This is a genomic window from Paenibacillus sp. S25 (genome assembly GCF_019454085.1).
Lineage (GTDB): Bacteria > Bacillota > Bacilli > Paenibacillales > Paenibacillaceae > Paenibacillus > Paenibacillus polymyxa_B.
This window is the reverse complement of the sequence record NZ_CP073683.1, coordinates 187501-418186: the sequence shown is the minus strand read 5'-3', so window position 1 is coordinate 418186 and position 230686 is coordinate 187501. Positions and strand designations below refer to the sequence as shown.

Here is a 230686-nt window from a genome sequence, read left to right as displayed (position 1 = left end):
CCTGAAGCAGCCGCTCAAAGTATATATCCAGCGCAGGGATATCGCGCATTTGCAAAGCAAGATCCACGTCCTCATACGCGCTGCCGCCCAGTCGGCTGTTCCTGTTTTGACGACAGAAAAACATCAGTTCATTCGCACGCTCTCCCGCTAACTCTCGCGCAGCCCATTCCCAAGATAGCTCAGGCATATACCGTTCACTGTTCCACATATAGTGGGACATCGTAATGAGCGTCACTTTGGAGCATTCCCACTGATTCATCGGGTTGGCCACCATACCGGTATGTCCGCAGTCTGGTAGCCCGGAATACCGTCCGCGCAGCGGATCAAGGAATAACCGATCATGGTCACAATCATTCACCGGGATGTTATCCCACAGCCACAGCTCATGCCCGAAGAATGCATGATTATCGGCGGCGTGCTCTCGACTAATCTGTGGGGCAAAAACAAAGTACCCCGTCCAGAACACCTTAATCTCCGGATGCAGCCGCTCACGGAAATCCTTTTTGTATTCGGTATCCCAATACGACCAATATTCCGAGGGACAGACTGTCAGTGTAAACTCAGGCAGCCGTTCAGCCAGCCATGTGTGAACCTTGTTCGTCAAAAAGACATGAGCGTGACCCGACCGGCCCAGCAAATGTCGATTTTCCCCTTTTAGTACATAATCAATATCATCCATTAATACAGAAAAATGACGTACGCCAATCGCAATCACGGCCGCCAGCTTTTCCGTCAATTTAAGGAAATCTTCATCGCTGCCAAAGCTTAGGTCGTTCCCTGGACTGATACAATAATGAAAATCAATCTCATGCCGTTCGCAGGCTTCCTTCAATTCGCGGATCTGGGCAAACGTATCCTCAGGGTACGGCTCTCTCCATAGCTCACGATGATATGGATCATCCTTGGGGGCATACATGAACGTGTTCATCCGATGCGCAGCCATAAAACGGACGGCATCCAGCCGATCCGCGAAACTCCACGGTTTCCCATAGAAGCCTTCAATAATTCCTCTGACCGGAAAGGAAGGCTCATCCCGAATAGACATCACTGGCAGAGTACATCGCTCCTGTTCCACCTGAAGCAGGGGATGCAGGGCATCCATGCCGTATTTGAGCCCTCTTTTATTGGAAGCATGGATTTCAATCCGCCCGTCCTTCTGAATGTCCAACCGATATCCGTCTGCAGCAAGCGTTCCGTCATATTCGAGCACCAACTGCACGCTTCCCCGTGTTTCAGTCGGTACACCCGGTCCTGGAGGCACAATGAGCTTGATCGGTCCCTCTGGGTCCAGCACACCTTCATATTCCTGATTCATTGCAAAGCGAGAGGACAGTTCACAGATCAGACGCGGTTCGGAGATAACCAGCCATTCCCCGCTGTCATACACATCACGAAAATAATATTGAATCTCCTGCGGTGTTAGCCCTACATCTAAATGAGACCCCATTCCTTTGGACAATTTCATCGCAATCGTCTCCTTCCATTCACAGGCTCTTCGTAGCCGTGACTACTGGCTTATCCTTTTACCGCTCCCGCCAGGCCTTCCATATAGTAGCGCTGTGTAAACAGGAACAATATAATGATCGGCAGTACCGAAATCATTGTGCCTGCAGCGATCCAGCCGAAGTTATAGGCAAATTGACCGTTGAGATACGTGAGCGCAGCTGCCAGCGGATATAGCTCCGTATCATTCAAAATAACGATAGGCCATAGAAAGCTGTTCCAGAACGACATCGCCTCCAACAGAGAAATTACAGCGAGCGCCGGCTTGACCAGCGGAAGCACCAGCTGCCACCAAATTCGAAACTCCGAAGCGCCGTCCATTTTACCGGAATCACGCACATCGGTGGGAATATGAATAAACGTCTGTCGCATTAGAAAAATGTTGAACACGGAGACTGCCCCGGGCAACACCACACCCAAATATGTATTGCCCAGATGGAGCCCTTGAATGGTCAGATAATGCACAATAAATGCGGTGTAGGAAGGAATAATCATCGTGGCAATCAGCAGCGTAAATACCAGATTTTTACCCTTAAAACGAAATACAGCCAAGGGATATCCCGTCAGACTGGCGAGTACCACATTGAGCACAACGCCTAACACCGTAATGATGACCGTATTCAGCATATACTTTGGAAAATTCATGAACTGCCACACCTGAACATAGTTGTCGAAATCAATAAAGGTCGGAAAAATAGCGGGCGGCGTTGAAAAAATGTTACGACCTGGCATGAGGGATACGCTGAGCAGCCATAGGAACGGTCCCATTAAAAAGAGGGCGAGTAGCACTAGAAGCACGTAGATGACCGTCATTCTCAGCATTCGAGCAAGACTGCGCATGATGCGGCTGCTTTCCTTTTTAGGAAGAGATGAGCGTAGCAATTTGTCATCCTTTAGATTCATCAATAGGGATTGACACCACCTTTCCTATTGAATCGGAATACGATAATACTAAGTACGGCAATCATTGCGCCGACAATTAAGCCAAGCGCTGAAGCATATCCAAAATTGAACTGCTCCATGCCCTTTTGAAAAATATACAAGCTGGATGTCAACGTGGCCGTTCCCGGTCCACCCTTGGTTAGTACATACACTTCATCAAATACACGAATAGCTGACATGAGCGATATAAGGGTACAGAACAGAACGTAGGGTCTCAGCAGTGGAAGAGTAATATGGACAATCAGACGCCATCGGCTTGCTCCGTCGACTCTAGCGGCTTCGTACAGATCTTGAGGAATATTTTGTAATCCAGCCAGATAGAGCATCATATAATACCCGAGTCCCTTCCACATTGTGATGAACATCAGTACATACAAGGCCAAGTTGCTGTCCGATAACCAGTGTATGTCTTTGCTAATCAAGCCGACCTGCATGAGCAAGTAGTTCACTACGCTGTTATTGCCCAACAGCCAGCTCCAAATTAAGGCTACCGCTACCATCGAAGTTACAACAGGGATGTAGTAGGTCGTACGAAATATTTTAATTCCCGGGATACGGCTATTCACAAGCACGGCCATCAGGATGGAGAAAATTTGGAGAAAGGGGACAATGAGCACGTACAACAATGAGTTCCAAATTGAAATAAGAAAGTTACGGTCCTTAAACGCCGCTTCAAAATTATCCAAGCCGACAAAATGGGTATCTGATATGACAGAGTAGTCTGTCAATGCCAGCGGGATGCTGTAAATAATAGGCCAAAATACAAAGACGGCAAGCAATAACAGTCCTGGCGTCATAAAGGCCCAGGCCGTAAAGGACTCCGACCTTAACCATTTGATCATGCTGCATCACCACCTGATTTTGATAAATGAACAGGGGAGTATTCATTTACTCCCCTGTCAAACCTATTGCTTTAAAATATCGTTCACTTCCTGCTCCAGGGCAGTAAGCGTCTGCTTCGTATCCGTGCCGTTCAATACAATATTTTGCAAAGCTCGCGCGATGGCACTGTTCACATCTTTGGCATTAGGCACACCGACCATATAATCTGTCGCCTTATCCAAGCTTTGCGCGGATACTACCTTGGCTTGTGCTTCTAATGATTTGTCAGACTGAGTAAAATATGGATCTTTAATGGAGTCTTTCGTGGAAGGTAGTGTATTCGCCGCTTTAGAAAAAGCTGTTTGACTCTCTGCGTTTGTCAAGAAAACAGCAAATTTCACTGCTTCGTCCACATGTGCAGACTTAGCAGGTACAACCAGGTCCATGGAGTTGGAGAGCCGCACATCAGCTTTACCGGTTGGGACAGGAACAGCAATTGTGTTCTTATAAACATCCGGCGCTGCCGTTTTGATAAAATTGATGAACGTTGGGCCTGCCAGCTCGAAAGCAACCTGCTCGCCGGCATAATATTTCACTTGTTGTGAGAAGTCAGCGTCTTCCTTGAGCACAACGCCATCTTCCATCTGTTTTTTTAGATTATCAATCATGGTGACTGCTTCTGGTGTATTGAACGCCGCTGCTGTCTTTTCTTTATTTAGAATGGGAATGCCGTCCACAGCGAAAAGTTTGGATACAAGCTGCTGCGCATAGCCTGCTTTGCCAATTTTTCTATTGATCTGACGGCCCCACTCAGACAATTCCTCCCGGGTTTTGGGCGGATGAGCAGGGTCCAATCCGGCGGCTTTGACCAGCTTTGTATTCATGTAAAGCACTTCTGTACCGGTATACCAGGGTAGCGCATAAGCTTTACCGTTAATGACTGTGGAATTATAAATACCCTCGAAATAAGCAGCTTTTTCCTCGGGCGACAAATGCTCATTCATATCAACAACAGCACCCTTGGAGCCCATTTGGCTAGCAAATTCTGTATTGAGATTGACTACATCCGGACTGCTGTTGCTAGCGATACTTGTCAACAGCTTGTTGGTTACTGCGTCATAGGGGTAATCCTTCCAGTCAATTTTGACATTGGGGTTCTTCTGCTCATAATCGGCAATCACCCGATTGAAATACGGGGTAAATGTAGGTTGTAGTGCAATGGTCCAAAATTGCAGTGTTACTTTCCCTCCGTCAACCTTTTCCGACTTTGATCCTCCACCACCGCAGCTGCTCAGCAGTACAACCAGCGCCAGCATAGATACAAGCAACCGTAACCTGCCTTTCGCTTTCTTTGTCACATGGTGACCCCCTTGTTCTTAGTTGATTAAGGCAAATTATAGCAGAAATACCGCTAAAGAAGGAACGTTTTTTCAATAAAATAAATTTAGAAGGAATAATTTTTCTTTTATTGGATACAAAAAAGACGCCTCTTCAGCAGAGACGCCATTTTCTTAAATCAACCCGCAAAGGGTTCACAACTATTAATAGTATGGGGCCATGAAAACGTACACCAGTACCCCGGTCAAGCTCACATATAGCCAAATTGGCATCGTCCAGCGCGCAATCTTACGATGTTTTGCTACCTGCATCGTCCATCCCCATACAACCGTGAACAGTGCCAGCGGGACAATAATCGCAGCCAGTATGCTATGCGAAATCAACAGCGTAAAGTAGATCGGCCGAAGGATACCCACACCACCATATTTTGCAGTTTCCGGCGAAATGTAGTGAAAGGTCAGATAGGAAAATAAAAATAAAACGGTACTGGCGAAGGCCAGCAAAACAAAGGTTTTATGAACCTTAATGTTCTTTTTGAAAATAGCAACCAGTGCAGCCACCAGGAAAATAAATGTGAAGCTGTTAAAAATCGCATTCAGCCTTGGGAAAATAGTGAGATCAAAACTCACACTACCCTGGTATCCGATCGGCGAAAAGAACAGCAGCAAAATAATCACGTTGGCTATAATGGAAACGGTGATAATCAAGGCTGTAAAATTACGATTGCTCGTTGGAACGTACTGCTTGTCCTCACTCGCTTTATTCATCATGAGCGTCTCCTTCGTTAAATTCAGGTTTTCGTTACTGTTGTAGTCATAACCATAATATATTATATAGAACTCATAGACAGCCTGTGAAGTGACAACAGTATGAACAATTTCACAGCCATCTGTCAGAAAATATGCTTCAACATTTAAAAATAGCCCTTTACTTCCCTATATCAACGGTAGAATGCATTGATTTTACAAGCTTTATGCACACAAAAAAACACCGGGAAGGTCTGATTACCCGCTCCGGTGTTGTGTCGGTTATGCATTTAAGCAGCCTCGATGATCCATATTCATTGCTGCCATACGTCACTGTACTCCTGATGGCGCTTGAACAGCGCAAGCGCGTACGAGCAAGCAGGGATAACCTTTTTATGCTGATTCCTTGCCATGTCAACCACTCTGTCGATGAGCTCCTTGCCGATTTTTTGACCCCGTAACTGCTCGGATACAAATGTATGGTCAATGACCAATGAGTGGTCATCTATGGATTTATAGCCTACTTCTGCAACTACCTGTCCATCATCCACCATGACTACTGCATGGTCCTCCTCGCGAATTTGTCTCATGAAACCAATCTCCTTTCTGACTGAAGAAAATCCCGTTACAACTCCATGCTAACGAATTACTGCAATCACTTCATGCCGACGCTAGATATCCTTATCATTCCCCTATTTAGGAATTAGCGAAACATCACATACGAGGATTTTGCAAAAATCCCATAAGCGACTTCCAATGAACAAGATATAGATCGAAATGGTTTAGTTCGTCTATATCTTGTACTTCGGAGCGACTGGAATCGAATTTTGCAAAATCCTGATACATAAAATAAGATCTATCGTCGACACTATATTTATTCCAATTAGGGCAAGGGAGGTGCTGCGTTGCCTACAGAAATAAAACCTGTCATCCCGTTTGAGCCGGAACTGAGCGAAAAAGTACCTGTAGATCCGGGCCTTTGGCGTTACGAAATAAAATGGGACGGTACGAGAATTATGACGTATCACGACCAGGGCGGTACGCGTCTGTTCAACCGCAAGCAGCATGAACGAACGCTTTTATACCCGGAGCTTGCTCTCTTCCCCTCCTACTGTAAGGCTGATTCGGTCATATTGGACGGGGAAATGATCGCACTCGGTGCCGACGGTAAGCCATCGTTCCATGAAATTATGCGACGGGATCTGATTCGTCGGACGGATCGAATTCAGTCAGCCTATGAAGCTGTACCCGCTACTTACATGTTGTTTGATATTGTTTATCTGAACGGGGAGTGGGTTCATCTTAAACCGTTACAGGAAAGGCTTAAGCTGCTGCATCAGATCATCATACCGAATGAACGGATTCAACTGGCTCCCGCTCATCCTGATGGACAAGCTCTATTTCAGGTCATGTGCAGCCAAGGAATGGAAGGCATTGTTTGTAAAAAGCTGGATAGTCCGTACACATTGGGCGGAAAGGACGGACGATGGCTCAAGGTCAAAAATTATGGCGATATTATTGCCGTTATCGGTGGCTATACCCTAAACGGAGGCATTATCAATGCTGTGTTGCTGGGCCAATATGATAAACAAGGAATGCTGCGCTATATCGGGCATGTGGGGACGGGTAAGCTGACTCGGGAAGATTGGCGTCAGCTTACCGAGCGCCTGCTGCCACATACCATATCGGAGCGACCTTTTAACAATAAACCGGATCGGCATCAGGACGCATTTTGGGTGCAACCCATGTATACCGCCAAGGTTCAATATAGTGAGTGGCGGTGGCAAGAAGGACGTACTCTGCGTCAGCCCTCCATACAAGCCTTTGTGAATCAGGGCCTCGATCAGTGTATCGGCCCCTGGATGTGACGTTTTACAGATATATTTTTAAAAAAATGCGGAACAAAGTTTGTATAAATCATTGCAACCAGTGGTTAATTAAATTACAGTTAACTAATTAACTACATCGAGGTGGATCGCATGTTCTTTTTTTTGGACTCCGAAATTCGTCAACTGGCCTATAATCTCTTTCCAGGTGGCAATAAACCGATTGGTGTTTTGGTAGATTTATTTTCCATAACGTATGAAATACGTAAAAACATGGAAAAACGTTCGCGTGAATTTGGTCTCTCCTACGGGCAATATATCGCGCTTTGTGTACTTTCGGCGCAAAGAGATGAAATGTCGTCTCCTTCTGCTTTGGCTGAAAAGATGGGGGTAAGCCGAGCAGCTATCAGTTCTATGGTTATTTCTCTCGAACAAGAGGGTTTCATTAATAAATATGACGATCCCAATGACAAGCGGGGAGTGTTCGTGTCCCTGAACGATAAAGGAAGAAGTAAAATTCAACAGATGGACCCCTTTTTCGTAGGGCTGGCTTCACGTCTGATGTCAGACTTTAGTGAGTCGGAAATCTGTCAGTTCCAAACCTATTTGTCACGCGTACGTTCTGCGTTTGAAGATGTCAAAGGTTCGCGTCTAACCGACTCCAGAGAGGAGAGAGAAAAATGGTGCGAAGACTGAGACAAAAACTGTTCGTCAAACTTGCCCGCATATCGGCTGGCAGAATGGTAGCTGCGTCCGATTTCAAACCTTCGCGTTCTCCCAAAGTACATCGGAAAGAAAGGATCATTCCCACCTCTGTTGGTGACTCCAGGGTGATTGTATATGAACCTTCTCACCGGTCTGCTGATCCACTCCCTGTATTTGTAAATTTCCATGGCAGCGGCTTTGTAATGGGCAGCGCCGAAATGGATGATCCCTGGTGTCCGGTCATTGCTGAACGTGCGAATTGCGTCGTCGTTAATGTCGATTATCGCTTGGCCCCGGAGTATAAATTCCCTATCCCGCTACAGGAAAGCTATGATGTGGCCCAATGGTTGTACGAGCATCCTGATGTGCTCAACGTAGATCCTCAACGCATTGCGGTCGGGGGACACAGTGCAGGTGGTAATCTAGCGGCAGCGCTGTGTCTTATGGCCCGGGATCGCAAGGAATTTCCGATTGTATATCAGGTACTGGATTACCCACCATTAGATATTGCTACAGATCCCAAATTGAAGCCCCAATTCGAGAAAGCGATTCCGCCACGAGTAGCAAAAATCTTTAATGAAAGTTATCTGCACTCACCAGATGAGGCGCGGAATCCGTTAGTTTCCCCCCTTTTTGCAGAATCACTACATAATCTTCCTCCTGCTCTGATCATAACCGCAGAGTTGGACTCCTTGGCTGACGAAGCCGAGTTGTACGCTAAGCGGCTGATTGAAGCGGATGTGCCCGTGACGTATAAAAAATACATGGGTGCCGCACATGCATTTACCCATAGCGGCGATCTCGCTGTAGCTGAAAATGCCTGGCACCTGATGAGCGATCAGTTGAAATTGGCATTTGAATTCCACATCGGAGACGTTCTGGCAGAACTTAAGAAATAAAAATAAGCCTCCTGCTTCCACTGCCATTATGCAGGGGTACAGGAGGCTTATTTTTTATCCTTACAAACTGTTAAAAGCGTCAGTCAATACAGGCACAATTTGCGATTTTCGCGATACAACGCCTTTTAGAACAGCCTTGTTGTCATCCAACTGTACATTATAGGCTTTCTCAACCGCTTGTGCTTGGCTTCCCAGGGCAATACCAATGGAATCACTGTTCACAATGTCTGTTACAACGAACAGGAACAGATCGAGATTTTTGGCCTCAATGGTTTGGGATAATGCAACTTCTAGGTCAGCTTGACGCGATAGCACATCGTTGACGTCTACTGCGTTCACTTGAGCAATTTCCACTTTGCGACCATTCATCTGAAATTCTTTGGCATCCAGACTTACTAACTGTTCAATGGTGTGACCACTCAAATCAGCCCCCGCTTTAAGCAAGTCAAATCCGTAACGATCTGCATCCACACCAGCAATTTCAGCCAGTTCACGAGCAGCAGCTACGTCTTGATCCGTGCAGGTTGGGGATTTGAACAACAGGGAATCGGAAATAATCGCGGACAGCATTAGACCTGCGATTTCTTTCGGAATCGCTACACCATTTTCCTTGTAGAGCTTGTTCAAAATGGTGGCTGTGCAACCCACTGGCTCAGCGCGGAAGTATAACGGCTGGCTTGTTTCAAAGTTAGCGATCCGGTGATGGTCGATGACTTCAGTTACACGTACTTTGTCAATATCAGCGGCGCTTTGCTGGCGCTCATTATGATCGACCAAAATGACGTTGTCCGTTTCAGCAGCAACCTGCTCAACTAGACGCGGCGCGCTCACTTTGAAATAATCCAGTGCATACTGCGTTTCCCCGTTCACCTCGCCCAGACGAACCGGCTCTACGTCCGCGCCCAGTTTGGTTTTTAAGTCTGCATAAGCAATAGCTGAGCAAATGGTATCCGTATCCGGATTTTTATGCCCGAAAATCAATGTTTTTGCCAACATAATCGACTCCTTTGCCTTAGGCATTTTACATGATTGTGAAACCTCAACAATTCCAATGCAGATTATATCATTAAATCTCGCATTCTCCCATTCCCCTTCGATTGTTTTTCAAAAATAATCTAGTAAATTCATAACATTTCCATGGAATCTATATGTAATGTTGCCCTTATTTTTTCTAAAAATATAAAAAACATATAGTAATATATCCCACCAATATGGTAAGATATGCCTCAAAACTGGCAAGTTAGTCACCAGTGGTCAATTCTATTATTTTAGATATTAAGGGAGGCGTGAGAACAACGGCAGTGGCTTCAAATCCTAGTATGTAGACATATCATATTTTGATTGAAAAGAGGGAAATCTTTGAAAAAGCCGATCATTTTGCAAAAAATACCTGTCGTATCACTCGCTCTTGCCTTGACGGTAAGCTTGTCTCTGCCGTCTGTCAGTTCTGCTGCTACCGCAGATCTGCAAATCAACTCATTTTTGGAAGCTCAGCAAGCATTGACTCTTGAGGCGGCTCCGGCCTTCATTTCGCCAGAGCTAAGCACAGATTCTTCCCGCCAGGTCAGAGTTATCGTACAGCTTGATGGTGAGCCCCTAGCCGTGGACAAATATGCGGCACGTTCAGGCGTACAAGCTTTCACAGCTCAATCTGAGCAAAAAGCGGAATCCGCGATTGCCACCGAGCAAACTACGTTCGTGGACCAAGCCGCTGAGCATGGCATTTCTCTTCAGGTGAATTACCAGTACAACACGGTGCTTAACGGCTTGGAGGTCACACTACCAGCCAATAAGATTCCAGAACTGGCTAAACTGCCAGGTGTAAAATCCATTCATGAAAACAAAACGTATTATTCCATCCCCGTACAGGACCCGCCAACACTTACAGCCAGTGAAGCCACTTATGATAACGCACCGCTGGACCAGATTGGTGTTCCTGAAGCCTGGGCCAAAGGACTGAATGGCGAGGGAATCAAGGTCGGGGTTATTGATACCGGTATCGATTATGAGCATCCGGATTTGAAAGAAGCCTATAAAGGCGGATATGACTCTTTTGAACAAGACAACGACCCTTACGAGGAACCGTTCCTTGAAAAAGAAAATGACCCATACGGCACAGGTTTTAGCGGAACGACACATGGTACTCACGTCTCCGGCACGATTGCCGGTAAAGCCGCAAATAAATCCTCGGATATTGTGCAAAAGGGTATTGCCTATAAATCGGACTTATACGTGTATAAAGTGCTTGGACGCAATACCAAGACAGGTCGCTCCTCCGGTTCCTCCGCACAGGTCATTGATGGCATTGAACGCGCTGTCAAAGATGGTATGAACGTCATTAACCTGTCGCTGGGCTCGGATTCCGAAAAGGACCCGAACTCCCCAGATTCCATTGCTATTAATAATGCTGTACTTTCCGGCGTAGTCGCGGTCATAGCGAATGGTAATGCGGCACAGGAAGGCCCCTATTTTTATTCCATGGGTTCTCCCGCAACATCACAGCTGGCGATTTCCGTCGGTGCAGCTACTTCGCCGAGCAAAAGCTTCTCGGGTACAGCTTCGGTCACCCGTGACACCTATTGGGAGGCTAACGGTGAATTGAAAAAGACCGTAACTAATGATGCTTATGCACATTATGATTTTAATTTGATGGGCTGGGAGACAGGCAGAGAAGACTTTGCCTCCATTTTGGGAACTGCCCCTTATGAGCTCGTATATGCGAATCTGGGACAACCTGATGATTTTGAAGGGAAAGACGTAGCAGGAAAAATCGTCCTCGTTTCACGCGGCAACTTGGCATTCGTGGATAAAATCGCAAATGCGAAAAAAAACGGTGCGAAGGCTGTTATCGTTTTTAATGGGAATACGAAAGCGGGCGACATCACCAAAGCTGATTTAGGGGAAAGTATTTCAGGTCGCGATGACTACGTAAATTCCAATTTGGGTGACAGCTTTGACTTTATTCCCACCTTTGACATGAAAGGTAAGGAAGGTCGTGCGCTGGCTAAACAAATCGTAGACAACGCGGGAGAGAAGTTCTCCGTTTCCTTTGGAGCAGATTATATTCGTACAGATAATGCAGGCAATACGATGGCCGGATTTAGCTCCCGCGGACCGAACGGAGATGAACTGCTTAGCATCAAACCAGACGTGAGCGCACCGGGGGTTGGCATTTTGTCAACCTACCCTGCCTTCGGCAAGTTCTATCCAGATGCATCTTATGAGCAAGCTTACAGTCGTAGCAACGGTACAAGTATGGCATCTCCGCATGTGGCTGGACTTGCTGTGCTGCTGAAGCAGCAGCATCCAAACTGGACACCGTTTGATATCCGTGCTGCTCTGGCAAACACTTCGGTTATACTCTTCGATGAGGATAAAATCCAATATGATGTGTATTCCCAAGGTGCAGGCCTAGTAAACATCGCTAATGCGATTCAGACTCCCGCCCTGCTGGAAACTGTTGAAAAGATAACGATTCTCGACAAGAACTTTAATCGGCAGGAGGTTGTGAATTACAATCCTTCCGCCAGCTTCGGGGTGTTACGACCTGGTAGTGATGCGAAGCAGATTCAGCTTCAACTCAAAAACCTGTCCACTAACTCTGTACAGTATGAGGCGAGCTATATTTTACATGATATTGTAACCTCAGATCCCAAGAAGCCAATCGCCACGCCAGATGTAAGCAACCTTTCCGTTCAGTTGCAAGGTGTCGGCGCGAATGGAGCAATCTCGGCAGAACCGGGTAAATCGCAACCGTTCTTCCTGTCTGTACAACCAAATTCGGGCGCAGCCACAGGTGTATATGAAGGGGAAGTTATTCTGAAAAGCGCAGGACTGCCAACGCTTCATCTGCCGTTCGTCGTTCATGTCGGCAAAGAAAATCCTACAACTGGCTTCGGCTTGCAGGACTTGAGTGTCACCAACCCGATTATTTATCCGAGTCGTACAGGTGCTCAGCGCTCAACAGATTTGGCATTCCGCCTGACTACGGATAAAACGAACCTGATCGCGCTCTATGTGTACGGCGTAGATGACAAGTTAATCGGTCTGATCGATGGAATTACGACCTCCAAGGAACAAGGTGACAATGCACGCCTCAAACAAGGCGTCTACTCCTTTAAGGGCATTGACGGAAGTTACGCCGAATTAGATGACAATGGAAAATCTGTTCTGGATGCTAACGGTCAGCCCGTGATTCAGCATTTGAAGGACGGAGTATACAAGCTGGAAGTCAGCGCTCCGGAGTTGAATGCAAAAGGCGAAGTCGAGAGCACTACTAAAGGTCCTAAACTCTTCACCGCCACTAAAGCTATCCGTGTGGATAATAGCGCCGCATCCAGCGGTAGTGTTGGAGGCGGAGGTGGTGGAGGTGGCGGCAGAAGCAATACTACACCTTCTGCTGCAACGAACACATCCACTCCTGTCTCTACATCTGCACCTACACTTCAAAGCGTTGTGAAACAAGGGCAGGCTGTTAAAACTGTCACTACAGCCGTTGCATTGAACAATAATGTACAGTCGCTGACAGTAACCGATGCAGATTTGCAGGCTACCGTGACAGCAGCAGGTTCCAGCCCGACAGCTATTGTACTGTCGGCTACTAGCCAAGCAGGCCAAACGACGAAAGCATCGCTCACTTCCACACAACTGGTAACGCTGGGCAAGGCTGCATCAGGAAGTAGCTTGATTGTAAGCAATACAGGCTCTTCTCTGGCTTTGCCAGTATCCGCTCTGAAAAATGTTCCTGCTGGTGCAGGCATTGAAGTGATAATCAGCAGCCAGACAGAGGCGAGTGGCACTTTTACAAGTAAGCTGAAAGGCTCCAATGTGATCGGCACCCCAGTAGGATTTGAAGCTAATGTTGTCACTGGTGGCAAGAGTCAATCGCTCAAAGTTGCTCCAGGACAGTTCATTAGCAGATCCTTTACCGTACCTGGTCAAATTGATTCCAATACAGCCGGTGTACTCTATACGGCAAACGGAACTGTCTATCCCGTTCCATCCGTCTTCACCAAGCAGGCAGATGGATCTACCGTCGTCAAGGTAAGCCGTCCGGGCTTCTCGACGTATGCAGCGGCGACACGTCCCGTTAGCTTTGAAGATATTTCATCGTCGTATGCCCAATCCGAAATTCAATCGCTGGCGAACAAGTTGCTGATCAACGGCACGACCGACACGACTTTCTCACCGAAGAAGAACGTGACGCGTGCAGAATTTGCAGCCCTGGTAACCCGAGCACTCGGCCTGACACCAGGTACTGCTGCACCATTCAGTGATATTCCGGCAGGTAGCTGGTACTCCGGCGATGTAGCAGCCGCTTATGAAGCTGGATTGATTACGGGTCGTAACAGCGAGAAGTTTGATCCGAACGCTAATATTAGTCGTCAAGAAATTGCTGTCGTGCTGGGTAAAGCTATAGATCTGCTTCAAATCAAAGCAGCAGTCGATGGCCCTGCGCGTACACCGTACCATGATGCTTCATCCTTTGCAGGCTATGCCAAGGACAGTATTGAAAAAGTAAGTGCAGCAGGTATCATCAACGGAGAAGCGATTAAAGGCTCCTCCTACTTCCAGCCGAATGCACCTACAACCCGTGAGGCATCTGCCAAGGTGCTGCATGTGCTTTTACAGAAAGCTTCGCTGATTAACTAACAATAGAAAAGCCTCCCGAGCCGTGTTATAACCAAAGCTGCGGTTCGGGGGGCTATTTTTATGTTACGCCATAATCTTAAATACTATACTGTTCCCGCTAAAGGTAACGTTACTTTGAATACACTTCCCGTTCCTGGTGTACTTTCGGCCGTAATGTTCCCGCCGTGTGCTTCTACGATAGACTGTGTAATGGCCAGACCAAGGCCCGCCCCGCCTGAGCTACGTGTACGCGATTCATCTCCACGATAAAAACGCTCAAATATCCGCTCCAGCTGTTCTTTACTCATGCCTGGTCCGTTATCACGAATTTGGATATCCACCAACTTCTTACCTGCAGACAGGTTTACCTGGATCACACCTCTTTCCATATCGGTATGCTGAACAGCATTGTGAAACAGGTTGAGCACTACCTGCTTGATTTTATCCCCCTCTGCCAATACCCGTATACCTGCCGTCATATCAAAAACCACTTTACGTGTACCTGCCAGCATAAGGAGCTGCGGTTTCATTTCCAGCAGCAACGCATCTAGTGATATGTCTTCCAGCTTCAACTCCGGTGTTCGATCCAGTTTAGCCAACAATAGTAAATCAGAGACAAGTTTATTCATCCGCTTGGATTCACCATACATACTTTCTAGTGCCGACTGAAGCTGCTTCGGATTAGATGCTGCCCCACGAAGCAGCACTTCCAAGAAGCCGTGAATAGACGTGAGCGGGGTGCGCAGTTCATGGGAGGCATCCGCAATAAATCGTCTCATCTGCATCTGCAATTCCCGTTCGGCAGCAAAAGAATGCTCCAGCCGTTCCAGCATCCCGTTAAATGAAACCGCCAACCGATCCACTTCATACTGACCCTGCTCGGCGTCAAAACGCTCGTCCAGATTCCCGGCATCAATACGTTTGACCGCCTCAACCATCCTCGAAAGGGGCACCAACGTACGGCGCAGCACAGGAAGCATGAGGGCCAGACCAATCGCAAGCGCAATCAGAGACAATAAAATAAAGGTACGGAGCTGATTAATCAGCTGCTCTTGCATGGAAGTCGTGGATACGCCCATTTGAAGCATACCTGACGAACGGTCAGGCGGACCAAGCGGACGGAACACAACCAGTTGCTCATTCCCTTGAGCATCCGTGATCAATTGATAGCCATGACGCATGCGCTTGCTCTGCTGCATCGCTTGATACTGCTCAGTGGTGAGACGCGGTGGGTTAAGTCCGTTTTCACTGGACAAGCTTCGGAAGGTTCCATCTATGCCTATAGCTGCGAGCGACATATCCGGCCAAAACAGGAACGGCCCCGGTCGATTATCCCTTCGATTGTTTCCTCCCTGGGGAGTAACACCCTCACTCTGCTCTTGCGAGTCCCTAATCAATAAATCAGCAGGAATGGAGTTTAACTGCGTTCCCATAGCATCTGCACGACTCCGATACAGAAAGTCTTTCATCAGAAAATATTGTAGAAAACCAATCAATACGAGCAGCAAAGCCAAAATGAGTAACGTTCTGGCCAAAAGCTGGGACCGGAGAGATCGAAGTGCATATTTTCTCCGACTTTTCCCGCCCGCCTTCATAGCAAATCCACCCGGTAGCCCACACCGCGCAGCGTACGAATGACCCGATGCTCCTTGTCTTTGAGTTTTTCACGTAAGGAGCGAATGTACACCTCAACAATATTATCCTCGCCCCCAAAATCGTACCCCCATACCCGGTCCAGAATACGACTTTTACTCAGCACAATCCCGTGATTAAGCACCAGAAACTTCAATAGTTCATATTCGGTAGGCGACAGCTCCAGCACCTGACTCTGATAACGAATTTCCTTCCGTCGATCATCCACTTGAAAGGGGCCGTGAACCACTTCCCCCAGCAGATCGGGGAACTGATTGCGCAAGCGCGCTTCAATGCGAGCCAGCAGCTCATTAAAACTGAAGGGCTTTACGACATAATCATCCGCGCCGAGTTTTAATCCCTTTACCCGATCTTCTACGTCATCCTTGGCGGTCAGCATAATGACCGCGATGTTATCCTCCGTCTCCTTGAGACTTTGGCACACCTCAAAACCGTTCATTTCCGGCATCATCACATCCAGCACCGCTACATGCGGACGAAACTCTCTTGCCAAATCGAGCGCTTTACTCCCGTTCTCGGCGGTTCTGACTTCATATCCTTCATTAATCAGTCCAAGCTCTAAAAATTGCAAAATATGAGGCTCATCATCTGCCAGCATAATTTTAACTCCGTGTATTGGATTCATTATTAATCTTCCCTTTCATGTTGCCGCATTTTTCTCATAAAAAAGTCAGTTCATTTTTCACCTGTATCTAATATACCTGAATCCTGTCGTAAAAAAAGCACCCCTGCTCAGCTTTCAGCTAACGTTCAGGGAGCGCTCAGAACCCATTAAGGTACGTATGGGATGATAATAGCAAGCCGGTAGTTCACCGGGCCAAGATCAGAAGCGACTGGTCATTCCGCAGTCCTGAAGATAGCGGCTAGAACAACGGAATAAATACAAAGAATTTTCACAGGGAGTGGAATGAACATGATTAAGAAATGGTTTAAGACCAGGGCGGACATCCCTCTGATCATCATTATGCTGATATCCGCATTTTTGAACGGATACAACATCTGGCAAGACAAATATGTAAACACCTACTATACGACGGCCGTAGCAAGCATGCTACAGAGCTTTCACAACTTCTTTTTCGCCTCACTTGATTCTGCCGGATCGGTAACGGTAGACAAACCGCCTGTGGTGTTCTGGATTCAGACACTGAGCGCCTATATATTCGGGCTTCACGGATGGAGCGTCATCGTGCCACAGGCGCTGGCTCAGGTCGGATCAGTCTTGCTCGTTTACTTACTCGTCAAACCGAGCTTCGGTACGATGGCCGCACGATTGGCCGCCTTCGCCATGGCAACGACACCGATAGCCGTAGCGGTTAGCCGCACGAATAACATCGACGCTATGTTGGTTTTCACACTGTTGCTCGCAACATGGCTATTGTTCAAAGGCATTAGAAATAGCAAAACCGGGCTGATCCTTGCTGCTTTCGCAGTCGTAGGCATCGCCTTTAACGAAAAAATGTTGCAAGCCTATATGATCGTTCCCGCATTGGGTCTGTTCTATCTGCTAGCCTCCAAGTTTAACTGGAAGCGAAAAGCAGTAACACTGGTAGGATCAGCAGTTGTCCTCCTGATCGTATCGCTCTCCTGGGCAGTCGTAGTGGACTCCACTCCGGCAGATGAACGCCCTTATATGGGGAGTAGCGGTACGAACTCTGTGCTGAATTTGGCCTTTGGTTATAACGGCCTGTCCCGTCTGACAGGAGATCAGGGTACAGGTGGCAATCGTGGCGGTGAACGCACGGATCGGAACAATAACGCTACAACGAATAGCAGCGATACGAACACAGATCAGGCTCAGACGACTACAACATCGGACAGCACTACCACTACGGATGATTCTGGCGCCAACAACATGGCAGCAGACGGATTCGGTGCAGGTGGTCAAATGCCACCGGGTGGATTTGGCGGCAACGGACAAGGTGGTCCTGGAGACGGGCAAAATGGCCAGGGTGGTCCAGGCGGTGGACCGGGAGGAAATTCCGGTGGCGGCATGTTCGGCACTGGCGAAAAAGGACCTTTGCGGTTGTTCCAATCTTCCCTGTCAGGTCAAGCCAGCTGGCTGCTTCCATTCGCATTGATTGCTTCCATCGGTCTGCTTGCAAGCATTCGACGTCGTAATATCACACAAAAACACAAAGAGGTCATCTTCTGGCTGGCCTGGTTGATTCCCGTAGCTGCATTTTTCAGCGTAGCAGGATTCTTTCATCATTATTACCTGATTATGCTCGCGCCACCAATTGCAGCGCTCTTTGGAGCAGGATTCGTAGAATTGTGGAAGCAGTATCGTGAGCGTTCCAACTGGCTCTCCTGGCTGTTACCCGCAGCAGTTTTGGCAACCTCGGTATTTAGCTGGTTTGTTTTGCAAAATTACAACGATACGATTGGCAGCGGCTGGTCCATCGCGGTATTGATCCTAGGGATCATCGGCACAGTGCTGCTGATAGTAGCACGAATAAAATCTGAGAAGTTCACAAGATTCGCCATCATTGCAAGTGTACTCGCTATGTTTATCGGTCCTGCATACTGGGCATTGACACCGATCATCTACGGGGGGAACAGCATGATTCCACAAGCCGGACCCACTCAATTTGGCGGTGGTGGTGGCGGAATGCCAGGCGGCAATGATCGCAATAGAGGTCAGAGCGCCAATGGGCAACAAGCCGAAGGAACTCCAACTCCAACGAATAACCAGACCAATAATGCAGAGAACTCCAGTCCTGATGGAAGTACTTCAAGCACACAAACAAGTATAGACACGGAACAAAAATCTTCTATCCGTTCCAGAGGAATGGGAGGACCCAACGGTAGCCAAAGTTTAGATCAAAAAACGTTGAGCTACTTGCAAAAAAATAACACAGGTGAAACCTACCTTTTTGCAGCAAGTAATTATTCAACGGCTGCTCCTTACCTGGTCGAGGCCGGACAAAAAGTAATTATTATGAACGGTTTTGTATCTTCCGATCCCGTCTATACCGTCGATAAAATCAAGGCGCTGGTCGAAAGCGGCCAAGTGAAGTACTTCATGATTTCTGGTGGAGGTGGCGGACCGGACGGCGGTAACTCTGAAGTCACTGCATGGATCAAAGAACACGGCAAAGTGATTCCTACAGATGAATGGAAAACAACAACAGGCGAAACAAGTACAGACGTTAAAGCAACCGAGAGCGGAAGCGACACCACGAACAGCAATGCTAGCGCCCAGGATGGTCAAGGTGGCCCTGGCGGAGACGAACGTGGCGGAAGCGGTACTTTATACGAAATCACATTATAAATGAGGAGGAACTACGAATGAGTGAACCCATCCGTTATTCCATAGTTATTCCGATGTACAACGAGGAAGCCGTTATTACGGAAACCTACCGGAGGCTGAAACAAGTTATGGGCTCGATGGGGGAGCCCTACGAGCTGATCTTCGTAAATGATGGAAGTTCGGACCGCAGCGTCCAATTGATCAAGGAATTCAGTCTCAGAGATGACACCATTGTATTGATTGATTTCTCTCGCAATTTTGGTCATCAGCTAGCGATTACCGCCGGGATGGATTATGCGGTTGGGAAGGCGGTCGTCGTCATTGACGCCGACCTCCAGGACCCGCCGGAACTGATTGTTGAGATGGCTAACAAATGGAAGGAAGGCTATGAAGTGGTCTACGCCAAACGACTCAAACGCAATGGCGAGACTCGCTTCAAGAAATGGTCTGCCAGCCTCTTCTACCGTGTACTTAAAGCATCAACGGATATTAATATCCCGGTCGACACCGGGGACTTCCGCCTAATGGATCGCAAGGTCATAGAAGAATTGAAACGGTTACCGGAAAATAACCGATTCGTTCGTGGACTGGTCAGCTGGATCGGTTTCAAACAGACTGCTGTAGAATATGAGCGCGACGAACGGCTCGCAGGTGAAACCAAGTATCCGTTGAAACGAATGATCAAGCTCAGTCTGGACGGGATCACATCCTTTTCGATTAAACCGCTCAAACTGGCAGGGTATATCGGTGCACTTCTATCCATGTCCGGCTTCCTGTATCTGATATACGTACTGTTTCTCAACTTTTTCACCGACTCCTATGTGATGAAGGGCTGGTCGTCTATGATTAGCATCAGCCTGATCTTCGACGGGGTGATCCTGATCATTCTCGGTATTATGGGTGAATATGTTGGACGCATTTATGACGAAACCAAAGCACGTCCGCTTTACATTGTCCGTGAGCATCTGGGTGGACAATACGAAAACGGTCCGACGCATGCTATGAAAGTCCCTGAACCCCGTGACTCCCTGTACATGCAAGGAGCCCGTGAGAGCCTGATTTCGACAGGACGCACAGTGCGCGGCAACAGTGCAATATATACCGGACCCAAATCCGGTCATGGAGTCTAACCCATGAAAAGTCGCATGGCCCAGCTGCTTCCTATGATCCGATTTGGCATCGTAGGTCTGGTGAATACAGGGGTAGATTATATCATTTTTATGCTGCTGGCTTGGGGCGGAGTGCCGGTCATTGTAGCGCAGATCATTTCGTACAGCTGCGGCACAGCCAACAGTTATATTTTGAACAGCAAATGGACATTCAACAAACAACTATCAAACGACACAAACAAGCGTCAATTACCCAAATTCATCATCATCAACCTCATCGTATTAGGGATAACCTCCTTATTACTGCAAGTGCTTCACACTGGAACCGAGTTGCCACTTGCTTTAGGCAAGCTGATCGCGACCGCAGCCGGAATGATCATCAATTATATCGGGAGCCGATACTGGGTATTCGGTTCCCCATCCCGAAAGGAAAGTGAGTTTCTATGAGAAAAATTACAAAAGCTGTTATTCCAGCCGCCGGATTAGGAACCCGTTTTCTACCAGCTACGAAAGCTTTACCGAAAGAGATGCTTCCAATCGTAGACAAGCCAGCTATTCAATATATCGTAGAAGAAGCCATCAAGTCCGGAATTGAGAGCATCATTATCGTAACGGGGCGTAATAAAAAAGCCATCGAGGATCATTTTGACAAGTCTGTGGAGTTGGAGCAGGTACTGGAGAGCAAAGGTAAATACGATCTCCTACGTGAAGTTCAAAGCATTGGGGGCAAAGCAGTCATTCACTATATCCGTCAAAAAGAACCCCTCGGCTTGGGACACGCGGTAAGCTGCGCTCGTCAGTTCATTGGCGATGAGCCCTTTGCCGTGTTGCTGGGCGATGATATTATGAATTCCTCCATCCCGGCGATTCGTCAAATGATGGATGTTTACGAAGCGACTGGCAAGCAAGTCGTCGGCGTGCGCACAGTGGAAGAACAAGATGTGAGTAAATACGGTATTATTGACTCCACTCACCAGAACGGTCTCATTCACGAAGTCGGCGGACTTGTTGAAAAACCATCTCCGGCAGATGCCCCTTCGCGGCAGGCAGTCATTGGTCGGTATGTATTGGAGCCTTCCATTTTCTCCATATTGGAAAACCTGTCCACTGGAGCGGGCGGTGAATACCAATTGACGGATGCTCTTCATCAAGTAGCATTGCAGAACCAACTGCTCGCATTAGAACTGGAAGGCACACGTTATGATATTGGAGATAAAGCTGGATATCTGGAAGCCGTGCTCCACATGGGTATGCAACGCGAAGATTTGCGTCCAATGCTTGACTCCATGATGCGCGAGTGGGCGCTTGCTTCAATGATAAAATAGGGGGATTTCCTCCCTCCGAAATCCGACGGGTGCTGTGAAATCACGAGAGTAGATGGATGAACATGTAAAATTGTACAATATAGGAGTACAGCAGCATTTGAGTCTACACGGCCGCCCGGTCGATACTAAGGAGGAAAAGGACCTATGATACCTGAAGGAAATCTGCAAAGTAATGTGGATCGTTTCAACGGTTTTGCCGACAACTACGATCAGCACCGCCCAGAAGCACCGTCACTCGTCGTGGAAATCATCAGCCGCTATCTGGAGCGAAACGTAGAGCTAGTTGCCGATATTGGCTGCGGTACAGGACTTTCAACTTTCATATGGGAAAACGCTGCTCGGCAAATCGTCGGTATCGAGCCTAACCCGGACATGAGAGGAAAAGCGCAGCACAAGCTGGAGACAGCAGGAACGACAATGGCAGGAACCATTTCCTTCAAAAGCGGGTTCTCCAACAACCTGCCCTTTGAGGACGGAACTGTAGACGTCATCACCTGCTCTCAATCCTTTCACTGGATGGACCCCGAGAGCACGCTTCAGGAAGCGGGCAGGGTCTTGGCTCAGGGCGGCGTGTTCGCGGCCTTTGACTGTGACTGGCCTCCGGTGCTGCAATGGCAGATAGAGCAAGCTTATACAGAGCTTATCACCAAAGCGGATACCCTTTTGGAACAGGAAGCTCCAGTAGAGCAACAAGCTCATAAATGGAGCAAGGATCAGCATTTAGCTAATCTGCACCGCAGCGGACAATTCCGATATGCCCGGGAAATTGTCTTCCATAACCGTGAGCAGTGTGACGCAGCTCGTTATACAGGGCTCGCTCTCAGCCAAGGGGGTATTCAAAGTCTCTTCAAACTTGGCAATCGAGCGCTTGACATCGATATAACCCGCTTCGTGAAGCTGGTAGAGAATCATTTTCAGGGCAGAACACTAGACATCCTGTTCAGCTATCGTATGCGGCTCGGCATCAAGTAGAAAGGAATCAAGGTCATCGTGGATGATACGCTCTTCGGCTTAGGGCAAAAAAAGACTCTCCCTCGCCTCGTAAAAACGAGTGCGTACAGGAGAGCCTTTTTGCTTCAATAAATAGCCACAGTCATATCCTTGCAACCCCTTAGTCACAGTTCCGATGTGTCTTCGACTTAGGAAGAGCGAACAGCCAATAAGTGCGCCAACCGATCAGGATAGTCCGTGATGATGCCGTTCACCCCGGCCTCCAGCAGACGCTTCATTTCTTCTGGCTCATTCACCGTCCATGGGTGGTAGACGACGCCTAATGCCAAAGCCTCTGATACAGCTTCTGGCGTAACAACTTGTTTGTAGGCATGGAGTGCTGTTACTCCGAATTGGGTTGCATACTCGGATGGACGAACCATAATTTCGATATACAGCGCCCCCGTCTTGATTTCAGGAGCAAGCTGCGCACACAGCGCCAGCGATTCGTGATTGAAGCTGGATATGATTACCCGCTGTTCCAACCCAAAACGCTTCACGGCAGCAATGACCTCTTCCTCCATACCCGGATAGAGATAAATGCTGTTTTTCAACTCTAAATTAATAATTGTATTCGAGGACTGGGCTAGTTCAAGTAGCTCATCCAGCATCGGGACCCGCTCACCTCGGAATTTCTCATCAAACCAACCGCCCGCATCCAGTTTATTTAATTCCTCAAGCGTAATATCCCTTACATCCAGTGAGCAACCTGTCGTACGCTCCAGCGACTCATCGTGAATCAGCACCAGGTGCCCATCTTGGGTACGCTGCACATCCGTTTCTATACCTGTTGCTCCCAGTTCCAAGGCGTGGCGGAATGCCGCCATCGTATTCTCAGGACATACACCTGAAGCTCCGCGGTGTGCGAAATTAATCACCTTTTCGGTTACAGTCACAACATAACCCCTCCTGTCATTTCACAGGAACATTATACCTGCTCATTGTTTGGGCTGTATAAAATATTCTTCACAGCTACCACTTCTTCTATGCCGTTTGAACAATTTTCCCGAGCCAATCGGAATAAAACGTATTCCCGTTCCGTCGGTCAAAATCAGCCGCCGCTGACTCTGCCAGTGGCCTAAAATACGCAATGATTTCGGTCAATGTGCGATCCTCTTTACCCCATTCCAAAGAAGCCGGCAACCGGATCAATCGTTTTTCTCCCGAAGTATCCAACTTTTGTAGCAGACTCACCATCGTCGCGTAAAAATACATCTGCTCCAGCCCGCTCTCATAGTCTAGCGCCATATGTAGATGACGCTCTACTACTTCGATTCCTTGAACCGGATCAGCAATCGCCAAATATTCGATATGCTCCGCTATCGTTTTCAGAAAGTCGCGGTCATCCCGAATTAGGCGGTATCCTTTGCGATGATTGTCCTTTGCCTGATCAACCTCGCCTTGACGATAAAGCGGCAATAGCACCTGCGAGAGCGTCACATGTGGTACTTCTGCACATTTCATGCGACCCGACAAAATCGGTTTTGCCACGGCAAGCGCCTGCTCGTCTTCTCCAGTCAAGTAATAGAACCGTACCATCTGGCTCTGCTCGCAGGCTTCACAATCACTCATACTGTCCGACTCAATCAAGCGGAAGGTGTCCAGATACCGCCGTGCTTCATCCAGTTCACCCATGTCCATCGCGATGCGGAACTTATAATAGTAATATGGACGCTCATTATACCCGTATTCGGCATAACGTCTGCGCATATCCTCCACCAGATCTTCTATTTGAGTCTTCGATATATTGGAAAAGCTGCACACCTTCCCGAGTATCCATTTGTAATTCCACAACAACTCAAACGGATCGTACTCCTCTGGATTTTGATCAAATTGGCCCAACTGCCACGAAAAAGCAATCAGCGACTTCAATGGATATCCGTTAAAAATAGCGCAGTCTACAATCTCTCCCCGGATTTCATAAGCGAGTGCCTTCAATCCGGAAGTGTCTGCCAAGCGGACTGCTTCTTCCAGAAGCGCCAGCTTTGCCGCCCCTCCTGGCAGATCCTGCGCCTGCTCCATCAAATCATATATCGTATCTTCCATTTGGATCCCCCTATAATTACGCAATTACGAATTTTGTCCGTTCCCTAATCCCCAATTGATAAAATGCAGTACACTCCGATTCATCAGTCCCAACTCACTGCGGTTCATCGGGTAGTGCCCCATCATAAGCGCATTCACATACATCATTTCTGTAGCAGCCGCGACCATCTGCGTATCGGTAGCTTCAAGAATTCGCGCCACCACTGGGTTGTTCAGATTAAAGTATAAGGTGGAATAACCCGAATTCTGCTGGACTCCTGCTTTCAGACTATCAAGCACATTGGAAAAAAGTGAGGTTGTCTCCTCAACCGTGTTTTCCATGGAGCGCAAGGTCAGTGCATCCTGAGAAATGGTATACAACACTGGCAAACTCGCAGGCTCAAAACGCTTCAACTCAGCGCGGCAACGCATCGGCTGCAAAGCAGCATCCATGACACGTAGCACACCGTAATAATTCTCGCGCTCTTCCTGTGTTAGCCCGGTAAATGAAAGAGATACTTCCTCAGGGCTAAGACGCTCTGTTTGCAGGTTAGAGTCAATCCAAGGCAGCTTTTCCAAAATGTCTGAATCATAAATATAGCCGCCATTGATCACCAACATGGATTGCGCCGCCGCCACATGCGTAATCTGACGATACTCATCTACTGTCGATGTGTAATGCAACGGACGTCCGTCCGCCTCTCGGATCAGTTCTTTCAGCTCACGCCGCCCAAACGTACTTTCGAAGGAAAACCAACGGTACATTATCCGCAAAAATTCATCATCCTCCACGGCGAGCGCCTTCATGGACAGCTCATGCAAACGAATCCAGTGCTGCAAGCGGTCTGGCTCATACTGCGCCATGCGTAGCAGTTCTTCCCGAATACAGGTCCCCAGTTCAGAACGAACATCGTCAAGTTGCTCATTTTCATAAAAATACTCACGTGATGCTGTTGGTTGCAATTCATCTGTCCAAATCAGGCTTTTAATGAAGAATGCCCATTCTGGCAAAACATTTTCCGCCTTGTCCGACACCAGCATATGCTTCAGGTACACCCGATGTAGCCGCTTGCTGTTCAGATTAACACTGCGAGGCAAAATGAATGCAATCCCGCCTGTTCTGCCTGATGCCGTCCGCAACGGTATAAAATCACTGAAGCGCTCACCCATCAGGCGATAGCCTAAATCCAGCACCTCACTACGGCGACTACGCAATTGTTCTGGGTCCTGCATCCAGCTCGTCGATGGAAGATTGACGCGCTTGGTCTCCCCGTCTACAGACAGCATGACCGGGTACGGCAGCAACGCCCCATAATAGATTAAAGACTCCTCTACGTGCGCTGGCTCATAATAAAACTCACTTCCCGGCTTGCAGCGCAAATAAATTTGCGTCCCTACAGGCAGCTCGGTCTCCAAGCGACGAATCGTATACGTCCCATCCGGCTTCCCTCTCCATTCCATGGAGATGCCCTCCTTCACCGAGCGGGTCAACACTACAATTTCATCGCTCACCATAAAGCAGGATAGTAACCCAATCCCAAAGCGTCCGATAAACGAAGTCTCAGAAGCCAGCAAATCGGCTCCCTTCTTGGAAGACTGACCGATAATCGACAAAAAACGGTGAATGTCTTCTTCTGACAATCCAATGCCGTTATCCTGAATCATCAATACCTGATGCTCCCCAGAACCAGATAACTCCACGATGACTTTACCTTCATAGTCGTTACTCTCAGAAGCTGTATCTCCAAGGGCCTTGTCTTCTTTCAATACTTTACTTTCAGCAGCAACCTTCCGCAGCTCCTTGCGAGCCGTGATCGCATCTGTTGCATTTTGCAAAACCTCACGTATAAACACTCGTGGACTGCTATATAAATGATTGGCCAAAATATCAATCATACCGCCCAAGTTCACTTGAAAACGATATTGGTCTGTCTGACTCATACAGATCATTCCTTTCTCGAAATGCTACAACCATCATCTGGTTTTAAATAGACTGTCTTTTAAAGTATAACGTGGATTTAAGTCGGATTGCACACCCTGCATTTCAGATATCAATACGTTGACAACGATATAACAGGGTCTTTTTTCACCTAGGAAGTCTGGCACTGGGTCTAATTAACTTCATAAAAATGTAGAGAGTATGAGCAATTAGTGAATAAGGATCATCTTTGTTTAGTTAAATTTAGTAATAAACATAATATTTATTTAAAATCCACCCTTCTCTTAGAACCCTATATCTATGGAGGGACAAATGGCTCATTTTACGCAAAAAGCTCGCATTGCCGCTCTTGTAATACTCTTACAAGAGAGAATGCGAGCTTATTTAGATACAGTCGAAGCTCTACCTTTTACAGAAGAGAATTAATGAGACTTAGCGAGACGGATAACGTTCCACGATGCTTTGCCCAAATGAGCTTTTACAATTCCGTCTTCAAGCTTGGCGTTGCCGCCGTTGTGAGGAGTAACTTTTTCACCGGCTGGACTGTTGGTCGCTTTAAGATCATCATGCTCCAATACAGTATGCTCGACAATGCGGTAGCCTTCAAAACTGCGTACATCTACTGTCAACTCCAGCGATTCAGACAAATGACGGTTCACTGCAAAGACAGTCAGTGCGTCTCCCTCTTCATCATAAACTACAGCGCTGTCCAGATAAGGGATGTCTGTGAAGTCCTTGGAATCATATTTTTCCGAATCCACGACAGGCATCAGCGATACCCCACGACCATAACGGGAGGCATGCAGATACGGATAGAAAATCGTTTGTTTCCACGCCTTTCCGTTATTCTCGGTCATGATTGGCGCAATAACGTTGACCAGTTGGGCAAGGCAAGCCATTTTCACACGATCCGCGTGGCGCAGGAACGTAATCAACATGCTGCCTACCAACAATGCATCCTCAAAGTTATAGATGTCCTCAAGCTGCGGTGGTGCCACAGACCATGGATCAATTTTTTTGTCCGCATCATTGGAGTGGTACCATACGTTCCATTCGTCAAAGCTGAGCATCATTTTTTTCTTGCTGCGTTTCTTTGCTTTGATATAGTCACAAGTCGAAATGACCGTATGAATAAAATGATCCATATCCATAGAACGTGCCAGATAATTAGCCGTATCATTGTCATGATTGCCGTAGTATTGGTGCAAGGAAATATAGTCCGCTACTTCATAGGTATGATCCAGCGTGGTTGCTTCCCATTCTGGGAACGTCGGCATTGTGGAACTGGAGCTTCCACAGGATACAAGCTCAATGTCAGGATCAATCAGCTTCATGGCTTTTGCAGATTCAACAGCCAGACGGCCATATTCTTCTGCTGTCTTGTGACCAATTTGCCATGGGCCATCCATCTCGTTACCAAGACACCAGGTTTTAATCTTATGTGGTTGCTCTACACCGTGACTACGACGTAGATCACTCCAATAGGAGCCACCTGTGTGGTTGCAATATTCCACCAGATTACGCGCAGCATCAATTCCGCGCGTACCCAAATTAACCGCCATCATGACTTCGGAACCTACATCCTTGGCCCACTTGAAAAATTCATTCGTACCCACTTCGTTCGGCTCGACCGTTCTCCACGCCAGCTCCAACTGTCTAGGTCTGGACGCGACAGGGCCGACACCGTCCTCCCAATTGTAACCGGATACAAAGTTACCTCCCGGATAGCGTATAATAGGAACATCAAGCTGTTTTACCAACTCTTTAACATCATTTCGGAAACCGCTTTCATCACTAGTTGAATGAGTAGGCTCGTAAATGCCGCCATATACGGCACGCCCGAGATGCTCTACAAAAGAGCCATAAATGCGTTTATCGACTTCAGCAATACGAAAAGATTTGTCTACAATCATCTTTGCTTTTACAGCTGCTGCCACCTAAACCATCCTCTCTGAATGCGAAAATAAAATCCGTTGTACCACCAAGACTAAGAAGCCGTTTTATTTACGGTTTTAATATAACACACCATATTTATTATAGTCAACATTATTATTAAATACTTAACATATTTATTAACATTAATCGTAAACGATAAGCAATTGGTTACGTACTTCAAAATATTTCGTTTTATAAACAAACTTATTGAGTGAATATCAGTCTACCAACAGTTGTTCTAAATATGTATAAATACAACCTATATCGCCCACGTTTAAATTCGAGAGGACCCATTCTTTCAAATAGCCCTGCTCTGTCCGTATAGATATATAAATGCGTTCAGTTTCCGCTTTCAACAGTAAAGAAAGCTCAATATCAACGTCTAATAAAACTCGTTCTTTGGTGCAATGCGTAATATTCGTAGCCTCTACACACAAAATAGCAATATCCGTATAAGCGTTATATGCCATTGTACCCGCATTATATAACAGTTCCTGTAATCCAATGCTTGCATCCGAAGAGAGCGTATACTCCATATCATGCAACACTGCCGAGGACTGGTCCACCGCGATCCAGCTTTGGTATCCATCCCGGGCAAATCCCCCTCTCAACTCATGCAAAAAATAAATAATGTCAATGCCCTTGTCATAATAAATACAAATAAGCGGAATGCGAGAATCCTCTATTGCGATAGCCTCCTCCTGCGACATAAAGAGCCCCCCCTCTTGCTGCCACCAGCGCAAATAGCAAGATGAGAAATTCAGTGCGGGGATGTATCGTTGATTTTTAGAGATATAGACGACATGTTTTCCATAACGTGAAGCCAATTGCTCCACTTCCTGCAAACTCACTGGCTCCATTTCCCCTAGCAAGACAATCGTATCTGTAAGGTCGTATACCCGTTGTCCACCTTCGAGCGCTGTGTCCTGTTGTTCTCGCTCCTGCAGGATGGCTTGTTCGAAGATCGCAACAATTTTGTCGCCAGAGAGTTGAGCTTTCCATTGGGTCTGAAAATAATAGGGTGCTTTCGAGCTAATTGCACAATCCTCTATAAACACATAGGCGCGCCGTATCCAATCCGGATGTCCGTAACGCATTACGGGGATTATGGTATCCTGTACCGGAAGATAACTATACTTATGTAAAATATGTTTTAGCTGTTCTATGGAAGGAACAGGCTTGGACTGCTGCAAAACTTTACATATGTGTGCTGTAATCAATGGAGTGGCATAGCTATTGCTGTTGGGACATTGTACAGCCTCTCCAGCTGCACCTACCAGTTCATGCTTGGCAAAAGCGGTAAAATCGATACCACTTGAGAATGCTTTCTCAGCATCATATGTATATTGTCCTGCTGTGAGTATACCGCTATGATCGCAGCGCACACCAATCACATTGGCAAAGGAAGCCGGATAAGTAAGAAGTCCTCCGTTTTGTGCTGCACATACCATAATTAATCCCGCCATAGCTGCATTATTTACAGCTTCCCGCAGTATGCCTCGATCTCGATAATTTATACTTCCCAGGCTGATATTGGCTACCTGTACACCATGCTTTACACACCAATCCAGCGCAGCACAAAGCTGAGCTGCATTTCCTTTTCTATGGTTCATTGTTTTTACACTGCTGATGATCGCATCTGGAAAATACGTTTGTACAATAGCTGCACATAGCGTACCGTGATTTAAGGTGCGTCCATCTTCTACGTCTCCATGAGCTATTTCGACGTTATATAATAATTGGGTGTTTAAAAAGCCAGCATTAACCCCGTCGTCAATAATGGCTACATGGATCTTGCCATTCATTTTTTCTCCCCCTGTCTCTTCGGATTGTGAAATGAATCTCACGGCTCTGTTCCGTTCCATATTAGAGTAAGCGGAGGGTGCCTCTGCGAACGATAGCGTTCGTCTGAAAGCACCCTCCTAATTTAGCGAACCATGTACATGATAGCCGGATCAGACTGCAATATTTACCTTCGTGCCTGCAGTCTTCGCCCCGTCTTTAGCCGAGTCCAGATAGGCATTGAGCTCTTGTTCAGTCCACACCCTATCTGCCTCTGCATTCGACTCCTGCTCATCCTTAGGTTCAACCCGATCTGTAACCATCGGTTCGTTATTCACTGCTTCGCTGATACGCTCATTAATATTCGCAGCGATTTCCATGATCTTTCCATTAAGTCCCTCTGCCTTTTCACGCAAAGCCGCTGATTTTGCAGGGTTAGCGTTTTCCCATCCCTTAGCCTCGCTTCCCAACGTGATTTGTGCCGTTTTGGCTATTTTGGCACTCTTCAACTCATTGTTTGCAGATACAATACTATGCATTGTATAGGTGATCAATCTTTGCTGCTGCTCCTCAGCAGTCTTAGGCGTATATTCTTCCTTTTTGCCTTTCTGAGCTTCTTTTTTACTTTCCTCATCCATGCCTAAAGCCTTTTTTTGCTCTTCCAGTGACTGCTTTTGAATGTTCTCGTCAATTTGCTGAATCTGCTTATCTATCTCTTCCATTTCAGCTTTTACAGCTTCCGGACCGAGACCACGCTTGAGAGCATTACTTAAATAGTCCGAACGCCTCTCCATCAAACTTTGCTTTTGCTCTGTCAATTGTTCAATAACCTTGTTTTGTGGCTTGCCTATACTCTTCCTTTCAGCCTGAGCGGAAAGGGGGTGCCGTAGTTCAAGTCGGTTGTGATCTGCGGTGCGGAACGGCGATTGGTGAGATGATGTAAATGATACATTCATCCTAAAACCTCCAATTCTCTTTTAAATGAGGATTTTTCCAAAATCCTGAAATAAGTGATTCTAGAGGTTTATCGGATTTTTTTGTATGTTTTTGTATGTTTTATCATCATTTTCACAAATCCTTCATTCCTTTTCCACACTTAAGCAGTCCTTTATCGTCTCATACAAGCTGTTATATGTAAGCAACCCCCCTCCCACTATACGCTCTTCTGGAATTAGGATAGCAAAGCTTTTTTCCACTTCAAATAATAGATATACCAGATCTCTGGGGAACAACCCCATATCAGGACCCAGTAATGTAGCCTCTTTATTTATCTCACCCGCTTTTATTTTAAAAAGCTTCCAAAATATATTTTCCAGTTTCATTCCTGTTCCCTTTACATCCTGAGTAAAGTTCATGTTCTTCCCTCCATTACAACTGAACTACGTGATGATCAACCGAAAAATAATGTAAAATATCCTTCGTCAGCCTATTCATATCTTCATCGTTGGACAGATGGAGTACAGGCACGGAATAATTGGAAAGCTCCTGCTTTTTCTCTTCCACGAAACGATGATCAACAGATGCATATTGCATATTGACTGTGGAAGAAGAGTAACTATCGAATACATTGTTACATATGGCATATCCTAATAATGAAGAGGAAAAACGGTTTTCCATGTACTGTTTCACATGCTCCAAATATTTTATATTGTATTCATCATAGTGAAGACAACAGATTAGTCCATCCGGCCTAACAGCGCGGGATACCAAAAATGAGGTTACTCCAAAATAATTCGTGAACGTATTGTTAAAGGGAACAATCCCACCTGGAATGCCTACGAGTATTAGATCAGGCTTTTCGCTCTGCTCTATTTTTTTCAAATACCGATTAAACATGATAATCTTCTGGGTTTCCGTCATACCGCTCTCAAACATAAACTGTGGAAAAGAATGTGCACCAATCAGCTCCCCGCATCCATTAGATGTGATTTGCGACACCCGATATCCTTGTGCTTCAAGCTTCTGCCGAAGGTTAAGCTGCAAATTAAGCTTATGCGTTCGCTCGTTCAGCCCTAATACAAATAGAACCGGTGTAAAAAAATCATGAATAACAGAGCCCGGGTCAGGCGGTAAAATATCTTTCGTGCGTACATCAAATGTATTTTTTAAAATCAGCTTGTCATCTTGCTCCTCACAGGGTTCGATGAATTCCATACATGAGTCTGGCAAAGTGAAATTACACATGACTTTTTTGCCAAGTTGTCCAGCCTTCTTGATCACGGGAAGATACACCTCAGCTACATCCAGCTTGAAATTGGATTTCACCAGTAATATAGCATCACAACGCTCCATTTCTTGCTCCAAACAAGACTCCGGCTTCACTATGAAGCCTGTCGCTTCCCCCTTGTCCGTTACACAGGCATCTTTCCCGATCAACCCCGACCCTTGAAAAGAGATAAGTACAACTTCCTCATAACTTCCTAATAGATTTAAGTTCCTAACCAGGGCTATCGTTTCATAATCAAACGGAAAAATGATTAATTTATTGGTCATGGAGACACCCCTCATGCTTTTTCAAAATCGAGAATCGTATCCTCGGAGAAATCATAGCCCAGCTCATTCATCATGCAATAATCAAGTAAGGTATGCCTAATATCATTTTTGACTACCGAACAATGACTCAGCTTCTTTTCTTTGGACAAGGTATGCAAATCATCTGCTACAGCAACACACAGCGTACAAAAGCGGAAATTCCAACAGTTTTTACATGCATCCTCCGTGATTGTCCCTACATTCAAAATCTGGCTGATTTTATCCACTTCAAAGCCTGTGTCCACCTTTCCAATCTGCACCACCTCCGACTGCTCACTGACCCGTTCACATGGATACAGATTTCCATGCACATCCGCAAACAATCGCTGTACACCAGGCACACAGGGTCCGCCATGATGCGCTTCTATCGGCATCCCCGCAGAAGGCTTTCTATAATGAAACATTCGGAAATACATCTGAATATAATAGTCCTTAATCAGCTTGGAGACATGATTTTCATCTACTCTTCCAAACTTGGAAAGCATCATTTTAACTACCTCATAGCCTCTCTGCTCAATAAATTCATTTCTGTACAAAATTTCATCCTTCACATAAGCATCGTTAATGTAGGACGACCTTACACTGTACAGACTTTCGAAGGTTTCATAATTCGTATAAAAATCATTGATACAACCAAAATCATTACGGGTATCCAACACCACATTAAAATTAATCCATTCAAAGAGGTCTGGGTAATTTCTCTTAATTTTATCCACATTGGCAATAATCGTATCGAAGGAGCCCCGCCCGTTAACAGCAAATCGTCTGTTTCTGTCATGATTCTCTTGATCTCCGTCCAGACTGATCGTAAGCACAAAACGATGTTCATCCAGAAAGTCCAGAATATCGTCATTAAGCAGCGTACCATTGGTCGTCAAATGAAAGCCTACATCTCTATACGCTACCTGCTCCTTGATATATTCCACACACTTCTTGACCAACGGAAAATTAATAAGCGGCTCTCCCCCATAAAAACCAAAATCCAAACGGTCACTGTCTACTGACCTATCAATGACAAAATCGATACACTTGCGGGCTGTCTCAAAATCCATCATCAGACTGGTATGACCTCGATTGTCATATCCTCCTGAATAAACGCAGTAAGAGCATCTAAGATTGCAATTTTGAGTTACCTGTAAGGTGAGGGTCTTCAGCTGATGCTGAAGCATATGTTCCAAGTGCTTTGTTTTGGGATGATTCATAATCTGCGGACGCTGTGAAGATAAAAATCCGTTATCCAACAAGTCACGGATATACTGCTGCAATTCCGGTGTAGCCTCCATCTGATCCAGGTCGAAGCTGGAATGCGAATTCAGGAAATGGTAAGCCTCCTCTTTAATCCTCAAAATTAAATTGGTATTTACATCATATACATAATGGTGGAGTCTCGTCTGAAATGTGTATATAAAGGGTTGGCACATGTTCATGATTCACACCTACTCTGTTTTGATGTGGACAGAAGCCTGGAATGCCCAGGCTCCTCCATACAGATACAAGCTTAATAATTACCAATTCCAGTTCCGTTATCTCTGCGATAAGAACCGTCACTTTCACGCTGAGTATTGGAGCTTCGAGTCAAACTGCCTGCGCAATAACAGGAGCAAGGACAATAACAGGAACAACCACAGCCAAATGCCTCAATCGTGTCGCCTACATTCGTGCTTCTTTTCACAAGCTTACGCATGTTAAACTACTCCTCCCATTCATGATATGATTTAAAAAGGTGTTCACCTATACTAATTCCGTACATGGTGTTAAATCACTCTATGAAAGCGTTTGTTTTTTTCATCATTTTATGGAGACCTCTTCTTCCCCTAATACCCATCCTCTGTATTCTGCATGACAGGTCATAAAATGGGAGTGTGATCCTATTTGGGCTGGTTCGCCGTTCTCCAACAAAATAACTCTATCGACATGCGCTAATATCTCGCTGCGATGTGTAACGATGATTACGGTCTTGTCACGCAACCGGGTCTTCAACAATTGCTGAACATTTAGCCTAGCTGCTGTGTCTAGATTGGAGGTCACCTCGTCGAGAATAAACAATGGCGCTTCCCTGATCAATGCCCGGGCCATAGCAATTTTCTGTCTTTGCCCACCCGACAACATGGAGCCGTTCGAGCCTATGGGGAAGTCATCTGCCGAGTTCTGAACCAATTCTTCCAGACCAACCTCCGCGATAATGGCCTCTATTGCATCATTAGTGACTTCTGTGCCTATGCGGATATTACCAAAAATAGTAGTATCAAATAAATACACCTGCTGACTGACCAAAGCTATTTGACTTCGATACTCATCTATTTCATAGCTTTGGATGTCAATGCCGTCATAAGTGATTATCCCTTGATCAGGCTGGCTGAATCTCATAATCAGATCCAGCAACGTAGACTTCCCTGCCCCATTTGCTCCAATGATAGCTACTTTTTCCCCTCGGGCAATCCTAAAGCTCACGTGGGGCAGTACGGGTTCATCCTTGGTATAGGAAAATGAAACATTATGAAATGCAATGTGATCTTCGAATGGCGGCTCAGTTACTATAGACGCTGGAGTGACTGAATTAGATGTTTCTTCCTCTGCCCAATCCAAGAACTGATAATATCGAATGGCGGAGGGAACGACTTCAGCCAGCATGTAGCCAATGTTTAGAATAGCGAATACAGGAGTGGTAACATAAGCACTGTAAGAAACAAAGGCAAAAATCCCACCTACAGTAAGCTGTAAACGAAAGATAAGATTAGCACCCACAACGTACAAAAGCATCATTAGAAGCTGAATTAAAATAGATTCCGAAGCGATATTCCAGGCGTCCAGAAGTGATAATTTCCGTTCTGATTCTACAATTCGACGCTGCTTGGATGAGAACTGCTGATGCTTATGTGGAATAAGACCAAACATCCGTTGCTCCTTCATGCCCCCGACAGATTCCCCAAACCACTGAGCAAAATCACTACTGCCTTCAATTAAATTCCCCACTAGTTTTTTTCTACGCTTCACAAAATACTTCACCACAACATATTTGATGGGTAAAAAGCACAGCACGATTACAGTCATTTTCCAGTTAATGAGCAGCAAACCACATATACCACCAATCATGCTGAACGCCTGCATAATGACAAAAAATACTCCACTATCTGTGATCCTCGATACATTGCCTACATCCGTGCCAATTTGGTTCAGTAGCTCCGCTTCATTGGTTCGGTTAAAATAGCTCATTCGTACTCTTGTCAGATGCAGATACGCCTTTTCAAATAATGAAAAGGTAACCTGTGCGCTTAAGCCTGCCCGAAAGATTTCTTTACACACATTCAACAGCTTGTCCAAGCAAACGATTAAAAACGCAGCAGATGTGTACAGGATTACAGCCTGCATATTCCCTTTCAGAAGACCTTGGTCCACAATAATCTTGCTTGTTAAAGGCAGTAATATATTCAAGCCCGCTGATAGGATGAGACATATCAAAATGATAGTGACCGTCTTCAGATAAGGTCTAAATGTTGCTGCCAAACGTTTATATACTATGGATTCTTTCATCCTTTTCCCCCTTTCACCAGATGCACCCTCTCCCCCTATTAACTAATTCCGTATCAGAATCAAAATCACCTTAAAATATCTTTTAACTGTTCTAGTAATTCCACATTTACGAGATTAAATATGATTTATGTCATTCTTGAAAATTGGAATTAATGTATATGATTGGAACATACAAAAATCATTTATTTTTTTATCCGTCCAAAGGGGGCTTGAACAAATGCCGACTACGATGGTTATCGACTGTTGCAAAGAGGATCAATGCAGAGGTAGTTCCAGATGCTTTTACAGAAAAATTTGTGAACTTTATCTGAGCGAGGTATATCGTTTCTGTATGCATTTAATCAAGAATCAGTCTTGCTTTAAATTTATGGCAGAAGAATGTACACAAGATACTTTTGTAGCGGCAAGACAGCAATTGGTCAAGCTCAAACATCACCCCAATGTGAAGGGTTGGCTATATCTTACGGCTAAAAATCTCATATATAAATCATTTAGGTGCTACTATACACAAAAAAAGCATGAAACTACGTTTGATTGTGAGAAGATATGTGGTTTCTCAAATTCGGTAGATGAGGAGTGGGAGAATCGAAGGCTGGGAGATGTGGATACGGTTATTGTTAACATACTGATGCAGCTTTCAAAAAATGAATATACGCTCTATCAGGACTACTTTTGTCGACAACTGGCAGTGCCCTTGCTCGCTACCAAATATAATATTTCGGTTACGGCTACAACGACTCGAATCTACAGACTGAAAAGGAAACTTCGTACATTGTCCCATCAATATTGTCTAACTCATATATAAATATGTCCCTGTAAAGCAAAAAGGCGGAGCCCCTCCCAAAGAGAAGCTCCGCTGTTCGTTCTTGTGACTATGACTTGTATTCACACTACACTACTATTTAATCCCCGAAATTGTATAATTCTCGATAATATACTTTTGGAAAATAATGAAAATAATCATGATTGGAACGACCATGAAGGTCGAGCCTGCCATTTGAAGGGCAAATTGACTTTCGTTCTGCCCCTTGAGCAGTGACAACCCGACGGACAAGGTGTACAGCTTCTCATCGTTCGCAATAATGAGCGGCCACAAGAAGCTATTCCATCCACCGATAAAGGTTAAAATGGCCTGTACTGCCAGAATTGGTGTCGAGATAGGCAATACGATTTGCAGAAAAGTACGGAACTCCCCTGCTCCATCGAGACGTGTCGCCTCCAGCAATTCTTCCGGGATATCGGACATAAACTGCCGGAACAGGAAGATCGCGAACGCGCCTACCAATCCAGGAAGGACAATCCCCAGCATGGAATTGGTCAATCCCATTTGGTTCAGGATCAAGTAGACGGGAATCATCGTCACTTGACCTGGAATCATCATCGTTGCCAGTACCAGGTAGAATAGAAACCCTTTGCCTTTAAATTGAAATTTGGCAAAGCCATAACCCGCCATGGCATTGAGGAATAATCCGAAGAAGGAAGCTAAAACAATGATCAGCGTATTCGTCAGATAGGTTCCAAAAGCCATGCTATCGAATAGTAATTTAAAATTATCCAGTGTAAAATGCTGCGGCCAGATGGTCGGAGGAATTTTGGTTACCTCACCCTCTGTCTTAAAGGAGGATAATATCATCCACGCAAAAGGCAGCACCATCAACAGACCTCCCACGGTCAGGAGAATCGCCACGAACCATTGAAATGTTTTTTCACCACTGCGCGTATTGGCGCGGGCTTGCTGAACAGCTGTTTTCACGTTCATCACCTCTCTCTATCAGGACTCCGCTTTATTTTGCAAACGGAACTGAATCAGCGTCACCGCGATGATCGCGAAGAACAGAATGAACGATCCCGCCGCGGCATACCCGAATTTACTAAATTGGAAGCCGTTATTGTAAATGAACAGGGATGCCGTCAGCGTGCCGTCGAGCGGCTTCCCTTTGGTCATGACAAACGGTTCCTCGAAAAATTGCAGCCAGCCGATCATCGTCGTGATGGACACGAAGAAAATAGCGTAACGAAGCTGCGGAAGCGTAATATAACGAATTTGCTGCCATGTATTGGCACCGTCAAGCTGAGCCGCTTCATAATAAGAACCCGGAATCCCTTTAATAGCCGCAATAAAAATAATCATGTTTAAGCCGATGCCCCGCCAAACTGCTAACACAATCAACGAAACTTTCGCTACTGTTGGATCGGTCAGCCATGGGACGGGACCTAAATTCATCATACCAAGTACATAGTTGAATAATCCAAGCGTCGGATTATACAGGTAGCTCCAAACGACTGCGACTGCAACCACATTCGTTACGGACGGTAGATAGAACACAACGCGGAATACTTTGAAAGCACGTGATTTACCCATGTTAATCAGAATCGCGATGCTAAGCGAAAATATCAGCACCAACGGAACACCGATGATGACGAAGAACAGGGTATTACCAAGGGACTTTATAAAGGAAGGGTCCAATAGTACGTTTGTATAATTTTCCAGACCTATAAAGCGAATACTATCATAATTAACAAGTCCTGACAGATCCATATCCGTGAAGCTGATTACGAGCGCCAGTAGAATCGGCAACAGCGAAAACAGCGTCAACAGGATGATGGAGGGACCGATAAACAAGTATGGCGCAAGCTTCTGCGAGCTTCCTTTCATGCCTTCACTCCCTTTGACAATGACGGATATGGATCATTATTTTTTCATTATACTTGCAGCCTGCTGATTAAAGTCATCCATTTCCTTCTGTACATCGGCATGACCGCGGTAAATACGTTCGAAGCTCTTGATGAATTGTTGAGAAACCTCTTCCCATGCGGCCAGTTGCGGCAATGCTGCGGAATGATCCAACTGTTTGCGAATCGTCCGAAGCATCGGATCACTCTTCAGTTTGGCATCTTCCCACGATTTAGTAGTTGCAGGCAAGTTACTGGACAGATCCATCCATTTCAGCTGTGTTTCTGGTTTGCTCATGTAAGCCAGGAATTTGGCCGACTCCTCTGGGTGCTTGCTGAATTTCATAATTGAAAGGTTGGCTCCACCCAAAACGGACAGGTTGTTTACTTTGCCAGGAAGCTCCGCTATATTCCACTTACCTTCCAATTCTGGTGCCTTGCTCTTGATTTCTTTAATCATGAAAGGACCGCTGATAAACATTGGAACGATACCCTCGCCTTGCAAACCTTGAACGGAATCAATTCCAATATCCACTGCGTTAGAGCCATTTTGGAAAAAGGTATTCACATACTTCACAGCATCCACAAACGGTGGTTGATTGAACAGCGGATTGCCCTGCTCGTCAACCAGCTTGGAACCGTTCTGGAGAGCAAACATAAAGCCCATAGACTGCTCCTTTGCACTAAAGGAGATGCCATATTTGCCTTTGCCCCGAGCCGCCAGCTTTTGAGCAGCATCGGAAAGCTCTCCCCACGTTTTAGGTGCTTCATTATATCCGACTTGTTTCAGTAGGTCAGAACGATAGAACAAAACTCTCGTTTCAGTGTACCAAGGCACACCGACTGGTTTCCCTTCAAATTTTGTCGTACCTACAGCACCCTCGAAGAAATTCTTCGATTCCAGTTCAGGATACTTGCTAATATAAGGGGTAATATCCGTCAATGCACCCGCAGACGCAAGTTCGGGAACCCATGATGTACCTAACTGAACCACGTCCGGACCGGATTTTGAAGCAACTGCTGTCAGCAGCTTATCGTGAGCGTTATCCCAAGGTAACGCCTGTACATCAACGTGAATATCTGGATTTTCTTTCTCAAAATCTTTTACAATTTCAGGCAGCAGTTTTCCTTCCGCTCCCATGCCCCACATGGTGATAGTCGTCTTGCCGTTCGCATCTTTGCCAGACGAATCATCCTTGGACGAGCAGCCTGCCAGCGCGCCCCCCAGTAATAAGGTACTTGCCAAAATGATCCCCAACGTTCTTTTCATCATACGAATTCCTCCCGAGATGATCGGTTTACCGATCATGCAATATGATAACGGATTCAAATACGAGGATTTTGCAAAAATTCAATAAGCGACTTCCAATGAACATTATATAGATCGAAATGGTCTAGTTCATCTATATATTGCACTTTCGAGCGACTGGAATCGAAATTTTGTAAAATCCTGATGCATGTAAATACATAGCGATTAAAGCATACCGCTATAACACTTATGTTCAAAGCACAAGGACCATACCCGTCAATAGAAACGTTTCGATAGTCATTATAGAACAAATTGAAACCGTATTCAATAGAAATATTATTTTTTATTTGCACAGAATCCCGACTTTTTTTCGTTTATATCATCTTTATTACGTTATTTAGCCTATAAAAACCCCCTGAATTGGATTTGACTCTCCATTTGAAAGCGTATATAATCCAACTGAGTTCAACAATAGAAACGTTTCGATTAATAATACGACAGAATATTATGCTTCTATACTAGCTATTAGCCTGTTCAGCACTTTTTTGAATCAATTTTATCCAAAAAATCTCATGAATCTGAAAAAAAAGAGCTGTCCACCAACAATACAGCTTATGGAGGATTATGATGGAACAACACCTGAATTCCTATTTAGAAAACATGACGCTTGAAGAAAAAGTCGATCAACTGCTACAGCTTGTGGGTGCCTTCTTTGAAGAAGCGGGAACGGATAGTCAAATTACCGGCCCCATGGCTTCTCTCGGCATCACAGAGAAAAATGTCCATAACGTCGGTTCCGTGCTTGGTATCGCAGGGGCCAAGGAAGCGATTCGTGTTCAGCAGGCTCATTTGAGTAAAAATCGTCTGGGTATTCCGCTTTTAATTATGGCAGATATTGTACACGGCTTCAAAACGATTTTCCCTATACCGCTGGCCATTGGTTGCTCATGGGATATGCAACTTGCAGAAGAGAGCGCTACCATTGCAGCCCGCGAGGCGGCTGTATCCGGTGTTCACGTCACATTCGCTCCTATGGTCGATCTAGTGCGTGACCCGCGCTGGGGCCGTGTGATGGAATCTACAGGGGAAGACCCTTACCTCAACAGCGAATTTGCTCGTGCGTTTGTGCGCGGGTTTCAGGGTAAAGATCTGACGAACGATACCGACCGGGTGGCCGCATGCGTGAAGCATTTTGCCGCATATGGAGCTGGCGAAGGCGGACGGGATTACAACACTGTAGATGTATCCGCATGGCAGCTGCGAGAGTATTATCTCCCCTCCTACAAAGCTGCTTTAGATGAAGGCTGCGAAATGGTGATGACGTCCTTCAATACCGTAGAAGGCGTAGCAGCAACGGGCAATAAGCGCCTGATGCGTGATTTGCTTCGTGATGAATGGGGCTTTGATGGTGTGCTCATCTCGGATTGGGCCGCCATCAAGGAGCTTATCCCTCACGGCATCGCCGAGGATGAGCGCGAGGCAGCGAAGAAAGCACTGCTGGCTGGCGTAGATATTGAAATGATGACCTCCTGCTATAACGGGCATCTGCCTGAGCTGGTTCGCAGCGGACAACTGGATGAAGCGCTCATTGATGAAGCCGTGATGCGTATATTGAAGCTCAAGCAAAAGCTGGGCTTGTTCGAAAATCCGCTACGCGGCGCAGACCCTGAGCGTGAACGTGAAGTTGTGTTCTGCGAAGCTCACCGTACGGTTGCCAAAGAATTAGCTATTAAATCTTGCGTGTTGCTCAAAAATGATTCCGTTCTTCCATTGAATCGCAATCAACATATTGCGTTGATCGGACCTTTTGCAGAGAGCGGTGATATCCTGGGCTCTTGGTCGTGGAGCGGTTCACAGGAGGAAGCTATTCGCGTTGTCGACGGGTTCCAATCGAAAATATCCTCCTCGCTGCTCACGGTTGCGGCAGGTTTCTCTACCGACGATATAACTGAGGAGCAATATGCGGAAGCTCTGCAAGCAGCCAGCCAAGCAGAGGTTATCGTGTTGGCGCTTGGTGAGCGCTCCGATATGAGTGGTGAAGCAGGCAGCCGTTCCAATATTCGCCTGCCACAAGCCCAGTTGGAACTGGTGAAGCGCCTGAAGACGCTGAACAAGCCTATGGTAGCCGTATTATTTAATGGTCGTCCGTTGGATCTGCACGGTGTCATTGAAGAAGCAGACGCCGTATTGGAAGCCTGGTTCCCTGGTGGTGAAGGCGGCGCGGCGATTGCCGATTTGTTGTACGGTGATGCCGAACCTACGGGTCGTCTGACCATGTCCTTCCCGCAAACGGTCGGACAGGTGCCCGTGTATTACAATCATTTTAATACGGGACGCCCGCAGTTAGATCCGAATACAAAAGAACGCTACGTGTCTCAATATCTAGACGTACCAAACGAACCTTTATTCCCGTTCGGCTATGGACTGAGTTACACCGATGTAGCCTATGACAGCGTACAGCTTTCCGGCGATACCCTTATACCTGGTCAGGAACTGACCATTAAAGTGCAGGTAACGAACACAGGAACACGTCCGGTCGAGGAAACCGTCCAGTTCTATGTTCGTGATATCAGCGGTGATACAGTTCGTCCAATGAAAGAACTGAAGGATTTCTGCAAAGTCCTTCTTGCCCCAGGCGAAAGCCGGGAAGTGGAATTTGCATTGACCGAGCCTCAGCTGCGCTATCATCATGCAGATTTGAGCTTCAGCAGTGACAGCGGTGAATTTGCCGTCTTTACAGGACCTAACAGCCGAGATACTAGTGAAAGCCGTTTTCGGTTAGTGAAATAAACAGGAAAGTGAGGCGTTCCCTTTGATGAATACAAGTCTGGATCAAAATATTTTGCTGCGGGCCGGCGACCTGTCTTTTACCTTCTTAAGCAGTGGTGATGTGTATAAGATCGCCCACGGCTCAACGATGATCAACCAACTGTTGACCAATTCAGTCGACGGTTCCTTGAACAATCTGTACTTGAGATTGTACCGTCCGTCCGGTGTAAGTATCACTCCCCTGCTTGGAGTTCGCTCACCGGGAGTAATCCGACAAACGGATCAGCAGATTATTTGGGAAGGTTTCACCGCTGGTGTAGGCTATCAGGTGACCTTCACGCTAAGCCGCCTGGGAGTATGGTTCTGGGATGTAACCCTACAGGGCGATGACGTGGAAGCAGATATCGTGTACGGTCAGGATATCGGCATTGCCGATACCGCTGCTGTGCGCAGTAATGAAGCTTATTTGTCTCAATATATTGACCACACCGTCTACCATGATGAACAAAGAGGCTACACCGTTTGCTCACGTCAAAACCAGCCTCAAAGTCAGGCGTTCCCATACATTCAACAAGGTTCGTTAACCCGCACTGTTGGTTACTCGACTGACGGATTTCAGTTCTTTGGACTTTCGTACAAAGAAACGAATGAGCCGGAAGCACTCCATCGTGACTCGCTCGCCAATGAAGTGTACCAATACGAATTCGCCTATACCGCGTTGCAATCTGAGCGGGTGAAACTTGCAGGGGAAGCTCGCTTTACTTTTTACGGTCTGTTCCAGCCCAATCATCCAGCCGCAGTGACAAAGCTAGAGTATCAGGAGCTGGTGACAAAGGCACGCGACGAAGTAGCTACCGTTCTAGCGGACACTTCCGAGACCAGCATACCGGCACACGCGACAAGTGATCTTCAGGCAGGGCGTGTGGCTCCAGCTCAAACCATCGGTGAGCCGCTGCGCACGCTGGACTTAACCGCTGCCGAAGTGAATCAACTTTTCCCGAAACGGCAGGAAGAAGAACGGGATGGCGATGAACTACTTTCCTTTTTCACGGACAGATATGAGCATGTTGTACTCAAATCCAAAGAGCTTCGTGTAGAGCGTCCCCATGGGCACATTTTAATGGGCGGGCATTACTCAGGAGGTAAGGAAGAAACCATTACAACCACCTCCTATATGTACGGGGTGTTCAATTCCCAGCTCGTTATCGGCAATACGAATTTCAATAAAATGATCACCAACGCGCGTAATGCGCTCAATATTCCCAAGACATCCGGTCAGCGTATCTATGTCGGAATCCAAGGGAAATACCGCCTGCTCACGATGCCTTCCCTGTTCGAGATTGGCTTCAATTATGTGCGCTGGTACTACAAAACGGCTGACGATACATTCATTATTACAAACCATACGAATGCCGATAGCCCAGAAGTACGGCTTCATATGCGTGCGGCAAGCGGCAAAACCTATCCGTTCCTCATCACTCAGCAAATGTCTATGCATGTGAACGAATATGAGCTTCCGTTTCATATGGAACGTGAAGGTGACGCCCTGCTCTTCCGGGCAGACTCTGCTTCCCTGAGCGCCGAAGCCTATCCAGACCTGCTGTACCGAATGCACATAGAGGGCGCTCCATTACAGCATGTGAGCGACGCTCACGTACTGCTACAGGGGAATGCTTCCCCTGATGCGTCTCTGGTTGTGCTGGAGCTGGGTGACAGTAGCGAATGGACCTGCACCGTGCAGGGTTGGCTGAATGGGCCTTCAGCCGGGCAAGAATCAACGCACAAAGAGCGTCACGCTTCCTTTGAAGATGAGCGCGAGCGCTATCGGGAATATTTTGCCGAGCTTATGAACGGTTTCCATCTATCGCTGGGTCAACACGAAACGAGCGAGCTATTCCGAGTGAACGCAGTGGCTTGGTGGTACACCCACAATATGCTCGTTCACTACTCTGTGCCTCACGGTCTGGAGCAATACGGCGGCGCTGCTTGGGGAACACGTGATGTGTGTCAGGGGCCTGTGGAATACTTCTCAGCTACGCAAAAGTTCGACGAGGTTCGTTCCATTCTGCTGACTGTTTTCAGCCATCAGTACGAGGACAGCGGAAACTGGCCGCAATGGTTTATGTTTGACAACTATACTCACGTGCAGCAAGAAGAAAGCCATGGGGATATTATCGTCTGGCCGCTCAAGGTACTGGGCGATTATTTGACCGCTACCCGTGATTACAGTATTCTGGGAGAAAATGTGCCTTACACCCATCGGCATACTTTCGATTATACCAAGCAAACCGCGACTCTCATGGAACATGCCCTGAAGGAAATCGAATATATTCGGGAGAATTTCCTTCATGATACGTATTTGTCGGCCTATGGCGACGGCGATTGGGATGATACCCTCCAGCCAGCCAATGCTCAGCTGAAGCAATATATGGCGAGCAGCTGGACAGTTGCACTCACCTACCAAGTTATTAGTAACTTTGCTGCTGCTTTGGAGCAGGCCCCCGCAGGTGTAGTAAGCGAAGCCGACAAGATCGCACAAGATCTACATCAAATGGCCAATGGCATCCGTAAAGACTTTAACCGCTACATGCTGGAGAGCGGAATTATTCCGGGCTTCGTGTATATGGAAGAGCCCGGTCAACCTAAGCTGATGCTCCATCCGTCTGACACTGAGACAGGAATCCATTATCGGTTGCTGCCAATGACACGCAGCATGATCAGCCAACTGCTCACGCCTGAGCAAGCATTGGCTCATGAGCAGATCATCCGTGAGCAGTTCCTCTGCCCGGATGGTGTGCGTCTGATGAACCGCCCTGCACAGTATGATGGCGGTGTGAGCTCGCACTTCAAGCGTGCAGAGCAAGCGGCCAACTTTGGACGTGAGGTCGGGCTGCAATATGTGCATGCCCATATCCGCTTTGCGGAAGCGATGGCCAAGTTGGGACGCAAGGATGACGCTTGGCACAGCTTGAAGCTCATCAATCCGGTCGGCATCCGTGCGTCCGTACCGAATGCTGAATGGCGCCAAAGCAACGCCTATTTCAGTAGCTCGGACGGTAAATTTAACACCCGCTATGAAGCACAGGAACGGTTTGGTGAACTGCGTGAAGGAGCCATCCCCGTCAAAGGCGGCTGGAGAATCTATTCCAGCGGTCCGGGAATCTACATGAATCAGCTCATATCGAATGTCCTTGGTATTCGTCAGTCGGGCGAAGATCTGATCCTGGACCCTGTGCTACCGGATCATCTCGACGGATTAGAATTTGAATTTTCCTTTGCAGGAAAACCAATTACCTTCGTCTACCGCATGCTGCAAGAGCGTACTGGTAGTGAGCAAGGCCTTGCAGTATTGAACGGAACACCACTGGAAAGCGTGCCAGCCGATGATAATCGTTACCGCTCCGGTGCCTTGCGTATCAAACGTGAGATTTTCGAGCAGGCCTTAGCAGAACATGACGGTGTACACCGTCTGGAGATTATTTTATAAAGAGTTTTTGATGCTAAATCTAGTATAGGCAACAAAGGGATGGCGATCTTGCGGGATCGCCCTTTGCTGCTTATGTGTAGGACTACGACATTTGGAATAGATATGTGGTTAATAATGAATATACAATAGCAATTATAAGACGGACGACAAGGAGGTGACGATGTGGTCAGCATTAAAGATATCGCCAAACAGGCGGGCGTTTCCATATCTACCGTTTCATATGCCTTGAATGGTAGCGATAAGGTAACAGAAGAAACTTGCGCACGTATTTTAGCGATTGCCAAAGAGCTTAACTATGTGCCCAATGCCGCCGCACGTAATCTCAAGAAAAGGCAGACCAAAATTATTGGCGTTTTCCTGACTGATTTCCGTGGAGACGTTTATGGAGATTTACTGTACGGCATCAAGGAAATTTTGAACCGCAAGGGCTATGATCTCATCGTATGCAGCGGTAAGCAGTCTCACCGAATGCTGCCGGAACGCATGATCGACGGCGCCATTGTGCTGGATCAGACGTTTGAAAGTCAGGAGCTACTGAACTATGCCGAGCGAGGACATAAAATTGTCGTATTGGACCGTGAACTGAATCATCCTAACATTAACCAGGTGCTGCTGGATAACAAAGCGGGCGCCGCTCTCGCAATCGAACATTTATTGGAATTGGGACACCGTAAGCTATATGTGGTTACCGGACCAGAAGGTTCTTACGATTCATGGCAACGGATGCAGGCGGTCAAGCAGACCATTGAGCGTAACGGCGTCGCTGAAATGATCGAAATTGACGGCGATTTTGAGAAATCGGGTGGCGAACAGGCGGCTGAAATCATTTTGCAGCAACAAGTTAGCCCGGGTTCGGAACCTGTAGCCGTATTTTGTCTCAATGATGAAATGGCAGTGGGCTTTTACAATCGAATGGCTCAGTCAGAGCTGACGATTGGCAAGGATATTCATATCGTCGGCTTTGATAATATCGAGCTGGCGCAATATATTCAGCCCCGTCTGACAACGATTGACTATTCCAAACGTAAATGGGGCGCTGTAGCTGCCGAACAAGTTCTCAAAATCATTGCCGGGGAAGACGTGGAGCATGAACGTTTATACGTTACGCTTGTCCAAAGAGAATCGGCAGGCGCAGCATTCATCACCCAAGATCAACAGAATCTGTAATGAACAACGCAGAAGTAACCTGCTCGCCAGCCTCAAAAAAAGAACTTCCATAGTCCCAGAACACGGGTTGGAAGTTCTTTTGGTTATACTTTTTTAACCTAACAAATCCTCAATTAAATTCGACAACGACCGTAAGGGATTGCCAATCGTTTCCCCCGTCTCCAGCTCCACCTGTAACGCAGCATCAACCATAGACAACTGTGCTACAGCCAGCCCTCTGCTTGGATCAGCCTTCCTCAGCTCATACAGCGAACGAACCAGCAATTCCTTATACTCGTCTTCACGTCCCTGCATAATCAGTTCAAAAGCGTCCTCCACCACCTTAACCTCTATCCAAGAAGAGATATCTGGTTTGCCTAACAGAGCAGCCGTATGATAAAGACGCTTCATCGTTCCCTCTACAGTAGCCGGATTCGTGAATACCAAGGTCCGTGGCAGCAAATCATCGCATATCTCATGAAAAAAGGGCTCATCCAGCGCGATTACTGGTGTAGACATGGTCAATTGAGCCTTTTCCGCCAAAACGATATAATTCGTGCACGTTACCAAAATAACGTCTATGTCGCTTTGGGCAATCCAGCTTAGTTGCTCTTCTACCTTGCGACTGGCATCGTCCGCAGAAAAATGCGGGTCTGACGAGATCCGGCGCATAAGCCCAGGGTCCACAAAATGTATCAGCTCCACCTCATAAGAAGCAAAAACTCGTTCCACATAGGCTATGTTCGAGTGATGTGCATGCAGGCAGCCCACACGTTGCTTTAAGCCTTCCATCGTTCAACCCCCTGTTATATGTTTGCATCATTTTAACAGGAACAGGACGGTTGGAAAAGCGTGCCAATCACGCCATACCACAAACGCACTTTCTTAAAACTTGCCGTTTGTATTTTTCCACTCTGTTTTAGCTGGAACCTCCTGAACTACGTCCCAATGTTCTGCTACCTTGCCGTTCTCTACCCGGAACAGATCATAGACAGCGGCTGAAGTTCCCTTAGACGATGTCAATTCACTCACAACCAGCACGAAGTTGCCTTCTCCAATAACCATGTGGACCTGACCATACCCAAAAGAAGCTCCTTGGCTTCCCGCTGCGGAAAATGCTTGCTTCAAATTGGATACACCGTCACCAAAAAGAGGATTATGCTGAATGTACTGATCACCATTATAATAACTTTCCAATGCAGCACGATTTTTGCCAACTAGAACATCATCCACAAACTTGCGGATCAGCGCTTTGTTGGTCTCGGTTTGGTTGAGATCCGTGATTTGTGTTGTTCCATCAATCATGGTGTGTCCGCTTGAATTGGCTGGAGCCGAGTCCTGTATGTTGTCCCAATGCTCAACAATTTTACCATTGCTATCGAAGCGGAAAATATCAAAAACAATGCTCGTTTTCCCTGCAATGGACTCTTTATAATGAACCGCTACATAATTACCATCCTGAATTACACGTTGGATTTCAACCTGTACATTGGCTCCCTTCGACTGGATAATCCCTTGCAGCAACGCATCTCTTCCGCTAGCAAAGCTCAGATTGTGCTGGATGTACTGATCTTTGCTGATCCAAGTCTCGGCCGCTTTCGTGTCTCCGGTTTCAAAGCTTTTCACGATTTCAACGACCTTATCCTTGTTACTCACCCCAATTTGCACCGTTTGGCTGGCCGGGTCCCAAATCACTTGCTTGCCCCATGCCTCTTTGACGACATCAACCGGTACATAGGTTACCCCTTGCTTGGTCAATAGGGTCGAGGTGGATAGCGGTACCTTAATCCCGTTGATTTGCGCTTCCGGACTGCCAGATACCAGTACAACCGTCGCCTGATCATATCGGATAGTCGTGCTTTGTCGTGCCGTATTGAACGTAATATGCTTGGCATCCATCGGAATTCCCAAACTGGAGGCCAATTGTCTCAAGGGAATTAAAACCTGCTTATTTCTCACGATAGGCGCAATTTTGTAAGCCTCTTTCTTGCCATCTACCCAAACCTGAATACCCGTAGTAGGTTTTACCTCGGCTGCTAAAGCCGGTACAGCAGAAGACAGAACAAGCAAACCAGCGAGTGCAGCAGTAACCGTATGTTTTTTCATGAATGTGAACCCCTCTCAACCTATAAAATAGAATGTGGAAAACAATTTCCTTTTATGTAACTAATGTAGTTACACCTAATCGCAAAAAGCAACTTTTCCCCGCCTATCTAACTTTAAACCCCATTTAAATGTTTTGAAACCTCAATAACCCACCTTTCAAAAATTTATACTTGTACTGCTACAATGCAAGCCACAAGCCTTAGAATAAAGGATATGGGGAGCAATAACAATGTGTGATAAGTTGCTAATGCCGAAACTCAAAAAAAGCGGCTCCTATCGCCAAGCGAATGAACGCTTTTTGAATAGTAAGCCGCTGTTAACCCCATTGCTATTGTTATACGGATAACGTTCTCCGAAACTTGATAAAGCTCCCGATTCGCCATATTGAGATATATACCAGCGCCATCGTAATTGCCAGCATGCTAATTCCGGTCGTACCCAGACTACTGAGGTACTGGGTCAAAACAACGCGAATCAAGATAATAGCGATAATAATATATTTAAAATATTGGTTCGGCTTGGGATAAATAAGACCGTCATCCCGTCTTTCATACGCCGTATGCAGCAAAATAACATAGCCAAACAGAGCCCCTAATAGCCCGGCAACCAGCAGTTCCCAAAAGGCGGGGGGCGCGTACGTTTGACCGGGAATATGCATTAATTGGTACACAGACATCATCATAAGCGGGAACGCGATAAACAAGGGGAGCAGAATCCGGATTCCGTTTCCTTTTACCGGCCCCCCTCGTCTTTTGGTTCTCAACCAGATCATCAGCCCCACCAAAACAGCCAACAATGCATATATAAATATCGTCGTCATGGTGAAACTCCTTCCTCATAGATCCTATAGATACGCTAGCCTAAATCGACAGTTTTTTCTCCAGTAGATAAGCGCTCAAGCGGATTAATACATATGCAGCAACCCAGCTGATCAACACCGCAATCGGGAAATGCCAGGTAAAAGAAAACCATTGTCCTGTTTGAACATGGTCAAACTGCTCATAAAGCCCCTGATCGCCTGACCAATAAAAGACACTCCCGCCACCCATCAAAAGAATCCAGAGTATCGGGCTAATCGGCCGCAAGGTGCTGTATTTGGTACTGGCCGTCAGCAGACCCAACGCAATAACCAACGGTGTGAAAGCGATAATCATCACAAACCAGTTCAATCCAGCTATAATAAAGGACGCTGCATCCGCAAACGTATAAGGCTGGATGGTGGATGAGATGAACAGCGCGTACAGAGAACCTACCACAAACAGGCACAAGGTCACGACCACGGCTTGTAAAATAGCAGCAATCCATTTGGCGCTAATCAGCCACATGCGCGGATAGGGCAGAGTCAGCCACCATCCGTAGGTGTCATTCTCCCATTCTCTTCTCAGACTTCCCACACCCATGAAAATGATCATGTAGGGCAAGCCCAAGGTGACATACCACAGCCTTGTCAATTCGAGCTGGTTGTGAAGCGCGAAATACAAGGAAATAACGAACGCCACAATTAGAAATAGTGAGAAATATACAAGTCTCCACGATCTGGGCAGTCGATTGCGGCTCTGCTTTCTCCAGCTTCCTTTATTTCGAAATTCATGGCGTATCAAATCTTTGAACAGCCCTGATGAATTCACGCCTTCCACTCCTTTTTATACAAATTGCGGAACACCTGATTCAGCGAGCCATGCTCTGCACGCAGATCATCCGAATCACCAGACCATATGACCCGTCCGCGGTCCATCATGACCGTGTAGTCAAACAAGCCTTCCACTTCCTGAATATCATGCGTGCTAATGAGTATAGACTGCTGGCGACCCTCCAAATAATCAATAATCCCGGCCACGATCGCTTCTCTGGAGAGGACATCAATGCCCGCAAACGGTTCATCCAGGATCATGAGCGGAACCTCACGCGCCAGACATAAAATCAGTAGCACACGTGCCTCCTGTCCGCGACTCAACCCGGCCATTTTCAACTCCAACTCTACGTCCATATGATCAGCAAGTTTATAGGCATCTTTTATATTGAAGCCAGGCAAAAAGGATTCCCCCCACTCCAGTGTCTGCTGCACCGTATGATTAGGGTACCAGCGAGCCCTGTCAGGCAGATAGGATATGCCACGATTGGTTTCCCAACCTGGCTTTTGTCCCAATACCTGAAGCTCGCCCCCATCCGGTCGAATTAATCCGGTGATTGCTCGAAAGAAGCTGGACTTCCCACAGCCATTGGGTCCAAGCACCCCTACAATGCGTCCCGCCGGAATGACGACATCCAAGTGGTCCAGCGCTTTTTTACTTTCATATTGCTTCGTCAGATGACTCGCAACCACAATAGATTCCGTCATGCCCCTTCGCCTCCTCCCTCGTCATTTCCGTCCTGTTTGCTTCTTATATACTGCTGTACATCTTCCCACGATAACCCCAGACTGCTCATCTGTCCGAGAAACTGATCTATATACGTTATAGCCAATTGTTCCCGAAAGCTGGCAATCCGTTCACTGGACGAAGTAACATAAGTGCCTAACCCGCGCCGCTTCTCAGTCAATCCGTCCCGCTCCAGCTCCTGATACGCCCGCATCACAGTATTCGGATTCATGCGTAGTTCCTGCGCCAGATCACGAACAGATGGCATTTTGCTTCCCATTTCGATCTCCCCTTTAGCAATGGAGCTTCGTACTTGATTTAATATTTGCTCATATAATGGCTGGCTGAAGTCAATTAGAAATCGGAACGAGCCAACCCGTTGTTCTTCCATGGGTGTTTCCCCCTAATCGGCTGTATCTATCGTGCCTGTAGTGTATTATATCACTTAATACACGTAATACAAGTACCACCTTATTAAAATGTTAGTCATGCTCTCAAAATTTCATTCAGTAAATGCTCAGCTTGCACTCAGATAGCATTCAAGTTGATCCCTTATGATGTATCACGTACCAAACAAACCATAACCGAAAGGTGGAAAATGAAGATGAAGAGCACCAAGAAGGCAATTTTGGCCGGAACGATGGCCTTGGCATTTTTAGGAGGCGGGGTACTGTACTCCACAAGCGCAGCCCATGCTGCTTCAACTACACCTGAGAAGGCTCCCATTGCAGACAAAGCACAGGCACCTAAGGGTAACCCCGGCGATGCTAACGGCCCTAAAATCGCAGGAGGAAACTATGCTGAGAACAAAGCTCTCCTGAAATTATTGAAATTGTCCTCCAGTCAGTTGGATACACAATTGAAAGCAGGTAAACCCCTTGCTACAATCGCCAAAGCACAAGGTGTGAGCGTAAATTCCGTTATTGATGTGATGGTTTCAGATATGAAAGCGAAATTGGCTACGGAAAAACAAAACGGCAAGATTACAGCAACTGAATATAACCAACGTGTCTCTGATCTAAAGAAAATGATGACAGATATGGTGAATGGCGTGAAACCATCCAAACCACCAGTAGATGGCGGTAAAGCCGATGCAGGTAAAGCTCCTGCTCAAGGAGATGCAGCCAAGGCTCCTGCTAAAACCAATGCAGCTAAAGCCTCTGCTAAGCAAAAATAGCTACCGCCACCCATGTATAATAAATCTCCATCCGGCTTCCCTGTACGGATGGAGAAATCAATAAGCTTGTCCCCTGCTGCTGATACAACAGGAGGGGACAAGCTTATTTGTCATGTAAACAAGATAATATGTGGTAGACTAACATGATCCAGAGGTCATTTTCACTAAAATTCATAATAAGGAGAATGTAATGAAAATAAATAAACAGGAATTTGATATACGAGGAATGAGCTATACGATCAGATCTGCCATGATTCAAGATGCGAAGAATTTGTCTGAAATCCGTTTGCTGATTGATGGAGAGACTGAAAATTTAGACAGAGAGAAGGGAGAAGCGTTTATAAGTACATCCGGTTTTGAACAGCTCATTGAATCAGATACAGAGAATAACAGAAACCTATTTTTAGTTGCGGTAGTTCATGATAAAATCGTCGGATTTTCAAGATGTGAGGGCCATGTTCTGAGCAGATTCTCTCATAAGGTTGAATTTGGCGTATGCGTACTAAAGGATTTTTGGGGTTATGGGATCGGGACGAATCTTTTAAAAAAATCTATTTCTTGGGCTGACTCCAATGGCATTAAGAAAATAACTCTACAAGTTTTGGAAACGAATGATAAAGCCATTGAGCTCTATAAAAAACATGGATTTGAGATCGAAGGGTTATTAAAAAACGATAAGGTTCTTTCAGATGGCAAATACTACAACACCATAATCATGGGGAGATTTCATAAATAAAAAAAGACCCTGTTCAACAGGATCTTTCATCTTTGTATCGCCACACTTACCCTAGTAGCGATAATCATCATAAGGATTGCGATTACGATACTGATCACGCGGCTGCTGGGCTGCGGTAATCATCAAAAATATGCCTGAGATCAAATGCATCAACCAGCCCACAATCGGAATCCATCCAATAACCGAGGTCACGATCCCTAAAATAGATCCATAATAAGACTCTCTATTCGTCACCGATAGCACCAACGTAACAATGTGGAAAATCAGCATAAAGAACAATATAGTATACGCGGAATTTACGACGAGCAGCCCGCCCAAAACGGGAATAGCTAAAAACAGCTCCAATCCGCCTGTAATCCATTTTAATGTTTTTGATGGTGTCATTGTTCCACTCTCCCAATGCTGTTTCATTCCATAATTATATCCCATCCCTATGTAGGATGACATACATTTTTTAACATAATATATGCTTATATCGTGACAGTCTCACCCCTTTTTCGAATGAGCTAAGCCCTGGCTACATATATGTGAGAGAGAATGAAATTCCGTGATTTCTAAAGGGGTGAACACGATGGGATATTATATTGAGGTGGAACGCGGCGTGAAGCTGTATGTCGAGGATATTGGAGAAGGCATCCCTGTTCTGATGGTTCACGGCTGGCCGCTGGATCACCGAATGTACGAATACCAGGCCGCCTTGTTGCCTGCTTACGGGTATCGCTGTATTCAGGTTGATCTTAGGGGGTTCGGCAAGTCTGATCGACCATGGCATGGATACAATTATGATCGATTGGCGGACGATCTGCTGGCTGTTATGCAGGCGCTTCAGTTAAACCAGGTACGGCTGATCGGTTTTTCGATGGGGGGAGCTATTGTCACACGCTACATGAGCAGGCACCGGGGATTTGGCGTCAATCAGTTGATCTTGATCGGAGCAGCTACGCCCCGATTCACCCCAACCAGCGACTTCCCTTACGGTACTCCTGTCACAGAGGTAGATAAACTCATCAAACAAGCCTATACAGATCGTCCACAACTGGTAACTTCTTTTGGCGAGATGTTGTTTGCCAATCCCGTCAGCCAGAGCTTACGCGACTGGTTACGCGATCAGGGTTTTGCGGCTACAGTTCATAGCATGGCTTGTACTTTGTATTCACTACGTGACTCTGATTTGCGCCCTGATTTGCCATGTATACACGTGCCTACTTGGATTCTACACGGCAAGCTGGATCGGGTCTGTCCTTTCCCCCTGGCTGTCCAAACTCAAAAAGGAATTGCCGGATCAAAGCTTATTCCTTTCGAACGAAGCGGGCACGGTGTATTTTACGAAGCGCTACCCGAATTTAATTCTATCTTACTGAGCATACTAGCCCCATCCTCCACACCATAATTGAAAGCCTATTCATTCTTATGTATAATTTATATTTATAAAAAACAAAAAGACGCCTCAGCGCCGTTAATGGCTATGGGGCATCTTTCACTACAAACATTTATCCGTTTAGGATTGTTTGGTATGATTGAAGCTCGTATTATTTAAAACAGCCAGCTTTTTCTCGCCCTTCACCATGGCAGAACCGCAAATGGGGCATGTCGGCTCGACAGAAAAAGCGAAGTTATCCCGCATCCAGCCGTTACATGTATCGCTGGCGCAATTCCAGACAGTTGTAATTTCCTCAGGAATCTCATCCATTGGCTTTTTCCGTGAATTGTACATAAACATCCCTCTTTCTTCATGATTTATAAAGCGATAAGATGTAATCAGTTCAAAAACGGTCTTGTGAACAGATAAAAACAAATGCCCCAAACGCTATGTTCGGGGCATCTGAAGTAGGCTGTAATTTTAAATTACAGTTTTACAACGTTCTCAGCTTGTGGTCCACGGTTTCCTTCAACTACGTTGAATTCTACGCGTTGGCCTTCGTCCAAAGATTTGAAACCTTCGCCTTGGATTGCGGAGAAATGTACGAATACGTCGCTTCCACCTTCAACCTCGATGAAACCGAAACCTTTTTCTGCGTTAAACCATTTAACTGTACCTGTTTGCATGGAATTACCTCCAAAATGTATTTATATGACCTTTATTTTTTACAAATAAAAATTCACATATTGCACAAGGTTATTTCAACCTAAAACAATAACCCTCTACAATATGTGAATCTCAGGTCACAATTTCAATATACTCATATTACCATAAGTGTATTGAAAACGCAAGCACTGGAGAATTTAATTTGTGCAGAGTGCTTATGTTCTCTATTGCTGCTTCAAAGCTGTGTTCATTCGGCGGCAGTGAGTCATTAACGCCTACTTAAAACATTATATCCGCAGTTGCTTCCTATTATACCAGCAATCAAGAAATAAATATACAAAACATTGTGCAGGAGACGAACTTCTTAATAAAGCCCATCTCCTGCGTTTATTTGCTCATTTTGAATTACAATTCTGCCAGTGCTTTAATTTCCTCTGCTGTCAGCGCTTTGTTATACAATTGAACTTCATCCAGGCTGCCATTGAAGTAAGCATCGGCGGCAAAGCGGCTTTTGCCGAGATAAGCCTCGCTCGTCAGCAACTCATTGGGATTAAAGGTAATGCCGTCATTAACAGCTACTTCCTCACCATTTACATACAGCTTTCCTATATTCCCTTCCAGTGTAACCGCTACATGCGTCCACTGGTTTAGAGGTAATGATGATTTGGAAAGCAAGCTTTGATCCGCACCCTCATGGATTGTAAACTGGAGCACACCGTTTCCTTGGGAAGGGGTAAGAAACATATGCCGGGCTTGGCCGTTGCCGAAGTCAAAAATCCGTTGCCAAGCTGCACCGCCCTTCCAGTTCACCCAAGCAGAAAAGGTAAAATCCTTCGCATCTGTTACTGTATTTGGTAGTTGCACGTAACCATCCTTACCGTTTAGGACAAGCGCACCTCCAAGCTTCCCGTCTTTATCCCATGCAGCACCACCATAGGCCTTACCATCGAATTGATTGTATGTGCTGTCGACAACCGAAGTTCCTTGATCTTCACTCCACGAATAGCGTGCGAGCTGAGGACCCTGGGCCTGCCCGGGAACAATGGCTGTAAAGTTTTTCTTAGCTGTGGCTTTGTCCTTTTTGATGGTCGCTGTCAATATAACTGTTACTGGCTGAGAACCGGCTTCTGGACGGTATACTTCACCTGTCACAGAAATATTCTCCGGGTGGGTGGATTCCCATGAAATAGTGGTATCTTGTGCTGCTTGAGTAGGTAGCGTCAGATTATAAAGAACATTGCTCGTATCGCCCAGGCTCAGATCCTTTTGCACAGCAGCTACAATTTTGCTGGCCTTCAGGTCAGGCTTTAGCGAACCCCATACCGCAACACCCTTGGAGGACAACGCGGTAAAAGCAAGCGTCTTGGCACCTGTGTCTGGATCACGGTGCCGCAGGAATACACCTTTGTACTTCGTGCCCTCTGCTGTAATTTCCAGCTGATTGCCTGCCCCCAACTTCCATGTACCGTTCACTCCACCAGACAGCTTGCCGCCGCTATCCAGACTGACGTTAACGGCTTGCTTAATATTTGCCGAAATTTCCTTCCCGTGATTTACATACGAATATTGACCGAGGACATCCTTTTCTGACAGCTTTTTAAGTGAATCTTCATCTCCCGAATAACGATAAGGAGCAACCACAGGCCAACCGTCAGCGTTCATGAACATTTCATGTACCCGCACTTCAAACTGTTCGCCTCTCCCCGGGAAACGGGAATGGAATATAACAAAATGCTTTTTCGTCTTGAAATCATAATAAGCCGAGTTGTGTCCGGGCGACACATAGCCTGCACCCAGTCCAGTACCCGGATCACCAATCTCTCTGGGAATCAGGTAATTACCTATCAGTTTGACACCGTATGGTTCAATGGAAGCGTCATCAAAAAGTGGTTTATCAGGATTCGCCTTGACCTTGATCATATCATTGCCTTCAGCATCGTAGAAAGGACCATCTGGTGTTTTGGACCGAGCCACCCGCAGGTTGTATCCACCATCCGCTGACAATCCACCATAAGACAGGAACAAGTAATAGTAGTCCGTTTGCGGACTGTATTGTATGTACGGTCCTTCCATACGAGCATGGTTGCCGCCTGTCAGCTTTTTCCCGTAGCCTTGACCAGGGAGCGGCTTCCCTGTTTTTTCATCCATCTGCATAATGAAGATGCCTCCTGAGTAGGAGCCATATACCATCCACAACTTGCCGTTCTTATCATAAAAAGTGTCCGGGTCTACGGCATTTGGATGCTTGGTTGCGTCATAGATCGTCCCATCCTCACTCGGTTGGTCCCACATGCCGGATTTTAGAAAAATGCCTTTATTCTTATAAGGCCCTTCAATTTTATCAGCAACTGCTAGGCCCATTGCTGAACGCGGTGAGTCACCCTTGCAAGCATTATAATACATATAGAACTTGCCATCTGCCAGTTGAATGACATCTGCTGCCCACAGCGTGTCCGTCTGTGCCCAATCCAGCGCTTCCTTTAATTCTTCTTTGACGTTAGGAATCAATGCATTACCATTCGCCACTCCTGTAGCAATCGTATCCCAATTCATGAGGTCTTTGGACTTGGCAGCCGCCAGATGTGAGCCAAAAATGTAAAATGTGTCTTTCACTTTCAGTATGGATGGATCATGTACGGAAGTCTCCTTGAAAGAGACAGCCTTTTTACTTTGAATTGAAAAGTTTTCTAGGTCTTGAGCTTGAAGGGAAGTTTGTCCCACATTTTGAATTCCATTTGTATCTGAATTGAGTGTTTGCTCGGCACCTACAAAAGAAGCAGGCAACAACAGCGCACCTGCGAGTGAAGCTGCCGCCGCTTTACGAACGAATGTTTGCTTCATAAATCAATCTCCTCTCGTTTTGAACATCCCTGATAACATAAAACAATATTGAGAAAGCGGTCAGGATTATGTTTGTATTAACTTCTTCACCCTCTAATTTAAAGTTGCTCATCCCTCCTTTTTCGAATTAAAGCGCTTTCAATTAATATGAAAAATAAAAGCACCTTCTGTTAAGAAGGACGATTCAAACCTGGCGGTTAACCGTACCTCTATATTATTCAATGGATATGGAAAATTCAATATGTAATTTTATATTTTTATGAATTATTCATTGAATTATTAACATTAATAAATGTATTGCGTAAATTTCTAGTTTAAAGTTATAATTTTACAAGTAAAATTCTATATGTTTCCTGCCGATATACCTACAAGGACAACTTTACGGATACTGTAAAGCAACTTTTAGATTTTATAAGGAGGTGAAAAATATATGCAATGGTATTTAAATGCATTAAAAAACTATGTAGGGTTTCAAGGTAGAGCAAGACGTACAGAGTATTGGATGTTTGTACTATTTAGTGCAATCGCTAGCTTTGTAGTCAGCCTGATCGATAGTCTTGTAGGCTTATCACCGGTATTGACTTTGATTTATTCTCTTGCTGTCCTGTTGCCATCCTTGGCCGTTATGGCCCGTAGACTGCATGACACAGGTAGAAGCGGATGGTGGATTCTAATCAGTCTGATCCCTCTGGTAGGGTCAATTATTTTGATTGTATTCTTCTGCCAAGACAGTCAGCCTGGCGACAATAAGTATGGAAAAAACCCTAAATTGTAATGGTTGTAGATGTCTAAAACCTCTTTCACTTTTGTGAAGGAGGTTTTTTTCATATCTGTATCTCCCCCATCAAAATTTCAGCAGTAAGTTTATCTAGAGACCCCGGCGTCCATACTGGATTAAAAAGTATCCTCAATAGAGAGGGAGAACGTTCATGCGTTTTCGGAAAAGAACCCCCCCTAACAAAATTAAAAAGCCGCCAGTCCAGCACAGCGAAAGTAAGCCTGAGCATTCAGGAGAGCAGCTCAGTGCGAATATCGGAAGCAATCTTCAGCAAATCAGACAAGCACTTGGTAACAGCACCGATATCATCATAAGAGAAATTCGTATCGGCAAGGATGGTGACCAGCTCATTGCAATCCTCTATACGGACGGTTTGGCGGACAAAAATATAGTCTCCGACTTCATTATGGAATCGATGATGCTGGATAGTAACTTGTCCAGAGACGTAGAGTGCAGGCTCCAGAACTCCTCTAGTGTCATGCAAGTATTGAAAGATCATGCCCTAACCATCGGGGGCATCCGGGAGATTATAGACTTTGAAACCTTATATAACGCGCTGTTTTCCGGGGATGCTGTCATTTTGATTGACGGTGAGACACAGGGATTAGTTGCCAGTGCACGTGGATGGAAGGATCGCGGTGTCACCGAGCCTGCCTCGGAAAATGTCGTCCGTGGGCCGCGAGAAGGATTTTCTGAGACACTGCGCACGAATACGGCATTGATTCGGCGTAAGATTAAAGATCCGAATTTGTGGCTGGAAACCAAACAAATCGGTCGTGTAACCCAGACCGAAGTCGCTGTCATGTATATCAAGGGGATTGCAAACCCTAAATTGGTCGAGGAAGTGCATGAGCGATTGAATCGCATTGATGTGGACGGCATTCTCGAAAGCGGGTATATCGAGGAATTAATCCAAGACGAAACTTTTACGCCTTTTCCGACAGTATACAACTCTGAACGCCCAGACGTGATCGCTGCCGAGCTGTTGGAAGGAAAAATCGCGATCCTGGTGGATGGAACCCCGTTTGTGCTTGTCGTGCCTGCGCTGTTTGTTTCCTTCCTGCATGCCGCGGAGGATTATTATCAGCGTGCAGACATTAGCAGCTTCATCCGGGTTCTTCGTTACACCGGAGTTTTTATCTCCCTGCTCGGTCCGTCCTTATATGTTGCCATCACTACGTTTCATCAGGAAATGCTGCCGACCTCACTGTTGATCGGTCTAGCGGCACAGCGGGAGGCTGTTCCCTTCCCTGCCTTTATTGAAGCACTCATGATGGAACTGACTTTTGAAATATTGCGGGAAGCTGGCGTTCGTATGCCAAAATACATCGGGGCAGCCGTCTCTATCGTGGGCACACTCGTCATCGGACAAGCTGCCGTCGAGGCGGGCATCATATCTGCTGCGATGGTTATTGTCGTATCGATTACTGCAATTTCCAGCTTTGTACTTCCTGCCTATAATATGTCCATCGCTTTTCGTATGCTGCGGTTCCCCTTGATGGGACTTGCCGCTTCCTTTGGGCTGTTCGGGATTATCGTTGGAGGCATTGCCCTGGTCCTGCATATGTGCAGCCTTCGTTCGTTCGGCGTTCCCTATATGACTCCTTTTGCACCTCTAATACCGTCGGACACCAAAGATACCATATTTCGGTTTCCTCACTGGATGATGATTTCACGTCCCCGGTTAGTCGATCAGAAGAATGTCAAACGTCGAAACAGCGCTCCACCTCGCAAATCAAGGGAATAAAAGAAAAGAGAAACAGTCGGAAAGGAGTGGATAATCATGAAGCGGAAGAAAGCGATTCTGTTCCTGATTCTTGCACTCGTTTTACTTCTGACGGGCTGTTGGAATCGCAGGGAGTTGAATGAGCTTGCCATCGCCGTTGGTATGGGGATTGATAAACAAGGAGATCAATTCCGGGTCTCTCTCCAAGTGGTGGACCCTGGAAAAGCATCAGCCAAAAAAGGATCGGGCGGTGGTGCTCCAGCCACCTTGTATACAGAAGAAGCGGATACCATATTTGAAGCGATCCGAAAAATAACAACGATTAGCCCCCGGAGAATGTATTTTTCTCATCTGCGTATATGTGTAATCGGTGAATCGATGGCCACCGAAGGAATGGCGAAATCCTTAGATTTACTCTCCAGATATCATCAGTTCCGAACCGATTTTTATATTGTAGTGTCCAAGGGCACTAGTGCGGAGGATACGTTGAAAATTATGACACCTTTAGATCCGATTCCCGCAAATGACCTTTTCTCCTCTCTGGAAACATCACAAAAAAACTGGTCACCCAGTACGACAGTAACTTTGGATGAATTGGTATCAGCACTCACCAGTGAAGGAATGCAGCCTGTCTTGACAGGACTCCGAATCGTTGGCGATAAAGAAATGGGAGAAACAAGCGGGAATGTGCAAAAAATCGCCCCGCCCGCCCGATTACAGTATTCGGGACTTGCTGTATTCAGAAAAGACCGATTAATCGGTTGGTTAAATGAAACTGAAAGTAGAGGCTACAACTTCATCCTCGGCAAAGTGCAGAGTTCTGTCGGCTTTGTGGCTTGCCCTGGGGGCGGCAAAGTCGTCTCGGAAATCATTAGAACCCAAACCTCTATAAAAGGGAGCGTTTATAGGGGGGAGCCCCAGATCAATATAAAAATGCAGGTTGAGGCCAACCTGGGGGAAGTTGAATGTACCGGCCTGGATTTGACCCAGGTGGAGACGATTTATGACCTTGAAAACAAAGAGGAAGAAAAAATAGAAGAGTTTATGAAAATGGCTGTCAGAAAAGCCCAAAAATCATACAAAGCTGATATCTTCGGATTCGGTGAAGCCATTCACCGTGCTGACCCGAGGACCTGGAAATCCATTAAAAAAAATTGGGATTATGAATACTTTACAGAATTACCTGTACATATCAAGGTGGATTTCAAGATTCGGCGCTTGGGTACGATTGGCAGCTCATTTTTGAATGATATTAAGGAGTAAATCCCTTACCCTACAAAGAAGGTGTTTTCCAAGATGCTGTCTCATATGGTGAACGTTTTGGGCATATTACTGATCGCTGCTGCAATCAGCTTGGTCGAGATCCCCTACATGTGGAAAAAGGGATTTAAAAAAGAACTTTGGTTATTTTCCATCCTTCTATTTGTTGCGGTTGGAATTAGCTGTGCCAAGGCATTACACTGGCAAATTCCCACTCCCCTGGATTGGATAACAGCCGTATATAGACCATTTAGCGATTTCCTGACCCATATCGGTCTAATCAGATAAGACGAGGTGAACATTGGTGCCCGGACAGATTAAAATTTCAGCACGCCAAATTATGATTTTAACAGCTTTATTTACGATCGGGAGTGCGATCCTCATCGTCCCTTCAGGCATGGCATCGGTAGCCAAACAAGATGCGTGGATTGCCGCGCTCGTTGGAGTCGGGGCAGGGCTCCTTATCTTGTATATGTACAGCAAGATTGCAGCTCTGTATCCAGAGATGACGCTGATTGGGATTATGGAAACCCTGCTCGGAAAATGGTTAGGCAAAGCCGCCGGTCTTTTGTTTTTCATTATACTATTCATCAATGCCCCTGCACCCGTTTTATTTTATATAGGGAATTTTATGACTACTCAAATGATACCGGAAACACCGATTCTAGCGGTAAATATTCTCTTTGCACTTATTGTAGTATTGGCTGCTCGGCTGGGTCTCGAAGTGCTGGCCCGTTCAGCCGAACTGCTGTTTCCGTTATTTACTCTGCTTTATATTTCTTTTGTAGGTTTAGTGGTGTCCGATATTAAGCTGGAAAATGTTCAACCTGTATTGGAGGCGGGAGTTGGACCTATTTGGCCTGCTGCCCTGTCCTTTTGTAGCACTGTGTTTATACCTCATATTATTTTTCTCATGATCTTCCCGGATTCTATAAATCGTTCCGATCAAACCCGTAAAGCCTTTTTCCTAGGTAGCCTGATTGGCGGATTGATGTTGGTCGTGGTGGTTACATTGGCGATTTTGGTATTAGGTCCTGACTTAACAGCAAGAAATCTGTATCCTAGCTATGCGTTAGCCAAAAAAATTAGCATCGGAAATTTTTTACAGCGCATCGAGGCTATCATGGCTACTATGTGGTTTATTTCACTCTTTTTTAGAATTACGCTGTATATTCACACGACGGTGACAGCAATAGCCCAAATCTTCCGTTTGAAAGAAGACCGACAATTGGTGCTTCCTCTCGGAATGGTTGTAGTCATCCTGTCCATTATCGTGTATCCCAATGTCCCTTACCAACAAACCTATGATACAAAGACGTGGGTTCCTTACTCACTATCCATCGGGTTGTTTTTCCCCTTACTATTGCTCTGTATTCATGGGATACGAACAATGTGGTCAAAGAAAAGGGCAGAATCCAAAGGGTAAATCACATCCATTATTCGCATCCGTGAATTTTTTTTGGCTTTACCTGTTTACATCCTCCTCTTTTAGTTTATTTTAAACGAGTATTAAGCTGGCGCTAAGATTGGGTGTGTATGATGTATATTAGAATCTGGTAACTACATAAGCCGGATCGGCTAAAGGCATAAACATTACTCCCGTTGGATATCCATATAAGGCTCCACCCTGTCAGAAATTGAATGAAACACAAAGGAGATTTACACTTATGAATCGAAAACGAATGTTGGTCATCTGTACACTGTTGCTGGCGTTATCTATTGGGCAGTCTTCTACTTGGGGAAGTCGGGCTAATGCTGCTACACTGGCTCCAGAGAGAGCCCCTCAGGTACAGGATAATGAAGCTTCCAAGGATGATGAACTTTTGAAAACACTGGGCGCATCCTCGGATGAGCAATTGTATGATGCGTTATATAACGGTCAAACCTTGGCAGATATTGCACAATCCAATAAACAGGACGCACAGGCTGTTGTTGATTTACAGGTAGCTCAGTTAACGAAGCAGTTGGATCAACGACTGGCCAATAAGAGCATTACGCCTGAGCAATACCAAGCCCATAAGGCAGAATTGACACAGGTCGTTGCTAAAAGTGTGTTCGGGCTGTAAGCAATAACACGACAGAATGTGAAAAAGGCGCTGAACCCATGGGGGCCAGCGCCTTTTGGCTTGTCTATATTTTATTGTAAATTACACTTGATATACTCGGATCAAGTTAGTGGTGCCCGCCTCAGCGACAGGAACACCTGCCGACAGAACTACAGTATCCCCTTTATGGATATATCCTGCATTCAGGGCGTTACGGATGGAGGATTCAAACATTTCATCCGTTGTAGCTACTTTATCCCCTTTGATCGGGAATACACCGGATAACAGGCAAATTTTAGCGAATACCGTATTATTCGGAGTAACCGCAATAATAGGTGCCTTCGGACGATATTTGGATACCATACGTGCCGTGAATCCACTGGCAGTCGAGGTAATAATCGCTTTGGCATCCAGCTCCAGAGACGAACTTACCGCACCTTGACTAATCACTTCGGTAATGTTGGTGCTTTGACGTGCTCTGCGCTTATCGAACTGCTCCTGATAATCCAATTGTGATTCTGCACTGGCAGCTACCGCAGCCATGGTCCGTACAGACTCGACAGGATATTTACCTGCAGCAGATTCGCCCGACAGCATAACAACATCGGCTCCTTGCATAACGGCATTAAACACGTCACTAACTTCGGCTCTCGTCGGACGCGGGTTCACCTGCATGGATTCCAGCATGTGGGTAGCTACGATAACGGGCTTGCCGACCAGATTACACTTGTCGATCATTTCTTTTTGCATCACAGGCACATCTTGAATCGGCACCTCGACGCCCAGATCGCCACGGGCTACCATAATGCCATCGGAAGCTTCGATAATATCATCCAGGTTTTCCATACCTTCAGCATTTTCAATTTTGGAATAAATTTGTACATGCTCAGCATGATGTCCCTTCAAAATCTCACGGATTTCACGGATATCGTCGCCTTTACGCACAAAAGAAGCCGCAATAAGCTCAACACGCTGCTCCACCCCAAATTGGATGTGCTTCACATCTCGCTCCGTCACGCCTGGAAGGGTCGTATGAATCCCTGGCAGGTTCACACCTTTTCTCGGCTTCAAAATACCGCCGCTTACAATATTACAAATCATTTCCGTACCTTCGATGGAGGTTACAGTCAGATCCACCAAACCGTCGTCAATGAGAATGCGGTCGCCTGGTTTGATGTCCTTCGGCATATCCGGGTAATTCACTGAAATACGATGCTCGTCCCCTAGAATCTCTTCTGTGGTCAGAATGAGCTGGCTACCTGGTTTCAGCAGACAAGATGCCTCTCTCAGCTTGCCAATCCGTATTTCCGGTCCTTTAATATCCATCATGACAGGGATAAAGGTATTCATTTCCTTCGCAGCCTGACGCACATTTTCGATACGTTTAACGTGATCTTCCAGTTCACCGTGAGCCATATTCAAACGGGCTACCGTCATACCAGCCTGGATCATTTCTTTTAACAACTGAATGGAGTCACAGGCAGGTCCCATAGTACAAATAATTTTCGTTTTAAGCATAGTAATGTCATCCTCCTGAATGTCTTTACTGTATGGTTTTCTATTCCACTTTGCTTCTCTATCTACATTAAACTTATATAGCTCTATTCTACCTGTACCCGTGCACCAAGACTATGAACTATAGTATGATGAATGTACTACAGTATAATGAGTGTTGAAGACATCGGGGAGTGAGTTTCGTGATTACATTGGTGGATATTCGGCAGGACAACGGTGTGGACTGGTATGAAAAGGCTCGCGCAAATAGCGACAACGATGACTTACTGTTCATTTTGGTCACCTTTGGCAAATGTGTATATTGGGTGAACGATTGCAAATTCATTCTCGGTAAGGGTGAAACGCTGCTTTTACCCAGTCATCTGGATTACTATGGCAAGAGCATTCCTACGCTTTTTCATACCAAGTATGTGATACATTGCCGCAAAACATGTACAAACAGCACACTTCCCATATTGAATACTGACAAGCCGTTGTTGATCAAACCTGGATGCTACGATATGCTGCATGAACGGATCAAATCGATGTACTATCAATGGACTGAACACCCAAGCTACTACACCATGATGGCTGACTGTCTGCTGACCGAGGCAATGATATATATGAATCAGGAATGGGACAAAGGCACCATTTCTTGCGATCGAGAGCGACATGTGGAACATATGAAACAGTATATCCAGAACCACTACCGTGAAAAGGTAACCAAGGAGGAGCTTGGCGACGCCATTCGTAAAACCCCCAATTATGCCGCGACGCTGCTGCGTGAGGTAACACGCCAAACGATCAGCGAGCATGTACATACACAACGTATTAAAACCGCCATTTACATGCTGACCGAGTCCCGGCTAACGATCCGTGAAATTTCGGAGTATGTGGGATATAGTGATGTTTCCTATTTTCATCGAATCTTCAAACGGTTGACAGGCTGCTCACCGTCCGAATTTCTGGATGAACGTTCCTCAATCGTTTAGAACTACAGAAATAGGATTATGGGAAGATGATGATACGAAGCGGATTTCATAGTTCAAGATTTTTGCAAAATCCTTAGTTAATAAAAATGGTCGTTCCACCTGAAATCCTGCTCCAGTAGCCCTTTTTCATTAGGGACCAAGAGCGTTCCATGTAGACGACCACCATATTTATGCTTACGTGCATGAAGCTGCGTGTATTCGTACCACCTGGGTGGCGTTAATTAGAAGAACCCGCTGTTTTGACCTCTTCCAACATTTTATCGTTATAGCCAAACATCCAGGTCAGGACAAACGCTACAACCATAGCAGCCAAGTTCGCCAAAATGTAAAGCGGAAGCTGATGATTCATGTAGAGCAACGTGCCCGGAATGACCGTAACTGCCATACCTGTAGCCGCCAAATGGAAGACCGAAGCGATAAAACCACCAACCGCCCCACCGATAAGGCCCATGACAAAAGGCTTCATGTATCTCAGGTTGACCCCGAAAATAGCCGGCTCCGTAATCCCCAGAAAGGCAGACAACGAGGAAGGAAGTGCTAACGCTTTCAGCTTGCTATTCTTCGTTTTCAGTCCAACCGCCAGACAGGCAGCACCTTGAGCAGCCATAGCGCAGGTAATGATGGCATTAAAGGCGTTTGCGCCGTTCTTTTCAAGCAGTTGAATCTCCAAGAAATTAAATATATGATGCACACCTGTAACGACGATAATCTGATGCAAAAAGCCGATGACAATCCCTGCAATACCGAAAGGCAAATCCAGCACAAACGTTGTTCCGTGCAGCACCCATTCTTCGAGTGAATGGAAAATCGGACCGATGGCAAACAACCCCAAAGTGATCATGATCAACAGTGTTAAAAATGGTGTAAGAATCAGATCTAACGCTTCAGGCACCCGTTTGCGCAGCGCCCGCTCCAGCTTGGCTCCGATCAAGCCCACGAAGAAAGCTGGCAATACCGAGCCTTGATAGCCCACCACAGGAATGAATCCGAACATCGTCAACGGGTGAGCTGAGCCGTCCGCAACACTATAAGCGTTGGGCAAGGCCGGGTTTACCAGCATCAGACCGAGAACGATACCCAGCACTGGACTACCACCAAATACTCTAAAGGCTGACCAAGCGACTAACGCTGGTAGAAAAGCAAAGGCCGTATCCGTTAATACTTGTGTGTATAATAGAAAATTGGGTGAAATGTCCTGTGGCGTCATGCCGAGTAGAGCGAGAATTTGTGGCTGAGTGAGCAAGCCACGTAGCCCCATGAACAGTCCCGTAGCAACCAGCACGGGAATAATCGGTACAAACACATCACCAAAGGTACGAATGGAGCGCTGGAAAACGTTCCCTTCCTTTTTCGCCTGACTCTTCACCTCTTCTTTAGATGAACCGGTTACGCCAAGCTTTTCGACCTCTTCAAAAATTCGATTTACCGTACCCGTACCAAAAATAATCTGATATTGCCCGGAATTGAAAAAAGCACCCTTGACCTTGTCGATCTCCTCAACTTTTTTCTGATCAATCTTCTCCTTGTCATGCACCATAATCCGCAAGCGTGTCGCACAATGAGCAAAAGATGCAATATTTTCTTGCCCACCGATTGCCTGGATCACTTCTTTAGCTATTTCTCTGTTTTCCGCCATGATGTTCATCCTCTCGTTCATTCCGTTATGTTTGATGATTAACGATCCACTTGATGTTTTAGCCTACTCATGTAAAATCCCATTTCACCGCCTGGAAGAGAGCCTCTCCCTTGTCGGCAAAAAAGCGTATTTCGTCACTCTCTGGATGCGGAAAAATACGACTGGTGAACACCTCTTCCCCATCATTGACGAAAATCTCAACTGAAGACGTATCTACAAACAAATGTAGTTTGATATGATCTTTATCCCATGAACACTGCCGTACCTCACCATACGAAGTGGCTACAGGCTCACCTGATTGCGAACGGTCCAATACAAGTTTGCGGCTGACGGCATTATATTTAATCACCGTTTTCTCAGTCTCGCTCGCACGGAATTCAATACCAAACACCTTAGCGCTCAAAAGATCTACCTCACAGATCAGCTCATAGGCCGTACCTGTAAATCCTTCATAGGTTTTGCTCTCTGAGAATAACGTGTCAGCTACCCGATCCTCACGATTTCTACGCAGCGTAGTCAGCTCAGGGATCGGCCGCTGCAAGAGTTTGCCCTCATGAAGCGTAAGCTCCCTTGGTAATGTCAGGCAATGAGCCCATCCGTTCGGATCTGTGGGATATTCGATATCCGGCAGGCCCATCCATGCCACCATAATACGCCGCCCCTGTAGGTCAATCATCGTCTGTGGCGCATAGAAGTCAAAGCCTCTATCGAGCTCGTGGAATGCGCCGTGCTCCAGTCTTCTTGTTCCGGTATCCAACGGCTTGCCGATTACATAGCCCGATTGATAAATATTGTGATTTTCATCCCCAGAAGGCTCCAAGCCCTGAGGAGAAAAGATCAAGACTCCCGCTTCGTTCAGTTCAAAATAATCTGGACATTCCCACATGTAGCCAAACGACTCCAGGCCTGTGCACAATTCTCCCTCAAACTCCCACGTACGAAGGTCGGTTGATCGGTAGAGGACGGCGCAGCCTGTTAAATTCGTTCTCTGGGCACCAATCACACAGTAAAAGCTATTGCCGTCTTTCCATAGCTTGGGATCACGAAAATGGTCTGTATACCCTTCTGGCACATTGGAAATAACGGGGTGCTCCCATTTAGTAATGTGACCATTCTCGTCCATAACAGCCATGCATTGATAAGGATGTCTGATCCAGTCTTCATCTCGTGCATTTCCCGTATACAGCATATATAATTTGCCCTCATGCTCCAGTGCGCTGCCCGAATAAGCCCCATGCGAATCAAAATAATCCCCAGGTGCGATACCAATGCCCGCACTATTCCATGTGACCAAATCTTTGGATTTCAGATGATACCAGTATTTCATCCCATGATCCGTTCCGAGCGGAAACCACTGATAAAATAAGTGGTATTCACCTTGGTAATATGAAAAGCCATTGGGGTCATTGAGCAAACCTGTCGGTGGCTGGATATGAAACGCCTGCCGCCAGTGACATTGCTCCACTCTCTCCTCCAAGCTGGCTATTTCACCGGGCTCTGCCTGCTCGATCATTCGATACTTTTGTTCTCTTGTCATTTTCATAGGTGTACCTCATTTTTATTAAAACTTTCGCTTCAGGAACCAGTTCCAAATCAATGAAAAAATATTCTATCGGAACCGGTTCCCATGCGATTAAAAAAATATACTCATCCATGGATTTGCAACCGATTCCATTTGTGCCCGAATGCTATGGAACCGGTTTCGAAGAAATTATAATCCACTTGTTCAGCGTTTGTCAACGCTTTCTCTTTCGATAAGGGAATAATTCATGACCGTCACTTTTTCTACCGATTTATGTTCTACCAACCGCATAATATTTTGCGCTGCTACACGTCCAGCCTCCATATACGGATATTGAACGGTTGTCAGGGCAGGGTGAATGACCTCCGTAATATCGTATCCCCCAAAGCCAGTTACCGACAAATCTGACGGAATGACAATCCCTCTGGAATAAGCCGCATTGATTACGCCCAGCGCGATATTATCCGTAGCACACACCATTAACGATGGCTTGAAATTGTCCAAAATGGCGGATGCAGCAATCCGTGCATCGGACATTTTAAATCCGGTCTCATAGTATCTGATATCATACCCTGCTGCTCGCATCGCATCGTCCGTATGAGACTCAGCAGGCAATGCATCGCGAACAGCCTGCCTAAAGCCCTCCTTGCGCTGCACACCGACGGCAACATCCTTTTCAGTAACACCAACGTAGGCAATTTCGCGGTGTCCCTGTGACAAAACGTACGTGCCGATATCATATCCTGCACGATAGTCATCATGGATAAGGCTATGAAGCTGCTCGTGCTGCTGGCCCACCAGCAACACCGGAATACCGATGTCACGAATCGCGGTCAGATGGTCGTCTGTAATTTGAGCAGCCAGCAAAATGATACCCGAAATCTTTTGTCTTCCCAGCTCATAAATGGCTTCGATTTCACGCTGTACATCCTGGCTCGTATTCGAGATCAGCATCTGATAATGCTGAGAACGCAGTTCCTCATCAATCCCCATCAGCGTATGGGATGTCGCAAAAGAATCCAGACGCGGTACAACGGTGCCGATAATGTTGGTCCGCTTCGCCTTAAGACTCTGGGCAAAGGCATTGGGCACATACCCCGTGGCTTTAACCACTTTTTCAATTTTACGTTTCGTATCCACGCTGACAGACCCGCCGTTCAAAAAACGGGATACCGTGCTCTTGGATACACCAGCCATTTGGGCTATATCTGCAATCGTCTTATTCATGAAGTCCCCCGGAGATTTTTCATATTCATATGCTTCCAAAACGTCTCTTTTCACATAACCCTATAATACCATATGGCGGGATTGGATTGCTGTAGCTCCAGATCCATCATGCACAAAACGCCGTCCCTTCAGTGAAGAAGGAAACGGCGTCTCATGATGAACGTAATTTTAAAAATCAAAGTTATCCGGATCTGGGCCTACTCGAAGATCGGCATTTAACGCCTGAATTCGATCCATATCCTCGCGCGTCAGTTCGAAGTCAAAAATGTCGGCATTTTCGACGATCCGATGCGCCTTGGTAGACTTGGGAATGGTGACAACTCCCTGCTGCACATCCCAGCGTAAAATCACTTGCGCCACCGATTTGCCATACTTGGTCGCTACGTCTTGTAATACCGGATGATCGAGCAATTGGCCTTGCATTAACGGGGACCAGGCTTCCATTTGAATGTCGTTCTTTTGACAGAATTGCAACAGCTCGGCTTGGGTTAATTGTGGATGGAACTCCACCTGATTGATCATTGGCTTGATTTCAGCATCCTTCATGAGATCTTCCAAATGATGAATTTGGAAATTGCTGACTCCAATTGCCTTAATCCGTCCTTCTTTATACAAGGATTCCAACGCTCTCCAAGCTTCTTTATACTTTCCTTGAACTGGCCAATGAATCAGATATAGATCCAGATATTCCAGACCCAGCTTGTCCAGACTGGCTTCATAAGCGGCTCGTGTCTCTTCATAGCCTAAATCTGCATTCCACACTTTGGACGTGACGAACAGATCTTCTCTGGACAGATTATTTTCCTGAAGGGCTTCCTGAATAGCCTGCCCTACACTGCTTTCATTCGCATAGATTGCAGCTGTATCTATACTGCGGTAGCCATGCTTTACAGCAGCCTTTATAGCATCGACCAGCTCCGAACCTTCTTCCACTTTAAATACCCCGATGCCAAACCAAGGCATGTGAACTCCGTTGTTTAACAATGTTGTGCTTTGTAAGTTTTGTGTCATTTTGTATCTTCCTCTCTATTTTTTAAAAGCTTTAACCTGTAATGATGGTTGTATCCCTTTTTTCGAGCATACGACTCCAGCCTGTGAGCAGAACCGCAACGAAAACCATAATGCCCCCGATCCACGTCGTATGAATGAGACCGAGTGAATCAGTTACAATCCCGCCTACATAAGCTCCGATTGCTATCCCTGCGTTGAAAGCTGCAATATTAACAGCAGAGGCAACATCGACAGCTTTGGGTGCAAACCTTTCGGCCAACATGACGACATATACCTGTAGCCCGGGCACGTTCATAAACGCAAGCAATCCCATAAAGAAGATCGTAATCAGTCCTGCCGTTTTAAAAGGTGCCGTGAACAACAGGAGAAAAAGGATCACGGCTTGAATCAGAAACATGTAAAACAAAGCTGAAAGCGGCTTGCGGTTGGCTGCTTTTCCGCCAATGACATTCCCGATGGCAATCGCAATTCCATACAGCAAAAGTATAAACGTTACCGTACTTTGCTGAAATCCGGTTATGTCGTGAAGTAATGGAGATAAATAAGTAAACACCACAAATGTGCCTCCATACCCCAAAGCTGTAATGATAAATGCGAGTAGCAAGCGACCATTGGTAACCAGTTTGACCTGCTCGCGGAAAGGAGTCTTGTTCCCTTTGCGCAGCGTAGATGGCAGCAGAATCAGATTGGCGATGAGTGCCACTACACCGACGACCACAATCGCCATAAATGCAGCCCGCCAACCCCATTGCTGCCCAATGTAGGTGCCCAAAGGTACACCTGTGACCGTGGCTACGGTCAATCCGGAGAACATAATGGAAATTGCACTCGCTCGTCGATCATCCGGCACAAGATCGGCCGCGATGGTGGAACCGATAGACATGAACACCCCATGGGCGAACGCTGAGATCACACGTGCTATCAGCAGCAAGGCAATTCCGCTAGAGACCGCAGCGAGGCTATTACCTGCAATAAATATAATCATGATCCACAGCAGCAACGTTTTACGGGGAACACTTGATGTTAATGAGGTCAAGACAGGTGCCCCGATGGTAACCCCTAATGCATATAGCGTTACAGTTAGTGCAGACATCGTTACAGATATGTGCAAGTCTTCAGCAATCAGGGGAAGCAGTCCCACGCTGATGAACTCGGTTGTTCCAATCGCAAAGGCGCTTACGGCTAGAGCCAGTAATGGCCATATACTTCGTTTTGATTCTGGCGACATGTTTTTCACTCCTATCTATAGAAATCTTCGACCAGCAGATGTTATTATGAGTTATTCAAGCAAATATGAACAGTACGTACTTTTTAGTGATATAGGTACTAAAAAGTACCCTAGATAAAGTTCTTTTTGATTAAAACAGGTTGTTAAGGTATGTATAACAGAAGCGATACACATGGGGGGATCTGCATTGGGGAAGAAAAAATACAACATCTCTGTTGAGGCGACGTTAGAGGTGATCGGGGGGAAATGGAAATGCGTGATTCTGTGTCATTTGACACATGGAAAGATGCGGACAAGCGAATTAAAACGAATGATGCCTTCCATAACACAAAAAATGCTGACTCAGCAGCTTCGTGAATTAGAGGAAGACGGTATTGTCAATCGGATTAGCTATAATCAGGTTCCACCCAAAGTGGAGTACGAGCTTAGTGAATATGGATGTAGTCTGAAAGGCATTTTAGATTCTCTTTGTGCTTGGGGAGAAAGACATATTATTAAAGAATACGGGGATAAATCTGCAGTTTTGGAAGATAACATTCTGAATAAGCTGTAAAGCCAAAAAGAGCGCCTGCATACATCAGCAGGCGCTTTCTCTCTCCGAATTCCAAGGGTTACGAATTGGACATCATTTTAATTTGTGAAATCAATGACCATGCGTCCTTGGATTTTGCCCTGCTCCATCTCCTCGAAGATCTCATTAATGTCTTCGATCGGACGTTTTTGTACAAGAGGGACGACTTTACCTTCTGCAGCGAACTGGAACGCTTCTTTAAGGTCTTCACGAGTGCCGACCAAGGAGCCAATAACTTGAATGCCGTCCAGAACCAGACGTGGAATGTCCAGATCCATCTTATCGGTTGGAAGACCTACAGCTACAACACGCGCGCCAGCCTTTACAACGTCGATGGCCTGGTTGAAAGGTGTTTTGGCAACAGCAGTAACCACGGTTGCATCCAGACCAGCACCGTTTGTTAACTCCTTAGCTCGGGCGACCGGATCTTCTTTCATGCTGTTAACGATATAGTCAGCACCAATTTGTTTAGCCAGTTCTAGTTTTTCATCACTAATGTCAAAGGCTACAACTTTAGCATTGAATACATTTTTGGCGTATTGCACAGCCAAATTACCTAAGCCACCAATGCCGAAGATACCAATCCATTGTCCTGGTTTGATTTCACTTACTTTAACTGCTTTATATGTTGTAACCCCTGCGCAAGTTACACTACTTGCAGCAGCAGGGTCAAGACTATCTGGTACTTTGACTGCGTAGTCAGCTGTGACAATACATTGCTCTGCCATTGCACCATCTACGGTATATCCGGCATTTTTAACTTCACGACACAACGTTTCCCGGCCAGTTAAGCAGTATTCGCAGTGACCGCAGCTTTCGAACATCCAGGCAATGCTTACGCGATCGCCAATCTTCAGACTGGTTACTCCTTCACCTAACTCAATGACTTTTCCGATACCTTCATGCCCCAGAACTCTGCCTGTAACATCACCAAAATCTGCATTTTTCACATGTAAATCCGTGTGGCAAACTCCGCAATATTCGACTTGAACTAACGCTTCTCCATGTTTCAGGGAGCGTAAAGGTTTCTCTTCTATACTGACTTTCTTGTCTTTTGTAACAATCGCTGCTTTCATGTAAATCTCTCCTTTAATTACGCATGGAATTATTTTGTAAAGTACATTGAATATTATATAAATTTTTAACTACAAAGGACAAGCATATTCTAAACTAGGCCATTTAATCACTAGATGCTTGTTCCTAAGTCCTTGTACCCTTGCAGGAACTTTCTACAATAATTTACAATGTAAAAAGTTTCACATACTCTATTTGGAAGAAGGATACAAAAACATGAAAAAAAACTGGAAAGGTTGCCTGTTCAGCATATTTGCCATTATCTTGGTCGTGTCGGTAACAGGATGCAATTCACAGCCCGCCATTTCTAGTACCACCAGCACTTCATCCTCATCAGCTAACAACGCTCATGCAGTTGTTCAGAAAGGCCCACACTGGTCCTATGCAGGAGATCAGGGACCGGAACATTGGGGAGAACTGGAAAAAGACTTTGTTGCATGTGGTAACGGCCACGAACAATCTCCTGTTAATATAGAGCATACCCATCTGGAAGCATCGCAAACACAGCAACCGCTACAAGTTCATTACACCAATACAAAAGCATCCATTTTGAATAATGGGCACACTGTGCAAATCAATGTTGCCAATACCAGCAATAACATCATGCTGGACGGTACTAAATTCACTTTAAAGCAGTTTCATTTTCATCACCCGAGCGAACATCAAATAGATGGTAAAAATGCTGAAATGGAGCTTCATTTTGTCCATCAAAGCGACAACGGAAGCACAGCTGTCTTAGCGGTCCTTATCCAAAGTGGCAAAGAAAACAAGGCTTTCAACCGCATCTGGTCCAAACTGCCGAAAGATATTTCCCAAGAAGCAGCTCTGGATGAAGAAATAAATCTCGCTGCGCTGCTGCCAAAAGATTTGCACTCCGTTCGCTACAACGGATCGCTGACTACCCCACCATGCACAGAACATGTAAATTGGACAGTGCTGGAGCAACCTATTGAAATGTCCGCAGACCAAATCAACCGGTTTGCTGCCATTTTCCCCGATAACCATCGTCCTGTACAACAGCTGGGAGCCCGGGAGCTGACTGCCGATAAGTAATAAATTGTCGTTAGATATAAGGTGCATTCTATATTTGAATACCAAAAGAAGACCCCTCTGTTCGAACTATTTAGAGGGGCCTTCTTTTGGTATTAAGTTTACTACTCATTACAAGCGTACCAGTTCCTCCACCTTCACTGGCTGACCTGTACGCATAGAGCGGTTGGCGGCGATGCCTGTTAAAATGGACCATGCACCGTCGATATGTGAGGCCGCACGATGAAACCGATCCTCTGCCGGCTTATCAAAAATATCACGCAGCATAACTGGATCTCCTCCGCCATGCCCCCCTTGGCCTTCCTCCACTTCGACCTCATAAGGTGCTGCAAAGTGGGGATAGATGGTGATGGTCTTCTCTTTTAGAGCACCCTCATCTGCCTTGCTGCCGCCAGAATTAACATAGGATTGCTCGGATACCCGAACCTCCATCCGTCCCTTCGTGCCGTTAAATACGATGATAAAGCCCTCCCAAGGCATGTAAGCATTCAGTGAATAGTTCATCACCGTCTTGTTCTGATACTTCACCATGACACTCAGCGTATCTTCAATGCTGATATTGTCGCCAAATACACTTTGATCCCGCACATAGCCATCCTCATGCTCAGCGTCCAGATACATGCTTTTTAGATGCTCGTTACGGTCTAGGTGCAGCGCAAAGGGGTCATTTTCCGCTGCTTTGCTGCCATAAGCCCGTTGATAAAACTCCGTCACGCCACGCTGCTCCGCATTTTCCCGTCCGTAAAATTTCAGATCCCCCATCGCATACACCGTCTCCGGTTTTGAGCCAAGCCAGAAGTTCATCAAATCAAAATGATGCGTCGACTTGTGCACCAGCAAACCGCCGCTATTGCGCTTGTCCCGATGCCACCGACGGAAATAATCCGCGCCATGCTGTGTATTCAGCAGCCATTCGAAATTGACTGACAACACCTCTCCGAGCGTTCCGTCCATGATCAGCTCACGGATTTTCGTATTATGCGGCGCATAGCGGTAGTTAAAGGTGACGCGCAGTTTCCGTCCCGTGCGGTCTATGGCATCCAAAATGTCTTGGCATTTATCTTCATCCACCGTCATCGGCTTCTCGGAAATGACATCACAGCCCAGCTCCATCGCCCGGATAATATACCGATGATGCACCCGGTCAATGGTCGTGACAATGACGATATCCGGCTTCGTTTCCGCGATCATCCGATCAAACTCGTGAGCTTTATAGGTCGGAATCGGCTCATGCTCGTATTTCTCCTGCAACAGCCGATTGGCATAATCCATTCTCGTCTGATTGACGTCACAGAACGCGATCAGCTCCGAGGTATCTTTGAAAACGGTAACAACTTCACCGTAAAAAAATTCGGCTCTTCCTCCAGTACCCACAAGTGCATATTTGATTTTAGCCAATTGGTTCACACCCTTTACATGAATTGCTTTTATTTTATAGTATAAGAAAGAGCAAAATCTTCGCTTTTATTATGATTTTTCCCGTAAAGTGTACATATATTATCCTTATGCATTCTTTTATTAAAGGAGACTATCGATATGATCGCTACACCCCGTTTTGCCATCGAGCAAGCACTGCGGAAGGTGCCATTCAGCATGTCTGCCGACCATGTCCACCAAGCGCACGAAATCTATTATTTGCTGGCAGGAGAGCGCTACTACTACATTAATCAGCGGGTATACGCGCTCCAGAAGGGCGATCTGATTTGGATCAGCAAACATGATTTTCACCGTACGAGTAACAAAGGTAGCGGTAGCCATGAACGGATTTTGATTAACTTTGATGAAGAATTTGCAGCCTCGTCAATGAATGTCTCTCCCTCCAGCGATCAGAACCAGCTTCTTCTGCCAGAAAAAAGCTTTCTGCTTCGCCCCTCCGTGGAAGAACAATGCGGGCTGGAGCATCTATTCCGGCAAATGCTAGATGAATACCACCAAGAACATGCCTACCGCCAACTATATCTCCAAAGCTTGCTACTCCAGCTCCTTATCCGCATCCGGCGCATACAATCGGCCACTGCCGATACCATTGCACCGGAACGTAGCGAAAAGCAGCAGCGCGTGTACTCGGTCATTGCATACCTGCATGCTCATTATGACGAGAGCCTGTCGCTAGATCAGCTGGCTGAGCATTTTTATATTAGCAACACGTATTTGTGCCGTATTTTCAAGCAGACAACAGGTTTTACTTTAGTAGAATATCTTCAGGATGTGCGAGTCCAGCAGGCTCGTGCATATTTGAGAGAAACAAACTGGAAGGTGACTTCCATTGCTGAAAAAACGGGTTTTGACAGCATCGCTCACTTTGGTCGTGTATTCAAGCATCTTACCGGGCACACCCCGCTACAATACCGAAAAAAATACAAAAAGGAGTAGAGAAAATAACTCTACCCCTTAATTCCCGTCAAGGTGATACCTTCAATAATTTGCTTTTGGGCAATGATATAGACGATCAGCACCGGGACGACAGAAATGGTGGTACCCGCCATCATCAGTGACCAATCGGCGGTATATAACCCTTTGAAATTGTTAAGTAAAAGCGGAACCGTGAATTTCTCCGGTGTGTTGAGATAGATAAGCGGATCAAGAAAGCTGTTCCAGGCCCCCAAAAAGGTGAAAATCCCTATCGCCGCCAATGCCGGACGAATGAGTGGAAGAATGACGCTCCAGTAAATACGAATGTAGCCCGCCCCATCCATTACTGCAGCTTCCTCCAGATCGCGTGGGATACCCATAACGAACTGGCGAAGCAGAAACACCGCGAATGCATTAAACAAGGCTCCAGGCACGATCAGCGACCAATGCGTATCCAGCCACCCGATGCGGTCCATCACCAAATATAACGGAATCATCGTCACCTGCTTAGGCACCATCATCGTGGCGAGGAACAAAATAAATAGTATATTAGAGCCCGGAAAACGGATTTTAGCAAAAGCATACGCCGCCATAGACGCGCTAATCAGCGTCGCTGTCACGATAATCACCGTAATGTAAAAGCTGTTCATATACGCCTGTACAAAGGGCATCGCCTCCAGCGAGGCCGGATAGTTGCTCCATACGAACGGATCGGGAATCCATTGAGGCGGGACGACAAAGATTTGGGAAATATCCTTCAGGGAACTGAGAACAGTCCACAGGAATGGAAAAAACATGACTAAAGAGCCGACAGCGAGCAGCACATGGCGCAGGAATACCCTACCTCTGGAACTAATCTCCATAGTGCACCCACCTCTTTTGCATTTTAAATTGCAGCAGTGTAAATACGAGAATGATCACGAACAAAATCATTGCTGCCGCAGCACTTTCTCCCATCGTGAAGTCAATGAACGCCTGATCGTAAATGTGGTACACCAGCGTATAACTTGCTTTGGCTGGCCCTCCATTCGTCATGACGAACGCCTGATCGAACACCTGAAAAGAACTGATGACCATCATGATGGTCACAAAAAAGGTCGTTGGTGACAACAGCGGCAGTGTAATATACCTTAGCTGCTGGAACTTGCTGGCCCCGTCAATTTCGGCTGCCTCGTAATAGCTTTTGGAGATACCCTGGAGTCCTGCCAGAAAAATGACCATATTATATCCCAGTCCCAGCCATATGCTCAAAAGCGCAATCGACGGAATCACCCACTGCGTATCCGTAAGCCACATTGGGCCTGTAATCCCAATCGCTCCTAGCAGATGATTTAAAATGCCAAATTCACCGTTCAGTATCCACATCCAGATGACGCCAACCGATACCGAACTGGTTACGACAGGCATGAAAAAGAACAAGCGATAAATTTCCTTGCCCTTCACTTTGTTGAGCACAATGGCTACGAGCAGAGCCAATATAATCCCCGCCGGGATGACCAGCACCATATAGTACATCGTATTCATGAGTGCCTTCCAAAAATCAGGATCAGATAATTGCCCCTTGAAATTGTCTAAGCCAACAAACAAGGGTACGCCAAATCCATCCCAGTTTACAAAGCTTAAGTAAAGCGCATATAGCAACGGCAACAGCGAAAAACATAACAGACCCAAAAACTGGGGGCCAATGAATAGATAGCCCCACAGCGCTTGATGCTTTTTCTGCATCTTGTCACCTTCCTCCCCGGTCACGGCCCATCCCGTGCCTACTTGACCGCCTTGGATATGATCTGATTCAACTTTTCAATGGTTGCCGCAGCATCCTGCTTGCCCAGGAACATCAAGTCGATGGTTTCCGTGATATCCGAGTTCAACCCCGGCACCTGAGCATCATAGGCCAGTGCAGATCCATGAGCATGCCCTATGTTACGTCCCTCAGTCAAATAGCTTGAATGCTCAATTGTCGCCTTTTTCATAATGCTATCATCTGCCGCAGCAAGCGTACCCATGGCATTCCCCCCTTCAACCAGCCGGGCCTCCTGCCCCTTCACAGAGACGTAGAATGCTGCCAGCTTCATGGCCTCTTGCACATGCGGACTATTTTTGTTTACAGCTACATAGGCAACCGGAATGGCAACAGGCTCATTCTTACCAGTATTGGATGGCCAGTAGATATAATCGAAGTCGAGGCTTTTGTTTTGACTAAACAAGGGCTCTAGCCATCTTCCCGCCGCCAGCATGCCGACTTGATTGGACATGAACATCGCGTCAGCCCCTTGCCCTTTGGGAAGCGAGCCGAGATATACCGCATTTCCCTTTTTTACCATATCGTACATAAAACTAAAGGCTTCCTTGCCCTTTTCATTGTGGTCCAGCACATATTTGCCTTGTTCATCAAAGATTTGACCGCCATTCGACCACACCCATGAATACCAGTGAGCCCACCAGTTTTCCGCAATATAACCCTGCTTTCCGGCTGCCTTCAGCTTGGATGTAACCTCCTCAAAAGCATCCCAGTTCCACTTGCCTTCGTCATAGTATTCTTGCGGCGTCTTCACGCCTGCTTCCTTAAATACCTTTTTGTTGTAATACATGACCATCGGGTTGGAGTCGGGAGTGACCCCATAGATTTCCCCGTCACGCTTTGCCGGTCCCCACAATCCTTCCGGAAAATCCTCAGCCTTCACATCACTCGCATCACTTTTTAAAAACTCACCCAAAGGCTGTACCTGCTTCGCCCCGATCAAACGCGCAATCGTCGGTTCATACGAATAAAACACATCCGGTCCGCGACTTCCCTGAAGCTGTGTCAACAGCTTTTGCTCATATTGGTCTCCCGGTACAGGCACCAGCTTAACCTCGATATTTGGGTTTTCCTTTTCAAATGCATCCAGCGCCCGCTGATACACCTTCACCTCCGCAGGATTACCCCAAGCCTGCATCGTAAGTCGTACTTTTTGCCCTTCTGTGTTCTCGACTTTTGGGGAAGTAGTGCAGGCCGCTGCAAGTAAAAACAGAACGCTGAGGAAAAATCCAATCTTTATCCAGCTCATGTAATTGTCCACCTTAACCGCCTCCTGTAGCTTCGCATGGTTGTATGGCATCCTTTTTCGAAGCGCTTACAAAACTTTCCCTATCATCATATGTAGGAGGGGGAGACACGATATCCCCATTTTCATTTTTATATAATTTTTTTCTTTTGGGTGGCCGTGATTTGACAGTGACCAAGAGAAAGTAAAGACTCCACAACAAAAAAAGAAGGATGCAGATCACCTGCTTCCTTCTTTCGTATTCCTTGAGCTATAATTCAATTTTCTAAATCTTTATTAGCATCTTTTCAAAAATATTATAGCCGTTCGTTTCGCCTATATACGTATAACCGCATTGTCTGTAAAACTCGCTAAGCTTGTCATTGCCCGCAATACAGTCTAATCGGATTCGATCCTTGCCTGTGAAGTGGATGCCTCGTTCAATCCATTGCATCAGCTCACGCCCTAGCCCCTTCCCAGTGCTATCGCGATCCACAACCAAACGATGCAGATATACTGAGGTTCCTCCCTCAGAATCCGTTTCGTCTAATCCCCACAAATTACGGTCCCATGCACTGGGCTGCTGCTGCAAGATCACTGCGCCTGCCAAGCCATGATCCTCTGATGCTCGGAAAATAATCACTTCTCCACGTGCAATAGCGCCGCCTAGGTTGTGATCATCTTTTCCTTTTAGTAAGCGTCCCCATTGCGTAGAGCCTTTGCTGTGCAGCCATCTGGCCGTCTTTAAAATTAATTCCTGAACCTGCTCCTGATCTTCAGTGCTTGCCTGAAAAGCCATTAATCCTGGTTTGACGGATGATTCGACAATAGTCATTGATGTCATGCTGCACCTCAACTCTCAAATTTTCCTTATGTATAAAATATAGCATAAAAAATGAGCGTCTGATGATCTAGCAGAGCACCTATGGTACAGTCCAGTGATCTGGGAAAAGTTTTCTCGTTCAAAATCTACTGCTTTCAAGCAGAGAGCTTCTTTTCCATTCTACCCACACCATAAAGATCAAAAAGGGTATGCCGATACAGGCCAGCACCGGGGTTACGGGAAACCCAACCGGCTCGTTGATTTTAGCGGAAATGACTTTGGCTAGCATCAACAGACCTCCCCCCCAAAAGACGGAGCCCAAAATGAGAAGCCGTGGACGGTTTCCTATCATACAACGCATGAAATAAGGCACAATAAGTCCTATATATCCGATGGTACCACATGCCCATACAGTAACGGCGGTCAACACAATCGCGAAGGGAATGTATAGCGGACTAAGCTGCTTGGGGAATGCAAAGACAGAGCACACAACGAGAATTGTAAGCAATGCAAGCCAAAACGTGAATGATCCTTCTCTTATTCCCCAACCTCCCTGAGATATTGCCCACTCTTGCTGATATTCTCCATATTCTCCAAGTAACACAATAAATTCCGACGCTGATCGAAGGACAACATCAATAATGAAACCAATCATGAATAAATGAACTCCTGCAGACCGTCCTCGAATGAAACGGATTTTATTCAATGTAAATACAATGAATCCCCCAAATACCGCTCCTGCAATACAAAGAGCCATACTACCAAAGGAATCTATGTCCATCCCAAGTAAAAGGACAACACATAGCCCTACCATTGCCCCAGGCATAAGTCCGGTTAAGGTTGGTGATGCAAAGCGATTAGCTGTTCGTAATTGTAAAAGAGTTCCTGAAACGGCCAGACATCCCCCAAGCAACAACATATCCAATGCAAATGGCATACGAGTATGGTATACAACTTCCACAAGCATAGGATTGGGATTTGAAGAAAACAACACTTCCAATACCTCTGCATAGCTGATAGGAAATATACCTGTGATTAGCGACAGAAACAAACCAAGGATCAATAAAATAAATCCTGCAACCAAGGTCAAAACAATTCTTTGTGGACGTGGTGGAGCTGCGTTCGGTTCAACAACAATCGTCCCACCTCCACGTTCACCCACATGTATTTCTTGTTCACTCATCAGATTTAAAAGATCCCCTTTCCTCATTTACCATAAAATATGAATATCACCATACTCTTATCGGTCATTTATGGTGAAAAATGTAACCTTTCTAATCATTTCAACCGATGATATCCGTATGAGAAAAGATGGAAAGGTTGTGAATGAGGTGCCAAGCCGTAATCCATATCTCCTCAAAAAGATATTTGGCATAAACAAAGAACGTATACTCATCTTCGCGCTGCTGCTGATCCCGGCTATCGCTGCCTTTATTGGAACACGGCCTATGCCTGCACAGTATATTTTGCAAGGAGAAATGCATCCGGTTAAAGATCTTGGCGTTCAGGGAAGCGTGTTTTTTGCGTCTGTTCAAACGGGTATTGCTAACAATCTCCTAGAGCGTTGGAATGTATATTCCAGTGAAAATGTATCCGGGGGAGCGATTACATTTGAACCCCTTGCCCCTGATGAAGTGGACTCTTATTTGAAGGACCTCACAGAGACGGACACGCTAAAATATTCTGCCATGCAAGCCGTACATGCAGCGACGGAATTAAGCGTAGACAGCGACACAGCTGAGGCTACGGCGACATTCTCGAATCTTAGCCAATTGGAGGATGCTCGCTATGCCGAGCTATTGACTCATTTGCAGGATCTTTCGGGAAATTCCTTGGGTCTGATGACAGGCATCGGACTGTATGAGGAAGCCAATAACATCGACTTTTCAGATGGCGGACGTCACAAAATTGCTGGCTCTGGCACGATGGAAGAATACGGAGATGTCGGATCAGTCGGTGGACTGGAGCAAAAGCTGCTGGGAGCCGAGACCGCAAAGGTTGATCTATTTTTCGTACCGGCAGATTATGAATGGTACGGTGAGGAAGGCAACGAAGCAGAAGCTGCCCGAGTCCAAAAGGAGCATGGACTCAAGCTACGCATTATCCCCGTAGAAACACTGGAGGATGCTATCGTGTATTTGAAGCAACTAGACTAGGAGGAAGCACATCTTGAATGATTCAGATTCCAAAGCATTCCCGTCCAAGACGGCTGGCAGTGTGCATCAAGCCTTACTAGCAGTGGGCACTATGGGCGAATTTCTCATCCTTATTTTTACGTTAGTGTATATTTACGCAAACGATTTTTATTACGATCATCTATACGAGCTGGAGCAAAAATTTACAGTTTTTAGCTTTGTTCTGTACTACATGTGTTTTGTAACCTATCTGATCTGGCTAGTTCAAGTACATAAAGCCATCCGGCAAAAGCATTCCGATTATCCGATTCGTACCGTGGGAGCCATTGCTCGCATGATTCCTTTTATTAACTTGTGGGGATTCTCCAATACATTCACCCATATTTATAGGTACTTTGCGCTCCACCCCGAATTGGAGCGCAAAGCGCGTTATATTCAAAAGATGATTGTTCCGCTATATTTTGTCTGGTTTGGTGAAGGGATTATTAACCGGATTCTTATCTTACATTTTTCCCATATGGAGTCGATGTCCATGTTGCTGGGAGCTATTATGCAAACCACCAGAATGACCTTCTTTTACTGCATGACACGGGTCATCCACAATAGTCTGGGCATGTTGAATAAAAAATATGAAGAAGGATTGCATTAAAAAAACGAGCTGGCCTTCACGGTCAGCTCGTTTCGATTTCCGGTAAAGCGTCTTACTCCATAAACAATATTTAATTCGTCTGTGCAGCAGGTACAATTCGGTATAATCCTGAAGTCTCGCCAGCCGCGGGACGTACTTCCTGGATGAACCATCCTAATGACAGCACCCGCTCCAGCCGATCATACTCAGCCTTCGTCAATTCGGATGTAACGGCTTCGCTTCCTTCCTCCAGTGACAGCTCAGGCTCCCGCCCGAACGCAACGGCAATCCACGAACGAATGCCCCGGATCGTATTGTACTTGATCTGATATCCGTCCGTTACCGCGCTGACAAACACCTCCGGCTCTTTGGACGCCAGCCCGGTGACAAGCTCTGTATAATCAAAATCGGATGGTCCGTCCGTTGGCAGTTCATTTTGCTGCACCCGACGGATTAATTCCTCTTGGGACCAGCCTAAAGAGCGTAATGATTCCAGCAAGAGCGCGTCCCATTGGGAAATACGTACTCTTTTTGTCGATTCAGTCATCGTTTTTTGCCTCCTTTGGGTCATTGCACATCGTACAACCGATCTCAACCCTAACGGTTAACCGGGTACGCTACATAATGGCCGGGACTGATTTCTCTCAGCTCGGTTGCACTGTCGTTATCCTTGTCCCATACTAATGAGCCGTCTGGTTGGGCCAAGCTTCCCCCCAGTCCCTCCCGCTCTCCGACTGCTCTCGGATCGGGCACAGGGATGGAGGACAGCAGTGCCTGCGTATAAGGGTGAGCGGGCTGCTCATACAACTCATCTGCATCAGCTACTTCTACCAGTCGCCCATGGTACATCACACCGATTCGGTCTGAAATATGCCGCACCATCGACAAGTCATGGGCGATGAACAGGTACGTCAGCCCGAACTCCTGCTGGAGATCCTCCAGCGTGTTAATGACCTGCGCCTGAATGGACACATCCAGTGCCGAAATCGGCTCGTCACAGACGATGAACTCGGGGTTCACGGAGAGAGCACGAGCGATGGAAATCCGCTGGCGCTGCCCGCCGCTGAACTCGTGCGAGTAGCGATACAGATGTTCCCGCTTCAGCCCTACCTTTTCAAGCAAAGCCACTACAGCATCCTTACGCTCACTCCCCTGATGCAATCTGTGAATATCCATCGGCTCACCGATCAGGTCAAGCACGTTCATACCCGGATTAAGAGAGGAATATGGGTCCTGAAAAATGCTCTGAATGCGCCGACGCAGCGGCTTGAGCTGTTTGTCGTTCAGCTTGGAAATATCCTGACCGTCAAAGCGTACCGTACCTTCTGTATAATCGTATAATCGCGTCAGACAGCGTCCAACCGTTGATTTCCCACTACCTGACTCACCGACCAATCCGAACGTCTCGCCACGCTTGATTTGAAAGCTCACGCCATCCACCGCCTTGAGCACCTCAGAGCTACGCCCTAACAAATCCTTTGCGGTCACAAAATGCTTCTTAAGCTGGTGTACCTTTACCAAGGGCTGATGCTCACCCAATACATCGTTTGCTTCACTCACCGTTATTCCCCCCTTCCACATGGCCCGCTTCGGGCGTCTCGTAGACTTCAGCAGGCATTGCATCCGGCTCGTTCAACCAGCAGGCTGCTCGCTGATCCGGGCGCAGCTCCACCATCGGTGGCCGCTCCACACAGCGGGCAAACGCATGTGGGCACCGTTCCATGAACGGACAGCCCGATGGCGGGTTCAGCAGGTCTGGCGGCGTGCCCTCAATCGGCACCAGCCGCTCGCGGAAGCCGTTCGTGCGCTGGGGCACAGAACGCAGCAGGCCCTGCGTATACGGGTGGCCCGGACGATAAAAGATATCGTCCACACGCCCCTCCTCCATCACCATACCGCCGTACATGACGATGACACGGCTACACACCTGGGCGACGACGCCCAGGTCATGGGTGATCAGAGCAATCGACATGTCGGATTGCTGCTTCAGCGTCTTGAGCAGCTCCAAGATTTGCGCCTGAATCGTCACATCCAGCGCTGTAGTCGGCTCATCTGCAATCAGTAGCTCCGGGTTGCACGAGAGCGCCATGGCAATCATCACCCGCTGGCGCATCCCGCCACTGAATTGATGCGGATATTGGTTCATTCGGCGCTCCGGCTCGGTAATGCCTACTTGTCGCAGCAGTTCTACTGCTGCTTGCGTAGCCGCTTCCTTGCTCAGTCCTCGATGTCTGCGAATTACCTCGACCAGGTGATAGCCAACCTTTTTGACCGGATTCAGCGAGGTCATCGGGTCCTGAAAGACCATCGCAATCTGGTTTCCGCGTATTTTGCGCCATTGCTTTTCCGTCAGAGCGGTCAGACTTTGTCCCCGATAACGGATATCGCCGTTCAACCGCTTGCCCGGCGGGGCAATCATCGACATGATCGCTTTCGCTGTAACACTTTTGCCGCTGCCGGATTCTCCTACGATTCCTACCGTTTCTCCAGCATCAATATGAAAACTAACCCCTCGAACTGCCTGATTTTCCCCTTCACGAGTGAAAAAGGAGACCTTCAGCTGTTCGACGGACAGTAGATGTTCTGTCATTGTGTTTTCGCTCCTTCCTGTCGCTCCTGGAGCCATTTGTAATGGATCTGTGCTATGAATCATCGTTTTACTAATTTGGGTTCAAAGCCTACACGCAGCACATCTCCCAAAACATTAAAGCTCAACACAGTCAGTAAAATAAGTAGACCCGGGAATAATGCCATATATGGGGCCTGTGCAATATATCCTTGGGCATTATTCAGCATACTGCCCCACGTAGCGTTCGGCAGCTGAACACCAAAGCCGAGGAAGCTCAGTGACGATTCCATCATAATCGCTGAAGCGATATTGTTCGTCGCCCCTACGATAATTACCGGAATCAGATTCGGTACGATGTGCTTCATAATAATACCAAACGTACTTTGTCCCGAAGCTTTGGCGTATAGTACATACTCCCGTTCGCGCAACGTCATTGTCTCTGCACGGACCACCCGGGCAATATTCATCCACATAAGCAGGGCGATAATGACAATGATATTGCCGACACCCGGCTTCAAAAACACACTCAGCAGCAAAATAACCAAGAAAGACGGGATCGACATGATCAGCTCTAAAACCCGCATAAGCAGATTGTCGATCCATCCTCCAAAATATCCGCTCACAATACCTACCACTGCACCGATACTGGTCGCAATAATCATGGACGCAAAGCCTACCAGCAATGATACACGCCCACCGTACAGTGCTCTTGTAAAATAGTCCCGCCCATAATCATCCGTCCCAAACCAGTGTGCCGCTCCCGGCGGTTGGAGACGCTCCAGCACGTTCAACTTATTCGGGTCCTGCGGCGATAAAAATGCGAAAATCGCCCCCAGCGAGAATACGATCAATAGTATGAGGGCGACGGCGCCCATTTTGCTCGTCATCAGCTCGATCCCGATGTTGCGCCATTTGCTCCGATTCATGAATTCACCTCGTTGATTTAATTCTCGGGTCCGCAATGCTGTATAAGATATCTGCAAGCAGATTACCCAGGATCAGCAGCAGAGCGGAAAATAAAGTAATCCCCATGATGACGGGATAATCCATTCCTTTTACCGCCGTCATGCCCAGCGAGCCAATGCCCGGCCAGGAAAATACCGTCTCCGTCACAATGGCTCCAGCCACCAGGTCCGCAACCGACATTCCGAGCAGCGTAATGATGGGCAGCAGCACATGCTTGAGCACATGTCGAAACAAAACCAGTCTTTTTCCAGACCCAAACGCGTATTGAATCTGCACATACTCTTCCTTGAGCTGCGTAATCGTGCTGGAACGGATGTACCTCACATACACAGACAGAAAGCCGAAGGCCAGTACAAAACATGGTAAAATTCCATGCTTAATCACATCCAGCACCGAGTCCGTACCGATGGTGCGCATCCCTGTACTCGGAAGCCAGTGCAGATAAATAGCAAACAAATAAATAAGTAAAATACCGAGCCAAAACAGCGGAACAGAAATCCCGATGTACGACATCAGATTAATGAGCTTGTCGATCCAGCGATTCCGATTAGCCGCAGCCGTCAAACCGAGTGGAATTGCAATCAGCACGGCAAGTATGATGGATGCACCCATTAACCCGGCTGTAGCCGGGAGACGATCGAGAATCTGATCCAGCACAGGCTGGTGATTAATTAGCGAGTAGCCGAGATCACCCGTTAGGCTCTTTTTAAGCCATAATATGTACTGCACATAAGCGGGCTGGTCCAGCCCCAAGCTATGCCTCATTCGTTCAATGTCTTCCAGATGCATATTCGGTGTAACAAAAGAGAGAACCGGATCACCTGGAGCCAGCTTGATCAAGCCGAAGCAGACGATGGACACAAAAAATAGCATCGGTATAACTTGCAGCAACCTTCTGGCGATGAGTTGTCTCATACGTTTCCCTTCCCCTTGCTGTTTTCGAAAAAAATAAGCTGGTTAGCCCAGCTTATTTTTGAAAACCCTGTCTTATTTGTGATAAATTTTGGACAAATCCTCGAAAATCACGACCGGCTTCAACACAGCCTGATCAATACCGCCATACTGCTTGTCGAAGGCTACAATAGTCTTGGTGTAAGCAATCGGGTAGATGACAGCATCCTCAGCCAGCAGCTCTTGTACCTTTTTATAAATTTCTCCACGTTTAGTCGTATCCGACTCACCCGCGCCCTCTTCCAGCAGCTTATCCACTTCTTTATTTGAATAATGCGAATAATTGGAGGACGATCCGGTGCTATACAAAATACGATACGCGTCAGGGTCATACCCCATGATATAGCCGCTGATCGCCAGATCGAAGTCCTTGGCATTCGTATCGACGAACTTTTGCGACCATGCCGAGGAATCCATGCTGTTCACGTCCAGCTGAACGCCTATGTCCTTTAACTTCTGCTGGATATAGAGCGCTTGTGCTTCCTGTACCTTGTTGCCGCCCGGAATGATAATGCGCAGCTTCAGTCCTTCAGCTCCAGCCGATTTCAGTAGCTCCTTCGCCTTGTTCACATCATTATTGAAAAATGCAACGTCGTTCGTGTGATACAGTACATCCTGTGTCAGAGCAGATTTCGCAGTATCTGCATAATCCTTGGAGCCATAGGATACCTGGATCAATTCATCCTGATTCAATGCATAAGAAAGCGCCTGACGTACTTCTTTTTTGTTCAACTGCTTCGTATCACTGTTTTCATTAAACATCAGATAAGCCAAGCGACCTTCGCTGTAAGGGAAAATGTCAAACTTATCTGTTGCTTTAATGGTCTCTACATTTTGTGGATCGAGATAGTTTACATTGATCTCACCATTTTGAAGGGCCAAATTCGCAGCATTTGAATCTTTAACAATCCGGTATGTTACTGTATCCAGATGCGGCTTGCCGCCAACATAGTTATCGAACCGTTCGAGTGTAACGTACTCACCGGTTTTGTACTCTTTAAATTTGAAAGGACCTGATCCAATCGGAGAGTTGTTTTTTGTGCTTTTCTCAATATCCGCTTCATTCTCGAAAATGTGCTTCGGAATCGGGGATACCTGTACCAGTGCTGCCTCAAAAGCAGGGGCTGGCTGAGGAAGCTTGAAATCCACCGTTGTATCATCAACTTTGCTCGCCTGAACCGGTTTGCCATTAACCATAAAATTACTTCTCAAAAAGCTGTGCTGCTTCTCGTCCAAAATTTTGTTAATGGTGAAAACAACATCGTCAGCTGTCAGCTTCTCGCCATCATGCCAAGTCAGATTTTTTTTCAGTTTTAGTGTATAAGTCAGCTTGTCTGTTGAAGGAGTCAGACTGTCTGCCAAATAAAATGTCTTTTTGCCATTGTTCACCTGAAACAATGGTGCGAATATCGCCTGGTCTATCGTCAGACTTACCCGATCACCCGCATAGTTTGGATTCAGCACCACCGGATCAGCTTGTACGCCAATGATCAGGCTACCGCCATCTTTAGGCTGTCCATTATCAGCTGTTGTGGTAGCTGTACCAGGCGTATTCCCATTCGTCTCAGACGTAGATCCTGAATTCCCGCCGGAGCATGCACTTACAACCAACATTAATACAATTAATACCAATACACCAGTCAAATTACGACGCATCGCTCTAGCCCCCGTGTCCTCTTAGTATGTAATGAATTTATTATAAATCGGAATAGTCGGATTTACAATCGGTCAAAAACTGTTTATTCCCCTTGTCATTAGCATTCCAGACATTATGTGATCGAATCTAGAAAAAAGACACCCGGTAAGGGTGTCTTCAGAGTATCCACAAACTGATCAGTGCCAGGATGGCAGGCAGGCCTTGCTTTAATAAAATAGACTTATTGGCAGTTAATGCACCATACAACGCAGCCACTACCACACAAATGACAAAGAATAATTGGATTTGCCGCCCGATCACAGTATCCGGATAGAACAAGCCCCACACCAATCCGGCTGCCAAAAATCCGTTGTACAGCCCCTGATTTGCAGCCAGGGATTTGCTTGCTTCCGCCAGCTCCCTCGAGGTGCCGAACGTACGCATCGCCCGCGGAGTCGTCCACAGAAACATTTCCAGTATTAGAATGTACACATGCTCCAAAGCTACAATTCCGACCAATATTGAACTAAGCAAGCTCAAGTATATTCCTCTTTTCCACATAAAGTTACTATGAGGTGATTTTTAGATCTATCCTCGAAAAGTATAGTTCATCTTCCAAAAATAGTAAAGAGACCGAACCTAAGGCCCGGCCTCATTTCTACATGAAGCCTTACATCGTTCTCGCAAAATCCAACAAAGCTTTGGACATGCTGTTAATCTCGTCTGTAGATGCATTCACTTGCTGCGTTAGCGCGGCTTGTGTCTGTGTCAGCGTAGACATGTTACCGATATTGTGCAAAATCCGCTCGATGAGTGTCTTCATTTCGTCCAGACTAGTCTCGATATTTCCGGTTGCATCAGCACTGTGAATGGCAAGTTTTCTCACTTCATCTGCGACTACCGCAAAACCCCGCCCCTGCTCGCCCGCACGCGATGCTTCAATGGCAGCATTCAGACCCAGCAGATTTGTTTGATTCGCAATCTCTTTAATGAAGTTGGAAATGTTTTGGGTTTCTTCTGCACTGACTTTGGCTTGATTCGCCGCCTCTGTCGATTGCTCCTGAGCCGTTGCCAGCTCCTGCGCCTGGTTACTAACCGAGTTAACGCCGTTCACCATTTCCGTAATGGAATCGGAGAGATGCTGGATTTTGAGCGTAAGCTCATCCGCGACAGCCTGCTTTTCCTTTTCCACTGTGATATCACGAATGGTCCCGGCAATACGAATAGGCACTCCCTTACTATCGCGTATGCTTCTTCCACTGTTTTGATACCAGCGATATTCGCCATTTTTACTTTGCAAGCGACACACCATGTCATATGGCGTACGATCTGAATAGTCATTTAAATGATCAACTACAGCCTTAAACGCATGCTCGGCATCGTCAGGATGTATACGCGAACTCCAACTGCTTAGTACACTCGGGAAGTCCTGCTCATCCTTAAAGCCCAAGGTGTGGCGGAATTGCTGGGACCACCAAAATATATTATCCGGGTTTTCAATGTCTCCATCAGCCAGAATGACATCATATGGAGCCTCCACCAAAACACGATTGATGAGATCATATCTTGTAACTAGAGCCTGCAACTCCTCGGACTTAATCTTCTGGTCGTGCACATCCAATAGAGCACCCGCAATTCGAAGCGGCACTCCCTGCTGATCGCGGATCGTCGTTCCGGTAGCCCGGAACCAGCGGTATTCTCCATGCTTCAGCTTCAAACGATACTGTACGTCATAAGGCGTCTTTCCCGTAAAATCCAGCAAATGATCTGACAAAGCCGCCAATGACCTGTCATGATCTTCGGGGTGCAGCCGGGATGCCCAGCTGTTTAATACATTGGGGAAGTCCTTTTCGCTCTGATACCCCAGCATAGCACGAAATTCTTCTGACCATGTGAACGTATTACTTGGATTGACGGGATCACCCGCAACCACCTCCATGTCCCATAAGCCAATCTCTATAGCCTTGGTAACAAGCTTCAGACGAATGTCAACATGTTGAGCATCCTTTTTCATGGACTCAAGCGCTTGGTTGACATTGTTTGCGATTTCTTGAACCTCGGAAGATTTGGATGAAACTTGTATTGCGGCGGAATAATCCTTCTGCTGTATTCTTTGTGAAAGTTTGCGGCTTTCTTCTACTAAAGGAGCAAGTGAGTGGGTCTCATTTTTTTTAAGAAACATATATGCTCTTCCCTTCTAAGCCAATATATAAAACGATATAGTTTAATATCGGAATTTTATTAAGAATCATTATAAATAAATTTAAAATTACATAGGTAATAAGAATCATTTTTATGTCCATATACCTATATTTTCATACAAAAAATATTGAAAAATGTCGAAAAAGGAAGGGTCTTAACAAGTCTGGAAACGAAAAGAACACCTTTGCATTACTTCGCAAAAGTGCTCTTTCTGTCAACTATTCAGTTCATTGCATCTTATTTAATTGAAGCAACGTATTCCTCGCCCTTTTCTTTATCATATTGGCCTTCCCATTTGGACATGACCACAGCGGCAAGCGAGTTGCCTAATACATTGACTACCGTACGCGCCATATCCAGAATGCGATCAATACCAGCGATAAAAGCCAAACCCTCCAGCGGGAGGTTCACTGCTCCAAGTGTAGCCAGCAAAACGACAAAGGAAGCACCCGGCACCCCTGCAATACCTTTGGATGAAATAATCAAAACGAGCACCAGCGTGATTTGTGTCGTGATTGGCAGGTCAATGCCGTACATTTGGGCAATGAAAATCGCAGCCAGTGCCTGATACAGGGTGGAACCGTCCAGATTAAAAGAATACCCAATCGGAATGACAAAGGAAGTAATTCCTTTAGGACATCCGAACTTCTCCATCTTCTCCATGATCTTAGGCAGAACACTTTCCGAACTGGCCGTCGAATATGCAAGCAACAGCTCACTTTTCAAAATTTTAATCATAGTCCAGAGACGGGTACCGCAAAGCTTGGCGATAATTCCGAAAACAATCACAATGAACAGCGCCATGGAGCCGTACACCGACAAAACAAGCTTCAATAATGGCCATAACGACGCCAATCCAAACTTGGCCACTGTCGTTCCAATCAGTGCGAATACTCCGAACGGAGCCAGGCGCATGACCTGATTGGTTACCCAGAACATGGCGTCGGCTACGCCTTCAAAGAAATTCAGCACGGGCTTGCCCTTGTCGCCAATCGCCGCTACCCCTAGTCCAAACAGTACGGAGAAGAATATAATAGCCAGCATATCTCCCTCGCCCAGAGCTTGAATAATATTGGTAGGAACAATATGCACAATCGTATCTATAAAGCTATGGCCTGACTTCTCTGCAGTCTCCACATAGGAATGGATATCACTCTTGGCCAGGTGAGACATGTCCACGCCGTCACCAGGTCGAACCAGATTGGCAACAAGCAGTCCGAAAAGGATGGCGATTGTCGTTACAATCTCAAAGTACAGAATAGACTTTCCGCCAAGTTTACCTAGTTTTTTCATATCGCCCACGCCGGCAACGCCGATAATGAGCGTTGAGATCACAATAGGCACGACAATCATCTTGATCAAGCGAATGAAAATATCGCCGATTGGCTTTAAGTAGACTTCCACCCCTGAATTGCCGTAAAATAAGGCACCAATAATAATACCTAAAGCCAGACCGATAAAGATTTGCATCGTCAAATTAATCTTTTTCACTTCGTGTCCCCCCTGGCTGGTTTGTATATTTTTGCAGTATGCTGTTCTTAATATTCAAATGATGTTATTTATACTACAATCTGATCTATAAAAAACGACAATTATCTACAGCTGCATTTATTTTTTTCTATAAATTCACAAAATTTAACGGCGAGCCTGTGAATTTAGCTCACATTGACTTTCTGACTGAATACCCAGGAGGTGAATATGGATGAAGTTGAATACGCTCCTTTTCCTGCTCATGCTTATCTTTGTACCGCTCGCAGGTGAGCTGAATATTCACCCGTTCGCTAATACATTTCGTCTCAGCTTTGGCACGCCTGTATTTTTTTTCTTTCTGTTATCTATTCGTCATATACCGCCTGCATTATCGGGAGTGTTTGCAGGGATAGCGGTAGTCGCCTTTCGCATCTTACTTAATCATTACACTCAGCCCGGCCTTCCCTTTGAAGAGTTGCTGACACTGCACGGCCCTACCTTTTTTTATTACATGGTCTACGGGCTGCTCTTCCAGGTCCTTAACATTAATGCTGAGCCTTACCGCGCGCTCCGCGTGGGCATCCTCTCTGTAGGGATTGAGGTTGCCGCAAGTGTGTCGGAACTTAGCGTCCGGTGGAGCATTGACGGCGATTTCTGGGACATCATTAAGATCAGCAAAGTAGCTTTCATGGCTATGATCCGCAGCTTCTTCGTGCTTGGGTTTTATAATATGATTCGGTTAAATCAATCGGTTCAGCATGAAGAGGCACAAAGACAGCAGACAGAGCGAATTTTACTCCTTGTATCGGACTTGTATGAGGAGTCGGTCCAGTTAGGCAAAACGCTGTCACATGCAGAACAAATCACTCGTGAAAGCTACGAGCTGTACCGTGAGCTGCAGCAGGATGAATCTCTGAAGGACAGAGAACATTACGCCAGACAGGCACTCCGTATTTCCGGACAGGTCCACGAAATTAAAAAAGACAGCCAGCGGATTTTTGCTGGTTTGTCCAAGCTGATTGATGCCGAAAGCGGAGTGCATTACATGGCTTCTCAAGAGCTTGGGGAGCTAATCATCCGAACGAACAGCAAATACGCGCAATCGCTGGACAAGTCCATTCGTTTTACCCTAGATGTCGATCCTTTGTTACCCAAGCTGCATGTTTATACCGTTTTGACACTTATTAATAACCTGACAGCCAATGCGGTTGAAGCAATGAAGGACAACGGAAGGATTGACGTTTCCCTTCGCTGTCTCCCGGGAAAAGAGGATATAGCTTCCTTTAGTGTTACCGACAACGGTCCGGGTATTCCTCAGCGGAAACGGGAAATGGTCTTCACACCGGGGTATACGACCAAGTATGATGAGGAAGGACAGCCGTCGACCGGTATGGGATTGTTTTATGTGCGTGAGGTCGCGGAGAGCCTTGAAGGAACGATTGAACTGCAACAGGATGAAGAAGAGAATACAGATAGATTACAGACCACTTTTAGAATTACATTGCCTTTACGGAAACTGAAGGAGAAAGGAAGATAGCCCGGATGCGTTTTTATATTGTGGATGACGATCAGGGAATTCGTTCTATGCTGGCAGATATTATTGAAGACGAAGGTCTAGGGGAAGTCATCGGGGAAGCAGAGGATGGTACCTACGTGAATAGCGGCCTCCTGGAGCTGAACCGGATTGATGTATTGCTGATTGACCTGCTGATGCCGCTTCGTGACGGCATTCAGACCGTGCGTGCACTCGGCGATCAATTCAGCGGTAAAATCATTATGATTTCTCGCATCGAATCCAAAAACATGATCGGCGAGGCGTACTCGCTCGGTATTGAATATTATGTGGCCAAGCCTTTGAATCGACTGGAGATTATTGCAGTTATTCATAAGGTGGCTGAGCGTCTGCGCATGCAGCAGTCGATAACGGATATCCAGCGCACGCTTCAAGGGTTGTCAATGTTCACATCGAATAATCCAACGGCAACGATTGAACCGACCCGAAACATCGTAACTTCCGGGCAGTTTCTGCTCTCCGAAATGGGAATGATCGGCGAAGCCGGGAGTATGGATTTACTGGACATGCTGGAATTTCTGGACCAGTATGAGGAGGAAACAGGCAATCTATCTCCCTATCTGTTCCCGCCGTTGAAGGATATATTCGCCAATGTAGCGTCCAAAAGGTTAGGGGCTTCAGCCTCAGCAGTAGAGCTGAGTAAGGAAATCAAAGCATCGGAGCAACGTGTCCGCCGCGCTATTTTCCAGACGCTAAGCCATATAGTATCGCTCGGATTGACCGACTATACCCATCCTAAATTTGAAAATTATGCATCCAAATTTTTTGATTTTACAGAAATCCGCAAAAAAATGCTGGAGCTGCAAAACAATGTGGAGCCTTCACTGTCCCAAGCCCGCATTAATACGAAAAAGTTCGTACAGGTGCTCTATATGGAAGCAAAACGGCTATTACACTAAGCATTTTGCATAAATCCAAAGAGTATTCACAATCAGCAATATATAGATCAGAACGGGTTAGTCCGTCTAAATATTGTACCCTCGAGCGTTGGGAATCGAATTATGCAAAATGCTGACATTAAAAGAAAAGCACCTGCATCTCCCCATGTATCTATTACTCGGAGATAAAACAGGCGCCCATCGTTGATGATTCGATATCCCTTTAATCCAGACTCTTGTCCTGCCACTCCATAGCTTCCAAGAGATCTACACCATCGGACAGCAGACGTTTCAAGACATTCAGTTCTTCCGAGCTGTAACGATCTAAAAATTCAAATAACTGCTGCTGTACCTTAACATGCAGTCGTTCATGTACAAGAAAGAGTCTTTTCCCCAACGGAGTTAACCGAAAATAAATTTCTTTCTTGTTGTCGTTAAGCTGGGTTCTGCGAATCCAGCCTTCCTTGAGCAGCTTGGCGCTGACTTTCGAAACTGTACCCTTGCTCAGCTCCATTCGATCCGCTAATGTCGTAACATTAATCGGCTCATGCCTCCCAATACAATCCATAACGTGCACATCCGTCATATTGAGCGAAGTCATTCCATCAAAGTGCTCGCGGATTTCTTCGAGAAAGGTCATGCTCTCTCTTTGCTGATGCTGCTCCAGCTGGTGATTCATCTTAATAAGCAAATCATAGACATGCTGAACCGATGTCGCCTTCTCCATACTAACAAGTAGTCACTCCTTTGGCATACTCCTCCTTTCATTATAGCCGACATTTGTTTCATAGAAAACAATATATGCATACGGAAAGCTCCCCTTTAACATTTCCGTATATATACAGAATATATCTGTTGTTTATACTTTGTTTCCTTTGAAACAATTTTATTTTAATGCAATTGAGAATGATTATCAACCGTTTTTTTAAATCATTTCTGTTTCTCTCCAAACTACGGGGGTATTTTCATTTCGGAAAATATAATTGTATAATTGCTAAATGAGAATAAGCTAGAAACAAGTTCTCCATAGAAGGGATGATTATACATGTCGGATGCCAACCAATTATTCGGTCAAGCACTGGTTAAATCACTGGTCGGGGAACGTGGGCATATTCGTGTGGCTCGGGCTTTGCCAGACATTGACGTCGAACTGGCAGGGAAGAAAAACGCGGAAATGCCTTACAGCATTTATCAACTGCTGAAGCATATGATTTACTGGCAGCAATTTATGCTGGAGCATTTGGAAGGACGGAAGCCCCAGCTTCCGGGCAATGTCATGGAAAGCTGGCCCGAAGAGACTGGGCCGCAAAGCGAAGAGGCATGGCAGGCTGTCATTAACGAATTTTTACAGGGCGTAGATCAGGCTGTGCAAATTGCCGAAACCGCGCAACTGGATGATTCACTAGCTCATTTCCCAGGTGAAACGAAAGCAGGACTACTGCGGAATATCGCTTCCCACAATTCATATCATTTGGGTGAAATCGTACTGCTACGCCGGATTTATGGAGCTTGGCCACCACCAGGAGGCGGCTTTCCCGCTTAAAGGCAACACCATGCCCTGGTCATACGAATAGAGCATAAATTAAACAAAAGGATTTCCCCAATCTGCTGCTTTATACCTCCATCATTGCATTGGGATTTAGGCACCACGAGGAACTCGCTTGCGTACCCTATATGGGAACCCGCTAACTCGACCTGAAACCGTTCATCCGTAATCAGGTGCAATCCGAATAACGGTTCCCATGATGCAAGATCAAAGAGAGGTTTCGAGGTTATGGTGAGACACTTATATTTAAATCGTAATATCGCCTGTATGATCGTGATCAGCCTTATTGCTAACATGAGTGGGAGTATGATCCTTCCACTCTTTGCTATTTATGTAGAGCAATTCGGGATATCCGTACTCGGCATGAGTATTTTATTTTCTCTTTTTTATGTGGGAAGATTTCTTGGTGGAGGCTTAGCAGGACGAATTTATGAAAAGATCGGCGCAAAACGCTTGGGGTTGAGCTTACTCATTGCCGAAATCGCTTGTATGCTCCTGTTTCCAATTGCTACAAGCTTCATCATTCTATCCATACTGAGACTTCTTCAAGGCTTGGTGGCTATAGGGCTAACCGTCTTTGTAAGAGTCACGGTCAACCATATGAGCACCGCAGAGAATCGAGGCACGCTCAATGGATATATCAGCAGCAGTGAAGGGGCCGGTATGATTTTAGGCCCTCTTATAAGTGGAGTCATTGTTTCCTATTTTTCTTTATCCGTACCGTTTTACTTCGTTGCTATTTTTGCATGTATATCCTTCTTTGCCGTTTCAAGAATGACTTTCGCTAACTCTCCCTTAAAACCACAAGAACGGCATTCTCTCCCTCTGAAACCCAAAGAAAAAACCATGTTAACGAAACAGTTACTTGTCTATTCTACCGTTCATTTTCTTGAAATGAGTGCATTCGCAATATTTTTAACGTACTTCTCCATATATGCAACCTACAAGCTCCATTGGAGCCCCGCAGAAATCAGCTTAGCTTTTACAATTATCGGCATATCGACCTTCATATCAGCACCCTTTATTGGCAAAATATCTGATCTACTTAAGGATCGTTTGCTGCTTTGTATCATCGGTCTATTATTAATCATGATGGAAATTATCTTATTTTTATGGTTCACAGAACCGTGGATCGTATACTTGGGGATGTTCATCGGAGGTATAGGAGGAGCCAGCTATCTGGATTCCTTTTACTCGCAACTAGGGGATGTTATTCCTGAGGAAAATAGAAGCTCATTTATCGGCAACGTCGTATCTTTGTCCGAATTGGGGGCCATTGTGTCTCCGATCATCGCAGGTGCACTCATGGAACGGTTTAGCATCAACACTCCCTTTTACTACAATTTGATTTTGGTGTTGATCGCTATAATTATCCAATATGTCATTCGATTCAAGTCGAAATCTATAAGAAAAAGGCCAATTGCATAAGCAACCGGCCTCCTTTCTTTTCATCACAGCTCCAACTCAACTGCAATCCCAAAATGATCCGATACAACCGGTCCTGTTTTCCCGTTCAGCACAACGGTTGAGGATTGAACCTGTGCTTTCTTATTGGAGAAGATAAAGTCAATGCGGAGCGGCTCCGCGTTACTTTCCCAGCCAGCAATAGCTTTAATCACCGTGTGGCCTTCATCACGTACTGCTGCATTCGGATAGGTGTCCGACCAGCCGGATTGCAGTACATAGTCATATCCTTCTCCACGTACTTCGGCCGCGTTGTTGAAATCACCCATCATAAACACAGGAATCGGAGCAAAAGAATTTAGCACTTTTGTTGTACGATCCCATAGTCCACGGAAGGATTCTTCATCATTCCACCAGTTATAATGTCCACTGACAAACCAGGCCTGTACTCCGTCCACCACAGTTTGAATGCCGACAATTTTACGCGAGCGGTAATTGTCATAATCCTGTAGCGAGGAAACATATTCGTTCACCGTAGCTGTAATCGGCGTTTTGGACAGAATCGCCAAACCCTCGTCGTATTTGGCAAAACCAACATGCGCGGGAGCCCACGTCCAATGATAGGCGTTGGACAATAGCCCGTTCAGCACATAAGCATAGTTATCACGTTTAATGACAACCTCAGGATCTGCGCTATGGTAGGCGCCCAAATCGTCCGGCGACAAAGGAGTCTCTTCCATAGACTGGTTCACTTCCTGCAAAGCAATGACATCAAACTGCTGTTCATCAATAAAAGCAGCCAGTTGCTTTAGCTTATCGTGCTGGTTTTCTTCCATCCAAGCATGTGCATTTAAGGTTAACAACTTCAAAGTAATCACCTGTTGAGTATGTCTTGTATATCTGATTTAAGCACATCGGCCTTCGGTCCGTAAACCGCCTGCACCCCATTATCTACTTTTATCAAGCCCAAGGCACCCAGTGCTTTCCACGTCTTTTCGTCCCCAACGGCATCTGTATCCTTCACCGTCACACGCAGACGGGTCATGCAAGCGTCCACCTCGACAATGTTCTGCTCACCCCCAAGCGTCTTGATGATATCCGTAGCCAGTTGATTTTGAGTGGAAACAGCTGCCACACCATCTGTCTTCGTATTCCCCACCTCGGAAGTGCCCTGAGGCTCCTCATCCGTATAGTTCCCCAGTCTTCCCGGCGTAGCCATTTTGAATTTACCGATCATAAAATAAGCGATAAAGTAGGTTGCTACCGCAAACACCACACAAGTCAGCACGAAGTTAATAATATCCTGCACCAAACCCGCATTTATAGACAACGGCAATCGGGTCAGCAGTTCAATCATACCAAACGAATGTAAACGCAAATGTATGATGTCGGCCATTCCGAACGCAATACCAGTAAGAATAGCATAAACCACATACAGCACAGGCGCTACGAACATAAACATGAATTCCAGTGGCTCCGTTACCCCTGTTAAAAAGACAGCTGCGGCTGCCGAAAAGATCATCGACTTGTACTTGCTGCGTTTATCTTTGTCTACACGGCGATACATAGCCACCGATAGTCCCATAAGGATTCCTGCTCCACCGATCATTTGTCCTACCTTGAAGCGGGCAGGCGTCACGCCTTCCAACAAGCTATTGTAGGCTGTCGGATCGGTACCACGAAGCGCACTCAGGTCACTTGCCCAAGCCAGCCACAGCGGGTCTTGCCCGGCAACAACGCTACCTGCCCCGGAACCCGTAAGTGTCGTGTAAACGCCACCAAGTTGAGTATAGTTAATAGGAACAGTCAGCATATGATGAAGTCCAAAAGGAATCAGTAGTCTTTCCAGTGTACCATAGACAAATGGCGCTACAAAAGGAGCCGACTCTCCCGAAGTCGCCAACCAAATACCGAACTGATTAATCCCCCCCTGAACAAATGGCCAGATGGCAGACATGATCAAACTTACGATGACAGACCATAAAATCACGACAAAAGGAACAAAACGTTTACCGTTAAAAAAGGCTAAAGCGTCTGGCAGCTTGCGGTAATTGTAGTACTTGTTAAATACCACGGCCCCGACAAATCCGGAGATGATACCGACAAACACACCCATATTAAGTGCAGGCGCCCCTAAGACAGAGGTAAAATAGCCACTAACCGGAATGGATGCACCAAAAAGAGTGTGGGTGGTGGCACCCTCCTGGGTTAGCATTTTCGAGGACACACCCAAAATCGTTCCTGTTGAAATATTAATGAGAATAAAGGCAATTAAGGCAGCAAAAGCCCCGCCCGCCCGTTCCTTAGCCCAGGAACCACCAATCGCCACTGCAAATAGAATGTGTAAATTATTGATAATACCCCAACCCAAATTCTCCATGACCCCGCCGACAGTCAACCAGAAATGGATATCGCCAGCCAACATCGCCACTACTTTACCGAGCGAAATCATAATCCCTGCTGCCGGCATGACAGCAACAACCACTAGCAGTGCTTTCCCGAGCTTTTGCCAAAAATCAAATGATAGAAGTTTTTTCATGCTCCTTCAATCTCCATCCCTTATAGTATGTACAGCGTTGTTCGTACCCTATAAACATTATGCAATCGGTTGCACAATTATTATAATGATATCGCTTTCTATTGGCAATACCCTAATTGTAAATATCTTGGTTAATGATGATGTAAAAACTCGAAAAAGCCACGAATTTGTTGATTTTCGAGCAATATCGTATGATAGAACATAATATTTCCTGCTTGAGATAGCAAAAGGAGACGAAGACGATGGCAGTAACCATCAAAGATGTCGCAAAACGTGCTAATGTTGCTACTTCCACCGTATCCCGTGTCATTCAAGACAGCCCCAAAATCAGCGAAGCCACCAAGGCACGTGTCCGTAAAGAAATGAAGGCGCTTGGCTATGAACCCAACTATTCAGCTCAGAGTCTAGCTAACCGTGTCACACAGTCGATTGGCATTATTATGCCTGAATCGGATGTGGCAATCTTTCAAAATCCCTTCTTTCCGGAAAGCCTTCGCGGGATCAGCGAATGGGTGAATGAGCACAACTATACACTGTCCATTGTCACAGGAAAAACGAGTGATGAATTGCTATCCCGCGTGAAGCTGATGACCCGGACCGGACGTGTTGACGGCTATATTGTTCTGTACTCCAAGCAAAAAGATAGCATCGTGGAGTATCTTCATAAAGAAAAAATACCTTACACCGTAATCGGTAAGCCTCAGCAATTTGTCAGTGAAACTACCCATGTAGACAACGATAACTACCAGGCTGCCAAAGATGTGGTCAGTTATTTGACTGGGCTGAATCATCAGCGCATTGCTTATGTTGGCGGTGATCATGAACAGATCGTGAATATTGAAAGACTCCGAGGCTACCAGGATGCGCTGCGAGAGGCGGGCTTGCCTCTACCCAAGGAATACGTGGTCAGGGAGCCATTTAATCTGGAGGACATGCGCACATTATTGCAGGCTACCCCGCCGCCTACCGCGATGATCGTTAGCGACGACCTTGTAGCCATGGCAGTACAGAAAATGCTTTCTCAGCTCGGCGTGTCCATGCCAGAACAGTTATCCATGGTGAGCTTCAATAATCTAATGCTGGCTGAGCTGATGAATCCCCCTCTCACTTCCGTGGATATTGATATCTTCACTCTAGGTTATCAGGCAGCCAAAAGCCTGATTGAAAAAATCGAAGACCCCAAAGAATTGACCAAACACATCATTGTTCCCCACCGAATTGTGGAACGCGAGTCCAGCCAGATACTATGATTCTCTGAGGAATGAACAAGAACTGATTTTGTGGAAACCCATAAAATCAGTTTTTTTGCGTTGACAGGGCAAACGGTTGCACTATATACTGAACTCGCTCATATACTGGTTTCGTTAAAACAACGATCTCATTTTCCGAGAGGGGTACACAATCATGGTTTACAACCGATTATTTGACGTAGATAGTTGGAAGCTGACAACACACACTCTACATAGCACACACATGCGACTACAGGAAAGCATAACGTCCATAGGCAACGGTTATATGGGCATGCGCGGCAATTTTGAAGAAGCTTATTCAGGTGACCATCATCAGGGAACGTATATCTCCGGTGTATGGTTCCCCGACAAAACAAAGGTCGGCTGGTGGAAAAACGGCTATCCTGAATATTTCGGCAAGGTCATCAATGCCATGAACTTCATCGGCATCAGTCTGATCGTAAACCAAGAGGAAGTAGACTTATTTACGGCACACATCAGCGATTTTGTGCAGGAATTGGACATGAAACAGGGTATCCTGCGACGCACCTGCACCGTGAATGATCAGGTTCGTATCACTACGGAGCGTTTTCTGAGCCTCACCACTCGTGAGCTATGCCTGATTGATTACCAAGCTACGAATATAAGCGAGCAGCCTCTAACCATAGAGCTTGTCCCCTATCTGGACGGCAATACGAAGAATGAAGACACGAACTATGATGAGGTTTTTTGGTTGGAGGAGGCCCGAGAGGTTCAAGAACAATTCATCAGCCTGTCCACAACAACCATAGATAATCCCTTCGGTATTCCGCGCTTTACCGTAAACGCTACCATGGGTATTGTGACCGAGGGACAGGATCAGCAGACGACGGAAGAGAGCTTTTTGTATGCTGCACGCCACTATCAATACAGCGTCGCTCCGGGCGACAGTATCCAGCTGCAAAAAATTGTGGCGGTTACCACCTCACGGGATATGGAAAAGGACGCACTGATTCCACAAGCTGAACGCATCGCCGTGGAGGCTGTGAACAAAGGGTACAGCTCCATCAAGCAGGAGCATGTCGCAGCTTGGGCCAGACGTTGGGACAAAGCAGATGTAGAAATCGAGGGAGATACAGAGGCCCAGCAGGGAATACGCTTTAACATTTTTCAGCTGTTCTCTACGTACTACGGCGAAGATGCCCGTCTGAACATTGGTCCCAAAGGCTTTACAGGTGAAAAATATGGCGGTGCCACCTATTGGGATACAGAAGCATATGCCGTACCTATGTACCTGGCGCTCGCAGACCCGGATGTAACCCGAAATCTGCTGCTGTACCGCTACCAACAACTTGAGGGTGCCAAGCATAACGCGGCCCAGCAAGGGCTACGGGGTGCACTATACCCTATGGTCACTTTTACAGGTGTGGAGTGCCATAACGAATGGGAGATTACCTTCGAGGAGATTCACCGTAACGGAGCCATCGCGTATGCCATTTACAACTACACCAACTATACGGGCGACCTGAGCTATTTACGGGAATATGGAATAGATGTACTGGTCGAAATTAGCCGCTTCTGGGCCGACCGGGTTCATTTTTCCAAAAGCCAGCAGCAGTATATGATCCACGGGGTTACCGGGCCGAATGAATACGAAAATAACGTCAATAACAACTGGTATACCAACACGCTGGCTGCATGGGTTTTGAAATATACATTATCGGTCTTACCTCAAATTTCGGCTGAGAAATCGCAGCACCTGGCAGTTACGGCTGATGAGCTGGCACATTGGCAGGATATCATCACTCACATGTATTATCCCTATGATGAGGAGCGGGAAGTCTTCGTACAGCACGATACCTTTATGGATAAGGATTTGCAGCCTGTATCCTCCCTTGATCCCAGCAATCTTCCACTAAATCAGAAATGGTCATGGGATAAAATCCTTCGTTCCTGCTTCATTAAGCAGGCAGATGTGCTGCAAGGGCTGTATTTCTTTGGGGACCAGTTCACGCTGGAAGAAAAAGCGCGCAATTTTGCATTTTACGAGCCAATGACTGTTCATGAATCCAGTCTGTCCCCGTCCATTCACGCCGTGCTGGCTGCCGAACTCAAAATGGAGGAAAAGGCAGTCGAGATGTATAAGCGGACGGCCCGTCTGGATCTGGATAACTACAATAACGATACCGAAGACGGACTTCATATCACTTCCATGACGGGAAGCTGGCTGGCGATTGTACAGGGATTTGCCGGGATGAGAACGTATCGTGAAACATTAAGCTTCTCCCCCTTCCTGCCTCAAGGCTGGAACAAATATACGTTTAAAATCAACTACCGCGGTCGCTTGTTAAGTATTCTCGTACAGGAAAATGAAGTAATCATTACCCTGTTGGACGGAGAACCGCTGACGCTGGAACTGTATGGAGAGCCAACGCACATTACCAGTGGGCAGTCGTTAATGACGAACAGCGTTTCATAAATCGGGCAGACAGGGGGAAACCAAATGAAAGCAGTCATTTTTGATCTAGACGGAGTCATTACAGATACCGCCGAATATCATTTTCAGGCATGGGGCAGCTTGGCGGCAGCGTTAAGCATCCCTTTTGATCGGGAATTTAATGAACAGTTAAAAGGAATCAGCCGTACGGAATCGCTCGACAAAATACTGGCGCGCGGTAACCTGTCCAATAAATTTTCAGAAGAAGGCAAGCAAGAACTGGCTACACGGAAAAATACGGAGTATCAGCGGCTCATTTCAGCTGTAACTCCCTCGGACATTCTTCCAGGCATTAAAGCGCTTCTGACAGAACTTCGTGAAGCCCGAATCGGCATCGCGCTGGCCTCTGCAAGCAAAAATGCAGCGTTTATCCTGGAGCGACTGGAGCTAGCGTACTATTTTGACAGTGTGGTGGATGTTACCGCCATTCGGAATGGCAAGCCTGACCCGGAAATTTTCCTCACCGGAGCCGCAAATCTGGGCGTTCAGCCTGCCGACTGTATCGGTATAGAGGACGCACAGGCTGGCATACAGGCGATCAAGGGTGCCGGGATGTTTGCGGTCGGTGTAGGAACACCTTCGCAAATGCAAGGTGCGGATATCGTGGTAGCCACTACTGCCGAGCTTTCTCTGAGCATGTTGGAGTCACATTTTATCAGAGGATGAAAAAAGGAATTTCCTATAAAGGTGAGTCTGATTAGCTGGTGGACCCGTTCCACCAGTTTTTTTATTTTTCTTGAATATAGATCTTATTGAATTTAGAAGTTTTGCAAACCAAAACTTTAATAGCTATCAGTCTTTACTTCCATTGCCTTAGCATCAATAACAGCTCCAACTAGTTTAAGAAAATTAAAGCCCAGTATCCCATCGATCTGCATACCATAATCCATGCTTCCAATTTCCACCTGGAAATTTTCGAGTGTCGATTCTTCGAGTGTAATGGAATCTAGAGATTTAGTGTAGACATATTCTACGCCACCCACACCTCGTATAATATCAACATCATCATCCCCTTCCGGAATCATACCTATTTCTCGTACTATATCTGCATTCAGAAGTGTGCTGGCAGAACCAGTATCTAGAAGCACTTTACTTAAAGTTAACTCTTCTCCCCTAAATATTACTTTGACCTTAACAAAGGGAAGCTCATATATTTCTGTAATGTTCATCTAGGCCCCCTGATCCCCACATAGCGTTCTTTTGCCGTAATTTTGGCACGAGAAGTGTGAAAAAAACAATACTCACGCTGAGGATCCACTCTGTGCAACTCATTATACCGCTTAAAAGCATCCGTCGAATCACCGAATGTATCAATTACGGTCATTTCTTCAATGAAACGCTGACCATCCTTTGAATAGGCTTTGGTTGCCTCAAGTACGACCCATTCATTAGGAAAACGTTCTTTAACTTCTTCCCATCGCATTTCAGACACCTCCATTAAAATATCCTGTATTTGAAGAAAGACAAAATGTTAATAAATCGACGTCATAAAATGTTTTTCGACATTATTATACCATTTCCAGGTACTTTATATCGCAATCAAACTATTGTAAAGTAGCATCATTTTTTCATAATTGATTTAGCTTAAAAAGACCACAACTTCCGATCGGAAGTTGTGGCTAATGTTTAGGTTTTATATAAAAACCGGGTATTTTTATAGTCGTGTTTCGTTATTCATGTATGTTCGTAAATCTTCTTTTAGTCTCAATAATTTGTGATTATATTCATTAATCGTGTGCTGCATTTTTTTGAGTTCCTTAGCACTTTCAGGAGGATTTAATCTCTTTGAGCTTCTATCAGTCCGACATAGCCTTGTTGAATAAGATCTTCTAACAACCATTTATCAAAATTAATTCTTGCGCTAATCATTTTTCTTGCTGTTCTGATTATGTTTATAGAGTAACTATCCACTAACTCTCCAATTGTTATTTTTTCTTTTGACTGGGACTTAACCAATGCTCCCCCAAAAAAAGAACTATTTTTCACAAGTATATTCTAAAATTCTTTGGAAATCTGTCATTCGTCAAAGGTTCTAATTGTTTGATAATAAGGCGTTATTTTAGACAAACAATTGGATAAAAAGACAAGTTATCTTCTGTCCTTTCAGTATTATACTCAGCGACATTGCCGATAAATTTTATATAAATTATTGTAATTTGATATTGGGAGATTACACAAGCAACTTCTAGTGTTTCATAGCTTACATAAGGAGCCGGAGAATTATGAACATGCCAAAAAAAAGGCACTCCTATGCCAACTGCAGCACCTTTTTCGTTTGTCATTCCAAATACGTATTTTTTAAACTAATTTTAGGGCTTAATAGCCGCCTGCTATTCTACTCTTATCCACGCCCTTACACTTTCGAGCTAACACCCGCATCCTCACGCAGCCACTGAAGCACATCTCGCTGGTTATCTGGTGAGACACCATGATCCGTCGGGTATGTTTTGAATGTGGAATGAGAAGTCCTGGTCTGGAAATATGCCGCCGTCTCATGGCCGATGCTCACTGGAAATACAGAATCGTATTCGCCGTGGGAAATAAATACGGACATGTCCTCTATGCTTTGCAACGAATATTCTGTTTTCACAAAATCAGGCACATATCCGTTCAACGCTACAATCCCCTTCAACTGATTGCCAAGGGTAAGCGCAAGTGACATCGACAAAATCGCTCCCTGACTGAAGCCGAGGAAATACCGTTTGCTAGGATCAACCGGATATTTATCTGTGGCATACTGTACGAACGCCTGAAGCTGTTCAATAGACCGATCAAACTGCTCACGCAGCGGATTACCTAGACTTTTCAGCTCATAATATTGGAATCCTCCACTCATGGGAAGGTCTCCACGAATGCCGATGATAATAAATTCATCTGACAACGGCTCTACAACTCCGAACATATCCTGCTCGTTGGACCCTTTCCCATGCAGTGTAAAAATGGTTGGATACGTACGGTTGAGATCAAGCTGGCTGGGCAGGTGAATATGATAGCTATATAAAGACGACATGTTATTTCCCCCTCTTAACAATAAGTTTATTGCATACCTCCACGGATATAGTTCACTACAAACCAATCCTATACAAAATCATTAACACTAAAATATTAGTAATATTTATTTTATATTTATAATAGAAATGTACTCTTCAAAAGGAAACATGTCAACCCGTATGAAAACTTTCCAACTGCTCCCTCCACTCAATTTATATTCGTGAACTGATATAATGGAAGAGTTAAGCTACTACCCGATCAACTATTCTCTCTTAGGAGACTAATGCACATGAAACCAACCTATCTTATGGATGATATACAGTGGCAACAGCTTATTGAAAACGTGGCTGACCATTTTAATGACGTGACGATCAAACGAGGTTTCCAGTATTTTAAGCAAGGAAAGGTAAAAGAATTCGCAATGCCTGATGCCGATCATATTGCAGCTGTCGTGGATGGAAGCGAGCTATACGAGGTGGATCTCCACTTGAGCGCTTTTGCTGCCAGCAGATGTACATGCCCTGTCCACACCAACTGCAAGCATATGATTGCCGTACTACTGAATTACGCGAATGAACAGGAACGTTCTGTACATGCTTTAGTGAACGCTCATTCGGCGGGATTCACTCGATTGGCGACAAAAGCTGACACGCGTAACACACCTCCTTCCCGGTCGAATCTTTCACCGGATCACAAGGAAACAACAAGAAACGCCCTCAGTAAAACTGCAAGCAAAATACCGGACATGCCCATTTCAGAGTGGCATGATCTGTTCGATCAGTGTATCGCCCTTAACCATGTGAACACACAAAATTCCCAATATGTCCAAAGCGCTTTAGCCTCGATCTATGCTGTGAAGCCGCCGCTTTCACCCGGCATGCAACAACTATACGGACTGCATGCTCATCTGCGTGTGCTGGAAAAGCTCGTACCTCAGTCTTCCATGCCAGGCTATCCCTCTCATACCTATATGGGGTATTACACGCAAATTGCTGCCGATGAGCTTAAAGAAGCTATCGAGCGTGATTTTGAGAGTCCACTGGAGCTGACCGATGAACCGATGCAAGAAGCCCGTATGGCAGAAACCTTAGCCTATTTACGCCGAAAAATGCTGACAGAATCGCGTAACGGTACTTATTTTTCAGACGCGTATTATCAGTTTTGGCTGCACTGGGTGCATCCCGAGAGACAGGACTCCAGCATATATACGGAGGAATTACAGCATTTACAGGCGGCTGAGGAGGATCTCGGCACAACTTTAGCACGGCTTCCGTGGATGTTAGCTCGCAGCTGGATGCATATTTACCAATCGCAGGATAATGAAGCCTGGTTACTTCTTCAGGAAGCGGAACGAGCTTTTCCACTAAAAATCTCTTCCAGTCAATTGCTTTTGTTCTTACAGACGTTGCGTAAAGCCGAGGATTGGGCACGTCTCAAGGACGGACTGCGACATATCGGACCCCTGCTTCACAGTCATCGGGATGACCATTTACAAGATTATATACATGATTGGGATCTGGTTTTGCAGCACCTTCCAGAAGCGGAGCAGGACATGTGGGACACGCTGGTGGGTATGCTTCCATTTGCCGGGGGAATGTATGAAGAGGCGCTGCTTGCTCACGAAAAATGGCGGTCATGGATCGACTATCAGCTAAGCATACGCAGTGAGCCTTTGAGTTTTCGAGTGAGCGTGTTACAGCCCATTGAAAAGAACGCGCCTGAGTTACTACTCCCCTTTTACCATCAAGCGGTAGAACGCTATGTGTTGGAAAAAAACAGAGCCAGCTATAAAGCAGCAGTCAAGCTGTTAAAGCGACTGTTCAAGCTGTACAAGAAAATGAAGCAAGAATCACGCTGGGAGCTGTTCTTTACGACCTTCACCAGCCGTCATAGCCGCCTGCGGGCGCTACAGGAGGAATTGCGGAAAGGGAAATTGTTATCATGAATCAATATACGGAAACGATTACCGTCCATATCCAATTAACTACCTATGGAGACGCGCTGATCTATGGCGATTCCTCCATGAACTATAGCATTTCCGGCCAAATTCTGAAGCAGCGTTTGTTTGCTTGGCATGAGGCTTCGTTTTATGGCACCGAGCTGGAGATTCAACATGTTCAAGACACGGATATTATCCTGCTACCCTCGGAGCAGGTGATTCCTTTTCTGGCAGAGCGCGAGCTTCTGAAGCATATCGAATGGATCTGGGACGAGGCCCATGCCCCGTGGCTCCGGCTGATCCCTTTACTTGCTCACTGTATTGAGGCGAAAGCATATGTGCCCAGCTTCACAGCGTTCCAGGCGGGGAAGCTGCAATGGAAGTGGGATGCGGAAGCACTGGAAAACATCCAACCGGCAGAGCTTGCTTTACTCGACCGCTTGGAGAAGGACGAGCAGGAAGGGCTGATAGCGGCGTTCTCGGCTGCCGTATTTCAGCGCTGGTACGGCACCGAAGCGGAAGCCGCCGATTTGCGAAGAGAATATCCAATTCTCTTCGCCCCCAATCGCCCGGCGGCGGGTCTGGACGCGCGGGCCTGGCTCATCGCCATCGGCTGGAAAGCCGATACCGCGCCATTTCGGCCACTTCTGCAACTGCTGGAGCCAGAGCTGGAGGACGACGAGCCGTCCTGGCAGCTCAAGCTTGTGTTGCAGGATAAGCAGGACCCGGCGTTGCTGGTGTCTGTACAGCTCGCCGATGATGGGTACGCATCCGGCTCATGGCCCGATGCCTGGACAGCACATGTCCGTGAGCGCTCTGCCGGGTGGCTAGAACGTTTGACCTCGATTTTGCCCGCCGGACAGCGTGCCGGAAGCCGCGATGACGTGCTGAATCGCCCGCTCTCCGACGAAGCGGCGTGGCAATTCCTGACGACCGACAGCCAGCGTCTGCTGGAAAGCGATTGGCAGGTGCTGCTCCCGGCTTGGTGGGAGGCAGCCACCCGCAAGAAGCCCAAGCTGCGGGCCAAGGTACGCCCTGGCGAAGGGGCGGGAGAGCGCACGAAGGGCAGCTCGCTGTTCGGACTGGACTCGATTGTCCAGTTCGATTGGCGTGTTGCCCTCGGTGATGCCGATCTCAGCGAGTCGGAATTCGCCGAGCTGGTCGCTCGCAACGAGCGCTTGGTGCGCTTCCGCGGGCAATGGATCGCGCTCGATCCCGCGTTGCTGGCGCAGATCCGCCGGGCCATGGCTGGGATCGACAGTGCTCAGGGATTGTCCTTTCAGGACATCCTGCAGCTACACCTGCTCGGCAACGCCGACGAGCCTGAAGGCGACGCCTCGGGCGAGCAGCCGGAGGATGCGGCACGCTTCCGACTGGAAGTCGAGCTGAATGCCCATCTGCTGAAGCTGATCAGCCAGCTCGGACGACAGTCGGAATGGCCTGCGTTGGACGTGCCGGACGGGCTGCAAGCCGAGCTGCGGACGTATCAGCGGGACGGGTATGCATGGCTTGCCTTTTTACGGCGTTTTGGACTGGGTGCCTGTCTAGCCGATGACATGGGACTCGGTAAAACAGTGCAGTTTATTACTTATTTACTGCACCTACAGGATATTGCCGCCGAGACGGGCGTCCGCTCCAGTTCGCTGCTGATTTGCCCAACTTCGGTACTGGGCAACTGGCAGAAGGAACTCAGCCGCTTCGCCCCTTCATTGAAGGTGATGCTGCACTATGGAAGCAAGCGGGAGCAGGGAGACCTGTTCCGCGAAGAAGTTGAGCAGGCCGATGTCATCCTGACCTCCTTCGCTACGGCAACCCTGGATCAAGAGCTGCTACAAAGCATGACCTGGGATTCAGTCTGCCTGGATGAAGCGCAAAACATTAAAAATGCGCAAACCAAGCAATCCACAGCCGTGCGCAGCTTTCCTGCACGTCATCGGATTGCGTTGACCGGGACACCTATTGAAAATCGCTTGTCAGAGCTATGGTCCATTTATGATTTTATCAATCCAGGTTACCTGGGCAGCTCACGCGCCTTTAGCAATCGCTTCATTAATGCTATTGAGAAGGAACATAACGAGCAGCGCACATTAGATTTGCAAAAGTTGGTTCAGCCCTTCATGCTGCGGCGAAAGAAGAAGGACCCTGCTATACAGCTTGATTTGCCTGACAAGAATGAGATGAAAACCTACATTCATCTGACCTCTGAGCAGGGCGCGCTCTATGACCAGATTGTCAAAGAGTTGATGGAACGGATGCAGAAGCTGGAAGGGATTGAACGGAAAGGAGCCATTTTATCCGCCCTTACCCAGCTGAAGCAGCTTTGTGACCATCCTGGCCTCTTAACCAAGGAGGCGCTCCCAGATAGCGCGGCTTCCGGTTATAGTCCCTCCGATCTTGAAGCGGTCATTAGCCGTTCATCCAAGCTGGAGCGCATTCTGGCTATGGTCAAGGAACTGCGGGAGGAGGGCGAGCGCTGCCTTATTTTTACACAGTATATTGGTATGGGACAAATGCTCCAGCGGGTACTCGCTCAGGAGCTGCAAGAGCCCGTGCTCTATCTGAACGGCAGCACATCCAAAACTGCGCGTGACCGAATGATTGATCAATTCCAATCTCACACGCTCCCCCCTGCCGAGCAGCCATCCGTGTTTATTTTATCGCTCAAAGCCGGGGGGGTGGGCCTGAATCTGACAGCCGCCAACCACGTCTTTCACTTTGATCGCTGGTGGAACCCAGCTGTTGAAAATCAGGCCACAGACCGCGCCTACCGGATGGGGCAAACGAAGGATGTACAGGTGCACAAATTTATCTCGCTGGGCACGCTTGAGGAACGCATTGATGAAATGCTGGAGAGCAAGCAGCAGCTTAGCGACCAAATCATAACCAGTACGGAGGGCTGGATTACTGAGCTGTCTACAGACGCGTTAAAAGACCTCTTTACGCTACGACGCGATTGGGCATAAGGAGATCCCAAATCGAACTATAATGTACATGGTATGCCATTTTGAGTTCGATATATACCTATTTTTAAGAAGTCGTAGTTTATAACACAGTCCAAAACTCCTTTGTTTGCATTTACTATCTCATCACAACAAAGGAGTTGATTTGAAGTGGCCATTCGTCCTCCACAAACATTGAAATCTACGGGCAGGAAGGTTCCTGTTACGAGATATCGCAATGTGAGTCCAACACAAACCCTGCGCCGATTTACGGTCATCTGGGCTAACACAAACGGTGTTCCTTTTAACACAACCGGATTTTTTGCTATACTCCGGCGTCTAGATGGAAGCTTTGTGCAAGCTGCAGGCTTCGATGGTTTTGGTACTGCCCGATTCAGCAGAGTCCGTACACCTACGAACCAGGCTTTTATTCTGCGTACCTTTAGAGACGATGGAACGCTATTCCGGGTTAGAACCGTACCTGCTGGCGTGTCCTCGTTTGTCGTTATCGGTTAAGTTCGTACCGAACGCAGCCTTAACGTAGGTAACCAAAAAAGCAGCCAGAAACAGAGCATATCTGTCCTAGCTGCTTTTTTATTTGGCCTACCTATTCGGAATCTTCTTCCACTATTGCATTTTTCGCAACGGCTGTTTTGTACACCGTTTTGAGCCAGTTTTCACTCGACCAGTTCAGCTTGCCTGCACCCGCTCCATCCTTGGCCTGCAATTGAGCAACCAGGTTAGCAGGGTCTTCAGCAGTATAGCTGTATGGCAACGTTGTGAACCCATTCCAAGAGAAGCTCTTGGCCTTCGCTGGATAAGGGGCTAACGGGCTATTCGTATCGTCACTGCCTCCTCTAAATACGGTACCGTTGTCCGAAAAGATAACGTCTTCGGCTTTGATTTTACCTGTGTAATCCGCTTTGTTAGGATCTTTTTGATTATTACGCACTGGAGAAAACACATCAATTAAATAAGACTTTTCTAGCAACACCGCGCCGTTTTCTGTTGAAATTGCACCATTACCCACGACATCAAAATGGTATCCTTTTGCGGCAATTGCTTTAGCCATGTCAGAAGTGATTCTTTTTTTGGCTCTGGCCAATCCAGCATCGTCCATAACGATGTTATATGCATGAGCATTACCAGCACGCAGACGAGGCATGCGATCCTGAATATCCAGGTAGTAATTATGATGCAGCGTCACCTCAAGGTCTGCATTGTCGGAAGCCATTTCCGTAGCACCGATCAGATGAGCCTTCTTTTGTCCTGCTGCAATATCAATGATATCTTCTTTACTCATGCCTACTGCACTGCTTCTCAGATAAGCGTACATAGGATAGGAAGACTTGTCTGCTTCCATCGCGTTGACTTGTTGGGTTACCCAGCTGTTGGAGCTGCGGTCATCTCCTTTGAACAAAGACCAGGAAATCGTAACTCCGTTACTACCTTTTTTCACATCTACCAGACCATCATAGGCTTTGTTAAATGTACAGTGGTCGATCCATACCTTGGAACTTGTACCTTCGATGGTAACATAATCCCAGTCATTCTTATCATAGTTCCCTTTGGTTGCTTCATCCCACTCCCAAAGCTCATCGAATTCGAGGTTACGGAAAATCAAATTGGAGCTTCTTTTGATAACAAAGCCGGCATGTTTGATTTTCGCACCATTGGCAGAGAAAATCGTAACCCCATTCATATTTTCGATATAGACTTTGCTCACACCTGTCTTTTTCAGAACAGGATGCGTCTGTACAGGGTTGTTGGCACTAAAAGGCATTACTTTAGCAGCACTAGGAATTTCATTCCAACCGAGATCAAGATCGTTCATAATCTCAATCACTTTGACTTTGCTGCCTTTCTTCAGTGCTTCGTTGAGATCTACAGCGTTGTAAACCTTTTTGTAGTTGGCATCTGTATCCGCAATATTGCCACCACCTGTATTACCATACGAAAAGCCAGTCAAATTATAGTTGTTTTTGGAGGTTACATCAGGGTCCACTCCAGGAGTCGGTTGTTCTGTACCTGGTGTTGGGTTCACAGGCGGTGTTCCTGGATCTACCTCAGAAGAAGCACCGGATACAATCACATTATCGAATTGGGCAGCTGTTTTAGAGGTTACCAAACCAATGGCTCCAGCAGTGAGGCTGGTGTCTGTTGCGGACAGCTCCAGTTGATCATTGACATACATTTTGATTTCTGAACCAGATAGTTCCAGCTTGACTCTGTACCATGTATTCGTGTCCAGTTTGTATTTTTTATTGGTAGCCAGTGTCTTCATAGAGCCTTTGACTTTTTTTCGAATCTCAAGAGCCCCATCTTTCTTGTTGTACAACGATGCGGCATAGAAGTTGTTGGAATCTGTGTATCTACCTGCAACGTAGACTCGATTGGAGCCATTAAAATCATTTACATATACATCTGCTTGCACGCTATAGTTCGTCCATGAGGCATTACCTTTGACGGAATGGCTTTCGCTTCGACTAGATTGTTGGTATGTAGAACCATTCCCATCCTTGACCACAGACCAGTTCCCCGAATCTGCGGTCCAGCCTTGAGCTTCTCCTTGCTCGAAATCATCACTTATCTGTAAATTCCCATCTGCATGTGCATGACCTAGCAACGGTAATGATAAAGACAGTACCAACGTACTGCTTAGCATTACACTTGCACATTTTTTTAACAGACTCGACTTCATTATAACAATCCCCTTCTTAATTAGATTCATGAATACTAAAACAAAGGTTGCACCGTTCATCGGACATGACATGCCCCAACGGTATATAACGTACTGATGAAGGGAATAATGTCCCAACACCAATGAGGGCCCCAATCGCTATACTCCAATAATTATAGGCATTTAAATAAATATTAAAATATGTCTAATTACTTATCTTTTGTCTTAATTTCTCTATTAATTTTGCATCCTGTTTCGTGAACACGCCAAATGCTGTTTCATAAAATCACAAAAAACGATATTTTTTTATTTTTGAATAAGACATACGGTTGTCATGTTGAGAATGGTACATATAAAGGAGTGAGTATCATCCATATCATTTAAAGGAGCGATTAGATGTCCAGCTACGACTACGCTTCCAAATTGGAGTTAAAAGAAGCCATTCATGCCTCCTACTTACGATTTGACGGTGAGTTCCAGGAGATCGATGAGAGCCAAAAGGATATTCGTATCCCTGAAGTAGATAAAACACCCGCAGAAATGATCGCCTACCAGCTCGGATGGCTTCATCTTGTCATGACATGGGACAGGGACGAACGGGAAGGAAAAACCGTCATCATGCCCGCTCCCAATTATAAATGGAATAGACTAGGCGAACTATATCAATCATTTTACAAGACCTATTCCCACCAATCTTTACGTGAATTACGCGATATGTTCAAGTTGACTGAGCAAAAGTGGCTGGACTGGATCGACACACTTAGCCATGAAGAGCTCTTCACTCAAGGCGTTCACAACTGGACGGGTACTAATCCGAACTGGCCCATGGCAAGATGGATTCACATCAACTCGGTGGCACCGTTTAAAACATTCAGAGCCAAGATACGGAAATGGAAGAAATACAAAGCCCAACAGTGATGAAAAAAAGTGTGCATTGTGCTACAATACTTGAGTTGTATCGGGATACATTTAGGGAAGGGTAAGTGAAACGCCATGCTTATTATTGGTATTGCCGGCGGTACAGGTTCCGGTAAATCGACGGTAGCACGCGCCGTCGTTGAGCGTCTGGGATCTAATAAAGTGACTTTCATATCTCAGGATAACTATTATAAAGACCATTCACATCTGAGCTATGATGAACGTGCTTTGGTCAATTATGATCATCCGTTTGCCTTTGACAACGAATTGCTTATTGAGCATCTCCAATGTTTGAAAAAAGGACAAGCAACACAAGCACCAGTGTATGACTTTACGGTTCATGCACGCTCCACGGACGAGACGGTAGAGCTTCTGCCAAATCACATCGTTATGTTGGAGGGTCTGCATGTGCTGTCAGACGAAAAGCTCCGCAGCCTGCTTGACATCAAAGTATTTGTGGATACTGACCCTGATGTGCGCATTCTCCGTCGGGTTCTTCGCGATATTGAGGAACGCGGCCGCACCATCCATTCGATCCACGATCACTATTTGACTACCGTTAAGCCGATGCATGAGGCATTTATTGAGCCTTCCAAGAAATACGCTGACCTGATCCTTCCTGAGGGAGGACACAATGAGGTTGGTATTCAACTGCTGTCTATTTTGACTGAAAAATATTTGGCGGGAGATCGGACGTGGGGAACTGTATAAAAGGAGAAAAGCACCCTTTGGAGGAAGCTCACTATCACTTCGACTCCAAGGGGCGCTTCTTTTGTTTTCACCAAACCTGAATTACAAAGAGGTTGTTGTCTTTTTGAAGGAAAGTGTATTGTGCAGCCTGCTCTTATCTACTTCAGCAGGGCTATTATCAAAATGCCGGATCTCAATATCTTCCCATAGACAACTTCTGGCACGGATTCCTTCCACAAAAGCATCCCAATGGGCAAATTTCCATTCATCCCGCTCCAATCCACGGGCTTTCATCCTCTCTTTTAATGTGTCAAAATCCACGTCCACCTGTAATACAAGCGGTCTGACATGATGCCAGTCGTATTTTTCTTTTAATTCCCGAATGTAATCTTTGTTAGAAAAATAACCGAGAAACGGTGCATCCAGAACGACGGATCTCCCCAATTGAAGGTTATCATTGGCTAAGTCCAGCAAAGTCTGATATTCAAGCGGCATGATCGTATCGCTATAAAAAGTGTTGCCGTCACGCTCATGAGGCGAGTATCCTTTGGACTCCAACAGTAGGCCCGTGAACTTATTACAGATGATATCTTTATCCAAATAAGCAAAATGATATTCTGTAGCAATGAGCTTACCTATCGTAGATTTACCTGAACTGGCAGCCCCGATTAAAAATATAGCTGTAGGTTGCATCCGTAATTCCTCCTTATAACCCGCAATCTGTATTTCAGGATTTTTGCACATTTTCATAAATTAAATCCTTAAATGTATACGGTTCCAATTGATAGCGTAGCAACACCCGTACGGTACACATCCAGGAGCTGCTCAAAATCCCACTTTGTTCGCATATACGAACTAAATTCGTAGTATTGAATTTATTTTTTATTTAGATTATAACGTTTTCATAAGAAATTCAATCCCATATCGGAATAAATAAAATATTTTGTAAAGGTTATTGATCTCTCTTGTGGGGCTGTACTATAATAAACCCAAGTTCGAAATAATGAACACGGTTCGCATATACGAACAGTAATTGAATGAAGGAGATTGCATGGAAAATTTTAAGCTGAATAAATCAGCCGAAAGGGTTGTCGATCTTCTGGTCCTGTTATCTAATAGCAGTTCCCCGCTGACACTGAACGAAATTTGCAAGACGTTGGGGCTGCCCAAAAGCAGCGCCTTCGAACTGGTGCAGACATTACTCTATAAAAACTTTATTGAGCTGGATGATCCGCGCCTGAAGACCTATCGTTTGGGCATTGGCGCCTTTGAAACCGGTATAGCTTATTTATCCAATATGGGCATCCCCCATCTGGCCAGACCGCTGTTACAGGAGCTGAACAGACAGACGGGCAGCACTGTTTTTCTGGGAGTCGAGGATAAAGGGCAGATCGTGTATCTGGATAAGGCGGAAAATTACTCTGTTATGAGACCGACAGCAAAGCTAGGCTCACGAAGATTCATACACACCACAGGAATCGGTAAAGCACTTTTGGCAGCGTTACCAACGGAAAAAATCCAGTTTATTCTGGGAGTAGACGGAGAAATTCCGGCCAAAACACAATACTCAAAGGTAACGTTACAAGAAATTTTGCAGGATATAACGGAAATTCGGACGCGTGGCTACTCCATTGATGACCGGGAAGACAATCTGGAAATGTATTGCATCGGTTCTGCGATATATGACCAATGGAATCAGCCGGTGGCAGCGATTAGTGTGGCGAGTATGTACTCTACCATGACACCGGAGCGCGAGGGTATGATCGTCAAGCTAGTCAAGGAAACAGCGCTAAAGCTCTCCAACCAGTTGGGATACCGTGGTGAAAGTCTGTATAACGATTAGGAGGATAAGATGATGTGGAAGAAGTTCAATAATCTCAAGAAAATAGCGGACACAGGCATTGTGTTGATCATTCGTTTGGACAACGAACAAGAGGCTTTGGCTGTAGCAGAAGCAGCCGTAAAAGGCGGTATTAAGGCGCTGGAAATCACAATGAGTGTGCCGAATGCGCTTCATGTCATTCAAACACTGGCAGAAAAGTATCGTGAAGAAGACGTTCTTGTCGGCGCTGGAACCATATTGGATGCAGAAACGGCAAGAGCGGCTATTCTAGCGGGGGCAGAGCTTCTGGTAAGTCCGCAACTCAACCCCGAAATGATCAAAATGGCCAACCGTTATCAGGCCGTGACCATTAGTGGCGCTTTTACCCCGACGGAAGTATTGGAGACGTTGGAAGCCGGGGCGGACATTGTTAAACTTTTCCCGGCCGAAGGGTTAGGTCCACAATATGTAAAATCGGTTACCGCCCCACTTCCTCAAGCTCCCATCGCCCCTACTGGAGGAGTCACTCCGCAAAATGTGCAGGAATGGTTACAAGCTGGCTGCATCGGAGCTGGCGTAGGAAGCTATATCACCAAGGCTGCGCAAAAAGACGGAGATTACAGTAAAGTTACGGCGGCTGCCAAGGAATTTCTGGAGGCCGTTGCGGCGGCACGTTCCATATAAGATATCGATTGGCTAAGCCTGTATAGACCACATTAGGCAAGATATGCGGCATCACAACGATCAATAGCTAACTTTCGAATTTTCCGGAAAGCTTCGAACCCATCGTTGTGAATCGCCCATATCAACAGAGCTAAGGAATCATCGAAATGAATTTGATGATTAGAGGAAATGTAAACGCATACAATCGTGATTTGAATGACCTATTTTTAATTTGGCATCAGCCTTTTTAATCAACAGCCTAGATCAAGGAGCGTGAGCTTTCATGAACAAAATCGGGAATAACCATGTAACATCCACAGGAAAACCCAAAAAGGCAGGTCTGCGCTGGGGCATTATTTTGATGCTTCTGCTTGGGGCCGTCGTCAACTATCTGGACCGATCGAATTTAAGTATCGCGAATACGACCATCGCAGCGGAATTTGGACTATCCTCTACACAGATGGGTCTGCTGCTGTCCGCCTTTCTCTGGCCTTATGCTTTGGCTAATCTTCCGGCAGGATGGCTTGTTGACCGCTTCGGTCCAAAGAAAATGTTCGCATGGGCTTCTGGACTGTGGTCGGTCGCAACCATTATCAGTGCTTTTGTAAATACCTATTCTCTGCTGTATGCAATGCGTATGCTGCTCGGTGTGTCGGAATCTCCATTCTTTACATCAGGACTTAAAGTGACCGAAAGATGGTTCGCTAAAAGTGAGAGAGGCCTTCCAACCTCTATTATTAATACGGGCTCGCAAATTGCCAATGCTATTGCTCCACCCCTGCTGACTGTTCTTATGCTGACCATGACTTGGAGAGGCATGTTTATCTTCGTCGGCGCAATGGGTTTGATTATTATGCTGATCTGGCTGAAAGTTTACCGCGATCCGACTTTTGCCGAAAAGCAGGCCATCACTCAAAACGATATGGCTGCAGACGTAGTTCCTGCTGCGGAATCAGATGCGGCACAATCAGAAACACAGGCGCCAACAGCCAAATGGTCTTCTCTTTTCAAGAATTCCAGCACTTGGTTTATGATCATCGGTAATTTCGGCATCATGTTCACAATCTGGGTATACCTGACCTGGTTGCCAAGCTATCTGGAGAAGGAACAGGGCTTCACGCTGAAAGAAACCGGGTGGATTGCATCCATTCCATTTGTTGCAGGCATTATTGGCGTACTGCTTGGTGGTTTTATTTCCGACTATTTCATCCGCAAGGGGGTTGCTCCTGTGACCTCACGTAAGATACCTATTGTTGGTGGTGCCATTTTGGCGGCGGCATCTGTAGCGCCGATTCCTTTTATAGACAATACAGTTGTCAGCATTGTACTTCTCTCTGTCGGTTACTTTGCTTCCCAGTTGCCTTCAGGCGTTATTTGGACATTGGCAGCCGATATTGCTCCGGGGGAACAGGTGGCATCCCTGGGCGCCATCCAAAACTTTGGCGGTTTTCTGGGTGCTGCTCTAGCACCCATTGCAACCGGATACATTTTGGATACAACCGGAAGCTTTAATAATGTATTTTTACTGGGAGCATCCTTGCTCGTTATGGGAGCGATTTCATACGGGGTATTCCTGAAAAAACCGATTACTCGAACTACGTAAACGATGGACGATGCATGAGCAACGGATAGATTGAGCCTATTAATAGAAAGAAACGGAAAAGCAGGTTTGCTTTTCCGTTTCTTTTTTCCATATATACGGCTTGTTCTCCATATAATATTCAATGGCCCGGCAACCGATATGAAAAGAAAGGCTTAATTTGAGACATCTTTGGATTACATCTGTAGTTTATGTTAGCATGTAAAGATTAAATACTTTATATTTCAGCCAATTTGGAAGCGTTATCAACTATGTGTCTCAAATGATGTGACGTCCGCCTTATGGAGGTCTTTTTTTGAATAGGTATAATTACGGAGAGTGCTGCCATGAAAGAACTATGCAATATTTTAATTGTAGATGATGAGATATTGGTACGGCAAGGGATCAAGCATCATTTATCGTGGGAACAGTATGGATTTCGCATTGTAGGTGAGGCTTCTAACGGGAAAGAAGCACTGGAGCTGATTGAAACCTTGCGCCCTCATATTGTCATTACAGATATCGTAATGCCGATTATGGATGGCGAGGAGCTGACGCGCATAGTCAGACAGAACTATCCAGATATCGAAGTCATTGTACTTAGCAGTTACGGTGAGTTTAATTACGTGCGATCTACCTTTCAGCAAGGGGTTGCTGACTATATTTTAAAACCCAAGCTGGACACGGATGAGTTGCTCCAAGTACTCCAGAGAACCGCTCGCAAAATTCCATCCATTCAGTATCAGGCAGATGCTAATAATAGTCAAATTACAATAGATCATGTGATCGAAAAGCTGATCTCCGGATATAGCATGGACTATGACGCTGAGCTGCTGAAGCAAGCATTTCCTTATGTCCGTTTTGCGCTTATAGGTGTGGAACAATCAGCACCGCAGAATAAAGGACGCTCCATCTCTGCCTCGGATCTATTTTCCAAGCTAACAGATCAAGTATCCTCTGCTTGTGAGCACATCGTACTGCGACAACTGCCGTCTGATGTCTATGCAGCTGTGGTTTTAGCCAATCTTGATCCACGGGAAGTAGACGCCTGGATGGCTGCGGTTAGGGAAGTTGCTCAGGAGACAAAGCGAGTCGATCCACAGACAGGCTGGGCAGTTAGCCATTTATTTGATGACTTCAATCAGATTAGTGACGTCTATCAGGATGAACTGCCCAAACTGCTGAGTTACCGCTTTTATTTCCCAGGAACAGCGCTGCTAATAGAAGACGAACTCCCTCCGCCTGTACAGGTGAACAGCTCGTTCAACTTAAAACAGTTTACAGAAGAGATGAAGCGTGAGCATTTTGATACAGCTTTTCAGGATTTGAGATCCTATGTAGCCGCCATGTCCGGCAACTATACCTCTACCGCTTTTGAATTCAAATCGCTTCTCGGAAATATCGTGTTTAACATTACGATTTTGCTCGGGAATCAGGGGTATGATATGAAGGAGCTGGATGCAGCAAAATATTCCTATTTCAAAACAATTAATGATGCCCCTCATGTACATGAAGCCGTGCGCCTTCTGGAGACTTTTTTGGAGGAAGCGAACAGACAGATTATGGCTAAGACACAGCAAGGAAGTAGCGCAAGCATGAAAAAACTGCTGGAGTATATTGAGGAGCATCATGCTGAAACACTCAATTTGACGACACTTGGGCAATATTTTCATTTTAACCCTTCCTACTTGTCCAGCTATTTTACGGCACACCATACAGAGGGCTTTAGCGAGTATCTGAACAAAATTCGGGTTGAAAAAGCCGCAGAGTTACTACGGTCGGGGACGATGTCCATTTCGGATATTAGCAGCACGGTAGGCTATTCGGACCCCAGCTATTTTACCAAAGTATTCAAAAAAGTGAAGGGTTACTCGCCCAGCCAGTACCGCCGAGAGCATCTCTATTAGAGAGTAAGCCATATCTGCCAGCAGAAAAGAGATTGATTATGAAAAGGTATATCCATAAGATCAAATATCAAGGTCTGTTCTTCAAAATCTTTATTGTTATGGTGGTCAGCATCACTGCGGTGTCCTTGCTGACCTCTTTGGTGACGATTCGGATGTCTGAACGACTTTTTGCTGAGACATTCAGTATTACAAATGCCAAAGTACTCAGCCAGATTCAATCCAGCTTTGAATCCTTCAATGATTCTATCGTGAATGCCGTAACCCATGCTTCGGAAAATGGAACGGTCAAGAACTATCTGACTGGCGGTCAATCTGACTCGATTAACTCGGCAAGGACTTACTTCGGAATGGCACAGCAAATGAAGCAAATTAAATCGAACGTCGATGCCTATGATGTCGGTGTCGCTGTAACAGGTCTGAACGGCCGGAGCTTTTACTCCGACTCGTCCTATTGGCCTGTAACTGCGGAAGAACTTAAAAGCAATGCTATTACAGCCCGAAGTGTAGCACGACCCGCACAGCTTATGTATCAATTGGATATTGAATTATTTCAGCAACAAATGAATAATACCGCGCAAAAGCCAACACCCTATATTATCGCCTCCAAACCATTTATGGAGCGGACCAGCGGCACCCTGTACGGCATGATCTACATCGCCATTCGGGAACCTGAATTACGCCGTTTTTACAACAGTTTCACGAGCAACGGCAATGATGTACTTATCTTGGACAAGTCGGGACTGATTGTATCGAGCAACCGTCAGGACCTGATCGGACAACGCTCCAGTGAGCTGCTAGGCTATGCCACAAAAATCAATGAACAGGGACTTAACTACATTAATGCAGATGTGATGAATAAGGAAAGTATCCTCCTTTCCAACTATATCCCTTCATTTGATTTTTATCTGGTGAACATGATCGACAGACAAGCCGCGATTGGGCAAATTATTGACGTTAAATCCGTTGTATGGATCTGCATTGCCATCGTACTGATTGCTTTGGTGATCGTTTTCCTCATATCCCGTCGACTGATTCGTTCCCTGACTCGACTTGTGAAGCAAATGTCGACCATACGCGAGAAGAATTTTGATAATTATATCCCGGTAACGGGCAGCTATGAGGTTAGACAATTAAGTCATGCTTACAACTACATGCTGGATGAACTAAATGACTATATCCGTAAGCTTCTAGAGACGCAAAAGGGTCAACGGAACGCAGAGCTTGCTGCACTACAACGGCAGATCAATCCGCATTTTCTGTACAATACACTGGCTTCGATCAAAATGCTGGTGCTCAAAGGAAATAAGGAAACAGCCGCCGAGACGATCAATGCACTCATTTCCTTACTGCAAAATACAATCAGCAATGTGAGTGAAACGATCACCATTGAGCAGGAAATGGCCAACATGCAAAATTATGTGTTCATTAACCATGTGCGCTACGGGCAGCGGGTACAAGTGAATTATTTTGTATCACCCGATTGTCTGGAGTACCATGTGCCCAAGCTCATCATTCAGCCTTTTATTGAAAACTCTTTCTTCCATGCGTTTAATGAAAAAAATGTAGGGCACATCTATATATTGGTGTCCAAAACGGAGGACACATTGATCTGTGAGGTGGTCGATGATGGAGACGGTATGGATTTAGACGGGCATACGGCGCAAGACGGACTCCCGAATCCCAAGAGCAAGCGCCAACTGTTCACAGGCATCGGCATCCAGAATGTGCACAACCGCATTACCCTTTTATATGGAGAAGAATATGGCGTAACCATCTCCAGTAAAAAAGACGAGGGCACCAAAGTAAGAATGACCCTGCCGTTGATTTTGAAATCGAACGACTCCACTAAATAAATCTATATATACTGAACTTAAAAAATGCACATGTAAAACGGAGTGGGTGGTATGGTGCTGTACAAGCGAAGCGGTCGCTTTAAAAGCTTTCCGTAGGAAAGCTAGCTTCGGAAGCATCACCTCCCCGGATCTCTACTTTAAGAAAGACTTCTTTCAAGAAATCCGGGGGCGGGGGCGATGGGAAGCACCATCCACATGCGTAGTAGCACACCATCTAATTTCAAACTCACCTAAAAAAAATACCTAAACCAAAATAAAATACAAATGTAAGCGGTACCTTTTTTGATAAATCATAATAATAAGACCAATCCGTATAAAGATATTCCTAACGCCGACAAAGTATGGATGGTACACTAGATTTATAAATAAGGTAACCGCTTTCATTTAAGAGGTTTAGAACTAGCAAGCAACATATAAAAAAAGAGTAGGGGTTGAACAAAATGAAAAAAATGACTTTCCTTCTGCTGATTGCAAGCTTGATCTTGCTATCCGCATGCTCCAGCAATTCCGAGAAAGCAGCTACTACCACAGATTCAGGCAAAAAAGAAATCACCGTCTGGGCTTGGGACCCGAACTTTAATATCGCAGCCCTGAAGCTGGCAAAAGATCGCTACGTTGCCAAACATCCAGATGTAACCGTAAACATTGTTGAATATGCTCAAAACGATATTGTACAAAAAATGAATGCCGGCCTTAACTCCGGATCTACCAAAGGATTGCCGAATGTGGTTCTGATCGAGGATTATCGGGCACAGAACTTCCTGCAAGCCTATCCCGATTCTTTCCATGATATGAGCAGCACGATCAAAGCATCCGACTTCGCTGATTATAAAATCGGACCGACTAGCTACAACGGCAAACAGTATGGTGTTCCATTCGACTCCGGTGTTATGGGACTGTATGTAAGAACGGACTATCTGGAACAAGCCGGCTACAAAGTAGCAGACCTGACTAATATTGATTGGGACAAATTTATTGAAATTGGTAAAGCCGTAAAACAAAAAACAGGCAAAGAAATGCTGACTCAAGATCCGAATGACCTCGGTCTGATCCGTGGTATGATCCAAACTGCAGGTTCATGGTACCTGAAAGAAGACGGTAAAACACCAAACCTGGCTGGTAATCCAGCTCTGAAAGAAGCGCTCTTGACGTACAAATCCTTGTTCGACGCTAACATCGTTAAAATGAATGCCGACTGGAGTCAGTTCCTGGCCGCATTCAACAGTGGTGCAGTTGCTTCCGTACCTACAGGTAACTGGATTACACCTTCGATCAAAGCTGAAGCTTCGCAATCAGGTAAATGGGCCGTTGTTCCTTTCCCTAAGCTGAAAAATATTCCTGAATCCGTGAATGCTTCCAGCCTCGGCGGCAGCTCCTGGTATGTCCTTAACTCGGACGGTCAAGATACCGCTGCTGATTTCCTGAAAGAGACATTCGGAACAGATCAAGAACTGTATCAAGATATGCTGAGCAAAATTGGAATTGTCGGTTCATTGAACGCAGCTTCCAGCGGTAAAGCTTATGACGTGGAAGATCCGTACTTCGGAGGCGACAAAGTATACAAGAAATTTGCAGAATGGACTAAGCAAGTTCCAAAAGTTAATTATGGCCTGCACACGTATGCCATTGAGGATATCATGACCGTTGAAATTCAAAACTATCTGAACGGAAAAGATGTAGACGCAGTTCTGAAAGATGCTCAAGGACAGGCGGAAGCACAGCTTAAATAAGACAGTCCATCTAGCCAAGGCTAAACAATAAAACGATAAGCACTTAAAACCTTGGGCTTGCGAGTTCAAGGTTTTATTGCTGCACAGGGAGTTGACATGGTATGAAGACAGCCGCGCCCAAAATAACTACAACACGTCTCAAAGCAGGTATGACAGGATGGTTGTTCATATCCATCGCAGTGATCATGATCGCCGCTTTTTATTTCTATCCGATGATTCAGGCGCTTATCTTGTCCTTTAAGACAGGTACAGGGTCTAATCTGAGCTTTAACGGCATTGATAATTACAAGCGACTCTTCACCGATAAAATGTTTATAACGGCCGTGAAGAATACGTTTATCTATTTAATTTTCCAGGTACCTTTGATGGTCATTCTGGCTCTGTTCATTTCGGTATTGTTGAATGATAAAAACCTGAAATTCAAGGGCTTTTTCCGCACAGCTATCTTCTTGCCGTGTATCACATCCCTTGTAGCCTATTCGGTTGTCTTCAAGTACTTGTTCTCGTCCGATGGTCTGGTAAACTCCTTATTGCTGAATCTGCACGTGATTGGCACGCCCATCCAATGGATTACAGATCCTTTCTGGGCCAAGGTTACGATTATTATCGCGATCACATGGCGCTGGACTGGTTATAATATGATCTTTTACCTGTCCGGTCTTCAGAACATTGACAGTTCCATCTACGAAGCGGCCCGTATTGACGGAGCTTCTCCGATCCGACAGTTTTTCAGCATTACGGTTCCACTGCTTAAGCCGATTATCCTGTTCACTTCGATTACATCAACGATTGGTACACTCCAACTCTTCGATGAAATTATGAATATTACCAAGGGTGGGCCAGGGAACGCGACATCTTCAATTTCGCAATATATTTACAATCTGTCCTTCAAATATTCATCCGACTTTGGTTATGCGGCGACCGTATCTTATTCCATCGTCATTATGATCATTATCTTGTCGATTATCCAGTTCAAAGTGGCAGGTGAGAAAAAATGATGAAAACAAAAAGAGCATTTACGTACGCCTTTCTGATCCTTGTGTCGTTCGTTTCGATTTTCCCGTTCCTCTGGATGCTATCCAGCTCCACGAACCTGTCGGTCGATGTGACCAAAGGCAAGCTTCTGCCTGGCTCCCATTTGATGGATAACATGCACAATTTGCTTGAAAAAGTAGACATCGTTACCGCACTAAGTAACTCTGCAAAAGTCTCCATCTCAACTACGCTGCTGGCTATGCTAATCGCATCACTGGCCGGTTATGGCTTTGAAATTTACAGAAGTAAAGCGAAAGACGTTGTCTTCAATATCCTGCTGATGTCTATGATGATTCCGTTTGCGGCGATCATGATCCCGCTCTACCGGATGTTCGGCAGTATTTCTAATGTCATACCGTGGATCGGTATTGATACACTCTCTTCTGTCGTCATTCCGACCGTAACTACGGCGTTCCTGATCTTCTTTTTCCGTCAAAGCACCAAGATGTTTCCAAAGGATCTACTGGAAGCAGGTCGTATGGATGGATTATCCGAGCTGGGTCTGTTCTTCCGGGTGTATATGCCTACGATGAAAACAACCTATGCCGCTGCCGCAATCATCACATTCATGTCCAGCTGGAACAACTACCTCTGGCCTCTGATTGTGCTGCAAACGCCGGAGAATCAAACGATTCCGCTGTTGATCTCGAACCTTGGCTCCAGCTATGCACCGGATTACGGTGTCATCATGATCGCCATTGTCCTGTCCACACTGCCAACTGCACTGGTATTCTTCCTGATGCAGAAACACTTTGTAGCGGGCATGGTTGGTTCGGTAAAATAACAGATTTCTGTGTACGTTCTTCATTTCATTTTAAAAATAAGGAGTGTTCGCCTTGACCACCCATACCCCTAGTCTGGACTGGCTGACCGACGTAACCAAATTTGCTGTACATCGGCTGCCCGCCTATTCCGATCACAAATATTACGCTACGCTTCAAGAAGCGGAGCAGCAAGCTGATATGGCTTGGCGTCATAGCCTGAATGGGAGCTGGAAGTTTAACTATGCAATGAATCCAGCCAGCCGTCCGGTAGAGTTCTATGCCCCTGGCTTTGAGTATGGCGGCTGGAGCGATATTCAGGTGCCGGGTCACATTCAGACACAAGGCTTTGGCCAAATGCAGTACGTGAATACGATGTATCCATGGGACGGACATTCGGACGTTCGCCCACCCCATATTCCGGAGGATCACAACCCGGTCGGGAGCTATATCAAAAGCTTTGTTTTGCCGGAAAATATGGCTTCGGGCGCGCAGCCTGTGTTCATTTCTTTCCAAGGCGTCGAGTCGGCTTTCTATGTATGGCTGAACGGACAATTTGTCGGTTACAGCGAGGACAGCTTTACACCATCTGATTTTGAACTGACACCGTTCCTGCAAGCAGGCGAAAACAAGCTGGCAGTAGAGGTATATCAAAGAAGTACGGGGGCGTGGCTGGAGGATCAGGACTTTTGGCGTTTTTCCGGTATTTTCAGAGACGTATATCTCTATACCATCCCTACTCTTCACGTACGTGACCTGCATGCCAAGGCGGATCTGGATGCTTCCTACACGCAGGGCCTTCTGGAGCTGAAATTGACCTTGGAAAAGCCGGCAACGGCCTATGCAACTGTCGATGTGAAAGATGCTACCGGCCATGTTGTAGCTTCTTTGAAAGCTGACTTTACTGATGGTACAGCTTCGCTGTCAGCAACCTTGGAGCAAGTGCAGCGCTGGAGCGCGGAGAAACCTTATTTGTACACGTTGTTCATTCAAATTTATGATGCCAGTGGATCGCTCGTGGAAGTCATTCCACAAAAAATGGGCTTCCGTAAATTTGAGTTGATAAACAAGGTCATGCATTTGAACGGCAAACGCATCGTCTTTAAAGGTGTGAACCGCCATGAATTTAATGCTCGCACCGGACGTGCGATTTCCCGTGAAGATATGCTGTGGGATATCCGGACGCTCAAGCAGAACAATATGAACGCTGTTCGCACCTCTCATTATCCAAATCAGACTCTGTGGTATGAGCTATGCGATGAGTATGGGATCTATGTAATTGATGAAATGAACTTGGAAACACACGGTTCCTGGCAAAAACTCGGCGCCGTTGAGCCATCGTGGAATATTCCCGCCAATCTGCCTGAGTGGCAGGATATCGTCATGGATCGCGCCATTTCCATGCTGGAACGGGACAAAAACCATGCGTCCATTCTGATTTGGTCCTGCGGCAATGAGTCGTATGCAGGTGAAGTGCTGCGCAATGTAGCCAACTATTTCCGTGCCACCGACCCGAGCCGTTTGGTGCACTACGAAGGCGTGTTTCACAACCGTACGTACGATGATACCAGCGATATGGAGAGCCGGATGTACGCCAAACCCGCAGATATCGAGCAATATCTGAACGACAATCCGCAAAAGCCGTATATCAGTTGCGAATACATGCATGCGATGGGTAATTCCGTAGGCGGCATGCACAAGTATACAGAGCTGGAGAACAAATACGAGCTGTATCAGGGCGGTTTTATTTGGGATTATATTGATCAGGCTGTTATGAAAAAAGATCGCTACGGACGTGAGTACCTCGCGATCGGCGGCGACTTTGACGACCGTGCCACAGACTATGGCTTCTGTACGGATGGAATTGTCTATGCGGACCGGAAGGTTTCACCGAAGATGCAGGAGGTCAAATTCCTGTATCAAAATCTGAAGCTCACCCCGGATCGCAGCGGTGTAACCCTTCGCAATGAAAACCTGTTCGAGGGAACGGGCGACTATGAGCTAGTATACAGTCTATTGCATGAAGGCCAAGAAATCGCACGTAATGCCATTCATGTAGATGTGGCGGCTCAGACCGAAGCGTATATTCCACTGACGTTCCCCAATACGGACGGAAAGCCCGGTGAGTACGTCATTCACACCGCTCTAGTTCTGAAAGAATCCACACTCTGGGCTGAGGCTGGACACGAAGTGGCCTTTGGACAGCATATTTTCATCGTGGAAGATCCAAACCCGCTGAAGATCCCTACGGGCGGTGCCTTACGAGTGGTGCATGGTGATGTTAACATTGGCGTTCACGGTGCAGATTTCAGTATGATGTTCTCCAAAGGAGCAGGCAGCCTGACTTCACTTCGCTACGCCGGACGTGAGATGATTGCCATGCCTCCTGCCCCATTGTTCTGGCGGGCGACCACAGACAATGATCGGGGAACTGCTCTGGGCTTTGAAGCCGGTGGCTGGTTCGCTGCAAGTCTGACACGTAAATGCGTCGACATTCAGGTCACGGAAGAGCAGACAGACCGTGTAACCGTTACATTCCGCTACACGCTGAGCATCCATGCAGACGTACAGGTAACGGTAACCTACACCGTCTTGGCGGATGGTAGTCTGAACGTAAAATCAACTTATGAAGGCGTCTCAGGACTGCCTAACCTGCCGATCTTTGCCCTTTCGTTCAAGGTTCCGGCTGACTACCGCCATTTGGACTGGTACGCGATGGGACCGGAAGAGAATTACATCGACCGTGCCTTTGGCGCGAGACTAGGCGTATTCCGTAACGAAGCTGCGGATAACGTATCCGGGTATGTCGTACCGCAGGAATCCGGCAACCGCACAGGCGTGCGCCGTGTCGATATTACCGACGATTCTCAACGCGGTATTCGCATTACTGCACCAGCTACCGCACCTGTGGAATGCAATATTTCGCCGTATACAGCGTTTGAGCTGGAAAGTGCCTACCATCTGTATGAGCTACCAAACGTGTATTACACCGTTGTCACCATAGCCGGTAAACAAATGGGCGTAGGCGGCGACGATAGCTGGGGAGCTCCGGTACATGAAGAATACCAAATTACAGCCGATCAAAAGCTGGAATTCGAATTTACCGTGCAACGAGTATAAATAAGCACGCTCACTGTATAGACAAGTAGATATAACAAAAGCCCTTCCGCTGCTTCCCTCATGAGAAGCTAAAGCTGAAAGGGCTTTTGTATTTACGTATCTGCAGAATAGACAGCGCTGGCCATATCTATTTCAATATAACTTCAATATAACTTCAATATCACGTCCAGGATCGCTGTACTTGTAGATGCCAGGATTTAGTTCCAATTTTCCGTCTAATTCAATGTTTTTGTAACGGTCAACATTAACTCCTGTGGATACCATACCCTTCGCAATGATCTCAGGCACTACTTCTTTGCCGTTAATTCGCATCGTTGTTTGGTTGACGCCTTTGAAGCCAGAGGAACCGGATTTCGATTCGACAATCAAATCTTTTCCCTCTGTATAGTATGTGAAATCAATTTGATAACCGTCCGCATTAAGCTCAGCGAACTGTTTTTCTTCTTTGGGTTTATGAAGAGTGATCCAATTCTTGGACGTATCACGTTTCTCGATGACAGCATCTTTCAATATAAGTTTCATTGGAACATCAGACCAGTCCTTATACCACTCTGGAGATTCAAATTGATATAAGTGTTGATAATTTTCAGGATCATCTCCTTTAATATTCCACCCTCCGTTAATTTTTTTATCACCTATAACCAGCTGAGCTGTTTTATAATGAACAATTCCTTTTTTAAGTGAATCACGCTCTGTTACTAGAATTTCAATATCCAAGGGGGTAACAACCAGTTGGTCTAAGGTAGTGCCCGCATTTTCTTGGAATTCAGCGCTGCTATGCAGCTTTTTGGAATAAATCGCTTCACTTGCTTTTTTTCCATCCGCTTCAAATTCGAACTTCCAAGTACCTTCAATTCGTTTTGCTTCCTCAATATAACAAAAATGAAGGTTTGCCTTTTTCCAATCTTGTGCAGTCATGTTGAATACCTGCTCAATATGCAAGTCTGAGCTGTCGCTAGGTAGAATGGTTGGGATTGCGTCTATCTCTTTGTCGCCCACTTTCATTACCAAATGCGGGTTCCCACGTCCTAAATCGGATGGAGCTGCAGCAACTCTAAAGCGGACAACAGTCTTGTTGTTGGTTTGTCGAACGGATTCTATATAAATGTTAGGATACTGCTTGGTCCCGGTAACGAGGGTATCTCCGGCTTGATGATCCGTCTTTAAAGGAATATCCTGGTTACGATAAAAAATTAGATTCTGAGCCTCAAGTGTGTAATCTTTTTTACGCTCCTTTAAAGTATCAATAGTTTCATAAATGCCAAGGAGTTTCTGGCTTTTAGGATCGTAATTTAAATATCCGTGTGCTTGTTCCTTGGTATCAGAATTGCTAGTTACCGTAGTTTTCTCTATAGCAAACCCAATATAACTGGTTGGATCAATTCCTGGATCCAGAGAAATAAGCATTTTCATTTTTTCGCCATCCGTTACAACACCATTCAAATTCATCGTAACGCCTGCATTGGATGCTTTTAGATCATACCGTTGTCCAATACCATTATTTAGCGCATTGGTTACACTACGTCCGCCTATTCTATCCCAATTGATGGTCACACTAGCGAATACAGGGATGGCGACGAGCAGAAAACATGAGAATACGATACTCGCTGGAACAACTTTTGCTCTATGCATAGGTGCTTCCTGTGACTGTTGCAGAGTTGCTTTTCGTTTGGTTGCTTCCTGTTCTATATTTACCCACATTGCATCATATTCAGGTTGAGGAATGTTCTGTTCTTTTTCAAAATACCGACTCACTGCTACTCATCTCCTTTACTTGGGATATCACCATTTTTTTTAGCAGTTTAAGCCCCCGATTTAATCTAGATTTAGCTGTTCCTTCGGGTATATTTATAACTCTAGAGATCTCCGGCACAGTCAATTCGTTTACATAACGAAGGACCACGACCATTCGAATTTTATCTGGAAGCTTGTTATATAGCTTCTGTAGCTCTGTCTTAGTTTCTTGATGATATAAGCTCTCTTCCACCGGATTAAATGAATGAGGGCGTGACAATAAAAAAGTTCGTATTTCCTTCATCAGTCCAGTTTTCCGCCTTCTAAGCACATTGCTGCACTCATTAGAAGCAATTCGCAAAATCCATGATTTGAGATCTTGTACTTTGGACCTGTCGGCCAAGAGTGCTTTGACAAACACTTCCTGGCAAACATCTTCTGCATCTGCTTGATTTTGCATCAAATAATAACAAAAATAATATATCTGCTCCTTATATAGCTCAAACAGCTCTCGATCAGTCATATACGTGTGCACCTCCCTTGTTGTGTTCTCAACTATTAAGACTAATAACGGAGTACAATCGTTCATTTACATCGAAAAAAGGCGGCCCTATATAGGACCACCTATTATTGATCGTTCGATTCCCGACACTCGGGCAAAACAAACCTACTGTGCCACATACTCAATTCACTGCTTTTATCAATCAAAAAACCACCCTGCTCTAACTGCCATCATTTTCCCTAAATCAGCATGAGTCTGCCGCACCGGGCTAGCTCGTAGCAAGATTGACATATGTGTTCGAGAAATCAAGGTTCTTCAAGTCTCTTTGATCGATCAAAAATTCCAAATACCCTGCGTCCCACCAGCACATACCAACCTCGTCCAAAGAGGATACCGAGAGCAGAACATGCCAATTCGCTGAAGCCTGATCGTGCTTCTCCCGATTCGTCTGATATTCTTGCAGCTGAGGCAGCACTTCGGATCGTAAATGCTCCGCATAATCCGTACTTCCCCTATGCATAGCTTGCTCGATTTCCTTATGAATCTGACTCTCACTCTTATGCCAGTTAAACAGAAGACCCTCTAGCCCGTTTCGGCGTAGATAAGCATCCCGCAGGGTGTTCCCGGCAAAAGATTGATGCTGACCCCACACCGTGTCACTTTGTTCACACACAAGCTCATACAGCTCTTCATACTGATCTACAAGAACATCTCCTAGCTCACCCTCCGACCGAAGGGTAACAATCGGCTGAAAAGAAATTGCATAAGATGTGAAACCCCTGTTCTCAGCACATACTTCAACCTTCCCGGTCGGTGGCAAGGTTTTCTTCAAAGCGCTGCTGTCACCGTTATAGTAAAAGATTTTATGGTCAATATCATAGGCGGGCTCATCCAGCCCAAGAAAAAAGTAAAGTATACCCTGATGAGGCAACCCCTCGTATGGGGAAAAAGGCATTTCACCCAAATTGATTTGAGCAATAAACGTATAATATTCTCCGTCTGAATCACACGGCCACTCGATCGTGGGTGGCAGATCTGGATAACCGGCGATCCGACTATTTCCAATGTGTTCGTAATTTTCCTCATGCTCCACATGGAATTGTATAGCAGCTTGAGCTTCCTGATGAATCTCTTCTTTTAAATCTTCATCTAGTGAATGCCCTTCCAGTATTCGAGTCAGTTCATCCTTTAATGGTGGTTGTAGCATCTCGCTCGCCCCTTTTTCATGAAGTAATAAAATAGCCTGCAACCATTTAAACCCTTACCTCAGATTACCAAATAAAAGCCTGACAATCTATTTTTCTAGCAGATGTAAGAAAATACATGCTAAAAAGAGACCCCTAGGGCCTCTTTTTTCGTTTCATATGAGAATAGATAATAGGGTCATTCCTCAATGGTAATCATTGCTCTTGACTGCAAGCACCTGTCGGGCGATTAGCATAAAGGCATCAAAGGAGTGGCAATGCTTTAATCGTTCCAGCGTCTCTTCCTGGCGGATCAGTTCTACAAACAAATCATAAATCCCCATAGCTTGCTCGTAGTCCTCTTTGCAGATTGAAAGCAGGAATACCACATGAACCTCGTGGTTGGCATCCCAAGGAATCGGATTTTCCAGCAAGCACACGCTTACGACCGTTCGGTTAGAGCTTAGCTCCAAGGGATGGGGAATGGCCATCCCTCGATCCAGTGCAGTAGAGCCCAGCTTCTCTCTTTCTTTGACTGCTGGCAGAAACTTGTCGGTCACCACTCCTTTTTGCTTTAAAATACCACTCATTTCTTCAATTAGGGTATCTTTGCTCGGTTGATCGGATCGGGTCATAAACCATTCCTTGTCAAAATACCGTAGCAGTGAAGTTTCCTGTTCCTCATCGCTGGCCCGTACCATCCGCGTCATTGTCTCCATATCCCGTTCCGAAGGAATCGGGCTAATCACCGCGGACGGTTTATCCTTACGTTGCTGCAAGTGAATGGTCGAAACGACGAGGTCCTCATCGACGGTGGACATCTCCTCGTATTCCCGAAGTGAAACCACTCGGGATACATCCAGCTCAGCGAACAGCGAACGCAGCCTGGATTCTAGAATCCGGGCAGTTCCATAGCCGGAGCCGCACACCAGCAACACGGTTTTACGACGCCGATGAGGGATATTGTATTTGCGTTCCAATGCAGCCCCGATATGAAGTGCCAAATAACCGATTTCGTTATCGTTGATGTCGTACGGAAACGATTTTTGTAGTTCTTTTACCGCACCAACTGTGATTTCATAGGCAAGCGGATAATACTTGCGAATATGTCCAAGCAGTGGATTACGCATGTTCATACCATGCTCCAGCCGAGTCAGCATTGGCTTCAAATGTACAAATAAATCCTTGGACAACCGTTCGTCGTCACGCAAGTCATAGGTAAAGCGTTCGTAGACGAATGTCAGCATCCCGCGCACTGCCAAGAAGAGACGGTCAGACTGGAGGCGTTCCCACTCGGTTTCGGCCATCTTTTTGCTGACGACGTGCAGCAGAACATAATCGAACTCTCCTTCTGGACAGGTGATGCCAAAGACCTCTTCCATCTCCCTCAGCATGGCGCTAGCCAATTCAATATCCCGCTGACTGCCCACTACCGCCTCAAAGCGTTCTAAACCATGTCCTTCCTTCACTCGCAGCACCATGACCGCCAAATGAGTGATGAGATCTTTCAGCGCCAAATCAGCCATTTTGGTCCCAACGCTCCGCAAATGCTTTAGAATAATTGTCCGGATCTGCGGTAGATCCAATCCTTGAAACAGCTGTTGTTGTTCCAAGGGCATGTCGCTGCGTTGTCCCTCTTCATCGCGGACGTCAGCATATTCAGCCAGGCAGTAACGAATACTCTTTTCTTCCCCAATCACCTTTACACCATGTCCCGGCTTGGTGCACAGGGTGAGGCTATAATCCTCCAGAATCCGACGGATGATTTTAGAATCATTATTCATCGTGGCCCGGCTAATATATAGCTCATCGGCGAGATCTTCCATCTTCACGTATTCCCTCGCATTCAGCAGCTTGAACAGCTCATACCGTATGCGCTCTTCCGGAGCCCCCGGTAGCCGCTGACTTACTTCTGTTTCTTCCTGACTTTCATCCGCAAAAAAATGGTATTTCTCACGATCATCAACCCTAATCGTATAGCCGCTACCCCTCTTGGATTCCAGATATGCTCCATATTCATTCAGCATACTGTCCAGCTTCTTAAGATCATCGCGGATGGTCCGCTCTGTTACCTCCAGCCGCTCAGCGAGCGCTTTGGTGGTCCAAGACCAGCCTTGATCATTTCCACTGACGAGCTGGTACAGCTTTTTCAAGCGTTTGTAGGGAAAAATCATGTAGATATAAGACCTCCTTTCCGATAAACCGTATTTTACTTCCACGTTAGTTCAATTCTGGGGTTACCAGTACCGTTAACAGCTTGCAATGCTGCAATTCCGGCAATTGTGCACCTTCCTTATCGGACGAAACCAATGTTTCTCCCTTGGAACGCTCATCCAGCGAAACCAACTCGTAGTGGGCCGATTCGCTGTATGTGATATGTGCAGTCGCATTTTTCTCTAAATAAGGATTAAATACACGGACGATATAACCATCACTATGCTCTGCTTTCTTGAATGCACTCAAGATTACATTGGAATCCTTGCTTAAAGATAACAGGCTGTAGTTTTGCTCAAATATTCTTTCTTCGTCTCGGAAGGCAAAAATTAAACGACCGTTCAGAAAATCAGACAACTGGTAGCTGGACAATGGTGTTAAATATTCCTTGGCCGCTTGAGCGATGCCCGCCTCGTCAAACCCGGACTCGTGGACATGTAGAGCAAACGTAAATGAGAGTTCACCGAGCAGCTGTGCATCTGGCGTTTCTACGATCTTTTCTCCTGAGGCACGACCCGGGCGGTATAGCAGATTCTCCTTGCCCATATAACCAAAAGTGCGGAATAACGTCAGCGCTATTGTATCATGTTCATGCCCAATGATTTCATATTCCCTTACTCCTTCAGTCATCACGGCTACTCCATGGGAACCATCGTTTAATGCAACATAGCTTTGCATAGCTTCAATGGTGATCGGCTTTTCTGTCCACTGCTCCCGTTCCCATACCTTTACTTCCTCCAGCGTAGTTGGACGGGCAATGACTCCGAACGGCTGATCTGCAATAGATAGCTTAGAGGCAATCCCGGTATCAAATAGCACCCGCAGACGGTGACTCAGCACTCGGTTGTCCACATCCACCGAGAAACGTATCAGGCGTTCACCTTTCCGCAAGGAGACCGATGCCTGCAGTGGCAACTCAGCTGAAGTCCCAGCAGTGGAACGCTCATTTAAATCATACGGAACCTTAAGCTTCATCCGAAGGGACAATTCTTCGGATACCGTACTTTTGGATGTTATCGTCTCCACATCAGCACCAAGCGAAGAAACTGTAAGATCACGTTCCGGTGGAGAATAATTGTAGGAATCTCCGTCATCTCCGTTGTCCTCGAACACCATCTGATCTGAGTACACACGTCCCGAAATTTTATCCGTGATGCTTAATGCCCCGTTCTCCTGTACGGCTATGCTATAGAATTCATTTTCAATATGTTTTCCGTTGCTACGTTCTGCTGTTGCATCCCCTGTTGCACTAAAATCAAATATAATTTGTGTGTACCCCATAGCAGGTACTTCCTGAAGCTCCACCAACAACTTGGCACGGAATACACGCTCAGGCAGGTACACCTTTTTGCTCGGATTCAGATCAATATGCTGACCGAGCACGTAGTCTGTTTGTTCCACTTTCTCGGTAATCGTATACAAAAGCTGCTGACCGTTCGTATCCCGAATGACAAAGCTTCCTTCGGGCAAGTAAGCATCAATTTCTGTCACTCCCTTACGCGGGTAAGGCAACGTATTAAAGACGGTGAAGGCAAAAGTCTCCTCCTGCTTAATCTTCGACGCGATCAGTCGCTTGTGCAGCTCCAATACATTCTCCGCGATATCCCTTGCCTGTTTATAACGAAAAGCCACATCCCGATTCGTCGTATCACTATTGCATCCACCAATGCTGTCGTGGGCTGCATTTTCAAACAAGAGCTTCCATATATCCTTCACGATATAATGTGGATATTCATGCCCAAGTGCATGGCTGATCGACAGTACAGGCTCCAGCGTGTTCACGATTAAATGTTCAATCTCGTTATTTTGCTGCTTAAGGTCAGCCCGTGTGGAAAAAATCGACTTATGAATACGCATATGCTTGGCTTCCATAAGCTCTCCTTCCAGTACAGGAAGGTCGTTGCTGTCCTTTTCAATCTCTTCAAGGAAACGTTCCGGCTCATTCATCACATATTCTCGTTCCGGGTCCAGCTCGTTGAATGTGCGAATCAATTCTGGCAAGTTCAGGCGGATAGGTGCTTGGTCGAAGCCGTTGGGAAAATAAACATGGCGCGTGGACGCTTTTTCTTCCAGCGCACCGATCTGGCTGTCGAGATACGTCTCAAGTTCTCCCGCTTCCTCTGGAATATTCCCACCATAGTAGTAGCCAAACGGCATCTGTACCGCAAACACCTGACTGCCATCCGACCCCTTCCACAAAAACTCGGTTTTAGGATTCGTATTATCTGCCACCCCGCGCCAGAATAAAAAATGCCGAATACCAAACTCCTGATAAATCTGCGGCATCTGCGCCGACTGGCCGAAGGCATCCGGCACATAACCGACCTTCATGGCATGACCATATTTCTGCGCCGTTTCCATACCGTAATACAGATTACGGACCATCGATTCACCGGAAATCACCAATTGATCCGTCTGCGTATACCACGGCCCGGTCATCAGGCGTTTATCGCTTACCAGACGGCGAATGCGCTCTTCATCCTCCGGGCACCAGCGGGTATAATCGTCAAGCAAGGACCCTTGGGCATCTAAAAGATAGTATTTAAAACCGTCCCCATTCTCCAACGCATCCAATACTTCTTTCACATGCTTCACCAAGTAGACTTTGGATCTGGAAGTGGTAAAATACCATTCCCGATCCCAGTGAGTATGTGGTATGACATGCACTTTCGTACGGCTCATATCTCGTTCTCCCTCCATGCTGTCTATTCTTTATCTAGTGATATTTAGTCAAATACAAGCTCAATGTCTTCTCCATTTTTCTTAACAGAGGCCTCTTTCGTTTCAGCCTGCTGCTGTTCTTCCTCACGGAAATTGACGAGCAAGGTTCCTGCCACAATGATTAATGCGCCTGTAACCCCTCCAGCCAGATATGCAAACGGAGTGCCTACGGAGATGGCGCCATACAAACCGCCAATTGGAGGCATGATGACATGTGCGCCCAGCAAAGCTGTCAATGCTGCACCTGCTGCGCAGGCAATCATATTCAATGGAATCAGCTTGGCAGGGTTACGCAGTGTAAACGGGATAGCCCCTTCCGTAATTCCGATAATGCCCATGATCACGGAGCCTTTTCCAGCTTCCCGATATGTTTTGGAAAAGCGACGCTTCAGAATTAGGGTTGCAATTCCATAGCCTAGCGGTGGAATACAGATGGCAATGTTTACGAAAATATTGGGTAAATACACACCCGACAGGAATAACGCATTTCCCGCCATCCAGGCAGCTTTATTGACGGGACCCCCAAGATCGAACCCAATCATGGCTCCCAAAATTAAGGCTAGCGCCAAGGTGCTGGTTCCGCTCTCACTCATATGCTTAATCCAGTTGACCAGTCCTTCATTAATCGCGCTCAACGGCCCACCCAGGATGACGGACATGAGAATCCCGGTTAAACCTACCGTAATGAGTGGCAAAATAATCAGTGGAACAGAACCTGCGGCCGGGCCGGTGATTTTCACTTTGTTTTTCACCCAGAGGGTGAGATACCCGGCGAAAAAGCCTGCAACAAGAGCGCCCAAGAATCCCGCATTCGTCTCCTGTGCCAGCACGCCGCCAATCAACCCTGCAGCAAGTGCAGGCTTGTCGGCAATCGAATAAGCGATATACCCAGCCAGAACCATGTTTAGCAGTCCAATTCCGCGCCAACCTACATTTTCAACTAAGTATAAAATATGAAGAAAACCGCTTTTGTCAGCATATGGACCAAAGTCAGTGACACCCATGGTCAGACCGATAATTTTACACACGGCAACAATCAAGGAGCCTGCAATAATAACCGGAAGCAAATAAGAAATGCCTGTCATCAGATGCTTTTTAGCTTCACTCAGCCATTTTTTCATCATGTTCTCCCCCATCATGAATACTACTGTTATTCAAAGGCTCATCGGATATCATTCAAGCCAGCTATGCTGCTGATTGTCCGTGTTGCCTTCCTAATCTTATTTTTGAGCAGAGATGGCCTCCACCGCTTTGGTAAGAACCGCTTCCGCATTGTTGACCGCATGACCGATTTTGACGCGAACGATTCTTTTATCTTCAAAACGCTCTGCATCCTTCACTGTCTGATCCGAGGCAATCAGTACAAAATCCGCCGCTGCAATGTCTTCCTCCGTAAGTTTGTTCACCTGGCCTAGTGCGCCTTGCTGCTCCACTTTAATATGGTGACCGAGCTGTGCCGCCGCTTTTTCCAGTGCTTTTGCCGCCATTGGAGTATGAGCCAACCCTGCGATACAGGATGTAACGCTTACAATTTTCATTATGACACCAACCCTTCTGTATACTGTTCCAGCAAATGATACACATCGCCGCTACTATTGGCACCCGCTACCGCCTCTTTAAAGGAATCCTCTAAGAGCAGGGTTGCGAGCGAGGAAATAATTTGTAAATGGGATACATCCACGGACCCTTTAGGCACCAAAATACTAAAAATATACTGGACAGGCTTGCCATCATGAGAGGCCCAATCAATGCTATGTTCCAATCGGATCACGAGGACTGCTGGTCTGGTGACCACTTCGCTCTGCGTATGAGGTATGGCAAACTGATCCTGAAGCCCTGTCGAATATACCTTTTCCCTCTCCCACAAATCCTGTACCAGTTGCTCCCTATGGACGGTGACACCCAGCTTTTCAGCCTCTTGGGCAATAAACTCAAACACAGCCGATTTGGTCTCCAGCTTCTCATCCAAATAAATCTGTTCTCTAGTAATCATGGTGAATGTCTCTCCTCCCTTCTATCTATAAGTGAAACGCTTACAAGTTTATTTTAGCCGACTCTTCCTCCATGTTTTATCTATAAAATTTCCCTATCCAAGCGGAAATGCACTAGACATTGTTCATAAATGTTTTGTGATAGGCATTCCGGTATTGGGAAGGAGTCATGTGGGCTCTCTTTTTGAACAAACGCATAAAATACTTCTCATCGGTATATCCTGCCTCTTCAGCAACCTGCTTAATGCTCATATCTGTACGGGAAATCAACTCTTTGGCTTTGTTAATACGAATACTATGAATGAACTCCAGGGGACGCATGCCTGTATTTTGCTTGAATAAACGAGATATATAATCCTTGTTGTAATTGAATTTTCGAGCTAAATCCGTCACGGTCAATGGTTCCTCGGCATGAATACGGGTCCACTCAATAATTTTGTTAAAACTCACATTCCCTTGTGAACTGGCAGGATTGGAAAGCAAGCGGCTAAGCGCCAGTTCAGATATCTCGATCAGCAGCGAGGTGAACAAATAATTTGCACTGTGATACGTAAGATAATGTGAGTTGGCTACATGCAAAATCTGATTGACGATAATATGAATCCGATCTCCGTTGTCTGCCTGTACACATTGCGGTAAATAGATATCACGCATCACACCATGTCGCTGCAAAAGCCCATCCATGACACTTGTTTCCTGCTTCATTTCTTCATTAGATAATACATTCGGGGTCGTGGGAACATCGAAATGAAACCAATAAAATTTCACGCCCGGCAACGATTCCCGGTATCCTTTATGCGTACGACCGGGGTACAGCAATAGAATATCTCCCTCGCCTACTTCAAAATCTTCCCGTTCCTCCCGTATATATACCGTCTCTTGGACACCTAGGATCAGCTCAAAATTCTCAATGGAACGACTCATATGCTTCCAAGGTACCTCGTTAACAAACTCGCCTGCCGAGATCAGTTGGACCGGAGCATCTACATTTACTTTTAGATAGGTCATGTTATCGCCTCTTTAGATTCATGTTCGGATTTGTCCACCCATTGTATGGTTAAGCTACTGACATACCGCGATTGCAATGCTAATGTAGTGGAGAAATATACACTTTCATCTTAGCTAAGGAGCGATGATTTTGAAAGCTAAAGCTTTTGACTTGCATAAAGTAAGAATTGATTCCGGCCCACTTTTACATGCGATGGAACTGAATACGGCCTACCTGCTGAGTTTGGAACCTGACCGTTTACTATCACGCTTTCGTGAATATGCGGGACTGGAGCCCAAAGCAGCTCACTATGAGGGCTGGGAAGCACGTGGCATCAGCGGACATACACTCGGTCACTACCTGTCCGGCTGTGCACTGATGTTTGCCTCCACAGGCGACGAAAGACTGTTGGAACGCGTGAACTATGTGGTCGACGAACTGGAATTATGCCAAAACAGTCATGGAAACGGATACATTTCCGGCATTCCACGTGGGAAAGAGATTTTTGAGGAAGTAAAAGCCGGAGATATCCGCTCCCAGGGCTTTGATCTGAACGGCGGTTGGGTCCCGCTATATACCATGCACAAGCTTTTTGCGGGCTTGCGTGATGCACATCTACTGGCGCATCATCCCAAGGCCCTGTCTATAGAAATCAAACTCGGCAACTGGCTGGAGGATGTACTTCAAGGGCTGGACGATGATCAGGTGCAGCAGGTGCTGCATTGCGAGTTTGGCGGTATGAACGAGGTGCTGACGGATCTGGCGGAACATTCAGGAGAAGAACGCTTTTTGAGCCTGGCGGAACGCTTTTATCACGGAGAGGTGCTCAATGATCTCGCAGATAGCCAAGATACGCTGGCAGGGCGACATGCCAATACGCAAATTCCCAAAATCATTGGCGCTGCACGGCAATTTGAAATGACGGGCAAACCGCAATATGCGGACCTGTCTCGCTTTTTCTGGGATCGGGTTGTTCACAAGCATTCCTACGTGATCGGCGGCAATAGCTATAATGAACATTTTGGTGAACCCGGGAAGCTGAATGACCGTTTGGGCGAAGGTACCTGTGAAACTTGTAACACCTACAATATGCTGAAATTAACAAGACATATGTTCGAGTGGGACGCCTATGCAGCCTATGCCGACTACTATGAACGAGCCATGTTCAATCATATCCTGGCTTCACAGCAGCCTGTAGATGGACGTGTGTGCTATTTTTTATCACTGGAAATGGGAGGACACAAGTCCTTTAATTCTCAATATGAGGATTTCACATGCTGTGTCGGGTCCGGTATGGAAAGCCACTCCATGTACGGCACTGCGATTTATTTTCACACGCCAGAAACGATCTATGTCAATCAATATGTCCCTTCTACTGTGACATGGGACGAGATGGGCGTACAGCTCAAACAAGATACTCTCTTTCCGCAAAATGGACGGGGAACACTGCGCGTCATCAGCAAGGAGCCCAAATCCTTCGCGATCAAGCTAAGATGCCCTCATTGGGCGGAGCAAGGGATGATGATTAAAATCAACGGGGAAGAGTACGTCACAGAGGCTTGTCCTACCAGCTACGTTGTAATTGAACGGGAATGGAACAATGGGGATACGATCGAGTATGACATTCCTATGACCGTGAGAGTCGAGGAAATGCCGGATAATCCACGCCGAATTGCTTTTATGTATGGGCCGCTAGTGCTGGCTGGGGACCTTGGCCCTGTCACACCGGAATCCAACGAGGAGCATCTGCTTGCGTCTGTACTGATCGGAGCGGCCGACTCATTGACAACGAAGCTAATTGCTGACGGGAACGAGCCTAATACATTCCATATGACCGACTTAGGCTATATCGGAGACTTGAAGCTTCGTCCGTTTTATCAAATGTATGATCGCTCATATACCGTCTATTGGGATCTCTTTTCCCAGGAGGAATGGTCAGCAACAGAGGCAGAATATCGTACCGCGTTAGCGTATCAGCTAGAGCTGGAACGACTTACAGTCGACGTTGTGCAGCCTGCCGAAATGCAGCCTGAACGGGATCATGCCTTTACTGGAGAGCATGTAGGTCTGGGGTCCATCTATAACCGCAAATATCGCGATACATGGCCTGGGGGCTGGTTCTCTTTTGTCATGAAGGTGCTTCCAGATGAGCCTGTCCAATTGGCGGTCACTTATTTGAAGGACTTGAGCCGTCCTCATAGTGACTTTGACATCACTGCGGATGGTCAGATTTTAGGGGAAGGCAAGCTGGAGTCTGAGGAAATGAATAAATTCGAAACGTTCACCTATGAGCTTCCTCTATCTGTGACGGGCCACAAGAATGAAGTTACGATTCAATTCACAGCCCATCCACAAGGTAAAGTGGCGAAAGTAGCTGGATTACGAGTGATTAGACACTCTATTGTATGATCAAATTATCTATATAAATCTACTATAGCGCCACTACGCAGGCGGATAGTGCTTTGCTTGTACAGCACTATTCCGCCTACTCCGTTTTGATGTTCATCTTTTAAATTCAGTTTAAATACAAAAAAACAGATGCTCCTGTGAGCTATCTGCTTTTTTGTTTACCCTAATAACTTCGAATCATCGTTATTGCTTTATGTTCACTTCACAGCATGTTCATTTCACGGAAGCTGTCTCTAATCTTGCGTAGCTCTTGCTGTGCCCTGCTGTATCGCGAGGCGTAGGTCCAGGCAAGCACCTGATGATAATGCGAAGGTGTTTCAATCGTAGTCACGTTATACATGATCGGAGTCCCATCTACTTCTCCTTTTAGAGTAAACTCAATGGCAGGATATCCGTTCACCACCATATCTGAAGCGGTCCCCAATTCAGGGTCCGTAATTCCTGACACCAAATGATCCTCAATGATTCCTTTATATTCTTGAAGAGTCATACTACTGTCAAAATCGCTTTTTGGTTCAGACAATACAATCAGATATCTTTCGGTCAATTCATTTTTAATGGAGATGTCGGCATCCTCATTAATCGTATCATCTCGTGACCAATTCCACGGAGCCGTAACCGCAAACTGGCTATCCTTACTGGTAAATACCTCAGGCTTCACGATTTGAGTAATGAGCGTAGTAATTAAAGATACAGCAAAGGCAATCGAAATGATCGTCATCAGGATGATTGCTCCTACAAAAATCCCGGTTTTCTTTCTGCTGGCCTTTCCCAAATCCCTTACCTTAACCACATATGTATTCGCAGCCATATCTCCAATCCGTTGTTTCCGAGGTGTCACCAGCACACATAACCCTGCGGGCAGTCCCAGAAAAAACAGCGGATTCGTATCTACCAGCTGTATGAGGGTGCGGATCAACGATTTCACAATGCCCGGCGGTTTCCCTTCTCCATTTACGACCTGAATGCGAAGTACAAACTTACCCAGCGTATAGCCTGTAATTCCTTCCAACAATAAATAATAGCAGAAGGAGCCAATCAGGAAGAGTATCACTACCATACCCATATTGGGGGTTTCCGCTTCAGATACTTTTTTCGCTGTAAAATAAACCAGCCCTCCATACCCGAAGACGATAAGAATGAAGTCGATCATCCAGGCCGCCCATCTTCTGAAGAAGATAGAGGCTCCGTATGTTTCTGATAATACTGCCATCTTATCCGGTTCTCGTCGATGGTAGCTGCCATGAGTCGCATACTCTCCCGGAACTACTGTGGACGGATTGTTCGTTACATCATGTTCCTCCAAATGATACACCTCTGTTGTCAATTTAATCCCGGTTAAGTATAGCATCCTTTTTCATCCAGTGAAGCAAGCCTGACAGTGCACTGGAGTAAACCGAATCCCGCCGATGAACAAACCACACCTCTAATTTGCGATATTCTTCAGGCAAACGATGAGAAGCAATACTTCCCGCCTCCTCTGCCTTTGCAATCGACGATTGTGGTAACATGGACACCCCCATACCAGAGGCTACACCACCCAAAATGACTTCCAAGGTTCCGAACTCCATAACCTGATACGCATCCACACCTGCTTCGCTCAGAAAGCTTTCTGCTCTTGTACGATGCGTGCAGCCTACGTCGAAGAACAGCATAGGCTTGGCAAGCAACTTGCTCATATCACTTTCTCCTGGTTCCGAGATGAGTACCAGTTCCTCTTCAAAAGCTGCAACATACTCTATATGCGGATCATCGACGGGGCCATAGACGAACGCCCCATCTAATTCGTAATTTAATACCTTTTGTACGAGATCATGGGTGCTGCCTGTCATAAGCGATAGATGGACATCAGGATATTGAGCGTGATATTCCGTCAATAAAGAAGTCAGATGTGTAACCGCCGCCGTCTCAATCGAGCCCAGTCGCAAAGGTCCCGCAGGCTGGTCTGAATATTGAGTGGACTTTACTGCCTCGTCCAGCAAGGTCAGTATGGTATCCGCATATTCCAGCAGATTCTCTCCTGCTGGCGTTAACGTCATTCCCCGGTTAGATCGGCGAAATAGCGGTACGTTCAATTGTGCCTCAAGCTGCTGAATCCGCGAGGTCACATTGGACTGTACATAATTCAAAACTTGCGCAGCCTTCGTGATACTGCCCTCGCGAGCGACGGCCCGAAAAATTTTCAAATCACTGCTTTCCATGTATACGTCACCTGCTTGGTATGATCATTTATGATACTCACGTTCGATTTTGTTCATTTTACCGGATGCTTGCCGCTCTGTACAATTCAATATACATGCAATTGCATCTAAATTCGCACCACGGGAGGTTTTAAAATGAAAGCCGTAATCCATGCCAGCAAAAGCGGCCCTGAGGGCCTGACATATAGAGACATTGCGGACAGACAGCCGGGACACAACGAAGTGAAGGTAAGACTCAAAGCCGCAGGCTTGAACCATCGGGACCTATTCCTCATGGCAGATCGAGCTGCCAACGATGCTCCACTCATTCTCGGATCGGATGGAGCAGGTGTGATCGAGGCTGTGGGTGCTGGTGTCCCAACCTCGCTGGTAGGCACCGATGTAATTATCAATCCCTGTATCGGATGGGAGAATACGCATCACGTTCCCTTAGTTCCGGCCATTCTGGGCGAGCCTTCAGACGGGACATTCGCTGAATCGGTTATCATCCCCGTCCAAAATGCCGTCAGCAAGCCAGCATACCTTTCATGGGAAGAAGCAGGGGTACTGCCTTTGTCTGCTTTGACCGCTTACCGCGCGCTCTTCACAAGAGGCCAGTTACAGCAGGGTGAGCACGTCCTCATTCCCGGTATTGGCGGTGGTGTAGCCACGTATGCCATGCTTATGGCTTTAGCGGCAGGTGCACGGGTCACCGTCACATCACGCAGCGAAGCAAAGAGTCAGGCTGCCCTCGCCCATGGCGCTAATCATGCATTCGACAGCCATAGCGAATGGAAAGAAAGTATGAACGGAGACACCGTGGATCTGGTTCTTGACAGTATCGGTCCTGCTACGTTCGATAAATATTTTGATATCCTCAAGCCGAACGGTCGGATCGTTACATTTGGCGCAAGCTCAGGAGATCGAGTAGAGATTCCGCTGCGGTCTATATTTTTCCCTCAAATCAGCATCATCGGCACCTCTATGGGCAGTGGCGAGGAATTCGCAGCTATGCTTCAGTTTATGGAGCGCCATGCACTCCATCCGATTATAGATAGCGTATTTCCTTTACAAGACACACCGCAAGCCTTCCACCGTATGCAGCAGGGAGCGCAGTTAGGCAATATAGGGATCAGGATGGAGTAAGGGGTCTGAACGAAGTAAAGGAATAGAAAAAAATCCACTGCCGTAAAATGCCTTCATCCAGAAGTCAATTTTATGGTAGTGGACCTATTCAGTCGATCAAACGATGCTGGACCCATTTGTTGCCGCGGAAGCGCCAAAGGAAGACGATCCCCCGCACGCCCCATTCAATATCCATAGCCAACCAGACACCAACAATCCCCAGGTTGAACACAATGCCCAAAATATATCCGAGCACCACCCGGCACAACCACATGGACAGCATTGAGGTGAGGGACGTAAATTTTGAATCACCTGCTGCCCTTAGTGCAGAGGGTGTAATAAAGGCAATGGACCAGAGCGGAATCTGGGCCAACGTATTAATCAGTATGACAACAAAAATGTCATCTACGATTTCGGCAGGCGGATGAAACAGCCCCACCATCGGCTCAAACAAAGGCATCAGAATTAATCCCATTACAATAAACGAACAAGACGACAGCCAAATGAACGATTTGGTAAACTTCCGGGCATCCGCGACATTTCGACGTCCCATGCATTGACCGACCACGGTTACAATCGTAAGAGCCAAAGCATTCGCAGGGATTTGGAACACATTAGCTAGCGATGAGCAAATAGCATTCGTCGCCAACGCATTTGTCCCCAGGCTCACAATGAAAATTTGGGTTAAAATTTTCCCCCCATTAAAAAACATCTGTTCCGATGCAAAGGGAAGCCCGATAAACAGAATCTTTTTAAGCATAGCCAGATTAAAATAAAGCATATCTCTAAGCTGGACACGCAAGTCATCATCTACCCTGACCAAATAGATCAGCGCGCATACTGCTCCTGCATATCTGGACACATTGACGGCAATCGTCATGCCCAGCACACCCATATCCAATACATTAATGAATACCACATTGAGAAGCACGTACGAGAGGTTCATGATGAGCGAAAGAGCCAGCGATGCCCTCGTCTTCCCGATTCCCCTCAGCGCCCCACACACTGCCTCAACGATTGCAATTCCCACAAAAGACATACAGCTTCCCAGCAGATATACCTTACCGTTAGCTAATACATCAGGCGAGGCCGAACCAAACAGAACACTTAAAATTGGATTGTACAACACGATCATAAACAAACTGATACATAAAGCCAGCAAGGAAACGGAGGAAATGGTACCGGATGCGGCTTTAGAGACCATGAGGTCGTTACCGCTCCCCTTATACTGTGCTACAACAACCGTTCCCCCGGTAGACACTGCAACAAACACATTGATCAGAAAAATATTCAAAGAATCGATCATATTTACAGCACTGACTGCCGCCATCCCCGACGAGCTAATCATTGCCGTGTTCACCAAATTAAGACCCACAATAAAAGCCTGATCAATCAGAAGCGGGATAAACAGCGCAATAATCTGTCGATAATCGATAGACTCTCCTGAAAAATGCTTATTCAGAAAGCCATGTGTTCTCATCCTTACACTCAGTTGACTCATATCATCACATTCTTTTTCTCAAATTGAAAAAAACCCTTCAACAGAAGAGCCTTCATGGCGAAAAAATGTATAAAGTTGCAAGGCTAGATGTGTCTAGTTCTTGATTCTGTACACTTTTCTCTACATAGAAGTATTACTCCAAAAGAAAATACTGTCAATGGCTTTACTCACATTTGAATAGAAAAAAACAAAAAAACCTGCTCAGCTCAGTGAACAGGTTTTGGAGCAGCATTATAATGCTTTAATATATCATTAAACCCTTGTTAAAAGAATGTCTATGATCTTCTCGAAATTAAATCTTGTTGAATAGAAGCTTCATTCTTTTCGAATTTTTTATAAAAAAACATAGGAATGATTCCGATCAAGAAGACGATAAATGGCAGCCAGATAAAGCTAAACTGAATGCCGGACAACGCCGTAGGGGTTTGAACTTTTCCAGCGATATAACCGGTGCTGCCCATGATCCATGCTGGCAATAATCCGCCGATTCCGCTACCCGCTTTAATACAGAATGCGCTTCCAATAGAGGTCAGGAAACCACTTGCCCGAATACCATTTTTCCATTCCCCATAATCGACTGTATCTGACAACATCGCAAACGGCATAGAACATGCAAAACCTGATCCTAACGCACCAATAATCCAGCCGATAATAATGAGGGTTAAATCTGTACTACCCATTAAAATCACGACTTGACCCAGCGCAGCTAATATCAATCCGATAATCATAATCGCATTTTTACTTAATTTTCTGGCGAAAAACGGAATCAGAACCATCGAGATCAACTGCAAGGAGGTCAGTCCATTGATTAAGGGTACTAAATCCTTACTGTCCAGATTGTATTGCAGATAAAAGATTAGCGTAGCTGAACGAATATTCAAACCGATCCAGTAACACAGGTTGGCAGCTACAACAAGCATCCAGGGCCAGTTTCGTTTGATGGCTGTAAAGCTTTTAGCAATGGGAACGGATTTCGTTTTCACTGCTGCATTTTCTCGCAAATCCGCAAACGCTATGAAAAACATAATAATCGCCATGATTCCAAATAAAACGAGCGTTAAGGAAAATCCTTTTTGATCATTCCCCTGTCCAAAGAAAGCGACCAAAGGTAACGTAAACGTGGTGGCGATGAAGAAACCCACATTCCCCCCGACCATGCGGAAGGAGTTCAAGACTACGCGTTCATTAGAATTGGTGCTCAGATTAGGCAGAATAGACGTAATCGGCGTACTAATTCCTGTGTACAGGATGCCGGCTATGATATACGTAATGGCGGCATATGCAATTTTGCCCGACTCACTCCAATTGGGTGTCGTAAACGTAAGGACCATGAACACAGCGAACGGAATAGCTAACCATAGAAAATAAGGTCTGCTCTGGCCGTATTTCGACTTGGTTCGGTCAATCAGGATGCCCCAAATCGGGGCATCAATGGCATCGATAAAACGGGTGATAAATAGTAATGTCCCGGCAATTCCGATAGAAAGACCGAATACATCTGTATAAAAATATAATAGATAACTGGAAATGACACAGTATAGTAAATTGCCTGCTGTATCCGTTAATGAATAGCTGATTTTACGATGAAAAGGAACGGTACTTGTTGCCTTTTCCGGTGGTTCCGTACTCACAATTCTCGTACTCATGATCTTTCCTCTCCCCATGCGAATGAATTATGATTCATAAACCCATACACGCATTTCCCCTTTAGCCCGATTGCACCAGGCGTAGTAAGGAATGGCGGTAATTTGTTGAGGAACAAATTCAGGAGGCTCCGAGCTATATAATGCATTCGAATTTTTTAGCCGGTATCCCTCTATGGTCAGCTTTACAACGCCACCCAGCAGGTTTTCGCTGAACTCTTCCGTAATGAGGCTATCCTTCGTCAATCTTAATCCTGCCAAATTCGCTCCATTATCTACTTCTTCCAGACAGAACACGACTGGGCCGCGTTGGAGAGCAATTTGCTGCTGGTTCATAGAGACCAGCGGATTGCTTCGAATGCGTTCAACTGGCATAGCCAAATGCAGAGTTACCACATCTCCGTCCTTCCAAGTACGCTGAATCTCGATATAGCCATTTTCCAGATGGTCTAATGATATAGCTTCCCCATTCACTTTCACCTCTGCCTGCTTGCACCAACCCGGAATCCGCAGTGCCCATTTGAAGGAAGTCGGCTCTGTTAAGTGGATCGAAAAGGTTAGATCCGCATCCCATGGATAACGATGAGTTTGTGTAATCTCAACCTCATGACCAGATAAAGTCATGTTTACCTTGCTGGCAATATACAGATGCGTATACAACGTATCATCCGTTTGGGTGTACATATTGTCCTCGACCGATGCAATCATTCGTGCCAAATTGGGCGGACAGCAGGCGCAGAAGAACCATTTTTGCCGTTCTGTTTTTACATGCTCTTGATCTTTTCTGGATTTTTGAAAAGGATTAACCTCCAGCGGATTCACGTAGAAAAACCGTTTCCCGTCCAGATCCATCCCACTAATCGTTCCGTTGTATAGCGCACGCTCCAAAACATCGGCATATTTCCGGTCTGGCGCTAAGCGCAGCATACGATTGGCCCAAAAGGCCAGCCCTACAGAGGCGCAGGTCTCACAGTACATACTGTCATTGGGAAGATCATGATGGCAAGTGAACGCTTCCGCGTTTACAGTAGAACCGATCCCTGCAGTGATGTACATTTTATGATTCGTTACATCATCCCATAGCGTTTCACAGGCTCGTAACAGGGAAGCATCCCCTGTTTTCGCGGCTAAGTCCGCCATCGCAATATACAGATACACCGCTCTCACCGCATGGCCGACTGCCTCTTTTTGTTCCCGCACAGGTTGGTGTGCTTGCTGGTATTCGAAGCCTACGCCAAAATTAATGTTGTTATCATCATTCCAGGTGGGCTCTGTTTGAATATGTTTTCTCTTTTCTTGTTCCTCTGCAAAGTAAATAGGATGCTGTCCCCGCTGTTCAATAAAATATTGCGCTAATTTGAGATATTGATCCTTTGCAGTTACGTCGTATAATTTGATCAAGGCCAACTCAATTTCTTCATGTCCCGGGTAGCCTTTCCGTTTCCCTTCTTCCGTACCAAAAATCTGCTGAATCAGATCTACGTATTTCTCCATAATGTGAAGAAACTTCGTTTTGCCCGTCGTTTCATAATAAGCAACAGCCGCTTCTATAAAATGCCCTGCACAATACAGCTCATGATTATCTCTTAGGTTCGTCCAGCGATTGTTGGGTTCCTTGAGCAGATAGTACGTATTCAGATATCCATCCTTAGCTTGAGCTCTTCCCAACAATTCAATTACTTCATCAGCCCGCTCTTCAAGCGCAGGATTCGGATGATCCCTTAAGCTAAAGGCAACCGTCTCCAGCCATTTGGCAATATCACTGTCCTGGAAAACGGTTCCATAATACTCCCCACTGGATTCCCCGGCTGCAATCCTAAAGTTTTCAATCGCGTGACTGGGTTCTGTATCTGGTAATTCATCATTTAATGCTTTCCACTGATAAGGAATAACCTCTTCCGCCACAACCTGCTTATACTTTTTCCAAAATAAATCATCAACGATGACATGCTTAACTGGCTTTGCCGTTTTCATTGGATAAACATCCCTTCCTGGAAATAGAACGCTTTCATTTTCGAAAAAATAAGGATAAAGTAATGATAATATCGTACAAGCTAACCTGAGCTCCCCTTGCTACGTCCTTATTTTATCAACCTGAATTTATAAAAAAAATCGCGATCTTTAACTAAAACTTATACGATTTCACACACAAAGGAGCTGGCTTCCATGAGCAAAACAGACTTTCTATCCTTCCTTGTCCCTCCGCTGCCTTATTTCATTGAGGGGAATTTTACTACATATCAAAAAGGGGACTGGCACCCGAATCGGTATAATTTAGGTTATTTTGACGTAATAATCATTAAAGAAGGATTGCTGCACATTGGCGAAGAGGACGAAGTGTGGAAGGTAACTGAAAATTACGCTCTCATTCTTGAACCGGATAAACATCATTTTCCCATTGAGGCATGTACAGAACAAACCTCCTTTTACTGGTTCCATTTTCAAACCAATAGCATGTGGTGCGCACAATCCTCGCCCAATCCTATTATACCCAGCACCCCCATTCCCGAGCTGCACTTTCATTCAGAACATACGACCATTCATTTGCCCAAAATTCAAAAAGTGGTAAATCCACATGAGCTATTTTCGAAATTAGACTATTTACTAGCCTCTACTTTAAAGCCTAGAAAACTGGCACTATGGGAGGCCCAACAGACGTTTGTGAATGTTTTTCAGAGTTTGGAGTATGACCAGAATAATAAAGACAGCTCCTCTAAGTTGGCAGAACAGATCGAAATATACCTAAAACAGAATTACAAAAATACAATCACCAATAAGGATTTGGAGACCCATTTTCACGTACATCAGAACTATCTCGCCAGATGCATGAAGGTCGCCTTCCAGCGCACACCGCTTGAGTATTTAATGGATTATCGACTGGATCAAGGGCGTAGTCTTTTGCTGCAAACCGACTGGTCCGTCCAACAAATTACCGAGGAAACAGGATTCTCCCAAGCAAGCTATTTCTCCAAATGCTTTAAAGAAAAATTCGGAATGTCTCCAAAGAATTACAGACAACAATACTGGAAGCCAGTCCATTGAATGCTTACATCTCCTTTACATTCCTTTTACATTTTCATTGTATCCTTTTGATATTCTCACTTTATACTGAGTCGGTTATATCATTTTCACTTCAGAAAAGGGGCATACATATGAAGTCAACTAAACTCGCATTATTAGCCATTTTAACGGGGGTCCTGGTATCACCAGAACTGACCTATGCGGCAGACATTCAGCCATCCGGGTATGCACCACTACGGACACAGGCAGATAAAATGGGGGCGACAATTACATGGGACAGTGATGACCAGTCTGTTTTGGTCAAACTGAAAAATGGCATTGTCGGGACCTTTACAGTGGGTGAGAAGCAATATCGTCTAGCTGGACTAAGCGGAAAAGCGGACCGGGAAATTAAAATAGTGAATGGAAATGTATATCTTCCTACGAAACTTCTTACAGCGCTTGAAGCAGAGAACAGCAAATATGCAGATCCTAAGGACGCAGTTCCCACCTATAAAGTAATCCCCTCTGCCGAAACAGAAGCTGTGGAGGATGGAGAAGACGCAGCCGACGACCCTGCAATCTGGCTCAACCCGGCCGATCCAGAGAAAAGTAGAATTTTAGCAACCAATAAAGGCGGCGGGATTTTAGTCTATGATCTGGAAGGCAAACAACTGCAAAACATGAAGGTCGGAAAAATGAATAACGTGGACCTTCGTTACGGTTTCACATTGGGCGGCAAAAAAATTGATATCGCAGGGGCAACCAATCGAACCAACAACACGATCGATATCTTTGCCATTGACGGTGCATCAGGAAAGCTGACCAACGTGGTTGGCAAACCTATTAAAGCATCTATGAAAGAAGTGTACGGATTCAGCTTATACCATAGCCTCAAGACAGATAAATTTTACGCGCTCGTGTTGGGCAAAGAGGGTGAATTTGAACAATATGAGCTGACTGATGACGGAAGTGGCAAAATTGCAGGTAAGCTTGTCCGCCAGTTCAAGCTGAATACGCAATCCGAAGGCATGGTTGCTGATGATGAATATGGTACGATCTACATCGCTGAAGAGGATTACGCCATTTGGAAGTATAGTGCCGAGCCAGACGGTTCTTCCGAGCCTCTGCGACGTGTTGATATTGCAGATGGGCGCAGACTTCACGATGACATAGAGGGACTTACATTGTATTACGGTAAAGATGGCAAGGGGTATCTTATGGCTTCCAGTCAAGGAAACAGCAGCTATGCGATCTATGAACGACAAGGCGACAATGCATATGTAAGCAACTTTACGATCAGCGCGAGCCCTACCGTTGACGGTACGTCTGTCACAGACGGTATTGATGTTCTTGGCTACGGATTAGGCAAGAATTTCCCTCATGGTATCTTCGTTGCACAAGATGACGAAAATCTTCAAAACGGCAAAAAGTTAAATCAGAACTTTAAAATGGTGCCCTGGGAGCGAATCGCTACGGGAGCCCCTACTCCGCTAACGATAGACGATGGCATCAATCCGCGTGAATTGGTAAACAGAAGCACACAGTAATGCCCTTCGGGGAAATCAACTCAACATTCCGACTCTATTCATAGAAAAAAGAGGTGTTCCAAAAGCCATAAAACGGCTGCTTGGGACACCCCTTTTTGTTTTTAAGCGGGAAAAGGTTTAAGATCCAGCACCAGCACATTTACCGAGTTGGCCGGTAAGTCTAAGAGAACAGAATCCGTATGAAGCGTGATCTGCTGTTCGGTAGGCACCACCTTCTCATCATTTTTCTTGTTCACGTTAGGTACATGAACAAGCGAGGAATCGCCAGTTAGTGTAATCAGCTTAGCGACGGACTCAACACTCAAATCTTGTAGATTCAGCTGTGTTACCTTATCCACGTTGCCGGCATTCACCAGTTTCACGTATACATGCTCAGCATCTTGGGTTACCGAGTTGAACACGTCTCTGTTGTAAGCCTCCAGCTTGTAGTCCAGCACTTTGCTGGTTGTCTCGCCGTCGGTGTACGAGCAAATCAGATTGCTGCCCGTTTCACCGCCGTAGTTCACTGTTATGGTGTAGTCCGTGTTGTCAGCCAACTCTTCATAGCTAGCTGCTCTCAAGTTACCTGCCGCTGTACTGGAAGAGTAGTCACCCAATGTGTAGCCTTCTATGCCTTGCTTGTAAACCTTCACGCCAGTAGCCTTGCCGCCATAGCCGATCGCGTATTCGACAACGTCCTTTTTCTCCGCAGAAATATCCGTGAGACCCGCACCCACATAAAAACCGTCCGTGCCGGAAATACGGGAAGCGACCACCTCTACCTTGTAATTGCTCCAGCTGTCGTTCAAGATGTACAGACCATTCAAACCGCTATCCTGAGCTTTGAGGACAAGCCCCTTTCCTTCCTCCACTGTAGAGCCCACGGAACCGGGAATGACCTGCCAGGCCGAATTCAATTCCTGGGTAAAGTCTTGATCCAGCAGCACACTGCCGTCCTGGTTGGAAGTAACGGTCATACGCTTAATCATAACTTCGGCGTTGCCTGTAGCGATTTCAATTCCACCCTGAGGAATGAGATCCGTTGGCTTGCCGTTTTTGTAAGTAGAGAAAGAAGTGCTCAATACTTTATTCCCCAAATATTTAGCATACATTTGCTGTACATAGTAGTTCGGCGTAAACCACACTGTTTCGTCATCGAACCAGATGCAGTCTGGCGTCCATCTGTAGGTTCCATCTGTCAGCACCTTGTTAAACAGCGGTGCATAGGCAGCCAACCGAACGACATCGGCATTATTTTCGAAGCCCGTCATCACCGCTGCCTCTGCTACAGCGCCTGCCAATGTATTTTTATCCGTTGAGGCGTACTCTCCGACAAAAACCTTTGATGTTGCTTTCCAATTTATACTACCGTCCACGTTATAAGCTCTGTAGTAGTAGTTATAGCGGTCCACGTTATTCAGCAGATACTCGTTAGAACGATAATAGTGCTCGTCTGCAATGGTGTCCATATAGTCCTTTTGCTTCTCATACCAGGTTACAGTCTCCTCCGTCACCTGGTTACCATCTGCAAAAGCAACCTTAGCCGAACCGGTCATATTACCGCTTAAGAACTTCCAGCCCTGTTGATATGCATCGTCGTCTGCTTGAGCGCCAACCGTGGAAATGATATGCAGCTCATAACCCGGATAGTTTTTCTCCATATACTCATCAATCGACGTTTTGAACACTTCAAAGTTGGCAAAGAATTCTGTACCCCAGTTCTCGTTACCTACACCCAAATAACGCAGATCGAATGGAGCTTCATGGCCCATTTTTTTACGCATAGCAGCCCATTCATTATGTTCAAAATCCACACTGATCGCAAAGTCGATCAGATCCGTAAAGTTCTTAATGTAGTATTCTCTTAATGCGCCTCCAGCCGGATGAGCGTAATCGGAACGGGCTTGACAGAGAACGCCACAGGCCATAACCGGAAGCGGAGCTGCATTCAGGTCTTCTGCCAACTGGAAATACTCCATATAACCAAGGCCCATGGTCATCATATAGCCCCATACATTAAAGTTTTCCTTGCGCAGCTCGATATCCCCAATCGATTCCTTCCAATCGTATACATTTTCCCATATAAACGAACCCTCGGAAATACAACCACCTGGAAACCGCAAAAACTTCGGATGCATGCCAACAAGTGCGTTCACCAAATCTTTTCTCAGTCGGTAGTTAGGATTTCCCTGGAAGTTAGCATGTGCCGATGGGGATTGCGCTTCCTCTCCTGCGCCCCATACATCTTGTGGGAATAAAGAAACCATATCAACCGAAATGTCCCCTTCAAATGTAAGCGCCAGCTGCCCGAGAACCGTAGCTGAGCCTGTCAGCACAAGCTTGGAATCGATGCCGTACTTCTTCCACGTGTTGCCACCTTCCACCTGTATCGTAACCGAATCACTAATAGCCTTTTCATTCGAGTCTTGCAGTTGCAGTGTGATTGCCCCCGCTGAATCGGCCTTCGCCCAGATGGTAAACTCATACTTGGCACCCTCTTGGATGGACATGGCACAATTCTGGTTAGAGTCGGAAAAGCCCTTGTTCCGAATCGTTGCACCATCCGCTACCGTCACATAATAAGAGTTCACTTCTTTGTCTTTTGCGCCTAAAAACTCATTTAATCCACCGCTATGTTGTGGAGTCATCTTATCCGTATCACCAGACCAGGCGAAAAACGGGTTGCGATTCCGTCCTGTAGAGCAGCCGCATTCACCGGAAGCATGGGAATACGTATCGAACTCGAAAGATTCAAAGGAGCGATTCTGAACGAGTTCTGCATAAATCCCGCCATCTGCTGCGTTATTAATATCTTCATAGAACAAGCCGTACATCACTTCGCTGACATCAAGTACTTCCTTATTTCCATGAATGGTCAGCGTGTACGGAGGCAGCTGTTCAGGAAGAACGGATACTTCAAAGCTTTCTTCAATCTGGCTTAAGCCCTTCGTTAACAAAGCTGTGACGGTAACCCCTTGTGCGGAGGTAATCGCCTGCACCTGCCCATTGTCAGAGAGTATACTAGGTTGGCTGGATTTCCAGGTCACTCCTACTCTATCGCCCATCAGAACGGTTGGTAGAGATAAGTCCTTGGTCACAATCGTCGTTGGAAAGGACAAATATTTATCTCTAGCAAGCTTCACGATCTCTTCATCTGTCAACGAATCGCACATGACCTCAATGACTTCATCTGCCGACAAGCCTGCTTTATAAATTCTAAAGTCTGAAACGGAGCCGGCAAAGTCTACATCCGCCGCATGCTGGGAGCGACCGATAAAATTGTTGCTGTAGTTGGACGAGTCTGTAAACGTTTCGAACCATCTACGCAGCTTGGCATAGTTACCGCTGGAAGTTTGGCTGATGGAACCATCCGCTACCACTTCACCATTGACATATATCACCGGGCCGGCACTGCTTAATGTGCCGCCTTCCGTGCCGATCACAGACAGGGCTATGTGCATCCACTCATCCCTGACAAAGCCTCTTCCCGGGTCTACGGATAAATCCGCCTCGGTGAAAAGGGTTCCGCGCAGATTCCGTGTCATGAACATATAGGGTCCTGTATGGGCTTTACCAAAGTCAAAGACACGTTCCCACATATCTGTGAATCTGCCGAAGTTGACCCAAGCAGTAACCGTCACACCGGTGTTATCGCTTACATCTTTGAATAGATCGGAAGGAAGCTGGATATACGATGTACCGTTGGGGCCTCCCTCAAGCGTCAAAGCTGCTCTACCGGTAGCATGGGAAATCGCAGGTGTTACTGTGCCTGAAGCAACCCCATCGTTACCTTGCCCTGAGCTATCTTTGCCGACGTTCTCTGCATCATCAAACTTGTAACGCGCAATGATTTGATCTTGGAATTTGGTCATCATCGTTGCTCCTATACCTATAGTTTATTAATGTAATAACTAATTAGTTAATATAAATACATACTATATAGTTATAGTACCTTATCCTGAGTACCTTTTTCAATCCAATAAATCGGATTTATGAAGAAAATACTTGAACGAACTACATAAAAAAGCAGCCATCACAGAAGATACTCTGCGATAACTGCCTTTTGGCTTACAGGATTACTTGACCCAGTCGGAGCTTTTCTGAAATAAAGAAGTTTGGCCGTAGCTATGTTATCCGTTCAATTTTTGTCCACAATTCGGACAGAAGTTAGCTCCTTCGTTTTTTGTACCGCAATTCGGACAAAAATTGGGCTTATTACCGTCTCCAGATGGAGCGGGGGCAGCAGGTGTAGGCTGAGTCTCAGCCGAAGGATTTGGGTTCGGGTTCAAATTTTTCATCATTTCATTTGCTATATTCATCCCCATCATCATACTCGCCATATCCGAAGCAGCACCGCCGCCTTTTACATTACCCGATGCAATCCCGTCCGTCATCGTCACTTGTTGGTACTTTTGCAGATTACCGATCATTTCATGAGAGGCTGTCTTCGTAATCATATCTTGGATCTCTTGAGGATAATTGAAGCTCATCACATGAAAGCCAGTAATCATCATACCGTTGTCCATCACTTGCATATCCAGATCTTCTTGAATACCTTTTGAAATGTCAGAAGCATTCGCCTGCAGATTGAACATGTCCTTTCCTTCTCTGCTAATCCACTTCATCAATAACTGATCCAATACCGAAGTAATCCGTATTTTCACATCCTCAACTAGATAACTGTCCTTCACTCCGGCAATCTTATCGATGAGCGTAACATAATCGTTCACTTTAAAATTAAATGTGCCATTGGCACGAATCGGCATACCGCCTGGCAGCTGGGGGGTCGGGATCAGCACTGGATTCTGCGTCCCCCATTTGACCGTAAACTCCTTCGTATTAACGAATAAGACCTCTACCCTCATGCCACTGTTAAAACCAAATTTAAACCCTTTTAAGGTGGATAGAAATGGAATAATGTCAGAGTCCATGTTATACGACCCTTCATTCTCGAAAATACCCTCTATCTTTCCATTATTTACAAAAATCGCATCTTGACCGGAGCGGATGATTAATTTACTGCCTTTTTTAATTTCACGGTTGCTCCACTTCCAGAAAATCATATCATCTCTAAATTCTTCCCATTCTACAACATTTGCAAATTGATTTCTGAAGAACCCCATACTGTATCCATCCTTTCAGTTTAGGATTTTGCAAAATTCGATTCCAGTCGCTCCAAAGTGCAATATATAGACGAACTAGACCATTTCGATCTATATATTATTTATTGAAAGTCGCTTATTGGATTTTTACAAAATCCTCAGTTAAAATGATCCTCTGCTACCGCTATGCGAATGACCGCCGCTGGTAGTCCCACCACCACCGCCTGAGCTGCTGCTACTGCTGCTCTTTTCAATCTTCCGTTTCGTTGTCGTTGTGTGAAGATACTGATCTCGATGCTCCAGAACTCCCGAAGCGTTCGCATCCTCGTAGGTCTGTCGATTTACCGTAACCCGACCGCCAGAATTGGAAACCATTTTACCCACGATAATTGCCGCCAATCCCAGGGCAACCGCCAAATGAAGCCAGCCCTTAAAAAATATACTGTCTGGATTCACCCCTGGACGGATCGCCAAATATTTGTGCGCACTTAGAATATACTTTTGAAATGCCAACCCATAGTTACCGTTCGTCAGATCCGGGCTAATCTCATGGCGTATTTTAGTAAGCCTGTCATCATCCAGATACCGTTCTGCCTTATAAAATCCGGCCAAGTACACCTCTCTATTTCTCATATCCATCGTTAAAATGACCGCGTTCCCATGAGATCTGTCATACCCCGGACCATGGTCATCATAAAAATCCTGCGTCATTTTCATAACATCCATATTATCAGGATTGAGGGTAGTATAAATAATAATGTCCGTTTCTCTTTCTGCTCCATATTGATTAGCCATCGTATTCAACACATCATACTCTTCCTGATTGAGCAGACCCGCTTCATCATAAATCAATGGCTTCATTTCTGTCGTTGCTGGTTCGCCCTTCATTTCCATAGGAAGCGCCAGAAAAACAGCAAAGAACAACAAAACGGCTATAATCGCTCTATGCTTTTTCAATAAAATCCCCCTCCCATCATCAACCAAGTGATTAACCTCAATGAAAAGAGAGTAATGCCAAAAATACCTGCAAACCAAGCCGTCACTTTGAACTTGCTAATCGGAGGCTTACCGACTACCTTGCCCGTCTGTCCGTTCATAGCAAACGTATGTTCCAATTGATTATAGTCATAATGTATGACCCACACCGGGAGCAGGACATAATCCGCTTGTTTTAATGTAGTATCAATTTGCTTTTCCGTATAACTCACGGCCGTATACTCTGACACCGTAGAATGAATATAAGCATCAATATATTCCTTCACTTTTTCTTTAACTCGCGGAAAAAGCTCTTCTTCGTTATAACTGTATTTCTCCGCAATATAACCTGCTAGATATGGCGTTTTAAAGGGTTTTAGCTGATCGTATGGAAAAGGCTCCAATTTATCCATCAGCTCATCGTTCATTTTCTCCGCAGCATCAATCGGAACCTTTACATAATTCAAACGGATTTTCCGATATACATCAAAATGCTTCGTTTCCGTGTATTCGTAGTCTCCGCTCGTATAGGTTCTCACTTGGGTACCTTCACCTTGAACCTCAATTTTATTATGTAATTCATATAACCAGAAGGGCACATACATCCCGGTTATTCCCTTGATTCGGTCTGCTATCATGAACCGATTCGGCGTCAGACGGCCATTCTTGCACCATTTTTTGAAAGCAGCTATGGCTTCTTCCTTACTGATGGAAAAAGGAATAACCTGCGCTGGAGCCAGTTTCCCAGTCAGTCGATCCCCGAGAACCACGGCAGAACCACAAAAACTGCACACCGTTGCACTCGTCTCCACTTCGGTCATAATCACTGCTCCGCAGTTATTACAATGATACTCATGGGCCTCATCTTCTGAAAAAATACGATTTACCAGAGGATCAGGAATAGATTCGATATTGTCTTCTCTTCCACAACTATGACAGGATAGCATCCCTGTCTCACCGTCAAAGACCATGCCGCTGCCGCAGTTGGGGCATTTGTATTCGATAACCGGCATCTGCTCACCTCTTCATGTAGATACTGTTATGATTCCTTATGGTTGATTTTTTCTTTAATCGCAGCCAGTTCATCTTCTGCATTCGTACTCTTCTCGTATTGTGCAAATAAAGCATCCAGGTCGTCCTTCGTTCCTGCTCGAAGCTCGGCTATAGCCATCGCTTCATCATACGCTCTGTTCACCTGTTCTTCCATAACTTCGAAAGCAGAATTCTTGCTGCCCATAGAGTTCAAGGTTTGCTGTGCTTTGGCAACCGCCATCTTCCCTTTAAGTTCAGCGCGCCGCGCTTCTAGTTGCCCCATATCGGACACCAACTTCTCCTGCATTTGTTTCATATTTACGGCGTTTGTCGAAGCTACATCATAGGACGTTTGTAATTGTTCCAATTTCTCCGCCTGCAAACCTTTTCTCTCCAAAAACTTTCGAGCTTCCTCTTCATTACCAGCTTCCACAGACTTACTGGCATAATGCTGGAGCTTTTTGATTTCGGCTTTGCATTCATCCAGTGCTCTTTTCGCCCTTCTCTCATCAGCCAAGACTGAGGCCGTCTCCGCTTTCACCTTGCCTAGATCACTGTTTAAATTCCGCATATAATCGTCAATGGTTCTCTCCGGATCTCCCACCTTATCCACTAAGGCGTTAATATTCATTTTCATAATATCCCTAAACCTCGACAAAATCCCCATGATGACCTCCTTCGAAAGGACTACATTCCACCATATCATACATCAAATCCGGTAAAAAATGTTCATCCCAGCCATATATACTGGCCCATTGATCACTTTCAGATGTGTGTTCGTTTTATTATAAAAGCAAAGGGTCCAAAAACCCGCGACAGATTTTTGAACCCTTCTATTTATTGTTCCTGATTATAGTTCTTCATAGGACTTGGGGTCCTGGCCCCATATCCGTCCATCCTCACTGCTAAATGCCGAAATCACGTTCATTTCCTCTGGAGACAACTCAAAATCGAAAATATCCAGATTCTCCGTTTGGTGTTTTAAGGAAGAGGCCTTAGGGATCGGGATTGCTCCAAGTTGGATATGCCAACGTAAAATCGCTTGTGTAGTCGTTTTGCCATGAGCAGCAGCGATTTTCCCAATCTCTTCATTCTCCAGCATGCTGTGACCGCGACCCAAGGGGCTCCACGATTCCGTCACGATGCCCTGTTCAGCATCCTTTGCACGCTGATGCTCCTGATTAAATAATGGATGCAATTCAACTTGATTTAAGCTCGGCGTGACACCTGTTTCTCGAATTAAACGTTCATTATGCTCGGGCAGAAAATTGCAGACCCCGATGGAACGAATATAGCCCCTTTTCTTCGCCTCAATCAACGCCTGCCAGGCTTCAACATAGCGATCGATTTGGGGATTCGGCCAATGGATCAGATAAAGATCATAATAGTCCAGACCTCCTCTATATAATGACTCTTCGATCGTTACAATGGCTTCTTGATAAGCATGTCGGCGACCCGGTAGTTTGGAGCAAATCAACAATTCTTCTCTGGGCACAGAGCTCTGCTGGACCGCTTTCCCGACAGCACCCTCATTTTCATAGTTGAACGCTGTGTCGATCAAACGGTAACCTGCATCAATCGCGCCGGTAATCGCCTTGACTCCATCTGCACCCTTAAATCCAGCAGTCCCAAATCCAATGACGGGCACTTTAGTGCCATCATGCAATACCTTCTCCGGAATTTGTTGGTTCATATTAACAGCCTCCTTTACTATTCTCATATAACATAACACCTCTTCAAAGCACCGGCAAAATATAGAAATCCATTCCGTTCCCTATATATGTATATACCCACTAGTTCGTAACTTCCCTACCAAGTTCTCTGTGTGCTAAATCAAAAAGCGCCTGATCCCCATTGAAATCATACTTGAAGTCAAGGGGTCAGGCACTTGTACCACTACCAAATCATATATCCCACTTCATACTTAATGGCTTGGTTGTCCAACACAAAGTTGAAGTGTCTGTATTTTTATTTCAAGCCTTTCCATACCCAGTTCTCTACCTCTGGCAAATCAATGCCCTCTTCGCGAATGAATTGATGATGTTTCTTAACCGTAGCATCCATTTCATCCACAATGTTGGTGTACTTCTCAGCGTCAGGTAAGTTGAGAACAGCTTCCTTCACTAAGTCAAAACGATCCATTTGATTCAATACACGCATATCAAATGGTGTCGTAATATCGCCGTTCTCACGGTAACCATGTACATGCAAGTTATGATTGTGACGATCAAAGAACAGATCTTTGATCAGACCTTCGTAACCATGGAAAGCGAAAACAACTGGCTTGTCTTTTGTGAAAAAATGATCAAACTCGGCGTCGGATAATCCACGTGGGTCTAGTTTTTGACTTCTCAGTTTCAGCAAATCTACCACGTTGATGTACCGAATCTTCAAGTCAGGCAATTTTTCATGCAAAATGGAAATCGCAGCTAAACTTTCAATCGTTGGCTCTGTACCAGCAGAAGCAATGACAAGGTCAGGTTCTCCACCTTGATCTGTACTTGCCCAGTCAATGATCTTCAACCCTTTATCCACCAATTCTTTCGCTTCATCAGCACTAAACCATTGTGGACGTGGGTGTTTAGACGAAACAATCAAATTGATCTTTTGACGATCATTTAAAATGGTGTCGAAAACAGCCAACAAGGAATTGGCATCCGCTGGCAGATACTCCCGAATAAATTCTGGTTTTTTATCAGCCAAATGACCTAACAAACCTGGATCTTGGTGTGTATACCCATTATGATCCTGTTGGAATACTGTTGAGGTTGCTACGACATTCAATGATGGGATATCTGCACGCCATCCTTGATCCGTTGCTTTACGCAGCCACTTAAAGTGTTGGGTGATCATCGAGTCAACCACACGCAGGAAGGCTTCGTAACTTGCAAAGAAACCATGACGACCTGTTAATACATAACCCTCCAGCAATCCTTCAGCTTGGTGTTCGGATAATTGAGAATCAATTACGCGGCCATAGGATGATAAGAATTCATCATTAGGTTCAATAATTTGGTCCATCCATTGGCGTTTGGTTACTTCAAAAACAGGAGCCAAGCGGTTAGACATCGTTTCATCCGGTCCGAAGATTCTGAAATTACGATTTTCTTCATTTAAGAGAACCACATCTTTAACGTATTTCCCTAAAACCGACATATCTTGCGCAATCACTTTACCCGGTACGGAATTATCCAGTGCATAGTTACGGAAATCCGGTAATTTCAAGTCTTTAATGAGGTTACCCGCATTCGCAACAGGGTTCATTCCCATACGTTTATCGCCTGTAGGCAGAATTTCAGCAAGCTCAGAGTTTAAACGACCGTTTTCGTCGAACAATTCCTCTGGTCTATAGCTATTCAGCCATTCTAACAAAGCAGGTGCGTGCTGCATATTTTTTTGATCAACCGGAATTGGAACCTGATGGGCACGGAATGAATTTTCATTCGGTACGTTGTCCCATTCCTTCGGACCTGTCCAGCCTTTAGGTGAACGGAATACAATCATCGGCCACGCCGGACGAGTAAGGTCATTATTTTCACGCGCATTCTTCTGAATAGCTTCAATCTTCTCGATGGCCGTATCCAATACTTTCGCCATTTCTGGATGCATGTGATCCGGATTTTCACCTTCAACAAAGAACGGTTCCCAACCCAAACCTTTAAAGTATGAGGTCAATTCTTCTTGCGATTGACGAGACATAATCGTTGGGTTACTAATCTTAAAGCCATTCAAGTGCAAGATTGGCAGCACTGCACCATCTGTGATGGGATTGATAAATCTGTTAGAAAACCACGAAGCAGCTAATGGGCCCGTTTCAGCTTCGCCATCACCAATAACAACAGCCGAAATCAGATCAGGATTATCCAAAATGGCACCTACACCATGAGAAAGGGAGTAGCCTAATTCTCCACCTTCATGGATAGAGCCCGGTGTTTCAGGAGCAGCGTGTGAAGCAATACCGCCAGGGAAAGAGAATTGTTTGAACAATTTCTTCATACCTGGGATATCTTGTGTAATTTGCGGATAGATTTCAGTGTAGCTTCCATCCAGATAAGAATTTGAAACCATAACCTGGCCGCCGTGACCAGGACCTTCAATGTAAAGCATGCTCAAATCATATTTATTAATAACACGATTTAGATGTGCATAAATAAAGTTTTGGCCCGGGATTGTGCCCCAGTGTCCAATAGGCTTAACCTTCACATCTGAATCTTTTAAAGGCTCTCTTAACAAAGGATTATCTTTTAAATAAAGCTGACCTACCGAAATGTAGTTCGTTGCACGCCAATATGCATCAAGTTTTTTCAAATATGTTTTAGATGAATAATCTGCTAACACGGGTGATAATGACATTGTGTCCACTCCCTAAGTAGTTTTGTTTGTAATTTATTTCCGGAAATTTCATCTACATGTCCATCATAACGCTACGCCAATTTAATTCAACCTTTTTCACAAGTGATACGGTCCAATTTTGTGAAATTTTGAACATACTATGAAATATAAATTAAAAAGACAGTAAAAAAGCTCTTACATTTAAATATATAGAAGTATAAACCAATAAAATTTGTAATAAACGAGGTAATCGCAGGCTTCAATCCTTTTTTCAAAACCATAAAAAAAAGACTGGAGAATTCTCCAGTCTTATCATTAGTGAACCGATACAAAGGTATTAAATTTCAAATATTTATAATGAAATCGCATATGAGAAAACTCAAATGGCGTACCGTTATCTAAAAAGAACACACCTTCCATAATACCTACAGGCTCATTTTCATTTAAATGTAGTAGCTTTTGATCAGTCTCTTGAGACGGTTCTGCAAAAATGGATAAAAAAGATTTGGTGACGGCCAAGTTCCGCGAGTCCTCCAAATAATTAAAAATGGACCCCTCGATAATTGTCTGATTTAAATTCTGGACAATTTTAATGGGGATATAGCCCGTTTCAATCATAAAAGGATCATCATCAAACAGACGTAAGCGGACAATTTTGTAAACAAAATCATGAGTCTCCAAGAACAAATCGCGCTGTAATTCTTCTGTTGGCGGAATGACCTCAAAACTCAATACTTTGATTTTTGGCTTTTTACCATGCATTTGAAAATTATCAGTGACCCCTAGATTTGAGCCTTCGTAGTTAAAGATAGATTCATTTCTTATGTATAATGGATTTATAAATGTCCCGGAACCTTGTTTTTTGAAAATAATTCCGACATTCTCCATTTTAGTCAGAGCACGTTTAATTGAACTACGACTAACCTGGTAAGTCTCACTAAGACTACGTTCATCTGGCAATCTCATATCTGCAAACTTTCCCGCAAAGATTTTCATCTTGAGATCGTCAATAATTTGCTTATAGACAAATTGTGTCATATAGTACTCCTCTTTCAGGTCTTCTATAACTCTATATAGTTTACCATAACTTGCCCATTTCATCTCATGTTTGTTTCTGTTTGCTGAGCGGGCTTTCAGCGGATAGGAAGTGCCCTCGCTTTTACTTTACATCTCTATGCATAATACCATGATTACACATACATAACACCACTGAACGTGCCTGCAAAACAGCAGGAAATACAGAACCCCTACCTTAGCATCAGTAATAAAACCAAGCCTGTTTCGAACCTTGAGGGATGTTTGACTAGACCAGGCTACAATCCTTGAATACATTGTTATTATTTATCTTGTTCAAGCGTTTTCTAATAAGAATGGTGGGGGGGAGATCATATTGGCTATCCGCTACAGCGTCATCATTCCAACCTATAATCGAGCCCAGCAATTGTTGCTCACACTCGCTTCATTTGAGACACAAACCTATCCAAAGCAACTATTCGAAGTAATTGTAGCTGATGACGGTTCTACAGACGGAACGAAAGAAATGGTCGAAGGCTTCAAAGCATCCTATCCTCTTATCTATGTGTCACATCAGGAACAACGCGGTCGATCTGCCGTTCGAAATTTGGGACTGCGCCGTGCAAAAGGGCTATACATCATCTTCTGCGACGCTGACTTTGTAGTATTGCCAGAATTCATTAGGATCGTGAGCCGTTATCACCGTAAATATCCCAAGTCCGTGCTCTCAGGCATTCCTCACTCATGGGACGATGCTTTTACCCATTATTACCCTGACTTTTCTCCTGAAGAAAAAGAACAATGTCGCAACATACTTACGCAGTCCAACTTATGGAATGCTGACTATGAAGCAGCGAACGAAATTACTCCAATCATAACCCCAGAAGATATCCTTCACCAAACGGGTGCACTGTCTAAAGTAGTTAGTCCCACAAGAGTCCCCCCCAATACGCAGAAACAATTTGCCACAACGGATGTCGCTCCCTGGATGCTGCTGGTTACTCGTTGTGTAGCCATCAGACGCAGTCACTTGATTCGTATTGGAGGTTTTAATGAACGGTTTGTGCTGTATGGACTCGAAGACTGGGACCTTGGCTATAGACTGCATCGCTTGAAGATCCCTTTTTATTGCATCAAAGAGGTGGTCGGATACCATCAGGAACATCCAACCTATCTTAGAGGTAACGTTTTAAATACGGAAAACCTGAGAATCATGTATGAAACTTACGGATTCAATGACTCCTCGTTAAATTTATTTGCCCTTATCCCTCCATCCGAGGATTTTGAGACCTACAAAAATACGTTGCGGGTATTGCGCAGGGGATTCCGCTCTAGGTTAACACGCTCATCAGCACTGTTATTAAGAAGAACACTACGCATTGCAGCCAAACAGTTCTACGATCAAAGCCATACTCATGCATACAAGAAATCATTACACTTGATAAAAAAGAAAGCAGAGAATCGGAAAAGTCGAGTCGCTCACGTGTTACGAGAAATGCTGGTGAAGTCTGAAAAGCTGGTGGAATAATAGTTACTCATTTACAGCGTGCAAAATCGTATGTATTGCATCCTCCTTACGGGATAAAAAAACTCCTCCATAAAGGTGCAGGCCCAACTTGGCAAGCAGCTTTATGGAGGAGGAGTCGCCATGTCCGGAGATAACGACAAGAATTGTCGTTACTAGTTTACTATTCCTCTGATAGTCCAGCATGCTTTCTGATTATTCATTACATATGAATTTTACCAACTGCTAAGAACTCAATATTTTAATGCTATCATCGCACCAGCTAATTAAACTGCTAAACTGACTCTTACCATAGCTCATTGTGATCATCCAATATTTGTGATTATGGTCTTTATGCTCTACGTTGATAAGCCAACGTTCAAGTTCTTCAAAAATATGCAAGCTTTCCACTAGCTTTTCTTTGTGCTTCTGTATGTGCTTTATAATCGTTTCAGGCGAAGAATTCCCGCCAAAAAACACCCTCAACAGTAGCTCATTTTTTTTAAGCATCACCACATGCTCCATGGGCTGAGAAAGCCAGTCTGACAACGTCTGCCTTCCCTGATCGGTAATGCTGTAGAGTTTCTTGTCAGGCTTTCCTTTCTGTCGAATAACCTCGACTGCAATATCTTTTCGATCCAGTAGCTCTGCCAGGCTGGGATAGATCTGACCATAGTTCTCATTCCAAAAGTAACTAGTGCTTTGCTCCATATGTTGCTTTATATCATAACCGGTATGAGGACCCAGACTCAGAATGCCTAATACCGCAAACATTGTATTGGTTTTTCCTGACTGTCTCGCCATTATATATTATGCCTCCTGTTATCTCTAGCAAATCTCCGTAGTATGTCATGCTTTCATTAGACTAGACATAATTATAGCCCATTTAAACTAGCTTCACATCTCTCTATATATTATTTAAATATATATTATTATAATAATTAGTGTTGACAGGGGTTTATCGCCGTTTTATATTAACGATATCAACAAAATACCAATGAGCTTGCCAAGCTGAAGCCTTGGATACAGATATCATAAAGAATTCCAAAACATCGCTTGGTTAAATCTTAATAAGGAGATATCAGACCATGACCATGATCAGTGTAAATTATCCCGCAGGCCGCATAACGCTTGAACAGCGCCGTCTTTTGGCAAAAGGTTTGACGGATGCAGTTCTCGTTCCAGAGGTAGGTCAATATTGTCCGCCAGCAAGAGAAGGGTTTCAGGTCCATTTCACCGAACGTCCAATAGATTACATGGCAATTGGCGGGCATTTGCTGTCGGATCAGCCAGAACGTGATGTAATTACTGTCAATGTTCTGGTGATGGATGGTGACTGGCCTAACGACGTTCGCAAAAAAGTGCTTGAGAGTATTCTTGGCAGTTTGACTAAAGTACTTGGTGTACCGGAGCCATCCCCAACTTGGTGGGTATCCTTCCAGGTCATTGAAGAAGGCAGCTGGGGTTCTCGCGGCGGCGTGCTCTCCATTCTAGACCTGCTGGATTCAGGAGCCTTTACCGAGGAGAAAATTAAGGCTATCAAGCAAAATATTACACGGTAATGCGTGGAATTTGGTCATTTCCAAATATTGGAGGAGCATTCATATCTTGTCGGCTAGAGGATACGGGAAACACCGGGAAATCTCCTGACGTGGTGGCTAAGGCAATTTACAAACCGGCAACTGACGTCTTAAACCGTCTGCGGTATCCAGTAGGAGAACCATCCAAAAGGTTATATCTTTAGCAGTAACAAGCTTATAACTTAGCACAGTGTAATATGTCCATATGTCCAAACGAAAGAACACCCATAAGGGTGTTCTTCATTTTTCCAAAGAAACGTCCTCCAGTTTACGTATTCTTAATGGCTAGCCAAATCATGCTCCAAAGCTTGAAGAGAAAGGCTACCCCTCGTACTGCCTCCCTCTCCCGGTCTCATATCAAAAATACGATCGACAAATCGATTGACATCCAGCAGCATTGCTTTTCTTTCCTCCAAGGTTACACGCGGCACCGAGTAAAGAAGCTTAATCTCAGCATCCGAAAACTTGGCGAACCCAAACAAATTATCGTTCGCCGCGTAGAGCATATCTTTCTGACGTGATATACGAATATAGTCTTCTGAAGATCCTGTTGTAAAAATCGAGTAGGCTCTCTTGCCCTCAAGCCCATATACACCATCAGAAGAGCGTATGAGTCCTGTTGTGAACACTCTATCTATATATCCTTTAATAACAGCGGGAAATCCACCCCACCATACCGGTGAAATAATAATCAAGGCATCTGCCCACAATAAATCCTCCTGTTCTTTTACTATCTCCTCTGGCAATACGTTAGTGACCTTAGCCTCTAAATCCTTTAAGCCTGCCGTCGGATTAAATGACATTTGAATTAAGTCTTTTACCTTAACATTCGCCCCTCGTACGTTTAAATGAGCGATCACCTGATCCAAAATCGCTTTGTTAAAGCTCTTAGCATAAGGGTGACCGTATAGAATATTAATGTTCATCTTCTTCGCCCCCAGAATATTTTCATATGGCTTGTCAAAGCTTTAATGCTAATGTAATGTTAAGCCAATGGTATCGAAACAACAAGTAGGCATATTTATAGTATATACTATCAAAAATTATACTAATTGATTTCATAGGACTTTCTGGAATACAAACGATGAGGAGATGGAACAAATGAGTGAAAATCCGAATTATTTTACAGATTGCCCCTTAACAAAGGTTCAGAAAATCATTGGCGGCAAATGGAAAATAGTGATTTTATGGTTTCTGTCCCGTGGTACCCGAAGATTTGGTGAAATTAAACGCGCCTTTCCTGATATCACACAAGCGATGTTAACCAAGCAGCTAAGAGAATTAGAAGAAGACGGGTTTGTGCATCGCGAAATATTCAGAGAAATCCCTCCCCGGGTTGAATACTCGCTAACAGCTCACGGAGCAAATTTCGTCCCCATATTGCGCAGTATGTATGATTGGGGGGAGGTTCATCTGGAGCACTCGAAAATTAGATGCGTTGAAAAATAGCGATTAAATATACATCCCCCCCGCCTAGCGTGATCAGACTTTCATCCCTATGTTATAAGTCCATACCAAGTGCATAATGAAAACCCACTATGACCAATTTTGTCAAAGTGGGTTTAATCGTGGCTTCACCTTTTCCTCTGGGGGCAAAACAGCAGCCGTTTCGTTTACTGTTGTTTCCCAGTTAATGTTCTCACTTTAATAGGGTGCAGATTCGCCTCGATTTGAGCCCGCTGCGGTTCATACCACTCTGGCAGCATTAATTTCTGCCCCAAAGATTCAGCAGGTTCATTATTAGCAAATCCCGGTGGATCTGTAGCAATTTCAAATAGTATGCCGCCCGCTTCTCTGAAATATATCGCATTAAAATATTGGCGGTCTATGATTGGAGTCGGCTGATAGCCATAATGCTGGACTGCGCTTCTCCATTCTTCATGTTGTTCGAAATCTTTTGCACGCCACGCAATGTGATGTACCGTGCCTGCTCCACCAAAGCCTAAACCCATTTTGGCGAGCGGAACATCTACGATGTTGCCGATTTCTCCTACGGACTGATAACGGGCATATTCGGCGTCTTCAGCGATTTTTGTAAATCCGAGTATGGTCTCCAATGCATCCATCGTTTTCTGTGGGTTAACGCTAAATAGCACGGCACCTCCAAACCCCTTAATTGCTTGATCAGCCGAAATGCCATCGTAAGACCAAGTGCTATTCGCTCCCGCTTCACGTTCGACAAGCTCAAGACGTAGACCCTCATTATCCTCGAATTGAAGATATTGTTCAGAAAAACGGCTCGTTTTCGTAACTTGAATATCAAAGCTTTGCAAACGATGCTGCCAAAAATCAAGTGAACCTGGGGGTACCACATACGAGGTTATGCCCACCTGGCCACCTCCGATTCGCCCTTTGGGAGTTCCTGGTGCAGGAAAAAAAGTAATGATCGTTCCAGGACTTCCTGCCTCGTTACCAAAGTACAAGTGGTAAACCTCAGGAGCATCGAAGTTGATTGTTTTCTTCACTAACCGAAGTCCCAGGACGCCGGCATAGAAGTCGACATTTTCCTGTGGATTACCGGCAAAAGCTGTAATATGATGGATACCTGTAGTTTGCAGTGACATATGAAATCCTCCTTTAATCGTAGGAACCTTTATTTTTTGTTGTTGATGACTTTTAATGACCTAAACATCATGTTTTATCTAAGTAATGCATCGATAGAATATGAACCTGCTCCTGTCAACGCAATACCAATTACGACTGCAACAAGAACTAGTGGATATTCATAGCCGTTAGCCGTTGCCCAGATCCCATTTTGGCCATGTACTTTGAAAATCGCTCCGAGCATAGTCACCGTAATCAACAATGCAGCCAGTGGTGTGAGCAGTCCTAAAGCAAATAGAGCTCCTCCCAACAATTCCATCAACCCAGCAGACACTGCCATGAACACTCCAGGCTTAATGCCGATCGATTCCATCCAACCGCCAGTACCTTTTGGACCATAGCCACCAAACCAGCCAAAAAGTTTCTGAGCTCCATGCCCCACCAATAACAATCCAACCACCAAACGTATCAGTAACAATCCACTTGCCAACATAAAAATCACCCTCCATATTATATTTATTTAAAGATTATTAAATTAGAGATATTAGATAAAATTAAATTCATCGTTTAGCGATTTGAGCCTGTTCTTTTTTTAGTTTCTCAGGCGTAACATCGTCTCCATTCGGATCATAAATCGTAGCATTCAAGAGAAGGCTTTGTACAGAACCCCGAAAGATTTGAAGGTATTCTTTGCGAAGATCCGTTTGTTCCGTTTTTTCGATTTCAGTCAACCCAACTTCTTTTGTTTTTTTTGCAAGCTGATTAATTCTTTCTAAAATGGTGATCACGTGTATACCTCCCTATTCAAAATTTTCTGGTTGTTTTATCTTTAATTTATTTATCTTGATATAAAGATATAATAATTTTCTATCTGTGTCAATACTTTTTCGAAAAGAAGATCAATCCTTGGGTAGCTTACGGTGAAAAAGCAGCAGGAACACTTAGAGACACCTTCAAGCTACAAGTTGTGTAAAACCTCATCAACTCAATTACTAGAGCCATAATAAAAAGCCACCAACCAGAATCACTGGCTGATGGCTTTCTTGTCTTACTCAAATGGAGGCGAACCATGGCACGGCAAATCCACAATTCGGCGGGTGATGATGTTGAAATTGTTTTGGGAGGTGGTGACGTAGTAGAAATAGTATTAAATCCCAAATAATCACTTTTTCATCCCCATAAGACCAAACTTAAGAATTCCTAATATTAAAAAATCCGAGACTCTTTATATCCTATGCATTAATAAAATGAATCCGTTTCTAACGGTCTGTTTGCTAGGAGTAAAGATGTTCCTCCACCTGAAATAACGGCATATATAGGCCCAAATGTCATGACAGTTTGGATGTATTATGTTAAAGAATTCTAGTTCTCATTTATTAGATTAATAATCTTATTGAAAACATCTAATGCAATTTCATTGTTTTCCTCTTTATCTACCCATACTTTAAATAGAGTAAAAATGAGTTGTTCGTATGAAACACCCAATTTATTATGAAATTCTATGAACCAATCATGATGATCCTGTCCCTCAAGTGAAGAAAGTATTATTAGTATTGAATCTTTAGACTTGCCCAGCAGGCTAGATAGTAAGTTAATATCTTGTAAGACTTCTTGTTTAAGATACTGCTCTGGAGCCACATCTCCCGGCAAGAATGTATAAGGCCACCTACATTCTTCTGCGAAGCTTTTCAAATCACCATCAAATACACCTGCGATTTTCAACCACCCTGATCCTGGAAAGGTCCTTAGTAGACTCTTTAATTTACTTTCATCACCGGCTTCAAGAATTTCTATTTTTTGAAAAAGAAACGGATCAAAGTTAGATAACAGTAATTTCAAAAATTCTCGAGCAAATCTATCCTCAACAAGTAGCACAGATGATTTTGAAAGAGTCACACCAAATGATGTTAAGTGTGCATCTCTGCTATTTGGAGTAATAACTTGAACATTATCATCAACTCTGGTTAACAATCTGATATGATCAATCGGTATCCTTTGTAAAATGTTTGGTGAATGAGTAGATAAGATAACCCAACCACCTCTTTCCTCCACGTACTTAGCAATCACATTTAGTAATGCTTCTTGAGATTTTGGTGCTAGGTATGACTCTGGCTCCTCGATTAGTATTATTGAATTCTTAGAAGAACGTTTAAGTTGCCAAATAATTTGATGTGCTGAGAGCTCCCCTAATCCCATAGTCTCAGTTCCGTAATTGCTATTTAATGTTGATACCTGAAAGTAAGGAATAACACCGTAATCACCTATGTCATCAATTTCATATATTTTACACGAAGTGTACTGTTTACCGACAATATAAGAAACTTGTTCTATTTCAGCTTCAGTTGAAATAATAGGCTCGTATCCATCTAACAGTTCTTCCAGATTAGACATTTTTCTAAAAAAATTAACTTGTTCATAGCAACTCGACGAAGGATCTATCACTATAGCTTCTACCTCAATATCCTCCTCAACTACTTGTGCATCAATAATTCCATCATGAAATCGTAAGCTCTGACTAACTACTCCTTTCATTGTAGTAATCTGAGCATCAAGGACTGAGCCTAGTAGCCGTGAGTAAGTTGCTGAATTCTGAAATTGTTTAGGTCTTAATACACTCAAAATAGCATTTAATAGAGTTGATTTCCCCACTCCGTTTGCTCCACATATTGCTGTTATTCCACCATTAAAATTTATCGTACCTTCACCTATTCCAGCAATATTATTAAATTGCAGGTTTGTTATATTAACACTATATTTCCGTGCATAAACCCTTCTCCAGTGATCATTAGTACGAGCTGCTCTCATATATGCTCACCCCAAGAAGCACCATCTATCAATGATGAAATAAGCATACTAGGATCTTCAGGGAAAAAGCTTGATTTGAAAAACCATTCAATTTTCTCTATTGGCTCTATATGGTTATCAATTGTTATTAATTCTGCAGATACAAATTTATTGAAAAAGTACCACAACACGATATCCCTTGCTATAACAGATGTAGTATCAGCCACCCTCGAACTAGCCCTGTCGTTAAAAATACGGAGCAGTTCTTCATCAAATGAACTCATTTCATATTTATACATGTTCAGTTTATTCTGCATGTTTATTGTCTTAAGGCTAATTCTATTTTGTTCAAAAAAACTGATATACCTCCCAAGTATTTTTGAAGAAATATCAACACTATTAGAATGTAACTGTGCAATAAAACAAAGCCAAGAAAATAACGTTGCTTTATTAAACTTAGCTTTATAATCTACGAATACACTAGCTTCTCCAAAAAAATCAACTGCCTTGTGTACTCTATATAGAGTGTCTTTCCTAAATTCTTCTTGAGATCTATACTTATTAGTTACACTGTTTGATGTTACTTTCTCTAACAATGTTCCAGAATCTAAAATATAGAAAAATTTAGAAACAACATCATCAAATGCCATTCTGGAATTGGAGAATCCTAAAAAATCTTTATTTAGCCCTATATTGTTGAACATCGTAACAATATCCTTAACCTGCTGGCGTGCAGGCCCAAAAAAAGCGTTTCTTTGTTCTGCTGCTGTAAGACTGGTCGGCTGATTTAATCTATAAAAGAGCTCTCCTGGTTCCGAAGGGAGATAATCTACTATCTTGAATATTCGAATAGTAAATTGATCAAATCTATTTTTCCAAAATTCTGGTAAGTTATTATAACCAAGATTGTTCAGTTCAGAAATCTCATAATCAAACGGTTCAGTATATCCATCGACTACAACTTCACCGTTTACAAAATCCCGTATTGCAACCAGGCGTTGCTGTCCATCTAATACTTCTTGTCTTCCATTTTCTTTAACCTCTATAATATGAATTGGTGGAACATGCCAATCTCTCAAAATACTATCTATTAATCTCCGCTTTTTAGAATCTCCCCATACTTCGCCACGCTGAAACTCAGGTTGTAAATTTATAACGCCACTTTTTATTCTAGCAATTATTGTTTGTATATCTGGATCAGAAGGTAAAAGCCTCATACAATTCCTCCAACTTATATTTTTTTATATTTATATAATCTGAAATCATTCGACATAATTTTCAAATTACCTTTTTCTCCTTATAAGGAGCCAGCACCACTCTTTAGGAGAAACTCCATACTACTAATATTTCATTGACGAATTATAATATCAAATAAAAAACCTGCTGGAAAATATAAAGAAGAGGCTCATAGTCTGATTCGTGTAGGATGAAGTTACCACACCACCTCTACAAGGAGAATCAGATCATGATTTACTCACATCTTAGGATAATCGAACGCAGCAAGCTAGAAGCCCCCTCATTAGTAAGGGGCCAGTTCGCGTGCGATCGCCCGCGAACTGGGAAGACATCCTGCTACCATCAGCCGGGAAATTTTCCTGAACGCCAGGAAAAGCCCTACGAAGCGGAATCCGCTCAGCAGGTTTATGAGCACCAAGGGGAAATGGATGAGGGAACGGGCTACACAGATTGAAGAAAAGCTTGGCGAGTGTGGTCACCCGAACAGTTCACGGAGCCTTTCTAACAGGATGGACAGTCCATGGTTTGCTCAAGATAAGACATCAAGAAGGCAGATGTATAAGCACCAACCTTGTAGCATAGTACAGATTCATTAAATAGATAGTTAGCTTCTTTCTCAAATGGATTAAGTTTCTCAGCCCATAATTCGGCTTGCAGCTTCCAGCATTTGTCCCCAGTTTTGAACCCGACCTGTCCATTTGCGAACGACGTCCATCGTAGCCAGATAAAGCATCTTGAGGAGCGATTCATCGCTCGGGAAAATACTCTTGCCCTTCGTGACTTTTCGAAGCTGGCGATGGTAACTCTCGATGATGTTCGTGGTATAAATGAGCTTGCGAAGCTCCGGTGGATACTTGAAAAAGGTTGCCAGCTCATCCCAATTCTTGCGCCACGATTGAACAATGAGTGGATATTTCGTGCCCCAGGCTTCTTCAAACCGGTCCAGTTCAGCCAGAGCGGCTTCTTCGGTTGTGGCTTTGTAGATCGGTTTGAGATCCGCTGTCACCTTTTTCAAGTCTTCATACGAGACATACCGAGTGGAATTGCGGATTTGATGAATGATGCACTTCTGAATTTCCGTCTGGGGATAACAAGCCGTAATCGCTTGAGAGAAGCCCGTTAGATTATCCACACACACGTGATGAGAATATCCTGAACGTCTCAGTTTTTCAGCTCATTCAGGACGCTAAGCCAGAATTTAGCCGACTCGTTCTCGCCGATCCACATCCCAAGTACATCCTTGTTTCCGGTCGAGATCGATACCAATGACCATGTAGCTCCATCTTGCTTGACTTTGAAGTGAATCGCGTCCAGAAAGACGACCGCATATACGCCTTGCAGCGGCCGATTTTGCCACTCTTTAATGAGCGGTACGATCTTGTTCGTTACATTGGAAATGAGTGTATGAGAGACCTCAATGCCGTAGAGTTGCTGTAAATGATCTTGAATCTCTCGCGTGGCTGACCCCTTTGGCATAGAGCGCAACGATCTGGTCTTCGGTGCCCGTCACATTCGATTGATGTTTTTTCACGACCAACGGTTCAAATTCACCCAACCGGTCCCTAGGCACGCTGATCTCCTGCTCGCCGTATTCACTCACGACCGTCTTCTTGCTTTTTCCGTTCCGGATGTTGCGTGTCGTTTTGGCTTGGATGTCATGTTTCTCATAGCCCAGATGGGTATCCAGTTCGGCTTCCAGCATTTCTTGCAGGGTTTCGGCAAATAGCTCTTTTAAAGCCTTCTGTGCATCTTGAGCCGTCACCAACTTGTTCTCTTTGATGAATTTTCTTTCAATTGCTGTTTCGTCCAAAGTCCCATGTGAGCTCCCCAACCTTTCTTTGATTTCCATTGTAATGGTTTTGGGAGTTTACACAATCTATTTTACAGACTCAAATGCTGCTTCAATTATCTATTTTCTTTCCAGACTGGGTCGGTCAGTATCTGCGATAAGGGATACACATTTGGTAATATATTTAAAATAAGTTTACACAAAATTATTGACAGCCCCTCACTCTAAGCACTCTATTTTGAATTTCTTTTTTATAAATACTTTCTAATGTTTTTATTTAACGTGCTCTAACTCTTTAAAATTAATTATATTTTCAGAAATAAGTCTACCGATTTCAAAGACAATGGCCATAGAAAAGTTTTCAACTGGAGTATATAAGCTATTATCACTTTTTCTAAAAAAATTGGCTCCATCGCAATATATGTATCGATAGATTTTGCTTATGTCATAAATTTTATATATCTTAAGCATTCCCTCATTATTTATTATTCCGGTAGTAATAGAATGATTACCATTATTAACAATAGTCACGCCAAATGGTAGCCACAGCACTGCGTCATGATTACTGTCTTCTATCCAATCACCACTTGGTTTTCCCATACCTATATTGGAATAGGCTCTTACTAATCTTTCTTCATTCCAAGGTCTTGTCAAAACTGAGTCAAACCCCAATCGAATTGAAGCTTTCTTTCCATCTAATTTTGATTGTTCAATAAATTCCGAGTAGATGACACCATTACCAAACTCATCTACATATAGAAAATTTCCTTGTTGGTAATTCCAAATTTTTTTTTCTGAGTTAAATGGAAGTATATCTGCAATGCTGAATTCCCGAACTTTATTAGGATCATGGGTTGAAATGGAGTTGTAAATATTTTTATATAATTCCTGATCTACTAACTGCTTTATAAGTAAGTAAATTGGATGAGTGTCTTGATAAGTGGTGGACTGTTTTATTATTTTTTTGGCAGTCATTAGAATTCTATTAAGTTCTCTTCTTTGTTTATTTTCTCTTTCTATAGTCTCTTTATCTGGTTTGTGTTTTCTCACTAACTTATCACTTCTTCCTTTTAAACTTTAATTACACACTCATAAATGCTGCCATTTACGTTTCTAAAGAAGAATGGATTGCCACTCACTCATTAATGAGCCCAGCCCAGTGATTCTCTAATTCTTTCTCCCCACTTGGTCAATAATTCCCATTTAAATTATCCAAGTCCCCTGAAAACAGACAAAAGTAATAATACCATTAGTCCTATGAATAATTTGTCTCTTTTTGTCGTTATAAGTTAATTTTTTTAAAGGAGGTCGACTCAAATGCCCCCTTTTCAACCTCAAAAAACGACGATACCGACGAAAGCGTCATTCTACGCCAAAGTCGGTACTATCGCTTCTTTCTACCTGAAACATTCAGAGAGACTTTCATCTATCCAGTATTAATCTTCCATCCATTAATTCACATTAATTGCCCCAACGCACTCCAATTTCCCCAAAGGAAGTCTCGCTTTCATTCAATCCCTCAGGATCACTCGTTCCAATCGCTTCAATTTCTTTCTTGGTTAATATTATATCATTACTTAAATCTTTAATCTTTCTTGTGTATATTGATTTAAGAAGATCAACTTGTTCATCCGTCATCTCATAATAATCTCGCCAAGATTCAACCGCTGAATCATATTCCATTAACTGGATTTCTAAAAGATAGCCACCATTTAAAACGATTCTTACTACGTTATCTATAGAGATCATATTATCCTGATCCCCCCAGAAAGCTGTAGTAATGGAAGGAACGGGCACACCATCTTCCCCTTCTTCCAGCAGATACTCCAAAGTTTCGTTTTTGGCTAGTTCCAAAACTTCATTGGGTGCTCCTTCAAAAAAATCAATAGCAGCTTTAACATCTGAACGAGAAACATTGTCATTTCGGAATGCTGCAACACAATACTTTTCACTGAATGTAATTGTTGCTCTCCCACCTGTTCCGTCAATAACACTGTAGTTCATTCCATCCCAAGAATGTTCATAGGACAGTTCAGGGTAATGGGCCAGCATAATTGCGTGCGCAATAGATGAAAGTATACATCCCTTCCAAAGATCGTGTTTATTCCATCCTTTAGTTATCATTATAGGCTTCATTATGGTCTCCCTTTTTTAGGTTTTGAAATTGAATTGACTTTATCTCTTCTACTTCATCCCTATGTTATAGCCCCATACCGAGGCATAATGAAAACCCACTATGACCAGCCTTATCATAGTGGGTTTAGCCCTATTGAAATTAATCTGTCATCATTATATTTTTCTAAAAAAGTATGTTTTTCATTACTAAGCAATCTCTGCAACAAGAGAAAAGAGGTACACCCTGTTTTTGCTTTCGGCCATCTCAAAACGTAGTCCGATTCGAAGACAGTCATAAAATTATTCTGGACCTTAGAGGGCCTTTCTCCACCTTTAAGGGCTTTTAAATATTCGCCTTCGCTAGATTAACCCTATTAACACTGTATATATCAAAGTCCTTGTTATGCCAAAAATCTTTGATCCCTATTCTTTTCATTAGATCAAATTCCTCTTTGTACAAAGGGTACATCCCAACTAACTGTATTGTTTTATCGGGCAGTTCAATCACCGAATCTTCTTTTTCTAGTATTGCAGAGGCAAAAACAAAATAACCTGTCATATCAGACTCTTGTGATATAGGTTCATCTAAAGTAAACAAATCTGCATAAGAGAATGCCTTTACTCCCCTAAATTCAGCAGCAAAATAGGCAGCAGCCAGCCCCCAACTTTCATCTTGCGTTTCTAGACTTATGATTAGTTCTGGTTTCGCGTTCTTCCAGCCTATAAATTCACCATCAGATAAACCATACGTCACCGCTGTTAGCATACCTTCTTCAGGTAAATCATAGTAAAAGAACACATGTATTGGCGCACTTCCATCTGAAGGATCTACTTTTCTTATAACGTCTTCCTGACCAAATATTCCCTCAAGCTTATTCATATAAAGTTCCGCATTCGTTTTCAATTAGTTCCGTCCTCCCTAGGATCTTAAGGTCCTTTATATTCATCCGAATGATCTTCGTCCTTATGACTCCTATTAGAACTTGGATTTTCTGGACGATAATGATCTGGATTATTATGCTCATCTAAGAATTGTTTTCTTGTAATACCACGTTCTTGAGCACTCTCTTTATGCTTTCTAAACTCATAGCCAGGTTTGTGCCCCATATCCCATGGCTCTTTAGGATCAAGAGTATCACCTGTTAGTGGATCTTTTACTTTACCATCAACATCTTTAGCATTTTCCCAGGTTTCTTCCCTAACTCCCTTTCGAAACTTAGAAGGACGACTATAAGTGTCTTTGGGTTCACGTGGACGTTTAGGCTTCGTAGCAGGAGGAGGAGCTTTAACCGCCTCATTGCTCGGTTTCTTCGGTGTTAAAGGTCCCTCAGTCTTACCGGACTTTATACCAGCCGGTTTAGACGGCGATGTTGAGCCTTGCTTATTTTTTTCCTTAATCATTTTCCAGAGTTCCGCAGAATCTCCTCCTGTATTCGACGCCCCATGGTAGGACATCACACCTCCATGATATATCATACCAGCAGATGCAACGTTCACCAACACACCAGCCGGAGATAATACGACCGATCCATCAAGGAGGAAACCACCAACCTCTCCCCCCGTACCAATCATCATCTCTCCAACCCCGGCTATAGTGCTGAACACATCTCCTATCACTTCACCTGTTTTACCTGCAATCGGATGTTTTGGGCTGTAGTCAATATGATGTTTACCATGTGATACACTTCTTAAACCAGCTTGGTATGCTCCTTGAGTAGCATCCCATGCCATTTCACTGCTAATCCGGGCTCCTTCTAACTGTAGTTGTGCGTTCAGTAATTCAGCCTCACCTTGCTTCTCTAATGCTTGTTCCCACCATGACTGAGATTCCTCTTCTTGCTTTGGCTTTGCTTGTTGAGCCATATAGCTGTCATAATTTGCTCTCCAGCGTTGTCTAATATCTACCGGAATCTGCTGATACGCATGAACCATGGCATTAGACTCTTTCAGCAGGCTTTGAACCAGCTCTAATGGGCCACCGGAATGTGCTATATGACGTGCACTCGTATATACTTTGCCTAAAATCCACTTGCTATAATAGGCTTGTTTCGCTTGCTCATGCTCATACTGACTAATCAATCCTTGAAGCGCCAGACCTGCCAAATGTTTTAACGGATGTACCCCTACTTCTTTAGACGCTCCCAGGGTAGGCGTTCCTTTGCTGCGAACAGGAATCGCTGCGGTTGCTTGTAAAACCGTTGCCGCCACTTTACCTGCTAGTCCACCCGACGTATTCAACATCACATTGGCCACTTTCCCTACTACTGGAATGGAGCCTAATAGCTTAGATACTGTACCCAGCAATGCGTTAGCCTGTTGAAGCGCCGTTGGACTTATAACCTTTGCCGTAGGAGTAGAAGTTGTACTTCTAGAAGCAGCGTTAGCTGCTGCCGATTGCGCTGCCTCATACGCCTTAATATTCATCAACGGCGGCTCGGGTACAGGAGGGAGGTCAGCTACAAAAACCGGAGCTTTTACCGTACCTTCCTGATAAATCACTGGGGCTTTCGTGTCCGTCTCACCATCCAGCACCATACTGCTGGCTCCACCTTTTAAGTATAGTGCGGTTCCAGCTTCAAGTGATAGTTCCTGACCTGCATCCAGCTTTACATGACCGCCCTGAATCTGTACATTCCCCGGACTGTTGACGGTGATGCCCATATCCTCATGTAGTGTAATCGAAAACCCATCGGAAGTGGACAGGATCAGTTCCTGCTCAGACATTTCGATGCCACTACCTTGTACGTGTTTCCATGCCTTCACATCTGGCTGTCCATTGTCGTGGCGATGTTGTCGCAAGGAATCGGTCACATAGGCTTCCTGTTCACAGTGTGTAGGTAAATACAGCTCCACTTGTTCCCCAACTTCAGGCATGTCGTACCAGCCGCTATGCTCTTCCGCGACATAACGGGTGGCTACGGGAAACCAGCAGGCTTTAGCTGGGTCTTGCTTCGGATCAATTTCCAGTTGAAGTTGTACGAAATCCTGTTGTACCTTCAACACCGTTCCCGTGAGTGAAATCCCGATAGCTTGATCATTTTCATACCGAGCATAGTGAATATCCTGTTCGGCTTGGAGTTCATAACGAGTTTGGAGTAAACCATCCTTTAACTCTGTCACTGCCCGAACAACAACCAGCTCTTTGCCTTGTCCGATGGGTAACGTGATCAAGTCACCCAGTGCATAGTATTGCAGATTTTCAATTGTATAGGTGATATACGCACCAGCACGTTCCCCTGGTTTTGCTGTATCTAAATCATGAAATGTTTTTCGAACCCTATAAAATACATCTCGTTCCACCTTGTACTGCTTGCCTTCTGGCATTCCAAAGAAAACCTTAGGTGATGCAGCTGTGATCTCCGGCACAAGTACCGAACCAAAACGAGAGACAAGGCGCTTTAAAAAGGCCCAGTCGGTTTCTTCATATTGTAAAACAAAAGTACCTAACTCGGTATAATTGGTTACCGTATCAATGGCGTCTCCATACATGTATTTCCGAACCATCGTTGTAACCAGATCATCATAGGTACGATGTATGTCCTGATAGGAGCGCCTTTTCGTTTTGATATCCATTTGATAGGAATGCGAGGCCGCCTCCAGTTCAAAAGTATATACTCCCCTTATGCAGTGCACAGACATACGTGTAACCAGCCCGTGAAACAATCTTCTGATCGACTGTCCTTGCTCATCTAACTGACGTATGACAATCGGTTCCTGCTCCATGTCCTGTCCAACACACGCTGCTCCCTGTTCTTCCGACAGCATGCCGCTCACATACAGGTATGCATGATCGTTAACGGCCCTGGTAATTCGCAATTGTTCCATATGCTGAGGTTGAAAAGGACCGTATAAGTGTAGACTTTCATACCCTATTCCGTTTTGCAGTACGTCCAAATGCTTTCATATCTCCTTTCCAGCGGCACAAGGCACGTTCGCCATCTACCTTGTGTTTACATGTGTTCATAGCTACTATACAATTCAGATTTTGAGTTTAAGAGGTTATTTTTAACAGCAAAACATTCTTATGTATGTATCGGATAGATTAGTGATTTTGTTTACAGAAAGCCCCATCCGATCTGTTATTTTGAATTAATATGCTAACGAATGAATATATGAAACCCCAAAACCATCTTCCACCTAAAAGAAAATAGATATTATTACTTTGAAAGGCTCCTGTTATCGGTGAAGCCTTATTTTCCTTAACATGAGCTATATCCACACGCAAAAGAGAGGATGTCTGTATTTCCTGACCATTCACCCAAAATACTACCGAAGGACAAAATATCGTACGCAGTAATAACTGTAGATTCTGATTTTGATAACACATACGATTTACAGGAGTACATCATCACGGAAGGGTTATATGCAGTGACAGTTCATTTTGGGTCTTCTGAAGAAATCGGTCCAACGTGAAATCGCTGGATTAATAACTGGTTTCCAGACAGTGGATGGAAGGCAAACCATCAAGACCTAACTATAAGTGGTACCAAAATCAATGTGTTCCTCCTGAATTGGCATTGATATTTCTATGTACGCCTGTAGTAAAAAACCAATTGTAAAATCTCTTCATCTCAATTATTAAAGCCATATAAAAAGCCACCAACCAGACACTGGTTGGTGGCTTTAAGTACCTTGATGTAAAGCGAGAGAACGAAACCTTGTGTAAAAACAGCACCTCACTTGAAACTCTCCAATCACCAAACTAAACTAAATTCCTGTAAAAAACTACTACTTCTTTCGCCAACTCCAAACTAATTTAATCACCCTTTGAAACTTCATCCAGTGTGTAGATCTTTGCATTCTCAATTTGAATACACGCTGATTGTAGTTCCTCATCCTTTTTCCATTGTTTTATTAACCCTTTTGAGTAGTCCCAGTAACTCTTCACTTCTTCCGCTTCAAAGATTTGGTAGCCATTAATCCATAATTCAGGACGTATCTCTTTATTATCGTATATATAAAGAAGTGCCTTCTTAGGTGAATAACTAAGTCGATAACTTATCGTGAATCCTCTAGACCTTTTCCTTAAATTGTCTACTTCTCTCCAAGCTTCGAAATTAAAATATGTTACATGACTTCTCCTCTCCGAATGAGTAAAACAATCACCACACCCATTACAAGTTAGCTCAATTGCATTATCTTTTTCATAACTTAGCCCAGTGCAGATCCTAAAATTATATGGTTGATGGCATTTTGTGCATGTTAAGCAATCATCAGTTACCTCCTTTAATATTATTAAAAAATCAACAATTCTATTTTGTGTGAAGTCTGGATCATCAGCAGTTAACTCTCGTATCATTTCAGTTTGAAATTTGAATAAAGTAAACAAAGATCCCCTCTTGATTAGTTTTTCAATTAAATTCTTGTAATCAGCAATCTGAAATTGTTTTTCCTTTTCAGTAGTCATTAAGGTCATTATCCTCACTCCAAATCTAATATTATAGTAATTAGTTTCACCAGAATAATAGATTTGCATACAAAAAAAGACACCTTAATGGTGTCTTTTTTAAAGATAGCAATGGAGGCGAGGGGAGTCGAACCCCTGTCCGAAGATAACGACACATAAGCTTCTACGGGTGTAGTGACAGTTTTGATGTCACCCTAGAAACTCCCTGTCACCGGATTCCCTTCGGGTCAGCCTGATTATCTTCTTCAGCTCACCCCAGGCGGAGATGAGACAGCGTATTCCACTATTTGTTAGCCCCTATCCCAGTCACATGGACGATGCTGGGTAGAAGCACGCACACAGTTTCTTAGGCTGCGAAAGCGTAGTTGTTTTGTTGTTTGCCGTTTAATAGGCTTTAGCGTTGATGAAGCGGACGCGTCCCCACTACCCGCTACCCATGCTCGAACTATCCCCGTCGAATCCATAAACGCCCCCTTATTATAAAAGGGCTCCACGGATAAATCCGGAAATACCGGAGCATAAGCATGCATAATATCAAAAGCTGAATTCTAAGATTCAACACTCGAACAAAGTTAAAAGCTTTAAAACTGACTACTTCGTTAGTATAGCATATTACAGGTCATTACGAAACGAAATGAAGCCATTTAAGCCTTATAAAATAGCACCATTACAGGAACAAGTAACTTCTCCACGTAATTTGTACCATACAATAATACAGCAACTTATCTCGCAATTTTCTGTTTCTCACGCAAAGCGCGCTGGATATCACGCTGTGCATCACGTTTAGCGGCAGCATCACGTTTATCATACTGCTTTTTACCTCTACCCAGTCCGAGCAAAAGCTTGGCATAACCATTGCGAACATAAATCTTTAACGGAACAATCGTGTAGCCTTCCTGTTTGGACAATCCGATAAGTTTGCGAATCTGCTCTTTATGCAACAGCAGCTTACGCGTACGGGTCGGATCAGTAGGATTATTACGATTGCCTTGCTCAAAGGGACTGATATGCATATTGTGAATATGAATTTCGCCGTTACGGATCGTAGCAAATGCATCACTTATATTAGAGCGACCATTCCGTAGAGACTTAATTTCTGTTCCCGTTAGCACCATGCCCGCCTCGTAAGTGTCCTCAATAAAATAGTCATGGGAAGCTTTTTTGTTCTGGGCGAGCACTTTCCCGTCTGCCTTCTTACCCATGAATACCACTCCTTATGAATAACGTAATTCACTCTTGAAATCCAGGTATCAAAATCCGGCTACAAAGAGCCACCTAGAAATATATTGTAACAAATTTCAGATGGTAAAAGCAAGAAAGGTCAAGCCTTCTACATTTCTAATTGCAGTTATATCACACTTAAAGCAAGCGGCTTCCATCCATTACAGCAGACAGAAACCGCTCGTATACCTATCTTCAAATCAGCTTCATTCACTGCAATGAAAGCTCCAACCTTCAAAGCAAGTAAGCTCTAGCTACCTACTTCTTCTTTTTCCGCACAAAGCCCGCGGTGCTATTGCCGCCACTTCCGCCCTTATTCTTCCGCTTGCGACGTGCAGCGCCTTCACCGTTTGGTCTGGCATCACTGCCTGGTGTAGCTGCTCCGCCGATGAAAATACCGCTGGCAGACGTCTTCTTCCGTCGCTTGCTTGCCCCGGATGCTGGCGAGTTATACCCGCCCTTGCCACTGCCAAAGCCGAAGCTGCTAGCTGAGCCGGCTCCAGCTCCGTTTCCACCGCCGCGCCCTGAACGACCTGCAGTGCTAATACCTCCGCCACCTACGCCTGAACCGGCTTCTTTAGGCTTCCCGGCAGCATCACGACCGCCTTTACGCTCTTTGCCAGTCTTGTCCTTGCCACCCTTACGGTCGCGCCCTTCATGGGGCTTGCCTTTACCTCGGCCCTCACCGCCACGCGCAAAACCTCCGCCCTGTCCTGAACCGCTCGTCCGTTCACGGCGTTGCCGTTGCTTCATATCGACAAGTTCAAAGTCAATTGTGTAATCTTCCATGTTTACACGCGCGACGCGAACCTTAACCTCATCCCCAATGCGGAACACCTTGGAGGTGCGTTCGCCAATCAAAGCCATATGCTGCTCGTCAAAGTGGTAATAGTCGTCCGTAAGCGCACTCAGACGCGTCAGACCCTCCACTGTATTGTCCAGCTCAATGAACATCCCAAAGCTGGTTACACTGCTGATGATCCCCTCGAATTCCTCGCCGACCTTGTCCAGCATGTATTCAGCCTTTTTCATCTGCTCTGTATCACGCTCTGCATCCACAGCCACACGTTCACGCTCGGAAGATTGCTGCGCAATATCAGGCATACGTGCAGTCAAATATTCCTGACGCTCGGCTGTTAAAGCCCCGCCATTCTCCAATACCTCACGAATGACACGGTGAATCACCAAGTCAGGGTAACGACGAATCGGCGATGTAAAATGAGAGTAGTACTCCGCTGCTAGCCCAAAATGTCCTGTCGTTTCCGCATCATACTTTGCCTGCTTCATCGAACGCAGCATCATCGTGCTAAGCACGGTTTGCTCCTTCGTACCCTGAATATCTTCCAGCAACGTTTGCAGTGCACGCGGATGAATGGAATTTCCTCTACCTTTGATCTGATGCCCAAAATTAGCTGCGAAAGCCATAAAGTTTTGCAGCTTCTCCGGATCTGGGTCCTCATGAATCCGGTACAAGAAAGGTACTTTGAGCCAATGGAAATGTTCGGCTACCGTTTCATTGGCTGCCAACATAAACTCTTCAATAATTTGTTCAGCTATCGTACGCTCTCTCTTCACAATATCTACAGCTTTTCCTTCATTATCCACAATCACTTTAGCTTCATCAAAATCAAAATCAACCGCACCTCGGCGCATTCGATTAGCACGCAGCTTCAATGCCAATTCCTTCATCGTGCCGAATACATCAACGAGATCCTTGTACCGTTCCATCAGTTCAGCATCTTCCTCTTCGAGGATTTTGCGAACGTTAGTGTACGTCATCCGTTCCTTCGTTTTAATCACACTGGTGAAAATATCATGCTTTACAACCTTCATATGCTCATTGAATTCCATCTCACAGGATAAAGTCAGTCGATCCACCTGTGGATTCAAAGAACATATTCCGTTCGAAAGTCGATGTGGAAGCATAGGAATGACACGGTCAACCAAATACACGCTACAACCGCGGTTATATGCCTCCTGATCCAGCTTGGAGTTCTCACGCACATAATACCCTACGTCGGCAATATGAACGCCTAGACGGTAGTTTCCGTTCGGCAAGCGCTCTACATTTACAGCATCATCCAGGTCTTTAGCATCCTCGCCATCAATGGTAACAATGATCTTATCACGCAGATCGCGTCGTCCCTGACGTACAATCTCTTCTTCCGTAATCGCGTCGGGAGCCTTCTCCGCTTCCTCTGTCACTTCATCTGGAAAAGCTTCCGGAAGCTGATGCTTGCGAATAACTGACAAAATGTCGACGCCCGGATCATCCTTATGACCCAAAACTTCCAACACTTCCCCTTCAGCCGCTGCTCGTCCTTCCGGATAGCTCACAATACGCACAACAACCTTTTGACCGTTTACGGCTCCATTGAAGCTTGTTTTTGGAATGAAAATATCCCGATTAATACGCTTATCATCCGGCAAAACGAAACCATATGCTTCGTGGCTCTGAAACACGCCTACTACTTGAAGCACTGCACGCTTCACGATCCGTACAACTTCACCTTCTAATCGACCGCCCGCAGGTCCCTTCGAGGACACTCTTACCAGTACCGTATCTCCATTCATCGCACTCTTTAAGTCGTTCGCATGAATATATACATCCGGGTGCTCCCGGTCCTCTGGAATTAGAAAGGCAAATCCCTTGGCATGAGCCTGCAAACGCCCACGCTGCAAATCCATCCGTTCCGGCACGCCATAACGGTTTGTGCTGGTCAGCAGGATTTTGCCCTCTTCCTCTAAGGCATTCAAGAGCTTAAGAAATTCACGGAAATCTTCCGCATCCTTAATATCAAAGTGCTGCTCCAGCTCCTGGTAAGTCATGGGTTTGTATGCAGTCTCGCGCATAAAATCGAGTAGTTGTTGCTCTGTTATCATAATATTGTCCACCTCGGGTGACCTTTAATTTTCAGTAATAAATCCGCATGTCCTTGTTCCTGATACAAGGCTCTTAATATACTCATACCCTAGTATACACGAATTTAATCGACGGCATCCCTGCCTGTCCAAAATCTAAAAAAAGCCCCCGTTTCCCGCGAAACGAAGGCTTAAGGTACATATTTATCTTATTTTGCAAAAAATGCAACTAAAACAGAAACGATCATGAAACCCGCACCCAAAATAGCAGTTGCGCGTTGTAAAATCAAATCCATACCGCGAGCTTTAGTCTTGCCGAACAGATGCTCAGCACCGCCAGAGATGGCACCGGACAAACCTGCACTTTTCCCCTTTTGCAGTAAAACAACCGCAATAACAGCAATCGAGAACACAACGAGCAGCACTTTCAAAAAGATTTCCATGAAAAATCCCACCTCCTGAGCTTATACATCTGTTTTGCAAAACAACACAGCCTCTTTTATGAAAACATGTACATATCATGTTATAAATAGCCGGAAATTAACGCAAAACACTATTTTTATTCTACCACAGCTTCCAGTAGATAACAACAGTTATACAAGTCACTCAACCATTAAGCCTTTGCAAAGTTATAAATTCTCATACACATCAATAATACAAAAAAACAGGCCTACTCGCGGTGGCGAGTAGGCCTGTTTTATTAATGCGTAAAAGCTTTGAGCGTTCAGACTTCGTCATCATAAACCATAAGTCTGAGACGCGTCAGCAATTTGCGCAATATTATTTTTTCAGGTTATAGAAAGATTTCAGGCCGTGGTATTGAGCCAGTTCACCCAGTTGATCCTCAATGCGGAGCAATTGGTTGTACTTCGCGATACGGTCAGTACGGGAAGGCGCACCTGTTTTAATTTGGCCTGCATTTGTTGCAACAGCGATATCAGCGATTGTGCTGTCTTCGGATTCACCGGAACGGTGAGAGATTACAGCTGTGTATCCTGCGCGTTTAGCCAACTCGATAGCATCGAATGTTTCAGTCAGCGTACCGATTTGGTTTACTTTGATCAGGATGGAGTTACCGATGTTTTCTTCGATACCTTTACCCAGACGCTCTGTATTGGTTACGAACAGGTCGTCACCAACCAATTGGATTTTGTTGCCCAGTTTTTCAGTGAGCAATTTCCAACCTTCCCAGTCATCTTCGGAGCAACCATCTTCAATAGTGATGATTGGGTATTTATCAACCCAAGAAGCAAGCAGGTCAACGAACTCAGCAGAAGTGAAGGATTTGCCTTCGCCTTCCAAAGTGTATTTTCCATCTTTGAAGAACTCAGTGGAAGCAACGTCCATACCGAGGAATACGTCAACGCCTGGTTTGTAACCAGCTTTTTCGATTGCTTCGATAATAGTGGACAGAGCTTCTTCGTTAGATTTGAAGTTAGGAGCAAAACCACCTTCATCACCAACAGCTGTGTTCAAACCTTTGGAGTTCAGTACGGATTTCAGGTTGTGGAAGATTTCTGCGCCAACACGCAGAGCTTCTTTGAATGTAGGAGCGCCTACAGGCAGAACCATGAACTCTTGTACGTCAACGTTATTGTCGGCATGAGCGCCACCGTTAACGATGTTCATCATTGGTACTGGCAATTGTTTAGCATTGAATCCGCCCAGGTAAGTGTACAGTGGCAAGCCCAGAGCTTCAGCAGCAGCGCGAGCTACAGCCATGGATACAGCCAGAATTGCGTTTGCACCCAATTTACCTTTGTTATGTGTACCATCCAATTTGATCATCAACGTGTCGATTTCTACTTGGTTCACAGCATCCAAGCCGATTACTTCAGGAGCAATAATTTCGTTCACGTTTTTAACAGCTTGCAGAACGCCTTTACCCAGGTAACGGGATTTATCGTTATCACGAAGCTCTACAGCTTCGTGAGCGCCTGTGGAGGCACCGGAAGGAACGATAGCACTACCGATAGCACCGGATTCCAGATATACTTCAACTTCAACCGTAGGGTTACCACGGGAGTCGAGGACTTCGCGAGCGTACACGTCAGAAATAATAGTCATTTGTACTTAATCTCCTTTGTGAATCATGATTTATTGGTCAAGCCTATACTTATTAAATCAAGCTTACTTGCGGGATGCAATCATAGATTTTCCTGTCATTTCCGCAGGTTGCGGAAGTTGCATCAAATCCAGAAGCGTTGGAGCTACGTCAGCCAGTATTCCATGCTCACGCAAAACGATATTTTCGTCAGTCAAAATGAACGGAACCGGATTAGTTGTGTGAGCTGTGAACGGACGTCCCTGCTCATCAATTTCCATATCCGCGTTACCATGGTCAGCAATGATAATAACCACGCCGCCTTTGGCTTTAACCGCATCTACAACACGTCCAACACATTCATCCGTCGTCTCTACCGCCTTAATCGTTGGCTCCAGCATACCGGAGTGTCCAACCATATCCGGATTGGCAAAGTTCAGGATAATCGCATCATGCTTGTCGGCTTCGATTTCCTTAACAGCAGCATCCGCTACTTCATACGCACTCATTTCCGGCTGCAGGTCATATGTAGCCACTTTAGGCGAGTTGATCAAAATACGAGTTTCGCCAGGAAGCTCCACATCACGTCCGCCACTGAAAAAGAAAGTAACGTGCGGATATTTTTCAGTCTCAGCAATACGCAATTGCTTTTTGTTGTTTTGAACCAACACTTCACCAAACGTGTTATCCAGGTTTTTCGGTTCGTAAGCTACAAAGCCTTCAACCGTTTCGCTGAACAACGTCAGGCAAACAAAGTGCAAATCTTTAGGCAATTTCGGGCCACGGTCAAAACCACGGAAGTCCGCGTTTGTAAATACCTGAGACAGTTGAATCGCACGGTCAGGACGGAAATTGAGGAAGATAACAGAGTCATTGCTTTCGACCAGCCCTACAGGACTTCCGTCAGCCTTCACAATAACAGTTGGCTCCACAAATTCGTCGAACACTGATTTTTCATACGATTCTTTCAATGCTTCCATTGGATCTGTGTATTGAGGGCCTTCTCCGTATACGATTGCACGGTAAGATTTCTCCACACGTTCCCAACGTTTGTCGCGGTCCATAGCATAATAGCGTCCTTGTACAGTCGCAATTTTGCCTACGCCCACTTCCTGAATTTTGGCGATCAGTTGCTGCATGAAGTCCACGCCGCTGTCAGACATAACATCGCGTCCATCCATAAATGCATGAATGTATACTTCTGTTAAACCTTCTTTTTTCGCCAGATCCAGCATAGCAAACAGATGGCTAATATGGCTATGCACGCCACCATCGGACAAAAGTCCGTACAGATGAAGCTTCGTGTTGTTCTTTTTGGCATGCTGTACTGCTTTAACCAAAGTTTCATTCTGGAAGAACTCGCCTTCGCGAATGGACTTCGAAATACGGGTCAAACTCTGATATACAATCCGGCCTGCGCCGATGTTCAGGTGACCTACTTCGGAGTTACCCATTTGCCCTTCCGGCAGACCTACCGCTTCACCAGACGCTGTAAGCGTTGAATGAGGGTATTGTCTTAAGTATTGGTCGTAGTTCGGCTTGTTCGCCTGTGCAACCGCATTGCCTTCCACAGTGTCGCGCAGTCCGAATCCATCCATAATAATTAAGGCTACCGGTTTTGGTACTGTCATCTTACTTCGCCCCCTCAACAAGCGCGATGTAAGACGCTGGTTGAAGACTAGCGCCACCTACAAGTGCGCCGTCGATGTCGCTTTGGCCCAGATATTCAGCCACATTTTCAGGTTTCACGCTGCCACCATACTGAATACGTACAGCATTTGCTGTATTTTCATCATACAGCTCTTTAATCAGACTACGGATATAGGAAATCACTTCATTCGCATCCTGCGAAGTGGAGGATTTGCCTGTTCCGATCGCCCAGATTGGCTCATAAGCAACAACTACTTGTGCAGCCTGATCCTTAGCCAAACCAGCAAAAGCTGCTACAGTTTGCACTTTTACAACCTCTTTGGTTTGTCCAGCTTCACGATCTTCCAACTTTTCGCCTACACATACGATTGGAGTCAGGCCATGACGGAATGCCGCATGAACCTTTTTGTTCACCGTTTCGTCTGTTTCATTAAAATATTCACGACGCTCGGAGTGCCCGATCACAACGTAGTCTACGCCCAGATCTTTCAGCATTCCACCGCTAATTTCACCTGTAAATGCACCATCTTCTGCAAAGTGAAGATTTTGCGCGCCAATTTTAATAGACGTGCCTTTTACTGCTTCAACCAGAGCAGGAAGATTCGTAAATGGTGCGCAAATCACGCTTTCCACTCCTGCAACCTCTGCTTTGCCTTTGATCTCTTCGATGAAAGTTTTAGCTTCTGGTACGGTTTTAAACATCTTCCAGTTACCCGCGATAATCGGTGTTCTCAATGGTTTCAACTCCTAACTATTAGGTGCCCTAAAGCTTTATTCACGCATAGTGCGTTTGATTATTTATCGTTCAGTGCAACAACACCCGGAAGTGCCTTGCCTTCCATAAATTCCAGAGATGCGCCGCCGCCAGTGGAGATATGATCCATTTTGTCAGCCAAGTGGAATTTTTCAGCCGCAGCCGCAGAATCACCGCCACCAATGATGGTGTATGCTTCTGTTGTTGCGCAAGCTTCCGCTACTTCACGAGTACCACCAGCGAAAGGCTCGATTTCAAATACACCCATTGGTCCATTCCAAACAACCAATTTGGAGTTTTTGATCACATCTGCATAGATTTTACGTGTTTTCGGTCCAATGTCCACGCCTTCCCAATCTGCAGGAATGCCGTCGATATCCACAATGTTCGTGTTCGCCGTAGCGCTAAAATCGTCAGATACCACAATATCAACCGGAAGGTAGAAGTTTTTGCCGAGTTTCTTCGCTTTTTCGATAAACCCAAGAGCTACGTCCAGTTTGGATTCATCCAGTAGGGATTGACCCACTTCATGACCTTGAGCTTTAAAAAATGTATAAGCCAAACCACCGCCAATGATTACGTTATCTGCAATGTTCAGCAGGTTGTCAATCACGTCGATTTTGTCTTTTACCTTGGAACCGCCGATAATGGCTGTAAAAGGACGATCTGGGTTTGAAAGAGCTTTACCGATTACAGACAATTCTTTCTCCATCAGCAAGCCGGAAACAGCCGGAAGAAGATGCGCGATACCTTCTGTGGAAGCATGGGCACGGTGTGCTGCACCAAATGCGTCATTCACGAAAACGTCGGCCAATTCAGCAAATTGCTTCGCCAATTCAGGATCATTCTTTTCTTCTCCTGCATAGAAACGTACATTTTCAAGCAACAGCACGTCGCCGTTTTGCAGTTCAGCCACTTTCGCTTTAACAGCTTCGCCTACCGATTCGTCCACTTTAACTACTGGCTTTTTCAGCAGCTCAGACAAACGTACGCCAACAGGAGTCAGACGCATGGATTCAACAACCTGACCTTTTGGACGTCCAAAGTGACTCGCCAAAATAACTTTTGCACCTTTTTCAATCAGGTAGTTAATGGTTGGCAAGGTTTCACGAATACGCTTGTCATCCGTAATTTTACCGTCCTCAACCGGAACGTTAAAATCTACACGAACAAACACCCGTTTTCCATTCAGTTCTATATCACGTACGCTCTTTTTGTTCATCTCCATATTCCTCCGCACCCTTATAATTTTACGAATCAGGAATTTAAGGCACATTTGATATATAAAGAGCGGAAACAATAACCTGTTTCCGCTCTATGATGTTGCTCAATAAGACTGTTCTTATTTAGCCAGTTTAGCGAAGTATTCCAACGTGCGGATCAATTGTGCAGTGTAGGACATTTCATTGTCATACCAAGCTACAGTTTTCACCAGTTGTTTGTCGCCAACAGTCAGAACTTTAGTTTGAGTTGCATCAAACAAAGAACCGAAAGTAAGACCTTTGATGTCGGAAGAAACGATTTGATCTTCAGTGTATCCATAAGTTTCAGGATCGGAAGCTTCTTTCATCGCAGCGTTGATTTCTTCAGCAGTTACATTTTTCTCCAGAACTGTTACCAACTCAGTCAGGGAACCTGTAGGTACTGGAACACGTTGAGCCGCGCCATCCAATTTACCTTTCAACTCAGGGATAACCAAACCGATTGCTTTAGCAGCACCAGTTGTGTTAGGAATGATGTTTTCAGCTGCTGCACGAGCACGACGGAAGTCTCCTTTAGCATGTGGAGCATCCAAAGTGTTTTGGTCGCCAGTGTAAGCATGAATTGTAGTCATCAAACCTTCAACGATACCAAATTTATCTTGCAGTGTTTTAGCCATAGGAGCCAGGCAGTTTGTTGTGCAAGAAGCACCGGAGATTACAGTTTCAGTTCCATCCAGAATTTCATGGTTTACGTTGTAAACGACAGTTTTCATGTCGCCAGTAGCTGGAGCGGAGATAACAACTTTTTTAGCGCCGCCTTTCAAATGTTTCTCAGCAGCTTCTTTAGTTGTGAAGAAACCTGTACATTCCAGAACGATGTCTACACCCAGGTCTCCCCAAGGCAGTTCTTCAGGGTTGCGGTTAGCCAAAACTTTAACTTCTTTACCGTTTACTTTGAAGAAGCCGTCATGTACTTCTACTTGTCCTTGGAAATTACCTTGTGTTGTATCATATTTCAACAAATGTGCCAACATTTTGGAATCTGTCAAGTCATTGATTGCTACTACTTCAATACCTTCCACATTTTGAATCCGGCGGAAAGCAAGGCGTCCAATACGTCCGAAACCGTTAATACCAACTTTAACTGTCATGAGTGAGTTCCTCCCAAAGTTCGTTTAGTTTAGTTTTATATATTCAAGACAGACCCGAAAGCCCGTCAAGACAACACTATTCATAAATCCTATATTAATCATTTAAATAACGACTTACAATCTCAACAGCAGCGCCTTCGTCGGTGACTAGAATGTCTTCTTGCCCGAAACGCAGTACCGCATGAATAGCGGCCGCCTTGTTTTTGCCTCCAGCTACACCTAGAACCGTATCGGTACGCCTAATGTCCTCCAATCGGAGTCCAAGCGTCAGCATTCTGTGAACAACGACGCCATCTTCGTTAAAGTAATAACCAAACGATTCGGCTACCGCTCCTTCACTGCTGATCTGGGCAAAGGTTTCGGGATCAAGTTTACGTCTATGTGCCATCGCTATGGCGTTGCCTATCCCGTGAATGATGATACGACTCTCGCGAATCAGGTTCAATATATCCTGAATGTTCGTATCTTCAAGCAAGGAGTTGTAAGCATGATTGCTGAGCAAATCCGGTACATGGAGCAGACGGTATTGAGCGCCTACCTTGCGAGCCATTGTGGAAGCAATTGTGTTGGCCTGCATTTCCATGCTTTCTCCCAAACCCCCGCGTGCCGGTACAAACCACCCACCCTTAAGTGGGCCATTAGAAGGTAGTGCCAGTTGTTCCGCCACGTCGGCAATTGTTGTGCCACCTGTTACAGCGACCACATCCTCGTCGTCCATAACACTCAGCAACGCTTTTGCTCCAGCGCGCCCCAGCTCCTGCTTTGTTAACGGAGAAGCATCCGAATCCCCTGGAACGACAACCACCTTCCTCAAACCATAGGCTTGACGAATCTGGTCCTCCAATTGGGACAGGCCGAACAAGTTGTTCGCAATCGGCTCCAGCTGTTCCAGCAGATCCAGTCCTGCTTTGCTCACCTTCATGCCTACACTCTCAATCTCAATTAGCCCCTGAGCTTTAAGAAGATCGGTTTCGGCGCGCAACACGCGCTCGGTCATGTTCAGTGAAGCTGCCAGTGTTCTGCGTCCAACAACATCGGACAGCATAATCTGATGCAGGATCGTGTACCTTTTTTTCAAAACATCCATGAGGTCGGGCAGAAGCTGCTTCTGTATTTCTAATATCTTTCGCATGCTTTCCACTCCCGCACACTTCTAAGTTCTGTCTCTAATGCTCTATCTCTAACTGGTCTTAAAATGTCCCGGGATAACTTTTTAAGTCCCACGTATATCTTAACCAATATTTGCTCCACATGCAAGTCTATCTGAACCTATATTTCTCAACCATTCATCTGAATATGCGCATTTAATAAAAGCTTGCAATTCACTGCTGTATATCATATAATCATTTTTGTTTCCAATTAGCTGTTTAATTAGTTAGTTGTTTGCATTGATTCAACTATGCGCCCGTGGTCCAACGGATATGACGTAGGCCTCCGGAGCCTGAGATCGAGGTTCGATTCCTCGCGGGCGCGCCATTTTAAATGAACGCTTAAATGCTTCTATATAGTCTTTTAACCAATAAGAGCGCTGAGGGCTCTTTTTTTTAATCATTAGTTTGACTTTCTTTGACTTTTTGTTTGAAATTGTTTATCATGTGGTTAATACGGTAACAGTTTATAAATAAGGGACGTGTAATCGGCATGTCCACCAAATCCACTAACGATATTTAAGGGAGGTTTTTTGACGTGAGCTATGTTCCTATGGTAGTAGAACAAAGTAACCGCGGCGAACGCGCCTATGACATTTATTCCAGACTGTTAAAGGATCGCATTATTTTGTTAGGCTCGGACGTCAATGACGTTGTAGCCAACTCTATAATTGCGCAAATGCTGTTTTTGGCTGCCGAAGATCCTGAAAAAGATATTCACTTGTATATTAACAGCCCTGGCGGTTCCATTACAGCTGGTATGGCCATTTTTGATACGATGCAATACATTAAACCTGACGTTTCTACGATTTGCGTAGGTATGGCGGCTTCCATGGGCGCGTTCTTGCTGAATGCAGGCGCCAAAGGTAAACGTTTCGCTTTGCCAAACAGCGAAATTATGATTCACCAACCCCTGGGTGGTGCACAAGGCCAGGCAACGGATATCGAAATCCGCGCACGCCGCATTCTGAAAATGCGGGATAAACTGAACCGCATTCTCGCAGATCGCACAGGCCAACCACTGGAGCGCATTGAAAAAGATACAGACCGCGACTACTTCATGTCTGCTGATGATGCCAAGGAATACGGTATTATTGATAAAGTGCTAACTAGCTCCTCTCCAGAAGGTGTATAAGCGAAGTAATTCGCCTCTCGTTAACTGGTAAATGAAAAAGCTGCTCCGGATGTTCTTATCCGGTAGGCAGCTTTTTTGCTTTATTGTTTTTTAGGTTATAGACAATTGGACTTGTTTATTTCTACTATTCATTCTGTCCCGCAAAAGGCTTTCCGCCTTGAGGCAGCAATTGACCGAACGAATAGGTAAACTCCGGAATTCCATACGCGTATGGCGCATAATCATACAAATCAAACACAATTGTTACTCCACTGTTAGTCACATAAAAATTCTGATCTGCCGCCAGCTCTTTAAATTTGCCGAATCCTTCGCCAGCCTGAAGTGCATCGATTTTTTTCTTCAAATCAGCATTGAGGAACTTTTTGTAGTTCGGGTTTGCCTTCAATACGTCAGACAATTGCAGCAGTTTACCATCAGCGAGCGAGAACGTATATCCTTTACGTGCCGTCATGCCATGTGCGCCACCCGTATACGAGTAATCCTGCATAATCACACTCAGAATACCATCCTTGTTATAGGCAATCGCAAAATCATTTCCAAACTCATACGGTCTTTCTGTTGTAGCCTCTCCCTCAGCCATCATCTTTTTGCCTGCTGCCAATATACCTTCTGCATGCTTTTTAAGCGCATTGTTAATGGCCTGTTGAGCCTCAGGATTCAGCTGGCTACCGCTGATTTGCGGGTACTTAATCTTGTAGGAAACCTTTGCATTACTTGAAGCTGGAAGTGTTTGAGACGCAATTGTGATCGGATTTAGCTGACTTTTACTCAGCGTTACTGTTTTCTGAGCTGCATTCCATTGAGCATCTATGCCCAGATAGTCCTTCAGCAGACTCATAGGAATGTATAGCTTCCCAGCGATCTGTTTGGCATCCATGCTACGTGTATTGATTCCATTGACGTTGACGTAGGCATCCGAGGAAGAAGCCGTAATGTAAAGTTTATTGTACCCGCTACCTACGGTATACGTCGTTGTTTTCGCATCATAGCTTACTGGAATCCCCAGGCTGTCACGTAGTGCGGCCACCGGAATCATTGTACTCCCGTTCACTTGAACACCTTTAGCGGGCAACGTTTTACCATTCCATTGGATGGTGATTCCTGGTTGCTGTGTTGTCGCTTGCTGTTGCTTCGTCGATGCTGCCTGGATATAGGAAACGGGAACAGCTGTGACTCCTGCGAAAATCCCTGCCGCCAGCAGTGCTGAACCCCATTTTTTTGCATGCTTACTCATATTAAATATTCCTCCTGTTAATGATCTGTATTGTCTATGTGTGATAACTACTTTTATTATATCTATACCCTATTGTATGTAGTTTACAATCTGTACACTCTCCGATTTCAATATGTACACCTAATAACCCTTAGCTATGACAGACTCATTACAAAAAGGTTTCGGTATTACAAAAAAAGCCAGCAAGCCAGCCTGCACATGATGCAGGCCGCTTGTGGCTTCGTTTGATGATCTATATTAGTTCATTTCGTATTGAGCCGACACCTGTACTTTCACTGTTACTTGCCCTGATTGTATCTCTGTCCCGCCACCTGCTACGTCCAAGAGCGATTTTGACATGGCATTTTCACGTTGTGTAAAGATTTGTGCTTCTCCGCCATCTACCGTCACACTCACAAGGACACCTAACCCGCGTTTGGCTGCCTTAGCTACAGCACTGGCTTTAGATTGTGCGCTTCCCAATGCCTTAGTAATGGCTTCTTCTTCATAAGTCGAAGGATTTTCCACGGAAAAACGTACATTATCTACGTTATTGGCTCCGGACTTGGTCGCCTCATCCAACAACTGACCGATTTTATCCAAATCGCGGTATTTGACGGAAAGTGTATGGTTGGCAGTGTAGCCTTTGAGCTTCTGCCCTTCTTTTTCGTTATAGGTGTAGTTAGGCTGTACATAAAACTGGCTGGTCTGAATGTCATCTGCGCTGATGCTCCACTTTTCCTTCAACAGTTGTGTAACCTTGTTCAATTTTGTAGCATTGGCTTTTTGAGCGGCGGCTGCCGTATTCCCTTCCGATTGTACACCAATAGAGAGATAAGCAATATCAGGCTTCGCTAATACTTCCCCGCTTCCAGTCACATTAATTACACCGTTTACCGTCGAAGCTGGTGATGCAGCATAAGCACGATCTGCCCCTGTCCATAATCCTCCTGCTACTCCCCCTGCCATTAATGCTCCTGCGAGAACTGCTGTGGCTACTGTTTTTGTCCAAAGTCTCATTGAATTCAACCTCTTTCTTGAAAATGTTTGTACCTTCCAGACGGAAAAGACGGAAAAAGGTTGCAGCCAAGCGTACAAATTTCCGAAACAGAGCATGACCACGGGGATTTTAATTATTTATAGTTTGAACTTAATACGGTATCTATATTCAACAAATCCATCCATAAAACAGTTAACGGAGAAGTTTTCGAAGACTCTTTTCTGGATACAAAAAAAGCCCCAAAAGGGGCTTTTCACTAAGAGCATACACCATATTACAAAGCAAATCTTTGTTTATTGATTTTCCAGCTCTACCTTACTAACCAGACTTACTAAAGCGTTTACAGCCTGTTCGGCGTCCGCACCTTCAGCACTAATATTGATTTCAGTACCTGTACTGATGGCAAGACTCATAATACCCATGATGCTCTTGGCATTAACCTTTTTGTCATCTTTTTCCACAAAAATCTCAGATGAATATTTATTCGCTTCCTGTACGAACAACGCAGCAGGTCTGGCGTGCAGTCCTGTTTTCAAGCGTACGACTACCGGATGTTTTGACATGTCAGCTTACCCCCTCATCAAATAAATCTGGACACTACTTACTCCATTTTATTTATCACATTATAACATTAACCCGGGACAGACACTAGAAAAAAAACTAAAAAAACCGGGGCTGAAAGCCCCACTAACATTCTTTTTACGGAATCAGGCCATTTTCGCCCCTGATTTTGTCAGCCATCTCATCAATTTTGCGAAGCCGATGATTTACACCCGATTTACTCACGACCCCTTTGAGCATTTCCCCGACTTCTTTTAAATTCAAATCGGGATGAGCGAGCCGAATTTCTGCCACTTCACGCAGTTTATCCGGCAAGGTCTCCAAACCAACTTCCCTCTCCAGCAACTTAATATTCTCAATTTGCCGGACAGCAGCTCCGATCGTCTTGTTCAAATTAGCCGTTTCACAATTGACAATGCGATTTACGGAATTGCGCATATCGCGCATAATGCGTACATCTTCAAATTTGAACAAGGCTTGATGCGCCCCAATGATGCTAAGCAACTCAATGATCTTCTCGCCTTCCTTGATGTAGAGAATAAAACCTTTTTTTCGCTCAATACAGCGAGCATTTAGATGAAATTCATTCGCAAGATCAACGAGTGCCTGACAATGCTCCTCATACATCGAAGAAATTTCAAGGTGGTAAGACGATCCTTCAGGATTGTTGACAGAGCCACCTGCCATAAAGGCGCCCCGCAAATAAGCCCTCTTACAACAGTTTTTCCGAACGATATCCCGATTAATCCCGTCAGTGAACAAGAAACCTTCTGAGACGATATAAAGATCCTTTAGCAGCTGTTGCACACCATTGGGAATACGGACAATGTACACATTATTTTTTTTCAAGCGCATTTTTTTCCGTACAAGCAGTTCGATATGAAGTTGAAAATGCTTCTTGATCAAGGAGTAAATCCGCCTTGCAATCGCGGCATTTTCTGTGGACACGTCCAATATCACCCTTTTATTCGACAGTTGTACGGATCCGAGCATACGTATGAGCGCAGATAGTTCCGCTTTCTCACAGCAGGACTGGCTTTCAATCATCGTAAGCTCTTTTTTCGTTTGTGCCGCAAAGGACAAGGGACTCACCTCCTTCTTAATATCCAGTTTTGTACCAATTGGTAAATATGCTGGCTTAATTTGTCGGCATCATGCCGTAGATACGTACGGAACAGAACTAATGTATCTGCCACCACTTTATATCCCCGATCGGTCAGCTCGCCCATGTCTACTTGAACTGGCTTAGCTCCCTGCTCGGCATACATTTCCTGTACTTGGGGTGGAATTTCTCCGTTATTTACAATGACATAGTCGAAGAGATGATGCCCTACATGTTCAAAAATAGCTTGCAGGTGATCTCCTACCGTATAGCCATCAGTTTCTCCAGGCTGGGTCATAACGTTACAGACAAATATTTTGATAGCGTCTGATTTTACTACAGCTTCAGCGAGTTTAGGTACAAGCAAATTCGGTAATATGCTGGTATATAGACTGCCGGGGCCAATCAAAATCGCATCAGCCTCATTAATGGCCTCTACAGCCTCAGGCAACGGCTCCACGTGAGTCGGTTCAAGAAAGACGCGTTTGATTCGTCCGCCCGCTTCCGGGATCTTGGACTCTCCGGTAATCACCGTGCCATCCTCCATTTCGGCACTTAGCACAACGCCTTCCTCAGCTGCCGGCAGCACACGTCCCCGGACAGCAAATACACGGCTAAGCTCACGCACCGCCGTTACAAAATCTCCCGATATATCAGTCATCGCTGCTAAAATCAGATTACCCAGGCTATGGCCTGACAATCCTGATCCCGCACCGAAACGGTATTTCAGCATATCTGACATCACTGGTTCCACGTCAGCCAAGGCAGTCAGCACATTGCGAATATCCCCTGGAGGGGGCATCTGCAGCTCACTGCGCAAAATCCCGGAGCTTCCGCCATCGTCAGCGACTGTAACAATAGCCGTAATATCTAGCGGCTTTTGCTTTAAGCCCCGCAGCATGACGGACAAGCCGGTTCCGCCGCCCATAACAACAATACGTGGGCGCTCCCGTTGTGATCCGGTCTCTTTCATGATTTCACCTCATTAATGCCGGTCCCGATCAGCATCCCGATGCGAAACAGAAACAGATTCTGTCTCGCTGGCACCCAGCATTTTTCCTAAATACTCCGATATTGCAACAGAACGATGCTTACCGCCAGTACAGCCAATACCGATAATGACCTGGCTTTTGCCTTCTTTGCGATATTGCGGAATCAAAAAATGTAACATATCCAGCAACTTGGTCAAGAATGCCTGAGTCTCGGGCCATTTCATGACATAATCATATACATCGCTATCCTGTCCCGTGTGGGGACGTAGTTGGTCCACATAGTGGGGATTAGGCAGGAAGCGCACATCGAATATAAGATCGGCATCAATGGGAATACCATACTTGAAGCCAAAAGAAGTAATGTTCACGGAAAGCATACTGCTCTCCAGATGAGAAAATCGCGAAATAATCCTCGCCTTTAAGGTTGCAGGCTTCATCACACTTGTATCAATAACCTGTGTAGCCGAGCTTTTTAATTCTTCCAACATCTTGCGCTCCAACCGAATCCCATCCAAAGGCATACCGTCTGGAGCCAGCGGATGACGTCTACGGCTTTCCTTATACCGCTGTACGAGAACGCCATCATTCGCATTTAAGAATAAAATTTCACAATGAATCGTAAAATGATCTTTAATATAATTCAACGATTCAGACAAGGCGGTGAAAAATTCTCGTCCGCGTAAATCAATTACGAGTGCCACCTTGCCTATTTTACCGTTAGACTGCTCAATCAACTCGGCAAATTTGGGAATCAGTACAGGAGGCAAATTATCAACGCAGAAGAAGCCCAAGTCTTCCAGGCTCTGAACCGCAATGGTCTTCCCTGCGCCTGACATCCCCGTAATAATAATGAGCGTTGCCCACGGCGCAGCATTTTTTAGGTTATCTGTCATATGGACTTCCCTCTCCTTTTGCTTCTTCGCTCTATGCCAGTACCCGTATTATCAGTAACCTGTGAATCAGAAACGTAGCAACAAACCAGCTGCCCCTACGATACCTGCGTCATTGCCCAGCACAGCTGGAACAATCGATACCCCTTTTTGAAGGGGCTCAGGTGCCAGCTTGGTGTACACGCGACGCATCTCTTCAAACAAAAAGTCGCCTGCTTTGGAAACACCGCCACCTATAATAAACAACTCTGGATTAAGCACAGCGGCAACTGCTGCCATAGATTTGCCCAAATAAAAGGCAGCACGGTTCACGATACGCAGCGCGACTTCATCCCCGGCTTTGGCAGCATCGAATACTTCTTTGGCAGCAATTTGATCTTCCAGCGCCAGAGAGGTTCGATCGCCACGTTCCACAGCGTCCTTGGCCATACGAATAATGCCTGTTGCAGAAGATACGGTTTCCAAACAACCCATTTTGCCGCATCCACACTGAATAGCCTCCAGATCAGGTACGACACTGATATGACCAATTTCTCCGGCCATCCCCGAGAAACCTTGATATATTTTACCATTAATAATAATGCCGCCCCCAACACCTGTTCCCAGGGTATAGCATACGCAATTTTCGATACCTTTGCCTGCTCCGGCCCAAGCTTCGCCAAGCGCGGCAACATTGGCATCATTGTCTATTTTCACAGGCTTGCCGATCCGTTCCTCTAGAAGCGCACGAATCGGTACGTCTCGAAAGCCAATATTGGGTGCGAGGACAATAATACCTTCGCGAACATTCGTAAAACCTGCAACGCCCGCACCGACACCCTTTAGTTGATCCCACTCATAGGGAGATTGCTCAACAATGTGCCGCACATATTTTTCGATATTACCGATGACAACGTCTACACCTTTATCGGTTTCGGTTGGTCCCTCGTATGTGTGCAAAAGCTGTCCGTTTTCATTACAAATGCCGACTTTAATCGCTGTACCGCCCAAATCGACACCCACATAGATACTTTCAGACATGTTCCAAGCCACCTTTATGTTTACTTAAAAACCTGGTATGAAATATATGCTTACAATTCCTACTTCATAATAGTAATCCTACGTTCCAACTATAATTGAAGCCCCCGTTACGGTCAAGGACACTTCCTTGTTGAAAAGTGTACGATTAGCGGAATTTTTAACCTCATACACCCATAAGAAAAACGTCTATTGACGACTTTCAAGGAAGCCAGACCACGCTTAACGGAAATTTTTCTTGCGATTTATAGATTGTTCAGCTTCGCTGAAAACTTATAAATTCTATAATCATAAAAAGGAGAAAGCCTGTGCAAACGCAGCAGGCTTTCTCTTCCTGAACAAAAAATGCGGCATAACAGAGGTTTCCTTCGCTCTCCCGTTAGCCTTTTTTGTGTACTATAGACACGCTTTTATTGATCCAGTGTTTCGCTCCAGTCGTGAACAGCACTGCCTTCGAGATACTTCTCGCAGTCCATAGCCGCCATACAGCCCGTTCCCGCAGCCGTAATAGCTTGACGGTAACGGTTATCCTGTACGTCCCCACAGGCAAAAACTCCGGAGATGTTCGTTTCCGTTGTGCCTGGCTTCACTACAATATAGCCGTGTTCATCGGTATGAATTTGTCCATTCAGGAAACCTGTGTTCGGTGTATGCCCGATGGCTACGAACACGCCATCTACCTCAATCAGCTCATCCTGATTGGTCTCATTATTGTGTACCTTCAAACCTTTTAAGCCAGCTTCTCCCGTCACAACTTCCAGCGGAGTCCGGTTTAATGCCCAATGTACTTTTTCGTTCTCACGCGCACGATCTTGCATAATTTTGGATGCCCGCAACTCATCGCGACGATGGACCAAGGTTACGCTGGAAGCAAAACGGGTCAAGAAGCTCGCTTCCTCCATGGCTGAATCGCCACCGCCAACCACAACAATCTTTTTCCCGCGGAAAAAGAAGCCATCGCAAGTTGCGCACGTGCTGACTCCGCGACCTACATTGTCCTGCTCACCCGGAATACCAAGGTATTTAGCGGACGCGCCTGTAGCAATAATGACCGACTCCGCCTCAATGATGCCTTTACCCTCTACCTTCACTTTAAAAGGGCGTTTGCTGAAATCTACTTCCTCTACCCATCCGGAAGTAAATTCAGCGCCAAAACGTTCAGCCTGCTTGCGCATATTATCCATCAGTTCAGGCCCGAGGATACCTTGCTCAAAACCCGGGAAATTTTCAATTTCAGTCGTTGTAGTAAGCTGCCCACCGGGCTGCATCCCTTCAATGATCAGCGGATTCATGTTAGCGCGTGCCAAATAAATAGCCGCTGTGTAGCCTGCAGGACCTGTACCAATAATTATGGATTTATACATACGTTTGTTGCCTCCTTTAAGTGATGTTTGGAGCAGGTCTCAGACCTGCTTTTTAAACGTGGAGAGCGGCTGCTTCAGCTTCTGTTTGATACCACACACGCTGTCAATCTGGCGTGCATAGCGGCTTACGGTCGATACGGAGATACCATAACGATCGGCTACTTCCTGATAGGTGACTGAATGATGATGCATTTTGGCTGTCAAATATTCCAGCGCCGCTGCCCATCCCTCAGTATGCTGAACCATCGGAACTTCCGGGGCAAGTCGATCCAAATACTCCAGCCAAAGCGATTTCAAATCGTGCTGCATGGCCGGATCTGATGGCTTGCTCATGACGGTCAGTACCTTATCCAGCACTGCCTGCCATTGTGGATCGACCAGGGAAGCAGATACATCACCTTCAATTGTATGCGGATCGTTCTCAACCTCCAACTGATCAGAATGTTCCGTTTCCGGATACATTTTCTGCTCATCCTGCTCCGCCAGCTCTTGCAATACTTGCAAGGCACGGCGTTTCAGCTCATCCTCCTGGTCCGGGTCTTCTACGAAGGACTCCAGTGCCTGGCGCACCTCATCATCACCGATCAAGCTTAACGCCTGAATGACCTGAAGCTGAGTCGCCCGGTCCCCGTGGCGCAAGGCCCAGAAGAAGGATGAGCGGATTAGCGGGTCCTTCTTCATGCTGTCAGGCACCTGGTCAGCACCAAACTTCTCCCACATGCGGAATTGCTCCTCAAACGGGAGATGATAATGATAGCTGAGCACTTGCAGCGGTTTACCCTCCTGCTGGAGTTCCACCAGTCGGGACAGGAAAAACCGCGGAACTTCCGAGGAAGCATCCTGCTTTTGCAAATGACTCCACAACCGCCGAGCTTCCGCATATCTTCCCGTATTGCTGGCAGCTACCGCCGTGTAATGGTACAAAGAAGCGTCCGCATTGTTCTCTCCATCGCCATGAAGCAACCTGCGGAAATGTCTGTAGGCCTCCTCATGGCGTCCGAGAATGCCCATAGTGGTCGCCAGCTTGAATACCTGCTCCTCCTGAAACGGTATAGTAACCGCCAAAGTCTGCACCAGACGATCCAATTCCGGGCCGCCGCCCTCGTGCTGATAAAAGATCGCCAAGTTGCACAATGCGTGTAAATTACCCGGCTCATCTTCCAGCACTTGAATAATGGTAGCCTTAGCATTTTGGAACAACCCCATGTAGTAATACGCCAGCGCCAGATTATTCCGCGCAGCGAACATATCCGGTTGTTCCTCTGAAATTTGCTTGAGCAACTGGGCTGCCTGAGCAAATTTCCCCTCCTCCAGCAGGACACGAGCCTGATCATGCTCTACTACTCCCTGCCGGGCCTTAATGCGGTTCAGCTTCGTTGGACGGTCCAGCTCATAATAGAGCAGCTCCATCATTTCCTCCGCTTCATCAAGAAACTGGCCTTCTTCGTCCTCCTCCAGGTACGTGACCAACGCTTTCTCCGCTTCTTCAAACTGCTCCATATTAGCGTAATTATTCGCCATATAGAAATAACACTCTGTCATCGACGAGTCTACGTCACTCAGAACAGAGGACAGGATCTCATTCGAACCTGCATAATCCCCCATCTCTGATAATATACCCGCCATATTGCAATGATTCACCGGATTATCCGGTTCATATTCAACGGCTTTGCGAAAATATTTCAATGCCTTGTCATAATGATTGCGATCAAGCGAGCGCACAGCTTTCTCAAAAAAGAAAGATGCGTCGAAACGCAAAGCAATAATTTTAGGGCTAGGTTCCGATACTCGCAGATGTTTCCCTTTCATAAATAACCAAGGCACCTCCTTTAAAAGTAACTGGCATGTTCATACCCTTCAGTATACCACAACTTCAAAACGACTTGACAGTCGATCCTACCTCATTCCAAAAAACGGATATATGCTCGTATACCGATAGATATAGATACAAGAATACGCTAAATAGCCGAGCGCTTTTTCCCTGTATAAATAGGGAGCGTTCGGCTAGCCACTGGATATGATACTTAGACCCAATAAACGTAATAATTAAAGCGTCAGCGGTACCAGCGAGCGCTCACGATGCTGAAATACGGCAAGCTCGCGATAGCCGACTTCATATAGAAGCGCGCGTGCCTTCTCCAAGTGCTCGGACAGCTTCGCCGGATCATGAGCATCCGATCCTACGGTCAGCGGGATGCCTAGCGTAAAAGCTTCTTCCAGCATGCGGCGACTCGGGAACATCTCGGCACAGGGCTTCGAAAGCCCTGATGCATTCAGTTCCATCGCCCGACCGCTGCGGGCAACGGCTGAAAGTGCGGAGCGCTCCAGTTCACGCAGCTCCTCCATTTCCTCCGGCTTCGGATGATAGCCGAAGCGCTTAATAACATCCAGATGACCCATGATGTCATACAGACCGGTAGCTGCCGCCTTAGAAACCGCATCATAATACGTGCGGCATACCTCAAGCACATTTTTGCCTTCCCAATGGTGTACCTGACGGAAGTCCGTGACATCCCATTCACCGAGAAAGTGGACGGAACCAATCACATAATCCCAGGGATACGCGGTGATGATGTCTTCGATTTCTCGTTCCCAGCCCTCGATGTAGTCGCCTTCCAAGCCAACACGAATATCAATTTGCCCTTTAAAACGTTCCTTCAGTTCCAAACATTCTTCCACGTATCGGGGAAGCTCCTCCATAGGCATCGCCATTTCCGGGTAATAGTCAGCCGGTTTTACATGCAGTAGTGGCATGTGATCGGACAAGCCGAGCTGATCTAGTCCTAGCCGAATTCCCTGCTGCACATACTCTTCCAGACTTCCTATGGCATGCCCGCAGCGGGCGTGATGCGTATGATAGTCAATTTTCATGCGACCCTCCCCCTTTCAACACTACAAGAAACCGTACTAATCACGACGAGGACGTTCATGACGGCGATTCAGCTCAGCCAGCACGTCATCAAGCGGTAGCTTGCGCTCCTGCAACAGCACCAGCAGGTGATAAATCAAATCGCTGACCTCCAGGCGCAGTTCGTCATTATCTTTATTTTTGGCGGCAATGATCGTCTCGGATGCTTCTTCGCCAACCTTTTTTAAGATTTTGTCTACACCTTTATCAAAAAGATAAGTCGTATAGGCCCCTTCAGGACGTGTCTCTTCGCGCTCCTTAATAATCGCCTCCAGCTGGGCAAGTACCTCAAAGCGGTCTGCTGAAGCACTGGAAATATCATCGGTTTGATTTACCAGCGCGTGGTCTCCTGCATTTCCTGCAACAGGTACTACAGCCGTTCCTGGCGCGGAAATATCACGAAAAAAGCAGCTCGTTGCTCCTGTATGACAGGCAGGACCACTCGGAATGACACGTACCAACAGGGCATCACCATCACAATCCAGCTGGATGGAGGTGATTTTTTGCGTATTCCCCGAAGTAGCCCCCTTGTGCCACAGCTCCTGTCTGGAACGAGACCAGAACCAGGTCTCTCCCGACTCCAAAGATAGTTTCAGCGACTCGCGGTTCATATAGGCCAGCGTCAGCACCTGAAGCGTAGCATCATCCTGCACAATCGCCGAGACAAGTCCTGCCTCATTCCAGCGGACATTATCCAGTATCTGCTCCAGAGATAGCTGTTGGTTCAATTCGTTGCTCATCGTATCTCCACTCCTCTGCGCTTCAAATCCCGTTTTAGCTCAGGGATTCCTATTTCTTTATAGTGAAAAATCGTTGCTGCTAATCCAGCATCCGCTTTGCCCGCCGTAAACACGTCATAGAAATGCTCCTGTTTGCCTGCTCCGCCAGAAGCGATAACTGGAATCCCGACGGTATCCGATACCGCGGAAGTCAGTGGCAGGTCAAAGCCGTCCTTGGTTCCGTCCGCATTCATGCTGGTCAGCAGAATCTCACCGGCTCCCAACTGTTCAGCTTCCTTGGCCCAGGCCAAGGCTCGGATACCAGATGGCGTGCGGCCTCCGTGCGTATACACTTCCCACTCGCCCCACGCCTCGTTGTACTTGGCATCAATGGCAACAACGATACATTGTGAGCCAAAACTGCGCGCACCCTCCGCAATCAGCTGAGGGTTACGGACAGCCGCCGTATTTACGCCAATTTTATCAGCTCCGGCACGCAAAATGCGTTTCATATCATCAACATGAGATATCCCGCCACCTACGGTGAAAGGAATGGCAATTTCCCCGGCTGTCTGACGAACTACTTCTTCCATGGTGGCACGCCCTTCAACTGAAGCAGAAATATCCAGAAATACGATTTCGTCTGCCCCTTCCCGGTCATAAAGCGCCGCCAATTCCACCGGATCGCCTGCATCGCGTAAGTTCACAAAATTAACGCCCTTAACCACCCTGCCATCCTTTACATCCAAGCAGGGAATAATACGTTTAGCCAGCATGCCTACTCCCCCTATGCCTTTGCTACAGCTTGTACGGCGACCTGTAAATCAATGCTACCCGTATACAATGCCTTACCCACAATAGCACCGCCTACACCCTCTTTCGCATAGGCGCTCAGCGTGATTAGATCGTCCATCTTGCTGACACCGCCGGAAGCGATCACGGTTCGTCCACTGCTTTTCGCAAGCGCTACGATAGCCTCCACATTCGGGCCTTGCATCATTCCGTCGCGGGAAATGTCTGTGAAAATGAACGTTTCCGCTCCCTTGGAGGCCAACTCAGCAGCCAATTCGTCCGCTCGAACCTCCGAGGTTTCAAGCCATCCACGCGTGGCCACATAGCCATTCCGTGCGTCCAGACCAATGGCGATCCGATCACCGTAGGTACCCAATACCGCTTCCGTAAAAGCACGATCCTCAATCGCTGCCGTACCCAAGATCACACGGCTCACGCCCAGCGACAACAGCCGCTCCACATGTTCTCGTGTACGCAAGCCGCCACCCACTTGTACAGGCACTTGCACCGCAGAAGCGATGCGCCCAATGAGCTCATCGTTCACCGGTTGACCTGCTTTAGCACCGTCCAAATCAACCAAGTGAATGTAGGAGCCGCCCAAACGCTCCCATTCTTGGGCAACCTCCACCGGGTTTTCGTTGTATATCGTCTCCTGGTTATAATCTCCTTGTACCAGTCGTACACATTTGCCATCGCGAATATCAATCGCCGGGTATATCGTGAACAAAGTATGACCCCCTTGTGAGCTATTCAACATCTATATGCCTTTACATCAATTAACGACCAAAGTTGGCGTACCACCAACTGTAGACTCACGAATCGTTACGCTCGGTTTCCCGCTTCCGCTAGTTCCAAAAACTGACGAAGCAATTGCATCCCCATTTCCCCGCTTTTCTCTGGATGGAACTGCATGCCATATACGTGGCCTCTGCCCACGATAGCTGTTACAGGCCCGCCATAATCGGTCACCGCCAGCAGGTCACTATCGACCTCTGGCTTGGCATGATAGGAATGCACAAAATACACATGTCCTTCCTCCAAGCCCTGTAGCAACGGGTGATCTGGCTGAGTCATACGCAGACGATTCCAGCCCATATGCGGCACTTTAACCCCCAGATCAGGAGCAAACCGAACGACCTCGCCTGGCAAAATATTAAGCCCTTCGTGACTGCCGTATTCTTCACCACGAGTGAACAACAGTTGCATTCCTAGACAAACACCGAGCAGTGGTTGTCCCGTGCTTGCAACCTCCTGAATCACCCGATCCAATCCGCTGGAACGCAAATGCTCCATAGCGTCCCCGAATGCCCCTACACCCGGCAAAATCACACCGCTGGAGGAACGAATCACTTGGGCATCTCCCGTTACTACAGCCTCATAGCCAAGACGCTCAACCGCCTTGCTCACACTATGCAGATTGCCTCTGCCGTAATCCACAATGGCAATGGACATGGACTACAGCACTCCCTTCGTTGAAGGCACTCCTGTCACTCGCGGATCAATGGAGGTCGCTTCATCCAGTGCACGTCCCAGTGCCTTGAACACCGCCTCAATCATATGGTGGGTATTTTGCCCGTAGTGAACGATGACGTGTAGCGTCATGCGAGCCTCCAACGCAAATTTCCACAGAAATTCATGCACCAGTTCTGTCGAAAAGCTCCCTACCTGCTGTGATGGATACTCCGCACGATACTCAAAATGGGGTCGGTTACTCAGATCAATGACAACTTGCGCGAGCGCCTCATCCATCGGTACAAAGACGCTGGCATAGCGCTTAATTCCTTTTTTATCACCCAACGCTTCCAGCAAGGTTTGCCCCAGACAAATACCAATGTCCTCCACGGTATGATGATCGTCGATATCAACATCCCCTCTGGCCTGTACATTCAGATCAAATTGTCCGTGCTTGGTGAACAAATCCAGCATGTGATTCAGAAAAGGAACATCCGTTTCAATCTCAGCTTGCCCTGTGCCGTCTACTGCAAAAGATAGCTGAATATCCGTTTCGTTCGTCTTTCGGCTGACGCTGCCTGTACGTCCTTTTACGTTATTTTCGTTCCCCATCGCCATCCACCGCCTTCTTTTCATTGTCCAATCGAACTTGTATCGCCCGTGCGTGACCTTCCAGTCCTTCATGGCGGGCAAGCTGCATAATCGTCTCTCCATTGCGCAGCAGCGCTTCCTTGCTGTAATAGATCATACTCGACTTCTTGATAAAATCATCAATATCCACTGGCGAAGAAAACCGCGCCGTTCCATTCGTCGGGATAATGTGGTTAGGTCCGGCAAAATAATCGCCTACCGGCTCCGAGCTGTACGCTCCCAGGAAAATAGCTCCCGCGTTTTCGATCAGACCCACATGTTCCATCGGCTGCTCTGTCATAATTTCCAAATGTTCCGGTGCCAGTTGGTTTACAATATGGATGCCCTCTTCCAAAGTATCGACGACAATGATAGCTCCGTATGCCTCCACCGATGCAGCAGCAATATCTCTGCGCGGCAGCTCTGCCAATTGGCGCTGTACTTCAGCTGATACTTCTTCGGCCAAGCGTTGCGAGGGCGTGACCAGTATGGCTGAGGCCATTTCGTCATGTTCCGCCTGTGAAAGCAGGTCAGCCGCTACATAAGAGGAATTCGCCGTGTCGTCAGCCAACACGACAATTTCACTTGGTCCCGCTATACTGTCGATATCCACTGCGCCGTACACCTCGCGCTTCGCCAGCGCTACATAAATGTTGCCTGGACCGCAAATTTTATCGACTGGTTCAATGCTATGTGTTCCGTAAGCGAGAGAGGCAATCGCCTGCGCTCCGCCAACCCTATATATTTCCGTTACACCAGCCTCTGCCGCAGCTACCAGTGTATATGGATCTATCCCTGCCTTGCCGCCTGTCGCCGGGGGTGTCACCATGACAATCTCCGGTACACCAGCCACCTGAGCGGGAATGACATTCATCAGCACCGAGGATGGATAGGCTGCTTTACCGCCCGGAACATACACGCCTACACGTTTCAACGGTCGGATAATTTGGCCGAGCAAGCTACCATCCGGCTGTAAATCCATCCACGAATTACGTTTTTGCTTCATGTGAAAAGCACGGATATTATCCGCCGACTCTCGAATCGCCTGTAAAAAAGAAGGCTCTACCTTGTCATATGCCGCCTTCAATTCTTCCTCCGTCACACGAAGTTGCTCTGCTATCAGCGATACACCATCAAACGATTGCGTATACCGCAGGACAGCCTCATCCCCTTCTTGGCGTACCGACTGAATAATGGTACGCACAGCCTCATTTTGCTCAGGTGTGCCGTAATCCACCTCCCGTTGGAGACTGAAATCACGGGCTGATACGATCTTCATTTGTCCATTCCCCCTTACTTGCAGCTTGCAGAATGCCCATTAACCATTAGCTTATTCCTTTAGTTCATTTACTCCCGGGGTGCCACCGCAGCTGGAATCACCTGATGCAATCGATCACACAACGCCTGAATCGAGCTGTTTTTCATCCGGTAGCTGACCCGGTTGGCAATCAGACGACTCGTAATATCCAGTATGCTGATCTGCTCGACCAATCCATTCTCCCGCAAGGTCTGCCCCGTTTCCACCATATCAACAATACGGTCTGCCAGACCAATTAACGGCGCCAGCTCAATGGAGCCATTCAGCTTAATAACCTCCACCTGCTGGCCTTGCTCCCGAAAATACTGGGAAGCCACGTTCGGATATTTTGTAGCGACCCGCTGACGAATACCTGGCTGCCAATCTGGTAAAGCAATCACCGACATCCGGCAACGAGCAATCCCGAGATCCAGCAGTTCATACACATCCTTATTCTCTTCCAGCAAAACATCCTTGCCCACAATGCCGATGTCCGCCGCCCCATACTCTACGTACGTAGGAACATCGACGGGCTTCGCCATAATAAATTCCATGCCTAGCTCAGGCAGTGGAATGACCAGCTTACGCGTTTCGTCCACATCCAGTGGAATCGGAACCCCCGCCTGGCGAAACAGCTCGGAAGCCTGCTTATAAATCCGTCCCTTTGGCATGGCTACCTTCAACGTTTCCGTCATGGCAATCCCCTCCTTTGTACTGGCTGTCTTCCTTCTGCTGTATAGCTGTATACCTCTGCGTACAGGCCCTGCTGCTCACGACGTCGATCTTCCGGTCCTCCCGTGAGCCCTGTCACTACAGTAAGGCCTATTGCGCGTAGCTGTGCCGCTGCAGATAACGCCTCTTGGCGTCCCTGTTCGTCATAACGGATAAGTACAGGAAGCTTCGTCTCCATTTGGATACCATCCACACCATCGACGATCCGGTTTGTCTTCAATGCAAAACCCGTTGCAGGTACGGAGCGACCAAACTGCTGAAGCAGATTGTCATAGCGACCTCCGTTGCATACCGGGAACCCAATCTCCGCCGCATAGCCCTCAAAAGTCATTCCTGTATAATATGAGAAATCCCCGATCATGGTAAGGTCGATTAACACATGCTCAGATACGCCGTAAGCCTCCAGCACTTCCCACACCTCGCATAAATGTGCAATGGATCGAATCGTCTGCTGCTCCACACTAAGACGGGTAGCCTGGTCACAAATTTCTTTCCCACCGCGCAACCGAAGAATAGCTTCCAACTTATCCCGATGTTCGGGAGCCAAGCCCAAAGCTCCAATCGCTGTTCGGTAGCCTACTACATCACGACTGAGTAACAGTTCCTTTAGCGCTTGTTGTTCAGCCTGACGGCCGGGAATGATTTCCTCAAATAAGCCGTTCAGGAATCCCACATGCCCCATGGCAATTTTAAAAGAGGTCACCCCTGCTGCCTGTAATGATGCAATTGCCAATGCTACAACTTCTGCATCAGCCTCAGGCGAATCATCACCCACCAGCTCCACACCCGTCTGAAAAAACTCCGCTTCTCTTCCTGCTTCTTCCTCAATCGCCCGAAATACATTTGCGTGATAGGAAAGTCGGAGTGGTACTTCCTCCTCCTTTAGCAACGAAGATACCACCCGTGCAATCGGAGCGGTCATATCCGATCGCAGCACCAACGTGGTTCCCCGGTTATTGAGCAATTTAAACAGCTTCCGATCGGAAGTAGAACTAGCCACTCCCACCGTATCGTAGTATTCCATCGTAGGCGTCATAATCTGGCGGTAACCCCAACGCTCCATGCATTCGAGTACATTCAGTTCAATGGCTCGCAGCTTCGACACTGCACGCGGAAGATAATCTCGAACCCCTATAGGGATCTCAAATCCTTTTGGCTTAGACATCTCTATCACCTCATGATTTCACAATATCTTTATCGTGGTAAAGTGCTAACAAACTAAAGTATATTCGATATATTATCATGCCCTACTTGTGAACGTCAACCGAACGGCGCAGCCCTTTTTTACAGATTCGCCAAGTGGCTGCCCCTCTCTATATTTTATCCAATGCAAAATACATGAATCCTATATGAAAAACATCTATCAGAGTATTTTCCGGAGCAAGACCGCGCTTACCGCTTACGGTAATTTTTGTGCATATGAATTGTTCAGCTCCGCTGAAAATTTATAAATAATTCTATACTCTAAAAAAAGACTGCCAGCCTTAAGCTAACAGTCCAAATCAAAATATTTAGTTATTTACCTGTTCATCTTTACTCCGGGAAGGAAACTTCGGAACCGTGCCCAAACCGATCCATGCAAAGGGTACATATCGAAAACACAACGTCACAATCAGCCATGAGCCAAACAGCGCCAACAACCATCCACCCGCAACAGAGAAGATATATTCTACCGGCGTTCCTTGCAAATCCAACTTGCGATACACCCGCAATAACGCTGGGTGAAGTAAATAAATGCCGAAAGAGCATGCCCCCAGCCAACTGATTAACATTCGCAGCCTATCGTTAGTATGACGATATAATAAGACCGAGAACTGAAACAGCACCAGCGCAGAGACAAGGGCATATGCATTATGGAGCAGTTCATAGATCAGCGAGTCTGCATAGATGGCTTTGCGATATGCTACAAACCAGATTTGTACATATGCTATACCTAGGAGTAGCCAAGCCACCCACAAGCCCCACCAACTGATCAACTGACTGCGACTAATTGCCGTACCTGACACCGGTAAAAGCCACTTTTTAAACCCTTCATATCCAATTGCTACAGCTGCACCCAAGGCAAAATAACTGATATACGTAATCGCAAGACTTCCTCTTTCCTCTTGCCAAACGTATTTGTTCAGCAATACAAACCCCCATTGAATGACTAACCCTACTATCAAAATGACAAAGGCTGCTCTCCGTGGACTCGATATCGAATGGCGTAAACGCTGCACCCCCCACAGCAACAGCGGAAAGACCAAATAAAATTGGATGATGATGATGACATAATACAAATGCGTGTACGCCTTTCCCGTTAACAGCACGAGCGGAAGATCACTGAGCGGCATCAACCCGCGTGTCACCAAGGTTACATAGTACATAAGAGAAAACGAAACATAGGGTAACACAATAAACATCAGTCTTTTTCGGAAAAATATAAGCATATCCTTACCACGAAGCGGCCTATCGACATAATTGTAAAATAAAACAAACCCGCTCACAAAAATAAATACGGGCACAGCAAAGCTACTAAACACATTTAAAAATAAAAAGGGATAAAACAATAGAGAATGACGCGCATCAATTAAAGCCATTGAAGTCGCATGAATGGTAACAACGGCTGCAATTAATATTCCCCGGTAAATATCAAGCTCTGGTATACGTTCTTTTTTGACCAAATCAACACGCTCCCATATCACCTTGCAAATATGTCTGTTATCAATTTTTAAACATAATTAACATGCATTACCCCACTTATTATACAGAAAAACAATGCAAGAAAGACCCCTTAATACATAAGGGGTCTTTCTATTGTGCTATTTACTGCTCATTCACACCAGAGCGTCTTAAATCACGTAACGGATTGCCACCCACAAATGCACCTGCGGGCACGTCTTTATGCACGACGGCTCCGGCCGCTACGATAGCTCCGTCACCGATGGTGACACCCGGCAAAATGGTTGTGTTGGCGCCGATCAACACATGATCACCAATCACCACTTTACCGATACGATATTCCTGTATGAGGTATTCATGAGCCAGTATCGTCGTGTTATACCCAATGACCGAATTGTTCCCTATCGTAATATGCTCCGGAAAAAAAACATCCACCATCACCATCAGGCCGAAGGCCGCATGTTGCCCCACCTTCATCCCCAGCATTCTGCGGTAAATGACGTTTTTCAGAGAAAGCACAGGACAATACCGGGCAATCTGTATAAAAATAAAGTTCTTAATGCCTTTCCAGCGGCTCACCGTCCGATAAATCTGCCACAACGCATTGGGACCTTCTACAGGATAGCGGTTCACCTTTCTCACGATACATTGACACCTTGAAGCTCCAGCTTCAGCAAATCCCGCATATCATGCAACATGTAGTCAGGCCCATATCTGCGCAGAGTTTCCTCGCCCTTGAGCGACCAAGCTACACCAGCCGATTTCACACCTGCTGCCTGAGCTGACAAAATATCAAAAGAACTGTCTCCGACCATCAATGTGTGCTCTGCTTCAGCATTCAAACCTGCCAAGGCCTTAAGCACTGGCTCAGCGTGTGGCTTTGGATGCTCCACATCGTCTACCGTCACAATATAGTCCATAGAGGAAGTCAGATTGAACAGATTAAGTACACGTATCGTGGATGGTCGTATTTTTGTTGTCACAACCCCCAGCTTAATTCCTCTCGCACGCAACTCCTGAATAACCTCAATGACATATGGAAATGGCTTCACCATTTGATCATGATGAATCTGATTATAAGCACGGTAGTCCTTAACTAACCCAGATACATCCGTTAATCCCGAAAAAGTACGGAGTTGATCGTCCAACGTTCCACCCATATGAGGAATAATATGCTCCCGCGTCAGCGCATCAGCATCCGGATGATTCAAAATGTGTAAAAATGTACTGATAATCAACTCATTCGTATCCATGATGGTGCCGTCTAAATCAAACAAAATCGTATTTATCATAGATGCTCCTTCTTGTCCTCGTCCGTGTCTTCCTTAGGTAGCTTATCCGCCGTAGCTGTTGGAGGAACCGCGTCCTGTCCTGGACGGGATACCTGTTCTGGCGTCACGTCAGGTACCTGATCAATCCCCGCTTTGCTGGAGATAATCGGATCGCTATACCGAGCAACAGATGTGCCCTTCCGGCGACGAACCAAAATGAAAATCACGGCAGCTACCACAATGAAAATAGGTAGCAATTGCGAGATCCGTACATTACCGTAACTCGGGTCCAGATGCCCTGGTTCAAACCCTAACCACACCATAGGAGACCACAAAGCATTCACAAAGGAAGCCAGCCAATCCGGTCCCTGAAAAGCCAAACTATCCGTCCGTACACGCTCGATGAAAAAACGGCCAATCGAGTACCAAATGAAGTAAAACGCGAACATTTCGCCTGCACGTATAAATTTCATACGACGAATGACAAGCAGCAAAATCACACCTACAATACTCCACAGTGATTCATATAAAAATGTAGGGTGATGGAACACCCCGTTAACGTTCATCTGATTCACAATGAAATCCGGCAGATGCAGTTGATTTCGCAAAAAAGTCTCTTCCGTCGGTCCACCGTAGGCTTCCTGATTGACAAAATTACCCCAGCGTCCAATCGCTTGACCGATCAGTAAGCCTGGTGCACAAATATCAGCGATACGCCAGAAGTTATACCCTTTATACCGGAAATAAATGACCGCACATATAATGGCCCCGATTAAGGCACCGTATATCGCAATACCGCCATTCCAAATTTTAAAAACATCCCATAAATTATCTCTGTAGTCTTCCCATTTGAAGGCTACATAATAAATACGCGCTCCAATAATAGCTGATGGAACCCCCAGAAGCAGCATATCCATAAAAAAGTCCTGCGGAATACCGAATCTTTTTCCTTCACGGATGGCGAGATATAAACCCACAAGCGCCGCCAGCCCCAAAATAAGCCCATACCAGTGGACTTTAATTGCCCCGATTGAAAAAGCGATCGGATTCAGCAGTAATGTTGCCGTTGACATATGTTTCTCTCACTCCTCGTTCTTCCTTGCAAACGAACAAATCTTAATCCATCTCTTCCATATCTTCAGAAATTGTAGCAGTCAGCTTGTTGGTAAATTGCAGGGCTGCATTAACGCCCATTTGTTTCAAACGATAGTTCATCGCCGCCACCTCGATAATAACAGCCAAGTTTCGGCCCGGACGGACTGGGATCGTAACCAGTGGAACATCTGTATCAATAATGCGTGTCGTTTCCTCATCAAGACCAAGACGGTCATACTGCTTGTCCTGCTGCCATGCCTCCAGACGGACAACCAATGTTATCCGTTTGTTATTACGAACTGCACCAGCACCAAACAGCGTCATCACATTAATAATGCCCACGCCACGAATTTCCAGCAGGTGACGAATCAGCTCAGGTGCTGTACCATGCAGCTGAAAGTCTGACGTTTGCCGAATTTCTACCGCATCATCTGCTACCAAGCGATGTCCACGTTTAACCAGTTCCAGTGCTGTTTCACTTTTACCAATTCCACTACTTCCTGTGATAAGCATTCCCACGCCATACACGTCACACAGTACACCATGAATGGTCGCCGTAGGAGCCAGCTTTCTTTCGAGAAAGCCTGTGATGCGGCTTGATAAAATCGTCGTCGCCATATTAGTACGCAGTACAGGAATATCTCGCTCTGCGCTCGCCTCCACTAACTCAGCCGGTACCTCCAGAGCACGTGTGATGATAATACATGGAGTCAGCTCTGTACACAGACGCTCCATCCGATCCCGTCGCTCCTCAGGAGGCAGCATCCCCAGAAAAGCCAACTCAGACCTTCCCAGAAGCTGTACCCGCTCCTGTGTATGATATTCAAAATACCCAGCCATCTCCAGACCTGGGCGATTCAAATCATCCACTGTGATCAGTCTTCGCAGACCCTTTTCACCAGAAATAACTTCCATTTGAAACTGCTGTACAAGCTCGGATACCTTTACCTGTTTAGCCATTGTATTCTCCCCTTCATCTGCAAAACCGGATTCTATACGTCATTTGATTTATGTAGCTTTACCCTATTAACCATACAGCCCAACGCCAGTCTATGCTGCACTGCACCAATCCACACTCCACTTAATTTAACACTATGGTTCCAGGCTAACTCTATTCCGACAGCTGGATTGATCCCATCTAGGGACCTTGCCTGCATCTAGACCTGTACCATTGTACCCATCGTATCGGAATTTTCCAATGAATGCAATGCCGAAGCTAGTAGCCGTATGCGATATACAAAAAGAGTCGCAGTTCTCCGCTTGGGGAAAACTGCGACTCTCTTCCAGAGGCAAATTTTATTCGCCAACCAGAATACTCAATTCCGATTCCTTATCAAAAATATGAACCTTGTTCATATCAACAGCCAACTTCGCTTTGACACCATCACGAGTATTGGAACGTCCGTCTACACGGGCAATAATCGTATCATTTCCGGCACCGCTCAGGTACAACAGCATTTCATGACCGAGATTTTCCGTTACATCCACAGTGGATGTAAAGATCGTATTCGGAGAAGCCTCCAAGAATACAGGCTCTTCATGAATATCCTCAGGACGGATACCCAAGATCACATCTCTGCCGATATAGCCTTTCGCTTTTAAAATCTGTCCTTTACCTTCTGGTACGAACAGATCCAGACCCGGCGCAGTAAAATGCAATGCACCTTCTTTTTCAACCAGCTGACCTGTGATAAAGTTCATCGTAGGAGAGCCGATAAAACCAGCTACGAACAGATTCACTGGACGGTTGTACAGTTCATCCGGGGATGCAGCTTGTTGAATGATACCATCCTTCATAACGACAATCCGATCACCCATCGTCATGGCTTCAATTTGGTCATGTGTTACATAGATACAAGTGGTTTCAAGGCGTTTAACCAGTTTAGTGATTTCAGCACGCATTTGACCACGAAGTTTAGCATCCAAGTTGGAGAGCGGCTCATCCATCAGGAAGACTTGAGGATCGCGGACGATCGCACGGCCCAGAGCGACACGTTGGCGTTGACCACCGGACAGCGCCTTAGGTTTACGTTCCAGCAAGTGCTCGATATCGAGGATTTTGGCAGCTTCGCGTACTTTCTTGTCGATTTCTTCTTTCTTAACTTTGCGCAGTTTCAGACCGAACGCCATGTTCTGGTACACGCTCATGTGCGGATACAGGGCGTAGGATTGGAATACCATCGCGATATCGCGATCCTTTGGAGCCACGTCATTCACAACACGATCCCCAATGTACAATTTACCATCTGAAATTTCCTCCAGACCAGCAATCATACGAAGTGTAGTAGACTTCCCGCAACCGGAGGGACCAACCAATACGAGGAATTCTTTATCTCGAATGTCCAAATTGACATCAACAACCGTAGCTTTATCTGCACCCGGATATTTTTTGAAAATATGCTCTAAACGTACACCAGCCATAGCTTTTGCCTCCTAAGATCGAGTTATGAAATCGAATACATTTCTTACTTGTATCTTACCCTAGTCCTTGTAGCGTGGCTATTCGCAAACTGCACAAAGATGCTATTTCCTTTTTGTCACTTTGTACAATAGCAGATAGAGCTTGACCAAAACTGCATCATTAAACGTCCGCACGTCCAATCCGGTCTCCTGTTTGATCTTGTCCAAACGGTAAATCAATGTATTTCGATGCACATAGAGACGCTTAGCTGTCTCACTCACATTACAATCTAGTTGAAAAAAGATATCTAATGTAGCCATCGTTTCTGAGTCTTCCAGTATGACAGATGACTTCATTACCTGCTCTAAAAATAGTACGCGTTGTTCCTTGGGAATGCGGTTTAACAGCCTTTCTAAATGAAGCTCCCATGAAAAGTGGATGTGCTCTGTTACATGAAAAATCTTGCCCAGATGTATCGTCTCCCATAACAAATTCAGCTCTTGGGGAAGACTTTGCAAAGGGATCGAAGGCTTAGAAACCGCCAAATGGAATACACCCACCCACTCATTCGCTATAAGCTCATATAGGCCCAAGCTAAAGGCTGTAAGAACCTCCTCCAGCGATTCCGTAAAATCTGCATCCCTGGACTCAGTGTCATCGTCGGCTCCTAATAAAAGCTCCTTTTTAGCCATAATCAGCCAAGACTGTTCGTCCAATGGAGTAAGCAGCACATCCCCTCCAAAATAGCTCGCGAACAATCGATGAAGCTGCGTATAAGTAATAGCCCCCTCCTGGGTTCCCTCGCCATTCAGTAAAATCGGAACCATACACGCTGATAGCGAATCACGAAGCTGCAATTCATCAGGAACCCCTTCTTCCCTGTTTAGATTGGCAGCCTGCTGTATGAGCCATTGTCCAAAACGATTCATCCGCTCTTCCTCGCTATAAATCGGGTTGTCCGACAATTGTGGACCGTTCTTCCAGAACTGCTCCATGTTTGCCAATAACGCTTCTACCAGTTTCCGTTCTCGATCCGTCAAATATCTGGCCTCTACCACAAAGGCAGCCAGTTCACCTGCCGACGCACGAAACGGAAAATATAACTTGTTGTCACGGACAAACGATCTATCCGGAATAACTGAATCGGCTGTCTCTCCTTCTGCCATCATTTCCGGGCACCAAGGCACTATGGTAAAAGGCGCTTGAATAATATTCTGAAGCTGTTGCTGAATCCATTCTGTATCCAGAGTCACGCGATCACCACTTCACTTTTTTTAGAATATAGAATATGCACTAAGCGAACATAATGAACTCATTATAACCTGTCGATACCGTAAAATAAAAAAGCTATATAAAAACATAACTTAAAACAATACAAAAAAAGCCATCAACCTATAGTTGATGACTTCTGATGAGCCATGAAGGACTCGAACCTTCGACACCCTGATTAAAAGTCAGGTGCTCTACCAACTGAGCTAATGGCTCGTAAAACTGGTGGAGGATGATGGATTCGAACCACCGAACCCGTAAGGGAGCAGATTTACAGTCTGATGCGTTTGGCCACTTCGCTAATCCTCCATATAAAGGTGGCTCGGGACGGAATCGAACCGCCGACACGAGGATTTTCAGTCCTCTGCTCTACCGACTGAGCTACCGAGCCATACCCATTAACAAAAAAATAAAGTGCGGAGGGATACCCCTTCCCACTTTAGTACGGCAAAACTATTGAATTGAAAAATGGCGGAACTGACGGGATTCGAACCCGCGATCTCCTGCGTGACAGGCAGGCATGTTAGGCCTCTACACCACAGTTCCCTAGATTTTTCAAAATTTAAAAATGGTGCCGGCGAGAGGACTTGAACCCCCAACCTACTGATTACAAGTCAGTTGCTCTACCAGTTGAGCTACACCGGCACAATGGTGGAGGCTGAGGGGATCGAACCCCCGACCCTCTGCTTGTAAGGCAGATGCTCTCCCAGCTGAGCTAAGCCTCCTGGGTATGTATGGTAGCGGCGGAGGGGATCGAACCCCCGACCTCACGGGTATGAACCGTACGCTCTAGCCAGCTGAGCTACACCGCCATAACATAATATTTCGCTAGCTTGTCCTAAATGGCGGAGAGAGAGGGATTCGAACCCTCGCACCACTTTCGCAGTCTAACCCCTTAGCAGAGGGTCCCCTTATAGCCACTTGGGTATCTCTCCATATAAACGGACTCGCTTAGCAAAACTCCGCAAGTTATTCTGTATCTCACCAAAGTGATTTGGAATATCAAGCGCAATTTCAAGGTTACACCCTGAAAACTGGATCCGAAACTCATTTGCGTTTTATTTTAGGATAAGCCCTCGACCGATTAGTATTGGTCAGCTCCATGCATTACTGCACTTCCACCCCCAACCTATCTACCTCGTCGTCTTCAAGGGGTCTTACTAATTGGGAAATCTCATCTTGAGGGGGGCTTCACGCTTAGATGCTTTCAGCGCTTATCCCTTCCGTACATAGCTACCCAGCGGTGCTCCTGGCGGAACAACTGGTACACCAGCGGTACGTCCATCCCGGTCCTCTCGTACTAAGGACAGCTCCTCTCAAATTTCCTACGCCCACGACAGATAGGGACCGAACTGTCTCACGACGTTCTGAACCCAGCTCGCGTACCGCTTTAATGGGCGAACAGCCCAACCCTTGGGACCTACTTCAGCCCCAGGATGCGATGAGCCGACATCGAGGTGCCAAACCTCCCCGTCGATGTGGACTCTTGGGGGAGATAAGCCTGTTATCCCCAGGGTAGCTTTTATCCGTTGAGCGATGGCCCTTCCATGCGGTACCACCGGATCACTAAGCCCGACTTTCGTCCCTGCTCGACTTGTAGGTCTCGCAGTCAAGCTCCCTTCTGCCTTTGCACTCTTCGAATGATTTCCAACCATTCTGAGGGAACCTTGGGGCGCCTCCGTTACTCTTTAGGAGGCGACCGCCCCAGTCAAACTGCCCACCTGACACTGTCCTCGCACCGGATTACGGTACCAAGTTAGAACCTAGATACGATCAGGGTGGTATCCCAAGGATGCCTCCCTTCAAGCTGGCGCTCAAAGTTCAACGGCTCCCACCTATCCTGTACAGATCGTACCCAAATTCAATATCAAGCTGCAGTAAAGCTCCATGGGGTCTTTCCGTCTTGTCGCGGGTAACCTGCATCTTCACAGGTATTAAAATTTCACCGGATCTCTCGTTGAGACAGCGCCCAAGTCGTTACGCCATTCGTGCGGGTCAGAATTTACCTGACAAGGAATTTCGCTACCTTAGGACCGTTATAGTTACGGCCGCCGTTTACTGGGGCTTCGGTTCATAGCTTCGCCCCGAAGGGCTTACCACTCCCCTTAACCTTCCAGCACCGGGCAGGCGTCAGCCCGTATACTTCGCCTTGCGGCTTCGCACAGACCTGTGTTTTTGCTAAACAGTCGCTTGGGCCTTTTCACTGCGGCCCCCTCGGGCTATTCACCCTACCGAGGCACCCCTTCTCCCGAAGTTACGGGGTCATTTTGCCGAGTTCCTTAACGAGAGTTCTTCCGCGCGCCTTAGAATTCTCTTCTCGCCTA

Annotated in this window: 190 protein-coding genes, 9 tRNA genes, 1 rRNA gene, 1 other RNA gene and 2 pseudogenes (2 of these 203 running past the window's edge); 60 read left to right on the top strand and 143 right to left on the bottom strand. The window is 45.7% G+C overall.

Annotated elements, in window-relative coordinates:
• The 6 genes from KAI37_RS01790 to KAI37_RS01765 form a co-directional block, all read right to left on the bottom strand.
• On the bottom strand, positions 1–1465 hold the 5' portion of the coding sequence (locus tag KAI37_RS01790) for a protein O-GlcNAcase (RefSeq protein ID WP_076293881.1). The gene continues 362 nt to the left of window position 1, outside the view; the window shows 1465 of its 1827 coding nt (coding positions 1–1465); it begins with the start codon at positions 1463–1465; its stop codon lies beyond the left edge, outside the window.
• Positions 1466–1515: 50 nt separating this feature from the next.
• Positions 1516–2406: a carbohydrate ABC transporter permease gene (locus tag KAI37_RS01785; protein ID WP_076293880.1), complete on the bottom strand. Its 891-nt coding sequence runs from the start codon at positions 2404–2406 to the stop codon at positions 1516–1518.
• Positions 2406–3287, bottom strand: coding sequence for a carbohydrate ABC transporter permease (locus KAI37_RS01780; protein WP_071639225.1), 882 nt, complete (start codon positions 3285–3287; stop codon positions 2406–2408). Before KAI37_RS01780 ends, KAI37_RS01785 begins: the two co-directional genes overlap by 1 nt.
• Positions 3288–3350: 63 nt before the next feature.
• The gene (locus tag KAI37_RS01775) at positions 3351–4625 is read right to left on the bottom strand and encodes an ABC transporter substrate-binding protein (protein ID WP_025721754.1); all 1275 of its coding nucleotides are present in this window, start codon (positions 4623–4625) and stop codon (positions 3351–3353) included.
• A gap of 183 nt (positions 4626–4808) precedes the next feature.
• The gene (locus KAI37_RS01770; protein WP_420538170.1) at positions 4809–5375 is read right to left on the bottom strand and encodes a DUF420 domain-containing protein; all 567 of its coding nucleotides are present in this window, start codon (positions 5373–5375) and stop codon (positions 4809–4811) included.
• Between the two features lie 290 nt (positions 5376–5665).
• Positions 5666–5941 carry a GNAT family N-acetyltransferase gene (locus KAI37_RS01765; RefSeq protein WP_013308402.1) on the bottom strand — a complete coding sequence of 92 codons (276 nt, stop codon included), beginning with the start codon at positions 5939–5941 and terminating at the stop codon, positions 5666–5668.
• Positions 5942–6256: 315 nt separating this feature from the next.
• On the opposite strand from KAI37_RS01765, the gene KAI37_RS01760 reads away from it, so the two are divergent.
• The 3 genes from KAI37_RS01760 to KAI37_RS01750 all read left to right on the top strand — a co-directional run bounded on the left by KAI37_RS01760 (position 6257) and on the right by KAI37_RS01750 (position 8781).
• Positions 6257–7219 carry an ATP-dependent DNA ligase gene (locus KAI37_RS01760; protein WP_220030613.1) on the top strand — a complete coding sequence of 321 codons (963 nt, stop codon included), beginning with the start codon at positions 6257–6259 and terminating at the stop codon, positions 7217–7219.
• Positions 7220–7330: 111 nt separating this feature from the next.
• Positions 7331–7873: a MarR family winged helix-turn-helix transcriptional regulator gene (locus KAI37_RS01755; RefSeq protein ID WP_023986644.1), complete on the top strand. Its 543-nt coding sequence runs from the start codon at positions 7331–7333 to the stop codon at positions 7871–7873.
• Positions 7858–8781, top strand: coding sequence for an alpha/beta hydrolase (locus tag KAI37_RS01750; protein WP_071559446.1), 924 nt, complete (start codon positions 7858–7860; stop codon positions 8779–8781). The genes KAI37_RS01755 and KAI37_RS01750 overlap by 16 nt, the downstream gene beginning before the upstream one ends.
• A gap of 60 nt (positions 8782–8841) precedes the next feature.
• Here KAI37_RS01750 and KAI37_RS01745 read toward each other — a convergent pair whose 3' ends face one another.
• Positions 8842–9777, bottom strand: a complete 936-nt coding sequence (locus KAI37_RS01745) for a manganese-dependent inorganic pyrophosphatase (protein WP_269321404.1) — start codon at positions 9775–9777, stop codon at positions 8842–8844.
• 363 nt (positions 9778–10140) lie between these two features.
• On the opposite strand from KAI37_RS01745, the gene KAI37_RS01740 reads away from it, so the two are divergent.
• Positions 10141–14433, top strand: coding sequence for a S8 family serine peptidase (locus KAI37_RS01740; RefSeq protein WP_220030612.1), 4293 nt, complete (start codon positions 10141–10143; stop codon positions 14431–14433).
• Positions 14434–14516: 83 nt separating this feature from the next.
• On the opposite strand, the gene KAI37_RS01735 is transcribed toward KAI37_RS01740, so the two are convergent.
• Positions 14517–16007: a sensor histidine kinase gene (locus KAI37_RS01735; protein WP_220030611.1), complete on the bottom strand. Its 1491-nt coding sequence runs from the start codon at positions 16005–16007 to the stop codon at positions 14517–14519.
• Positions 16004–16690 carry a response regulator transcription factor gene (locus tag KAI37_RS01730; protein ID WP_220030610.1) on the bottom strand — a complete coding sequence of 229 codons (687 nt, stop codon included), beginning with the start codon at positions 16688–16690 and terminating at the stop codon, positions 16004–16006. The genes KAI37_RS01735 and KAI37_RS01730 overlap by 4 nt, the downstream gene beginning before the upstream one ends.
• 288 nt (positions 16691–16978) lie before the next feature.
• On the opposite strand from KAI37_RS01730, the gene KAI37_RS01725 reads away from it, so the two are divergent.
• From KAI37_RS01725 to KAI37_RS01705, 5 genes are all read left to right on the top strand, one after another.
• The gene (locus KAI37_RS01725) at positions 16979–19336 is read left to right on the top strand and encodes a glycosyltransferase family 39 protein (protein WP_220030609.1); all 2358 of its coding nucleotides are present in this window, start codon (positions 16979–16981) and stop codon (positions 19334–19336) included.
• 17 nt (positions 19337–19353) lie between these two features.
• A complete protein-coding gene (locus tag KAI37_RS01720) occupies positions 19354–20445 on the top strand; it encodes a glycosyltransferase family 2 protein (RefSeq protein WP_220030608.1) in 1092 nt (363 codons plus the stop codon).
• Positions 20446–20448: 3 nt separating this feature from the next.
• Complete coding sequence (locus KAI37_RS01715; RefSeq protein WP_220026757.1) at positions 20449–20871, top strand: GtrA family protein; 423 nt, start codon at positions 20449–20451, stop codon at positions 20869–20871.
• Positions 20868–21749 (top strand): UTP--glucose-1-phosphate uridylyltransferase GalU, encoded by an 882-nt coding sequence (gene galU, locus KAI37_RS01710; protein WP_071559450.1) that lies wholly within the window; start codon positions 20868–20870, stop codon positions 21747–21749. The genes KAI37_RS01715 and galU overlap by 4 nt, the downstream gene beginning before the upstream one ends.
• 144 nt (positions 21750–21893) lie before the next feature.
• Positions 21894–22721 (top strand): class I SAM-dependent methyltransferase, encoded by an 828-nt coding sequence (locus tag KAI37_RS01705; protein WP_220030607.1) that lies wholly within the window; start codon positions 21894–21896, stop codon positions 22719–22721.
• Between the two features lie 167 nt (positions 22722–22888).
• Here KAI37_RS01705 and KAI37_RS01700 read toward each other — a convergent pair whose 3' ends face one another.
• The 11 genes from KAI37_RS01700 to KAI37_RS01650 form a co-directional block, all read right to left on the bottom strand.
• Positions 22889–23635, bottom strand: coding sequence for a glycerophosphodiester phosphodiesterase (locus KAI37_RS01700; RefSeq protein WP_069080765.1), 747 nt, complete (start codon positions 23633–23635; stop codon positions 22889–22891).
• A gap of 88 nt (positions 23636–23723) precedes the next feature.
• Positions 23724–24785, bottom strand: a complete 1062-nt coding sequence (locus KAI37_RS01695; protein ID WP_071639208.1) for a hypothetical protein — start codon at positions 24783–24785, stop codon at positions 23724–23726.
• A gap of 24 nt (positions 24786–24809) precedes the next feature.
• Positions 24810–26705, bottom strand: coding sequence for an HSP90 family protein (locus KAI37_RS01690; RefSeq protein WP_071639206.1), 1896 nt, complete (start codon positions 26703–26705; stop codon positions 24810–24812).
• A gap of 420 nt (positions 26706–27125) precedes the next feature.
• Positions 27126–28640: an arabinosylfuranosidase ArfA gene (gene arfA / locus KAI37_RS01685; RefSeq protein ID WP_025723872.1), complete on the bottom strand. Its 1515-nt coding sequence runs from the start codon at positions 28638–28640 to the stop codon at positions 27126–27128.
• 216 nt (positions 28641–28856) lie between these two features.
• The gene (locus KAI37_RS01680; protein WP_220030606.1) at positions 28857–30443 is read right to left on the bottom strand and encodes a S8 family serine peptidase; all 1587 of its coding nucleotides are present in this window, start codon (positions 30441–30443) and stop codon (positions 28857–28859) included.
• A gap of 150 nt (positions 30444–30593) precedes the next feature.
• Positions 30594–31376 (bottom strand): muscle M-line assembly protein unc-89 Uncoordinated protein 89, encoded by a 783-nt coding sequence (locus KAI37_RS01675; protein WP_076293867.1) that lies wholly within the window; start codon positions 31374–31376, stop codon positions 30594–30596.
• A gap of 123 nt (positions 31377–31499) precedes the next feature.
• Entirely contained in the window at positions 31500–31775 is a 276-nt protein-coding gene (locus KAI37_RS01670) for a peptide maturation system acyl carrier-related protein (protein WP_220030605.1), read from the bottom strand.
• 13 nt (positions 31776–31788) lie between these two features.
• Entirely contained in the window at positions 31789–32913 is a 1125-nt protein-coding gene (locus KAI37_RS01665; protein ID WP_220030604.1) for a TIGR04066 family peptide maturation system protein, read from the bottom strand.
• Between the two features lie 11 nt (positions 32914–32924).
• Positions 32925–34379 (bottom strand): Cys-rich peptide radical SAM maturase CcpM, encoded by a 1455-nt coding sequence (ccpM, locus tag KAI37_RS01660; RefSeq protein ID WP_256703340.1) that lies wholly within the window; start codon positions 34377–34379, stop codon positions 32925–32927.
• A 71-nt stretch (positions 34380–34450) separates the two neighbouring features.
• The gene (locus tag KAI37_RS01655; RefSeq protein ID WP_071559456.1) at positions 34451–34636 is read right to left on the bottom strand and encodes a CLI_3235 family bacteriocin precursor; all 186 of its coding nucleotides are present in this window, start codon (positions 34634–34636) and stop codon (positions 34451–34453) included.
• Between the two features lie 104 nt (positions 34637–34740).
• On the bottom strand, positions 34741–36483 hold the full coding sequence (locus KAI37_RS01650; RefSeq protein ID WP_220030603.1) for an ABC transporter ATP-binding protein: 1743 nt from the start codon (positions 36481–36483) through the stop codon (positions 34741–34743).
• 127 nt (positions 36484–36610) lie between these two features.
• Between KAI37_RS01650 and KAI37_RS01645 the strand changes: the two genes are divergently transcribed.
• On the top strand, positions 36611–37288 hold the full coding sequence (locus tag KAI37_RS01645) for an RNA polymerase sigma factor (RefSeq protein WP_345945616.1): 678 nt from the start codon (positions 36611–36613) through the stop codon (positions 37286–37288).
• A gap of 93 nt (positions 37289–37381) precedes the next feature.
• Here KAI37_RS01645 and KAI37_RS01640 read toward each other — a convergent pair whose 3' ends face one another.
• From KAI37_RS01640 to KAI37_RS01630, 3 genes are read right to left on the bottom strand one after another with little or no spacing between them, the layout of a single operon-like run.
• Positions 37382–38236, bottom strand: a complete 855-nt coding sequence (locus KAI37_RS01640; protein ID WP_071639196.1) for a carbohydrate ABC transporter permease — start codon at positions 38234–38236, stop codon at positions 37382–37384.
• An 18-nt stretch (positions 38237–38254) separates the two neighbouring features.
• The gene (locus KAI37_RS01635) at positions 38255–39139 is read right to left on the bottom strand and encodes a carbohydrate ABC transporter permease (protein ID WP_071639192.1); all 885 of its coding nucleotides are present in this window, start codon (positions 39137–39139) and stop codon (positions 38255–38257) included.
• 36 nt (positions 39140–39175) lie between these two features.
• Positions 39176–40429, bottom strand: a complete 1254-nt coding sequence (locus KAI37_RS01630; protein ID WP_220030601.1) for an extracellular solute-binding protein — start codon at positions 40427–40429, stop codon at positions 39176–39178.
• A 603-nt stretch (positions 40430–41032) separates the two neighbouring features.
• Here KAI37_RS01630 and bglX point away from each other — a divergent pair.
• The 3 genes from bglX (at position 41033) to KAI37_RS01615 (ending at position 47828) form a co-directional block, all read left to right on the top strand.
• Positions 41033–43195, top strand: coding sequence for a beta-glucosidase BglX (gene bglX, locus KAI37_RS01625; RefSeq protein ID WP_220031424.1), 2163 nt, complete (start codon positions 41033–41035; stop codon positions 43193–43195).
• 25 nt (positions 43196–43220) lie between these two features.
• Complete coding sequence (locus KAI37_RS01620) at positions 43221–46661, top strand: GH36-type glycosyl hydrolase domain-containing protein (RefSeq protein WP_220031423.1); 3441 nt, start codon at positions 43221–43223, stop codon at positions 46659–46661.
• A gap of 162 nt (positions 46662–46823) precedes the next feature.
• Positions 46824–47828, top strand: a complete 1005-nt coding sequence (locus tag KAI37_RS01615; protein ID WP_071639186.1) for a LacI family DNA-binding transcriptional regulator — start codon at positions 46824–46826, stop codon at positions 47826–47828.
• Positions 47829–47921: 93 nt separating this feature from the next.
• Here the strand turns inward: KAI37_RS01615 and KAI37_RS01610 are convergent, their stop codons facing one another.
• The 6 genes from KAI37_RS01610 to KAI37_RS01585 all read right to left on the bottom strand — a co-directional run bounded on the left by KAI37_RS01610 (position 47922) and on the right by KAI37_RS01585 (position 52661).
• Positions 47922–48599 carry a hypothetical protein gene (locus tag KAI37_RS01610; protein WP_220030600.1) on the bottom strand — a complete coding sequence of 226 codons (678 nt, stop codon included), beginning with the start codon at positions 48597–48599 and terminating at the stop codon, positions 47922–47924.
• 93 nt (positions 48600–48692) lie between these two features.
• Positions 48693–49913, bottom strand: a complete 1221-nt coding sequence (locus KAI37_RS01605) for a stalk domain-containing protein (protein ID WP_220030599.1) — start codon at positions 49911–49913, stop codon at positions 48693–48695.
• Positions 49914–50247: 334 nt separating this feature from the next.
• Positions 50248–50733 (bottom strand): CcdC protein domain-containing protein, encoded by a 486-nt coding sequence (locus KAI37_RS01600; RefSeq protein WP_076293857.1) that lies wholly within the window; start codon positions 50731–50733, stop codon positions 50248–50250.
• Between the two features lie 40 nt (positions 50734–50773).
• Positions 50774–51541, bottom strand: a complete 768-nt coding sequence (locus tag KAI37_RS01595) for an ABC transporter permease subunit (protein WP_071639181.1) — start codon at positions 51539–51541, stop codon at positions 50774–50776.
• Positions 51538–52251 carry an ABC transporter ATP-binding protein gene (locus KAI37_RS01590; RefSeq protein WP_023986611.1) on the bottom strand — a complete coding sequence of 238 codons (714 nt, stop codon included), beginning with the start codon at positions 52249–52251 and terminating at the stop codon, positions 51538–51540. Before KAI37_RS01590 ends, KAI37_RS01595 begins: the two co-directional genes overlap by 4 nt.
• Positions 52248–52661: a GntR family transcriptional regulator gene (locus tag KAI37_RS01585; protein ID WP_023986610.1), complete on the bottom strand. Its 414-nt coding sequence runs from the start codon at positions 52659–52661 to the stop codon at positions 52248–52250. The genes KAI37_RS01590 and KAI37_RS01585 overlap by 4 nt, the downstream gene beginning before the upstream one ends.
• Positions 52662–52874: 213 nt before the next feature.
• Between KAI37_RS01585 and KAI37_RS01580 the strand changes: the two genes are divergently transcribed.
• Entirely contained in the window at positions 52875–53447 is a 573-nt protein-coding gene (locus KAI37_RS01580) for a hypothetical protein (protein WP_076293855.1), read from the top strand.
• Between the two features lie 190 nt (positions 53448–53637).
• Positions 53638–54183, top strand: coding sequence for a GNAT family N-acetyltransferase (locus tag KAI37_RS01575; RefSeq protein WP_071559460.1), 546 nt, complete (start codon positions 53638–53640; stop codon positions 54181–54183).
• 51 nt (positions 54184–54234) lie between these two features.
• On the opposite strand, the gene KAI37_RS01570 is transcribed toward KAI37_RS01575, so the two are convergent.
• Positions 54235–54567 carry a hypothetical protein gene (locus KAI37_RS01570; RefSeq protein ID WP_013308359.1) on the bottom strand — a complete coding sequence of 111 codons (333 nt, stop codon included), beginning with the start codon at positions 54565–54567 and terminating at the stop codon, positions 54235–54237.
• 187 nt (positions 54568–54754) lie between these two features.
• Between KAI37_RS01570 and KAI37_RS01565 the strand changes: the two genes are divergently transcribed.
• A complete protein-coding gene (locus KAI37_RS01565; RefSeq protein WP_071639178.1) occupies positions 54755–55573 on the top strand; it encodes an alpha/beta fold hydrolase in 819 nt (272 codons plus the stop codon).
• Positions 55574–55681: 108 nt separating this feature from the next.
• Here KAI37_RS01565 and KAI37_RS01560 read toward each other — a convergent pair whose 3' ends face one another.
• The 3 genes from KAI37_RS01560 to abnB form a co-directional block, all read right to left on the bottom strand.
• Positions 55682–55897: a cold-shock protein gene (locus tag KAI37_RS01560; RefSeq protein ID WP_013308357.1), complete on the bottom strand. Its 216-nt coding sequence runs from the start codon at positions 55895–55897 to the stop codon at positions 55682–55684.
• A gap of 131 nt (positions 55898–56028) precedes the next feature.
• Complete coding sequence (locus tag KAI37_RS01555; protein ID WP_007428290.1) at positions 56029–56229, bottom strand: cold-shock protein; 201 nt, start codon at positions 56227–56229, stop codon at positions 56029–56031.
• 385 nt (positions 56230–56614) lie between these two features.
• Positions 56615–59050: an arabinan endo-1,5-alpha-L-arabinosidase AbnB gene (gene abnB / locus KAI37_RS01550; protein WP_220030598.1), complete on the bottom strand. Its 2436-nt coding sequence runs from the start codon at positions 59048–59050 to the stop codon at positions 56615–56617.
• A 430-nt stretch (positions 59051–59480) separates the two neighbouring features.
• Between abnB and KAI37_RS01545 the strand changes: the two genes are divergently transcribed.
• From KAI37_RS01545 to KAI37_RS01520, 6 genes are all read left to right on the top strand, one after another.
• Positions 59481–59825 carry a DUF805 domain-containing protein gene (locus KAI37_RS01545; protein ID WP_076293853.1) on the top strand — a complete coding sequence of 115 codons (345 nt, stop codon included), beginning with the start codon at positions 59481–59483 and terminating at the stop codon, positions 59823–59825.
• A gap of 154 nt (positions 59826–59979) precedes the next feature.
• Positions 59980–61575 carry a spore germination protein gene (locus tag KAI37_RS01540; RefSeq protein ID WP_220030597.1) on the top strand — a complete coding sequence of 532 codons (1596 nt, stop codon included), beginning with the start codon at positions 59980–59982 and terminating at the stop codon, positions 61573–61575.
• Between the two features lie 36 nt (positions 61576–61611).
• On the top strand, positions 61612–62817 hold the full coding sequence (locus KAI37_RS01535) for a Ger(x)C family spore germination protein (protein ID WP_220030596.1): 1206 nt from the start codon (positions 61612–61614) through the stop codon (positions 62815–62817).
• Positions 62818–62850: 33 nt separating this feature from the next.
• Positions 62851–63102 (top strand): hypothetical protein, encoded by a 252-nt coding sequence (locus KAI37_RS01530; protein WP_081366787.1) that lies wholly within the window; start codon positions 62851–62853, stop codon positions 63100–63102.
• Between the two features lie 16 nt (positions 63103–63118).
• Positions 63119–64240, top strand: coding sequence for a GerAB/ArcD/ProY family transporter (locus KAI37_RS01525; protein WP_220030595.1), 1122 nt, complete (start codon positions 63119–63121; stop codon positions 64238–64240).
• 241 nt (positions 64241–64481) lie between these two features.
• Complete coding sequence (locus KAI37_RS01520; RefSeq protein WP_071639166.1) at positions 64482–64880, top strand: hypothetical protein; 399 nt, start codon at positions 64482–64484, stop codon at positions 64878–64880.
• Between the two features lie 81 nt (positions 64881–64961).
• Here KAI37_RS01520 and pyk read toward each other — a convergent pair whose 3' ends face one another.
• Complete coding sequence (gene pyk / locus KAI37_RS01515) at positions 64962–66377, bottom strand: pyruvate kinase (protein WP_071639164.1); 1416 nt, start codon at positions 66375–66377, stop codon at positions 64962–64964.
• A gap of 179 nt (positions 66378–66556) precedes the next feature.
• On the opposite strand from pyk, the gene KAI37_RS01510 reads away from it, so the two are divergent.
• Positions 66557–67345 carry a helix-turn-helix domain-containing protein gene (locus KAI37_RS01510; protein WP_071639162.1) on the top strand — a complete coding sequence of 263 codons (789 nt, stop codon included), beginning with the start codon at positions 66557–66559 and terminating at the stop codon, positions 67343–67345.
• 217 nt (positions 67346–67562) lie between these two features.
• Here the strand turns inward: KAI37_RS01510 and KAI37_RS01505 are convergent, their stop codons facing one another.
• The 5 genes from KAI37_RS01505 to KAI37_RS01485 form a co-directional block, all read right to left on the bottom strand.
• Positions 67563–68981: a sucrose-specific PTS transporter subunit IIBC gene (locus KAI37_RS01505; RefSeq protein WP_081366786.1), complete on the bottom strand. Its 1419-nt coding sequence runs from the start codon at positions 68979–68981 to the stop codon at positions 67563–67565.
• 67 nt (positions 68982–69048) lie between these two features.
• Positions 69049–70524: a glycoside hydrolase family 32 protein gene (locus tag KAI37_RS01500; protein WP_220030594.1), complete on the bottom strand. Its 1476-nt coding sequence runs from the start codon at positions 70522–70524 to the stop codon at positions 69049–69051.
• A 183-nt stretch (positions 70525–70707) separates the two neighbouring features.
• Positions 70708–71730 (bottom strand): LacI family DNA-binding transcriptional regulator, encoded by a 1023-nt coding sequence (locus tag KAI37_RS01495; RefSeq protein ID WP_071644173.1) that lies wholly within the window; start codon positions 71728–71730, stop codon positions 70708–70710.
• Positions 71731–71898: 168 nt separating this feature from the next.
• Complete coding sequence (locus tag KAI37_RS01490; RefSeq protein WP_220030593.1) at positions 71899–72741, bottom strand: aldo/keto reductase; 843 nt, start codon at positions 72739–72741, stop codon at positions 71899–71901.
• A 31-nt stretch (positions 72742–72772) separates the two neighbouring features.
• Positions 72773–73969, bottom strand: coding sequence for an MFS transporter (locus KAI37_RS01485; protein WP_220030592.1), 1197 nt, complete (start codon positions 73967–73969; stop codon positions 72773–72775).
• A gap of 187 nt (positions 73970–74156) precedes the next feature.
• Between KAI37_RS01485 and KAI37_RS01480 the strand changes: the two genes are divergently transcribed.
• Positions 74157–74522: a winged helix-turn-helix transcriptional regulator gene (locus tag KAI37_RS01480; protein WP_013308345.1), complete on the top strand. Its 366-nt coding sequence runs from the start codon at positions 74157–74159 to the stop codon at positions 74520–74522.
• 77 nt (positions 74523–74599) lie between these two features.
• On the opposite strand, the gene adhP is transcribed toward KAI37_RS01480, so the two are convergent.
• Positions 74600–75616: an alcohol dehydrogenase AdhP gene (adhP, locus tag KAI37_RS01475; protein WP_071639154.1), complete on the bottom strand. Its 1017-nt coding sequence runs from the start codon at positions 75614–75616 to the stop codon at positions 74600–74602.
• Positions 75617–75830: 214 nt separating this feature from the next.
• Here adhP and KAI37_RS01470 point away from each other — a divergent pair, with 214 nt between their 5' ends.
• A complete protein-coding gene (locus KAI37_RS01470) occupies positions 75831–76667 on the top strand; it encodes a carbonic anhydrase (protein ID WP_071639153.1) in 837 nt (278 codons plus the stop codon).
• Positions 76668–76775: 108 nt separating this feature from the next.
• Here the strand turns inward: KAI37_RS01470 and KAI37_RS01465 are convergent, their stop codons facing one another.
• Positions 76776–78062, bottom strand: a complete 1287-nt coding sequence (locus tag KAI37_RS01465; RefSeq protein ID WP_025722590.1) for a Gfo/Idh/MocA family protein — start codon at positions 78060–78062, stop codon at positions 76776–76778.
• Between the two features lie 138 nt (positions 78063–78200).
• Between KAI37_RS01465 and KAI37_RS01460 the strand changes: the two genes are divergently transcribed.
• Entirely contained in the window at positions 78201–79037 is an 837-nt protein-coding gene (locus tag KAI37_RS01460) for a helix-turn-helix transcriptional regulator (RefSeq protein ID WP_071639152.1), read from the top strand.
• An 11-nt stretch (positions 79038–79048) separates the two neighbouring features.
• On the opposite strand, the gene KAI37_RS01455 is transcribed toward KAI37_RS01460, so the two are convergent.
• The 5 genes from KAI37_RS01455 to KAI37_RS01435 all read right to left on the bottom strand — a co-directional run bounded on the left by KAI37_RS01455 (position 79049) and on the right by KAI37_RS01435 (position 84048).
• A complete protein-coding gene (locus KAI37_RS01455) occupies positions 79049–79879 on the bottom strand; it encodes a carbohydrate ABC transporter permease (RefSeq protein WP_013308340.1) in 831 nt (276 codons plus the stop codon).
• The gene (locus KAI37_RS01450; protein ID WP_071639151.1) at positions 79869–80741 is read right to left on the bottom strand and encodes a carbohydrate ABC transporter permease; all 873 of its coding nucleotides are present in this window, start codon (positions 80739–80741) and stop codon (positions 79869–79871) included. The genes KAI37_RS01455 and KAI37_RS01450 overlap by 11 nt, the downstream gene beginning before the upstream one ends.
• Before the next feature lie 38 nt (positions 80742–80779).
• Complete coding sequence (locus KAI37_RS01445; protein WP_071639150.1) at positions 80780–82078, bottom strand: ABC transporter substrate-binding protein; 1299 nt, start codon at positions 82076–82078, stop codon at positions 80780–80782.
• A gap of 250 nt (positions 82079–82328) precedes the next feature.
• Entirely contained in the window at positions 82329–82886 is a 558-nt protein-coding gene (locus tag KAI37_RS01440; protein WP_071639148.1) for a GNAT family N-acetyltransferase, read from the bottom strand.
• 118 nt (positions 82887–83004) lie between these two features.
• Positions 83005–84048, bottom strand: coding sequence for an iron ABC transporter permease (locus KAI37_RS01435; protein ID WP_071639147.1), 1044 nt, complete (start codon positions 84046–84048; stop codon positions 83005–83007).
• Positions 84049–84166: 118 nt separating this feature from the next.
• Here KAI37_RS01435 and KAI37_RS01430 point away from each other — a divergent pair, with 118 nt between their 5' ends.
• Together KAI37_RS01430 and KAI37_RS01425 are read left to right on the top strand one after the other, a co-directional pair.
• Positions 84167–85021, top strand: coding sequence for a hypothetical protein (locus tag KAI37_RS01430; protein WP_258383033.1), 855 nt, complete (start codon positions 84167–84169; stop codon positions 85019–85021).
• Between the two features lie 13 nt (positions 85022–85034).
• Entirely contained in the window at positions 85035–85649 is a 615-nt protein-coding gene (locus tag KAI37_RS01425; RefSeq protein WP_220030590.1) for a hypothetical protein, read from the top strand.
• A 70-nt stretch (positions 85650–85719) separates the two neighbouring features.
• On the opposite strand, the gene KAI37_RS01420 is transcribed toward KAI37_RS01425, so the two are convergent.
• The 9 genes from KAI37_RS01420 to KAI37_RS01380 all read right to left on the bottom strand — a co-directional run bounded on the left by KAI37_RS01420 (position 85720) and on the right by KAI37_RS01380 (position 95443).
• Positions 85720–86175, bottom strand: a complete 456-nt coding sequence (locus KAI37_RS01420; RefSeq protein ID WP_076293842.1) for a hypothetical protein — start codon at positions 86173–86175, stop codon at positions 85720–85722.
• A gap of 50 nt (positions 86176–86225) precedes the next feature.
• Positions 86226–87209, bottom strand: coding sequence for an ABC transporter ATP-binding protein (locus KAI37_RS01415; protein WP_076293841.1), 984 nt, complete (start codon positions 87207–87209; stop codon positions 86226–86228).
• Positions 87181–88218 (bottom strand): ABC transporter ATP-binding protein, encoded by a 1038-nt coding sequence (locus tag KAI37_RS01410; protein ID WP_220030589.1) that lies wholly within the window; start codon positions 88216–88218, stop codon positions 87181–87183. The genes KAI37_RS01415 and KAI37_RS01410 overlap by 29 nt, the downstream gene beginning before the upstream one ends.
• Positions 88219–88277: 59 nt before the next feature.
• Positions 88278–89123 (bottom strand): ABC transporter permease, encoded by an 846-nt coding sequence (locus KAI37_RS01405; RefSeq protein ID WP_013308329.1) that lies wholly within the window; start codon positions 89121–89123, stop codon positions 88278–88280.
• 4 nt (positions 89124–89127) lie between these two features.
• Complete coding sequence (locus KAI37_RS01400; RefSeq protein ID WP_023986565.1) at positions 89128–90078, bottom strand: ABC transporter permease; 951 nt, start codon at positions 90076–90078, stop codon at positions 89128–89130.
• Between the two features lie 72 nt (positions 90079–90150).
• A complete protein-coding gene (locus KAI37_RS01395; protein ID WP_076293839.1) occupies positions 90151–91770 on the bottom strand; it encodes an ABC transporter substrate-binding protein in 1620 nt (539 codons plus the stop codon).
• Positions 91771–91927: 157 nt separating this feature from the next.
• A complete protein-coding gene (locus KAI37_RS01390; protein WP_076293838.1) occupies positions 91928–92290 on the bottom strand; it encodes a DUF1304 domain-containing protein in 363 nt (120 codons plus the stop codon).
• A 130-nt stretch (positions 92291–92420) separates the two neighbouring features.
• Positions 92421–93932 (bottom strand): methyl-accepting chemotaxis protein, encoded by a 1512-nt coding sequence (locus tag KAI37_RS26625; protein WP_220026707.1) that lies wholly within the window; start codon positions 93930–93932, stop codon positions 92421–92423.
• 257 nt (positions 93933–94189) lie between these two features.
• Complete coding sequence (locus tag KAI37_RS01380) at positions 94190–95443, bottom strand: cation:dicarboxylate symporter family transporter (RefSeq protein ID WP_023986561.1); 1254 nt, start codon at positions 95441–95443, stop codon at positions 94190–94192.
• Between the two features lie 211 nt (positions 95444–95654).
• On the opposite strand from KAI37_RS01380, the gene KAI37_RS01375 reads away from it, so the two are divergent.
• A complete protein-coding gene (locus KAI37_RS01375) occupies positions 95655–96959 on the top strand; it encodes a sensor histidine kinase (RefSeq protein ID WP_220030588.1) in 1305 nt (434 codons plus the stop codon).
• A 5-nt stretch (positions 96960–96964) separates the two neighbouring features.
• Complete coding sequence (locus KAI37_RS01370; RefSeq protein WP_023986559.1) at positions 96965–97894, top strand: response regulator; 930 nt, start codon at positions 96965–96967, stop codon at positions 97892–97894.
• A gap of 202 nt (positions 97895–98096) precedes the next feature.
• On the opposite strand, the gene KAI37_RS01365 is transcribed toward KAI37_RS01370, so the two are convergent.
• The gene (locus KAI37_RS01365) at positions 98097–98600 is read right to left on the bottom strand and encodes a MarR family transcriptional regulator (RefSeq protein ID WP_220030587.1); all 504 of its coding nucleotides are present in this window, start codon (positions 98598–98600) and stop codon (positions 98097–98099) included.
• 318 nt (positions 98601–98918) lie between these two features.
• On the opposite strand from KAI37_RS01365, the gene KAI37_RS01360 reads away from it, so the two are divergent.
• Positions 98919–99416 (top strand): DinB family protein, encoded by a 498-nt coding sequence (locus KAI37_RS01360; protein WP_023986557.1) that lies wholly within the window; start codon positions 98919–98921, stop codon positions 99414–99416.
• A gap of 231 nt (positions 99417–99647) precedes the next feature.
• Positions 99648–100847: an MFS transporter gene (locus tag KAI37_RS01355; RefSeq protein ID WP_071639136.1), complete on the top strand. Its 1200-nt coding sequence runs from the start codon at positions 99648–99650 to the stop codon at positions 100845–100847.
• A gap of 23 nt (positions 100848–100870) precedes the next feature.
• Here KAI37_RS01355 and KAI37_RS01350 read toward each other — a convergent pair whose 3' ends face one another.
• Both KAI37_RS01350 and KAI37_RS01345 read right to left on the bottom strand, forming a co-directional pair.
• A complete protein-coding gene (locus KAI37_RS01350) occupies positions 100871–101692 on the bottom strand; it encodes an endonuclease/exonuclease/phosphatase family protein (protein ID WP_071639135.1) in 822 nt (273 codons plus the stop codon).
• Between the two features lie 5 nt (positions 101693–101697).
• The gene (locus KAI37_RS01345) at positions 101698–103362 is read right to left on the bottom strand and encodes a PTS transporter subunit IIBC (protein ID WP_071639134.1); all 1665 of its coding nucleotides are present in this window, start codon (positions 103360–103362) and stop codon (positions 101698–101700) included.
• 242 nt (positions 103363–103604) lie between these two features.
• On the opposite strand from KAI37_RS01345, the gene KAI37_RS01340 reads away from it, so the two are divergent.
• The 3 genes from KAI37_RS01340 to pgmB all read left to right on the top strand — a co-directional run bounded on the left by KAI37_RS01340 (position 103605) and on the right by pgmB (position 107733).
• Positions 103605–104612, top strand: coding sequence for a LacI family DNA-binding transcriptional regulator (locus KAI37_RS01340; RefSeq protein WP_076293832.1), 1008 nt, complete (start codon positions 103605–103607; stop codon positions 104610–104612).
• Between the two features lie 154 nt (positions 104613–104766).
• Positions 104767–107049, top strand: coding sequence for a glycoside hydrolase family 65 protein (locus KAI37_RS01335; RefSeq protein ID WP_220030586.1), 2283 nt, complete (start codon positions 104767–104769; stop codon positions 107047–107049).
• A 24-nt stretch (positions 107050–107073) separates the two neighbouring features.
• Positions 107074–107733 carry a beta-phosphoglucomutase gene (pgmB, locus tag KAI37_RS01330; protein WP_071639131.1) on the top strand — a complete coding sequence of 220 codons (660 nt, stop codon included), beginning with the start codon at positions 107074–107076 and terminating at the stop codon, positions 107731–107733.
• Positions 107734–107849: 116 nt separating this feature from the next.
• Here the strand turns inward: pgmB and KAI37_RS01325 are convergent, their stop codons facing one another.
• The 4 genes from KAI37_RS01325 to KAI37_RS01310 form a co-directional block, all read right to left on the bottom strand.
• The gene (locus KAI37_RS01325; protein ID WP_071639130.1) at positions 107850–108236 is read right to left on the bottom strand and encodes a retropepsin-like aspartic protease; all 387 of its coding nucleotides are present in this window, start codon (positions 108234–108236) and stop codon (positions 107850–107852) included.
• Positions 108233–108490, bottom strand: a complete 258-nt coding sequence (locus KAI37_RS01320; RefSeq protein ID WP_071639129.1) for a hypothetical protein — start codon at positions 108488–108490, stop codon at positions 108233–108235. The genes KAI37_RS01325 and KAI37_RS01320 overlap by 4 nt, the downstream gene beginning before the upstream one ends.
• A 353-nt stretch (positions 108491–108843) precedes the next feature.
• Complete coding sequence (locus KAI37_RS01315; RefSeq protein ID WP_158659080.1) at positions 108844–109053, bottom strand: hypothetical protein; 210 nt, start codon at positions 109051–109053, stop codon at positions 108844–108846.
• Positions 109054–109420: 367 nt separating this feature from the next.
• Positions 109421–110077 carry an alpha/beta hydrolase gene (locus KAI37_RS01310; RefSeq protein ID WP_071639127.1) on the bottom strand — a complete coding sequence of 219 codons (657 nt, stop codon included), beginning with the start codon at positions 110075–110077 and terminating at the stop codon, positions 109421–109423.
• A gap of 270 nt (positions 110078–110347) precedes the next feature.
• Here KAI37_RS01310 and KAI37_RS01305 point away from each other — a divergent pair, with 270 nt between their 5' ends.
• From KAI37_RS01305 to KAI37_RS01295, 4 genes are all read left to right on the top strand, one after another.
• Complete coding sequence (locus KAI37_RS01305) at positions 110348–112003, top strand: SWIM zinc finger family protein (RefSeq protein WP_220030585.1); 1656 nt, start codon at positions 110348–110350, stop codon at positions 112001–112003.
• Positions 112004–112373: 370 nt separating this feature from the next.
• Entirely contained in the window at positions 112374–112715 is a 342-nt protein-coding gene (locus tag KAI37_RS26225; protein WP_258383032.1) for a hypothetical protein, read from the top strand.
• Between the two features lie 166 nt (positions 112716–112881).
• Complete coding sequence (locus tag KAI37_RS01300; RefSeq protein WP_258383031.1) at positions 112882–114960, top strand: DEAD/DEAH box helicase; 2079 nt, start codon at positions 112882–112884, stop codon at positions 114958–114960.
• A gap of 147 nt (positions 114961–115107) precedes the next feature.
• On the top strand, positions 115108–115452 hold the full coding sequence (locus tag KAI37_RS01295) for a hypothetical protein (RefSeq protein WP_023986544.1): 345 nt from the start codon (positions 115108–115110) through the stop codon (positions 115450–115452).
• A gap of 91 nt (positions 115453–115543) precedes the next feature.
• Here the strand turns inward: KAI37_RS01295 and KAI37_RS01290 are convergent, their stop codons facing one another.
• Positions 115544–117637 (bottom strand): pectate lyase family protein, encoded by a 2094-nt coding sequence (locus KAI37_RS01290; RefSeq protein ID WP_076293827.1) that lies wholly within the window; start codon positions 117635–117637, stop codon positions 115544–115546.
• Between the two features lie 375 nt (positions 117638–118012).
• Between KAI37_RS01290 and KAI37_RS01285 the strand changes: the two genes are divergently transcribed.
• The gene (locus KAI37_RS01285; protein WP_076293826.1) at positions 118013–118534 is read left to right on the top strand and encodes a ClbS/DfsB family four-helix bundle protein; all 522 of its coding nucleotides are present in this window, start codon (positions 118013–118015) and stop codon (positions 118532–118534) included.
• Positions 118535–118609: 75 nt separating this feature from the next.
• On the top strand, positions 118610–119245 hold the full coding sequence (gene udk / locus KAI37_RS01280; RefSeq protein WP_013308305.1) for a uridine kinase: 636 nt from the start codon (positions 118610–118612) through the stop codon (positions 119243–119245).
• Between the two features lie 81 nt (positions 119246–119326).
• Here udk and KAI37_RS01275 read toward each other — a convergent pair whose 3' ends face one another.
• The gene (locus KAI37_RS01275; RefSeq protein WP_071639121.1) at positions 119327–119917 is read right to left on the bottom strand and encodes a P-loop nucleotide/nucleoside kinase family protein; all 591 of its coding nucleotides are present in this window, start codon (positions 119915–119917) and stop codon (positions 119327–119329) included.
• A 358-nt stretch (positions 119918–120275) separates the two neighbouring features.
• Between KAI37_RS01275 and KAI37_RS01270 the strand changes: the two genes are divergently transcribed.
• From KAI37_RS01270 to lacZ, 9 genes are all read left to right on the top strand, one after another.
• Complete coding sequence (locus tag KAI37_RS01270) at positions 120276–121067, top strand: IclR family transcriptional regulator (RefSeq protein ID WP_071639120.1); 792 nt, start codon at positions 120276–120278, stop codon at positions 121065–121067.
• 9 nt (positions 121068–121076) lie between these two features.
• Positions 121077–121730: a bifunctional 2-keto-4-hydroxyglutarate aldolase/2-keto-3-deoxy-6-phosphogluconate aldolase gene (locus tag KAI37_RS01265; RefSeq protein WP_233901797.1), complete on the top strand. Its 654-nt coding sequence runs from the start codon at positions 121077–121079 to the stop codon at positions 121728–121730.
• Positions 121731–121992: 262 nt separating this feature from the next.
• Complete coding sequence (locus KAI37_RS01260; protein WP_071639118.1) at positions 121993–123312, top strand: MFS transporter; 1320 nt, start codon at positions 121993–121995, stop codon at positions 123310–123312.
• Positions 123313–123635: 323 nt separating this feature from the next.
• Positions 123636–125195 carry a response regulator transcription factor gene (locus tag KAI37_RS01255; RefSeq protein ID WP_220030583.1) on the top strand — a complete coding sequence of 520 codons (1560 nt, stop codon included), beginning with the start codon at positions 123636–123638 and terminating at the stop codon, positions 125193–125195.
• Between the two features lie 38 nt (positions 125196–125233).
• On the top strand, positions 125234–127048 hold the full coding sequence (locus KAI37_RS01250) for a cache domain-containing sensor histidine kinase (RefSeq protein WP_220030582.1): 1815 nt from the start codon (positions 125234–125236) through the stop codon (positions 127046–127048).
• A gap of 440 nt (positions 127049–127488) precedes the next feature.
• Complete coding sequence (locus KAI37_RS01245; protein ID WP_053324404.1) at positions 127489–128778, top strand: ABC transporter substrate-binding protein; 1290 nt, start codon at positions 127489–127491, stop codon at positions 128776–128778.
• A gap of 101 nt (positions 128779–128879) precedes the next feature.
• The gene (locus tag KAI37_RS01240; RefSeq protein ID WP_013308301.1) at positions 128880–129776 is read left to right on the top strand and encodes a carbohydrate ABC transporter permease; all 897 of its coding nucleotides are present in this window, start codon (positions 128880–128882) and stop codon (positions 129774–129776) included.
• Positions 129773–130597, top strand: coding sequence for a carbohydrate ABC transporter permease (locus tag KAI37_RS01235; RefSeq protein ID WP_023986538.1), 825 nt, complete (start codon positions 129773–129775; stop codon positions 130595–130597). The genes KAI37_RS01240 and KAI37_RS01235 overlap by 4 nt, the downstream gene beginning before the upstream one ends.
• A gap of 52 nt (positions 130598–130649) precedes the next feature.
• A complete protein-coding gene (gene lacZ, locus KAI37_RS01230; protein ID WP_220030581.1) occupies positions 130650–133694 on the top strand; it encodes a beta-galactosidase, LacZ type in 3045 nt (1014 codons plus the stop codon).
• A 132-nt stretch (positions 133695–133826) separates the two neighbouring features.
• On the opposite strand, the gene KAI37_RS01225 is transcribed toward lacZ, so the two are convergent.
• The 9 genes from KAI37_RS01225 to KAI37_RS01185 form a co-directional block, all read right to left on the bottom strand.
• On the bottom strand, positions 133827–135449 hold the full coding sequence (locus tag KAI37_RS01225; RefSeq protein WP_220030580.1) for a DUF4179 domain-containing protein: 1623 nt from the start codon (positions 135447–135449) through the stop codon (positions 133827–133829).
• Entirely contained in the window at positions 135433–135951 is a 519-nt protein-coding gene (locus tag KAI37_RS01220; protein WP_025718786.1) for an RNA polymerase sigma factor, read from the bottom strand. The genes KAI37_RS01225 and KAI37_RS01220 overlap by 17 nt, the downstream gene beginning before the upstream one ends.
• Positions 135952–136198: 247 nt before the next feature.
• Positions 136199–137137 carry a YwqG family protein gene (locus KAI37_RS01215; protein WP_071639113.1) on the bottom strand — a complete coding sequence of 313 codons (939 nt, stop codon included), beginning with the start codon at positions 137135–137137 and terminating at the stop codon, positions 136199–136201.
• Positions 137138–137320: 183 nt separating this feature from the next.
• Positions 137321–139288, bottom strand: coding sequence for a BglG family transcription antiterminator (locus KAI37_RS01210; protein ID WP_220030579.1), 1968 nt, complete (start codon positions 139286–139288; stop codon positions 137321–137323).
• 46 nt (positions 139289–139334) lie between these two features.
• A complete protein-coding gene (mngB, locus tag KAI37_RS01205; protein ID WP_258383030.1) occupies positions 139335–142010 on the bottom strand; it encodes a mannosylglycerate hydrolase in 2676 nt (891 codons plus the stop codon).
• A 44-nt stretch (positions 142011–142054) separates the two neighbouring features.
• A complete protein-coding gene (locus KAI37_RS01200; protein WP_220031422.1) occupies positions 142055–143170 on the bottom strand; it encodes a PTS fructose transporter subunit IIC in 1116 nt (371 codons plus the stop codon).
• Between the two features lie 99 nt (positions 143171–143269).
• Complete coding sequence (locus KAI37_RS01195; RefSeq protein ID WP_023986530.1) at positions 143270–143587, bottom strand: PTS fructose transporter subunit IIB; 318 nt, start codon at positions 143585–143587, stop codon at positions 143270–143272.
• Positions 143587–144042, bottom strand: coding sequence for a PTS sugar transporter subunit IIA (locus KAI37_RS01190; protein ID WP_025718799.1), 456 nt, complete (start codon positions 144040–144042; stop codon positions 143587–143589). The genes KAI37_RS01195 and KAI37_RS01190 overlap by 1 nt, the downstream gene beginning before the upstream one ends.
• A gap of 112 nt (positions 144043–144154) precedes the next feature.
• Positions 144155–145048, bottom strand: coding sequence for an AraC family transcriptional regulator (locus tag KAI37_RS01185; RefSeq protein WP_220030577.1), 894 nt, complete (start codon positions 145046–145048; stop codon positions 144155–144157).
• A gap of 130 nt (positions 145049–145178) precedes the next feature.
• On the opposite strand from KAI37_RS01185, the gene KAI37_RS01180 reads away from it, so the two are divergent.
• Entirely contained in the window at positions 145179–147437 is a 2259-nt protein-coding gene (locus KAI37_RS01180) for a glycoside hydrolase family 127 protein (RefSeq protein WP_220030576.1), read from the top strand.
• A gap of 202 nt (positions 147438–147639) precedes the next feature.
• Here the strand turns inward: KAI37_RS01180 and KAI37_RS01175 are convergent, their stop codons facing one another.
• Together KAI37_RS01175 and KAI37_RS01170 are read right to left on the bottom strand one after the other, a co-directional pair.
• Complete coding sequence (locus tag KAI37_RS01175; RefSeq protein WP_220030575.1) at positions 147640–148788, bottom strand: RDD family protein; 1149 nt, start codon at positions 148786–148788, stop codon at positions 147640–147642.
• Positions 148766–149638 carry a LysR family transcriptional regulator gene (locus tag KAI37_RS01170; protein WP_220030574.1) on the bottom strand — a complete coding sequence of 291 codons (873 nt, stop codon included), beginning with the start codon at positions 149636–149638 and terminating at the stop codon, positions 148766–148768. Before KAI37_RS01170 ends, KAI37_RS01175 begins: the two co-directional genes overlap by 23 nt.
• Before the next feature lie 135 nt (positions 149639–149773).
• On the opposite strand from KAI37_RS01170, the gene KAI37_RS01165 reads away from it, so the two are divergent.
• Positions 149774–150763, top strand: a complete 990-nt coding sequence (locus tag KAI37_RS01165) for a zinc-binding dehydrogenase (protein WP_220030573.1) — start codon at positions 149774–149776, stop codon at positions 150761–150763.
• A gap of 88 nt (positions 150764–150851) precedes the next feature.
• On the opposite strand, the gene KAI37_RS01160 is transcribed toward KAI37_RS01165, so the two are convergent.
• The 3 genes from KAI37_RS01160 to KAI37_RS01150 all read right to left on the bottom strand — a co-directional run bounded on the left by KAI37_RS01160 (position 150852) and on the right by KAI37_RS01150 (position 155860).
• Positions 150852–152243 carry an MATE family efflux transporter gene (locus KAI37_RS01160; RefSeq protein ID WP_220030572.1) on the bottom strand — a complete coding sequence of 464 codons (1392 nt, stop codon included), beginning with the start codon at positions 152241–152243 and terminating at the stop codon, positions 150852–150854.
• 275 nt (positions 152244–152518) lie between these two features.
• Positions 152519–153889: a glycoside-pentoside-hexuronide (GPH):cation symporter gene (locus KAI37_RS01155; protein WP_220030571.1), complete on the bottom strand. Its 1371-nt coding sequence runs from the start codon at positions 153887–153889 to the stop codon at positions 152519–152521.
• Positions 153890–153916: 27 nt separating this feature from the next.
• Positions 153917–155860, bottom strand: coding sequence for a glycoside hydrolase family 127 protein (locus KAI37_RS01150; RefSeq protein ID WP_220030570.1), 1944 nt, complete (start codon positions 155858–155860; stop codon positions 153917–153919).
• A 192-nt stretch (positions 155861–156052) separates the two neighbouring features.
• Here KAI37_RS01150 and KAI37_RS01145 point away from each other — a divergent pair, with 192 nt between their 5' ends.
• Positions 156053–156928, top strand: coding sequence for a helix-turn-helix transcriptional regulator (locus tag KAI37_RS01145; protein ID WP_023986520.1), 876 nt, complete (start codon positions 156053–156055; stop codon positions 156926–156928).
• Between the two features lie 110 nt (positions 156929–157038).
• A complete protein-coding gene (locus KAI37_RS01140) occupies positions 157039–158436 on the top strand; it encodes a phytase (protein WP_220030569.1) in 1398 nt (465 codons plus the stop codon).
• Positions 158437–158537: 101 nt separating this feature from the next.
• Here the strand turns inward: KAI37_RS01140 and KAI37_RS01135 are convergent, their stop codons facing one another.
• From KAI37_RS01135 to KAI37_RS01100, 8 genes are all read right to left on the bottom strand, one after another.
• Positions 158538–162287, bottom strand: coding sequence for an alpha-L-arabinofuranosidase C-terminal domain-containing protein (locus KAI37_RS01135; protein ID WP_220031421.1), 3750 nt, complete (start codon positions 162285–162287; stop codon positions 158538–158540).
• A gap of 258 nt (positions 162288–162545) precedes the next feature.
• Complete coding sequence (locus tag KAI37_RS01130) at positions 162546–163538, bottom strand: SPFH domain-containing protein (protein WP_071639101.1); 993 nt, start codon at positions 163536–163538, stop codon at positions 162546–162548.
• A gap of 141 nt (positions 163539–163679) precedes the next feature.
• A complete protein-coding gene (locus KAI37_RS01125) occupies positions 163680–164474 on the bottom strand; it encodes a TPM domain-containing protein (RefSeq protein ID WP_071639100.1) in 795 nt (264 codons plus the stop codon).
• Positions 164471–165505 (bottom strand): TFIIB-type zinc ribbon-containing protein, encoded by a 1035-nt coding sequence (locus tag KAI37_RS01120; RefSeq protein ID WP_076293813.1) that lies wholly within the window; start codon positions 165503–165505, stop codon positions 164471–164473. The genes KAI37_RS01125 and KAI37_RS01120 overlap by 4 nt, the downstream gene beginning before the upstream one ends.
• A 26-nt stretch (positions 165506–165531) precedes the next feature.
• A complete protein-coding gene (locus KAI37_RS01115) occupies positions 165532–166191 on the bottom strand; it encodes a PspA/IM30 family protein (protein WP_071639098.1) in 660 nt (219 codons plus the stop codon).
• 183 nt (positions 166192–166374) lie between these two features.
• Positions 166375–167217 carry an aldo/keto reductase gene (locus KAI37_RS01110; protein WP_076293812.1) on the bottom strand — a complete coding sequence of 281 codons (843 nt, stop codon included), beginning with the start codon at positions 167215–167217 and terminating at the stop codon, positions 166375–166377.
• A 275-nt stretch (positions 167218–167492) separates the two neighbouring features.
• A complete protein-coding gene (locus tag KAI37_RS01105) occupies positions 167493–169877 on the bottom strand; it encodes a phosphoketolase family protein (protein ID WP_220030568.1) in 2385 nt (794 codons plus the stop codon).
• Between the two features lie 294 nt (positions 169878–170171).
• A complete protein-coding gene (locus KAI37_RS01100; protein ID WP_068938379.1) occupies positions 170172–170894 on the bottom strand; it encodes a GntR family transcriptional regulator in 723 nt (240 codons plus the stop codon).
• 352 nt (positions 170895–171246) lie between these two features.
• Between KAI37_RS01100 and KAI37_RS01095 the strand changes: the two genes are divergently transcribed.
• Positions 171247–172398 carry a glycosyltransferase family 2 protein gene (locus KAI37_RS01095; protein ID WP_023986501.1) on the top strand — a complete coding sequence of 384 codons (1152 nt, stop codon included), beginning with the start codon at positions 171247–171249 and terminating at the stop codon, positions 172396–172398.
• A gap of 222 nt (positions 172399–172620) precedes the next feature.
• Here KAI37_RS01095 and KAI37_RS01090 read toward each other — a convergent pair whose 3' ends face one another.
• Entirely contained in the window at positions 172621–173178 is a 558-nt protein-coding gene (locus tag KAI37_RS01090; protein ID WP_220030567.1) for a PadR family transcriptional regulator, read from the bottom strand.
• Between the two features lie 284 nt (positions 173179–173462).
• On the opposite strand from KAI37_RS01090, the gene KAI37_RS01085 reads away from it, so the two are divergent.
• Complete coding sequence (locus tag KAI37_RS01085; RefSeq protein WP_220030566.1) at positions 173463–173936, top strand: tautomerase family protein; 474 nt, start codon at positions 173463–173465, stop codon at positions 173934–173936.
• Positions 173937–174232: 296 nt separating this feature from the next.
• Here the strand turns inward: KAI37_RS01085 and KAI37_RS01080 are convergent, their stop codons facing one another.
• A complete protein-coding gene (locus tag KAI37_RS01080) occupies positions 174233–174880 on the bottom strand; it encodes an NAD(P)H-dependent oxidoreductase (RefSeq protein ID WP_220030565.1) in 648 nt (215 codons plus the stop codon).
• A gap of 175 nt (positions 174881–175055) precedes the next feature.
• Here KAI37_RS01080 and KAI37_RS01075 point away from each other — a divergent pair, with 175 nt between their 5' ends.
• Positions 175056–175403, top strand: a complete 348-nt coding sequence (locus KAI37_RS01075; RefSeq protein ID WP_220030564.1) for a winged helix-turn-helix transcriptional regulator — start codon at positions 175056–175058, stop codon at positions 175401–175403.
• 164 nt (positions 175404–175567) lie between these two features.
• On the opposite strand, the gene KAI37_RS01070 is transcribed toward KAI37_RS01075, so the two are convergent.
• The 5 genes from KAI37_RS01070 to KAI37_RS01050 form a co-directional block, all read right to left on the bottom strand.
• Positions 175568–176518, bottom strand: coding sequence for a ring-cleaving dioxygenase (locus KAI37_RS01070; protein WP_220030563.1), 951 nt, complete (start codon positions 176516–176518; stop codon positions 175568–175570).
• Between the two features lie 74 nt (positions 176519–176592).
• Positions 176593–176991 (bottom strand): DoxX family protein, encoded by a 399-nt coding sequence (locus KAI37_RS01065; protein WP_023986495.1) that lies wholly within the window; start codon positions 176989–176991, stop codon positions 176593–176595.
• A gap of 67 nt (positions 176992–177058) precedes the next feature.
• On the bottom strand, positions 177059–177286 hold the full coding sequence (locus tag KAI37_RS01060; protein ID WP_023986494.1) for a DUF896 domain-containing protein: 228 nt from the start codon (positions 177284–177286) through the stop codon (positions 177059–177061).
• A gap of 574 nt (positions 177287–177860) precedes the next feature.
• On the bottom strand, positions 177861–179303 hold the full coding sequence (locus tag KAI37_RS01055; RefSeq protein WP_076295703.1) for an ATP-dependent nuclease: 1443 nt from the start codon (positions 179301–179303) through the stop codon (positions 177861–177863).
• Positions 179300–180499, bottom strand: coding sequence for a DUF262 domain-containing protein (locus tag KAI37_RS01050; RefSeq protein WP_076295702.1), 1200 nt, complete (start codon positions 180497–180499; stop codon positions 179300–179302). Before KAI37_RS01050 ends, KAI37_RS01055 begins: the two co-directional genes overlap by 4 nt.
• A 315-nt stretch (positions 180500–180814) precedes the next feature.
• On the opposite strand from KAI37_RS01050, the pseudogene KAI37_RS26725 reads away from it, so the two are divergent.
• Positions 180815–181114: pseudogene (locus KAI37_RS26725) on the top strand (helix-turn-helix domain-containing protein); the annotation flags it as partial.
• Positions 181115–181152: 38 nt separating this feature from the next.
• Here the strand turns inward: KAI37_RS26725 and KAI37_RS01040 are convergent.
• The 16 genes and pseudogenes from KAI37_RS01040 to KAI37_RS00960 form a co-directional block, all read right to left on the bottom strand.
• A pseudogene (locus tag KAI37_RS01040) lies at positions 181153–182336 on the bottom strand (IS256 family transposase).
• Positions 182337–182580: 244 nt separating this feature from the next.
• The gene (locus tag KAI37_RS01035; RefSeq protein ID WP_076295701.1) at positions 182581–183357 is read right to left on the bottom strand and encodes a DUF6710 family protein; all 777 of its coding nucleotides are present in this window, start codon (positions 183355–183357) and stop codon (positions 182581–182583) included.
• A 411-nt stretch (positions 183358–183768) separates the two neighbouring features.
• On the bottom strand, positions 183769–184443 hold the full coding sequence (locus KAI37_RS01030; RefSeq protein WP_220030562.1) for a hypothetical protein: 675 nt from the start codon (positions 184441–184443) through the stop codon (positions 183769–183771).
• Positions 184444–184765: 322 nt separating this feature from the next.
• Positions 184766–185326, bottom strand: coding sequence for a suppressor of fused domain protein (locus KAI37_RS01025; RefSeq protein WP_081391274.1), 561 nt, complete (start codon positions 185324–185326; stop codon positions 184766–184768).
• A 23-nt stretch (positions 185327–185349) separates the two neighbouring features.
• On the bottom strand, positions 185350–188316 hold the full coding sequence (locus KAI37_RS01015; RefSeq protein WP_258383029.1) for a GH-E family nuclease: 2967 nt from the start codon (positions 188314–188316) through the stop codon (positions 185350–185352).
• Positions 188317–189178: 862 nt separating this feature from the next.
• Positions 189179–189898: a hypothetical protein gene (locus KAI37_RS01010; RefSeq protein ID WP_143757182.1), complete on the bottom strand. Its 720-nt coding sequence runs from the start codon at positions 189896–189898 to the stop codon at positions 189179–189181.
• 40 nt (positions 189899–189938) lie between these two features.
• Positions 189939–190303, bottom strand: a transfer-messenger RNA (tmRNA) gene (gene ssrA, locus KAI37_RS01005).
• A gap of 248 nt (positions 190304–190551) precedes the next feature.
• On the bottom strand, positions 190552–191031 hold the full coding sequence (smpB, locus tag KAI37_RS01000; RefSeq protein WP_013308270.1) for an SsrA-binding protein SmpB: 480 nt from the start codon (positions 191029–191031) through the stop codon (positions 190552–190554).
• Between the two features lie 277 nt (positions 191032–191308).
• Positions 191309–193933 (bottom strand): ribonuclease R, encoded by a 2625-nt coding sequence (rnr, locus tag KAI37_RS00995; RefSeq protein ID WP_220030561.1) that lies wholly within the window; start codon positions 193931–193933, stop codon positions 191309–191311.
• A 188-nt stretch (positions 193934–194121) separates the two neighbouring features.
• Complete coding sequence (gene secG / locus KAI37_RS00990; RefSeq protein ID WP_025722930.1) at positions 194122–194355, bottom strand: preprotein translocase subunit SecG; 234 nt, start codon at positions 194353–194355, stop codon at positions 194122–194124.
• Between the two features lie 337 nt (positions 194356–194692).
• Entirely contained in the window at positions 194693–195979 is a 1287-nt protein-coding gene (gene eno / locus KAI37_RS00985) for a phosphopyruvate hydratase (protein WP_071639089.1), read from the bottom strand.
• Between the two features lie 63 nt (positions 195980–196042).
• Positions 196043–197587 carry a 2,3-bisphosphoglycerate-independent phosphoglycerate mutase gene (gpmI, locus tag KAI37_RS00980; RefSeq protein ID WP_220030560.1) on the bottom strand — a complete coding sequence of 515 codons (1545 nt, stop codon included), beginning with the start codon at positions 197585–197587 and terminating at the stop codon, positions 196043–196045.
• Between the two features lies 1 nt (position 197588).
• On the bottom strand, positions 197589–198341 hold the full coding sequence (tpiA, locus tag KAI37_RS00975) for a triose-phosphate isomerase (RefSeq protein WP_071639087.1): 753 nt from the start codon (positions 198339–198341) through the stop codon (positions 197589–197591).
• Positions 198342–198400: 59 nt separating this feature from the next.
• Positions 198401–199582, bottom strand: coding sequence for a phosphoglycerate kinase (locus KAI37_RS00970; RefSeq protein ID WP_025722932.1), 1182 nt, complete (start codon positions 199580–199582; stop codon positions 198401–198403).
• 120 nt (positions 199583–199702) lie between these two features.
• Positions 199703–200713, bottom strand: coding sequence for a type I glyceraldehyde-3-phosphate dehydrogenase (gene gap, locus KAI37_RS00965; RefSeq protein WP_023986488.1), 1011 nt, complete (start codon positions 200711–200713; stop codon positions 199703–199705).
• A gap of 94 nt (positions 200714–200807) precedes the next feature.
• Positions 200808–201845, bottom strand: coding sequence for a sugar-binding transcriptional regulator (locus KAI37_RS00960; RefSeq protein WP_023986487.1), 1038 nt, complete (start codon positions 201843–201845; stop codon positions 200808–200810).
• A 269-nt stretch (positions 201846–202114) separates the two neighbouring features.
• Here KAI37_RS00960 and KAI37_RS00955 point away from each other — a divergent pair.
• A tRNA-Arg gene (locus KAI37_RS00955) sits at positions 202115–202189 on the top strand.
• A 210-nt stretch (positions 202190–202399) separates the two neighbouring features.
• A complete protein-coding gene (gene clpP / locus KAI37_RS00950) occupies positions 202400–202996 on the top strand; it encodes an ATP-dependent Clp endopeptidase proteolytic subunit ClpP (protein WP_013368815.1) in 597 nt (198 codons plus the stop codon).
• 124 nt (positions 202997–203120) lie between these two features.
• Here clpP and KAI37_RS00945 read toward each other — a convergent pair whose 3' ends face one another.
• From KAI37_RS00945 to KAI37_RS00780, 34 genes are all read right to left on the bottom strand, one after another.
• On the bottom strand, positions 203121–204230 hold the full coding sequence (locus tag KAI37_RS00945) for a PdaC/SigV domain-containing protein (protein ID WP_220030559.1): 1110 nt from the start codon (positions 204228–204230) through the stop codon (positions 203121–203123).
• 237 nt (positions 204231–204467) lie between these two features.
• The gene (locus KAI37_RS00940; RefSeq protein ID WP_220030558.1) at positions 204468–205229 is read right to left on the bottom strand and encodes an SIMPL domain-containing protein; all 762 of its coding nucleotides are present in this window, start codon (positions 205227–205229) and stop codon (positions 204468–204470) included.
• Positions 205230–205502: 273 nt separating this feature from the next.
• Positions 205503–205772: an HPr family phosphocarrier protein gene (locus KAI37_RS00935; RefSeq protein WP_013308257.1), complete on the bottom strand. Its 270-nt coding sequence runs from the start codon at positions 205770–205772 to the stop codon at positions 205503–205505.
• Positions 205773–205908: 136 nt separating this feature from the next.
• Entirely contained in the window at positions 205909–206853 is a 945-nt protein-coding gene (whiA, locus tag KAI37_RS00930; protein ID WP_013308256.1) for a DNA-binding protein WhiA, read from the bottom strand.
• A 5-nt stretch (positions 206854–206858) separates the two neighbouring features.
• Positions 206859–207845 (bottom strand): gluconeogenesis factor YvcK family protein, encoded by a 987-nt coding sequence (locus KAI37_RS00925; protein ID WP_023986485.1) that lies wholly within the window; start codon positions 207843–207845, stop codon positions 206859–206861.
• Positions 207846–207857: 12 nt separating this feature from the next.
• Positions 207858–208757, bottom strand: a complete 900-nt coding sequence (gene rapZ, locus KAI37_RS00920) for an RNase adapter RapZ (protein WP_013308254.1) — start codon at positions 208755–208757, stop codon at positions 207858–207860.
• Positions 208758–208823: 66 nt separating this feature from the next.
• Entirely contained in the window at positions 208824–209774 is a 951-nt protein-coding gene (locus KAI37_RS00915) for an ROK family glucokinase (RefSeq protein ID WP_220030557.1), read from the bottom strand.
• Positions 209775–210181: 407 nt separating this feature from the next.
• Positions 210182–211135, bottom strand: a complete 954-nt coding sequence (gene trxB / locus KAI37_RS00910) for a thioredoxin-disulfide reductase (RefSeq protein ID WP_220030556.1) — start codon at positions 211133–211135, stop codon at positions 210182–210184.
• 39 nt (positions 211136–211174) lie between these two features.
• Positions 211175–212944, bottom strand: a complete 1770-nt coding sequence (locus KAI37_RS00905) for a tetratricopeptide repeat protein (protein WP_076293799.1) — start codon at positions 212942–212944, stop codon at positions 211175–211177.
• A 237-nt stretch (positions 212945–213181) separates the two neighbouring features.
• Positions 213182–214006 (bottom strand): histidinol-phosphatase HisJ, encoded by an 825-nt coding sequence (gene hisJ, locus KAI37_RS00900; RefSeq protein ID WP_220030555.1) that lies wholly within the window; start codon positions 214004–214006, stop codon positions 213182–213184.
• 36 nt (positions 214007–214042) lie between these two features.
• Positions 214043–214783, bottom strand: coding sequence for a bifunctional phosphoribosyl-AMP cyclohydrolase/phosphoribosyl-ATP diphosphatase HisIE (gene hisIE, locus KAI37_RS00895; RefSeq protein WP_071639083.1), 741 nt, complete (start codon positions 214781–214783; stop codon positions 214043–214045).
• Complete coding sequence (hisF, locus tag KAI37_RS00890) at positions 214780–215538, bottom strand: imidazole glycerol phosphate synthase subunit HisF (protein ID WP_013308248.1); 759 nt, start codon at positions 215536–215538, stop codon at positions 214780–214782. Before hisF ends, hisIE begins: the two co-directional genes overlap by 4 nt.
• A gap of 11 nt (positions 215539–215549) precedes the next feature.
• A complete protein-coding gene (hisA, locus tag KAI37_RS00885; protein WP_104496246.1) occupies positions 215550–216281 on the bottom strand; it encodes a 1-(5-phosphoribosyl)-5-[(5-phosphoribosylamino)methylideneamino]imidazole-4-carboxamide isomerase in 732 nt (243 codons plus the stop codon).
• Positions 216282–216376: 95 nt separating this feature from the next.
• Entirely contained in the window at positions 216377–217006 is a 630-nt protein-coding gene (gene hisH / locus KAI37_RS00880) for an imidazole glycerol phosphate synthase subunit HisH (protein WP_220030554.1), read from the bottom strand.
• A gap of 3 nt (positions 217007–217009) precedes the next feature.
• The gene (hisB, locus tag KAI37_RS00875) at positions 217010–217618 is read right to left on the bottom strand and encodes an imidazoleglycerol-phosphate dehydratase HisB (protein ID WP_071644167.1); all 609 of its coding nucleotides are present in this window, start codon (positions 217616–217618) and stop codon (positions 217010–217012) included.
• Positions 217602–218915, bottom strand: coding sequence for a histidinol dehydrogenase (gene hisD / locus KAI37_RS00870; protein ID WP_071639080.1), 1314 nt, complete (start codon positions 218913–218915; stop codon positions 217602–217604). The genes hisB and hisD overlap by 17 nt, the downstream gene beginning before the upstream one ends.
• A 68-nt stretch (positions 218916–218983) precedes the next feature.
• The gene (hisG, locus tag KAI37_RS00865) at positions 218984–219628 is read right to left on the bottom strand and encodes an ATP phosphoribosyltransferase (protein ID WP_071639079.1); all 645 of its coding nucleotides are present in this window, start codon (positions 219626–219628) and stop codon (positions 218984–218986) included.
• Entirely contained in the window at positions 219625–220830 is a 1206-nt protein-coding gene (locus tag KAI37_RS00860) for an ATP phosphoribosyltransferase regulatory subunit (RefSeq protein ID WP_220030553.1), read from the bottom strand. Before KAI37_RS00860 ends, hisG begins: the two co-directional genes overlap by 4 nt.
• A gap of 346 nt (positions 220831–221176) precedes the next feature.
• Entirely contained in the window at positions 221177–222328 is a 1152-nt protein-coding gene (locus KAI37_RS00855) for an acyltransferase (protein ID WP_076293795.1), read from the bottom strand.
• A 142-nt stretch (positions 222329–222470) separates the two neighbouring features.
• Positions 222471–222968: an acyltransferase gene (locus KAI37_RS00850; RefSeq protein WP_023986468.1), complete on the bottom strand. Its 498-nt coding sequence runs from the start codon at positions 222966–222968 to the stop codon at positions 222471–222473.
• Positions 222965–223618 carry a pyrophosphatase PpaX gene (ppaX, locus tag KAI37_RS00845; protein ID WP_220030552.1) on the bottom strand — a complete coding sequence of 218 codons (654 nt, stop codon included), beginning with the start codon at positions 223616–223618 and terminating at the stop codon, positions 222965–222967. The genes KAI37_RS00850 and ppaX overlap by 4 nt, the downstream gene beginning before the upstream one ends.
• Positions 223615–224670 carry a prolipoprotein diacylglyceryl transferase gene (gene lgt, locus KAI37_RS00840; protein ID WP_071639075.1) on the bottom strand — a complete coding sequence of 352 codons (1056 nt, stop codon included), beginning with the start codon at positions 224668–224670 and terminating at the stop codon, positions 223615–223617. Before lgt ends, ppaX begins: the two co-directional genes overlap by 4 nt.
• 43 nt (positions 224671–224713) lie before the next feature.
• Positions 224714–225652, bottom strand: a complete 939-nt coding sequence (hprK, locus tag KAI37_RS00835; protein WP_071639074.1) for an HPr(Ser) kinase/phosphatase — start codon at positions 225650–225652, stop codon at positions 224714–224716.
• A gap of 336 nt (positions 225653–225988) precedes the next feature.
• Positions 225989–227113 carry an ABC transporter ATP-binding protein gene (locus tag KAI37_RS00830; RefSeq protein WP_071639073.1) on the bottom strand — a complete coding sequence of 375 codons (1125 nt, stop codon included), beginning with the start codon at positions 227111–227113 and terminating at the stop codon, positions 225989–225991.
• Between the two features lie 102 nt (positions 227114–227215).
• Complete coding sequence (locus tag KAI37_RS00825; RefSeq protein WP_220030551.1) at positions 227216–228346, bottom strand: PucR family transcriptional regulator; 1131 nt, start codon at positions 228344–228346, stop codon at positions 227216–227218.
• A gap of 159 nt (positions 228347–228505) precedes the next feature.
• Positions 228506–228578 (bottom strand) — tRNA-Lys (locus tag KAI37_RS00820).
• A gap of 7 nt (positions 228579–228585) precedes the next feature.
• A tRNA-Tyr gene (locus tag KAI37_RS00815) sits at positions 228586–228671 on the bottom strand.
• A 9-nt stretch (positions 228672–228680) separates the two neighbouring features.
• Positions 228681–228753, bottom strand: a tRNA-Phe gene (locus tag KAI37_RS00810).
• 78 nt (positions 228754–228831) lie between these two features.
• Positions 228832–228908: transfer RNA gene (locus tag KAI37_RS00805), tRNA-Asp, on the bottom strand.
• A gap of 23 nt (positions 228909–228931) precedes the next feature.
• Positions 228932–229007: transfer RNA gene (locus KAI37_RS00800), tRNA-Thr, on the bottom strand.
• Positions 229008–229011: 4 nt separating this feature from the next.
• Positions 229012–229087 (bottom strand) — tRNA-Val (locus KAI37_RS00795).
• Between the two features lie 10 nt (positions 229088–229097).
• Positions 229098–229174, bottom strand: a tRNA-Met gene (locus KAI37_RS00790).
• Positions 229175–229205: 31 nt separating this feature from the next.
• Positions 229206–229297: transfer RNA gene (locus KAI37_RS00785), tRNA-Ser, on the bottom strand.
• 129 nt (positions 229298–229426) lie between these two features.
• Positions 229427–230686 (bottom strand): 23S ribosomal RNA (locus KAI37_RS00780) (it continues 1671 nt past the right edge of the window).

Coding starts and splice junctions, on each gene's coding strand:
- KAI37_RS01785 (WP_076293880.1), bottom strand. CDS start 2,406: ATGAATCTAAAGGATGACAAATTGCTACGCTCATCTCTTCCTAAAAAG.
- KAI37_RS01435 (WP_071639147.1), bottom strand. CDS start 84,048: ATGAGTGAACAAGAAATACATGTGGGTGAACGTGGAGGTGGGACGATT.
- KAI37_RS01400 (WP_023986565.1), bottom strand. CDS start 90,078: ATGAGACAACTCATCGCCAGAAGGTTGCTGCAAGTTATACCGATGCTA.
- rapZ (WP_013308254.1), bottom strand. CDS start 208,757: ATGACAGATAACCTAAAAAATGCTGCGCCGTGGGCAACGCTCATTATT.
- abnB (WP_220030598.1), bottom strand. CDS start 59,050: ATGAAGCAAACATTCGTTCGTAAAGCGGCGGCAGCTTCACTCGCAGGT.
- KAI37_RS01200 (WP_220031422.1), bottom strand. CDS start 143,170: ATGAAAAAATGGCTGAGTGAAGCTAAAAAGCATCTGATGACAGGCATT.
- KAI37_RS01555 (WP_007428290.1), bottom strand. CDS start 56,229: ATGCAAACAGGTACAGTTAAATGGTTTAACGCAGAAAAAGGTTTCGGT.
- KAI37_RS01190 (WP_025718799.1), bottom strand. CDS start 144,042: ATGATTACTAGAGAACAGATTTATTTGGATGAGAAGCTGGAGACCAAA.
- KAI37_RS01530 (WP_081366787.1), top strand. CDS start 62,851: ATGCTGTCTCATATGGTGAACGTTTTGGGCATATTACTGATCGCTGCT.
- KAI37_RS01360 (WP_023986557.1), top strand. CDS start 98,919: ATGTCGGATGCCAACCAATTATTCGGTCAAGCACTGGTTAAATCACTG.
- KAI37_RS01470 (WP_071639153.1), top strand. CDS start 75,831: ATGAAAAAAAACTGGAAAGGTTGCCTGTTCAGCATATTTGCCATTATC.
- KAI37_RS01115 (WP_071639098.1), bottom strand. CDS start 166,191: ATGGGGATTTTGTCGAGGTTTAGGGATATTATGAAAATGAATATTAAC.
- KAI37_RS01075 (WP_220030564.1), top strand. CDS start 175,056: ATGAGTGAAAATCCGAATTATTTTACAGATTGCCCCTTAACAAAGGTT.
- KAI37_RS01270 (WP_071639120.1), top strand. CDS start 120,276: ATGGAAAATTTTAAGCTGAATAAATCAGCCGAAAGGGTTGTCGATCTT.
- KAI37_RS01375 (WP_220030588.1), top strand. CDS start 95,655: ATGAAGTTGAATACGCTCCTTTTCCTGCTCATGCTTATCTTTGTACCG.
- KAI37_RS01545 (WP_076293853.1), top strand. CDS start 59,481: ATGCAATGGTATTTAAATGCATTAAAAAACTATGTAGGGTTTCAAGGT.
- KAI37_RS01765 (WP_013308402.1), bottom strand. CDS start 5,941: ATGAGACAAATTCGCGAGGAGGACCATGCAGTAGTCATGGTGGATGAT.
- KAI37_RS01420 (WP_076293842.1), bottom strand. CDS start 86,175: ATGACTGAATCGACAAAAAGAGTACGTATTTCCCAATGGGACGCGCTC.
- KAI37_RS00960 (WP_023986487.1), bottom strand. CDS start 201,845: ATGCGAAAGATATTAGAAATACAGAAGCAGCTTCTGCCCGACCTCATG.
- eno (WP_071639089.1), bottom strand. CDS start 195,979: ATGACTATTATTTCTGACGTGTACGCTCGCGAAGTCCTCGACTCCCGT.
- KAI37_RS01725 (WP_220030609.1), top strand. CDS start 16,979: ATGATTAAGAAATGGTTTAAGACCAGGGCGGACATCCCTCTGATCATC.
- KAI37_RS01065 (WP_023986495.1), bottom strand. CDS start 176,991: ATGTTGGCAAGTGGATTGTTACTGATACGTTTGGTGGTTGGATTGTTA.
- KAI37_RS01485 (WP_220030592.1), bottom strand. CDS start 73,969: ATGTCGCCAGAATCAAAACGAAGTATATGGCCATTACTGGCTCTAGCC.
- secG (WP_025722930.1), bottom strand. CDS start 194,355: ATGGAAATCTTTTTGAAAGTGCTGCTCGTTGTGTTCTCGATTGCTGTT.
- KAI37_RS01185 (WP_220030577.1), bottom strand. CDS start 145,048: ATGACCTATCTAAAAGTAAATGTAGATGCTCCGGTCCAACTGATCTCG.
- KAI37_RS01675 (WP_076293867.1), bottom strand. CDS start 31,376: ATGAATGTATCATTTACATCATCTCACCAATCGCCGTTCCGCACCGCA.
- KAI37_RS01570 (WP_013308359.1), bottom strand. CDS start 54,567: ATGACACCATCAAAAACATTAAAATGGATTACAGGCGGATTGGAGCTG.
- hisH (WP_220030554.1), bottom strand. CDS start 217,006: ATGTCCATTGCCATTGTGGATTACGGCAGAGGCAATCTGCATAGTGTG.
- KAI37_RS01265 (WP_233901797.1), top strand. CDS start 121,077: ATGATGTGGAAGAAGTTCAATAATCTCAAGAAAATAGCGGACACAGGC.
- KAI37_RS01030 (WP_220030562.1), bottom strand. CDS start 184,443: ATGAAGCCTATAATGATAACTAAAGGATGGAATAAACACGATCTTTGG.
- KAI37_RS26625 (WP_220026707.1), bottom strand. CDS start 93,932: ATGTTTCTTAAAAAAAATGAGACCCACTCACTTGCTCCTTTAGTAGAA.
- KAI37_RS01705 (WP_220030607.1), top strand. CDS start 21,894: ATGATACCTGAAGGAAATCTGCAAAGTAATGTGGATCGTTTCAACGGT.
- lgt (WP_071639075.1), bottom strand. CDS start 224,670: ATGTCAACGGCAACATTACTGCTGAATCCGATCGCTTTTTCAATCGGG.
- KAI37_RS01635 (WP_071639192.1), bottom strand. CDS start 39,139: ATGAAAGGAAGCTCGCAGAAGCTTGCGCCATACTTGTTTATCGGTCCC.
- galU (WP_071559450.1), top strand. CDS start 20,868: ATGAGAAAAATTACAAAAGCTGTTATTCCAGCCGCCGGATTAGGAACC.
- KAI37_RS01110 (WP_076293812.1), bottom strand. CDS start 167,217: ATGAACCAACAAATTCCGGAGAAGGTATTGCATGATGGCACTAAAGTG.
- gpmI (WP_220030560.1), bottom strand. CDS start 197,587: ATGACAGTACCAAAACCGGTAGCCTTAATTATTATGGATGGATTCGGA.
- KAI37_RS01405 (WP_013308329.1), bottom strand. CDS start 89,123: ATGAATCGGAGCAAATGGCGCAACATCGGGATCGAGCTGATGACGAGC.
- KAI37_RS01175 (WP_220030575.1), bottom strand. CDS start 148,788: ATGCTATACTTAACCGGGATTAAATTGACAACAGAGGTGTATCATTTG.
- KAI37_RS01325 (WP_071639130.1), bottom strand. CDS start 108,236: ATGAACATTACAGAAATATATGAGCTTCCCTTTGTTAAGGTCAAAGTA.
- KAI37_RS01670 (WP_220030605.1), bottom strand. CDS start 31,775: ATGAACTTTACTCAGGATGTAAAGGGAACAGGAATGAAACTGGAAAAT.
- KAI37_RS01255 (WP_220030583.1), top strand. CDS start 123,636: ATGAAAGAACTATGCAATATTTTAATTGTAGATGATGAGATATTGGTA.
- KAI37_RS00945 (WP_220030559.1), bottom strand. CDS start 204,230: ATGAGTAAGCATGCAAAAAAATGGGGTTCAGCACTGCTGGCGGCAGGG.
- KAI37_RS01340 (WP_076293832.1), top strand. CDS start 103,605: ATGGCAGTAACCATCAAAGATGTCGCAAAACGTGCTAATGTTGCTACT.
- KAI37_RS01050 (WP_076295702.1), bottom strand. CDS start 180,499: ATGAGGCTTTTACCTTCTGATCCAGATATACAAACAATAATTGCTAGA.
- KAI37_RS01600 (WP_076293857.1), bottom strand. CDS start 50,733: ATGACGACGATATTTATATATGCATTGTTGGCTGTTTTGGTGGGGCTG.
- KAI37_RS01755 (WP_023986644.1), top strand. CDS start 7,331: ATGTTCTTTTTTTTGGACTCCGAAATTCGTCAACTGGCCTATAATCTC.
- KAI37_RS01655 (WP_071559456.1), bottom strand. CDS start 34,636: ATGCGTAAGCTTGTGAAAAGAAGCACGAATGTAGGCGACACGATTGAG.
- ccpM (WP_256703340.1), bottom strand. CDS start 34,379: ATGAACATGTGCCAACCCTTTATATACACATTTCAGACGAGACTCCAC.
- KAI37_RS01355 (WP_071639136.1), top strand. CDS start 99,648: ATGGTGAGACACTTATATTTAAATCGTAATATCGCCTGTATGATCGTG.
- KAI37_RS00915 (WP_220030557.1), bottom strand. CDS start 209,774: ATGTCTGAAAGTATCTATGTGGGTGTCGATTTGGGCGGTACAGCGATT.
- KAI37_RS01235 (WP_023986538.1), top strand. CDS start 129,773: ATGATGAAAACAAAAAGAGCATTTACGTACGCCTTTCTGATCCTTGTG.
- KAI37_RS01120 (WP_076293813.1), bottom strand. CDS start 165,505: ATGCCGGTTATCGAATACAAATGCCCCAACTGCGGCAGCGGCATGGTC.
- KAI37_RS01415 (WP_076293841.1), bottom strand. CDS start 87,209: ATGTGGAAGGGGGGAATAACGGTGAGTGAAGCAAACGATGTATTGGGT.
- KAI37_RS00905 (WP_076293799.1), bottom strand. CDS start 212,944: ATGAAAGGGAAACATCTGCGAGTATCGGAACCTAGCCCTAAAATTATT.
- pyk (WP_071639164.1), bottom strand. CDS start 66,377: ATGCTTAAAACGAAAATTATTTGTACTATGGGACCTGCCTGTGACTCC.
- KAI37_RS01305 (WP_220030585.1), top strand. CDS start 110,348: ATGAAACCAACCTATCTTATGGATGATATACAGTGGCAACAGCTTATT.
- KAI37_RS01085 (WP_220030566.1), top strand. CDS start 173,463: ATGACCATGATCAGTGTAAATTATCCCGCAGGCCGCATAACGCTTGAA.
- KAI37_RS01575 (WP_071559460.1), top strand. CDS start 53,638: ATGAAAATAAATAAACAGGAATTTGATATACGAGGAATGAGCTATACG.
- pgmB (WP_071639131.1), top strand. CDS start 107,074: ATGAAAGCAGTCATTTTTGATCTAGACGGAGTCATTACAGATACCGCC.
- KAI37_RS01290 (WP_076293827.1), bottom strand. CDS start 117,637: ATGAAGTCGAGTCTGTTAAAAAAATGTGCAAGTGTAATGCTAAGCAGT.
- KAI37_RS01455 (WP_013308340.1), bottom strand. CDS start 79,879: ATGGAGATTAGTTCCAGAGGTAGGGTATTCCTGCGCCATGTGCTGCTC.
- KAI37_RS01610 (WP_220030600.1), bottom strand. CDS start 48,599: ATGGAAGGCTTAAAGCAACGTGTGGGCTGCCTGCATGCACATCACTCG.
- KAI37_RS01585 (WP_023986610.1), bottom strand. CDS start 52,661: ATGGAAGAACAACGGGTTGGCTCGTTCCGATTTCTAATTGACTTCAGC.
- KAI37_RS01135 (WP_220031421.1), bottom strand. CDS start 162,287: ATGACCAAATTCCAAGATCAAATCATTGCGCGTTACAAGTTTGATGAT.
- KAI37_RS01520 (WP_071639166.1), top strand. CDS start 64,482: ATGAATCGAAAACGAATGTTGGTCATCTGTACACTGTTGCTGGCGTTA.
- KAI37_RS01220 (WP_025718786.1), bottom strand. CDS start 135,951: ATGACTGATCGAGAGCTGTTTGAGCTATATAAGGAGCAGATATATTAT.
- KAI37_RS01620 (WP_220031423.1), top strand. CDS start 43,221: ATGAATACAAGTCTGGATCAAAATATTTTGCTGCGGGCCGGCGACCTG.
- KAI37_RS01055 (WP_076295703.1), bottom strand. CDS start 179,303: ATGAGAGCAGCTCGTACTAATGATCACTGGAGAAGGGTTTATGCACGG.
- KAI37_RS01580 (WP_076293855.1), top strand. CDS start 52,875: ATGAAGAGCACCAAGAAGGCAATTTTGGCCGGAACGATGGCCTTGGCA.
- KAI37_RS01275 (WP_071639121.1), bottom strand. CDS start 119,917: ATGCAACCTACAGCTATATTTTTAATCGGGGCTGCCAGTTCAGGTAAA.
- KAI37_RS00830 (WP_071639073.1), bottom strand. CDS start 227,113: ATGGCTGGTGTACGTTTAGAGCATATTTTCAAAAAATATCCGGGTGCA.
- KAI37_RS00860 (WP_220030553.1), bottom strand. CDS start 220,830: ATGTCTAAGCCAAAAGGATTTGAGATCCCTATAGGGGTTCGAGATTAT.
- hisF (WP_013308248.1), bottom strand. CDS start 215,538: ATGCTGGCTAAACGTATTATTCCCTGCTTGGATGTAAAGGATGGCAGG.
- KAI37_RS01440 (WP_071639148.1), bottom strand. CDS start 82,886: ATGACATCAATGACTATTGTCGAATCATCCGTCAAACCAGGATTAATG.
- KAI37_RS01215 (WP_071639113.1), bottom strand. CDS start 137,137: ATGCTACAACCACCATTAAAGGATGAACTGACTCGAATACTGGAAGGG.
- KAI37_RS01130 (WP_071639101.1), bottom strand. CDS start 163,538: ATGGGGTTCTTCAGAAATCAATTTGCAAATGTTGTAGAATGGGAAGAA.
- KAI37_RS01565 (WP_071639178.1), top strand. CDS start 54,755: ATGGGATATTATATTGAGGTGGAACGCGGCGTGAAGCTGTATGTCGAG.
- KAI37_RS01750 (WP_071559446.1), top strand. CDS start 7,858: ATGGTGCGAAGACTGAGACAAAAACTGTTCGTCAAACTTGCCCGCATA.
- KAI37_RS01370 (WP_023986559.1), top strand. CDS start 96,965: ATGCGTTTTTATATTGTGGATGACGATCAGGGAATTCGTTCTATGCTG.
- rnr (WP_220030561.1), bottom strand. CDS start 193,933: ATGATAACAGAGCAACAACTACTCGATTTTATGCGCGAGACTGCATAC.
- KAI37_RS01100 (WP_068938379.1), bottom strand. CDS start 170,894: ATGACACAATTTGTCTATAAGCAAATTATTGACGATCTCAAGATGAAA.
- KAI37_RS01195 (WP_023986530.1), bottom strand. CDS start 143,587: ATGAAAATTGTAAGCGTTACATCCTGTATCGCAGGGTTGGCTCATACT.
- KAI37_RS01285 (WP_076293826.1), top strand. CDS start 118,013: ATGTCCAGCTACGACTACGCTTCCAAATTGGAGTTAAAAGAAGCCATT.
- KAI37_RS01630 (WP_220030601.1), bottom strand. CDS start 40,429: ATGATGAAAAGAACGTTGGGGATCATTTTGGCAAGTACCTTATTACTG.
- KAI37_RS01650 (WP_220030603.1), bottom strand. CDS start 36,483: ATGAAAGAATCCATAGTATATAAACGTTTGGCAGCAACATTTAGACCT.
- KAI37_RS01165 (WP_220030573.1), top strand. CDS start 149,774: ATGAAAGCCGTAATCCATGCCAGCAAAAGCGGCCCTGAGGGCCTGACA.
- ppaX (WP_220030552.1), bottom strand. CDS start 223,618: ATGATAAATACGATTTTGTTTGATTTAGACGGCACCATCATGGATACG.
- KAI37_RS26225 (WP_258383032.1), top strand. CDS start 112,374: ATGGAAGTGGGATGCGGAAGCACTGGAAAACATCCAACCGGCAGAGCT.
- KAI37_RS01090 (WP_220030567.1), bottom strand. CDS start 173,178: ATGGCGAGACAGTCAGGAAAAACCAATACAATGTTTGCGGTATTAGGC.
- hisD (WP_071639080.1), bottom strand. CDS start 218,915: ATGAAGATCGTATCAGCCCGTGATTTCAGTCTCCAACGGGAGGTGGAT.
- KAI37_RS00940 (WP_220030558.1), bottom strand. CDS start 205,229: ATGAGACTTTGGACAAAAACAGTAGCCACAGCAGTTCTCGCAGGAGCA.
- KAI37_RS01645 (WP_345945616.1), top strand. CDS start 36,611: ATGTCATTCTTGAAAATTGGAATTAATGTATATGATTGGAACATACAA.
- KAI37_RS01320 (WP_071639129.1), bottom strand. CDS start 108,490: ATGCGATGGGAAGAAGTTAAAGAACGTTTTCCTAATGAATGGGTCGTA.
- KAI37_RS00970 (WP_025722932.1), bottom strand. CDS start 199,582: ATGAACAAAAAGAGCGTACGTGATATAGAACTGAATGGAAAACGGGTG.
- KAI37_RS01745 (WP_269321404.1), bottom strand. CDS start 9,777: ATGTTGGCAAAAACATTGATTTTCGGGCATAAAAATCCGGATACGGAT.
- KAI37_RS01715 (WP_220026757.1), top strand. CDS start 20,449: ATGAAAAGTCGCATGGCCCAGCTGCTTCCTATGATCCGATTTGGCATC.
- mngB (WP_258383030.1), bottom strand. CDS start 142,010: ATGAGCCGTACGAAAGTGCATGTCATACCACATACTCACTGGGATCGG.
- gap (WP_023986488.1), bottom strand. CDS start 200,713: ATGACAGTTAAAGTTGGTATTAACGGTTTCGGACGTATTGGACGCCTT.
- KAI37_RS01535 (WP_220030596.1), top strand. CDS start 61,612: ATGAAGCGGAAGAAAGCGATTCTGTTCCTGATTCTTGCACTCGTTTTA.
- KAI37_RS01155 (WP_220030571.1), bottom strand. CDS start 153,889: ATGAGTACGAGAATTGTGAGTACGGAACCACCGGAAAAGGCAACAAGT.
- KAI37_RS01430 (WP_258383033.1), top strand. CDS start 84,167: ATGAGAAAAGATGGAAAGGTTGTGAATGAGGTGCCAAGCCGTAATCCA.
- KAI37_RS01140 (WP_220030569.1), top strand. CDS start 157,039: ATGAAGTCAACTAAACTCGCATTATTAGCCATTTTAACGGGGGTCCTG.
- KAI37_RS01245 (WP_053324404.1), top strand. CDS start 127,489: ATGAAAAAAATGACTTTCCTTCTGCTGATTGCAAGCTTGATCTTGCTA.
- KAI37_RS01240 (WP_013308301.1), top strand. CDS start 128,880: ATGAAGACAGCCGCGCCCAAAATAACTACAACACGTCTCAAAGCAGGT.
- udk (WP_013308305.1), top strand. CDS start 118,610: ATGCTTATTATTGGTATTGCCGGCGGTACAGGTTCCGGTAAATCGACG.
- KAI37_RS01070 (WP_220030563.1), bottom strand. CDS start 176,518: ATGTCACTGCAAACTACAGGTATCCATCATATTACAGCTTTTGCCGGT.
- KAI37_RS01395 (WP_076293839.1), bottom strand. CDS start 91,770: ATGCGTCGTAATTTGACTGGTGTATTGGTATTAATTGTATTAATGTTG.
- KAI37_RS01345 (WP_071639134.1), bottom strand. CDS start 103,362: ATGAAAAAACTTCTATCATTTGATTTTTGGCAAAAGCTCGGGAAAGCA.
- smpB (WP_013308270.1), bottom strand. CDS start 191,031: ATGGGTAAGAAGGCAGACGGGAAAGTGCTCGCCCAGAACAAAAAAGCT.
- KAI37_RS01365 (WP_220030587.1), bottom strand. CDS start 98,600: ATGGAGAAGGCGACATCGGTTCAGCATGTCTATGATTTGCTTATTAAG.
- KAI37_RS01720 (WP_220030608.1), top strand. CDS start 19,354: ATGAGTGAACCCATCCGTTATTCCATAGTTATTCCGATGTACAACGAG.
- KAI37_RS00935 (WP_013308257.1), bottom strand. CDS start 205,772: ATGTCAAAACATCCGGTAGTCGTACGCTTGAAAACAGGACTGCACGCC.
- KAI37_RS01505 (WP_081366786.1), bottom strand. CDS start 68,981: ATGGCGGAAAACAGAGAAATAGCTAAAGAAGTGATCCAGGCAATCGGT.
- KAI37_RS01770 (WP_420538170.1), bottom strand. CDS start 5,375: ATGATGAATAAAGCGAGTGAGGACAAGCAGTACGTTCCAACGAGCAAT.
- KAI37_RS01410 (WP_220030589.1), bottom strand. CDS start 88,218: ATGACAGAACATCTACTGTCCGTCGAACAGCTGAAGGTCTCCTTTTTC.
- KAI37_RS01490 (WP_220030593.1), bottom strand. CDS start 72,741: ATGACACAAAACTTACAAAGCACAACATTGTTAAACAACGGAGTTCAC.
- KAI37_RS01210 (WP_220030579.1), bottom strand. CDS start 139,288: ATGATTTTTCCCTACAAACGCTTGAAAAAGCTGTACCAGCTCGTCAGT.
- hisB (WP_071644167.1), bottom strand. CDS start 217,618: ATGGGGAACGAAAATAACGTAAAAGGACGTACAGGCAGCGTCAGCCGA.
- KAI37_RS01335 (WP_220030586.1), top strand. CDS start 104,767: ATGGTTTACAACCGATTATTTGACGTAGATAGTTGGAAGCTGACAACA.
- KAI37_RS01665 (WP_220030604.1), bottom strand. CDS start 32,913: ATGACCAATAAATTAATCATTTTTCCGTTTGATTATGAAACGATAGCC.
- KAI37_RS01460 (WP_071639152.1), top strand. CDS start 78,201: ATGATCGCTACACCCCGTTTTGCCATCGAGCAAGCACTGCGGAAGGTG.
- KAI37_RS01145 (WP_023986520.1), top strand. CDS start 156,053: ATGAGCAAAACAGACTTTCTATCCTTCCTTGTCCCTCCGCTGCCTTAT.
- trxB (WP_220030556.1), bottom strand. CDS start 211,135: ATGTATAAATCCATAATTATTGGTACAGGTCCTGCAGGCTACACAGCG.
- KAI37_RS01540 (WP_220030597.1), top strand. CDS start 59,980: ATGCGTTTTCGGAAAAGAACCCCCCCTAACAAAATTAAAAAGCCGCCA.
- adhP (WP_071639154.1), bottom strand. CDS start 75,616: ATGAAAGCAGCGATTGTTACAAAAGACAAGAAAGTCAGTATAGAAGAG.
- KAI37_RS01730 (WP_220030610.1), bottom strand. CDS start 16,690: ATGAATCCAATACACGGAGTTAAAATTATGCTGGCAGATGATGAGCCT.
- KAI37_RS01080 (WP_220030565.1), bottom strand. CDS start 174,880: ATGAACATTAATATTCTATACGGTCACCCTTATGCTAAGAGCTTTAAC.
- KAI37_RS01780 (WP_071639225.1), bottom strand. CDS start 3,287: ATGATCAAATGGTTAAGGTCGGAGTCCTTTACGGCCTGGGCCTTTATG.
- KAI37_RS01105 (WP_220030568.1), bottom strand. CDS start 169,877: ATGTCATTATCACCCGTGTTAGCAGATTATTCATCTAAAACATATTTG.
- hisJ (WP_220030555.1), bottom strand. CDS start 214,006: ATGAAAATTGACTATCATACGCATCACGCCCGCTGCGGGCATGCCATA.
- KAI37_RS01500 (WP_220030594.1), bottom strand. CDS start 70,524: ATGAAAATGACAAGAGAACAAAAGTATCGAATGATCGAGCAGGCAGAG.
- KAI37_RS01250 (WP_220030582.1), top strand. CDS start 125,234: ATGAAAAGGTATATCCATAAGATCAAATATCAAGGTCTGTTCTTCAAA.
- KAI37_RS01150 (WP_220030570.1), bottom strand. CDS start 155,860: ATGAAAACGGCAAAGCCAGTTAAGCATGTCATCGTTGATGATTTATTT.
- KAI37_RS00925 (WP_023986485.1), bottom strand. CDS start 207,845: ATGAAAGAGACCGGATCACAACGGGAGCGCCCACGTATTGTTGTTATG.
- KAI37_RS01605 (WP_220030599.1), bottom strand. CDS start 49,913: ATGAAAAAACATACGGTTACTGCTGCACTCGCTGGTTTGCTTGTTCTG.
- KAI37_RS01680 (WP_220030606.1), bottom strand. CDS start 30,443: ATGAATGGCAAGATCCATGTAGCCATTATTGACGACGGGGTTAATGCT.
- KAI37_RS01010 (WP_143757182.1), bottom strand. CDS start 189,898: ATGCAAATCTATTATTCTGGTGAAACTAATTACTATAATATTAGATTT.
- KAI37_RS01590 (WP_023986611.1), bottom strand. CDS start 52,251: ATGACGGAATCTATTGTGGTTGCGAGTCATCTGACGAAGCAATATGAA.
- KAI37_RS01310 (WP_071639127.1), bottom strand. CDS start 110,077: ATGTCGTCTTTATATAGCTATCATATTCACCTGCCCAGCCAGCTTGAT.
- KAI37_RS01735 (WP_220030611.1), bottom strand. CDS start 16,007: ATGAAGGCGGGCGGGAAAAGTCGGAGAAAATATGCACTTCGATCTCTC.
- hisG (WP_071639079.1), bottom strand. CDS start 219,628: ATGACGGAAACGTTGAAGGTAGCCATGCCAAAGGGACGGATTTATAAG.
- KAI37_RS01450 (WP_071639151.1), bottom strand. CDS start 80,741: ATGCAGAAAAAGCATCAAGCGCTGTGGGGCTATCTATTCATTGGCCCC.
- hisIE (WP_071639083.1), bottom strand. CDS start 214,783: ATGAGCAACGAATTGAACCAACAGCTATCTCTGGAGCAGATACTGGAT.
- KAI37_RS01690 (WP_071639206.1), bottom strand. CDS start 26,705: ATGAGTCAGACAGACCAATATCGTTTTCAAGTGAACTTGGGCGGTATG.
- KAI37_RS01170 (WP_220030574.1), bottom strand. CDS start 149,638: ATGGAAAGCAGTGATTTGAAAATTTTTCGGGCCGTCGCTCGCGAGGGC.
- hprK (WP_071639074.1), bottom strand. CDS start 225,652: ATGGCTAAACAGGTAAAGGTATCCGAGCTTGTACAGCAGTTTCAAATG.
- KAI37_RS01695 (WP_071639208.1), bottom strand. CDS start 24,785: ATGGAAGATACGATATATGATTTGATGGAGCAGGCGCAGGATCTGCCA.
- KAI37_RS01495 (WP_071644173.1), bottom strand. CDS start 71,730: ATGAATAAGACGATTGCAGATATAGCCCAAATGGCTGGTGTATCCAAG.
- KAI37_RS01160 (WP_220030572.1), bottom strand. CDS start 152,243: ATGAGTCAACTGAGTGTAAGGATGAGAACACATGGCTTTCTGAATAAG.
- bglX (WP_220031424.1), top strand. CDS start 41,033: ATGGAACAACACCTGAATTCCTATTTAGAAAACATGACGCTTGAAGAA.
- KAI37_RS01560 (WP_013308357.1), bottom strand. CDS start 55,897: ATGTACAATTCACGGAAAAAGCCAATGGATGAGATTCCTGAGGAAATT.
- KAI37_RS01260 (WP_071639118.1), top strand. CDS start 121,993: ATGAACAAAATCGGGAATAACCATGTAACATCCACAGGAAAACCCAAA.